Below are 230,686 nucleotides of genomic sequence, written 5' to 3'. Positions count from 1 at the left end.
ACTCGACAGGGAAGTCCAGCACCGCCCCGAGGACGACACCCGCTTTGCCACCGTGGCGCGGATCTCCGAGATCAACCTGGGATTCTACCGCTACTTCATGCAGCCCTGGGTCCAGGCGATGGCGACCCCGGAGTCGGCGAAGTGGATGCGGCGCATGCACCCCAACCGCATGGGCTACCGCCTGCTGTCCGATCGCAACCCGTTGATGACCGCGATCCCGGTACTGGCCGAGAAGGTGCGTGCCGACCGCCATCCGGTTCACGAGGACAACGTCTTCCGCGCAGTGGAGGGCATCTTCTCCGACCAGATTACCCGCAGCCTGAACGCCTGGCGCGATTTTCGCGACAGCAGCAGCGAGCGGCTCTTCCTCGACTTCTATGGCCAGCCGATGCTGCAGGCCATGGTCGGCCTGGGCGGTGATGCCCACGCGCATCGTCGTCGCCCGGGGGCCGAACCCGAGCACCGTCGCTTCATCGAGCGTCGCCGTGACGAGGTCCATCACGCGATCACCGAGGGCGGCAGCCACGAGGCGGTCATGCGTTCGGTGATCCACGTGCTCGGGGGAGCCCCGGCTACCGACGATCGCAACTTCAAGCAGCTGCGGGCTTCGCGGGCCGAGCTCGAACCGGGCATCCAGCTGGCCGACTTCAAGCACCTGGTGCGTGAGCAGTTCTTCACCCTCCAGCAGGATCACAAGGCAGCACTTGAGGCTATCCCGGGCCTGCTGAGAGGAGAGACGGCCGACCAGATCGAGGCCCACCTGGCCCATATCGAACAGGTGCTGGCGGCCAGCGGTGAACTCAGCGAGCGCGCGGCGGATCGCTTCGAACGCATCAAGGGCTTGTTCCGCCAGGCCATCCGGCATGCTCCCCAGGAGGAGCAGGACGCCCGTCAAGATGCCCAGGTGAACGTGGCCAGCCAGGCGCAGGCCGGGCAACTCGCACGCCGCGAGGTGGAAGACCTGATGGAGTCGTTGCCCGTTGCCGAGCCGGTGCCGGCTGCAACCTCAGCGTTAGCCGCATCGAATGAGGTGGCCAGCGTGGCAGCCCCGGAGGAGTCTGCTGCGCAAGAAGTGGTCCCTGAGGTAGCCTCCGACGCCCCGAAGGCACCGGTGCAAGAGTCGTCTTCTGAGGCCGTCTCCGAGGTTCCGGTGAAAGAACCGGTCACTGAGCCCGCCTCGGATGGTCCGGTGCAGGAGACGACCAGTGAGGCAGCTTCGGAATCAACGGCCAGCCAGGCAACGACGCCTAACACCAAGGCATCGGCCAAGCGCAAGCCCGCCAGCCGCGGCACACAGCGGCGGCGTACGCCCCGCAAGCCCGGCAAAAGCTGATCTCCCCACGTTGTAGTACCCGCGTCCTCGCCCCCGTCTGGCGGGGGCGCTTTCGTTGAAGGGTGCTTTAACCGGCTTGGCGTGATGGTGCCCGGGAGACTAGGGTCAAGAGGGCACCCCGCTCAGGGTTATCGCCATTGGCTGTAGGTTGACTGTAGCGAGGGGCTCTGGCTTCGACTGGCGTGAAGATAATCGCTGGGGTAGGGTAAGCGCATTTTTCACCCGCCAGAGAGGGCGGGCCGAAACCGTCTTGCGCACGCCATTGAGCGGGCGCCATCAGCACAGTGGAGCACTATGGGCAAGTCACTGGTCATCGTCGAGTCGCCGGCCAAGGCCAAGACGATCAACAAGTATCTCGGCAACGACTTCATCGTGAAGTCGAGTGTGGGGCATATCCGTGACCTGCCGACCAGCGGCGCCGGCAAGGCGGCCTCGGACCCCAAGGAGCGTGCTCGTCAGGCCGCGGTGACCCGCAAGATGTCCCCGGAGGAAAAGGCCGAGCACCGCAAGCACAAGGCCCACGACCAGTTGATCCGGCGTATGGGCATCGATCCCGAGCATGGCTGGAAGGCGCATTACGAGATACTGCCAGGCAAGGAGAAGGTGGTGGCCGAGCTCAAGAAGCTCGCCGAGAAGGCCGATACGGTCTATCTGGCCACCGACCTTGACCGCGAGGGTGAGGCCATCGCTTGGCACCTGCGTGAGACGATCGGTGGCGACGAGGACCGCTACCGGCGGGTTGTGTTCAACGAGATCACCAAGAACGCCATTCAGGAAGCCTTTCAGGATCCCGGTAGCCTGAACATCCCGCGTGTCGAGGCGCAGCAAGCGCGTCGCTTCCTCGATCGGGTAGTGGGCTTCATGCTATCGCCGCTGCTTTGGGCCAAGATCGCCCGTGGCCTATCTGCTGGCCGGGTGCAGTCGGTGGCGACCCGCCTGATCGTTGAACGCGAGCGCGAGATCCACGCCTTCATCCCCGAAGAGTTCTGGGACGTCCATGCCGATCTGCTGCCTGACGGTGAGGACCCGACACCGGTGCGCTTCGAGCTGGTCCGCCAGGACGGCAAGGCGTTCCGACCTACTTCCGAGGCCGAGACGCTGGAGCGAATCGCTTCGCTGCGCAAGGCGAGCCTGGCGATCACCGCGCGGGAAGACAAGCCCACGCGCTCCAAGCCCAATGCGCCCTACATCACCTCGACGCTTCAGCAGGCGGCTAGTGGGCGGCTGGGCTTCTCGGTGAAGAAGACCATGACCCTGGCCCAGCGCCTCTACGAGGCCGGCTACATCACCTACATGCGCACCGACTCCACCAACCTCTCGAAGGACGCGGTGGAGAATGTTCGCGAGTTCATTGGTGAGGAGTTCGGGCCTCGCTACCTGCCCGAGGCGCCCAATCGCTATTCCAGCAAGGAGGGTGCCCAGGAAGCCCATGAGGCCATCCGCCCCTCCGACGTGGGGCGCCGTGCCACTGACCTGGCCGGTATGGAACGCGACACCGAGCGCCTCTATGAGCTGATCTGGCGCCAATTCGTGGCCTGTCAGATGACCCCGGCCGAATACCTCTCCAGCACCCTGACCGTCGAGGTCGATGGCTTCGAGCTGCGTGCCAAGGGGCGGGTGCTGAAGTTTGACGGTTACACCCGGGTGATGAAGCCGATGGGGCGCAAGGAGGAGGACCAGTCGCTGCCGGACCTCGCCGAAGGCACGCCCATGACCCTGGAGCGGCTCGATCCCCAGCAGCACTTCACCAAGCCGCCGGCCCGCTACACCGAGGCGAGCCTGGTCAAGGAACTGGAGAAGCGCGGCATCGGCCGTCCCTCTACCTATGCTTCGATCATCTCCACCATCCAGGATCGCGGCTACGTCAAGCTGGAGAACCGGCGCTTCTATGCCGAGAAGCTTGGCGACATCGTCACCGAACGGCTCAAGGAGTCCTTCCCCGACCTGATGGACTACTCCTTCACTGCCCGCATGGAGGATGGCCTCGACGACGTGGCCGAGGGAGAGCGCAACTGGCAGGCACTGCTCGATGCCTTCTATGCCAAGTTCAAGAAGGAGCTCGAGGAGGCCGAGAGCGATGAGGGCATGCGTCCCAATCAGCCGGTGCCTACCGATATCGACTGCCCGACCTGCGGGCGCAAGATGCAGATCCGCACCGCCTCTACCGGGGTCTTCCTGGGCTGCTCCGGCTATAATCTGCCACCCAAGGAGCGCTGCAAGACTACCATCGACCTGCTGCCCGGGGACGAGGCGGTGGCAGCCGATGCGGGCGAGGACGCCGAGACCGATGCGCTGCGGGCCAAGCATCGCTGCCCCAAGTGTGGTACTGCCATGGACAGCTACCTGATCGACGAGACTCGCAAGTTGCACATCTGCGGCAACAGCCCGGATTGCGACGGTTATGAGGTCGAGAAGGGCCGGTTCCGTATCAAGGGTTATGATGGCCCGACCATCGAGTGCGACAAGTGCGGCAGCGAGATGCAACTCAAGACCGGGCGTTTCGGCAAGTACTTCGGCTGCACCAACAGCGAGTGCAAGAACACCCGCAAGCTGCTGCGTAGCGGCGAGGTGGCGCCACCCAAGATGGACCCCATCCCCATGCCGGAGCTCGAGTGCCAGAAGGTCGACGACCATTACGTGTTGCGCGACGGTGCAAGCGGCCTCTTCCTGGCGGCCAGCAAGTTCCCCAAGAACCGTGAGACCCGCCCGCCGCTGGTCAAGGAGCTCAAGGCCCATGCCGAGGAGCTGCCCGACAAGTACCGCTACCTGCTCGACGCCCCCAGCGAGGATCCGGACGGCCGCCCGGCGCAGATCCGCTTCTCTCGCAAGGCCAAGGAGCAGTTCGTGATGACCGACGAGGGTGGCAAGGCCACTGGCTGGAAAGCGACCTTCGATGGCAGTAAGTGGCAGGTGGAGGACAAGCGCAAGTGACCCCGAGATCGCGCACCAACCAGCTGCTCTATCAGGCGGAGCTGCTGCTCGCACTGCCGTCAGGCGATGACGAGCATGCGGAGGCAAGGCGCATGGCTGCGGAGGAGGGCAGCCTGGCACTTACCGAGTTGGCGCTGCAATCGCTGCTGCGTGAGGTCACCGAGCATGCCCAGCTGGGGCGACATGACTGGCGCCAGCTGCTCGGCCCCGAGGGTGCCGGCATCGCCGAGCTGCATCGCCTGCGTGAACTGGCCGCGCGTCCCGACAACTGGCTGGCCTGGTTGATCGACAAGCTCGAGGCCCTGCATGGCAGCGACGGCGTGGCCCGTCGCGCCACGGGTGCTGCTCACGGCTTGATTGCCGTGGGCAGCGGTGCGGCGCTGAATGACGAGTTGCGATGGTGCCTCACCGAGGCCAAGGCCGAAATCGCCGCCCTGCGCGAGACCAGCGAGGAGTGGTAGCGACGTCGCGCCAGGCGGCCAGGGAGCGCGTCGCCATCTTCGTCGACGTCCAGAACGTCTACTACACCACCCGCCAGGCCTTCAGCCGACATTTCGACTACAACACCTTCTGGGCACACTTCGCGGCCGATCGCGAGGTGGTGGTGGCCAACGCCTACGCGGTGGAGCGCGGCGACCCCCGCCAGCAACAGTTCCAGGCCATCCTGCGCGGTATCGGCTTCACCGTGAAGCTCAAGCCCTTCATCCAGCGCCGTGATGGCTCGGCCAAGGGTGACTGGGATGTGGGTATCGCCCTGGATGCCATGGAGGCAGCGCCACTGGTCGACCGAGTGGTGCTGGTTTCGGGCGATGGCGATTTCGATCTGCTGGTCGAGCGGATGCGCGAGCGCCACGGGGTGGTGGTGGAGGTGGTCGGCGTGGAGCGGCTCACCGCCGACTCGCTGATCCGCGCGGCCAGCCGCTTCGTGCCTATCGAAGGGGAGTTGTTGCTCTAGGCACCGTCGGGTGTGAGCGGCGGCGATAACCTGTACAATCCTGCCCCCGTTTCCTTGCGCTGATTGGACCCCTCATTGATCTCCACCGCCAATATCACCATGCAGTTCGGCGCCAAGCCGCTATTCGAGAATGTCTCCGTCAAGTTCGGCAATGGCAACCGCTACGGCCTGATCGGGGCAAACGGCTGCGGCAAGTCCACCTTCATGAAGATCCTCGGCGGTGACCTGGAGCCCTCCTCGGGGCAGGTGATGGTCGAGTCCGGTGCCCGGCTTGGCAAGCTGCGACAGGATCAGTTTGCCTTCGAGGACGAGCGAGTCATCGACACCGTTATCATGGGCAATGCCGAGCTGTGGCAGGTCGCGGCCGAGCGCGAGCGCATCTACTCGCTTCCCGAGATGAGCGAGGCGGACGGCATGGCCGTGGCCGACCTGGAGGTGCGCTTCGCCGAGCTCGACGGCTACACCGCCGAACCCCGGGCCGGCGAGCTGCTTCTGGGGCTCGGCATCCCGCTGCACCAGCATACTGGCCCCATGAGCGAGATCGCGCCGGGCTGGAAGCTACGCGTGTTGCTCGCCCAGGCGCTGTTTGCCGACCCCGATGTGCTGCTGCTCGACGAGCCCACCAACCACCTGGACATCAACACCATCCGCTGGTTGGAGGACATGCTCACGGCGCGCAGCAGCACCATGATCATCATTTCCCACGATCGTCACTTCCTCAACAGCGTCTGTACTCACATGGCAGATCTGGACTATGGCGAGATCACGCTGTTTCCCGGCAACTACGATGACTACATGACGGCCGCCACCGCCGTGCGCGAACGCCAGCACGCCGACAACGCCAAGAAGAAGGCGCAGATTGCCGAACTGCAGCAGTTCGTCAGCCGCTTCTCGGCCAATGCCTCCAAGGCCAAGCAGGCGACGTCCCGGGCGCGGCAGATCGACAAGATCAAGCTCGAGGACATCAAGCCGTCCAGCCGAGTCAGTCCCTTCATTCGCTTCGAGCAAGCCAGGAAGATCCATCGCAACGCGGTCAACGTCGAGTCGATCACCAAGGGCTTCGGCGAGGAGGCGCCGCTCTTCGAGCGCTTGTCGATGACAGTTGAAGCCGGCGAACGCATCGCTATCATCGGCCCCAATGGCATCGGCAAGACGACCCTGCTGCGTACCCTGGGCGGGGAGCTGCACCCCGACGCCGGCGCCGTGCGCTGGACTGACAGTGCCGAACTCGGCGTTTTCGCCCAGGACCACGCGGATGACTTCGCCAATCAGGCCACTCTGTTCGAGTGGATGGCTCAGTGGACCCAGGGCGGCGAGCAGGAAGTGCGCGGCGCCCTGGGTAGGATGCTGTTCTCCAGCGACGACATCGGCAAGTCGGTCAAGGTGATCTCCGGTGGCGAGCAGGGCCGCATGCTGTTCGGCAAGCTGGCCCTGACTCGGCCAAACGTGCTGCTGATGGACGAGCCGACCAATCACCTGGACATGGAATCCATCGAGGCGCTCAATCTGGCACTGGAAAACTACCCCGGCACGCTGATCTTTGTCAGCCATGACCGCGAGTTCGTCTCGTCCCTGGCGACCCGCGTTCTGGACATGAGCGAACAGGGGGTCATCGACTTCAGCGGCAGTTACGACGACTACCTGCGTAGCCAGGGGCTGTTCGGCTGACGTCTGGGGGCGAGACGTACAGCGTTCTTCGCGGGCCATCAAGCCCACGAGTTGATATGCGTCAAGCGTGTTGAAGGCGGCTTGGCTAGGATGAAGGCATGTATACCTGCCCATATCAGGGCATTTGCCGGACAATCCGCTAGCCTGCAGGATGTGCTTTCTCCGGCACTGCCCATGCACAGGACGCTGCAGTACCTGTATGCTCATCGTGTCGAGCGGGCATGCGTGAAGGCCGAGGTTCGGTGCATTGCCTGCGATATACAAGGACTCGAGGACTACTGAGGAGAAAGCGATGTCGGATCAGATCCTGTCACTCAAGCTGCTGGGCTACTGGACGGACGAGCAGCTTGGCGAGATTCCTGATGTATCGGGAATCTTCTGTGTCTATGCCGGTACGGCCGCCGCCGAAGGTGAGCCCGGCATCGAGCGATTGCTCTATATCGGTGAATCCGGCGACGTGCGTCAACGTATTCGCCATCATGAGCTGCGGGATAAGTGGATCAATCGGCTCGAGGCCGGGGAGACCCTCTGCTATAGCGTGGCGGCGGCGACGTATGTCTATCGCGAGCGCCTCGAGGCGGCCTTAGTGCATGTTCACAAACCACCGGTGAACCAGGACTATATCGATCGCTTTCCCTTCGACAAGACCGAGATGCATCTGCGTGGACGTACCGACAAGCTGATGTCCCAGTTTATCGTCGAGCGTCTCGACTGATGGCGAGTGAACGGCAGCTGGCAAGGCGCCAGTTCCTGCCGCGTCTCGAGGCACGGCTCGCCGATCCATCCGGCGCTGAAGACGACACCCTGGCGGCGCATGTGCTTCTGGAGGATGCCGCCCGGGCAAGGGCCACCGACATTCATCTCGACCCTTCCCGAGAGCGATGGCGCATTCGCCTGCGTATCGACGGCCGAGTCATCGATGTCCTGGATCTCGATGTCGGGAATGGAGCTCAGCTGGCCAATCAGTTCAAGGTGCTTGCCGGGCTCGACCCCATGCCTTCGAAAATCGCCAAGGACGGCAGCTTCAGTTGGACCTCCGACGAAGAGGGCGTGGAAGAGATATTTCTGAGGGTCACCGCTGTGCACTGTGTCGCCGGGGAGAAACTGGCCATCCGCTTTCTTGCGCCTCCCCGTACCTTCCATGACACCCTTTCGTTGGGAATCGGCGAGCAGGGGGCTCGGGGAATACGCCGCTGGATGGATGCAACCGGCGGTATGCTGCTGGTGGCAGGCCCCACCGGTGCCGGCAAGACCACCACCCTCTACACCCTGCTCAACCAACTGCGCCTCACCGACAGTCACGTGGTGACGCTCGAGGATCCGGTGGAGTATTCCATCCCTGGCATCAACCAGATCCAGGTGGACGCAAAGAACGGCCTCGACTTCGCTACCGGCACGCGTTCCATGCTGCGCCTGGATCCGGACTATGTGTTGATCGGCGAGATCCGCGACACGGGCTCCGCCGCGGCGGCCGTCAGTGTGGCCAGCAGCGGTCGGTCCCTGATGGGGACCCTGCACAGTCGCGATGCCGTGGGGGCTGTCTCCATGTTGCGACAACTGGGATTGGAGGATGCCGAGATCAGCGCCACTCTCGGCATGGTGATCGCTCAACGCCTGGTGCGCCGTCTCTGCGAGCACTGTCGTGAACAGTGGCCCACGCCGTCCCGGGATGTCGAGTGGCTCGAGGCGGTTGGGCTCGAGGTGCCCGACCAGGCCTGGGTCCCGGTAGGCTGCGAGTACTGTGATGGCTTGGGCTACAAAGAGCGTACCGGGATATTCGAGATCTGGCAGCCTACTCAAGAAGATCATGCCCAGTTACTGCGCCACGCCGATGACGCCGCTCTGCGACATAGCCTGCGAGAACGGGGAGAGACCCTGATGATTGCCGATGGCCTGGCCAAGGCCGCCGCCGGCATCACCTCCCTGCGCGAGGTCTTCAGGATGGGTGCTATCCTGCCTGGCTGACGAGCCGGGCAGGACGGGTCTGGTGTACTCGCGCTTCCCTCCTGACAGTCGCGGGCCAGTCCTGTATAACGGCTGGCACTGCGATGCCTTTCATTTCCTGCATGCTCCAGAGACGTCACCGATGAAGCACTTGTCCCGTCGCCGCTTCGGCCTGCTGGCACTGAGTTCGCCCTTGCTGCTGCTGGCCCCGCAGGCGTTCGCCAGCCCGATGGATAACCTGTTGTCCCGCGCCATCGTCCCTCGCCACGACAGCGAGCTATGGGTGCTGGTCGAGGACCGCGAGGCGGCCCTCAGCGTCTATCGTGGTAACCGGCTGCTCGAACGCTTCGAGCCGGTCTCGCTGGGCCGCGGTGGTGCCAGGCCCCAGCGCCAGCGGGGGGACCGCGCTACGCCACTCGGCGAGTTCCGGGTCAACCGTTTCAATCACAACAGCAAGTTCCACATTTTCATCGGGCTCGACTATCCCACCCCGATCCATGCCCGCATGGCGCTGGAGGCGGGGGTGTATAGCCAGCAGGCGTATGACGACTACTTCGCCTACTACCGTCGGCACGGCTATCCTCCCCAAGATACGGTACTCGGCGGCTTCATCGGTATTCACGGGGTCGGCAAGGGGGACCCCGATATCCATGAGCGATTCCACTGGACGGATGGCTGTGTGGCGGTGACCGACTCGCAGGTCGAGCGTCTGTCGTCGCTGATCGACATTGGCACACGCGTCGTGATCCGCTAGGCTTTACATTCGCTGGGGACGTTCTAAGCTGTGGACAAGCGCTGTTGCATATTATAAAACAGCGTTTGGCTCCTGTGCTTCGCAGCAGAAGTCGCTGCAAGAAGGCCTGCTTTTGCAGGAAGCCTGATTCTCAGGCAACATCAATGCACTACCCAAGGAAGACTCAAGGAGAACACTATGACTCTGAAGACTACCCTGAAGCTGACTGCCGCAGCCGCATCCCTGGCCGTCCTGGCCGGTTGTGCCTCTACCAGCGCCCTGGAAGAGGTTCGCATGACCGCCGAGTCTGCACAGGCCGACGCAGCTGAAGCACGCAGCATCGCCACCCAGGCGCAGAACACTGCCAACCAGGCACAGCGCGACGCTCGTGCGGCCCTGCAGATGTCCGAGCAGAACCGCGAAGAGATGAACCGCATGTTCGAGCGTTCCATGCGTAAGTGATCGTTCTCGACCGCCCGTCAGGGCGGTAGTAGGACCTTCAAGACAGAGGCCTCGCCGGTTACGGCGAGGCCTCTGTTTTTGGTGCAAGATGCCATTAACGCTATGGGAGCATGGAGCCCTTGTTGGAGACTCAGCCTTCCTCGGCTTGGCTCTCGCGAACGCCGGTCTCGGCGGCGATCAGTTCCAGGCGGTCCCAGAGTGTTTCGGGGGTTGATTCCGGCGTGGAGGCGTCGAGGGCCACGGGCATGCCACGTGGCACCTCCACGACCTCGCGAAGGCGAGCGTAGTCCACCGGGTAGTCTAGCCCGCTGGTCGCCGTGTCGACCTGGGCGAGGGCCTCGGTGATGCGCTGGATGGTAGTGCCGTCCTCCTCGTCCAGATAGGGATAGGCCTGGACGTGCAGGGTGCCATTGGCCCATCCGAGCTTGAGTGTCTCGTTGATCAGCTTGACCTGGGTACCGATGGGCAGGCGGGGAAAGAGCGCCTCGATGTCCTCGGGCAGCATGCGGATGCAGCCATGGGTCACCCGCATACCGACGCCCTCGGGGCGATTGGTGCCATGGATTAGGTAGCCGGGAATGCCCAGGCGCATCTTGCGGGTGCCCATCGGGTTGTCGGGACCCGGTGGCACCACGCTGGGGAGAGGATCGCCAGCTTCGGCATGCTCGCGACGGATCGACGCCGGTGGGTACCAGGCCGGGTTCTTGACCTTTTCGGTGATGCGGGTAGTGCCCAGGGGGGTCTTCCAATCCATGCGACCGACGGCAATGGGGTAGGTCTCGACGCGTGGCGTCTCGCTCTCATCCGCCGGGGGGTAGTAGTAGAGACGCATCTCCGCCACATTGACCACCACGCCCTCGCGTGGCCCTTCGGGGAGGATGAAGCGGCCGGGAATCACGACCGCGGTGCCCTCGAAGGGCGCCCAGATGCTGACGTCCGGGTTGGCACGCACCATCTCCTCATAGCCGATACCGTGCCTGTGGCCGATATCGATCAGGGTGTCGCCGCTCTTGGCAACGACCTTATAGACCTCGCCGACCAGGTCCCCTTCCTCGGGAAGGGGGTAGTAACCGCGCGGCCACTCCTCGGAGTTGGCCTGGAGGGGTGTGGCCAGCGTGGCGCAGAGACCCAGCACCGTTGCGAATCGGGCGACGCGCCCGAGTGGGGAAGAATGCTTCATCGACGTCATGTTCTCGTGGTTGCCGTTGGTCAGGGGCTGCGATGCACCCATCCTGAGCGTCTTATAGTATCGCCCGTCCGGGCAGGAATCCGCCAGCCCGGCTGCTTGGCCGCGGCTCATCACGCCGCCTCTGCCTTGCGGTTGAGGGTATCAAGGAGCTGTTCCACGGCCTGGAAGCGGGCCTCTTCCTTCTCCATCGGCGCCTCGAAGCGCAGGGTGTCGGCGCCATCCAGGCGGTAGCGATCCGGGGCGCGCTGGATCAGCTCCACCAGCACCAGCGGGTCGACGGCGGTCTGGCTACCGAAGATCACTCGGCCTTTCTCGGGGCCGGCCTCCAGGCGGGTGATGCCCAGGCGCTCGGCTCGCTGGCGAAGACGGGTCTGGCGCAGCAGAGTCTTCACCGGAGCCGGCAGCAGGCCGAAGCGGTCGATCATCTCCACCTGAAGCTCCTTGAGTTCGGCCTCGTCATTGGCGCTGGAAATGCGCTTGTACATCACCAGGCGTTGTTGAACGTCGTGGAGGTAGTCGTCGGGAATCAAGGCCGGCAGGTTGAGGCTGACCTCGACGCCTTGCTCTAGTGGTGCCTCGATGTTGGGTGTGCGGCCCTCGCGGATCGCCTTCACGGCCCGGTCGAGCATCTGCATATAGAGGCCGTAGCCCACCGCTTCCATCTGGCCGCTCTGGTCCTCGCCAAGCAGTTCGCCCGCGCCGCGGATCTCCATGTCGTGGCTGGCCAGGGTGAAGCCCGCGCCCAGATCCTCGGCGCCGGCGATGGCTTCCAGTCGCTTGACGGCATCCTTGCTCATCATCCGGGGCGGCGGGGCCAGCAGGTAGGCATAGGCCTGGTGGTGGCTACGCCCGACCCGGCCGCGCAGCTGGTGGAGCTGGGCCAGGCCGAACTTGTCGGCACGCTCGATGACGATGGTATTGGCGCTGGGCACATCGATACCGGTCTCGATGATGGTCGAGCAGACCAGCACGTTGAAGCGCTTGTGATAGAAGTCGGACATGATCCGCTCCAGCGAACGCTCCGGCAGCTGCCCGTGGGCGACGCCGACCCGGGCGTCGGGCACCAGCTCGCGCACCGTCTCGGCGGCGGTCTCGATGGTCTTGACCTCGTTGTGGAGGAAGTAGACCTGACCGCCGCGCAGGATCTCGCGCAGGATCGCCTCCTTGATCACCGCCTCGTCACGCTGCTGGACGAAGGTCTTCACCGACAGGCGCCGGGCCGGGGGGGTGGCTATGATCGAGAGGTCGCGGATGCCGCTCATGGCCATGTTCAGTGTGCGCGGGATCGGCGTGGCGGTCATCGTCAGGATGTCCACCTCGGCCCGCAGGCTCTTGAGGCGCTCCTTCTGGGCCACGCCGAAACGATGCTCCTCGTCGATGACCAGCAGTCCCATGTGGGGGAGCTTGGTGCTCTTCGACAGCAGCTTGTGGGTGCCGATGACGATATCCGTCTGACCCGCCTCGATACGCTTCAGGGAGGCGGCTTGCCCCTTGCCCTCAGTGAAGCGCGAGATCAGCTCGATGTTCACCGCCGTGTCGGCAAAACGGTCACGGAAGTTCTCGTAGTGCTGTCGGGCGAGCAGGGTAGTGGGCACCAGTACCACGACCTGGCGACCGGAGTGCACGGCCAGGAAGGCCGCCCGCATGGCAACCTCCGTCTTGCCGAAACCTACATCGCCGCAGACGACTCGATCCATGGGGCGCGGGGCGGTCATGTCGCCGATCACGGCCTGGATGGCCGCGCGCTGGTCGGGCGTTTCCTCGAACGGGAAGCTGGCCGCAAAGCGGGCATACTCAGCATCGGGCGGTGCACAGGCGAAGCCCTCACGGGCCTCGCGACGGGCATAGATGTCGAGCAGTTCGGCGGCCGTGTCGCGGATCTTCTCGGCGGCGCGTCGCCTTGCCTTCTCCCACTGGTCCGAGCCCAGCCGGTGCAGTGGTGCCAGCTCGTCGTCGGCCCCGGCGTAGCGCGAGATCAGGTGCAGGTTGTCCACCGGCACATAGAGGCGTGCTCCGTCGGCATACTCCAGGGTCACGAACTCGGCGGGCTGGCCGCCGGCCTCGATCGTCTCGAGTCCCTTGTAGCGGCCCACGCCGTGGGCCTGGTGGACAACCGGGGCGCCAGGACGCAGCTCCGAGAGATGGCGGATCGCCAGTTCGCTGTCATCGGTGGAGCGCTCCCGGCGGCGGCTCTGGCGGACCACCTCGCCGAACAGCTCGGTCTCGCTGATCACCGCCAGGTCCGGGTCGGTCAGCCACAGGCCGGCATCGATCTCGCCCTCGGTGATCGCCAAGCGCGAATCGCTGGCCAGAAAGGCCGGGAAGTCCACCACATGGCGCAGCTCGAGCCTCAGTGGGCCCAGGGTCTCCTCCAGGGCCTCGCGTCGGCCTCGCGACTCGGCGACGAACAGCACTCGGGTGGCCGAGTGTTCGGCGAGAAAGTTTTCCAGGTCAGCCAGCGGACGCTTGGCCCGAGCATTCACCGCCACCGTCGGTGGCATTCGGGTGGCCGGCGCCACGGCATGCCGATGCCCCGCATCGTCCGTCAGGGCCACCCGGGGATGGCGCTTGATGGCGCCGAACGCCTCGGCGACGGGCACGAAGGCGCGATGAGGCGGCAGCAGTGGGCGAGTGGGATCGACTCCGAGGTTCTCGTAGCGGCTCTCGATGGCTTCCCAGTGATGTTCGGCGGCCTCGAATACCCCGGGCAGCATGGCGACCCTTGTGCCCTCGGCCAGGTGCTCGAAGAGCGTGGCGGTCTCCTCGAAGAACAGCGGCAGGTACTGCTCCAGCCCTGGCGAAGGGATCCCCTTGAGGGCGTCAACGTAAAGCGGGCACTGGCGGGGGTCGACATCGAACAGCGTCTCGAAGCCTTCGCGGAAGCAGGCGATGGCGCTGCGTGACAGCGAGTATTCGTGGGCGGGCAGAAGCTCCACCCGCTCGACTCTGTCCTGGCTGCGTTGGGTATCCGGATCGAAGTGGCGCAGGGTGTCGATCTCATCGTCGAACAGGTCGATGCGCAGTGGCGCCTCGGTGCCCATCGGGAAGAGGTCGATCAACGCCCCGCGCAGCGCGTATTCGCCGGGCTCATAGACCGTTTCCACGGCCCGGTAGCCGGCCCGCGACAGGGCGTCGCGGAACCCCTCGCGGTCCAGGGTCTGGCCGGTTTCCAGCGTCATCACGCGCCCGGCGATATAGTCCACCGGCGGCAAGCGCTGCATCAGGGTATTCATGGCCGCGAGCACGATGCCGTGCTCGCCGTCCTGCAGCCGACGCAGGGTGCGCAGCCGCTCCGAGACGATGTCCTGATGCGGCGAGAAGCTGTCGTAGGGCAGCGTCTCCCAGTCGGGGAAGGGTAGCACCGGCAGGTGGCCATAGAAGCCCAGGTCATTCTCCAGGCGCTGGGCCGTGGCGGTATCGGGGGTGATCACCAGCAGCGGGGCATCTTCGGCCAGGTGGGCCAGGGCTAGGGCCGTGGCGCTGCCCGACGGCGTCTGCCAGTAGAGAATGTCGCGCAGCCCCTGGGGGCGCGGCGGGTCGAGCGGCGAGAAGTTCGTCATGCTATCGGTTACCCAACCGTGGTCGTGAGCGGGGTGCAGAAATGGGGCATGATACCAGCCTCGCGGTTGTCCTGTAGTCAGCAGCGGAATTCTGTAAATCGCCTACAGCAGGTGCGACCATCCTGCGATTGCCCCGGCAGGTGCCGCCCCGGATAATGCAGCGGTATCTTCCCCCTTGTTATCACCAGACTGAGGTCACCCGTGAGTCAGCAAACCCTCGATACCGTCTTCCAGGAATGGCACGACAATCAGGCGATCGCCGAGCAGATGATCCCGATGATCGGCAGCCTCTATCGTCACAACAACGTGGTCGTGACCATGTTCGGGCGGTCGCTGTTCAACCGCAGCGTGATCCGCATCCTCAAGGATCACCGCTACGTACGGAAGATCGAGGGGACAGAGCTGTCCGTGCAGGACACCTTCCCGCTGATCAAGGCGATGACCGAGCTCAACCTGGGTCCGGCGCATGTCGACGTAGGCAAGCTCGGGGTGGCTTTCAAGGCGCAGAACAGCGACCCGGTGGCCTTCCTGCGCGACGAGCTGTCCGAGATCGTCGATGCTCACGATCCCGACGGCCACAACGGCCAGCCCAAGGACGTTGTGCTCTACGGCTTCGGCCGCATCGGCCGGATCCTGGCGCGCGTGCTGGTCGAGAAGGCAGGCGGCGGCAACCTTTTGCGCCTGCGAGCCATTGTCGTGCGCGGTCGTGGTGATATCGCCAAGGACCTGGAGAAGCGCGCCAGCCTGCTGCGTCGCGATTCGGTGCATGGCCCCTTCGACGGCACCATCAGCGTTGACGCCGAAGCACGCACCATCACCGCCAATGGCAACGTCATCCGGGTGATCTATGCCGATTCGCCCACCGAGATCGACTACACCGCCTACGGCATCGATAACGCCGTGGTGGTCGACAATACCGGCATCTGGCGCGACGAGGCGGGCCTGGGTCAGCATATTCAGTGCAAGGGCGTGGCCAAGGCGATCCTCACCGCCCCGGGCAAGGGCGACATCGCCAACATCGTCTACGGCATTAACCATCAGGATATCGGTGAGCAGGATCGTATCCTCTCCGCAGCCTCGTGCACTACCAATGCCATCGTGCCGGTGCTCAAGGTGCTCAACGACGAGTTCGGCGTCGAGCATGGCCACGTGGAGACCGTGCACTCCTACACCAACGACCAGAATCTGATCGACAACTACCACAAGGGCGATCGTCGCGGCCGCAGCGCCCCGCTCAACATGGTGCTGACCGAGACCGGTGCCGCCAAGGCGGTCGCCAAGGCGCTGCCGGAGTTTGCCGGCAAGCTGACCGGCAACGCCATTCGCGTGCCGACGCCCAACGTCTCAATGGCAATTCTCAACCTGCGCCTGGAGAAGGAGACCGATGCCGAGGCGCTCAACGACTTCCTGCGCCGGATGTCGCTGGACTCGCCTTACCAGAAGCAGATTGATTTCGTCGACTCGCCCGAGGTGGTCTCCACCGATTTCGTCGGCAACCGACATGCCGGCATCGTCGACGCCAAGGCGACCATCGCCAATGGCAAGAATGCGGTGGTCTATGTCTGGTACGACAACGAATTCGGCTACAGCTGTCAGGTGATCCGCATCTTGCAGCACGTCTCCAACGTGCACTTCCTCAAGCTTCCGCACGCCAAGGCCTGACGGCCAACGGCCAGCCGCCACGGATCTAGGGGGCAAGGGGAGTCATCTCCTTGCCCCTTTACTTCTTGCATCTCCCTCCTGCGACAATCTTCCCCTTGCCTCGAAACCGGCCTTGCGACCATAGGGCAAGTGGTCATGCTTTACGCTTGTCTTTATAATATGATGGATTTTTCGGGGTGGTCCGTGCGTGCCTCGGGCCTGACTGGTAACGTACTGAAAATAGAAGAATTCGAATCCATTCGAACCCCTTTCTTCATCTATCCGATCCATCAACTGGGCGAGACTATGATCGAAGTCAAGAAAGGCCTGGATCTCCCCATCGCGGGGACGCCGGAGGCACGCATCGAGGATGCGCGACCGGTACGCCATGTGGCTGTCCTGGGCACCGACTATGTCGGCATGAAGCCGACCATGGAGGTCAGTGAGGGGGACAGGGTCAAGCTGGGCCAGCTGCTCTTCACCGACAAGAAGATCGACGGGGTGCGCTTCACGGCGCCGGCGGCCGGCGAGGTAGTCGCTATCAACCGCGGCGAGAAGCGCAAGCTGCTCTCGGTGGTCATCAAGGTCGACGAAACCGAGGAGGCGGTGGAATTCACGGCTCACGGTCGCGACAAGCTCGAGGGCCTCGAGCGTCAGGCCGTCGTCGACCAACTGATCGAGTCGGGGCTGTGGACCGCGTTGCGTACCCGGCCCTACTCGCGTACCCCGGCCATCGATAGCTCACCGACCGATATCTTCGTCACGGCCATCGATACCCATCCGCTGGCCGCCAATCCCGCCGATATCATCAACGAGCAGGTTGATGCCTTCGAGGACGGGCTCAAGGTGCTGGCCCGCCTGACTGAAGGTCAGGTCTATCTCTGCACGGCGCCGGATGCTCGCGTCCCGGGCAGTGACGTCAAGGGTGTGCAGCACGAGACGTTCGCCGGCCCGCATCCCGCCGGCCTGGTGGGCACCCACATCCATCACCTCTCGCCCGTGGCCTTGCACAAGCGGGTCTGGCACATCGGCTATCAGGATGTCATCGCCTTCGGCAAGCTGTTTGCCGAAGGCAAGCTGGATGTCCAACGCGTGATCGCCGTGGGTGGCCCGCGTGCCGAAAATCCCCGCCTGCTGCGTACCCGGATCGGCGCCAGTACCGAAGAGTTTCTCGAGGGTGAGGTGATCGACCCCGATGGCACCCGTGTGATCTCCGGCTCGGTGTTCGCCGGTGCCACCTGCGAGGGCAGCCTGCGCTACCTGGGGCGCTTTCACGATCAGGTCAGCCTGCTCGAGGAAGGCAACAAGCGCGTCTGGATGGGCTGGTTGTCGCTCGGCAAGAATCGCCACTCGGTGATGGGGATCTACCTGTCGAAGATCACCGGCCTGAACCACTACGCGCCGACCACCTCGACCAACGGCTCCGAGCGCGCCATGGTACCGGTGGGCATGTACGAAGAGGTGATGCCGCTGGACATCCTGCCCACCCAACTGCTGCGCTCGCTGATCGTCGGCGACATCGAGTCGGCGATGCAGCTCGGCTGCCTGGAGCTGGATGAAGAGGACCTGGCACTGTGCACCTATGTGTGCCCCGGCAAGTACGAGTACGGTCCCATCCTGCGTGACAACCTCACCTTGATCGAGAAAGAGGCCTGATGATGGGTATCCGACAGACACTCGACAATCTCGAACCCCACTTCCACAAGGGTGGCAAGTACGAGAAGTTCTACCCCCTCTACGAGGCGGTTGACACCATCTTCTACGCCCCGCCCGATGTGGCCAAGACCACCGCTCACGTGCGTGACGGCGTCGACCTCAAGCGCATCATGATCACCGTCTGGTTGTGCACCTTCCCGGCGATGATCTTTGGCATGTGGAACGCCGGCTGGATGGCCAACGCAGCCATCGCCGATGGCTTTGCCTCCATGGGCACCTGGCGCGAGGCGATCACCATGACCCTCGCCGGCGGCCATGATCCGGATAGCCTGTGGTCCAACCTGGTGCTGGGCGCCACCTACTTCCTCCCCATCTACCTGGTGACCTTCGTGGTCGGCGGTTTCTGGGAGGTGTTGTTTGCCATCAAGCGTGGTCACGAGGTCAACGAGGGCTTCTTCGTCACCTCCGTGCTGTATGCCCTGATCCTGCCCGCCACCATTCCGCTGTGGCAGGTGGCACTGGGCATCACCTTCGGTGTGGTGATCGGCAAGGAGATCTTCGGCGGCACCGGGAAGAACTTCCTCAACCCGGCGCTGACCGGCCGTGCCTTCCTGTATTTCGCCTATCCGGCACAGATTTCCGGTGACGCGATCTGGGTGGCGGCCGATGGCTACAGCGGCGCGACTGCGCTTTCCGTCGCCTTCCAGGACGGCATGGCGGCTCTCTCCAGCCAGTGGAGCTGGTGGGATGCCTTCCTTGGCTTCGTGCCGGGTTCGGTGGGTGAAACCTCGACCCTGGCGATCCTGATCGGTGCGGTCGTGCTGTTGTGGACCAAGATCGCTTCCTGGCGAATCGTGCTCGGCGTCTTCCTGGGCATGGTGGCGACCAGTGCGCTCTTCAACATGATCGGCTCCGACAGCAACCCGATGTTCGCCATGCCCTGGTACTGGCACCTGGTAGTGGGCGGCTTCGCCTTCGGCATGGTGTTCATGGCGACCGACCCGGTGTCTGCCTCCATGACCAACCAGGGCCGCCTGATCTTCGGCGCGCTCATCGGCGTCATGACGGTGCTGATCCGCGTCGTCAACCCGGCGTTCCCCGAAGGCATCATGCTGGCGATCCTGTTCGCCAACCTGTTCGCCCCGCTGATCGATCACTTCTTTGTACAGGCCAACATCAAGCGCCGCATGCAGCGCACCGGTGTGCCGGCCGAGGAGACTGCCTGATGGCACAGAGCAATAACTCCATCAAGAAGATCCTGACGGTGGCGTTCGCACTTTGTATCGTGTGTTCGATCATCGTCTCCACCGCGGCGGTGGCTCTGCGTTCGAAGCAGCAGTTCAACCAGGAGCTCGACCGCAAGACCAACATTCTCGAGGTGGCCAATCTCTACGAGTCCGGCATGGACGTGAACGAGACCTACGAGTCCATGATCACGCCGCGGGTGGTTAATTTGGAGACCGGTGAGTACTCCGCGGAGCACGACCCGGATACCTACAACGCCTTCGAGTCGCGTCGCGACCCGGCGGCGTCTCGCACCCTCTCCGGCGAGAGAGATCCGGCAGGCCTGACGCGTGTCGAGAAGTATTCGACGGTCTACCTGGTGGGCGATCCGGACGATCCCGAGCAGATCATCCTGCCGATTCGTGGCCAGGGGCTGTGGGGGCTGATGCGCGGTTTCCTCTCCGTGGAAGGCGACGGCAACACCATCGTCGGCATCACCTACTACGAGCACGCCGAGACCCCTGGGCTTGGGGGCGAGGTCAACAACCCGCGCTGGCAGGCCCAATGGGAAGGCAAGGAGATCTTCGACGAGCAAGGTGAGCTTGATCCCGCGATCCGCCTGGTCAAGGGCGGTGCTAGCGGCGAGACCGAGGTCGATGCCCTCTCCGGTGCCACCCTGACCAGCAACGGCGTGACCAACATGCTGCAGTTCTGGCTGAGCCCGGAAGGCTTCGGTGATTACCTGGCGCGGTTCCGTGAGGGGACCAGCCAGGCCGAGACCCAGGGCGCCGATGTCGAACTAGAAAGTGAAGGAGCCTGATCATGTCCGCTGCGAGCCCAAAGAGCGTCCTGACGACGCCGATCTTCAAGAACAACCCCATCGCCCTGCAGATACTGGGTATCTGCTCGGCCCTGGCGGTAACCACCAGCATGAGTGTCTCGCTGGTGATGACACTGGCGGTAATCTTCGTGACGGCTTTCTCGAACCTGTTCGTGTCGCTGATCCGTCACCATATCCCGTCCTCCATCCGCATCATCGTGCAGATGACCATCATCGCCTCGCTGGTCATCGTGGTTGACCAGATCCTCAAGGCCTACGCCTACGAGATGTCCAAGCAGCTCTCGGTGTTCGTCGGTCTGATCATCACCAACTGCATCGTGATGGGGCGTGCCGAAGGCTTCGCCATGACCAACACCCCGGGAATGTCCTTCCTGGATGGCATCGGCAATGGCATCGGCTACGGTTTCATCCTGATGACCGTGGGCTTCTTCCGTGAATTGCTCGGTGCCGGCAGCGTGTTCGGCTTCACCGTGCTGCAGCCCGTACAGGATGGCGGCTGGTACGTGCCCAACGGCCTGCTGCTGCTGCCGCCCTCGGCGTTCTTCATCATCGGCCTGATCATCTGGGTGCTGCGTAGCCTCAACCCGGAGCAGGTCGAAGAGAACGAGTTCAAGATGAAGGCAAACACCCAGCCGAAGGAGGCCGTGTAACATGGAACACTATATCAGCCTGTTCGTTGCCTCGGTCTTCGTCGAGAACATGGCCCTGGCGTTCTTCCTGGGCATGTGTACCTTCCTGGCGGTTTCCAAGAAGGTCTCCTCGGCCTTCGGCCTGGGCATCGCCGTCATCGTGGTGCTGGGCGTTACCGTACCGGTCAACAACCTGGTCTATAGCCTCCTGCTGCAGGAAGGCGCCCTGACCTGGACCGGTATCAGCGGTGCCGAGAACATCGACCTCTCCTTCCTGGGTCTGCTTTCCTATATCGGCGTCATTGCCGCCTTGGTGCAGATCATGGAGATGTTCCTCGACAAGTACGTGCCCGCGCTCTACAACGCGCTGGGCGTGTTCCTGCCGCTGATCACCGTGAACTGCGCCATCCTGGGTGGCGTGCTGTTCATGGTCGAGCGTAACTACAACTTCGGCGAGTCCGTGGTCTATGGCCTGGGCGCCGGGACCGGCTGGGCGCTGGCCATCACGGCGCTGGCCGGCATTCGCGAGAAGCTCAAGTACAGTGACGTTCCGGACTCCCTGCAGGGGCTGGGCATCACCTTCATCACCGTGGGGCTGATGTCGCTGGGCTTCATGTCTTTCTCCGGCATCCAGCTCTGAGGCAGGTCGTGCTCTCCCGGCGGCCGGATGGATCGCCGGGGTCCAGGCAACGTCAAGCAATAGGAAACCGACATGGTTGATACAACAGTCATCTTGCTCGGTGTGGTCATGTTCACCGTGGTCGTCATCGGCCTGGTTCTGGTGATCCTGGCTGCCCGCAGCAAGCTCGTCAGCACAGGGGATGTGACCATCGAGGTCAATGGCGATCCCCAGCACACCCTGACCACCCAGGCCGGCGGCAAGCTGCTCAACACCTTGGCCGCCAACGGCATCTTCCTTTCCTCCGCCTGCGGCGGCGGTGGCTCCTGCGCCCAGTGCAAGTGCGTGGTGGAAGAGGGCGGTGGTGCCATTCTGCCCACCGAGGAGTCCCACTTCACCCTGCGCGAGAAGAAGGATGGTTGGCGCCTTTCCTGCCAGGTGCCGGTGAAGCAGGACATGAAGATCGAGGTCCCGGAAGAGGTCTTCGGCGTCAAGCAGTGGGAATGCGAGGTCATCGATAACCCCAACGTCGCCACCTTCATCAAGGAGCTCAACCTCAAGCTGCCCGAGGGCGAGGAAGTGGCCTTCCGCGCCGGCGGCTATGTGCAGCTGGTGGCACCGCCCTATGATATCTCCTTCAAGGATTTTGACATCGAGGAGGAGTATCGAGGCGATTGGGAGAAGTTCGGGCTGTTCAACATCTCCCACAAGAACAACGAGGAAGTCATCCGCGCCTACTCCATGGCGAACTATCCGGATGAGAAGGGTATCCTCAAGTTCAACATCCGTATCGCCACACCGCCGCCCAATACCGACCATCCCCCGGGGCTGATGTCGACCTATGTCTTTAGCCTGAAGAAGGGCGACAAGGTCACCGTCATGGGGCCCTTCGGCGAGTTCTTCGCCAAGGACTCCGACGCCGAGATGGTCTTCATTGGCGGCGGTGCCGGCATGGCGCCGATGCGCAGCCATATCTTCGACCAGCTCAAGCGGCTCAAGACCGACCGCAAGATCACGTTCTGGTACGGCGCGCGCTCCTGGCGGGAGACCTTCTACAACGAGGAGTACGACCAGCTGGCCGAGGAGTTCCCCAACTTCGAGTGGCATCTGGCGCTCTCCGACCCGCAGCCCGAGGACAACTGGGATGGGCCGACCGGGTTTATCCACAACGTTCTCTACGAGAACTACCTCAAGGACCACCCGGCTCCCGAGGACTGCGAATACTACATGTGCGGACCGCCCATGATGAACGCCTCGGTGATCAAGCTATTGATCGACCTGGGCGTGGAACCCGAGAATATCCTGCTGGACGACTTCGGCGGCTGATCTCGATCGTCTCAAAGCGTAACCCGGGGCCGGCCGAAAGGCCGGCCCCTTCGATTTGCTGCCCGAAATGCCGACAGACATGCTGATAGTCCCTGGTCGTCATCTCAGGCATCAGATATTTCTCGACCTGGACTTCTCACCGCCCAGTGTTGTCTCAGAGTTGAGATGATCGTTTTTTCGTGATTGAGGAGTGCTGCAATGACAACCTACCTGATGGTATTCGCCTTCTTTCTGCTGATCATGGCCGCCATGGCGGTTGGCGTGATCATGGGTCGCAAGCCCATCGCCGGGACCTGCGGCGGCCTCAACAACCTCGGCCTCAAGGAAGGCTGCGACGTCTGCGGGGGCAAGGACGAGGTCTGCGAGGAAGAGAACCGCAAGCGCCAGGGCAGTGAGCGTCGCCGCAGCGACGAAAGCCGCGGGGCCGATCTGGGCTACGACGCCACCCGACGCTGAAGTCTGAGGAACGAACGATGAGGATCAAGGGCCGGCGGTTCTTGATCTTTTTTTATGGTTTATCGCACTTTGCCGGGAACGCGGCACGGATCTTCAGGAATAAGTACACCGTGTCTCGGTACCTGTAGGTCAACCGTTTGATGACCTTGATACGGTTGTACATGCCCGCCATCACTCTTGACCGGGCCGCCTGGAAGAGACTGTTCATGCCCTCCAGGCGGGCGTTGGTCAGGCCGGAGGTCCAGCACCTGCCCGGCATGGCGCTCCAGCGTCGTTAGGGCCTTCGCCATCGGCGTAAGCAGTGCTTGGCTAGTGTCGGCCTCGCGATGACCTTGAGGGTGTTCGTGATGCGCCACCAGGCGGCACGCGGTGTGGGAGCCTTCTGGATCCAGCGCAGCTTTTCCTTGATGACCCCGGCATCGCCGGTGGCCCCTTGGTCGGCTACCAGCTCCTGGAGCGCGGTGATCTGGTTGGCCGTCAGATTGCCGTTATCCAGATTCTTCAAGACCGCCCACCGGAGGGCTTTGGGGTGACCTTTCTCACGGCGCTCTTTTTGCGGACCTCGTCCAGTACCTTGGTGAAGGTCTGCACGATGTGGAACCCGTCGCCCGTCACCTCGGCGTTGGAGAGGTTATCGGCCACGCCACCCAGGAAAGCCTGAGACATGTCGCAGACCACCTCGACCACATTGGCCGGGTCGCCTAGCGTATTCCGCGCCATCGTGACCGCCCGCCCCGATCTATCGTTACCGACTATTCCGGCTCAACATGACCGGCCATTCCGTTTCATCATGACCGATTTCGGCCATTTTCCAGAATCCGCGGTCATGATGCCGGAATCTCACTTAACTCCATGGAATTATTCGGATTTTTACGGCATACCCCTCCTTTCGCCTTTGCTCCTGGAGGAGGCGATGCCAGCACCGGCATCTCCTTGACCAGCGACATGGCGGATTGCTCGAACAGCAGGGTTAAGTCGCTGCCCGGCCGCGCCCAGGGCACCTTGATGCGCCTGACGCCATGCTCGGGACACTTGGTGCGGGACACGCGGGCATGCAGGTAACAGTGGTGCTGAAAGAAGTTCAGGTGCCGCCACGTCTTCTCGGCAAAGTCGTGGGCCGGGTGACGCTGGAGTGGTCTTGTGTCGGTAACAACCGACATAAGCCACCAAATCAACGACCTGATTAATAAGCCAAGTTAAAAAGTGGCAGCCCGATTATGGCCTTAAACCATCCTTAAAGACTAGATAATTCATACTTTTTGAGGCTGTAACAGAATTACGTGAAGTGACACGACTCGTCCCCCACCTCGCGATTTTGACACCCTGGTCACATCTAACCGTAGAGATGGAAGCAAGGGTGAATTGTTAGAAATCAGTTTTTCTCTTTAATAATCAAGTGTATACAGGGTTAATGGTTTCTGTAATGCCAGTTCTGGAATCATGACTTTAGAAAAACAGGCAATTGCGCATGTACCTGCCGAATAGGAAGAAGATTGTCGGTCTGACGATCGGCGGGATGAAGTGGGCCAAAAGTGTGGTTTTTCTGCGACACCGATGTTTTTATTTGCTACCGCCTGTAACCATCTAGTAAGTTTCGAGTATTGATTGTGTGTGCCTTGGCGTCGTCAACAAGCTTGTCTGTCTGAACGTCAAGGTGTGGGCGTCTCCATCACCGCCGATAGGGTCAAGAAGGTTTCGCCATGCCTCCAGTCTTGTCAATTCTGTTCGGGCTGTCTCGCACCACCAAGCGAGTTATGGAAGTGCTGGCAGACATCGTTCTCATCATGGCCAGCTTCCTGGGCGCAATGTGGCTGAGGCTTGATAGCTTCAATTTTCTCGGCCAGTTTGGCGTCTGGCTCGCGTTGCCGATAGTCGTACCTATCAGCATCGCTCTGTTTGCATGGCTTGGTTTCTATCGAGCGATCATTCGTCACCTTGGCCTGAAAACAACCCAGACGATCCTGATCGGTGTCGTGGCATCCTCCGGTGTGCTTGGCGTGACGGCGCTGCTGTTTGATCTCCCTATCCCCAATTCGGTCCCTTTTCTGTATGCCATGCTTGCACTGCTCACGGTCGGTGGTGTCAGGTTCGGCCTACGTCATTTCTACTTGCGTGAGCAACAGCAGCACAAGAAGCGCGTCCTGATCTACGGAGCTGGAGCGGCCGGACGCCAACTGGTCATGTCGCTTCGCCATGGGCGCCATTATGAGCCCGTTGCATTCGTGGACTTTGCACCCCGCCTGCAGGGTAGCCATGTCCAGGGGCTCAAGGTCTACCCGCCGGAGGAGTGCAGCAACATCATCAAGGCGTACGGCGTCCAGATGTTTCTTCTGGCAATCCCCGGAGCATCGCGTGCCAGGCGTCAGGAAGTTATCGAGTCTATTGAGATAATGAAGATACCGGTCCAGACCATTCCCGACATGGCCGACGTGGTATCGGGCAAGGCCAAGGTCACCGAGCTGCGAGACGTTGCGATCGAGGACCTGCTGGGGCGAGATCCCATCCCGCCCGACCCGTCGCTGATGGGAGCGAATATCACTGGCAAGGTCGTGATGGTCACCGGTGCCGGCGGTTCCATCGGCAGCGAGCTCAGCCGCCAGATCCTCAGGCAGCATCCCAAGCAGCTACTATTGATCGATGTGTCGGAATATTCACTTTACCGCATAGAGCAGGATATTGCGCAGCTGAAGCGGAGAGAAGGGCTCCAGGTTCCTTGTCAGCCTATCCTGGTCTCGGTGCAGGACGGTGAACGCCTGGAAGGGCTCATGCGCGTGTTCAGCGTCGATACCATCTACCATGCCGCTGCCTACAAGCACGTGCCCCTGGTTGAGCAGAACATGGCCGAGGGCATTCGCAACAATGTCTTCGGTACGCTTGGCATGGCCAAGGCCGCCGTGTCCGCAGGCGTGGAAAAGGTGGTATTGGTCTCCACGGACAAAGCCGTGCGGCCGACCAACGTGATGGGAGCCACCAAGCGGATGGCCGAACTGGTCTGCCAGGCGCTGGCCAGGGAGCAATCCGACACCTGCTTCTCGATGGTCCGATTCGGCAACGTGCTCGGCTCATCCGGCTCCGTCGTTCCCCTGTTCCGCGAGCAGATCGAAAGGGGAGGGCCTGTCACTGTTACCCATCCCGAGGTCACTCGCTACTTCATGACCATCCCCGAAGCCGCCGAACTGGTCATCCAGGCGGGTGCCATGTCGCGTGGTGGGGATGTCTTCGTGCTGGATATGGGAGAGCCGATCAAGATTGTGGATCTGGCACATCGAATGATTCTGTTGAGCGGGCTGCAACCCTACTACCTCGACACCAGCGAGCCGAATGCCAACGCCATGCACGGCACGCCGCCTGCCTTCGCCTGCAGGAAAGGCGATATCGCCATAGAGTTCACGGGACTGCGCCCCGGAGAAAAGCTCTATGAAGAGCTGCTGATCTCCGAAGCGGCGGAGTCTACGTCTCACCCCCGAATAATGACGGCCAACGAGACAATGCTCGACTGGGAAATACTTCAGCCGTCGCTCCAGGCACTCGATCTGGCATGTCAAAAGCAGGATATGGACCAGGTCCGCAAGATTCTCCTCTCAGTCCCGGTCGGATACGCACCCCTAAACGAGCTGGTGGATATCCGCTGGCTCCAGCAGGTGGCCTGCGGTCAGTCGCAAGACAAGACAGTTTCTAGTGAGCCGCGGCAGCCCGTTGAGGGCCACCATGGCACAGCCGATGTTTTCCGCCCTTGGGCAGGGGCGCAGGCATATGGAAAACCGGCTGCTTCGTTCGCTCAGGTTCGGTCGGAGGCGGAAGGAGCGGCGGTGATGTTCAACAAGGCAAGCAGGAACTGATAACTGCCGCTTACTGGCGAGCTCTGTTTCCTGACCAGCGGTGACAAGAAGACTGACTGGCCTCGAGGATGTGCCAACACCTCGGGGCGGTAGCGTGGAAGAAGCAACGCCTGGTAGACATAAACAACATGGAAGACTCTCATGACGATACTCAGATCACTCAGGCTTATCCTGACAGGCTTGACCATGCTTGGACTGGCGGGATGTGTCATGGCCCCCGGTGGGCACATGGATCGTCGTGCCGATGAAAGCGTCGATCTCTCCGAAAGTGTGGATATCGAAGCCATCACACCGGAACTGCTGCAACGCATCGAACGCGAGCGGCCGACCGCTAAGCCCCAGCCGGTTGGGCTGCGCCGCCAGATTGCCGAGTACGACTATCATGTCGGCCCTAGTGATATCCTGAGCATCATCGTCTACGATCACCCCGAACTCACTATTCCTGCTGGCGCCGAGCGCAGCGCGACTGAAGCCGGCCACATCGTCAGGCCCGATGGCACCATCTTCTACCCCTTCCTGGGACGTATCAGTGTCGCCGGCAAGGCAACGGATGACATTCGCCTGCAACTCACCCGTGGCCTGTCGGAGTACCTGACGAACCCTCAGGTAGATGTGTTTGTCGCCCAGTTCAATTCACAGAAGGCCTATGTCACCGGCGCAGTCAGCTCGCCGGGTGTTTTACCCATCACCAATGTGCCATTGACCATAGTGGATGCCATCAGTGCCGCCGGCGGCCCCACTGCTGACGCCTACTGGCATGAGCTCACCCTGATTCGTGGCGGAAAGGAGGAGCAGCTTTCGTTGTTTGCCCTGCTCAGCGAGGGCGACCAGACCCAGAATCGCCTGCTCCGAGACGGCGACCAGCTGCACCTGGCCAGTGCCGACAACCAGGGGGTTGCCATGCTCGGCCAGGTCATGTCGCCCGGCAACCTGCCCATGAACCGAGAGCTTCTTTCCTTGACCGATGCCCTGTCCCGTGCCGGCGGCATCGATGAAGAGCGTGGGGATGCCTCGGGGATCTTCGTACTGCGCCCTCATTCGCTGGAAAGCGACAAGCTGGCTACGGTGTATCAGCTCGATGTGAGCGATGCCACCGCCTACATGATGGCCAGCAAATTTCCCCTCGAGCCCAGTGATGTGGTGTACGTCACTACCGCGCCGCTGGCTCGCTGGAACCGCGTGATCAGCCTGCTTCTGCCGTCACTGACTCTCCCGGGTGATATCGGTGGCAGCGGTGAAGACCTCGGCGAACTGCTATAGCAGCCTGTTGGGCTTGACCGATCGTCACGAGAATGACGGATTTCGAGTCAAATTTATCGATCTGATGAGGCGAATAGTGGGGCTCTTTAACGAATCAGATCGAATGAAGTTGGCCGAAAGGCCGGGATTCGCAGTAGATCAGTGTTAAGTCCGACAGGCTGCTAACCATGTTCCAGCGTATCTTGATCGTGTGTACCGGCAACATCTGCCGCAGCCCCGTGGCGGCGGCGATGTTGCAATGCCGGCTGCCGGGGCTGACGGTACAATCCGCCGGCCTGGGTGCCCTGGTCGGGCAGCCGGTGGATGCCCAGGCACGAAGGCTGGCGGAAGCCGACGGGCTCGACGTCGAGGCCCATGAAGCACGCCAGTTGGAAACCGGAATGCTTGCCGAAGCTGATCTCGTGCTGGTCATGACGGAAGGTCAGCGCCAGGCACTGGCCGGGCGCTGGCCGGAGGCGCGTGGAAAAACGCTGCTGCTGGGCAAGTGGCTGAGCCAGGAGCAGGCCACGGACATCCCCGACCCCTACCGCAAGAGCCAGGACGTCTTCGAGCATGTCCATCGGTTGCTGCAGGCGGCCACTCGCCTCTGGGCAGACCGGCTCTGACGCCTGCAAGGGCTCCCCATTTTTCCCTCCGCCTCGGAAGAATTCATGAACGAGACACCGCAAAGCCAGGACACAAAGGACATCGATCTCGGGCGCCTGTTTATGCTGATGATGGATCATAAATGGCTGATCCTGTTCATCACGCTGCTCTTCGCCGGGTTCGGGTACGTTCAGGGTCAGCTGGCGACCCCTATCTACCAGGCCAACGCCCTGGTGCAGGTAGAGAGGCGCTCGAGTGTCAGCCCTTTAGGTACCGTCGGCAGCGTCATGGGAGATGACGAGATCAACACATCGGTTGAAGTGCAGATCCTGCAGTCGCGGATGGTGCTGGGTCAGGTAGTGGATCGCCTCGAGCGGGATGTCATCATTCAACCGGTCGAGTTGCCTTATATTGGCAATTTCGTGGAGCGCCACAAGGTTCCCCGGCCGGAGTTCATGGTCGGCCAACCCCATGTCTGGGGCGATGAGTCCCTCGATGTGACACGCTTCGATCTAGCCGATAGCCGCCGAGGACAAAGGATCCTTGTCGAGCGCCTACAGCAGGGCTATCAGGTGCTGCTGGACGATGTGCCTATCGGCAGCGGCCACATCGGGCAGGCGGAACGCTTTCTCGACGATGAGCTGATTCTGCGTATCGAAAGCTTCGAAGCGGCGCCCGGGGCGCGCTTTCGCCTCATGAAGCAGCACCGTACCTCGGCGATAGGGAGCATCGCTTCCCGGCTGCAGATTCGGGATACCACGTCGGGATCCTCCTCACCCTCCGGCATCATGTTGCGCCTGCTTATGGTCGGTGACGACCCGGTTGAGTTGACTCGCACCCTGGATGCCGTGACGGAAACCTTCCTGACCCAGAATGTCGAGCGCCAGTCGGCCCAAGCCCAGCAGAGCCTGGAATTTCTGGAGGCGCAGGCCCCCGAGCTTCGCGCCCAACTGGCCGAAGCCGAGCTGCGGCTGAATGAATATCGCTCTGGCCTGGACAGCGTCGATCTCAACAGCGAATCGCAGGCTGCCATTGAACGCTACATCGAGCTTGAAACCCGACTGAACGAGCTGGAGTTTCAGGAAGCCGAGCTGGCTCAGCGTTATACGCCCAGCCACCCCACCTACCAGGCCCTGCTGCGCCAGCGTCGTCAGATCCAGCAGGACAGGGCCGAATTGAACGATCGGGTGAACGAGCTTCCTGCCGCGCAGCAGGAAGTGGTTCGCCTGAGGCGCGATGTGGATGTCACTCAGGCGATCTACGTCAACGTGCTCAACAAGATTCAGGAGCTGGAGGTGGCGCGTGCCGGCACCATCGGCAACGTGCGTATCATCGACAGCGCGGTGATCAGTGGCCTGGTGGCTCCCAATCGCTCTCACATCCTGGTCCTGGCGGCGCTGTTGGGTCTTGTGCTCAGCGTCGGTCTGGTGCTGGTGCGCGAATTGCTGCGTCGTGGCGTCACCTCACCCGAACAGATCGAGGCGGCAGGGATTCCCGTCTACGCCACCGTTCCGCTCTCCAGCGCCCAGTCGCGCCTGACCAAGCGGGTGAGACGCAGAGGCTTGGGGCAGGCCAAGAACGTGGTAACCGGCATTCTGGCCCAACGCCAGCCGGCAGACCTGAGCGTCGAAGCGATTCGTGGGCTGCGAACCAGCCTGCACTTCGCCCTGCTGGAAGGGTGCAACAACCGCATGATGATCACGGGGTCAAGTCCCGGTGTCGGAAAGAGTTTCCTGGGGATCAACCTTGCCTCGGTCTTCGCCCAGGCAGGCAAACGGGTCGTACTGGTCGATGCCGACCTGCGCAAGGGCTACCTGCATCGCGCCTTCCAGCTGGATGCCAGCCCGGGGCTATCCGATTATCTGTCCGGACAGTGCGGCCTTGCCGACATCATTCGACCCACCGGCATCGACAACTACCATGTGATCAGTCGCGGCAGGGTGGCCCCCAACCCTTCCGAGCTGCTGATGCAGTCTCGCCTGGCGCAGGCCATGGAAGCACTCAGCGACAGGTTCGACCTGGTGCTGGTCGATACCCCCCCGATCTTGGCAGTCACGGATGCCAGTGTAGTCGGCAAGCACTGCGACACCACCCTGCTGGTGGCTCGTTTCGAGAAGAACCCCGTTCGCGAGATCAAGGCGGCCAGGCGCCGCCTGGAAGATAGTGGAATCCAGGTGCGTGGCGCGGTGCTGAATGCCGTGGAGCACAAGCCCTCGACAGCTTCCGGCTACTACGGCCACTACCACTACCAGTACCGCTGAGGGAACCTTTTTTCAAATGAAGATTCTGGTAACAGGCAACGCCGGCTTCATCGGCTTTCACACCGCCAGGCGCCTGCTCGAGCGCGGCGACAGCGTGGTCGGCTTCGACGTGGTCAACGACTACTATGACCCCGTCATCAAGGAAGCCCGCCTGGCGATCCTGGAAGAGACCGCTTCGCGCACCGGCAGCGCCTATACCTTCATCCCGCCAACCTGGCCGATCTGCAAGCGGTGAACGAGGCCCTCCGCGAGCACCGGCCCGAGCGCGTGATCCACCTGGCCGCCCAGGCCGGGGTGCGTTACTCACTGGAAAACCCCCACGCCTACGTGGAAAGCAACGTGGTCGCCTTTACCAACATCCTCGAGGCGTGCCGGCACCATAAGGTAGAGCACCTTACCTACGCCAGCACCAGCAGCGTCTACGGCGCCAACACCCGCATGCCATTCTCCGAGCCCGAGAGCGTCAATCATCCGCTGCAGTTCTACGCTGCCACCAAGAAGGCCAACGAGCTGATGGCGCACAGCTACAGCCACCTGTTCCGCCTGCCCACTACCGGGCTGCGCTTCTTCACCGTCTACGGTCCCTGGGGTCGGCCGGACATGGCGCTGTTCCTGTTCACGAAAAGGACGCTTGCCGGCGAGCCCATCCCGGTATTCAACCACGGCAACCATACCCGCGATTTCACCTACGTCGACGACATTGTCGAAGGGGTGATCCGGGCAAGCGACGACATCGCCGCCCCCAACCCCGAGTGGAACAGCGACACCCCCGACCCGGCCACCAGCAACGCCCCGTACCGCATCTTCAACATCGGCAACAACAACCCGGTGAAGCTTTCCGCCTACATCGAAGCCATCGAAGACGCCCTGGGCAAACAGGCCATCAAGGAGCTGCTGCCCCTGCAACTCGGCGATGTTCCCGACACCTACGCCGACTCCACCAAGCTGGAACACGCCGTCGGCTACAAGCCCGCCACCCCCTTCAAGGAAGGCGTGGCCAACTTCGTCGCCTGGTACCGCGACTACTACGACGTCTGAACTCCCGACTCACGGATACCCATGAAACTGCTCATCACCGGCGGCGCGGGCTTCATCGGCTCGGCCGTGATACGCCACATCATCGCCAACACTGACGACCGCGTGGTCAACGTCGACAAGCTGACTTACGTTGGCAAACTAGGATCCTTGGTCGGGATAGGTGACAGTAATCGCTATCCCTTCGACTGGGATCGTCAGGGTAATTGCATCCTGTGAGTGCCAAGCGGCTTCAAAACTTTGCGGTAGCCTATATCGCAATCTGGACGATTTCGCCTCCGCTTTTTGTCAGCGGCTCGGCGCGGTTGCTTGTGGTAATGGCCACCGTGATCTGGATGGTGCTGGAAATTCTACGTCATGACGGGCTGGCTCGTCGGATCACCCTACCGGTGCTGATGACGCTTCTTTTCATCGGTTACACCGGACTTAACGAATTGATGTTGTCCGGTGTTGAGGGGGTGGTCAGAAATACTCAAATCTGGATCATGCTGTTCTTCTTGGTTGTCTGGCAGAGCCGGCAGAACGATCTGAAAAGCCTCGTGTCGATATTTTGGCTGGTACTGGCGGTTTATCCTGTCTGGCTGTTCATTACCATACAGACAATCGTGACGGTTAACGACCATGCCGCGCGCATTATCGTGCGCTCCAGTCCTGAGGCGCTGGAACTGTCCCTGCAGGGTGTGGGCGGGTATACGCTGGTCTACGGCACCCTGCTACTGATTCCCGCTTTGATCGGAATGGTGAACAACCCGCGTACGCTGCGCGGTGATGCGCTACCGCAACCATTGCACGTTCTGCCACGCATCTCCCTAGCGCTGGTGGTCCTGAATCTCGCTATGGGTGTGGCACTGGTTCTGACCGCGGGTTTCTCGCTCGCGGTGATCGCGCTGGCCGGCATCCTGTTATCGGTGACCTTCCTCAAGAGCTTCACTGCAACGCGGCTTCTGATCACGGTTTTCGCGACGCTCTTTTTCTCGATTCTCGCCCGGCCGATCCTTGATGTCACACTGTCCGCGCTCCTTCCCTTAGCAGAGGGTACGAATTTCGTCAATAAGATTCGGGACGTGCTTGCCTCATTTCAGCAGGGCGATGCCGTGGGAACTGCCGCTGATCGGATCCAACGTTACATGCGAAGCCTGCGGCTATTCGTCGAAAATCCGCTGATCGGGGTGCTGAGCTTCGACAACACTGGGAAGCATTCGGCAATTCTCGACAATTTCGCCCGTTGGGGTGTGTTTTTCGGCAGTGTCTTCGTTTATCTCGTGACTTTTCCCGCTGTCAGGGTCATGTGCAGTAACAAGCGGTATTTCGGTGTTGGGCTGTCGATGCTTGCAGCCGTGGCGGTAATTTTCGGTATGAATAACGGGTTCGCAGCGGCGGGGCTCATGCTCTACATTATGTTCCCAGTATCGCTTCATATCCTTAGCGCCAACAGGGCGCAGCAAAGCCCGCGTGACGAGGTGGTCGCGCATGCGTGACCTGATCATTGTCCACGGTGGCTGCGGGCTCGACACAGTGGGGCGCCGGCGGTGCTTCCGCTTGGCCTTGGAAAGATGATACAGAGCCTAGTTTACCGGGTGCTCGTCATAGGCAAGTTCCGCGATGTGTCGGTGTCAGTGCGCGGCCGCTAGGGCGTCACGATTACGGGTATGACCTGCCGTGTCATTGTGCAGTCAGTCGCGAGGCGTCCGTGCGCAAGTTATTACTGAGTTCCCGGAAAATACGTCAAGACGGCGACGCTGGGCGTGCCGGTCATCTCGAATCCTACCAGCGATATTCCCTTGTATTTGCGTGACGGCGAGAACGGTATTCTTGCCCCGGTTTTGACAAGGCCGGCATCGAGGAAGCGCTGCACCGGGCCGTGACCATGACGCCTGCGCAGCGGGCAGCCATGGTGGCACGCTGCCGCGCCGAGAACCCGGTTGACATGCTCCAGTGGCAGGCCGAGGCGCTATTATTCCTGGAAAACCTACGGGGTTCTGTGTGACTGACCAACCGATCCGGGTGCTCTGGACGTCGAATGTCGATCTGCCGGCGGTGGCGCCCGACCTCGGCCTCACTCCCACGCCGTTCGGCGGCTGGCTCTCGCTGATGACCGATCGCTTGGCGGGCCTTCCGCGCTTCGAGATTGGCGTCGCCATGCGCTCCGAGTCGCGGAAATTCCGTCGGGTCGAGAAGAATGGAATCATTCACTTCGCCTTGCCGCAGCAGCGCGACCGTTTTGACGTGGCGCAGGCTGATGTCGAGCGGGTGCTATCCGAGTTCCGTCCCGACATCCTGCATGTCGAAGGTGCCGAGATGCGCCACGCGCGCCGCTTTCTGTCGAGTTGGATGGGGCCTGGCCTGCTGTCGATGCAAGGGGTATTGAATGGCTACGCTCGTTATGAGCTGGGACGGTTGCCGATCGTGGCGATGTTAAATCCGCTGCGACCGTGGCTGATGCTGACGGCGCTTGCCCTTCTGACGCAGCGCCACTTGCGGTTCCTACCGCGGCTGGCGTCGGAGTGCTCCGCGATGCGGATGGCGGACCATGTTTCCGGCCGGACTCTGTGGGACCGTGCTCAAGCAAAGGCGCTGGCACCGGAGGCGCGCTATCACCATTGCGCACGCATTTTGCGTGATGTTTTCTACACTCGGCAATGGCAAGCCGATGCCGCGGAGCCCGGCTCGATTTTTATCGGCAACGCGGCGTCGCCGCGCAAGGGCGCGCATGTCGCCGTGCAAGCACTGTCGCTGCTGGTACGCGACTTCCCCGATGCCCGGCTCTACATCGCGGGCGAGGACCCGCGCTGCTTTGCGTGGCGTTCGCTCAAGCGGCATGTCGGTTACCCGGTCTACCTGCTGCATCTTGTGCGCAAGCTGGATCTTGAGGACCGGGTTCATTTTACCGGCGTTCTGTCGGGGCCCGAGATGGCCGACCGTATGGCGCGGTCGCATGTCTGTCTGATGGCCTCGATCATCGAAAACAGCCCCAACACGCTGGGCGAGGCGATGATCATGGGCGTTCCGACCGTGTCGGCCTATGCCGGGGGCGCGCCATCCATGGCCCGCGACGAGATCGAGGCGCTGTTCTATCGCGCCGACGACCCGGTGATGCTGGCCTTCCAGGTCCGCCGTATCTTCGAGGACTCGGTGCTCGCTGCGCGACTCGGGCAAGCGGCCCGCGCCCGGGCGCTAGAAACGCACGACCCCGAGCGCAACCTTGACGATCTCGTCGCCACCTACGAAGCGATCATGGCCGACGCGAGTGGAGGGCAGGCATGAGCACGAATGCCCCGATCATTGTCTTTGCCTATAACCGGCCTGATCACCTGCGCCAGACGCTGGATCACCTGGCACGGGCCGAGGACGCGCGTGACAGCGATTTGTGGATCTTCTGCGACGGATTCAAGCCGGGTGCTGACCCGGTCCCAATCGACGCCGCGCGCGCGGTGGCGCGCAACCCGGCCTGGCATGCGCGGTTCGCATCGGTGCGGGTGGAAACATCCGACATAAATATAGGGCTGGCGCTGTCAATCATCACCGGCGTGAGCCGGGTGATGGAGGAAGCCGGCAAGGCGATCGTCGTCGAGGATGATCTACTGGTAGCCCCCGATTTCCTGCGTTTCATGAACGACTGCTTGGATTTCTACCGCGACGACTCGCGCGTCGGCTCGGTGACCGGCTTCTCGCCGTTGCCAGCCCCGCCGCCCGGCTATGCCCATGATGTGATGGCCCTGCCGCGCAATTGCAGCCATGGCTGGGCCACCTGGGCCGACCGTTGGCGCGCGGTGGATTGGGACGCGCGCGGCGCCGCTCAGCTGTTAAATGAGCACGCGCTGCGGCGCCGGTTCAACGCGGCCGGCAACGACCGGCTTGACCGGCTGCGCCGGCAGCTCGAAGGCAGGATCGATTCCTGGTCGATCCGTTTCGGACTATGGCAATGCCTGGCCGGGTGGCACACGATCTACCCGGTGCATAACCGGGTGCGCAATATCGGCTTCGACGACAGCGGCGTGCATACTCGTCAGGGGCAGGATGTGAACGCCTGTGCCCTGACCGCGGCGCGCCCCTACCGTCTGGAACATGTGGCCGAAGACCCCGCCATCCTGCGTCGGGTGGCACAGATCTATGGTGGTCCATGGATCAAGCGCACCCTGCGTGGGGTGCGTGTAAAATTTCGAACACTGAAAACAGGAATTGCCATGTCTCGTTGGAACAAGCAGGACACCAACTATTCGGACGCGTGCCAGCACTACGATTTGGAATATTTCCGTGATCAGTCGCGCGACGGGGATTTGCGTGGTGCCATCAACGCATGGAAATTCCAATCACTTGTCCGTCGTGATCAGGATATATTGGACTTTGGGTGCGGTGATGGCGCACTTTTGGAGGCCCTGGGTGGTAAAAACGGTGTCGAAGTAAATCCGCATGCCCGAGACGCCGCGCAAGCACGTGGCTTCCGAATCGAAGAAAGCATTGACGCTTTTGACGATGCATCCATAGATTTTATCGTTTCGAATCATTGCCTTGAGCATGTTGAGGACCCGGTGTCAGTCATACGCAAGATGCGCCGCGTGATCCGCCCAGACGGAACTCTCGTCATCGTCGTCCCTTGTCATCGAGCTGATTTTGCTTTTCGCGAAAACGATCGAGATTTTCACTTGTTCTCCTGGAGTGCAGCGAACCTTGGAAATGTTGTTAAACTTGCGGGCTTTGAGGTTCTTGAAGCACGTGAAGTACAGCATCGGTGGCCACCAAAGTGGCGCACTATTTATCGCTGCTTTGGGCCCGGAGGATTTCACGCAGCATCGCGGATATGGTCACGTATCGACAGAACCGTGTCACAAGTTATTTGCGTAGCAAGGCCCGCAGTTTCCGATAAATGAAAAAGCGTGGCCTTTTCAGCTTTCCGTTACTGAACATTGGCGGGGCCGAGCACCAAGTGCATGGAGAATATAATTTCGGTATCATTTATTTCTCGTATCCTGGATGAAATGTATCAAATCACGCTGGTCCTACCATTGCGGCTAGTTTCTCTATACTTGACGTCTCTTCCAAGGCGCCGTTCTTGTTCACAAAAGGACGAGGATTTTTTGCATGTTCTATCTGAAAAATCTGCAGGGTGGCCGCTACTTTGGCATTGGTTCCTATCGTCCAAAATCGATCTCAAATATCTACCTACTGCATAAGGCTGGCTGGTATGGTGTCGCGGTTGATATAAGCACATACAAGATCGACGAGATGAAGCGGTTTCGCGCAGGCAAGGTCATGTATGTTTAGGCCGCGATCTTGGGCAGTTCAGATCAAGACACGGCAAAAGCCTACCTGATTACTCATGTTGATCAGCCACCATCCCGCCAGCTTGTCCTATACTGAGGTTATATCCAGTATAGGAGCCGACGTCATGGCACGCAACCCTATCCAGTTTCAGCCCGGCCTGTCGTTGCCGGTGTTTCTCGAGCAGTACGGCACGGAAGCGCAATGCCAGGCAGCCCTCTTCCAGCATCGCTGGCCCAGAGGGTTCGTGTGCCCCGATTGTGGCAACACCACGGGCTGCCGGCTGTCGCGGGGGCTCTACCAGTGCTATCGCTGCCACCACCAGACCTCGCTGACCGCCGGTACCATCTTCCATGCCACGCACCTGCCGTTGACCACCTGGTTTCTGGCCATCTATCTGCTGACCCAGCGCAAGAGCGGCATCTCGGCGCTGCAGCTGTCTCGGGAGCTCGGCGTCAGCTACAACACCGCCTGGAAGCTCAAGCACAAGCTGCTGCAGGTCATGCACGAACGCAACCAGGGAGAGAGGCTCTCCGGACGCATCGAGTTGGATGACGCCTACCTGGGCGGCGAACGGCCGGGAAAGCGCGGGCGCGGCGCTGAGCACAAGTTCCCGTTCGTGGCGGCCGTACAAACCGATGAGGAAGGCCACCCCCTGCGTGTTCAGCTTCGCCGTGTCAGCGGCTTTACCCTTGCCGAGATGCGTCGCTACGCCCAACAGGCCATTGCGCCTGGCAGCCAGGTCATCAGCGACGGCCTCGGATGCTTCCGCGCCTTCGATACCCCCACCTACGTTCATGAGCGCCACATCACCGGGGGTGGACGTACCAGCATGGCAAACCCAGAGTTCAACTGGGTCAACACCCTGCTCGGCAACGTCAAGAACGCGATCACCGGCACTTACCATGCCATCCGCGGCCAGCATGCCCCACGCTACCTGGCCGAATTCGAGTACCGCTTCAATCGACGCTATGACCTCAAGGCCATGATCCCGCGATTTCTGACGGTGGCGGCGAGAACGCCGCCGATGCCGTACCGGTTCCTGAAGATGGCTGACTATTATGCGTGATCAGGAAAGCCTATTTCTTTGAAAACCCTTTGTCCGCTCTTGATACACTGAGCTGTGAAGTTGCCCAACATAGAGAAGAAGTTGCCCAATATAGAGTAAAAAATAGTTCACTCACCTATAATGCTGAAGCCATTTCATCTTTATCTATAAATGCCCTAATGCACGAGTTAGGTCCGATCGAATTTATTAACATTGATATCGAAAGCCTTGACCGGGATCTTATGCTTATGCTGGATTTTGACCGTTTTTTTCCGTGCCTAACCTGTTATAAAAACAACGCTGTTCTTGATGAGGATGACTCTGTTAGGGATCCGCCTTGGGCTTATGGATATCGGTTGGTATTTGCGCTCCGTGGCTCCATCCGCTTTGCCTTGCAGCGCACCGAGCAGACAGCAACATGATGACTCTCTCACTGAATAGTTTGGCATACACACGCTTTCTGGCCGTTCGTAACTCATCAGCATTGTGGGAACGCTTGACAGGCGTGCGAGTCAAGCCGAGGAAGATCGCCGGCCGTGACGTGCTCTCGCTGAGTAATGGGTCAGCCCTAATTGAAGGACATTTGGCGGGAAGTGACCCGTTTTTTGCGGGGCGCATCGGAACCAGCGAACTTGCCGCGCTATACGAAGCGATGGAGATAGAGTTTGGCTTGCGGCGCCAATTTTCGCAGCGCACCGTGCAGACTTTGAACATAAACGCAGGATTTTTTCCCCCAAGACAAGAGGCAGTTCAGTGTTTTGTGGAACTGATGTTTAACTGTGTCTCCAGCGCAGACTTGTTGGGCATGTTGGGGCATCCGCAATTTCTCATCGCTAACCGCGCCCTTCCCGCGGAAGTGGTGGATCTTCGGGCATTAGAGCCGTATTATACTCAGGTCAGTTGGGGTCGTGCTCTTTCTGGCAAGCATGTGCTAGTCATTCACCCACTGGCGGATCTGATAAAAATCCAGTTTTCCAATCGTAGAGAGCTCTTCGAACGTGAGGATGTTCTGCCAGAGTTCCAGCTGTCCACGATCCCTGCGGTACAGAGCATCGCCAATACTCGGGTCCCTTTTTCATCTTGGTTCGAGGCACTCGATCACATGACGGAAGCGATGGCTGCCGTACCATTTGATGTAGTACTTGTTGGTGCAGGTGCCTATGGTTTTCCCTTGGCAGCCCGTGCCAAAGCATTCGGTAAGCAGGCGATCCACATGGGCGGTGCCCTGCAGATCCTCTTCGGGATAAAGGGACGGCGTTGGGACAATCATCCCATCATCTCCAAGCTCTACAACACTCATTGGGTAAGGCCTTCAGAAACAGACGTCCCTGCAGGTGCAGAACTTATTGAACAAGGATGCTATTGGTGATGCGTTTCATTTTTCTCGCAAAGAACTTCGATCTTGGCGGTGCGGAGATGTCGTCTGCTAGGATGATGAACGCTCTGATTTGTCGAGGGCATGATGTTACTCTAGTAACATTCAATCGGGGAGAAAGGGGGGCCTTCGCCATTCTTGATGACAGGGTCAGGTGTCTCGCCCTGAGGCCATGTCTCTACTCTGGCATCTCTGGCAATTCTACTGGTCCTCGATCCACGCTTCGACGCAGAGCGCTTCGGCAGTGCCTCCGGGTCGTCTGCATTCTCGCTGGGTTTCCCTCGCTACTACGCCTACTACTTGATCGTTTCGACGCGGCTGGAGTGCTCGTGATGGGCTATCCCAGATTGATCATTGAGTACCTTGTTCGCGCAGATACTAAGATGCGATGGATCCGCAGTGACCTGTCGGGGGCTGATCCAACCGGATCGGTTGCTCGGTCGCTGCGTCGCGCAACGACCAATACAGACCTGTTCATCTGCGTTTCTAAGGTAGCGCGTGCATCGTTTCTGGCCGCCGTACCCGAGGCAGCTGACAAGGCCGTTGTGATCTACAACATCCTCAACTCCGACGAGATGCACGCGCGGGCGAAAGAAGCCAAGCCGCCTTTTCCGCCGCCACAGGACGGGGTCCCCGTCGTTCTGAGCGTCTGTCGTCTTAGCGAGCATGCTAAGGGGCTGACACGGATGGTTCGCGTCTGCCGTGCGCTCGCCGAGGCGGAAGTTTCGTTTCACTGGTATGTCGCGGGTGAAGGCCCTGACCGGCCTCTGCTCGAGCATGAGATAGATCGGCACGGAATGAGTGCGCGGATGATCTTGCTTGGTCGGCTCGACAACCCGTTTCCAGCCTATCGCGCCGCCGACCTGGTAGCGATGCTGTCGCATTATGAAGGGTTGTGCGGCGTTGTGAACGAGGCTCGTGTTCTGGGTAAGCCCGTGATCGCGACGCAGGTTTCAGGCATCGACGAGCAGCTCGAAGACGGGGTCAACGGTGTCGTCGTGGAGCAGGACGAGAACGCGATCGTGGCAGCGATGGCACGTCTTCTGACCGACACTGAACTGAGAGCACGTCTAGCGGATGGTGGCTATCCCGCTGCACTTCTTGATGATGCCGCCAAGCTGGACCATCTAGAGGCGCTGGTCTGCCGCCGGAAAGTGGCACCATGAATCAGCGCATGTCCGGCGCCATGCTTTCCTACCTGCTGATCCTGGTCAAGCTGGTGGTCACGCTGCTCTTCACGCCATTCATGCTGTCGTCGCTGGGGACCGAGGGCTACGGCCTTTTCGCACTGGCTGGAGCAATGGCCGCCTATCTCATGATCCTCGATTTCGGAATGAACGATGCGATTCTCCGGTTTTTTGTGGCGCATGAGAACGATCGCGAAAAGCGCGATGCCTTCCTCGGCCGCATGCTGAGTCTATACGCCGTGCTTGCCGGACTCGTTCTGCTGGCGGCGGTTGGTTTCTCGACTCTGGCCGAGCCAGTTTTCGGAGCCAGCAATACCCCCAGGCAGGTCGAGATGCTCCGTGTGATGTTCCTTTACATAGGCAGCGGGACCGCCGTGCTGGTCGCGCTCAATCCGTTTGGAGCGCTGCTCTCCGCGACCGAGTCCTTTGTTTTCCTTCGCGGGCTCGAGATTGCGTCGACCCTCGTAACGACGCTGGCCCTGGTGGCGGTGCTCCTGGCCGGATACGGGCCGGTCGAAGTCGTTCTCGTGACGGCAAGTTTTACGGCCCTGCAGGCACTCCTGCGGCTGGGCTTTGCCGTTCTGCGGATCGAGGTGCGGGTACGACTTGCGTGGCCAGCTCTGGACGAGCTACGTAGCGTCGGGGGATATGCCGCACCGATCCTCTTGGTGATCGTCGCGGAAGCGATCTTCTGGAAGTTCGACGCTATCCTGATCGGGGCGCTTCTGGGGGCCGCACCGGTGGCCGTTTACGCGATCGGCGTGACGTTCAACAAATATTTTATGAGCTTCGCGACGGCGATCTCGCGCATCATGACGCCTGAGATTGTGCGCCGAATAGATGCCGGGGCCGATGCTGAAACCCTGACGGATCTGATGATACGCATTTCTCGGGCGCAGGCGCTGGTACTGCTGATGATACTCGGCGGGTTGATCGTATTCGGCGAGCAGTTTCTCACGCTCTGGCTGGGCGCGGAGTTCGCCGCCTCCTACCCGGTGATGCTGTTGGTGCTGGTGCCCTATGCGCTGGAGCTGACTGGCAATGTCCGGAACATCGTGCTGCAGGTCAAAGGGCTTTATTGGTACAAGTCAGCTATCACGCTGGGAATGGCGGCGCTGAACATTCCGCTGACCGTCGTGCTGCTTAAAATCTGGGGAGTCAGCGGTGCCGCCGCCAGCACCGGGCTGGCCGTAATCGCCGGATATCTTGTCATCGCGATTCTACTGCAGCGCCGGGTAGGGATAAAGATGGGCCGCTACTGGCGCGAGACCTGGCGCGGTATCTTTCCTGCCTTTGCGGGGTTGGTGGCCGTGGGGCTGGTGGGTGCGTCCTATCTGCCCGCCGGGTGGATTGGGCTGGTGATGGGGTCGATGCTGTTTGCTGCCGCCTACCTGGTAGCGATGCTCGGCCTTGCTGCGACACAGTCCGAGCGTGACCTCTGTCGGCGTGCCGTGAGGGGGGCGCTGCCGGGGCGGCGTAGACACGCATGAGTATTGCACGCCCCTGGATCGCCTATGTTGGTCCCGTCGCCTTTCCTGAGGGTGGCGCGGCGGCGCGACGGATTGTCGGCAATGCCAAAGCACTCGTGGCTGCGGGGTACGATGTGATCATCGTGTCGGGCCAGCCAGTCGGGCCTTGGGGCGAGATGTTCGACGTCGCACCAGGTATCCGGTGCGTCAGCGTCAACGAGCGCGACTCGGAACACCTTTCCAAGGTGCTGCGCCATGCCCGCTATGCGCTGATGGGCGCGCGCAGCCGGCGCTGGCTCGACGCCTATGCGGTGCCGCCGGCGGCGGTGATTGTCTATTCCGGCTACACGCCCTATCTGCTGCAACTTGGGGCCTGGGCTCGGCGCGTCGATGTGCCGTTGCTGTTCGACGCGGTCGAGTGGTACACCGCTGAGACGGTGTTCGGCTTTCTTGCCTCACCCTATCTGTGGAACACGGAACTTGCGATGCGGGTGCTTATCCCCCGGCTCGATGGGGTTATCGCTATCAGCCGGGCGCTCGAGACCTACTATGCCGGGCGCGGTCTGCCTGTGGGGCGTGTGCCGCCCCTATTCGACCCCGCCGAGATCATCGCCGCGCCGCAGGCGCCCGACCCCAGCGGCCCGCTGCGGCTGGCCTACGCAGGTTCGCCCGGGAATAAAGACCTGCTCGACCTGGTGTTGGAGGCGGTGATGGCGTTGCACCGGCGCGGCGCGAACTTGGTGCTTGACGTGGTCGGCCTATCCGAGGTGGAACTGCTAAAGCGCGCGCCGCTACGGGCGGAGCGGGCTGGGCTGCCTGCCTGCCTGCGGGTCCATGGCCGCGTGGCTCACGGGCGGTCCATGGAGGTTGTGGGGAAAGCCGATTTCACGGTGTTCCTGCGCCGTGTGAACAGGGTCTCGACCAACGGTTTTCCCACCAAGTTTGTCGAAAGTCTGGCCCTGGGAACTCCGGTGATCACAAACTTGACAAGCGATTTGGCAGATCACCTACGCGATGGGGAAAACGGATTCATCTGCCCTGCGCTGGCACCCGAGGCGCTCAAGCACACGCTAGACCGTGTTTTGAGGCTGGACGCCGGGCAGCGACAAGCGTTGCGCGAAGGTGCGCGGACACAGGCGGAGCTGGCCTTCGCATTCGAGACCTACGCCGAAACCTTGGGCGGTCTGATTTATCGGGCGCGCCGAGCAGTTGTGGAGAGTGTAAAATAATGGCCGCCTATCCGCATGCCAAACAATGGGTCATTCTCGCTGGAGGTTTCGGCCTTCCAGATCGCACGGCGTCTGCTATTAGAGCCGTCGGCTTGGCCAAGCTGGTCAAGAGTATCGGATACAATCCTCTAATTCTTGGGAAGTTACGCATTGCACCGGAGAGGCCGGAAGACCTGCATTTGATCGAAATAAGCGGTATGCCAGCACGTGACATTCGAAAGCCCTGGCCAGAATCCCTTGCCTGCAACTATGTCACAGACGGGTCTTCCGTCGATGAGGTGGTGCGGCGCCTTGGTGCAGCTAACGTGGCTGTTGTCCTTCTCTACAATTATCCGTCATTTGGCTTGATGTCCGTAATGCGCGCCTGTGCCGTTAGAAAAGTTCCGGTCGGACTTGACCTGACAGAATGGTACGGATGGGAAGGCCGTAAGATTGCCCGGAACTTGCTGCGTATTTTCAACACTGAACTGCGAATGCGTATTTTGTCTTGTAAGGTAGGGAATGTGATTTGCACATCTTCATGGCTTACGAAGCGCGTAAAGGCTAGAAACACTCTTGTTCTGCCCTTCGTTGTCGATTTGACTGAGGATCGTTGGGAAAAGAGACGTGATCGGTCGCCGCGGCGGTCGGACGTGAGAATGTTTGTCTATATTGGTAGCCCGGGGATAGGAATGCACAAAGATCTTCTTCCTAAGATCATCGAGGGTTTTTCCTTAATTGGCGACACGCGAAGCGATTTCATCTTCGATGTTTATGGGATTACTAGGGAAGAGTTTATTTCCGAGGTCCCAAATCAGCAAGAGATCCTCAATCATCTTCGTGATAGCGTCAGGTTTCACGGCAAGGTCGACCACCAAACCGCACTCGACGCTTTGTCCGAAGCTCATTTTTCTATCTTTTTGAGAAAGCCCACTCGAGTTGCAAGTGCCGGTTTCCCCACAAAATACATGGAAGCCTCAACGCTTGGCGTTCCAGTGATTGCGAACCTCACCAGTGACATTGGACTTTTTCTCAAAGATAGGGTGAACGGAATTGTAGTCCCAGGTTATTCTGCCAAGCTCGTAGCTCAATCTTTGAACGCCGCGTTGGACTTAGACGAAAAAACCTATTTTGAAATGCGAGTGAGACAGTCAAATAGTAATCCGTTCGCACTGGACAAATGGAAAACTCAAGCTGAGGCATTTATGCAACGCCTAAAATAAAAAGGCAAATGAAGCTAGGCAGACATTGAGAGGAAAAAAAATTGCTCGATAACGTAACGCTCATGATCACCGGCGGCACTGGCAGTTTCGGCAATGCCGTTCTGCGCCGTTTCCTCGATACCGATGTGCGCGAGATCCGCATCTTCAGTCGTGACGAGAAGAAGCAGGACGACATGCGCAAGTGGTACATGAATGACAAGCTCAATTTCTTCCTCGGCGACGTGCGCAATCGCGACAGTCTCGTCGATGCCATGCATGGCGTCGATTACGTCTTTCACGCCGCCGCGCTCAAGCAGGTTCCGTCATGCGAGTTCTTTCCCCTCGAAGCGGTGCACACCAACGTGATGGGCACCGCCAACGCGATCGACGCCTCGCACCGTGCCGGCGTCCGGCGCATGATCTGCCTGTCCACCGACAAGGCGGTTTACCCGATCAACGCGATGGGCACTTCGAAGGCTATGATGGAAAAGGTGGTGACCGCCAAGGCCCGTGCCATCGACCCCGACCGCATGACGATCTGCTGCACGCGCTACGGCAATGTCATGGCCTCGCGGGGATCGGTTATCCCGCTCTTTGTGCGTCAGATCCTCGCGGGCGAGCCCTTGACCGTCACCGACCCGGAAATGACGCGCTTCATGATGACGCTGGATCATGCCGTGGATCTGGTGCTGTTCGGCTATAAAAATGCCCGCTCTGGTGACATCCTGGTTCAGAAGGCGCCGGCGGCTACCATCATGGTTCTGGCGCAGGCGTTGCTGGAAATGTTCGAGCGGCCCGATCATCCGGTCTACATTCTCGGCACCCGCCACGGCGAGAAGAAGCACGAAACGCTGCTGTCGCGTGAAGAACTGGCTGGTGCCGAAGACTTGGGCGAATATTACCGCGTCCCGGCGGACATGCGCGACCTGAACTATGGCAAGTATGTCGAACGCGGCGAGCGCGACATCAGCGGAACGGATGATTACACCTCGGCCAACACGCGACGGCTGGATGTCGCGGGTATGAAGACGCTGTTGCTGGAACTACCCTTTATCCGCAATGCGTTGGCCGGTGACGCTGTCGATCCGGGAGTATGACATGAGGATTCTGGTAACCGGGGCCGCGGGGTTTGTCGGGCGCAACCTGGTGTTGCGCCTGAACGAGCAGAATCACGAGGTGCTGGCCGTTACACGGGCGACCGGTGCTCCGGAGATAGCCGCTAAGGTGGCGCGCTCCGATGCGATCGTGCACCTCGCCGGCGCCAACCGCCCTGAGAGTAAGGAAGACTTTGAGCTCGCTAACGACTGCTTTACGGCGCAGCTTTGCGCGTTGCTCCGCGAGCGGCCGGTGCCGGTGATCGCTGCCTCGACCATCCAGGTCGACCGCGATACTCCCTATGGCCGCACCAAACTCGCGGCTGAGGATCACCTGCGCGGGCTCGGCGCGGCGTCAGGTGCGCCGGTGAACATCTGCCGGCTGGTCAATGTGTTCGGCAAGTGGTGCCGGCCAAACTACAACTCGGTCGTTGCTACCTTCTGCCACAATATCGCGCGTGATCTACCGATCAGAATAAGCGACCCCTCAGCGGAATTGCGTCTGGTGCATATCGATGACGTGATCGACAGCTGGCTGGCGTGGCTCGACACGCCGGGGCAAGGGGTGCAGATCAGTGCTGCCGCGCCTGAGTACCGCATCACCCTGCAGGCGCTGGCCGATACGCTGCACGGTTACCGTTCCATTCGCCATACGCATACGATAGGCGAAACCGGCACCGGGCTAGGGCGGAGGCTCTACGCCACCTATGTCAGCTACCTCCCGGTCGAAGATTTCGCCTATCGGGTTAACCGCCACAGCGACAATCGGGGCGTCTTCGCAGAGATGTTGCGCACTGAGCACTCGGGCCAATTCAGCTTCTTCACGGCCGGGTCGGGGATAACGCGGGGCGGACACTACCACCACGCCAAGACCGAGAAATTCCTGGTGCTCAAGGGTCACGCGCGGTTCCGGTTCCGCAACATGGACACCGGAGAGAGCCACGCACTGGAAACCCGCGGCGAAGAGTCGATGGTCGTTGAAACGGTGCCGGGCTGGAGCCACGACATCACAAATATTGGCCAGGATGAGCTGATCTGCATGCTGTGGGCCAACGAACTTTTTGACAGCGCCCGCCCGGATACGGTCGCGCATCCACTTTGCGACTGACCTGATCGCGCAGCATAGGACAAGCCATGAAAAAACTCAAAGTCTCCACCATCGTGGGCACGCGGCCCGAACTGATCCGACTGTCTCGGGTCATGGCTGCGCTCGACCGGCATTGCGATCACTTGATCGTTCATACCGGTCAGAATTACGACTACGAACTCAATGGCATCTTTTTCGAAGATCTCGGCCTGCGCAAACCCGATGTGTTCCTTGACGCGGCGGGCGACACAGCGGCTGAAACCATAGGCAAGGTGATCTCCGCCTCCGCTCGCGTGCTGGCCGACCATCGCCCTGACGCTGTGCTTGTGCTGGGCGACACCAATTCCTGCCTGGCAGTCATCAGTGCCAAGCGGCTAAAGATCCCGACCTTCCACATGGAGGCCGGCAACCGCTGCTTCGATATGCGCGTGCCCGAGGAAATCAATCGGCGCATCGTTGATCATACCGCCGATATCAACCTGACTTACAGCCAGATCGCCCGCGAATACCTGCTGCGCGAAGGGCTCGACCCACAGCGCGTCATCGTCACCGGCAGCCCCATGCGCGAGGTTCTCTCCGACTATGCCGCGCACATCGAGAGCTCGGATGTGCATCAGCGCCTGGGACTTGAAAGGCACGGCTATTTCGTCGTCAGCGCTCACCGGGAGGAAAACATCGAGGACCAGCGCCAGTTCGAAAGACTGGTCGGAATCATCAACATGCTGCCTGAAAAATACGGCCTGCCGGTGATCCTGTCGACCCACCCCCGCACGCGCAGAAAAATCGATCAGAGCGGGGCGAAACTGGATACGCGCGTTCAGCAGATGAAGCCTTTTGGCTTTTCCGATTACAACGCGCTGCAGATGAACGCTCGTGCCGTGCTATCCGACAGCGGTACCATCACTGAGGAAAGCTCGATCCTGAACTTCCCGGCGCTCAACATCCGCGAAACGCACGAACGCCCCGAGGGAATGGAAGAAGGCGCGGTAATGATGGTCGGGATGAACCCCGAGCGGGTCATGCAGGGGCTGGAGATACTGAAGCACCAGCCACGCGACGAGGCCCGGTTGCTGCACATGGTCTACGACTACACAGCCGATAATGTTTCGGAAAAAGTCTTGCGAATTATATACAGCTACACCGATTTCGTAAACCGGGTTGTATGGCGCAAGGCGTGAGCCTTGCGCGAGGAGCGCAATAAATCACAGGTCGAGCCTTGTCAAAATTCCGCGGAGGAAAACTGTGTCAATAATCCTGAGTGGCGTTCTCCGGGTCAGCCGGTACGGAGCGCTTAGAAATGACCGATCAAGACGACCGAAGCCGATCGCTAGTACAGCACGAGCCAGATGGTCGAGCGCGATACGAGTTCTTATGTGGCCATCATTATGGTCGTGGCTCACCGCGATTTTCTCGAATTGGAGGCAGCCACTACCCTTTCCTGTGGCAAGTCCAGGCATGTGTTCAATTACTTGAAGTATGTGTTGACCAAAGATTCCGTTGATATTTGTCTGTAAAGGCCAAGGCCTGCGTGCACTTCATGGCGTGAGCCACATGGATAAAGCTAATATGGAACAACTTGAGGCTACCGCGCCGATCCGACGGATCATGGTGGTAGCAAGTTTCGCTCATTCGCTTGTCAATTTTCGCGGGCCATTGATTTGCGCCTTTCAGGAAGCGGGGCTGGAGGTGCATGCGGTGGCACCTGGAATGCTATCGGATAAGACGACGCGCAGAGAGCTCGAAGCCTGGGGTGTGGTTGTCCATGAGGTTCCCTTGCGGCGAACCGGTACAAACCCCATCAAGGATATGGCTGCCATGTCAGCGCTCTACAGGCTCTTTCGCCTAGTGCGTCCGGATGCAGTGCTGGCCTACACCATCAAGCCGGTGATTTACGCTACCCTGGCGGCTTGGTTGGCACGGGTGCCGCGTCGTTTCGCCTTGATTACCGGGCTGGGTTACGCCTTCACCGGCGAGGCAAAAGGCAAGCGGGCAGCCGTGTTGACCCTGGTGCGCCACCTCTACACCCAGGCCATAGGACAGGCGCACCGTGTGTTCTTCCAGAATCCCGATGACCGTGACCTGTTTCGCGAACTCGGACTATTGCCCGAGCGAGTGCCGTCTCAGGTCGTCAACGGCTCAGGCATCGATACGGCACACTTTACGGTGGCACAGCTGCCACTAGGAGGGCCGGTCTTCCTGTTGATTGCCCGCCTGCTGGGAGACAAGGGCGTGCGCGAATACGTGGCGGCCGCTGCCCTCGTTCGTCAGCGCCATCCGCAAGCCGTGTTTCGGCTGGTGGGGAACCTGGATGACAACCCCGATTCGATCTCCCGTACCGAACTGCAGGAGTGGATGGGCGCTGGGCATGTGGAGTACCTAGGCCAGCTCGACGATGTGCGCCCAACGATCGCCGAGACCAGCGTCTATGTGCTGCCCAGCTACCGCGAAGGTACGCCGCGCACCGTGCTGGAAGCCATGGCCATGGGCCGCCCGATTATCACTACCGACGCCCCCGGATGTCGTGAAACGGTGGTGCAGGGCGATAACGGTTTCCTGGTGGCGGTGAAATCGGTTGATGCCTTGGTTGATGCCATGGAACGGTTCATCCATCATCCTGGCTTGATGGCCAGCATGGGCCATCGTTCCCGTGAGATAGCCGAAGAGAAATACGACGTGCACAAGGTGAATGCAGTGATGCTGGAGGCGATGGGGATTAGCATGCCAGCTCATTAATCGGCCTGGCAGTCGGAATCAGCTAACAGAGTACGAATTTCTCAAACAAAACCTAGGCTTTGTCCGAAAAGTCGAATGTGCTAATTTTACCTATGTCGCAGCTGCATAGGTGACTTATGGCAGGACGCTACGAGATCTCCGACTACGGTTGGGACCTGATCGAATATATCGTCTCCCCGCCCCAAACGATGGGGCGTCCGCGCCGTGATGACCGTCAGGTGTTGAACGGCATCTTCTGGATCCTTTGTTCTGGCGCCAAGTGGCGTGACTTGCCAGAACGCTACGGCCCTCGGAAGACGGTCTATGACCGCTTCCGCCAGTGGCGCGATGATGGCACCTTCGAAGCCATCCTGGCTCGGCTCCAGCTGCGACTCCGCAAGGATGGTCTGATGGATCACGACACGTGGATGATCGACTCGACCTCGATCCGGGCAACACGAGCCGCCTCGGGAGGCGGTAAAAAGGGGGGCACCACGAACCCGTAGACCATGCCCTGGGACGCAGCAGAGGCGGCCTGACAACCAAGATCCACATGGTATGTGATCGGCATGGCTGGCCACTGACCTTCACGTTGTCGCCGGGGCAGGACTCGGATACGCGCCACTTCGTCCCGACCATGGAGCACGTTCACCTGGCGGGTCCCGTAGGCAGACCGCTCAAGCGTTGCCGTTTCATCGTGGCGGACAAGGGCTATGACAGTGATCCGCTTCGACGCTACTGCGACAGACACAGGATGAAGCCCATCATTGCCAGGCGCAAAATGAAGCGCAAGGCACGCCCTGGCGCACCGAGGGGCTTTGACAAGCCCCGGTATCGCGACAGGAATATCATCGAGCGCTGCTTCGGGTGGGTCAAAGAACTACGCCGGGTCTGCACGCGGTACGACAAGTTGGCCAGCAGCTTCAGGGCCATGGTATGCCTAGCGTGCATAGACCGTTGCCTGCGAGCAGACTTTTCGGACAAAGCCTAGATTTAAGTGGTGCGTGTAAAGTAATCGGCGGTGATTCAATATTTTATTTATTCTCGTGTGGCTCTCTCATGAATTGTTAAGAGGCACTGAAATGAGTTCTGCAGATAACGTATTCGATAATATAGAGCTAGAAAGGTGGGGGAATCTGAAAGGGCTAAAGGAAAAAGAAAGAAAGCTTATAGAAAAATATCTCGAAAAATCCGGGCCTACAATAGAGGGAGGGACAGGGGGAGGTCGGATATTATTCGAAATGGAAAAAATGGGATTTGCATCTCTTCATGGGTTTGATTTGTCGGATAACATGATTGATATAGCAAATAAACGAACCTGATTACTCATGTTGATCAGCCACCATCCCGCCAGTCTCTTCTATACTGATGTTATGTCCAGTAGAGGAGGTGACGTCATGGCACGCAATCCTATTCAGTTCCAGCCCGGCCTGTCGTTGCCGGCGTTTCTCGAGCAGTACGGCACGGAAGCGCAATGCCAAGCAGCCCTCTTCCAGCATCGCTGGCCCAAGGGGTTTGTGTGCCCCGACTGTGGCAACACCACGGCCTGCCGGCTGTCGCGGGGGCTCTACCAGTGCCATCGCTGCCATCATCAGACCGCGCTGACCGCCGGTACCATCTTCCATGCCACACACCTGCCGTTGACCACCTGGTTTCTGGCCATCTATCTGCTGACCCAGCGCAAGAGCGGCATCTCAGCGCTGCAGCTGTCCCGGGAGCTCGGCGTCAGCTACAACATCGCCTGGAAGCTCAAGCACAAGCTGCTGCAGGTCATGCACGAGCGCAACCAGGGAGAGAAGCTCTCCGGACGCATCGAGCTGGATGATGCCTACTTGGGCGGGGAACGGCCGGGAAAGCGCGGGCGCGGCGCTGAGCACAAGTTACCGTTCCTGGCGGCCGTACAAACCGATGCGGAAGGCCACCCACTGCGTGTTCAGCTTCGCCGGGTGAGCGGCTTCACCCTCACCGAGATCCGACGCTACGCCCAACAGGCCATTGCCCCCGGGAGCCAGGTCATCAGCGATGGCCTCGGGTGTTTCCGAGCCTTCGACACGCCCCTCTACGTCCATGACTGCCACATTACCGGGGGTGGGCGTGCCAGTGTGGAGAACCCCGAGTTCAACTGGGTCAACACCCTGCTGGGCAACGTCAAGAACGCCATCACCGGCACTTACCATGCCATCCGCGGGCAGCATGCCCCACGCTACCTGGCCGAGTTCGAGTATCGGTTCAATCGGCGCTATGACCTCAAGGCCATGATCCCGCGCTTTCTGACGGTGGCGGCGAGAACGCCGCCGATGCCGTACCGGTTCTTGAAGATGGCTGACTCTTATGCGTAATCAGGTAAACGAAAGCAAGGGAAAGGGATTTCTTTTTATGTTCAAGATGCTTCATTCTTGCCATATGGAGATAATAGTTTTGATCAGGCTGTTTACTTGCAGCAAATAATTTGCTTTATTGATAGTAATTTTAAGAGGGAAAGGGCATTAAAAGAAGTCTATCGTATTGTCAAAAAAGGCGGGGTGGTAATATTTTCTTTTCTTTGCTTTGATGGACGCTTTTCACAGCCTAAGTATTTTATTTTTTTGACATACCTTTATTTAATAAAGAGAATTTTATTCTCTAAGCGAGAAATGCAATCAATTCCTTGGCTTAAACACAATAATCGACCTAATTTAAGTTTTTTGAATGACAGGGGGCCTTATAATTATTGGTACAAAGTCCAGGAGCTGTTGGATGTCCTTCATGCGGTTGGTTTTGAAGTGATTGCGCTAGAGTCTGATATTGCCGAGCTAGACTTGAACGGTAACTCATCATCGTGGAATGCTAAATTAACTGACACTGTTTACGTTGTTTGTCGAAAATGATGTATAAAATTCTATCTAAATATTAGTTTAACTTTACATAACTGGCTTTAATCTTTCTGCCTCTATAGAGTGATCCATGCTTAATTCACCATTTTCTCCCTGGCCCTCCTTCACCGAGGAGGAGGCTGAGGCGGTTCAGCGTGTGCTGCTCTCCAACCAGGTGAACTATTGGACCGGCCAGGAGGGCCGCGAGTTCGAGCGTGAGTTCGCGGCCTTCGCCAGCACCGACTATGCCATCGCCGTTTCCAATGGCACCACGGCGCTGGATCTCGCACTGAAGGCGCTGGGCATCGGCGAGGGCGATGGCAGGTGGCGCGACGAGGTGATCGTGACTTCGCGAACCTTCTTGGCCTCCGTGTCCAGTATCGTCACCTCGCGGGCGGTGCCGGTGTTTGCCGATGTAGACCGCAATTCCCAGAATATTACCGCCGAGACGGTGGGGGAGAAGATCACGCCCAACACTCGAGCGATCATCACCGTGCACCTGGCCGGCTGGCCCTGCGAGATGGAGGCGCTGATGGCACTGGCCGAGCAGCACGGACTCTTCGTGATCGAGGATTGCGCCCAGGCCCATGGGGCACGCTACCGCGGGCGCAGCGTGGGCAGTATCGGCCATGTCGGCTGCTGGTCCTTCTGCCAGGACAAGATAATGACCACTGGCGGTGAAGGCGGCATGGTCACCACTGGTGACGAGGTGCTGTGGCGCAAGATGTGGGCTTACAAGGACCACGGCAAGAGCTGGGAGGCGGTGTATGAACGCGAGCACCCGCAGGGTTTCCGTTGGCTGCATGAAAGCTTCGGTACCAACTGGCGACTGACTGAGATGCAGGCCGTTATCGGGCGTATTCAACTGCAGCGAATGCCTGCCTGGTCGGCGGCACGCCGGGCCAATGCCGAGCGTATATGGCAGGTGGCCTCTGAAAGCCACGGGCTGCGAGTGCCACAGATACCCGATCATATAGAGCACGCCGCCTATAAGTGCTATCTGTTCGTCGAACCTGAACAGCTGATAGAAGGCTGGGGCCGCGATCGTATCCAGCAGGCGATGGTGGAGCGGGGCGTGCCGTGCTTTTCCGGCTCCTGCTCCGAGGTCTACCGGGAAATGGCCTTCGACGGCACCGGCTGGCGCCCTGAGCAACCGCTGCCCGTTGCCAAGGAACTGGGAGAGACCAGCTTGATGTTCCTCTGCCACCCCACGCTGACCAATGCCGAGATCGACAAGACCTGCGAGGTGCTGCAAGAGGTGATGGAGGAGGCTGGGATCAAGTCATGATCTTTCGTGAAGGAACAACTACATGCTGACCATGGATAATGTGCGCCTGGGTGTGATCGGTCTCGGTTATGTGGGCCTGCCCCTGGCGGTAGAGTTCGGCAAGGTGTGGCCCACTGTGGGCTTCGACATCAATGCACAGCGTATCGCTGAGCTGCGCGATGGCGTGGATCACACCCTGGAGGTGGAGCCTGAACTGTTGGCCCAGGCAACACAGCTCAGCTTCGAGAGTGAGCTTGATGTGCTGCGCGAGTGCAACGTCTATATCGTGACCGTGCCGACCCCCATCGATGCAAGTCGCCGCCCCGATCTCACCCCGCTGATCATGGCCAGCGAGAGCCTGGGCAAGGTGGTAGCGCAGGGCGACGTGGTGGTCTTCGAGTCCACCGTCTACCCGGGTGCCACCGAGGAGGAGTGCATCCCGGTGATAGAGCGGGTGTCCGGCCTGGTCTACAACCGCGACTTCTTCGCCGGCTACAGCCCCGAGCGCATCAACCCGGGCGACAAGGAGCACCGGGTCACCACCATCAAGAAGGTAACGGCCGGCTCCACGCCCGAAGTGGCCGAGTTCGTGGATGCCCTCTACTGGCGGGTGATCACCGCCGGCACCTACAGGGCCAGCTCCATTGCCGTGGCCGAGGCGGCCAAGGTGATCGAGAACACCCAGCGCGATGTGAACATCGCCCTGATCAACGAGCTGGCGATGATCTTCAACCGCCTGGGGCTCGACACCGAAGCGGTACTGGAGGCGGCGGGGACCAAGTGGAACTTCCTGCCGTTCCGCCCGGGTCTGGTGGGCGGGCACTGCATCGGCGTTGATCCTTACTACCTGACCCACAAGGCGCAGCAGGTGGGTTATCACCCCGAGGTGATCCTCTCGGGGCGGCGCATCAACGACGGCATGGGCGCCTATGTGGCCGGACAACTGGTCAAGCAGATGATCAAGCGTCGCATTCACGTGCAGGGTGCCAGGGTGCTGGTGATGGGGTTGACCTTCAAGGAGAACTGCCCGGACCTGCGTAATACCCGGGTGGTGGACATCATCAGGGAGCTTGCCGACTACAACATCGCCGTGGATGTGCTTGAGCCGCACGTCGACAAGGAGGAGTCGGAGAGGGAGTACGGCATCCGTCCGGTGGTTGAGCCCGAAACCGGCGCCTATGATGCCGTGATCCTCGCCGTGGCCCACCGCGAATTCCGGGAGTTGAGCGTCGAGCGCATTCGCTCCTGGGGCAAGCCCAAGCATGTCCTCTACGATCTCAAGTATCTGCTGCCCAAGGGAGAGTCGGATCTGAGGCTGTAGCCGCAGGCACACATCCCGAGATGTAATCTCATCACCTCATGGCGAGGGTAAATACAGAGAGTTTCAAGTGATCAGGCTGGCTCACTATCTATCTTTTTGAGATAACACCCCACCACCGTATAGTCAGTGAAACCATGACCACCGGATACTGGGACCCGTCCAGCCATCACCCAGGCGTGAGCCTTGAATTCGCCGATTTTTCTGTCCCTGGCCAGGCCAAAGTAGAGCGCATAGGGGATGCGAAAAAGCCCGAGCATCAGGCGTGCCGTTACGGCTTGAGGAAAGCAGTTGGCCACCCATGGACAATATCGCGATGCCAGGTGAATTACATGGGAAATCTGGACGGCCCGCCTTTCCTGTGGCGACGTGAGCAGGTGAGTATAGGCTTGAAGGCCAACCGAATGGCCTAGAAAGGGTGCGAGCCGCCGGAAAGACAGTGTCAGTATGACCAGGCGGCTGATGCCCAGAATTATCCACACAGGCAGCAGCCAGGTTCTGGTGAACACTGGCTTTTTCAGCAGGGAAACGATGCGGCACCGGTATGAATTCATCTTGTAAGGATCCGCGGCCAAGGCGCCCCGAGACGATAGGAGGTATCGGCTTGGTTGTCTGCGCCTGAGGAGGTGCCGGCAGTCGTCTGAAGCACTACTGGCTTACTGGCCGAACCAGGCCGTTTTCCATCAGCGCCTGAACAAATGCCTGCATTTCCCGGCGGCAGGTTTCTGGGCCTACTTCGTACTCATGAGTGATGATTTCGACAAGACCATCGATACTGATCGGTGTTTCCAGCAGCTCGAATGCGCGCGTTCCCACGCCTGAGATACCATAATAGCAGCCCGCTTGGGCATCCATCATGACCAGTTCACCGTCCAGATCAGCGGCTATCAGATTCGGGGTTCTTACCAGTAAAGCGGTATTTTCTAGTAATGGATTTGACATGTGATGTAAGCTCTCGATGATGTTTCGATTCTAATACGATTCTAATACGATTCTAATACGATTCTAACCAAAGCGACCGATATTGCCATCGCTTTGGGCGTATTTCTTTCTTCGTCTTCCTCCACATGTGAGGCTCCTGCGTCACCAAGGGGCTGGTAGCATCCTCAGCAAGGATAGGACATGACAGCATTCCCATCTCGATCACCAGCACTGAGCACCGAATTTCGCTTGTTGCTGCTGTTGGCCCGGTTGGAGCTTGACGACGACCAGGCCAGGGAAGCACAGTCGCTTTGCCGAGCGGTAGAGGACTGGGAGGGGTTTCGCCTCATCGCTACCCATCGCTTCATCCTTCCTCTGGCGTACCGCCACCTGCGCCACCTTCAGCCTCCTTCGCTGCCTGCCGAACAGCTTGCGCTGATGAAGCAGCAGGTTTTGTCGCTCTATCGACATGGTCTGAACGTTGCGACCAGTCTGGGAGAAATCCACCAGCAGCTGCTGGTACCGTTGGACATTCCTTACGTGACCTTCAAGGGGCCATCCCTGGCTGCGCGCTATTATGACGAGCCTGCAATGCGTTTCTGTCGCGATATCGACATCCTGGTGCCCAGGGAGCGAATGGCAGCGCTGCTGGCTCATGCCCTGGCAGAGGGTTATCGGCCTCTGAATCCCCAGGATCTGGCGGATGATCCCGTCAGTTTGATGTTCGTGGCGCGTTTCTATGATGTGATCTCCCTGTTCTCGCCGCGCGGTGTGATTATCGAATTCCATTCGCAGATCGATAAGATCGGCACGGTGTACGATTCTCGAGCGCTGATCGATAGGGCAGAGCTGATTCGCGTCGGTAACACTGACGTGGCCGTACTGCCGACCGCTGAGCTCTTCGTCTATGTCTGCTGGCACCACACCAGGCATTTCTGGTCGCGCCTGCACTGGCTGGTGGATATCGATGCCATTCAGCGCCATCCTGGCTTTGATCGTCAGGCGGTCCTCGCCTGTGCCGCTCGTCACGGGCTGAGCGCCACGGTCGAGTCGTGCCTGAAGATGGCCGAGGTGCTGAGCTCGCCTGAGTTCGAACCTCAGGGTTACCACGATGAGCGGGTCGATGAACTCTTGAAACTTTCGCTGGAGGCCATGCAGGGGGACCGGGAGTTCGAGCGTCGACTGGTCAGCAAGAGGTCGACCCTTGATTTTGCCTTTCACTGGCAGACGGATCGTGGCCACCGGCTTCGCTGGAAGCTGCTGGGCTGGCTGCGTATCTTCCGCCCGAAGTATGACCTCTTTCAAGAGTGGCCTTTGTCGCCCCGCTGGCACTGGCTGTATGGTCCCCTTCGACTCTGGCGGGCGTGCCGTCGCCGCTGGCACCTATCCCGATACTGACTAGCTCCAGGAAGGGTCATGCCTTCGATTGCCAAGCTGACTGCGCCGCTGCACACCCTGAAGCGAATCTTTCCCATCCTCTGGACCAGTAGCCGTAAATGGACGCTGATTTCTACCGGCCTGATGGTGCTCGAGATTTTCTTCGGACTTGCGGTGCTCTTCCTGCTCAAGCAACTCGTCGACGTCGTGACCACGCTGCTGGGCAGTGATGGCCCCGTTGACGGCATTCGGGACGTACTCTGGACGGTGGCGGCTACCGGCTTCTGCTCGTTGGGATTTCTGGCTGCCCGGGGCTTTTCCGGGCTGGCCAGGGAAACCCAGGGATTGCTGGTAGCCGAGCGGATCGACCAGGACATCCACGAGCGTGCCGTGCATGCGGATCTCGCCTTCTACGAGAGCCCCCGCTATTTCGACACCCTGCAGCGTGCCCGGCAGTCCGGCAGCCAGCGACCGGTGCAGGTCGTCAACAACCTGATGTTACTGTTCAAGAATACGCTGATGCTGGCCGCCATCGTGGTGCTGCTGGCCACCATCAACTGGATGCTGCTGCCGCTTCTGCTAGTGGCCATCGTGCCGGCGCTGCTGGTCAGGCTGCGCTTCACACGCAGGCTCTATGATTGGCAACGCAAGCGGACCCAGATGGAGCGCCGGGCGGGCTATCTGGATTGGCTGTTGACCTCGGATATCAACGCCAAGGAGCTGCGTCTCAATCAGCTGGGTGACTTCCTGAGCGAGCGATACGATGAACTGAAAGCTCTGATTCGGCGGGAAAGGCTGGCCATCAGTCGTCAGCGCACCCTTGTCGAGGTGGGCGTGTCGGCGGTGGCCACGGCGGCATTCTTCTCGGCACTGGGCTTTCTGGCATGGGAGACCTCGGAAGGCCGCAACAGTGTCGGTGACCTGGTGCTTTTCCTGCTGGTGTTTCAGCGCGCCCAGTCCATGGGTCAGGAACTGGTGGGTCAACTGTCGCGGCTCTACGAGGACCATCTCTATATCGGCCTGCTGTTCGAGTTTCTCGATGTGCGTCCGGTCATATCGGAGCCCGTCGATCCCAGGCCGCTACCTTCGCGCATGAGAGGGGGAGTGTGCTTCGAGAACGTAGGCTTTCGCTACCCCGGCACCACCCGGGAAGTGCTGCGTAACATCGACCTCGCTATTCGGCCGGGCCAGGTGGTTGCTCTGGTGGGTGCCAATGGCTCCGGCAAGACGTCACTGATCAAGCTGCTCTGTCGCCTCTACGACCCCAGTTCGGGGCGTATCACCCTGGATGGGGTCGACGCCCGGGAGTACTCCCTCGACGACTACCGGCGCAAGTTCAGCGTGATCTTCCAGGACTACGGCAAGTATGCCGACACGGTACGCAGCAACATTCGCTACGGTGATATCCGTCAGCCCGAGGATACGCCGCTGGTCGAGGCGGCAGGAAACAAGTCGGGGGCGGACCCCTTCGTTCGCTCCTTGCATAGCGGCTACGACACGCCGCTTACCCGCATGTTCGACGATGGCCAGGAGCTCAGCATCGGCCAGTGGCAGAAGGTGGCCCTGGCCCGCGCCTTCATGCACCAGTCCGAAGTGATCATCCTCGATGAGCCGACCAGCGCTCTCGACCCCGGGGCCGAGTTCGATCTGTTCGCCAACTTTCGCGAGCGGATCGACCATCGTGCCGCCCTGGTGATCAGTCACCGCCTTTCCACCGTGCGCATGGCGGACTACATTTATGTGCTCGACGATGGAGAGATTCGTGAGGCCGGCACCCACGACGAGCTGATTCGACTGGGGGGCATTTACTGCGAGTTGTTCAGCCAGCAGGCATACCAGTACCGCGAGGTCGAGGCGTGAATGAGTGCTATATGCGGCATCGTGAGCCTCGATGGGCGTCCCGTCTCGCCCTCGCAACTGGAAGCCATGGTGTTGAGGTGCCGGCATCGAGTGGTCGATGGTGTCTCCTATCACTACCAGGATGGCATGGGGCTGGCCTGTCTATCCCGCGATAGCTCCTCGGATGGCACAGGTGAGTGCCTCCCCGAAACATTTCTGGAAGGCCAATGGGTGTTTGCCGCGGATGCCCGCCTGGACAACCGCGAGTCGTGCCTTGCATGGCAGTCCTCCGGTTTTCCCGTGGATGAGAAGGCAGCCGATAGCCGCCTGATGTTTGGGACACTGCTGCATGACCCGCAGAAAGGGCCCGGCAGGCTGATAGGGGACTTTGCCTATGCCCTCTGGGATGCGAGGCAGCGAACCCTTCGGCTGGCAAGAGACGCCATGGGCATGCGATCACTCTATTATCGGGTCGAGCCGGGGCGTATCCTCTTTGCCACGGAGCTGAGCCAGATACTGGCCGTGGAAGGCGTGCCGAGGCGCATCAATCGGAAGGCGATGGCATGGCACCTGTCCGATCAGCAGACGCCTCCCGGCTGCACCTTCTACGAGGGGATCGATGAGGTCCTGCCCGGTGAGGAGGTCGAGATCGATCTTCGCGGCAGGGTGCGTCGCCGCATGGTATGGAAGCCGGATCCGAGCCATCGGGCTCACTATCGGGACAGCCGCGAGTATGCCGAGCATTTCCGTTCGCTTTTCGTCGAGGCCGTGCGCTGTCGCTCCCGCGTTGCTTCGCCTGTTGCCATCGGCCTTAGCGGTGGGTTGGATTCGGGAAGTGTCGCCTCGACTGTCGGCTGGCTGGCCGAGCAGGGCAATGATGTGCCGGCACTCAGGGCCTACAGTTGGGCTTTCACGGAGCACCCCGAGTGTGACGAGCGCGAGAACATCTACCGCATTGCCAATCGCTTTTCCATCCCGGTTAGCGAGATTCCCGCCGAGCAGACCTATCCATTGATGGACCTGGCTGCCTATGCACCGGACGAGGATGGCCCTTTCAACCTGATCTACCAGAGTTTCGTCGACAAGGTGCTGCAAGGAGCCGCGGCAGATGGCTGCCGCAGCGTCTGGTTCGGCTACCGTGGTGATGTCGTGGTGGGGGGAGGGATTCATGATGTCTCGGGCCTGGTCCGTGAAGGATGCTGGCGCGAGGCGCGATTTGAACTGGCTGGCCTCCGACGTGGCCATGGGCTTAGCCGAACTCGAGGCCTCTGGCGTTTCGGGATCAGGCAGGTGTTCGATGACACCCTCTATTTCCTGACAAGGCCTGCAAGGCGCGCCCCTCTCAGCGATGCTTTCCTCTCGGCCTATTCCCCGCGTGATCGCCTGCCTTCCTTCGTCACGCCCGATGTGGCTCTACGCTGCGGTTTACCCGACAGGGATCCCCTCGTTGCCGACTCGAACGCCTGGAGCCGGGCCTCTCACCGCGAGCGCTATCGACAGATCTTCTCGCCTCTGGTCATGAGCGTGATGCGGCACGCTGAACGCCACTGTGCGACCCACGGGCTGGCCAGGGCAGATCCGTGGAGTGATCGGCGTCTGGCGGCCTTTGTTCTCGCCTGCCCACAGCATCGAGTCAACAGGTTCCGTCAGCCGAAACGACTGGCCCGCCAGGCGGTGTGCGGCATCATGCCGGATGAGGCGATGCGCCATAGCCGCAAGGTGGTGCCGTCACCCTTGTATGAACATGCGATTCGCCATCTGGTTCATGATTCGGTGCTTGGCCTGATGACTGACAGTCGATGCGCGGCTCTTGGCCTTGTCGACGAAGAGCATTTTCGGGAACTATTTAAGCGCCATTGCTGCGGAGACCTTCAGGACGTCGACTTCTGGGCTGTGCTGTCGCTTGAACTCTGGCTGCGTCACTGGTGGGCATAGGCAAGCAGGGCTTCATCATGCTGCACCAAGTTCTAGGCAACTACCGATGACTGACCGCCGCGGATTTTTTTGTAACCGGTACGTATCTTTATGCTTGGTAATGCTAGAATCTAGAATAAGGTCATTGGTGGCGAGTGGTATCCGTATCACCAGGATCGGTTGCATCACCTTTGCTGACCAAGGAGGTATATGATGAAAACAAATACGAAAAATGCTTGCCAGACTGATGCCAGGTCGCCATATCAACCCCCTCAGCTTCAGGTTTGGGGTGCCGTGTCGGACCTGACTCGCCTTGGTGGCTCTGGCGGTTCTGGTGATACGTATCCCTCCAGTAACCCCGTGAAGGATGATAATCCAGATGGTAGCGTGACTTGGGCCGGTGGATCGGCATGATCCCTTGGTTGGCTGAGAAACGGCAGGGAAACTTCACGGGGTTTCATTGAACGAGCCATTGCGTGAGAACGACAGAGACGCGGCCTCAAGGCCGCGTCTCTTCGGTTGGCTATGGAATGATATTGTTGCCGTTCTCGCATCAAGTTTTTGAGCATGGAGCATATCATGCCCCGTCTCCGCCTGTTCGGCTTTGAAACTCTTGCCGATATGGATCTGGCCACTCCCATGGCGGAATCCTCACCGTCTGCGGGTCCTGAGCTCTCTTTCAGTTGTCTCCCAGCTGATCCGGCTAAGATGCAGGCCCCCACCGACAATGCCCTCTACCTCAGTAATAGCCTTAACGGCTCGGGCGATCCCTCCGTTCAACTCTTCGAGGTGAACGAGTCTACTTGGTTGATGCGCTTTCCAGGGATTGCCGACTTCTATCTCATGTCAGGAGAGATCGAGTGCCGGCTTGTCGATCCGAGGCTTGCTTTTATGGTCGATGTCCTGCTGTTGGGACACGTCATGGCTTGCTACCTGGAGCGCCAAGGGATCCTGGCCCTGCATGCGGGCGCACTTGCCGTTGGCCATCGTGCCGTGCTGTTGGCCGGACAAAGGGGGGCGGGCAAGAGCACCATGGTGACTTCCATGGTTGCGGCGGGCTTTTCCTTGATGGCAGATGATATCGCTGCCGTGGAGGAGAATACGGGCGTGGTTATCTGCCGCTCGGCATTTCCCCAAGTCAAGCTGACTCCCGAGCAACTGGGACGCTTCGTGAAGGGGAAAGGCCGGTCATACCCCCGCTTTCACCCGGGTTTTCCCAAGCTGAGCGTGCCTGTGGCCGACCTGGGAAATTTCGATCTCGGCCCACGCCCGGTGGGAGCGATCTACCTGCTCGAAAGGGGGCATGAGGAAAGCGTGGTCATCGAGACTCTGCCACCTGCCAGGGCGGTGGCGGAACTAGCCAGGCACTCTTTCCTCGGCCATGTCCTTGAGGCTACCCCCATGCTGCGCGACCGTTTCGCCCACCTTGCACGCTTGGCAAGCGCCGTGCCTGTCAAGCGTCTGGGCTATCCGGATGGTTTCTGTCATCTGGCGGACGTGCATGCAGCCATCGAAAATGACCTGGAAGCCAAGGAGTGATCGCAGCCAACCTGGTGGTCACGCTGTATGATGGCACCCGCGTCCCCGCTGCCAGGTTGCTCTCGGCGACCGGCCAGCCAGACATTACCTCGGCACTTGAGGAGCTGGCTACGGCCATTCGCGCCAATCCCCTCTGGTCTCGGCTGACCGGCTCGGCATTGATCGGGAGGTACGAGCCGGCGCCGCTTCTGGCGGTGGTTGGCACTTTTACCGAGGAGCAGCAGGCGCTGCTGATGCAGTTGAGAGATCAGCTCGATCTCCTAATGCAAGAACGAGAGTTCGTAGACTATCCTCACGCAGAGGCCGTATGTGGTCGTCTGGCCGAGAGGCTGGTCGCGACCTTCAGTGCCGAGTTCCTGAAATCTGCGCAGTTTGCCGCCATTCCCCGGGGTGGCCTGATCGTGCTGGGGATGCTGGCCTACCACCTTGATTTGCGCCCTGAACAGCTCACTACCCTGGACGCCGCCGCTGTCGAGAAGACGCTGTTCGTGGTTGACGATTGCAGCCTCTCCGGTACCCGGTTTCGAGAAAGCCTGAGCCTTACTGCTGCAGACGACGTGGTGTTCTGCCCCCTCTATGCCCCAGAGGCGCTATGCGCCGGTATAGTTTCCTGTGAGCCTAGGGTAGTGGCCTGTTTGTCCGGTGCGACCCTAGAGGATACTACGCCGGCACCGGGTGGCGCGGGTCATGAAGCGTGGCGTCGCCAGCGTCTCGCCCGTCTCGGTGATGACTGTTATTGGCCGGGGCAGACGCTGGGCGTTGCCTTCGCCTGGTGCACGCCACGGACGCGGCGCTGGGATGAGACGGCAGGGCGCTTCGTGGAAGGCTGGGATGTGGTGCCGCCGTCACGCTGTCTCAAGCGTCGCCTGCTGCTGCGCCGCCTCGAGAACGATGCAATCGTGGACTATCTGCCGACCCTGACACTGAATATCCCCTATCCCGGAGCCGATATTCGGGCCCATGATCGCGTGCTATGGTGCTGCAAGGACGATGGCGTGATTGTGGCAAGAATTCCACAGCGCGCAGCTGATTCGGCCAGTGTCTACAGACTGGACGGTATCAGCGCGAAGTTCTGGCAACTGTTGATGATACAGGGCTCAATGCAGCGGGCATTAGCGGCGCTGTTGGGGCGATACCAGGTATCTCGCGAGCGGCTCGAGGCCGACATGGACGCTTTGGTGGAACAGATGCGTGCGGAGGGATTGCTGGTGTGTAACGACCAGTTGCCACAGGACCATGATACAGACGCATGAGTTAGCTTTGGCAGCAAGTCCCTCAGGCAGTGTTCTGGGTAAGATCCGCCTACTGAGTAGTTTCAGCTTTTGTGGATGAGAAAAACTATACAGGCAGAATGCCGGTGCTGAGTGTAATCTTATGTGGAGGCATGGTAATAAAGTGTATCGGTAGCGTTCTGGAACTGTGTAGTTGCAATGGAAAAACCAGTTGTAGTCTGCATGGCGGTAGCGGTAGCACGGGCAAGATGTGGATGTAGAGGCGTGAAGTTAATATTAGTACTTCCGGAGCTGAGGTGTTGAGAAATGTATACCGGAATGACGATGACTGACTATGACCATCGTATGGATGAAGAGGGGTGGATCATCTTCGAGAAGGCAGTGGATAATGATCTGGTAGCTGAGATGAAGGCTGACGTGCTGAAGTGGATAGATCTCTGCGAGAAGTATCAGGTTGAGCGGGGGCTAAACGATTTAGGCGATGGCACGGCGCATCAGACTGTTGGTGGTAACGATAGCCTTGACCGATTCTACCACATGCACCTCTTCCACGATTATATCGCGCGCTACTTCGACGACAAGCCCTACATCCTGTGCTGCAGTACACCCACGGCCGGCTATGCGCACAAACGCAATTATCTGCACAGCGTACATCGTGACATTGGCAGCTACATTTCTTGCTACAAGGCGCGCCTTAACATGATCGTGATGCTTGATGACTTTACAGTCGAGAATGGTGCCACACAGGTCCTGCCGGGTTCCCACCACAAGGAACAGAAGCCTACTGATGAGGAATTCGGGGCCAGTTGCGTTCCGATTACCGGCCCCGCGGGCTCCGTGGTGTTCTTTAACTCCTATCTTTGGCATCGCGGTGGACAGAACAGGACTAACGACTCTCGTGTCGCCCTGACAAGCGGCTTCACCCGGCCTTTCTTCAAGCCGCAGGTGGACTACGCACGCATGCTGGGGGAGGAGTACGGGCGAAACCTCTCACCGTTGACCCGACAGCTGCTGGGCTACAACAGCCGGGTACCGGTCAGTCTGGACGAGTGGTATCGGCCCGATGGGGCGCGCTTCTACCAGAAAGGTCAGGGTTGAGGACAAACACACCAGGAATCTCGAACATCGTAGGGCTGGTGTGACATGACGAAGAACATGGTGGTACTGGCGTCTTCCGGCGGGAGTGTGCTCGACGAGGCACTCAAGGTGGACGCCTGCAGGCAGCACATCGCCCTCGTGGTGTGCGACCGGGAGTGTGGTGCCGAATGGGTCGCTCGGCGTCATGGTGTAGCCGTCGAGGTGATGCCATGCTGCACCGGCAGGGAGTTCTCGGATGCCCTCTACGACTACTTCCTGGGCAAGCCGGAGATCGACCTCTTCCTGTCTTCTTACTCTCGGCTGCTTTCCGGCAAGTTTCTCCAGAAGTATCGAGGGCGTATCGTCAACTTCCATCCTGCCGTCCTGCCCGCCTGTCCCGGCCTGGACGGCTTCGGCGATACGCTGAAGGCCGGCTGCAAGTTCATTGGGGCAACCGTTCATTTCGTCGATGAAGGCATGGATACCGGCAGGCCGATCCTCCAGGCGGCCAGGCCCCATGACCCTGGCCTCTCCGATGAGGAAAATCGCCAGAGGGTCTTCATGCAGATGTGCCGTATGTTCGTGCAGATCGTCACTTGGTTCGCTGCAGGGCGCGTGGACCAGCAGGGCAGTGTGCTCGGTGCTCGATACCGACTATCCGAATTTTCTCCGAACCTCGACAGCGTCCATGCCATCGAGTTCGCCCAGGCTTTCTGCCCGGAGGATAAAGAATGAAGTTCATTTTTTGGCCCTGTGGCTTCGCACAGGCTAGTCTAAAATCGTTTCTAGTCTGATTGATGCCAGACACAAGGTCTGAGGAATCCTGTTAGGATTCAGTGCGGGTAATGCTTAACCGTGATGAGTAGTGCCAAGTGTTCAGCAAGCTTATTTATCAGTCGTACCCAGGCTGAGATGAAATCTTTCTCAACCAATGGAAGAATCTGTTATGATAAAACGTGCATTTGATATTTCCATGGCTAGCATCATGCTTGTTTTTCTTTTTCCCGTCATGCTGGGGGTGGCCTTGCTGTTAAGACTGACCATGGAGGGGGAGGTGTTCTTTCGTCAATGGCGGCCGGGAAAGGATGAAATTCCCTTTCAAGTCATCAAGTTCAAGACTATGCGCGATGCGGTGGACAATCAGGGGGAACCCCTGCCCGACAAGGAGCGTGTCACTCGGCTCGGGCTGTGTATCCGCCGTGCCAGCCTCGATGAGCTGCCCCAGCTGCTCAATATCCTGAAAGGCGAGATGTCTTTCGTAGGGCCCCGGCCATTGCTGATGGAGTACCTCCCTTATTTCATCGGTTATGAGCGGCAACGCCATGATGTTCGGCCCGGTGTGACCGGGCTGGCTCAGATTGCCGGACGCCAGGATATCAGCTGGGAGGACAAGCTCAGGCTGGACGTGGAGTACGTCCATCGCCAAACATTGTGGCTGGATCTCAAGATTCTTTTTGCCACCGTGTTGATCGTACTCAAGCGTGAAGGCATTCTCCATGCTGCCCCCCAGGGGCGGCTGGATGAATATCGCAGGCGCCTAGGGCTCAGGCATGTTGCCTGATTACGCTTTTCTGGCCTCCGTATCCTGCCGGGTAGGTGGCGCCTTCTATCTCTTCGATTCAACTAGATTTCACGACAATTATCTTAACCTACGAAACCAGCTTCGTAGCCATTGGCCGAACACGGAACTGGCATATGCCATGAAGGCGAATTACATGCCGCCTATCGGGCCGCTGCTGGTCGAGCTGGATGGCTGGGCGGAGGTGGTTTCTGCTTTTGAGTATCAGGTTGCCAGAGCCTCATTGCCTGCCGAGAGGATTATCTTCAATGGGCCGATCAAGCATGAACAGGATCTGCGTGAGGCGCTGGATAAGGGGAGTCAGGTCAATCTGGACTCCTTCCGAGAGATCCGTCTGCTGGAGAAGATCGCGCCGGAGTTCGAACGTATCGAGGTGGGCCTGCGGGTCTGTTTCGAATTTACCGAGTTGGCCAGCCGTTTTGGCTTTGAGGTAGAAAGCGGGGAACTGGATGAAGCGCTCCTTTTCCTGGACTCGATCCCCGGTTTGGATGTCGTGGGGCTGCACTGCCATGCCACCCGCCGCCATCTGGGGGTGGCTGATCCCGTGGAGCGAGTCGAGCGCCTCTGTCGCCTGGCCGGTAAAATGCTGCCTCGACATCCCATCCGGTCAATCAATATCGGTGGGGGGCTGCTGGGCGACATGCCTGCGTCTCTCAGGGATCAGTTTCCCTATTCGATACCGAGTCTAGCCGAGTACGCTGATGCTATCGGTCGAGCATTCGTGCGCTGTTCCCCGACGGCTTCCATGCGCTTGATCGTTGAGCCCGGCACGTCGATGGTAGCAAACACCATGTCTCTGATAGCGCCGGTCGTTGAGACCCGGCAGCGTCGAGGGGGCTGGCAGGCCTTGCTCGACACCGGCATCAACAGTCTCAACCCCACCCGTTCCAGTACCCGGCCTAGTCTGAAGGTGGTGTCCTCATTCCGCCCGGAGGCCGAGCGGATACCGCGGGATTATCGTCTTGTCGGTAATACCTGCATGGAGCATGACATTCTCTGCGAATCCTTCAAGTGGGGGCTGGAGGCTGGTGACTTCGTGGTCTTCGAGAACCGAGGAGCCTACTCGCTAAACTATACACCGCCCTTCATCGTGCCCTGCCCAGCGGTGGTGGATTGCCAAGGACGACTGTTGAAGCAGGCCGATTCACCCGACAGCATTCTGGCCTCTTACCTAACGCACCCCAGTGACGCCCCAGAGGCAGCCTATCTTGAACATCCTGCTGACTAGCGCTGGACGTCGTAACTACCTGCTTGGGTATTTCCGGGACTCCCTGGCAGGGAGAGGGCGTGTGTTGGCCGCGGATTGCTCGGAGTATGCCGCGGCGCTTCAGGAGGCAGATGAAGCGTTTGTGGTGCCGCGTGTGAACGAGCCCGACTATGTTGAGTACCTGCTTGGGTTGTGTCTATCTCAGGGCGTCGGGTTGCTGTTTTCACTGAGTGACCATGAGCTGCCGATCCTGGCCGCCGTCAGGGAGCGGTTTTACGATCAAGGGGTGCAGGTAGTGGTCTCTCGCCCCGAGGTGATCTCGCTGGCGGCAGACAAGCTGATGACGGCAAGATTCCTGAAAGCGGCGAGGCTCGAGACACCCGTAACCTATGCCTCACTGGAGGAGGCCCTGATGGGCCTGGATTGCGGTGAGGTAGCCTTTCCCTTGGTCGTGAAGCCACGCTGGGGAACGGCATCCTTGGGCATCGAGGTGGTCGATGACCTGGAACAACTCAGACTGGCCTGGAATTACGGGCAACTGCGACTGCCCAGGCTGGGGTTATGCAGCGGAATCAGGGGAGCGGGCGGCTTGATGATCCAGGAATTCTTGCGTGGACAGGAGTATGGGTTGGATGTCGTAAACGATTTGAATGGACGCTACCAGGCCACGTTCCTCAAGCGTAAGCTCGCCATGCGTGGAGGCGAGACCGACAAGGCCGTCACAGAGAGTCGTCCTGAACTCCTCGAAGTAGGCAGGCGGATCGGTGAAGCCCTGGGGCATGTGGGAAACCTGGATTGTGACGTCTTTTTGCACGGTGAAGCGTGCTTTGTGCTTGAGCTAAATCCTCGCTTTGGTGGCGGCTATCCCTTCAGTGCCGAGGCCGGTGCCGATGTCCCAGGTGCCCTGATTGCCTGGGCGGAAGGACGACAGCCCCCAGCGGGTTGGGATGTAATTCTGGATGGCGTGACATCGGCCAAGTGCGATCGTCTGGTGCGGGTTTTGCCGCAGCACCAAGACGGTTCCCTCTGGCAGGCAAAGTGATAGCAGAACATGGATATTGTAGCCGGATTGGGTGTTCTTGCGTTGGCCGCGTTCTCGCTGCTCCTGCCCCATGGTTTCCAGCTTTTCTTGCTAGTGTTGGCCGCCGGTATGATTGGCTGCCTGGTCCGACCCAGGCCAGGCGCTGCTGACCTGACACTGCTTTTGCCTTCCCTAATCATGACCCTCTTCGGCGTTACGTGGCTCGCGTTGGCTGCAGGGCACGGTGAGACCCTGGCAACATGGCGGTTGGTATGGCCTGCGCTGTTGACGGCCCCGGTACTTTGGGTCATGCGATGTGCACGGCCGGACCCTACCTGGTTTTGGGCTGGCTTGTCACTGGGAGCTTCAGGTGCTGGGGCCTGGGCGGTGTTCCAGGTGCTGGTGCAGGGTGCGCCCAGGGCCGCGGGTCATGAGCCCCTGCATGCGATCCTGTTCGGCAATCTCGCTCTGATGCTGGGACTTTTCTGTCTTGCAGGGCTTGCTTGGGCATCGCGGCAACCTGAACGTGTTTTCTGGTGCTGCTTTATGACCTTGGGGGCGCTGCTGGGTTGTTTTGCCTCATTGCTTTCCGGTACGCGGGGAGGCTGGGTGGTACTTCCTGGACTGCTGGCTGTCATTTTGATGGCGTTTGGCGGCTGGTTGACGCTACGTCGCCGAGTGCAGCTCGCTATCTTCGGCACATTGCTGGTGGTCTCTGCCGTTGCGATCCCGCAGACAGGAGTGCACTCGCGACTGGCATCGGGCATCGAACATGCTAGCCGTTATCTTTCTGGGGAACGTACAGTGGCCACAGCTGCCCGGGTAGAGCTTTGGCGAGGTGCGGTGATGCTGATCAGTGATCGTCCGCTGCTCGGCTGGGGAGACGCGGAATACTTTGAGGGCATGGCACAGTTCTCGGAGGCGGGCAGGCTGGACCCGGCGACCTCCAATTACTGGCATTCCCACAGCGACGTGCTAGATGCCTGGGCGCGGCGTGGTGCATTCGGCATGCTGGTGCTGTTAGCCATTTACCTGCTGCCGGTCTGGCTGTTCCGGGAAGGGTTGCGCGCCCGTGACCCGGAAAGACGTGCCCTGGCCACTTGCGGATTACTGTTGCCTGTTGGCTTTGCCGGCTTCGGGTTGACCTATACCTTCATGGCCTATTCGGTAGGCATGGCCGCCTATACAGGATGGTTTTGTGTGATCTGGGGCCTGTATAGCTCCTTGCCACCCGACACGGCCTACTTGGATCCCTCTCAATGATGCCGATAGCAGTGAATCGCCCCGGGTTTCGTAGACACCTCCAGGCCTTATACTGAAGGCAGCCAGGGGGAGATCGACACCCTCTACCGCGAGATCGGTAAGCTGACGGTGGAACGGGATTTTTTTATCACGCAGGCTCGAGCGTTGAGCCGGGCGCAGCGCCTGGCCATGATCGTGCCGCCATCACCCGCCACCCCGAGTCAGAGGCGTCAGTGCCAGCTGCTGGTTATCGGCCGCTCGTCGCTGCACTACCAGCAGCGCGAGTGGCTGACCGAGGATCTTGTGCTAATGCGTCTGATCGATGAGCATCACCTGCTGACGCCGGTCTACGGCTCACTCAGGATAACCGTCCATCTCAATCGGCTGGGCCACCGGGTCAACCGCAAGCAAGTCCGTCGTCTGATGCGGTAGATGGGGCACCAGGCCGTCTATCCGAAGCCTCGTACCAGTCTGCCGGGCAAGGGGCATCGAATCTATCCCTACCGGCTGCGCGCCCTGACGCCGATGATGACCGGATCCTAGCTTAGATGACCTGTCAGGTTGTCCGAAGGGTGGGGTCCACTTCAGCCTCGATGCGTCAGTCGGTTTTCCCTGCTGTGGTCAAGAATGGGTACCCCAATGATCGGATACGAATATTTCCACGATGAGGGCTTTCTGTGGCGCAAGCACCAAGGCACTCTGATCCCTCTGTCCATGCCACATCGTGATGCCCGACTCGAGGCTCCTGATGCCAGAGCTTTGCTGAAAGCTCATGGAGCTCTCCTCGTACGCTGGGAATCGAACTTTGACTGTGCATCTACTACAGACTGGTGGCATGTTATCAAATCCGAGGAAGAGCACCTGGAAGTACTGAGTCGCAGCACACGCAGCAAAGTACGGCGCGGCAGCCGCCAGTTGTCGGTTAGCTGCGAACCACGTTGCAGCGTGCTGAACGAGGGATATGTCGTTTACCGCCAGGCTTACGAGCGCTACGACACCCTCGAGCCGATGATGTCGGAGGCCGCTTTTAGGGAAGCCATTCGCCAGTTACCCCCGGAGACGGAGTTCTGGACAGTGCGCACCAGGGAAAGTAATGAACTGGTAGCCTTCAGCGAGAACCTGGTCATTGATGACGCCTGCTTCTATCTCTCCATCTGGTTCAATCCGGCTTCACTTGGGCAATACGCCGCTTACACCCTGTTCTACGAAATGAACCTTCATTATCTCAATGAGCGTCGCCTCCGTTACGTTTCGGATGGCGCTCGCAGCATCAGCCACGACACGGGGATTCACGACTTCCTGATCAACCGCTTCGGTTTCCGCAAGGCTTATGCCAAGCTCCATGTGGTATATACCCCCCTGCTGGCGGCTGCAGTACATGCGCTCTACCCTTTCCGTCGACTGATCGGCAAAACTAGCCGGCCGATGTTCCGGAAGCTCACGGTATTGCTGGAGCAGGAACGGATCCATCGATCGTTCGACTACAAATCTTCCCTGAGGTTAGAAAGAATTAGTTAGCCAGCATGGCTCTCATTTTCCTAGCTCGTCTCTTTCATATCACCTGATCTAAGAGAGCACGAACATGACCTTGTATCAACCAAGCCACACCAACTTATCGAGCAAGTCGCACACGGGCCTTGAGCGGCCAAGCTCACGCTTCATAAAACGCACTTTCGACCTTGTCGGTGCCTGCTTCGGCCTGCTGCTGCTGTGGTGGGTGATTGCCTTGGCTTGGGTAGCAGCCAGCATGGAATTCCGTCGCAACGGCTTCTTCATCCAGAAGCGGGTCGGTATGAATGGTCGCCTCTTCTCACTGGTCAAGATCCGCACCATGCGCGAGATAGGTGGAGTTTCGACCACCGTAACATGTGCCAACGATCCGCGGATCACCCGATTGGGGCGGATCCTGCGCCGAACCAAAATCGACGAGTTGCCCCAGCTCTGCAATGTGCTGATCGGCGACATGAGTATCGTTGGCCCTCGACCGGATATCAAAGGATTTGCCGACCTCCTGCAGGGAGAACAGCGGTTACTGCTCAGTGTGAGGCCAGGCATCACTGGACCGGCAACACTCAAATACCGCAGAGAGGAAGAAATCCTCAACAACTTGACAGATCCCGAAACCTACAACCGTACTGTGATCTGGCCCGACAAGGTGCGCATCAATGTCAACTACGTGAAAAATTGGTCGTTTCGCCAAGATCTCAAATATATATGGCGCACCTTGGTGAAGTGACAGCATATTGGGAGGCAGAATTTTGCGGAACATATCACTGCAGTATAGCGATGGCTTACTTTGAGGGCGGACGAAGTAACGATGCAAGACCTGTTGGCTGAAGTGGTCTCAATTAGACCAGTTCAAGGATCCTAGATACCATCTCTCCTAACCGATCAAAAACCACTTGATGCAGTGTTTGTGATCGGTTAGGAGAGATGGTATTGAGCATGCATGCAGACGATTCCCTTATCCCTTACAGCGCCGCCAGCGCGTCCCGGGCTTGGGCTTGCCATCGACCGGGGAGCTCGGCGGCGCGGGTCAGCGCCTCTCGAGCCTGGGTTATCTCTCCCCGGTTGCGCTGCAGCAGCCCTAGGTTGAGCCAGGCCACAGCGAGTTCAGGGTCTTGCGTCGCCGCGTCCTCGAAAGCCTCGATGGCCCCCTGGCTGTCGCCTGTGACATGGCGTGCATTGCCCAGGGCGAAGTGCCCCATGGCGACTTGCGGGTGCTGTGTCACAAGGGCTTCCCAGGCGGGGAGGGCGGCCTGGGCACCCTGGACGCGTTCGAAATCGGCGATGGCGTCCAGGGACTCGTTGCCATCACCAGTGGCAGGCATTTCACCCGGAGGCAGGACGACGAAGGCCCAGCGATCGCTGCGGGCCCAGGTGGCATCGAAGCGCTTGAAGGACGTCATACGCTCCGGTTCCATGCCACTGTGCAGGGTCAGCGTCTCCTCTTCCAGATTGAAGCCGATGGCCACGGCGTAATGCCAGACCGGCCAGGCGGGCAGGGAGAGGTTCTGCATCACCACCACGGGATGGCCGGCGTTGAGCTCGGTAAGCAGGGCATCGAGATTTCCTTCGATCATGAAGGGGATGCGGCCGTGGCGGCGCACGGTGGCCAGCATTTCCGGCTGTACGCTACCCTCGCGCCCGGGTAGGAAGACCTGCGGAATCAAGGTGTCGACCTCTACCGGCACTCCGGAGGCGTTGAGCACCATCGCTAGCGACGCGGGGCCGCACTGGTAGTCGCGTTGCCCGTGAAAGGGGATGTCCTCGAGCAGGGCCTGGCGGGGCAGTTTGCGCTTCGTGGTCTCGGCCAGCTGGGGCGCGCTGGCGCAGCCGGTCATGATGAGTACCAGTAGTACCAACGCGAGAACGCCCGCTAGGCGGGCGTTCAGCAGGGTAGCGTTTGCGTGATGCCTGGTAGGGCATGGAGTCATGCGACGCTCCCGATCAGCGGACGAACGGGTAGACGTTGGTCAGGCCGAGGATATCGGTGACCAGCAGGATCACGAAGACGGCAAACAAGGCACCGACCACGCTGGCACCGGCCGGCAACTGCTCGAGCTGATCGGCCATCTGGGCGGCTTCCGCATCGGAGAGGGCGGCCACGCGGGCCTCCACTTCGGCGGGGTCGACGCCCTGGGCGAGGAGCTGATCCTGCACATCGTCACGCGCGAGGATCTCGTGGATCCGCTCCCGATCGCCCTGGGATCTTTCGGCATTCAGGACATCCTGGGTGGAGACCAGGCCACTGCCCGGATTGGCTGGTGCGGCGGCAACCGGCAGGCTGCCCAGTACCAGGGCGGCGATCAGCAGCGGGCTGAGATAGCGATAGAGCTTCTTCATAATGGTGGTGTTCCTTCTTCTCGGGATGGGCTTCCAGCTCCAGGCTCCGTCGACGCTGCATCCATGCAGGCCAGCGAAGCAGCGATGCCGTTCCAGTATAGGACAGAATGCCGTGACATTTCATGCCCTTGTGGGGGAAAACTCGGCATCGCTCCCACGAGAAGTGGCGTTCTCAATAGCGCTTGCCCAACGCTCTAGCCGACGCGGTAGGAAGAGGGCAGTTCGGCCAGCAGGCCGCGGCCGCCGGCCAGGGTGAGTGCCAGGTCGTGGAGGCCATCCCAGAGTGGCACGCTGCTGCCGCCCTTGATGGCCAGGTCGAGGCGCTGGGCGAAAAGTAACAGCTTGTGCAGTCGCTTCAGGGGTAGCCGGGCAATGGCCTGCTGGTAGGCGGGGCGACGCTTCTCGAAGATCGGTGGCTTCTGGGCCTTGCAGGCATGCTCCAGGCTTTGTCCCTGGTCGAGGTGCTGCTGGATGGAGAGCAATATGCGCAGCTCGCGGGACAGGGCCCAGAGCACGATGGGTGGCTCGATCCCTTCACCGCGCAGGCCGGCCATGATCCGAGTGACCCGGGCGCGCTCGCCCTTGAGGCAGGCGTCAAGCAGGGTGAAGACATCATAGCGGGCGCTGTCTTCTACGCCACCAGCCACTTCCCTGGCACCCACCCGTGCGCCCGCGGGCAGCATCAGGGCCAGCTTCTGCAGTTCCTGGTCGGCGGCGAGCAGGTTGCCCTCGGTGCGTTCACCGAGCAACCGGGCGGCATCGAGGTCCAGGGAGAGACCGTGGCGCCCGGCTCGGTCACGCAGCCAGAACCCCAGTCGTGACGCGTCCACCGGCCAGACAGGCACGAACAGGCCGACCTTGTCCAGGGCCTTGAACCACGCGCTCTTCTGCTCTCGGTAGTCGAGCTTGCCGGTTGAGAGCAGCAGGATATCGTCGCTACCCTTTATGGACTCGGCATAGTCGCGCAGTGCCTTGGCGCCTTCCTGGCCGGGCTTGCCGCTGCCCAGCCGCACCTCAATGAGCCGTCGCGTGGCGAATAGCGAGAGGTTGGCGGCGGCTTCGGTTAAGTGTCCCCATGCGAAATTGGCCTCCACGTGCAGTATCTCACGCTCGTCTACCCCGGCCTGGCGGGCGGCGGCGCGAACGGCGTCGCAGGCCTCCACGTGCTGCAGCGGCTCTTCGCCGGCGACGATCACGACCGGAGGCAATTTCTTGGCCAGCGTGTCGGGAAGCTTGTCGGGGAAGACCTTCACGAAAGCACCTTTACTCAGTGTCCAGTGCGCGCAGCCGGTTCATCAGCTGGCTTACGGCGTCGTCACGCAGCCGGTCGCGAGTTTCCTCGCGCAGGTCATCCTGGGCCAGCAGTTGGTCATCGTTGACCGTGAGGTGTTCGCTGACTTCCAGGCGCTGCTGGTCGAGCAGGTAAGCGCCGTCGGCGCGGCGTTGCACTGAGAAAGGCACCGCAAGGGTCATCTCAAGGTCGCGATGTCCGCTGTCGAGCACGCTCAGGCGTCGCTCGCGGAAGTTTTCCGTGCCGAGGTTAAGCACAAGCGCCGCCTGGTCATGTACCCGGGTGCCCGCGCTTTCCAGGCGGCGGGTGACTCGCCGGGCCAGTTCGCTATCCGCGCCCTCCACGGCCAGGGCGTCGATGGCCACCACCGGCTGATCGAAACCGCGTAGGCGAAAGCCGCAGCCGGCCAGCGCCAGGGAGGCACCGGCGGTGAGGCCGAATTGCAGAAGGGAGCGGCGCTGCATGGGACTCTCCTCGTCAGGGTGCGGCGGTCAGCCGACCACGATGTTGACCAGCTTGCCGGGCACCACGATCACTTTGCGGACCGTCTTCCCCTCGATATGACGCTGCACGTTCTCGGCTGCCAGTGCCTGAGCCTCGATGGCGTCCTTGTCGGCGGAGGCCTCGACCTCGAGGCGCGCTCGCAGCTTGCCGTTTACCTGAACCACCAGCTCGATGCTGTCGCGCTCCAAGGCTTTATCGTCAACTTCCGGCCAGCGGGCATCGATCGCCGGCTCACTATGGCCCAGTTCCTGCCACAGCATGTGACAGGCGTGGGGCGTGATCGGCGCAAGCAGCAGCACGCAGGCTTCCACTGCTTCGCGGGCCACGGCCAGGCCCAGGGGGGAGGTGTCGTCGAACTTCGAGATAGCGTTGGTCAGCTCCATCACCGCCGCGATGGCGGTGTTGAAGGTGGTGCGCCGACCGATGTCGTCGCCGGCCTTTTTGATGGTCTCGTGGGTCTTGCGGCGCAGCTCACGCTGTGGCTCAGTGAGGGCGGCGAGGTCGAGTGTGCCGGGATTGCCGGCCGCGAGGTGGTCGCTGACCAGGCGCCACAGGCGCTTGATGAAGCGGTGGGCACCCTCGACGCCGGCGTCGGACCATTCCAGGGATTGTTCCGGTGGCGCCGCGAACATCATGAACAGGCGCACGGTGTCGGCGCCGAAGCGGTCGATCATGAACTGCGGGTCGACGCCATTGTTCTTGGACTTGGACATCTTCTCGATGCCGCCCATCTCCACTGGCTGGCCGTCCTCGATCAAGACGGCGCTGATCGGACGTCCCTTGTCGTCACGCTTGACCACGACGTCAGCAGGGTTGAACCACGCCTTGCCGCCGTTCTCGGTGGGGCGATAGTAGGTTTCGGCGATCACCATGCCTTGGGTGAGCAGACGCTGGAAGGGTTCGCCGGCTTCCACCAGCCCCAGGTCACGCATCAATTTGGTAAAGAAGCGGGCGTAGAGCAGGTGCAGGATGGCATGCTCGATACCGCCGATATAGAGGTCTACCGGCAGCCAGTAGTCGACCCGCTTGTCGAGCATTGCCTCCATGTTGTCGGCGCAGCAGAAGCGCGCGAAATACCAGGAGGACTCCATGAAGGTATCGAAGGTGTCGGTTTCTCGCGTCCAGCCGTCACCGAGATCATAGAATTCGGGCATGCGTTTGAGCGGTGAGCCGCTGGCATCCACGGTAACGTCCATGGGAAGCGCCACCGGCAGCTCTTCGTCGGTCAGTGGCACGGTCTGGCCTTCGGGGCCGTACTTGACGGGGATAGGCGCGCCCCAGTAGCGCTGGCGCGCCACACCCCAGTCGCGCAGGCGAAAGTTGGTCTTCACCTCGCCTAGGCCCTGCTCGGCCAGCCGGGCGGCAATCGCGTCAAAGGCGGCCTCGAAATCCAGACCGTCGAATTCCCCGGAGTGGATCAGGTTGCCATAGTCGGTGTAGGCACCTTCGGAGAGATCCGGCGTCTGGCCGCTCTCGTCGGCGATCACCGCCTCGATGGGGATGGCGTATCTGGTGGCGAACTCCCAGTCGCGCTGGTCATGGGCGGGCACCGCCATGACGGCCCCGGTACCGAACTCCATCAGCACGAAGTTGGCGACATAGACCGGCACTTCGCGACCGGTGAGGGGGTGTACCGCCACATGGCCGGTGCGCATGCCCTTCTTCTCCCGGGTGGCCAGTTCGGCTTCCGAGGTGCCGCCGCGGGCGCATTCCGCGCAGAAGTTTGCCAGCGACTCGTTGCCCTTGACGGCCTGCTTCGCCAGCGGATGGTCGGCGGCCACGGCCATGTAGGTGACGCCCATCAGGGTATCGGGGCGAGTGGTGTAGACCGAGAGCGGCTCGGCAGGGGCGCCATTGGCGTCCTTGATGTCGAACGTAAGCTCTACGCCGCGCGACTTGCCGATCCAGTTGCGCTGCATGGTCTTGACCTGCTCGGGCCATTCGATGCGCTCCAGGTCGGCGAGCAGTTCCTCGGCGTAGTCGGTGATCTTGAGGAACCACAGCGGGATCTCCTTGCGCTCCACCTGTGCGCCGGAGCGCCAGCCGCGACCCTCAATCACCTGCTCGTTGGCCAGCACCGTCTGGTCGACCGGGTCCCAGTTGACGGTGGACATCTTCTTGTAGACCAGGCCCTTCTCCACCAGCTTGGTGAAAAACCACTGCTCCCAGCGGTAGTAGTCGACATCGCAGGTGGCGAACTCTCGGCTCCAGTCGTAAGCGAAGCCCAGCGCCTTGAGCTGGGTGCGCATGTAGTCGATGTTGTCGTAGGTCCACTTGGCCGGCGGTACTCGGTTCTGGATGGCCGCGTTCTCCGCCGGCATGCCGAAGGCGTCCCAGCCCATGGGCTGCATGACGTTCTTGCCCTGCATACGCTGGTAGCGAGAGACAACGTCGCCGATGGTGTAGTTGCGCACATGCCCCATGTGCAGCTTGCCGCTGGGGTAGGGGAACATCGACAGGCAGTAGAACTTCTCGCGGCTGGTGTCTTCCACCGCCTTGAAGCACTGGTTGTTATCCCAGAATTGCTGGGCGTCGCGTTCGGTCTCGTGGGGCTTGTACTGTGCGTCCATCGCTCTCTTCGGGTACCTTGCAAGTAGAGCGCAGCGGCATGGCGCTGCGCATGTCAGCGGCCCTTGTCCGGCATCAAGATCGGGCGCCGGTGCGGCGCGAAACCATTGAATTTCCGGCGGGATGTCGTCTAAATGGTGTAATTGATTAAGCGCTAGGATACCCCAGCATGGCGACCGTAGGCTACGGGCAGCGCCCGCTGGCCCGGCAAGCCCCAATCGCGATACGAGGAGAGCAAGATGAGCGAGCACAAGGATCCGCAACAGGAGCACCGTCTTCGCGAGGGCTACGAACGCGTGCTCGACCGGCTGCGCGAGGGTGCCGATGAGCTGACCTGGGATAATCTGCAGCAGGAACTCGACGAGGCGGTGGAGTTCGAGGCTGAGCTGGAGGAATTTACCAAGGACGAGCTGTCGCTGCTGCGCGCCTGGGTCGAGCGCGATCTCAAGGAGATGCGTCGTTATTTCGCCGCCGGCGGCGAGAGCGTGGCTACCTGGTTGGGGATCGATCTGTCCATGTTGTCCCGCAAGGTGGTCGAATCGCTGCTCTCCATCGCCGATCGCAGCGTGATCGAACGGGAGCAGCTTGAAGATGACCTGGAAGCGGCTCGGGCGGATTATGTCGAAGGCGAGATGGCGGCACCGGGACGCATGGCCTGCGTGCATTGTGATGCCATTGTCGAGCTGGAGGGGGTGACCCGGATCGAGCCTTGCCACCAGTGCGGTCATCGCTACTTCGTGCGTGCGCCGAAAAAGTAGGCCTGCGGCCAGCTACAAGCTTCAAGGAACAAGTGACGAGGAAAACCCATCTAGTCTCCAGCTTGGGACATATACTGCCTTGCAGCTTCAAAGCCAGGCATCAAGCCCTATGATGCTCACTACCACCAGCAAGGCCATCACCGCCGCATAGCCGAGGTTGTGGCGCATCATCGCCGTACCGCTGACACCGTATCGCCCCTGCAGTGAGAGGTTGATGCCGGAGAGCGGACCGACGCTGGTGCCCACCGCCCAGGAGGCGAGGGCCACGAAGGCGAAGAGGGTCTGGCGGCCGGCGTCCAGGTCCAGCATCGAGGCGAGTACCGACACGCCGATGATGGGGTGCAATCCAGCCACCGCACTGATGACGATGGCCAGGAAGCTGGCGATGGCCTCCAGCGATCCGAACTGGGCAAAAAGCGTCCAGTTGCTTCCTGTGGCGGCGCTGATGAAGCCCGAGAGTCCCTCGGTCAGCAGCCCCGCGCAGAGAAATAGCGAGATCTCGCCGCGCATGGCCGGCAACCGTGTGAGGGTGTGCTGATGGATCCGACGCAGTGTCCAGCGCGGTCCGCTGGGCAGGTTGGAAAGTAGCGCCACGCTTGGAAGCAGGAAGGTGATGATGCTGACGATGGAGAGCCTGGGCGTGATGACGTAATGGAACAGCATCACCAGGGCTGCCATGCTCACCGGCATCAACAGGCTGCGCGGCGACAGCGAGAAGCCGGCGGTGTCGGCCAGTTCGAAGCGTCGCGAGAGCTCGCCGACCGTCAGCATGCCCGAGACCAGGGCCAGGGGCAGGCCGAAGGCGAGGATCGTGGCGTAGTGCATCGCCGGCGCCAGGGTCATCACCACCCCCATGGAGGCAAAGAAGGGCGACCAGAGGGCGGCGCTGGAGAGACCGCGGTTGAGGCCCAGCAACTGGGGTGTGGAGAGCGGGCCGTGGCGCTCCAGGCGATCGCCGACCATGAACACCGTGGAGAGGTTGAGAATCGAGCCGAGCAGGTGGACCCCTAGCCAGGTACCTCGCATGCCGCGGGCACCGGTCAGGGCCTTGCCCTGGGGGCGTGACCGTCCGCGCAGGTTGCCGATCAGCCCGATGAAGCTGACGCCGACCAGCATGGCGACCACATAGGTGTTGCCGTCGAGGATTCCCGGCCAGTCGATCCTGGCGCCATGCCAGGTACGAGCCAGGATCAACAGGCCCAGGCCGATGGCGGCCAGTATTCCGGCTTGTCGCCGAGTACGCCGGGGGATGTCGATCCACAGCAGGGCCGTGGCCAGCCACAGGCAGTAGCTCACCGCATGGGCCAGCGGGAACAGCTCGGTGAACTGCGCTATCTGCAGGATCAGGCCGGCAAGAACCAGCCCGCCGGCTACGGCGTGGCGGGGAACGATCTCGGGTGGGGTGGTGGCAGGCACTGACGAGGGTTCCTTGCGCAAAAGATGAGCAGTCTAAACAATTTGCAGTGATGTTGTACGGGGCTCTCTGTGGGAGCGAACGGTTCGACGCCTCGACTTGCGTCGCGATCCGTCGCGATCGCCCGATGGCTCAGCTCCACGCCCTGGCTGCCGGTTCAAGGGCGGCGTCGAGCTGGGCCAGCATGGCCCGGGCCGGGTTGGAGAGGGTGCGGCTGCGATGTACGAGGTAGCCCAGCGGCCGATGGATGGGCGGATGGTCGACATCCAGCACGTGCAGTTCGCCGGCCACCAGGCGCTCCGGCAGCAGGCTCCAGCCCAGGCCGATGGCGGTCATCATCTTTAGTGTTTCCAGATAGTTGGTGGAGAGCGCTACCGGCAGTTGCAGGCCGGCGGCAGCAAAGCGTGACTCGATCAGGCCGCGAGTGAAGGTGAGTGGGCCGGGTAGGACGGCGTCATACTCGCACAGTGTCTGCAGGCTGGGGTGGTCGAGTTCGGCAAGAGGATGGTCGGGAGCACAGACGAAGCAGAGTCGGTCGATCCACACCGGTACCACCTGCAGCTGTTCATCGGGGTGAGGAGCGAGGGTCACCACGGCGATTTCCAGCGAGCCGTCCAGCACACCCTGATAGGCCTCTTCGGAGTCCAGGAAATGGAGATCGAGCCGCACCTCGGGGTGTTCGCGAGTATAGGCCTGGAGCAGCGGAGGCAGACGGTGCAGGCCGATATGGTGGCTGGTGGCCAGCGTCAGGCTGCCGGCCACGCTCCCTTCTAGGTTGCCCAGCGCCCGGCGGCTGTCATCGACCATCACCAGGATCTGCCTCGCTCGGGGAAGCAGTACCCTGCCGGCCTCGGTGAGGCTCACGCGTCGGCCGATGCGGTCGAACAGCCGGGCGTCGATCTGCACTTCCAGCACGGCGATTCGCTTGCTGACCGCCGGCTGAGTCAGGTGCAACTGCTCGGCCGCGCGGGAGAAGCTGCCGCTATCGGCTACGGCGAGAAAGGCCTGCAGGCTCTGGGTATCGATGGGCAGCTCCCTGACGCTTATTTCGGATTCCTTTAAGGAATCCATTCCATAAATAACATGAATTGCTTTTATGGGCGAGTCGCCGGAAAATGTCTATGACCGGACATGTTAATGAAGGGCCATAGGCCCGGGAGAATGATATGGCAGGCCAGACACTCTATGACAAGCTGTGGTCGCAGCACCTCGTCAAGGAGCGCGGTGACGGTACCGCACTGATCTACATCGACCGTCAACTGCTTCACGAAGTGACTTCCCCTCAGGCCTTCGAGGGCCTGCGCCTGGCGGGGCGCAAGCCATGGCGTCTCGATGCCAACCTGGCCACCCCGGACCACAACGTGCCCACCACGGTGAAGGAAAGAGCCGAAGGCAATGCCGGCATCAAGGACCCCGTATCATTGATCCAGGTACAGACTCTCGACGACAACTGCGGCGAGTTCGGCATCGAAGAGTTCAAGATCAATGACCCACGCCAGGGCATCGTCCACGTGGTGGGCCCGGAGCAGGGCGCGACCCTGCCGGGCATGACCGTGGTCTGTGGCGACTCGCATACCGCCACCCATGGCGCCTTTGCGGCCCTGGCCCACGGCATCGGCACCTCCGAGGTGGAGCATGTGCTCGCCACCCAGTGCCTGCTGGCCCAGAAGATGAAAAACATGCAGGTGCGCGTCGAGGGCGAGCTCGGCACCGGCGTCACCGCCAAGGACATCGTGCTGGCGATCATCGGCAAGATTGGTACCGCCGGCGGTACCGGCACTGCCATCGAGTTCGCCGGCAGTGCCATCCAGGGGCTTTCCATGGAAGGCCGGATGACTGTCTGCAACATGGCCATCGAGGCCGGCGCGCGGGTCGGCCTGATCGCCGTGGATGACACCACCATCGATTACCTGCGTGAGCGCCACTACGCCCCGACCGGCGAGCAGTGGGACGCCGCGGTGGACGACTGGCGCAACCTGGTCTCCGATGGCGATGCTGCCTTCGACAAGGTGGTGACCCTGGACGCCGCCGAGATCGAGCCGCAGGTCTCCTGGGGGACCAGCCCCGAGATGGTCACCGGCATCTCCGGCGAGGTGCCGGATCCGGCCGAGGCCGGAGACGAAACCATGCAGCGTGGCTATACCCGGGCCCTTGAGTACATGGGGCTGGCGCCGAAGCAGAAGATCACCGATATCCGCTTGGACAAGGTGTTCATTGGCTCCTGCACCAACTCGCGTATCGAGGATCTTCGCGAGGCAGCCAAGGTCGCGCGTGGAAAGAAGGTGGCCGATTCGATCATGCTGGCCATGGTGGTGCCGGGATCCGGCCTGGTGAAGCGCCAGGCGGAAGCGGAGGGGCTCGACAAGGTGTTCATCGAGGCGGGCTTCGAGTGGCGCGAGCCGGGCTGCTCCATGTGCCTGGCCATGAATGCCGACAAGCTGGGGGCGGGCGAGCATTGCGCCTCCACCTCCAACCGCAACTTCGAGGGGCGTCAGGGCTTCGGTGGACGCACCCACCTGGTCAGCCCGGCCATGGCGGCGGCCGCGGCGATCGCGGGCCACTTCGTGGATGTGAGGGGGATTGGAAACAATGGCGCCGCCAATGATGACGCTCTGGGTCAGGAGGCTTGAATCATGAAGCAGTTCGTACGCACCGAAGGCCTCGTTGCGCCGCTCGACCGGGCCAACGTCGATACCGACCTGATCATTCCCAAGCAGTTCCTCAAGTCGATCAAGCGCACTGGCTTCGGCGTCAATCTCTTCGACGAGTTGCGCTATCTCGACGAAGGCTATCCGGGACAGGATGTTTCTCAGCGCCCGCTCAATCCCGACTTCGTGCTCAACCAGCCACGCTACCAGGGGGCCAGCGTGCTGCTGGCGCGGCGCAACTTCGGTTGCGGCAGCTCACGCGAGCATGCGCCCTGGGCGCTGGAGGACTTCGGCTTCCGCGTGGTGATTGCCCCAAGCTTTGCCGACATCTTCTACAACAACGCCTTCAAGAATGGCCTGCTGCTGGTGACCCTGCCCGAGGAGACCGTGGATCGCCTGTTCGCTGAGGTGGAAGCGAACGAGGGCTACCGGCTCGATGTGGACCTGGAGAACCAGCGGGTGATCACGCCCTCCGGCGAGATCTTCACATTCGAGGTGGATGAGTTCCGCAAGCACTGCCTGCTGGAAGGCCTGGACGACATCGGCATCACGCTGAAGGATGAGGACGCCATCCGCGACTTCGAGGTAAAGCATCGCGCCGCGCGGCCCTGGCTGTTTCGCGATTCTGCTTAGGCTTGACAACCTCTTACACCCTGCCGCCGGGAACGCGGGCTGATCCGGCGGCAGGCCTTCGAGGAGGCGCTGTGAATACTTCCCTGTACGCTACCGATGCCATCCGTGGTATAGGACCTCCTCTTCGGCCTGCCCCCGGCGCCCTTGTTACCCGGCTTTAGTCGCACAAGGATCAAGTAATGACTCAGAAGATTCTGGTACTGCCGGGTGACGGCATCGGCCCCGAGATCACCGCCCAGGCCAGCCGGATCCTGGCCGCCTGCCAGGCCCGCGGTCTCGATATCGAGATAGACGAGGGGCTGCTGGGCGGCGCCGCCTATGACGTTCATGGTGAGCCTCTGCCCGCCGAGACCCTGGAGAAGGCCAAGGCGGCGCGCGGTATCCTGCTGGGCGCCGTGGGTGGCCCCAAGTGGGACAAGATCGAGGACCTCGCCAAGCGCCCGGAAAAGGGCCTGCTCGGCGTGCGCAAGCAACTGGGCCTGTTCGGGAACCTGCGCCCGGCCATCACCTATCCCCAGTTGGCGTCTGCTTCCAGCCTCAAGCCCGAGCTGGTAGCCGGTCTCGATATCATGATCGTGCGCGAGCTCACCGGCGGCATCTACTTCGGCCAGCCGCGTGGCATCGAGGAACGCGACGGCGAGCGGGTGGGTTTCAATACCTATATCTATACCGAAAGCGAGATCGAGCGTATCGGTCGCGTGGCCTTTGAGATGGCGCAGAAGCGTGGCAAGAAGCTCTGTAGCGTCGACAAGGCCAACGTGCTCGAGGTCACCATCCTGTGGCGTGAGGTGATGGAGCGCCTGGCGCCGGAGTACCCGGACGTCGAGCTCTCCCACATGTACGTCGACAATGCCGCTATGCAACTGGTGCGCGCGCCCAAGCAGTTCGATGTCGTGGTGACCGGCAACATGTTCGGCGACATCCTCTCGGATGCCGCGGCCATGCTCACCGGCTCCATCGGCATGCTGCCCTCCGCTTCGCTGAACGAGAGTGGTCAGGGCATGTACGAGCCCTGCCATGGCAGCGCCCCGGACATCGCCGGGCAGGGCATCGCCAACCCGCTCGCCACCATCCTCTCGGTAGCCATGATGCTGCGTTATTCCCTGGACGCGCCGGCGCTCGCCCAACGCATCGAGGACGCCGTGGGCAAGGTGCTTGACGATGGACTGAGGACCGCCGACATAGCTTCCGAGGGCACTCGAACCGTCTCCACCGCCGAGATGGGGGACGCCGTGCTGGCCGCTTTCGAGGCGTTGTAGCGCCTATCGGGCAGCTACAAGCTACAAGGAGCAAGCGACAAGGAAACCCTTTGGCTTGTTCCTTTTTCGAGGCGATGCGGAATTGTAACTCGGCGCTCAGCGCTCGGCGCTCAGCGCGGCTTTCTGTATAATGCCCTCACATTCAATTTCTCGAGGACTTCACATGTTGAAAGTCGGTTTTGTCGGTTGGCGTGGCATGGTCGGTTCCGTGCTGATGCAGCGGATGGTGGACGATGGCGACTTCAAGGGCATCGAGCCGGTCTTCTTCACGACTTCCCAGGTCGGTCAGGCCGGTCCCGATGTCGGCGTCGACGTTCCCGCCCTGAAGGATGCCTTCGATCTGGACGCCCTCAAGGCGCTGGATGTAATCGTTACCTGCCAGGGCGGCGAGTACACCGATAAGGTCTACGCCGACCTGCGCCAGAGTGGCTGGAAGGGTTACTGGATCGACGCGGCCAGCACTCTGCGCATGGCCGAAGAAGCGACCATCGTCCTCGATCCGGTCAACCGTCACGTCATCGACGCCCAGTTGGCGAAGGGTGCCAAGACCTTCGTCGGCGGCAATTGCACCGTGAGCCTGATGTTGATGGGCCTCGGTGGCCTCTTCGAGGCCGACCTGATCGAGTGGATGACCTCCATGACCTATCAGGCTGCTTCCGGCTCTGGTGCCAAGCACATGCGTGAACTGCTCGGCCAGATGGGCAGCCTGCGCGACAGCGTGGCCGAAGAGCTTGCCGATCCGGCCAGTGCCATCCTCGACATCGATCGCAAGGTCACGGCGGCCATGCGTAGCGGCAATTTCCCCACCGATAATTTCGGTGCACCGCTGGCCGGCAGCCTGTTGCCCTGGATCGACAAGGCCATGGACAACGGTCAGAGCAAGGAAGAGTGGAAGGGTTCCGTGGAGAGCAACAAGATCCTCGGCCTCCAGGACAACCCTATCCCCATCGATGGCCTCTGCGTGCGCATCGGTGCCATGCGTTCCCACAGCCAGGCCTTCACTATCAAGCTCAAGAAGGACGTTCCGATCGACGAGATCGAGGATCGTCTGGCTCGTCACAACGACTGGGTCAAGGTGATTTCCAACGACAAGGATGCCACCATCGACGGCCTGACACCGGCAGCCGTCACCGGCACCATGAGCGTACCGGTAGGCCGGCTGCGCAAGCTGGCGATGGGCGGCGAGTATCTCTCTGCGTTCAGTGTCGGTGACCAGCTGCTGTGGGGGGCGGCTGAGCCGCTCAAGCGGATGCTGAAGATCCTGCGTGAGCAGTAAGCCGTCATGCGATTGTCTATGATCGTGTGAACGAAAGCGGGACGCCAACCAAGGCGTCCCGCTTTCGTTGGTCGGCACGTGTTCGCATGCCATGCTATCAATGCCTTATGTTAGTCGTAAGCAAGTATGATGGCCGGTGATGGTTCGAGAGGGCATCGACGAAGGGAATGTGATACATAGTCATCATAACGATTAAGAATATATGAACCGGTCGCCGCCGGGCTCGGCGCGGCGCAGTGGAACGACGCAAGGGAACTCGATGAAACGCAAGCTGACTTTCGCCATGCTGCTTTCGCTCTCCGCCGCGAGCCCGCTGGTGCTGGCGCTGGGTCTGGGGGAGCCCGAGGTGAACTCGACGCTCAATGCGCCATTGCGGGCGAGCATCCCCTTGACCGACACAAGCGGCCTCGAGGCCGACCTTATCAACGTCTCGGTGGCAGGTGAGCGTGCCTTCTCGTCGGCGGGCCTGCCGCGCACCCCGCTGGCCGCCAGCGTGAGGATGGACGTGACCCGACGCCAGGGGCGCCTGGTGGTCGACCTGACCACAGAGCGCGCCGTGCGTGAGCCCTGGATCGACCTGCTGCTGCGCTTCGATTGGCCGGGCGGCCAGCAACTGCGGGAAGTGACCCTGCTGCTCGACCCGCCGGATTATGATCAGCTCCCGGCACTGGTGCCGTCCTCGACCTCATCGCGAGACGTCGCATCCTCGCCGAGCTCCTCTTCCCCGGCATCGGAACCCGCGACGCGTCCGGTAGCGCGAACTTCGAGCAACGATTCGGGAGATCCCGCCCGAGTTCGTAACGGCGATACCCTGTGGGCCGTGGCCGGCCGGCTGCGCCCGGACAGCGGTATCAGCAGGAATCAGATGATGGTCGCCCTGGTGGAGGCCAATCCGGAGGTCTTCCCGTCTGGCAATATCAATTCCATGCGGGCTGGCTTCACGCTGGTAGTGCCGCCTCGCGACGCTATCACGACACGCTCACCGGCCGAGGCCGAGCGTATTGTCCAGGCCATGAATCAGGCCTGGGCCAACCGCGGTAGCGGGGCTCCAGCCCGGGTGGCACTGGGCGGCTCCAGCGATACTACGGCATCGGCAGTGGCCAGTGCCCCGGCACAGGAAGGGGCGTCGCCAGAATCTACCGATCAAGTGCAGCCAGAGGCGGTGGAGACAGCGTCCAGCGTTGCCTCCGACGATGGCGACAACGTGAGTGGTGAGGGGGAGCAGCGCCTTACGTTGCTCAGTGACGCTGAACTGGCCGCCGAAGGTGGGACGCCTGTCGAGGGAGAGTCGGCTCAGCAAGAGGATGACGAAACCGCTGGTGCCCCTCAGGGAGAGGAAATCGCCGATACCTCCCTGGCACTGCCTTCGGGTGCTGAAGGTGCTGAAGGAGAAGGGCCGTTCATCGACCCCGAGGTGCTGGCGCTGCTCCAGGGCAGCGGCGGGCTCACCGACGATCAGCGCCTGCTGCGCTTGGAAGCGCGCTGGCGCGAGAATCGCCAGGCCCTGGAGGCGGTTCGCAGCGAGCGTGATGAGCTGCAGTCTCAGCTCGGAAACCTGCGCGAGGAGCTCGACGCCATGCGCGACCAGTTGGCCGCCCTGAGTGCCGGGGGGCAAGGTGCAGATGCCGCAGGCAGCGGTGGCGTGGTAGCGCCCGGCAGCGAGCCGGAATCTACCCAGCAGGCGTCTTGGTGGGGCGCACTTTATCAAGGTGATACCGGTCGCAACCTGTTGCTGGGCGGTGCAGGTCTGGCGGCGCTGCTGGCGCTGTGGGCCCTGATACGCCGTCGTCGCCGCGAGGAAAGCGAGCCTCCGGCGGTTTTCGATGAGGTCCGGGCAGTGAACCCGGCGACCGACGGCGTCGTGGTGCCGGGCACCTCCCAGGCAAGGAGCGCCGAAGTCCAGAGTCAGGAGAGAGCGGCGCCGGTGCGTACCTCCATGCCCGAGGCCGAGGCGATCAACGAGGCTGACATCTTCATCGCTTACGGGCGTCATGACCAGGCACGCGAACTGCTGGAATCCAGCCTTGCGCAGGAGCCAAGCCGAGAAGATCTGAGGCTAAAACTGTTGGGAGTGCAGCTGAAGCAGGGCGATCATGCAGCGGCAGCCCGTCAGGCCGAGCTGCTCCGCGCCGGCGGTGACCCGGATGTCCGGGCCCAGGTAGCCCAACTGATGGAGCGTCATGCTCACAGTGCCCCATCCGCTCAGGGAGCTGAGACCACGTCGGACATGCCTGACGAGCGGGCTGTCTTCCCCGAGGCCGACGAGCTTCCACCGCGTCGCTTCGATGATCCCGATGCGTCTGACGGGGCGCAAGCCGATGATGAGCCCGTAACGGACGAGGCCTCGCCCCGAGAGTCCTCGGAGGATATCTCGGCAACCCCGGCTGAGTCCGAAGGGGCATCAGCCGACACCTCGTCTGAGCCCGAAAAGGAATCCTCGGCTGGTGAGCGGGACGATCCGCTGGCCCGCTATCGTCCTCCCGAGTTGGAGCCAGAGCCGAACGCGCAGGAAGGCGATGTCTCACAGCTGGAGGCCGTCGCGGCATTCGACCAGGATGGTGAGCCGGCCAGGGAGAACGAGCGAACCGAGGAGGCGTCTCTCGAGTCGTTCGGTGTGACACAAGAGCACGGTGCCCCAGAGAAGGGCGGTGAGCTAGAAGAGCCTGGTGAGCACGAGATGCCCTCGGAACCAGAGCAGCCGGAAACAGCCGAAGAGTTCTCGACAGCCTCCCTGTCCACCCGCCAGGCGGATGACGGACGCGAGGTCATCGACTACAATCCGCCGACGCTTGAGGAGCATTATGCGCCTCGCGAGGAGACGCCCATGCAGCCCAGCGTGGAGTTCACTCCTTCAGGCGCCGGTGATGGCGACACAGCGGATACCGTAGCCGGCAGCAAATCGGAGAGCGATGTTTCCGAGGAGTGGGACATCGAGGAGGTGGCCTTCCCGCCGTTGTCGCAGGATAATGCCAACTTTTCCGCCGCCGCTTCTGCTTCGTCGTCGCTGGCCGAGGCCCGGCGCCTGCTGGACGCGGGCGCGGCCGCCCAGGCTCGTGCGTTGCTCGAGAGTCTGATCGACGAGTCCGATGACCCGGATGCCCGGCAGGAGGCCCGCGAATTGCTGGACCAATCTCAGCCATGAGGTCGAATGACCCTTTTCCGATCCCTCGATGACCACCTCCCCCTGACTGGCCGCCTGGCCATGGGGGTGGAGTATGACGGCAGTGCCTACTGCGGCTTTCAGTTTCTCAAGCAGGCGCCCTCCGTGCAGGGCGCGCTCGAGAAGGCGTTGGGCAGGGTGGCCAGTCAGGCGGTGCGCGTCCATTCCAGCGGGCGCACCGACTCTGGTGTCCACGCCACCCGTCAGATCATTCATTTCGACCCTCCGGTGCCTCGCACCGAGAAGGCTTGGGTATTCGGCGTCAATGCCAATCTGCCCCGGGATGTCGCGGTGCGCTGGGTGAAGTCGGTCCCCGACAGCTTCCACTCGCGTTTCAAAGCCCTGGCGAGGCGCTACCGGTACGTGATTCTCAATCAGCCGAGCCGTCCGGTGCTGGAGCGGGCCAACGCCACCTGGTGTCGGGATCCTCTGGATACCGAGGCCATGCACCGGGCCGCTCAGGCTCTGGTTGGAGAACATGACTTCTCGAGCTTTCGCGCCGCCGGCTGTCAGTCGAAGACTCCCTGGCGTCACCTGCATTTCATCGAGGTGCACCGCCATGGCCAGCTGGTGGTCATCGACGTCCAGGGCAATGCCTTCCTGCATCACATGATCCGCAACATCGTCGGTGCCCTGGTCACGGTAGGACGTGGTGAGCGCGGCGACGACTACCTGGCCGAGCTGATGGCGCTGAAGAACCGGCGACTTGCCGATGTGACGGCTCCTGCCTGTGGCCTGCACTTCGTCGACTCGCTCTACGACGAGAGCTGGGGGCTGCCCCGCGAACCGCTGGGCCCTAATCTTCTGGCTTTCCTCGGCGAATGGACCGGCGAACGGCCGCTTCCCGACTGCCCGATGGTCGAGTTTCGCCGCGGCCGCCCGGTGGTAGCCGACCAGGAGGCGACATGACCCAGCGTACCCGCGTGAAGTTATGCGGCCTGACCCGACCCGAGGATGTCGATGCCGCCGTGGCCGCGGGGGCCGATGCCTTGGGCTTCGTGCTCTGGCCAGGGAGCAAGCGAGCCATCGATGAGCAGCGGCTTGCCGAGCTCTGTGCCCGAGTGCCGGCCTTCGTCACCCGAGTGGGGCTGTTCGTCGATGCCGACCGTGGTGTGATCGAGCGCTGCGCATCCTGTCTGGATCTGCTGCAGTTCCATGGCAATGAGCCGCCCGAGCTTTGCCTGGGGCTTGGCCGCCCCTGGATCAAGGCATTGCGCATGCGCGATGGCCTCGATCTGCCCGCCGCTGCCGTGACCTACGCCGGTGCCCAGGCCCTGCTGCTCGATGCCTATCGGCCGGGCGTGCCGGGGGGCACTGGCGAGACCTTCGACTGGTCGCGAATTCCCGCAGATCTGACAAAACCTGTTATCCTCGCCGGAGGTCTGGCGCCGGACAACGTGGCCGAGGCGATCGCGGCCGTGGCCCCCTTCGCCGTGGATGTCTCCGGCGGCATCGAGGTCCGCCCCGGCATCAAGGATGCCTCGCGAATGGCGGCGTTCCTGCGAGCCGTGCGCCGGGCCGATGATGAGCGCTCCGGCGCTTGAGTCGTTCGCTTCATCGCTTTTCTCTTACACCCTTTCTGGCGACCCTGTGAGGTGTCTTTCGTGAGCAAGTTCAGTGACCTGACCCGACTGCCGGATGCCCGTGGCCATTTCGGCGCCTACGGCGGTCGGTTCGTCTCGGAGACCCTGAGCTTCGCCCTGGATGAGCTGGAGAAGACCTACCTGAGTCTTCGCGATGACCCGGCCTTCCAGGCGGAATTCGACTATGACCTGGCCCATTACGTGGGCCGCCCGTCACCGCTCTATCACGCCGAGCGATGGTCGAAGCAGCTCGGAGGGGCACAGATCTGGCTCAAGCGCGAGGATCTCAACCACACCGGTGCCCACAAGGTGAACAACACCATCGGCCAGGCACTGCTCGCCAAGAAGAGCGGCAAGCCTCGGGTGATCGCCGAGACCGGCGCCGGCCAGCACGGCGTGGCGACCGCCACCGTGGCGGCACGTCTGGGACTCAAATGCGAGGTCTACATGGGCGCCGAGGACGTGCAGCGCCAGAAGCTCAACGTCTATCGCATGCATCTTCTGGGCGCCAACGTCATCCCGGTCGAGTCCGGCACCCGCACGCTCAAGGACGCCATGAACGAGGCGTTGCGCGACTGGGTGACCAACGTCGACGACACCTTTTACATCATCGGTACCGTGGCCGGGCCGCACCCCTACCCGATGCTGGTGCGCGACTTCAACGCGGTGGCCGGGCGCGAGGCACGACGCCAGTCTCTCGAGGAATTCGGCAAGCTCCCCGATGCCCTGGTCGCCTGCGTGGGGGGTGGTTCCAACGCCATGGGGCTCTTCTATCCGTTCGTCGAGGATGATGAGGTCGTCATGTATGGCGTCGAGGCCGGCGGTGACGGTGTCGAGACCGGCCGCCACGCTGCGCCGCTGGCGTCCGGGGCGCCGCGTGGGGTGCTTCACGGGAATCGGACCTACCTGATGTCCGACGAGGGCGGCCAGGTGTCGGACACCCACTCGATCTCGGCGGGCCTGGACTATCCCGGCGTGGGTCCCGAGCATGCGCTGTGGAAGGACGTGGGGCGGGTCAATTACGTGGCCGCCAACGACACCCAGGTCCTCGAGGCGTTTCGCGAGTTGACCTGTGTCGAGGGCATCATGCCGGCCCTGGAGTCCGCCCATGCCCTGGCCTATGCCAAGGTGCTGGCGCCTACCATGCGTCCCGACCAGAACATCGTGATCAACCTCTCCGGTCGTGGTGACAAGGACATCATGACGGTGGCAAAGATCGACGGAATCGAATTCTAGATGATGGCCCAGACCATGAATCGTATCGACCAACGCTTCGCCGCGCTCAAGGCCCAGGGCCGTCGCGCGCTGATTCCCTACATAACCGCTGGTGACCCGGCACCTGAGCATACCGTCGGCTTCATGCATGCCCTGGTGGCGGCGGGTGCCGATGTCATCGAGCTGGGAGTGCCATTCTCGGACCCCATGGCCGATGGGCCGGTGATTCAGAAGGCCTGCGAGCGCGCCCTCAAGCACGGCGTACGGCTGTCCCATCTGTTCGAGATGGTGCGCGAGTTCCGCCAGACTGATAGCGAGACGCCGGTGGTGCTGATGGGCTATCTCAACCCGGTGGAGCGTATCGGGTTGGAAGCCTTTGCCGACCAGGCTGCCGAGTCCGGCGTCGATGGCGTATTGGTCGTCGACATGCCGCCGGAGGAGGCCGACGAGGTCGGCCCATTGCTCAAGGCCCGTGGGCTGGCCTCGATCTTCCTTGTCGCGCCTACCACGTCGCGCGCCCGGGCCGCTACAATATGCGCCCACGGCGAGGGCTACATCTACTATGTTTCGCTGAAGGGTGTGACCGGTTCGGCGATACTCAATGCCGAGGATGTGGCCGAGCATCTGGCGCCGCTGCGCGAGATGACCGACTTGCCGCTGTGTGTGGGCTTCGGCATCCGCGATGGTGCTTCGGCGGCCGAGGTAGGCAAGGTCGCCGACGGCGTGATCGTCGGCTCGGCACTGGTCAACCGCATCGCCGAATACGCCGAACGGCCCGAGGCGATCCCGGCTGCCCTGGAGGCGGTGCTGAGTGAGATGCGCCAGGCGCTGGACGCCTGATCCTGGCCCATCGTCAACCGAATCGACCCCGTCCCCGGCGCCGCCGGGGACTTCAGCCTATACGGAAGTGTTTCTGACATGAGCTGGCTAGACAAGATCGTGCCCTCTGTGGGCCGCATCCAGCGCAAGGATCGCCGGGCGAGCGTGCCTGACGGTCTGTGGCGCAAGTGCCCCAAGTGCGAGGCAGTGCTCTATCTCCCCGAGCTGGAGAAGCACCATAACGTCTGCCCCAAGTGTGACCATCATCTGCGGCTGACGGCCCGAAAGCGGCTGGACTGGTTTCTGGACAAGGGAGGCCGTGAGGAGATCGCTGCTATCCTTGAGCCGGTCGACCGTCTCAAGTTCCGCGATTCCAAGAAGTACAAGGACCGCCTGGCATCAGCCCAGAAGGAGACCGGCGAGAAGGATGCGCTGATCGCCATGCGCGGTTCCCTGGAGGGGCTTCCGGTGGTGGTGGTGGCTTTCGAGTTCACCTTCATGGGCGGTTCCATGGGCGCGGTGGTGGGCGAGAAGTTCGTGCGTGCCGCGACCGTCGCGCTGGAGGAAGGCATCCCGCTGATCTGTTTCTCCGCCTCCGGTGGGGCAAGGATGCAGGAGGCGCTGTTCTCATTGATGCAAATGGCCAAGACCTCAGCGGCGCTGGAGAAGCTCAAGCAGGCCGGCGTGCCCTACATCTCGGTACTTACCGATCCGGTATTCGGTGGTGTCACGGCATCATTGGCGATGCTCGGTGACCTCAATGTGGCTGAGCCCAATGCGCTGATCGGCTTCGCTGGCCCCAGGGTCATCGAGCAGACGGTCCGCGAGCAGCTGCCGGAAGGCTTCCAGCGCAGCGAGTTCCTGCTCGAACACGGGACCGTGGACATGATCGTCCACCGTGGCGAGATACGCGAGCGTCTAGGTGGTGTGTTGCGCAAGCTTACTCACTGGCCGGTTGCCGGGCAGGGTACTCTCGTCACCGAAGAGCCCGATCTGGTGCAGGCGGCCGAGCAGGCCGAACAGGAAGAGGTCCAAGTCACGAGCAGCCTGCCGGCTACCGAGCCTGAGGCCGACCGTGATGCCGAGCAGAACGGCGAGCGCCCTGATACGGCGCGATGACCGATCGGCATGAGCGATCACACCTTTCCCGATACGCTTCCGGCCTGGCTGGCCAGGCTGGAAGCGGCTCACCCGATCGGCATCGACCTCGGTCTGGAGCGTGTGGCCGAGGTCGCGCGTCGAATGGGGCTCTTCGATGCGGCTCTTGCCGACCGTGTCGTCACCGTGGCCGGTACCAACGGCAAGGGATCGACCGTTGCCATGCTGGAGGCACTGGGCCGTGCTCATGGTCGTTCCACCGCGGCCTACACCTCCCCCCACCTGCTGCGCTACAACGAACGCCTGCGGCTGGACGGCCGGGAGGCCGATGACGCGACGCTGATCGCCGGTTTCGAGGCGGTGGAGGTCGCGCGTCTGGCGGGTGAGCCGGTCAGTCTGACTTACTTCGAGGTAAGCACCCTTGGGGCGCTATGGGCTATCAGCCGAGGGCGAGTAGACCTGGCGATTCTCGAGGTCGGTCTCGGCGGTCGGCTGGATGCGGTCAACATCATCGATCCGGATGTGGCGGTGATCACCACAGTGGCCCAGGACCACGCCGCTTTCCTGGGAACCGATCTGCAGGGCATTGGCCGCGAGAAGGCCGGCATCCTGCGTGCCGGTAGGCCTGCGGTGCTGGGCAGCACGGCACTGCCGGACAGCGTGCGCCAGGTAGCCGCTGAGTTGGGTGCTCGGGTCCATGCTCTGGGTGAGGGTTTCTTCCGTGAAGGCGAGGGTGCTGGCTGGACCTTCCGGGGTCAGAAACTCACGCTGGCCGATCTGCCCGACCCGGGCTTGCCCCTGGACAATGCTGCCTCTGCTCTGCAAGCCCTGGCCTTGGCCGGTGTCGCTCTCGACGCGGACGCCTGTCGCCGGGCTCTTGCCAGTGTCCAACTGCCCGGACGCATGCAGTGGTTGGGGCAGTGGTGCCTGGACGTCGGCCACAATCCCCATGCCGCCGGCTATCTGGCCCGGCGACTGGCGGCGTGCCCCTGCAAAGGGCGCACCATTGGCCTGTTGGGCATGCTCGTCGACAAGGATGCCGATGGCGTGATCAGCGCCCTGGTGCCGGTGGTGGATGCCTGGGTCCCGGCTAGCCTCGCGGGGGAGCGTGCCCGAACGGCGGATGACCTGGCCGGGCGCCTGGTCATCCATGGTGCTGAAGTGTGGCACCGCGGCGGCTCGCCGGTTGGTGCGGCCGAATGGCTGGCGGCTCGGCTAGCGCCCGAGGATCGGGTGCTGGTCTGTGGCTCCTTCTTCACCGTGGCCGAGGTACTGGAATGGTGGCTGGCGTCGGATCAGACTGCAGGAGAAGACTCGGTCATCGAGGGAGCGAGATGAAATACGGAATGCGAGAACGTCTCAGCGGAGCAATAATCCTGATCGCCCTGGCGGTGATCTTCGTTCCTATGCTGTTCGACGACCCGGCACCGCGCAGCGAGCGCCCTCAGCCGGTGATGACTATCGAGCAGCCGGTGGAGGTCGAGCGGCGTGATGTGCCCGACCCGGAACCGCCGGCGAGCCTCGGACAGATCCAGTCGCCCGGCGGGGTGTCGTCGTCTGGCCAGGAGAGCTCCGAGAATCGCGCCGAGGAGGCGGTCGAGACCGTGGCTGAGTCGTCCTCCGCCGGGACCGCGGATACCGAGTCTACCGGTGCACCCGCCGAGGATCCCATCGCCGAGCTAGCGCGCGCCGCTGACCAGCGTTTGGCGAGCCAGGCCGAGCAGGCGAACCGCGAACCGGCTGCAACGGCCCCTGAGGGTGAGTGGGCCGTCCAGGTGGGCAGCTTCGCAGAGCCGGCCAATGCCGAGCGTCTGGCGTCTGACCTGGCCGAGCAGGGCCTTCCCGTCTACAGTCGCGTCCGCGACAACGGCCTGACTACCGTTTATGTCGGTCCCTACGCCACCTCCCGTGAGGGCGAAGAGATGATGGCTGAGCTCAAGGCCGAGTCCAACCTTCAGGGCCTGCTGGTGCGGACGGGCAACTGACCATGGCGTTGACCTGGATCGACTGGCTTTTCGTGGCGGTACTGGTGGTGACCGGGCTGACCGGTTTTCTGCGCGGGCTGATCCGCGAGGCCCTTGGGTTGGCCGCCTGGATCATTGCCCTGCTGGCGGCAAGGTTGCTGGCCGAGCCGGTGGCGGATCTGCTCTCGGGAGTGATCGACAACCCGGATGGGCGCCTGGTGCTGGCTTTCGTGCTGGTGATCTTCGCGGTGATCCTGCTTTGCGGCCTCATTATCCGCGGGATTCATGCCGCGGTGGAGTGGGTCGGGATGGGGCTGCTGAACCGGGTGACAGGTGCCGCCTTTGGCATGGCCAAGGGCGCGGCGATCCTGGTGCTGGCGACCATCCTGATCAGCCTGACGCCGTTGACCCAACTGCAAGCCTGGCAGGAAGCCGAGCTTCGGCCAAGCTTCGAGCAGCTCCGCGACTGGGCGGTAAGCCGTCTCGAGGCCTGGGAAGGGCGCCTGCCCGAGGCGCCTGAGTCAATGCGCGAGCTCTCCCTGCCGCGGTCGGAGCAGTCGCCGGCAAGTGACGCCGAGCCGGCACAGGAAGACGCCGAAAGGGCGACGACTCCCTGACATGGAAATCCCGGGACGGGCCGGATCACGCTCCCGTCCCTACTCTTTAAAGCAAGTTCCGGGCAAGCGAGGTAAGGTGGAATGTGCGGTATCGTGGGCCTGATGGCCAAGCAGGCGGTGAACCAGGGCATCTATGACGCCCTGACGGTGCTTCAGCATCGCGGACAGGATGCCGCCGGCATGATGACCTGGCATGAGGGCCGCTTCCTGTTGCGCAAGAGCAACGGGCTCGTACGAGACGTATTCCACACCCGTCACATGGCTCGCCTGAAGGGAAACCTGGGCATCGGCCATGTGCGTTATCCGACCGCCGGCTCCTCCAGTGAGGCGGAATCCCAGCCCTTCTACGTCAATTCGCCCTACGGTATCACCCTGGCCCACAACGGCAACCTGACCAATTCCGACCAGCTCAAGCAGGAGTTGTTCTCCTCAGACCTTCGCCATATCAACACCAGTTCGGACTCTGAGGTGCTGCTCAATGTCTTCGCTCACGAGCTGGGCAAGCAGGGCCTGCACCTTGAACCTGGCGACATCTTCGACGCGGTACGCCGTGTGTATCGGCGCTGCCGGGGTGGTTTTGCCGCGGTGGCGATCATCAACGGCGTGGGCATGGTGGCCTTTCGCGACCCGCACGGTATCCGTCCGGTAGTGTTCGGTACCCGCGACGAGGGAGAGGGACAGGAGGTGATGATCGCGTCCGAATCGGTGGCGCTGGACGTGGGAGGCTTCGAACTGCACCGTGACCTGGCGCCGGGCGAGGCGATCTTCGTCGACATGACAGGGACCATCCATACGCAGCAGTGTGCCGATTACCCGCGCCTCGCCTCCTGCATCTTCGAGCACGTCTACCTGGCACGCCCCGACTCCATCCTCGACGGTGCCTATGTCTATGGCACTCGCATGCAGATGGGCCGCAAGCTCGGCGACCGTATCCAGAGCGAGTGGCCGGAGCACGATATCGACGTGGTAATCCCCATTCCCGATACCTCGCGCACCTCTGCGCTGGAGCTTGCCCAGCATCTGGGCGTGACCTATCGCGAGGGCTTCATGAAGAACCGCTACATCGGGCGGACCTTCATCATGCCGGGCCAGACCCAGCGCAAGAAGTCGGTGCGTCAGAAGCTCAATGCCATCGGTGTCGAATTCAAGGACAAGAACGTGCTGCTGGTGGATGACTCCATCGTGCGCGGCACCACTTGCAAGCAGATCATTCTGATGGCCCGCGAGGCGGGTGCGCGCAAGGTCTATTTCGCCTCTGCGGCGCCCCCGGTGCGTTATCCCAACGTCTACGGTATCGACATGCCGGCCGCAAGCGAGCTGATCGCCCACGGTCGCAGCGAGGCCGAGGTGGGCGAGCTGATCGGCGCCGACCGGATCTTCTATCAGGACCTCGAGGACCTGAAGGCCGCCTGTCGCGAGGTGAACCCCGAGCTCGAGTCCTTCGATTGTTCGGTGTTCGACGGCAAGTACGTCACCGGTGATATTGACGAGCGTTACCTGTCGGCCCTCGAGGCCTCGCGCAGCGACGATGCCAAGCAGCAGCACAGCGCCGGCGGCCATGCCCTGGTGGGAATGCACAACCAGGAAGACGACATAGACGACTGAGGGGCAGGTCATGCAGCAGGATCAGACACCGCAACAGGAATGGGCACTGGAGACCCTGGGGATCCGTGCCGGTCACCAGCGGACCCATGAGCAGGAGCATGGTGAGCCGATCTTCCCGACCTCGAGCTTCGTCTACGGCAGCGCTGCCGAGGCGGCGGCCAAGTTCAGTGGCGAGGAACCGGGTAATGTCTACTCGCGTTTCACCAACCCCACGGTGCGCACCTTCGAGCAGCGCCTGGCGGCCATGGAGGGCGGCGAGCGGTGCGTAGCCACCAGCTCCGGCATGTCGGCGATCCTGGCAACAGTGCTGGCCTTGCTCGAGTCCGGTGACGAGATCGTGGCCTCACGCTCGCTGTTCGGTTCCACGGTCAGCCTGTTCGACAAGTATCTGGGCAAGCTGGGCATCACGACGCGCTACGTGGAGCTGTCCAACCTCGAGGCCTGGGAGGCGGCGGTGACCCCGGCCACCCGGCTGCTGTTTGCCGAGACACCGTCCAACCCGCTATCCGAGGTGGTGGACATCGAGGAGTTGGCCAGGATCGCCCGGCGGCATGACGCCTGGCTGGCTATCGACAACTGCTTCCTCACCCCGGCGCTGCAGAGGCCTATCGCGCTGGGGGCCGATCTGGTGATCCATTCCGCGACCAAGTACCTGGATGGCCAGGGCAGGGCGATCGGGGGCGCCGTGGTGGGACGTGACAAGGAACTCGAGGAAGTGTTCGGGGTGGTGCGCACCTGCGGTCCCTGCCTGAGCCCCTTCAATGCCTGGATCTTCACTAAGGGCCTGGAGACACTCAACCTGCGCATGCGGGCTCACTGCGAGAATGCGCGGATACTGGCCGAGTGGCTGGAGGGACATCCCGCGGTGGCGCGGGTCCACTACAGTGGCCTGGCCACTCATCCGCAGCACGAGCTCGCGAGTCGCCAGCAGCAGGGCTATGGGGCGGTGCTGGGCTTCGAGGTTAAGGGCGGACGCGAGGCGGCCTGGTCGGTGATCGATGCGACCCGGTTGCTCTCCATCACCGGCAACCTGGGTGACGTCAAGACCACCATCACCCACCCCGGTACCACCACCCATGGACGCCTCTCGGAGGACCAGAGGGACGCCGCCGGCATCACCGAGGGGCTGATCCGTGTAGCGGTCGGCCTGGAGGCCATTGAAGACATTCGCGCTGACCTGGCCCGGGGGCTCGACGCCTTGGTCTGATCTCGATTCGTGTGGTTTGCCTTACATGCCGCCCGCCATGCCTGCCGTGGCGGGCGGCATGTGGTTTTTCCGAATGGTGTGTTCGGCTTTTTTCAGGGGATGCCGTTGATGCGCTGCGGTAAGCTACTGCTATAGCTTTTCCCGTAGGCATGGCGCGAACCGAGGCACCTGAACATGTGGAAGAACACCCGCAGCGGTTGGGGAATGGTCAGCATCCTGCTGCACTGGCTCAGTGCCTTGGCCATTTTCGGCCTCTTCGCCCTGGGCTGGTGGATGACAGAGCTCGGCTACTATGACAGTTGGTACAACCTGGGACCCTGGTGGCATCGCTCCATCGGCATGTTGCTGCTGTTCGCCACCCTGTTTCGCGTGGTGTGGCGCATCGCCAACCCGGCGCCGGTGGAGAAGGGACATCGGCTCGAGCGTCTGGCCGCCCATTTTGGCCATATCGGCCTCTATGTGCTGATGCTGGTAGTGATGGTCAGCGGCTACCTGATCTCCACCGCCGAAGGCAAGGGGATCAGCGTTTTCGATTTTTTCGTGGTGCCCGCCCTGATCAGCGACCTGCCCAATCAAGCCACCGTGGCTGGCCAAATCCACTGGTACAGTGCCCTGGCCCTTGTCCTGCTGGCGGCGGGGCATACCCTGGCCGCCCTGAAACATCATTGGATCGATCGCAACGACGTCTTGATGCGCATGGTCGATCCCCGCCGTTCTCGTCGTCCCTGAGGCGATAATTTCCCGACACGACCCGAAGGAGAAACACCGGATGATCAAAAAGACCGCTATTGCCACCGCCCTGAGTGCCGCTGCGCTGGTGGGCGTCAGCCAGGCTCAGGCCGCCGATTACGTCATCGACACCGAAGATGGGCAGCACGCCTTCGTGCAGTTCAAGATCAGCCACCTGGGGTACTCCTACATCCTCGGCAGCTTCGAGGAATTCTCCGGCAGCTTCAGCTACGATCCCGAGAACCTGGAAGCATCATCTGCCAGCGTTGAGGTCGATGTAGCCAGCCTCAGCAGCAACCACGCCGAGCGTGACAAGCACATCAAGAGCGATGACTTTCTGGATGCGGGCGAGTACCCCACAGCCACCTTCACCTCCACCGGCTTCGAACCGAGCGGCGACAATGAAGGCGTGCTGAGTGGCGAGCTGACGCTCCATGGCGAGACCAACGAAATCGAGATGCCGGTCACTCTGGTGGGTGAGGGCGAGGATCCTTGGGGTAGCTATCGTGCCGGCTTCGAAGGCTCTACTACTCTGACGCTGGCCGACTACGGCATCGACATGAGCAATTTCCCCGAGGTGATGCACGAGCTCGAGCTCTATGTGACCTTCGAGGGTATCCGCCAGTAAGGCATAGCCCACGCTTGAGTCCGTACCGCAGGTAACGAGACGCCCCCCGGAGGATCCTCCGGGGGGCGTCTCGTTACCGGGTCAGTGGTGGGGGATTAGCAGGTCTCGTTGAGCACTGCATCGGGGAAATGCCGACGTAAGATGCGGTTCTGGAACTCATCCACGAAGCGGCTGTTGATGATGATGATAAAGCGCTCGAAGGGTTCCTCGACATCTTGCTGGTGGATCCCGTCCACGCTGTGGTAGAGACGGTCGTCACGCAGGTGAAGGATATCACCAGGGGCGAGGGTCGTGTCGACCAGGGGGCGGGTTCCCGCCTTGTCGGCATAGAGGTGATTATCGCCCCCGGCGACATTGTGGCGGTTCAATACCAGAATGCTCAGCGCTTTGCAGCCGTCGGCATGAATACCCTGGCCCTGCAGGGGGTCGACCATGCCTTCGCCGCGAACGCCGGTTATCTGCATTAGGATGGGTTCGTTCGGCTTCAGGTCCCAAAGCCGAGCCCAGGCGCGCACAAATGCCTTCACATCCGGACGGGCCATGAACTCGGGCGTCAGTGGATCATAGTAGCGAAGCCGGTCCGCCATGCTCTCGGCATCATTGAAAGCGCCACCTTGTGCCATGGGACAATGGCCCATGTCATAGGCCTCGCCTCGCTCATCCAAAGTCAGCCAGGACATGCGCTTCCAGCGACGGTTGACATAGGGATCCCGGGGCAGGTCGGCGGTGAACGTCTGCCATGCTTCGAGGTCCACCCGGGAGCGCACTTCGGCCCTGGCCCAGTCCTGTTCTTGCAGGTCACTGGTGACTTCCGGCGACCAGTAGTCGGCTACCGGGTCGACAGGCATGGTGGCGGGATCGAAGCCGTACTTGAGCGTATCGAGTTTCATTGGATCTTCTCCATTGGATGATGGGCGTCATTGCCCCGTGGTTGCCCGACAACCCGGGCAACCCTAGGAAAAGGAGAAGATTTGCAACGAAATGTCAAAAATTGTATGAAACTTCTCGTACTGCCGGGTTGAATGATTCGTTAAAAAGTCGGTTGGCAGTGCGTGGCCTGGCCATCATTACGTGTAGGATATTTCCTACACATGTAGGTAGGATGAGGGTTCTCGAAGTCGTTTGTTGGGGCCATCCCGCCTCATAAGGAGTGGCGACATCGTTTTGCGATGATGAGAGGGGTCGAAAGAGTTAATGAGTGGTCGCGATACCGGCTTCAGGCACTGGCTGGCGCATCGGTGGCAGCAGGTCAAAGCGCGAAAGCCCTATACCCGAGACAATAGCGTTCGGGATGATATCGAGGTTGTGCGCCGCCAGTACCTGGAGAGCGAGCAGCGTTTCCGGGCACTGTTGGAGAGTCTGCCCAAGGTGGCGGTACAGGGCTATGATCGTGACCGTCGCGTGATCTACTGGAATGAGGCCAGTACCCGAGTCTATGGCTATGCCGCCGAGGAAGCCCAGGGACAGTTGCTGGAAGAGCTGATCATTCCGGGGCCGATGCGCGAACCCGTGATCCAGGCACATCGTGCCTGGGTAGAGGAAGGGGTCGAGATCCCTGCCGAAGAGCTTGAGCTCCAGCACAAGAGCGGGGAGCTGGTCCCGGTCTTCTCACACCATGTCATGCTTGGCGAGCACACCGATGACCCCCTGATGTTCTGTGTCGACGTGGACCTTTCGGATCAGAAGCGGGCTCATCGCGAGCTGGATTTTGCCACCCGCTTCGATTCGCTGACTCACCTGCCCAATCGTCAGACCTTCGAGGAACAGCTTAATGAGTCCATTGCCGACTGCCGTCGATATGACAGCGGGCTGGTACTGATCTATCTAGATATCGATCACTTCGTGGAGATCAATGACGCCCTCGGCTATGAACAAGGCGATCGATTGCTGGTCGAGTTGACCCGGCGGCTGCATCGGGTGACGAGAGCCTCCGACATGATGTCTCGACTCTCCAGCGACGAGTTCGTGATCGCTTTTCCGGGCTTCCAGCGTGAGGATGTGCTTTCGCAGCTGGTTCAAAAAGTCCAGCAGGCTCTGCGGTCTCCCTTCCAGGTAGATGGTTCGCGGCGCCAGGTGACGGCTTGCCTCGGCGTCAGTCTCTATCCAGACAACGGCGATTCGGCCCGCGAGCTGATCCGCAATGCCGATGTGGCCAAGAACCGGGCCAAGCTGGATGGTCGCGGTAGCGTGTGGTTTTTCGATCAGCAGCTCCACGATGAGCTGCTCCACCAGCACCGGCTTGTCGACCGGCTGGAGCAGGCACTGGAAAGCGAAGAGCTCTCGCTGCACTACCAGCCACAGGTATCTGCCGTGAGTGGTCGTATCGAGAATCTGGAGGCGCTACTTCGCTGGCAGCCGGCAGAGGGTCCTCCAATCTCTCCGGCCGAATTCATTCCCCTCGCAGAACGCTCCGACCTGATCCATCGTCTCGGTGACTGGGTCATGGAGACTGCGTGTCATCAACGTGCGCTGTGGCGAGATGCCGGTTTGGCAATCGAACGCATCGATATCAATTTTTCCGGCCGGCAGATGAGCCGGAGCGATGTGTTTCAGCGTTTCGAGGACTGCCTGGCGCGCTACGGCTTGGGACCCCGGCATATCGGTATCGAGCTCACCGAGAATGTGCTGATCGAAGCCGACGACAGAATTTTGGAAGGCTTGCGTCGACTTCACCACTTGGGCTTCCGCATCGCCATCGATGATTTCGGTACCGGCTATTCGTCGCTCAGCTATCTCAAGCATTTCCCGGTCACGGCGCTCAAGATCGATCGGAACTTCGTGCGGGATGCGCCGGATCAGCCCGAGGATCGGGCCATCATGGAGGCTGCGGTCTTCATCGGTCATCGCCTGGGACTGGAGGTGGTGGCCGAAGGCGTCGAGAACCTTGAACAGTTGACGTTGATCCGGGAGATGCGCTGCGACCTGATCCAGGGGTTCTATTTCTTCCGCCCCATGCCCGCCATGGAAATGGAGCGCATTCTGGGCGGGCTGGTGACGGGGCACCAGGGAATATCGGGCTGAGTCCTACGCCACCTTGGCGTAGAATGCCAGCCTTCCGAACAACCCCGGAGCCCATGTGAATTCCCTCGACGATTCCCGTACCTCGCTTGGCCTCACCCTCTGGCGCCAGACCTGGCCCATGGCCATCGGCGTATTGGCCCTGCTCGGTTTCCAGCTGGTGGACAGTGCCTTCATCGCTCGCCTGGGAACGGCACCCTTGGCTGCTCAGTCCTTCACTTTCCCGCTGTCATTTCTGGTGATCGGCGTACAGGTCGGCATGGGGATCGCTATTGCGGCGATGATCTCACGCGCCCTGGGGGCAGGGGAGTCTGCCCGGGCTCGGCGATTGGGCAGTCTGGTGCTGCTGGTGGGTACCATCACCATTGCTCTGCTGGTGGTGCTGCTGTGGGCCATTCAGGGGCCGGTCTTCGCCCTGCTGGGCGCGGACGAGGCCACTCGCGAGCTGATCCGGGCCTACTGGGCGCCCCAACTGCTGGCGGCCTGGCTAGGGGCCGTGCTCTATTTCGGCTATAGCCTGTTTCGGGCCCATGGAGACACCTGGCTGCCCGGCAAGATGATGGTGATCACCAGCCTGGTCAATCTGGTTCTCGACCCGCTGTTGATCTTCGGTATCGGACCCTGGTCGGGATTGGGCCTGCCCGGCGCGGCCTGGGCAACCTCGATTGCCTTCGCGACCGGCTTGCTGGTGCTGGGCCGTCGGCTGGAGGGCATGGAGTGGCTGGCGGCCGAGGGATTGCTAGCGGAGCTGCGCCGTTCGCTGGCGCCCTTCGCCGGGATTGCCGGCCCGGCCATGATCAGCCAGCTGATGCCCCCCCTGGCGGCCATGCTCGCCATTTCGGTGGTGGCTTCCCTGGGAGAGGCCCAGGTCGCGGCCTGGGGGCTGGCCAGTCGCCTGGAAACCCTTTCGCTGATGGTGGTGTTGGCCATGACCATGTCGCTGCCGCCCTGGCTCGGGCGCTGCTATGGCGCCGGGGACTGGGACCAGATACACCGCCTGATGCGCCTGGCGCTCAAGGTAGTGGTGGTCTGGCAGCTGTCGCTGGGGGGCCTGATGGCGTTGGCCTCTCCCTGGGTGGCACTCGCCATTTCCGGCAATCCCGAAGTGCGCAATGACCTGGCGACCCTGATTCGCTTCCTGTTGCCAAGCTATGCGGCACTGGGGGTCTGCATGGTCGTGGTCTCGGCAGGCAACGCCCTGGGCTGGCCACTGCGTGCCATGCTGATGTCCGCTGCCCGGCTGTTCGTCTTCTACCTGCCCTGTCTCTGGGCCGGGACCTGGCTGGGGGATCTGCTCGGCCTGGCCATGGGTGCGGCGCTCGGCAACCTCCTGGCGGGCCTGGCGGCCTGGCAGGTGCTGCGACGCATACTCGCCAGTCCCCGCAGGCAGCCAGTGACGATGGAACGTCCGATCAGCTAGGTATGACATGCAAGGCAGAACGATAATCTGTTCATTCTGAGGTCTTGCATGCTGTCTTGCCGCAAGGACGACGCCCGAACCAATGGCCCGGGCGTCGTCGAGGCAGGGATACCGAGATCAGTTGACCGCAGCGATCGCCTTGGCCAGGTAGGAGAGGTTCTCGTGAGAGAAGCCGGCCACGTTGGCGCGGCCCGAGCGCACCATGTAGATGCCGAATTCGTCGCGCAGTCGGTCGACTTGTTCGGCCGTCAGGCCGGTGTAGGAGAACATGCCGCGTTGCTCGGCCACGCAGGCGTACTTCTGGTCCAGCTCGTACGGCTTCAGGGCCTCGACGAAGTCTCGACGCAGGGTGTTGATGCGGTCGCGCATCTCGGTGAGCTCCTCGCGCCAGATGGCGGCGAGCTCAGCGGAGTGCAGGATCTCGCTGACGATGGCGCCGCCGTGGGCCGGCGGATTGGAGTAGTTCTCGCGGGCCACGATGGCGATCTGCGAACGAACGTTTTCCATCTGCTCGTTATTCTTCGCCACCATGACTAGACAGCCGGTTCGCTCGCAATAGATACCGAAGTTCTTGGAGCAGGAACTGGTGATGATGACCTCGTCGAGGTTCTCGGCCATCAGCCGAACCCCGTAGGCGTCTTCATCCAGGCCCTCTCCGAAGCCCTGGTAGGCGAAATCGATCAACGGCAGCAGGTTGCGCTCACGGACCACCTCGAGAACGCTCTGCCACTGGTCTCGGGAAAGATCGAAGCCGGTGGGGTTGTGGCAGCAGGCGTGCAGCAGCACCACGTCACCTTCCGGGATCTGCTTGAGCGCCGCCAGCATACCGTCGAAGTCGAGGCGGTTCTCGGCGTCCACATAGGGGTACTTGCGCAGCGTCAGGCCCGCGGCCGGGAAGATACCCAAGTGGTTCGGCCAGGTCGGGTCAGAGACCCAGATGTCCTTGCCGGGCAGTTGCTTGGCGATGAAATCAGCCGCCAGGCGCAGGGCACCGGTGCCGCCGGGTGACTGGGTGGCGCTGGCACGCTTGCCCTCAAGCACCGGCGATTCCTTGCCCAGCACCATGGGCAGGATTACCTCACCGTACGCCGGCGCGCCATGCGAGCCGATGTAGGTCTTGGTGGTCTCGTTCTTGAGCAGCAGGGCCTCGGCTTCCTTGACGGCGCGCATCACCGGAGTGTTGCCCTGGTCGTCCTTGTAGACGCCCACGCCGAGATCGACCTTCTGAGGATTGGTGTCCTTCTTGAAGGCTTCGATCAGACCGAGGATGGCGTCCCCGGGAACCCGCTCAATTTTCTCGAACATTTATTTCGCTACCTCGTCGGTTCTGGCGGCAAGAATGAAATCGTTCCTGTGCAGGCCCTTGATCTTGTGTGACCACCAGGTCACGGTCACCTTGCCGTATTCGGTTAGGATCGCCGGATGGTGATCGGCTTGTTCGGCAATCTCGCCGACGCGTTGGGTGAAGTCGAGGGCCTGCACGAAATCCTTGAATTTGAAGGTTCGTTCAAGCTGCATGATGCCATTTCGGTCGACAATCTGCCACTCAGGCACCTCCTGACGGTACTCGGCAATCTCCTCTTCGGTGACCCGCGGGGCGTCGATGCTGCAGGCTTCGCACTGCTGTTGGGAAAGCTGGCTCATGGTATCTCCTGATCGTCTCGATGGTTTGTACGGTGTGTCTTTGCTCATGGTGTCTTGTAGACAAAGGTCGTGCAGGGTATCGAGATCGTCAAGCTCGCAACGTACAGAGGTGAGGCGCCATGCGTGACTCGAGCGGAAAATTGCCGTTCCATGCGGGGATTCCCCTCTGGCTCAAGCTCGTGTTCAGCCTCTGGGTGCTGATCTGGGCGTCGAGCTACTGGGTGCTACTCGGTCCGCAGAATTTCTTCTGGCTGTGCAACCTGGCCAACTTCCTGATCCTGGCGGGGCTGTGGAGCGAGAGCCGGCGGCTGATCTCAATGCAGTGGCTGGCCGTGGCCCTGGTGGGCACCCTCTGGGCAGTGGACGTGGGCACCGCCGCGTTGACCGGCTGGCACCCCATCGGCGGCACCGAATACATGTTCGATCCTGAACATCCGCCTCTGACACGGGCGTTGTCGCTCTACCACCTGATTCTGCCGCTGGTGGCTGGCTTCGCGATCTGGCGGCTTGGCTATGACCGCCGGGCCTTGGTCTGGCAGAGCGTGCTCACCTGGATCGTGATTCCCGCCAGCTATCTCTTCACCGAGGCTGAGCGCAACATCAACTGGGTGCATGGCCCCTTCGGGCAGCCCCAGGACAGTCTCCCGGCCCTGGTGTATCTGGCCGGCCTGATGCTGCTGTGGCCGCTGGTGGTCTATCTGCCGGTGCACCTGCTGACCCTGGCCCTTTCGCGTCGTCGTCGCGGCTGACCTTGGTCAGCCGGCGAGGTGTTCGGCAAGGCGTTGTCGAACCTCGACATAGGGATAGCCCTCCAGGGCCGCGAAGCCGGGCAGTTTGCGGGCTTTCATGGGGGTAAACAACGGCGTGGTGATGCCGCAAAGGAAGCGCGTCAGCAGGTCCGCTGTGGCCGGGTGGCCCTCGCCGGCCTCGCTCAGCCGCTGCAGGAAGGGGGCGCACAGGGCGTCGATATCCTGGGTCGCCAAGGGCGTCGCCGGTTCGGCGGGTGGCAGGTGTGCCACCTCGCCGCGGCAGGCGGAGCAGTGCCCGCAGTGCTCGGGCGCACGGGTATCGCCGAACCAGTCAGCCAGTCGTCGGCTCAGGCAGCTCTCGCTCTCGAAGAGTGAGAGCATGGCGTGCAAGCGATCGATCTCGGCCTGCTCCTTGTCGCGAAAGTAAGCGAAGAGTTCGTCGGTCAGCGACTCGGGGTCGATCCCGGCCGAGAGCACCTCATAGACCTCGGTCATCTGCTTGCTCTCCAGCACCATCCACCCCTTCTCGACGAAGTAGTCCAGGGCGGTGATCACCCGGCTGCGACGAGTGTCGAGGCCACGCTCTCCACCCAGGGCTTCCAGGGCAGCGAAGTCCAGGCTGTACCAGGTACGAGCGCGGGAGGAGGCGTCCAGGATCGCCTGGACGAAGGCTCGCCGCTCACCCTGGAAGTGGTTGATCAGGGCCTCGGGCTCGACCTCCAGCCGGAAACGGTAGTCGGCGAAGTAACTGTAACGGGGGGCGATGAGGCGGCGTAGTTCGAGCTGCACCAGCAACGTCTTGAGTGGCAGGGGACGGATATTGCTGTGTCGCGACAGCGTATTGAGCATCAACTCCCACTGGCGTCCGGCGGCACGCAGATCGTCGATCACTCGGCGAATGCCATGGTGCTCGGGAGTATCGCCGTAGACGAAATTCTCCAGTACCTCGAGATGGTCGCGCCCAGCCAGCATCAGGCATTTAGAGGGGCGGCCGTCGCGGCCGGCCCGGCCGATCTCCTGGCTGTAGTTCTCGATGGACTTGGGCAGGTCGAAGTGCACCAGGTTGCGGATATCGGCCTTGTCGATCCCCATGCCGAAGGCGATGGTGGCGACGATGCAGGGCGTGTGGCCGGCCATGAAGTCGCGCTGGATCGCCTCGCGACGCTCGCCGTTGAGCCCGGCGTGGTAGGCGGTGGCTGGAAGGCCCGTTTTTGCCAGGTAGGCGGCCAGCCGTTCCGCGGTCTGCTGCAGGGTGACGTAGACGATGGTCGGCTGTGGTATCCCATGTTCGACCCGGGGTCGCAGCCACTCGACCAGCCGGCGAGGGCGCTCGGCGGCGGGCACGGGAGCCACTTCAAGGTCGAGATTGGGGCGGTAGAAGCCGGTGCTGGTGACATCCTCCGCAGCGATGTCGAATCGCGTGCGCATGTCGTCGATCACTCGCTGGGTGGCCGTGGCGGTGAGCAGCAACACCTGCGGGATGGCGAAATCGCGGCGGTAGTCCGGCAGCTTGAGGTAGTCCGGGCGAAAGTTGTGTCCCCACTCCGAGATGCAGTGGGCTTCGTCCACCACCATCAGCGAGATCGGCACTCGCTGGATGAAGGCGCGGAACCGCTCGTTCTTGAGGCGCTCCACCGAGACCATCAGGATGCGGATATCGCCGCGCTTGACGCCTTCCATGACCGCCGTTGACTCCTCACGGCTCTGGCCCGAATCGAGGCTGGCGGCTGGGATGCCGTGACGGCTGAGGAAGGCCAGCTGATCCTGCATCAGGGCCAGCAACGGCGAGATCACCAGGGCCAGGTAGGGGAGGTGCAGGGCTGGCAGCTGGTAGCAGAGCGACTTGCCGGAACCGGTGGGAAAGATCGCTGCGGCCGATCTGCCGGCCACGATGGCCTCGATGACCGGTCGCTGCCCCGGGCGAAAGTCCTGATAGCCGAAGACGTCTTGGAGAGTCTGCTGGATCATGGGCACGTCCTGCCGTGTCGTCGGAACGTTACTGGGATTTTTTCCAGTATAACGTGCCCATCGGCCCTCGTCCGCGCCAATGGCGGCAGTCTTCTAGACGCCGACCATGACCTGGTTGCGGCCGCCGCGCTTGGCCGCGTAGAGATTGTCATCGGCACGGTGGATCAGGGCGTCGCAGGAGTCACCGATGCGGTGTTCGGCGATGCCGATGCTGACGGTGATGCGTCCCGGACCGACACCGAAGTCATGGACGGCGACCCGCTCGCACAGGCGTTCCGCCAGCTGTCGGCAGTGAAGCTCGGGGGTCAGGGGCAGCAGCAGGGCGAACTCCTCGCCCCCCAGCCTGGCCACCAGGTCCTCCTCGCGCAGCATCTCCCGACACAGCTGGGCGAGGTCTTTCAGTACCTGGTCTCCCTGCAGGTGCCCCCAGGTATCGTTGACTGACTTGAAGTGGTCGATATCGAGCATCATCAGCGACAGCGGGAAGGTGTGTCGGTTGCTCAACGATATCTCCGCGTCGAGGCGCTGCATGAGCTTGCGACGATTCGCCAGGCCGGTCAGGTCGTCAGTGTCGGACAGCCGTCGCAACCGCTGCTCCTCGGCCATCTGCTCACTGATGTCGATCATCAAGCCGAACCAGAGGACGCCGGTGTCGATCTTGCGTGGCTGGGCGCGCAGGGCGATCCAGCTGTGCTGGTCATCGACCCTCCTGAGCCGGAATTTTGTGGTGATAGGGCTCTGGAAGCGGGCCGAGCGTTCGATGGCGGCCATCAAGCGAGGATAATCCTCCTCGGCCAGGCGCTCGAGGGCCGGAAGGGCATTGTGTGCCAGATCACGTCGGTCGAGCCCGGTCAGGTGCGTACCGTTGCCGGCCAGGTAGGGAAAATGCATCTGGCCGTCCGGGGCCCGGTGCAGCTGGAAGATCACCCCGGGCAATTGCTCGGTCAACTCGAGGATCCAGTCTGGCTGCGGCTGTTTCTCAACCGGCTCGAGGTCGTTGAAAGGCATGCGGGGTCCTTTGCCTGCTGCGAACAGGGGATTCGTTCTTGGTTATAATCCTGCCCTCATGGGACGGCAGGTAGTGGACGCTGCGCGTCTCCTGATCAAGCATATTATGATACGCCGACGGAGCCGTGCTGGCATCCATCCTGCGCCGTAGGAGATCGCTTACAAGGCGGTTAGGGATTGTGCAGGGTTACCGCGGGGCATCATAGCGGCCCGGGCGTCCGCGCGAGAAAACGACCTGCCAGAGCTGCAGGTGGCGAGCGCGGAAGGAGCCGGCACAGATTGCCAGATAGTAGCGGAACATCCGGCGGGTACGTTCGTTGTAGCGGTGGGCGATCTCGTGCCAATGAGCGTCGAAGTTCGCCAGCCAGGCCATCAGCGTCCGGTCATAGTCTGGCCCGAAATTCTGCCAATCCTCCATCAGCAGGTGATCCTCGCTGGTCCGCGCGATGTCCATGGCCGATGGCAGGACGCCATTGGGGAAGATGTAGCGATTGATCCAGGGGTCCGCCGTGACCTCTGACCGGTTGGAGCCGATGGTATGCAGCACGAAGAGGCCATCGGTCGGCATCAGGCGCCTTATCGTCTCGAAGTAGGTGGTGTAGTTGCGATGCCCCACGTGCTCGAACATGCCGATGGACACGATGCGATCATAGCGCCCATCCAGGTCACGGTAGTCCTGCAGCAGGATTTCCACCGGCAGCCCTGCGCAGCGTTCCCTGGCCAGGGCGGCCTGTTCGCGGGAGATGGTGATGCCGGTTACCTCGACCTGGTGATGGCGGGCGGCATGTTCGGCGAAGCTGCCCCAGCCACAGCCGATATCGAGGACCTTCATGCCCGGCTTGAGGTCCAGCTTGCGGCAGGCCAGCTCCAGCTTGGCTTGCTGGGCTTGGTGCAGGTCATCGGCTGACTTCCAGTAGCCGCAGGAATAGCACATGGTGGGGTCCAGCATGCGCTCGAAGAGGTCGTTGCCCAGGTCATAGTGGGCCTCGCCGACCATGTAGGCACGGGCCTTGCTCTGCAGGTTGAGGAAGCCGGCCTGCAAGCGGTACTTGAGGCGTTCCGTGGTCGAGCGAGCGTGATCACTTAGCCCGTTCATCAGCAGCCGGTAGGCCAGCTCGTCGATGCGGTCACACTCCCACCAGCCATCCATGTAAGACTCGCCTAGTCCCAGGGTCCCCTGGCGGAGCACCCGCGAAAAGAAATCGGGATGCAGTACCCGGATATCCTGAGGCGCTTCACCGTTGAGGGTGACACCCGACCCTTCGAGTAGTCGTTCGAATACCCGGCGAGCCCGGGTATCGGGTAGAGCAATGGGGCCGATACGTGATTCGCTGGTCATGGGGTTCTCCGTAGCCGGGAATGGATGTCAGGCTAGTGAATATTAGGGCACGCCTCCGTAACAGTGTCGCTTTTGAAGATCAGCATAGCCCAGCTTGCTTGCGTCAGGAGTTGCGCCAGGTTAACGAACGAGGAGAAAAGCCAAATGAAGGTGATCATTGATCTCTGTGTGGTGCCACTGGGCGTCGGGGTATCGGTTTCGCCGCATATCGCGGCCTGCCAGCGGGTGATCCAGGCATCCGGACTCGAGCATCGCATGCACGCCTACGGCACCAACATCGAGGGGCCATGGGACGAGGTGATGGCGGTGGTCAAGCGCTGTCACGAGGAAGTGCACGAGATGGGGGCACCGCGCATCACTACCACGCTCAAGCTTGGAACACGCACCGACCGCGACCAGCGAATGGATGACAAGGTGGCGAGCGTCGAGACCCTGCTGGGCGAGCAGTGACCCCGGCGACCTCGCGTAACCGGCCATTCCAGAGCGTGTCGGGTTCCGCTTGCCTTATACGTCGCGTAGTGGCTGGATCAGACTCACCGCGACCTTCCACTGCCGGTTATCTTCCGACTGCACGACGACCGTCTTGCGGTTGATCTTGATGACGCGACCGAAGACCTGCCCCTCGCGACTCTCGAAGGAAACGGCCTGGCCCAGGGTCAGTCGACTCAGTACCTCCATCTCCTGACGGGCCTGGAGTTCGTCGATACGTCGGCAGATATGGTCGTTGAGCGCCAGGAGCTGGTCGAGGCTCATGTCGTCGATACGCATGGTGAACCGGATCTCGTGCATCGGGATAGGCGCTACCTTGCCCGTTGCGCCGGTAGCTGTCGATTCAGTGTTCCATATCGGAGCGCAGCGGCGCGTCCGCGAACAGGGCCTTCCAGCGGCGTGGTGTCAGCTCGTCGACCCGTGAGGCAGGGTGAATGGCCACGCTCTGCAGCACATCGACCAGGTAGGTGTAGGGATCCGCGCCGTGCAGCCGGCAGGTGGTCAGCAGGCTTTGCAGGATGCTGACGTGTTCTGCGCCAATCTCGCTCCAGCAAAACAGCCAGTTACGCCTTCCCATGGGAATGCAGCGAAGGCCGCGCTCCAGGTGGTTGGTATCGATCGGCACGTCGGGATCGGACAGGAACACCTCCAGGCTCCGCTGCCGCTTCAGCGCGTACTCGGCGGCTTGGCGCAGCGGGTGGCGAGGTTCCAGATCATCACGTTGGAGCTGTTGGTCGCACCATTGCCAGAAGTCGCGCACCTGGGGTTCGCTGTAGGTGGTGCGCGCCTTGAGTTTCTCCGGTCCTTCGCGGCCCTTCTCGCGGATCCAGGTCTCGGTCTTGTAGAACCCGGCGATCCGCAGCAGGCTTTCCTCGACCGCCGCATCGCTGCCCTGCGCTTTCTCGAAATGCCTCCGTGCGTGAGCTCAGCATTCGGCGTGGGTCACCCCCGGGCGCTTCTCGGCATAGCGGGCGTAGGAGGCGTTGCCGTCGGTCAGCAGCACGCCCTCGACGTGCTCGCCCAGCAGCTTGTCGATGTGGGCCTTGGCGCGCGTCGGGGAGAAGGTGAAGCTGATCTCGTCATGGTCGCCGTACAGCGGCCAGAACCACGCCTCCTTCATCTTGCCCTTGGCCTTGCGGCCCGCCTTGATCGGCGTCTCGTCCATGGCCAACACCTGGCTTTGCAGCACATGCTCCAACTGGGCCAGGTAGATCGGCGACAGGAGTGCGGCGGCCCGCGCGACCTGCTGGGTCAGCGTGGTGCGGCTGAGCTGGATGCCGGCCTGTTGCAGGCGCTGATGCTGGCGGTAGAGCGGCAAGTGGTAGCAGAACTTGTCGACCAGCATGCCGGCAATGAAGCTGACATCGGCCAGCGAGCCGTCGAACAGCGTGGCCGTTGCCGGGGTGGCTTGGGGAACGGCATCCGCGCTGACCTTGATCACCGGGCAACGGTACTCCAGCACCTCGAAGCTGGCCCGGCGCTGAGCAAGACGGAAGGTGCTGCGCGCGGCGATCACCTCGACGTCATCCAGGCTCATGCCCTCGGGAAGGTCCGGCGCCACCTCGATGACCTTGAACGGCACCGAGGCATCGAAGCGCAGCCCGGTGTCGTTGACCCGCCGGCGCCGACCAGGCGGCAAAACGGCCGCGTTCCAGGCGTTTGCTCCATACGCAGTAGCCGCCCGCCTGGAAGTACAGGCATTTGAGCTGGGTGCGCCGCCGGTTGATGAAGATGAAACCGTGCCCGCTCAGGGGATTCTTGCCCAGCTGTCGCCGTACCATAGCGGCAAGGCCGTCATAGGATCGGCGCATGTCGGTGGGCTGCGTACACAGCCAGAGTTGGAGGGGCGGGCGCATCAGCCACCTCGACGAAAGCGGAGGCAGACACCATCGCCCAGGTCGAGTTCGATCTCCCTGCCGCGTGGCTCGTCATCAATGGCATCTTCCTCCGGTACCGACACCGGCGCGAAGAGCGGCGACGCGGTAGCTGAAGATGAAGACGTCACAGACTTTCCCGATGCCAGTCGGCGCTTCCAGTGCTGGAACGAACTCTTGGACAGGCCCTTCTGTTCACAGAACACTTGCTGGGACTGACCGCTGCGGGACTGCTCGTCAATCCAGGGCTGCCGTTGCTCGGCGGGATAGCGAGAGTGGCGTTGCTTCGGCATGAGTACTGATTCTCCGTCGGTGAATAACGGGATCAGCGTAGGGGGTCAGGCCACTTCGACAAATGACGCGCCGGAATGGCCGTACGTTACCTCGGCATGTGGAGGTACCTTGGATAGGGGAAGGTGGACTGGACTTCCGGTGCGGGCTTGCCGCCAAGCGCGATGCCATAAAGAATATGGAAGACAGCCCCATGATGAACTGGTAGGCCAAGAATACGCCATGGCTCGAGACGAGCCATGGCGGTGAAATAAGTCATGCTTGCACCTCGACATTCTTGCCTAGATTGAGCTTGATACCTGACGTGTAACATCAGTGCTTCCAAGGCCTACGAATCAAGACTGTCCTGGTGCTGCTCTCGCGCCTGTTATTTCACTTCTGCCCTTGGCATTGTTGTCGCCGGTAACATGGTGGTTATCTTCGACTTCTCATGAAGGCGCTTCGAGCGCTCGTCCAGATACCCTGAATCTCCCGCCAGAACGGGAGGCATGGATAGCAGCGCGATGATCAGTGCCGAACTACATACCATGAGTTTCATGGAGATTGCCTCGTAGAGGTATCGAGGCTGTAACTGTCATCGGTAGACGATCCTGGGTGCCGAATGACTCCCCGATACCGGGTTAAGCCATAGGTGCTATGCCTTGCCAGCATGCGCCGTGCCTTCGGCTTGAAGCATCTCGAAGGGAACAGGGGAATTGTCCGTGCACAGCACGCTTGCCCATCAAAAAGAAAGTGCATTGCTGCTGTGCAGCGGTTTCATGATCGCCGTCAGGGAGCATCTAGCTTAGGCTTTCTTATTCTAGTTCAGTCCGTCCAAAGTAATATCGCCGTAATTGGAGTTATTTTTTCCACGACAAGGGCTTCTTTGATGCATTTTTTGCATGCATGACAGCCTATTCGGCAGCCTGATAAGCCGGTTTCAGAAAAACTGACGACCTAAGGAAACGCTGCACAAATCCCGCCGCACCTGCCTGATGGGTGCCGGCGGGGTATGCTCTGACCTTCCTGCCACCGTCTGACAGAGCCATCCGATGAAGCAGATCTCTTTCGCCCAGGCAGAGCACCAGAACAAGAAGAAGGTTACCCTCCGGGAGCGGTTCCTGGCCCAGGTGAATGTCCTGGTGCCATGGCAACGACTGATCGACGCCCTGTCGCCGTCCTACTTTGCGGCTTCGGCAGGTAAGTGGGGCCGGTCGCCGATTGGCCTGGAGCGGATGCTGCGGATCTACTTTCTGCAACAGTGGTACGCCCTCGCCGATGAGGCGCTCGAGGATGCCATCTACGATAGCCAGGCCATACGCGACTTCATCGGTATCGACCTGGCCATCGAGAGCGTACCGGACGCCACGACGCTGCTTCGTTTCCGCCATCTGCTGGAGAAGCATGCCTTGACCCAACGGATCTTCGAGGAGATCAACGCCAGCTGGCCGAGCAAGGCCTGTTCATGTGCGAGGGCACCACGTCGACACCACCATCGTGCCGGTCGCCCCCTCCACCAAGACAAGGCTAAGCAAGGCGACCCGGATATGAAGCAGACCAAGAAGGGCAACCAGTGTTATTTCGGCCTGAAGGCCCATATCGGCGTCGATGCCGTGACTGGGCTGACCCACCGTGTCGTCGCCACCTCGGCCAACGTCGCCGATGTCACCATGGCAGGTCATCTGGTCCGGCAGGATGACAAGCGGGTATACGGCGATGCGGGTTACCTCGGTGTGTGGAAGTACCTGGACGAAGAGAAGGACGACCCGGATTCCCGGTGCTGTATTGCAGCGAAGCGCGGCGCCATCAAGAAGCGGGAAGACAGCCCTTTGAAAACGCTGCTGCTGGCGTTCGAGAAGACCAAGGCCAGCATCCACGCCAAGGTCGAGCATCCGTTCCATGTCATCAAGAATCTCTTCGGCTACCGGAAGGTTCGCTACAAGGGGCTGGCCAAGAACCAGACGCAGTTGTTCACCCTGTTTGCTCTCGGCAATCTGGTACTGGCAGGACGATGCCAAGGACACGGTGACGGGGTCAGTGCATCTTGAATCTGGTCCGACAGCTGGATAACCCGGCTGTCGGGTAAAACAGACCACCTGAGGTGGTCAGATGGTAGTTGCTGAGGCGGTGATCGGGACACTTTGATGCTTCTGGCGCCCAGAACAGCATTGTTCAGCGATTCCCTAAGCGCGCACCATTTACGACTGCGTATTCCGGGACGGTTGCCGCGGGACAACAGCGTGGGTCTGCAGGACCTCGACCACCTGACCCACAATGTCAACCGTGGCCAGATGCCCCCCGGACGCATTTCTACACGCGCATCGCCAACTTCCGCGAGAACCGCTACTTCGACAACAAGGGCAAGAAGACTGGGCTGCAATCATGCGCCATGACCACGCAAGGCAATTTTAAGGCCTTGTCTGAGTCCATTGAGGAGGATCAGAACCGTTGCGGCGTCCTCAAGGCGGATTGACCCTTTTCTAGCGCTGTAACGACATTGAGGCAGGCGGAGTCAGTCATCCACAGCACGATCAACTGTTCGTCTGCCCAGTCGCGATAAAATCCGACACAATGGTGTCCCCGTGGCGAACCCGTTGCCGTGTCGGAACAACAATCTCCGTGACCCCTGGTGTGATATGACGACGAACGAACAACCTCGTACCCAGTGGCTAGGCCGCTGGGGCTTTGTCTTGGCGGCGACCGGCTCCGCGGTGGGCCTGGGCAACATCTGGAAATTCCCCTATATCACCGGCGAGTATGGTGGCGGGGCCTTCGTGCTGGTCTATCTGGCATGCATCCTGGCTGTGGGGGTGCCGGTGATGATGACCGAGATCGCCCTGGGACGCCGTGGTCGCGGTAGTCCCATCGATGCCATCCGTCGGGTGACCAGTGAATCGGGCAGTAGCTCGGCATGGTCACTGCTGGGCTGGATGGCCATGCTGGCCGGTTTCATGATCCTGTCCTTCTATGTGGTGGTGGCCGGCTGGTCCTTCTCCTACCTGTGGAAGATGCTCAGCGGCGGCCTGGCTGGCTCAAGTGTCGAGGAGATGGCGGCGATCTTCGGTGCTAACAATGAAAGTCCCCTGAACCTGGGGTTCTGGAGCACGCTGGTCACGGTGGCCACCATGGTGATCGTCGGCAAGGGCGTCCAGGCCGGTATCGAGAAGAGCGTCAGTTGGATGATGCCCGGCATGGTGATGATGTTGCTGGTGCTGATCGGTTACGGAATGTTCTCCGGCGGCTTCGGTGAGGCGGTTCATTTCCTGTTCTCGTTCGATGTCGGGAGCCTCTCCAGTGAGGGCATGCTGGCCGCCCTGGGGCACGCCTTCTTCACCCTGTCCCTGGCCTCCGGTGCCATCCTCACCTACGGTAGCTACCTGCCTGCTCGAGCCTCTATCGCTCGCACCACCCTGTCCGTGGCGCTGGCCGATACCCTGGTGGCGCTGATGGCAGGACTGGCGATCTTCCCGGTGATCTTCGCCAATGGCATGAGCCCGGCCAGCGGGCCGGGACTGATCTTCATGAGCCTGCCGCTGGCCTTCCAGGCCATGCCGCTGGGTACCCTGTTCGGGATTCTGTTCTTCATCATGCTCTCCATGGCGGCCTTGACCTCCTCGATCTCGATGGTCGAGGCCACCGTGTCCTGGCTGACCGACAACAAGGGTATCTCGCGGCGCACGGCGTCATGGGGTACCGGCATCGTGCTGTGGCTGGTCAGTACCCTGGCAATGCTCTCATTCAATGTCGGCGCTGACTGGACCCTGGCCGGCAAGCACTTCTTCGATTGGCTGGACTACCTGACCTCGCGCTTGATGATGCCGCTGGGCGGCCTGGGCATGGTGCTGCTCGCCGGTTTCGTGCTCAAGAGCGAGACCTTCAGGGAGGAGCTGGGGCTCTCTGCCGGCTGGTATGCACTCTGGCTGTTCATGGTCCGCTATGTGAGTCCGCTGGGTATCCTGGTGATCTTCGTCGATGCACTGGGCATCACTCGAGTGGTGCTCGCGCAGCACTGGCCCTGGTTGCTGGCGGTGCTTGTGGTGATTACCGTCGTCGGCGAGCTGGCCAGCCCCCGTCTGCGCCGTGTGCTCTCTCCCTGAGCGTGTTGCAACTTACAAAAGACGCTTCGTCGCCCCCGCCCAGCGGGGGCGACGTCGTTGGTGGCGGATGGTCCTGGTGATGCCTGGTTATAGGCTTGTGCAGAGGATAGTGGTATGCGGCGTGCTCTTTAATTACCATAATGCATAGACGAACCATTTTTTCTGAGGTATTGGAATATGCAGGTCGGTGACCAACACGATGGCGATCCGCTCGACTCGGGTGTCAGGTTGCCGATCGGCTCATCCTTTCCTCCCGGTGGCGTCAGTCTGGTGGGCGCGGGACCCGGCGACCCGGAGTTACTGACGATCAAGGCACTGCGCCGCCTGCAGGCCGCCGAGGTGATCCTGCATGATCGTCTGGTCAGCGACGAGATTCTGGCCCTGGCGTCCCCGCAGGCGTCCCGGTTCTATGTGGGCAAGGAGCGCTCGCGCCATAGCGTGCCCCAGGACGGCATCAATCAGGCGCTGGTCGACTGGGCCCGGGCCGGCAAACGAGTGGTTCGGCTCAAGGGCGGCGATCCCTTCATTTTCGGCCGCGGCGGCGAAGAACTCGAGACCCTGGTGGCAGCCGGCATCGAAGTGGAAGTGATCCCCGGTATCACGGCGGCCTCGGGGTGTGCCGCCTATGCCGGCATTCCGCTGACGCATCGCGACCATGCCCAGTCGGTGCGTTTCGTCACCGGGCATCTGCGCGATGGTAACAGCGATCTGGACTGGCCGACGCTGGCCAGCCCAGGCCAGACGCTGGTGTTCTATATGGGGCTGGGTAGCCTGGCATTGATCGGCGAGCAGCTTCAGTGCCATGGATTACCGGCCGAGACCCCCGTGGCCTTGATCGAGCAGGGCACCACGGCTCGCCAGCATGTACATATCGGAACCCTTAAAAGGTTGCCGACGACAGGCGAAGTGGTTACTATCCGCCCGCCAACGCTGATTATCGTTGGTAGTGTCGTATCATTGCATCACCGGCTGGCCTGGTTTGACCAGGGTCTGGCCACGAGTTCGGGTTGGCTGCGGGGCAAGCACCCTGCGCCGTCAACAACCGATCATGGCGCCTGATCGCTGGATGCGAAGTCGGCGCATTACGGTAAGTCATGAGGTGACAGTATGGGGATTCGATCCCGCTTGATTCTGAACTGCTGCGTGGCAGCTCTTCTCACGACCGGCTTTGCCGGCAAAGGGCTGGCCCATGGGAAGTCGTCAGAGACCCAGCAGGGTGTCGCGTCCTACTACAGCGACCGCTTCCAGGGCCGAACCACCGCGAGTGGCGAGCCCTTCGACCAGCAGGCCTTCACGGCCGCCCACCCCAGCCTGCCGTTCGGGACCAAGGTCGTGGTGACCCGCGAGGACAACGGTCGTGAGGTCGAGGTGCTGATCAATGACCGCGGCCCCTATGCCAAGGGACGTATCATCGATCTCTCCAAGCGTGCCGCCAAAGAACTCGGTATGCTGCAACGCGGCACCGTCCCGGTAGAAATTTCCTTCGTGCAGTGAGCGTTTCTGGCCCCTCTGACAGTCTCGAAGCGGTCACTCGACTTTGAGCACAAGCGCAGAATGCGGTTGGATGGCGTTCATCTCATCGTGAAGCAAGTTTAGCTCCCTCAACACAAGTGGCGCTCCTGGCAGTTGGAGCGCCATCAGGGAGTAAATTCCCGCTGCCAGCGGGTCAGCAGTGCCTCACGCTTCAGATCGTCAAGGGTAGCCAACAGGCTGGGTCCCAGCGTGATTGGCCGCAGTGCCTCGCCTCTTTCCTGACGCAGCAATGTCGCCGTGCCCGGCCCATCCAATGCTGGATGGATTGCGCCTAGTGTGGTTTCGCGGGCAAGCACCCCTTGCCCCGTCTCACTGATGAGATAGTCGAGAAAGCGCTCGGCTGCCTCGGGGTGGGGTGCCTGGCGCGGTATCAGGGCCAGGCGCTGGGTCACCAGCGTATAGTCCTCGGGTACCACGATTCTCAGCTGTGGCTGGTCGACCAGACGGGCCGTGGCATAGCTGCCCAGCAGGTTGTAGCCGACCAGGTAGCGTCCCTCGATCAGTCCCTCCAGCATCTCCCCGGTAGTGTCCACCAGTTCGGTCTCGGCCTGGCCCAAGGCCGCCACCAGATCCCAATAGCGTGGTGAAAGCCGCGATTCCTCGATGGCATAGGTATAGCCTGCGCCACTGGAGGCCGGATCGTAGGTTACCACCTGGCCCTGCAGTGCCCCTGCATGACGCTCCAGCAGGGCGAGCAGGTCGGCGTGGCTGCGTACCTCCCCGAAGCGCTCGATGATCGCTTCGTTCACGACCATGACAATGGGCTCGAAGGTGATGGCGAAAAGTTCTCGACGCCAGCGTGCCCAGCCCGGCCAGCGCTGTGCGGCCGGGCTCTCCAGGGAGCCGGCATGGCCGGCATTGGCCAGCCGATACTGCCAGGGCATGGCCGAGGAGAGCAGCACATCGGCCTCGTCCGGCGCGGCAAGAAAGCGCTCGTGAAGCTCCAGGGTGGTCAGGTTGCGGTAGCGCACCGCCAGGCCGGGATTCTGGCGCTGAAAACCTTCCAGCAGCGGGCGCATCTGGGGCAGGTCCAAGGCACCATGGATCACCAGCGACGATCTGGGTCCGTCGCCGGATGTGGCGGGATAGTGCAGGGTCTCGTCAGCCCCGACTACCGTGGCAACCAAGGCGATAAGCAGCAGCCAACGGCTGACAAGCCGACTTCGTCGATTCATGGGGTGTCTCCGGGAAATTGCAGTGCCACGCGCAGTCCGCGACCGTCATGGCCAGCCGATAGCTGCAGGCGTGCGCCATGCGTTCGGGCGATACCATCGACGATGGCCAGTCCCAGTCCGGATCCTTCCTGATCGTCCCCGTCGCGATGGAAAGGGCGCAGCATCAGTAAACGTCGCGACTCGGGTATCCCGGGGCCATCGTCCTCCACGGCCAGCCGGGGCGGCCCATTCTCGATCTTCACTGTGACGCGATGTCCTCCATAGCGACAGGCATTGTCGATCAGGTTGCCAATGGCTTCGGCGAGCAGCCAGTCGATACCCCGGATCCAGACCTCGCTCTCGGTGCTCTCCATTCCCAGGTCGACCCCCTGTCGGTGGCAGGGCCCCCAGTGGTCGCGTAGTGCTTGGTGGGCGATGGCGTTGAGATCCAGGGGTACCAGCTCAGGGCGGTACTCGGGGTTGGCCAGCCGGGTCAACGAAAGCAGCTGCCCTGCCAGTCGTGCGGTTCGAGCGCTGGTGGCCTGCATGGCGATCAGGGCCTCTTTCCAGCGTGCCGGATCGTCCTGGCGAAGGGCGAGCTCGGCACGCGCCGACAGTCCCGCCAGGGGGGTCCGCAACTGGTGTGACGCATCGCCGATGAAGCGTTCCTGGTTGGTACGCACGCGGCGCATTCTGGCGAGCAACCCGTTGACAGTATCGCGAAGCTCGGCGAGTTCCCGTGGCAGGGTGAGCTCCAGAGGGGCGAGGGTGCGCGGGTCGCGGCCACGGATTGCGTGGCGCAACCGAGTCAGTGGCATCAGTGCGGCACGGATCGCCAGCAGCAGCCCCACCGTTGCCAACGCTGCCATGGCCAGGATCATCGCCAGGTTGGCTCGCCACAGTTCGGCGGCCAGGGCATCACGCCCTTCGCGACTATGTGCCACTCGGACCTCGAAGGGCTCGCGAACCCGCCACTCTTCTAGTCGCGTACGACGCACCCCTTGGCGCAGCGACAGGCCCTGCCAGTCGATGTGGCGATAGAGCAGGGCGTCTGGGTCCCCGAGGCCTTCACGCGGATCTCCCGGAAGGTCGGCATTGCCGGTGATCACGCGACCCTGGCCGTCGACCAGGCTGTAGAAGACCCGCTCCTCGGCATCGGTGGCCAGCATGTCCAGGGCCGCCGGGGGCAAGTCGAACCACAGTCGGTCGTCCTGCCACTGCACTTGTTCAGCGATGGCCAGCGAGGCAGCCTCGAGTAGCCGATCGAAGGCGCGGTCGGCCGTCCGCTGTGCATCGACCCAGGCCTGGATCAGGATCAGGCTGCCCAGCATCAGCATGGGCAGTAGCAGCCAGCCCAGCAGGCGCCGATAAAGGCTGTCGCCCCGCTTCACTCCACCTCCAGCAGGTAACCCAGGCCCCGCACCGTCCGCAAGGCCACGCCGGTGTGGTTGAGTCGCTTACGCAGGCGGTGCACATAGACCTCGATGGCGTTGTCGCCCATGGCATCGCCCTGGAAGGCTTCCTCGGCGAGCCGAGCCTTGTCCACCGGCTCGCCGGCATGGCGCATCAGGCAGGCCAACAAGCGTTGCTCGCGGGGCGGAAGGGCAAGTGGTACATCCTTAAGCGTGAAATGCTGATGCCTGGTGTCTAGCATCAGGGGGCCGACCTTGAGCTGCGGGTCAGGACTGCGTCGTCGCAGCAGGGCACGGACCCGGGCCTCGAGTTCATCAAGGGCGAAGGGCTTGGCCAGGTAGTCGTCGGCACCCAGGTCGAGGCCCTTCACGCGATCCTCGACGGCTCCCCGGGCGGTCAGGATCAGCACCGGCGTGTCACTGTCGTGGCGACGCAGTGCCTCGAGGATCTTCAGGCCGTTGCATCCAGGCAGGTTCAGGTCGAGCAACACCAGGGTGGCTGCATGTTCCGGCACCGAGAGACGCGCTCGCGCCACGTCACCATCAGCGAGATGGCAGACCTCGTGGCCCTCCAGGCGAAGGGTATCGACAAGGGTTTCGGCGAGCAGGGCGTCATCCTCCACCAGCAGCAGTGTCATGGGACAGCCTCCCGGGCCGGGCCGGCAGTCAGTGAGGCTGCAGCATCAGCCAGAATGCTCTGCGCCTGTTGCGGATCAAGACGACCGGCGGGACCCGACAGGGCAAGCCACATCGGCGGCTCTAGGGCATCGCCGGTGAGTGTCTGGCACACCATCACGCCGCCGGGCAGTGCCGGGCGAGGATCATTGTCTGCCGATGCGACCCAGCGGTCTCCCGGACGCAGGTCATGGCGCAGGGAGGTGTCGGGAAGGGTGACGAGGCGGCACTCGACCGTGCCGTCTTCCACTTCGAGCAACGCGGCGGTCTCACCGCAATCGGCCGCCAGGCGGACCAGCAGTGGCTGTATCCGGGTCGTCAGGTGTCGGCCGGGAAGGTGGCGTCGCGCCAGACGAACCGGGGCATGGCCGAGGTGCCAGCGGCCCTGCTCGTCGCGCTGTACATAATCGAAGCGTGTCAGCGACCCCAGCAGCCGCAGCAGGGTGCTCTTGTAATAGCCGGTGACTTGGGCCAGCTCGGCCAGAGTGAAATACTCCTGGGGGGAGTCGAATGCCTCGAGTACGGTCAGTGCCCGCTCCACGGCTTCGACGCGGTCCTGTGCCATCGAAGGGACATGCCTCCTTACAATGTGTTGAACCAGGGTTGCGTTGAACTTTGGTCGTAAATAAGGCGTCAGGCGTTGACGCTCCGCGACGCCGGGCCTACCTTTCCATTCTGAGGAATGACGTTCTGCCTTACAGAATTGTAAGGAAAGCCGTCAGCTTCTGCAAGTCAACAATCACACAAGCATGACATCAGGAGAAATAGCGCCATGACTCTTAAGCGTCCCGTTCAGTTAATCGCCGTCGCCGTACTCGCGACCACCGCCACCTCGGCTTTTGCCTTCGAGCCAGAGGGCAAGGTGGAATGTATCGCGCCCTCCGACCCGGGCGGCGGCTGGGACTTCACCTGCCGCAGCGTGGGCAACGTGCTTCAGGATCTCGATCTGGTCCCCGGTAATGTGCAGACCATCAACATGGCCGGTGCCGGCGGTGGGGTGGCCTTCGGTCATACCATCAGCAAGCGTGCCGGCGACGATCATCTGCTGGTGGCGGCGTCTACCGCCACCACGACCCGCCTGGCCCAGGGCCAGTTCCCTGATATGACTGCTGACATGGTCAACTGGATCGGAGCCTTGGGCGCCGACTACGGGATCATCGCCGTGTCGGCCGATTCCGAGTACGAGGATCTGAACGATGTGATGGACGCCCTAAAGGAAGACCCGCGCAGCGTCAAGTTCGCCGGTGGTAGCGCCAAGGGCGGCTGGGATCACCTCAAGGTGTTGATCGCCGCCCAGGATGCCGGGATCGAGAACCTGCCACGCATCGCCTACCTTTCCTACAACAACGGTGGCGAGGCGCTGACCCAGGTGATCGGTGGCCACGTCGAAGCGTTCACTGGCGATATCACTGAGGCACAGGGCTTCATGGAATCCGGCGACCTCAAGGTGCTCGCCGTGCTTTCCGAAGAGCGCTTGCCCGGCGACTACGCGGAGATTCCCACTGCCATGGAGCAGGGTATCGATGCCGTGGGTCCCAACTGGCGCGGCTTCTATATGCCGGCCGATATCTCCGACGAGGCCAAGGCGTACTGGACCGATGCCATGGATACCGTCTATGCCAGCGACGAGTGGAAGAGCGTCATGAAACAGAATGGCTTGATGCCCTTTCACATGACCGCCGGTGAATTCGAGCAGTTCGTCCTCGAGCAGATCGAAGATATCGAACAGCTTTCCAAAGATATCGGGCTGATTGAGTAATGACTTACAACGACCGTATCTTCGGGATACTGATGATCGTCCTGGCCGTCGCGTACGGCTGGGGCACCACTCAGTTCTCTGAACCCTTCGGCGGGACCGAAGCCGTCGGTCCCGATACCTTTCCACGCTTACTGGCCGTCGTTCTAGGGCTTTCCAGCCTGTATATGGTCGTGCGACCGGACCCGGATAATGCCTGGCCATGGAGCCGCACGGGTGTCGAGTTGATCATCGCCGTGGTGGTATTGGTGCTCTATGCGATGTTACTGCAGCCGCTGGGCTTCATCATCAGCACCACTCTGGCCGTGGGTACCCTTTGCTGGCGAATGGGCTCCCGCCCGGTCAAGGCCTATGTCACCGGGGCTATTTCCGGTGTGGTGGTGTATCTGGTGTTCAGTTTCGCCCTCGACCTGGCGCTACCGCTGGGCTTGCTGTCGTTCCTGGAGGTGGGCTGATGGAAACTCTCGGCTTTTTGATGGACGGTTTCGGTGTCGCGCTGCAACCGCATAACCTGATGTTCGCGCTGATCGGGGCCTTTCTGGGGACCCTGATCGGGGCGTTGCCGGGCCTTGGCCCGGCCAACGGCGTCGCCATCCTGATTCCGCTGGCCTTCACCCTGGGGCTCGCCCCGGAAACCGCCATGATCATGCTGACCTCGGTCTATGCCGGGGCCATGTATGGCGGGCGCATTTCCTCGATCCTGTTGAACATTCCCGGTGACGAACCGGCGATGATGACCTGCCTCGACGGTTATCCCATGGCGCAGCAGGGCAAGGCCTCCGAGGCGCTGGCAATCTCTGCCGTGGCCTCCTTCATCGGTAGCCTGGTGGCCACCATCGGTCTGATCCTGCTGGCCCCGCTGTTGGCGAAGTTCGCCTTGACCTTCGGGCCGGCCGAGTACTTCGCGTTGTTCCTGCTGGCCTTCGCCACCCTCGGCGGCATTACCGGCAAGAACCCCATGAAAACGGTGGTTGCTGCTGCTATCGGCCTGATGATCGCCACGGTCGGCATCGATTCCACCGGCGTGCAGCGCTTCACTTTCGGTGTGCTCGAGCTCTACGAGGGGGTGGACTTCATTATCGCCATCGTCGGTCTCTTCGCCATCTCGGAGCTGCTGTTCTTCATCGAGGAGAAAGCCGGCGGCGGAAAGGAGAAGATGGCCGTCAACAAGCTTACGCTGAAGTGGGCCGACATCCGTAACATCCTGCCCTCCAGCTTTCGGGGTGGCGTATTGGGCTTCATCGCCGGGGTGCTGCCCGGTGCCGGTGCTTCCCTGGGCAGCTTTATCGGCTACACCCTCGAGAAGAAGGTGGTCGGCAAGAAGGGGTACTTCGGCCAGGGCGACCCGCGTGGCGTGGCCGGCCCTGAAGCCGGCAACAACGGTGCTTCCAGCGGGGCCCTGGTGCCCATGCTGACCCTGGGCGTGCCGGGCAGCGGCACCACGGCGGTGCTGCTGGCACTGCTGATCTCGCTGAACATCACGCCGGGGCCGCTGATGTTCACGCAGAATGCCGACATCGTCTGGGGCGTGATTGCGGCGCTGTTGATCGGTAACTTCCTGCTGCTGATTCTGAACATTCCGATGGTGGGTATCTTCGTCAAGCTGCTCTCCGTACCACCCATGTATCTGCTGCCGATCGTCACCATGATCGCCTTCGTGGGCATCTACTCGATCAGCAACACCACCTTCGATCTGTACTTCATGGTGGCCTTCGGCGTCGCCGGCTACATCTTCCGCAAGTTGGAAATCCCGCTGGTACCGATCATCCTCGGCTTGCTGCTGGGACCGGAGATGGAGAAGAACCTGCGCCATGCCATGGACATCTCCGACGGTGACTGGACCATCCTGTGGGATAGCGGCCTGGCTATCGGCCTCTGGGTGTTCGCCGGCCTGGGCCTGATTCTGCCCTATATCGTCGGGCCAATCCTGCGCCGTCGGATGCAGAGCACCGTTGGCACGGGGGGACCCGAGAGCGACTGAGCTTCGTAGCCATCGCAACTGCCCAACGGGGGCGCCGGTCTAGCCGGCGCCCCCGTTTTCTTTGTTGCCCGTCCTGTGCCATGACGGTGCACTGCACCAGAGGCGGAGACGATCTTGGGGCATGACGATACGTCCCTTGCACCAGAATATCACCTTGCGGTGATCTTGGTCCTTCGGAGGAAATAACCCAATTGCCTGAATAATAGAGTAAAAACTGGAATATAGACGTTATGGCACATCCCTTGCAATAGAAGCGAGAGACATCTTGCGATGTTCTCCCTCGCTGGATTCATCGACAACAACATCGATCGCAAGGAGATCCCATGATCCCGTCAAACGTCTATCGTACTCCTCGTTGGCTAGCCGTTTCGCTGTTGAGTGCGGCCGTCGCCACGCCTGTCTTGGCCCAGGAAGATCCCATCAAGGTGGGGATCCTGCACTCCCTCTCCGGCACCATGGCGATCAGCGAGACGGTGCTCAAGGACACCGTGGAGATGCTCATCGAACAGCAGAACGCCGAGGGTGGCCTCCTGGGCCGTCAGCTCGAAGCGGTTGTGGTAGACCCGGCCTCCGATTGGCCATTGTTTGCCGAGAAGGCGCGCGAGCTGCTGGCCCAGGAAGAGGTCGATGTCATCTTCGGCAACTGGACCTCGGTATCGCGCAAGTCGGTACTGCCAGTGGTCGAGGAGCTCAACGGCCTGCTCTTCTACCCGGTGCAATACGAGGGCGAGGAGTCCTCCGAGAACGTCTTCTACACCGGGGCGGCGCCCAACCAGCAGGCGATTCCGGCCGTCAACTACCTGATGAACAATGTCGGTGTCGAGCGCTGGGTACTGGCCGGCACCGATTATGTGTATCCGCGTACCACCAACAAGATCCTCGATGCCTATCTCAAGTCACACGGCGTGGCTGATGAGGACATCATGATCAGCTACACGCCCTTCGGGCATTCGGATTGGCAGAATATCGTCTCCGATATCAAGGAATTCGGCAGCCAGGGCAAGAAGACCGCGGTGGTCTCGACCATCAATGGCGACGCCAACGTGCCTTTCTATCGTGAACTGGGCAACCAGGGCATCAATGCTGCCGATATTCCCGTCGTTGCCTTCTCGGTGGGCGAAGAGGAGCTTACTGGCATCGATACCGCACCGCTGGTCGGGCACCTTGCGGCCTGGAACTACTTCATGAGCGTCGATACCGATGAGAACTACGACTTCATCGATGCCTGGATCGAGTACACCGGCGATGACATGGCGGTGACCAACGATCCCATGGAAGCCCACTACATCGGCTTCAACATGTGGACCGAGGCGGTGAAGAAGGCCGGCACTACCGACGTCGATGCGGTCAAGGACGCCATCATCGGCGTGACGGTGCCCAACCTTACCGGCGGCTACGCCGCCATGATGCCCAACCACCACATCACCAAGCCCGTATTGATCGGCGAGATCCAGGACAACGGCCAGTTCTCCATCGTCTGGGAGACCCCGTCCACCGTGGCCGGTGACGCCTGGTCCGACTATCTGGAAGGCTCACGCGACCTGATCAGCGACTGGCGCAAGCCCATGGAATGCGGCAACTACAACGTGGTCGAGGGCAGCTGCGGCGGCAGTGAAGCCGAAGTCGAGTGATCCCCGGGCCGGCCGCAAGGCCGGCCCATCGTGACACGCCGCTCTAAGTCAAACGACAAACCACAGGACTCTCCCATGTGGATGATCCGAGCCTTCTTGCCCGGAGTATGGCTTCTCTGTCTGTTGCTGGGCCTGGCACTGATGGCCCAGGCCCAGGAGGAAACGGGCCAGGGTCAGGCCCTGCTGGAATCACTGGATTCCCCCTCCTACGACGCCAAGGCCGAGGCCATCGAGGCCATTATCGTCAGCGGTGATGAGCGCAGCCGCCGCTGGCTCGATGAATTGCTCGGCGGCAAGTTGCAGCGCCATAAGGACACCGGGCGCTTCGTGATCGTGCTCGAGAACCGTGGTCGCAACTGGCCGGTTATCGATGCCCTGACGTTAGAGGACGCCGGCGAGATGTCGCGCCGCGATCTGGATGGCATCGGTATCAACAATGCCCTGCGGGGACAGTTGCAGAGTGCCCTCGCGATGCTCGATCTCTATACCGATGATGTCGATGATCGACGCGATGCGGCTCGCGAGCTCCTGGGCAGCGTGGATGCCCCCATGGTCGAGCCGCTGGGCGAGGTGATCGCCAATGAGGATGATGCCGAGGTTCGCCGTCTCCTCGATCAGGCCCTGGCGATTCACCGCCTCGACGAAGGGGACATCGACGCCATTGCCGAACTGGCGGGGAGCCTGAACAGTCGTGTCCGGGCCGCGCTCAATTCGGCCACGCGAAGCGACGATCCCCTGGTGGCCGATGCCGCCTCGGCGGCACTTGCTGACATCGAACAGAAGCTGCGTCTCAACAGTGGTCTCGAGACCCTCTATTTCGGGCTGTCGCTGGGCTCCGTACTGGTGCTGGCGGCCATCGGACTGGCCATCACCTTCGGTGTCATGGGGGTGATCAACATGGCCCATGGCGAGTTGATCATGCTGGGTGCCTACACCACCTGGGCGATGCAGCAGCTGCTGCCTGGCCAGCCCGGTCTGGCCCTGGTCCTGTCGATTCCCGCGGGCTTCCTGGTGGCGGCCCTGGCGGGTATCGCCATCGAACGCAGTGTCATCCAGTTCCTCAAGGGCCGTCCCCTGGAGACCCTGCTGGCGACCTTCGGTGTGAGCCTGATCCTGCAGCAACTGGTGCGCACGGTCATCTCCCCGCAGAACCGCACCGTGGTGTCGCCCGACTGGATGAGTGGCTCCTTGATGATCAATGAAGGCTTGTCGCTCACCCTGAATCGTCTCTTTGTCCTCGGCTTTGCCCTGGTGGTGTTCGCCTGCCTGATGCTCGTGATGCGGCGTACCCGGCTTGGACTGGAGGTCCGCGCGGTGACCCAGAATCGGGCCATGGCCCGTTCCATGGGGATAAGGGCGACCCGGGTGGACATCATGACCTTCGCCCTGGGTTCCGGCGTGGCCGGTCTCGCCGGGGTGGCGCTCTCCCAACTGACCAATGTGGGCCCCAACCTCGGTCAGAATTACATCATCGATTCGTTCATGGTGGTGGTGTTCGGCGGCGTGGGAAACCTCTGGGGCACCCTGGTGGCGGGACTGTCGCTGGGGGTCATCAATCAGGTGCTGGAGCCCTGGGCCGGTGCCGTGCTGGCCAAGATCATCGTGCTCGTCTTCATCATCCTGTTCATTCAGAAGCGCCCCCGCGGACTCTTTCCGCAGAAGGGCCGTGCGGCGGAGGGGTAGACCGATATGTGGTTGATGCAACCCTTCAACGAAGGCGCGACCCGACTCTTCCTGGGCGTTCTGCTCGCCTGCCTGGCACTGGTGACGGTGCTTCACCTGGCCGTCCCGGCCGGGCATCCCCTGCACGTTTCGGCCTACACCGTGACCCTGCTCGGCAAGTACCTGAGCTATGCCCTGCTGGCCGTTGCCGTGGATCTGGTGTGGGGCTACCTGGGCATCCTCAGCCTGGGGCATGGGGCCTTCTTCGCCCTGGGCGGCTACGCCATGGGCATGTACCTGATGCGCCAGATCGGCGATCGCGGCACCTATGGCGATCCGATCCTGCCGGATTTCATGGTCTTCCTGAACTGGGACAGCCTGCCCTGGTACTGGCTGGGATTCGACATGCCCTGGTTCGCCTTTCTGATGGTGATACTGGTGCCGGGGGCACTGGCGCTGGTGTTCGGTTTCCTGGCCTTCCGCTCGCGCGTGACCGGGGTCTACCTGTCCATCATCACCCAGGCCATGACCTTCGCCCTGATGCTGGCCTTCTTTCGCAACGAGATGGGCTTCGGCGGCAACAACGGTCTCACCGATTTCCGGGAACTGCTGGGCTTCGATTTGCGCACCGACGCCACCCGCCTGGGGCTCTTCATCGCCACCGGCGTGGCGCTGGCGATGGGCTATGTGCTGTGCCGCGCCATCGTGACCAGCAAGCTAGGTCGGGTCAGTGTCGCCTGTCGTGATGCCGAGGCGCGCACGCGCTTCCTCGGCTATCGCGTCGAGCGCTTCCAGCTGTTCGTCTTCGTGGTCTCGGCGATGCTCGCCGGGGTTGCCGGCGCCCTCTATGTGCCCCAGGTGGGCATCATCAATCCCAGTGAGTTCTCGCCCATCCTCTCCATCGAGATCGTGCTCTGGGTCGCCCTGGGCGGTCGCGGCACGCTCTACGGCGCGGTGATCGGGGCCTTGCTGGTCAACTATGCCAAGACCGTCTTCACCGGCGTCATGCCCGACGCCTGGCTGTTCGCCCTGGGGGGAATGTTCGTGCTGGTCACGGTTTTCCTGCCCAGGGGTGTCGCCGGTCTGTTGGGCTATTTACAAGGGCTGCGTTTTCAAGGGCAGCGATTCAACAGAGATCGCAATGAAACGCAGTCTCGCGATATCAGCAAGGAGGCCTCCGCATGAGTTTCCTGAGTTCCCTGGCCGATCGCGATCATGTCTTCGATTTCCTGGTGCCCGCCACCTCTCCAGTGGATGTGCGTCACGGTCCCATCCTCTATCTGGAGGATGTCAGTGTGAGCTTCGACGGCTTCAAGGCCATCGATGATCTCAACCTGACCATCGACGACGGCGAACTGCGCTGCATCATCGGCCCCAACGGGGCGGGCAAGACCACCATGATGGACATCATCACCGGCAAGACCCGACCGGATACCGGCTCGGTCTGGTTCGGCAGCCGTCACAACCTGCTTGCCATGAATGAACCGGAGATCGCCAGCCTCGGCATCGGTCGCAAGTTCCAGAAGCCCACGGTCTTCGAGGCGCTTAGCGTCTTCGAGAACCTGGAGCTGGCCATGGCCGCCGACAAGCGCATCCTGCCGACGCTGACCGCCCGGATGACCGGCGAGGTGCGGGATCGTATCGAGGAGGTGCTTGAGACCATCGGACTCGAGGAGTTGCGTAACGGGCCCGCGGGCATTCTCTCCCATGGCCAGAAGCAGTGGCTGGAGATCGGCATGTTGCTGATGCAGCGGCCACGCTTGCTGCTGATCGACGAGCCGGTGGCTGGCATGACTGAGCAGGAGATGGAGCGTACCGCCGAACTGCTGACCGGCCTTGCCGGCAAGGGCAAGCAGTCGGTGGTGGTAGTCGAGCACGACATGGGCTTCGTACGCTCCATTGCACGCACCGTGACGGTGCTGCATCAGGGCAGCGTGCTGGCCGAGGGCAGCATGGACCAGGTCGCCCATGACCCCAGGGTGATCGAGGTCTACCTGGGCGCCGATCCCGACGAGGAGGCCGCCTGATGCTCAACGTCGAGGAACTCAACCAGTACTACGGCCAGAGCCACACTCTCTGGGATCTCGATCTCGAGGTCCCGGCCGGTCAGTGCACCTGCGTGATGGGGCGCAACGGGGTTGGCAAGACCACGCTGATGAAGGCGATCATGGGTGAGGTGGCAATCTCCTCGGGCAGCATCCGTTACGACGGCGAGATCGACCTCACTCGCAAGCCCATCGAGGAACGCCCGCGGCTGGGCATCGGCTATGTGCCCCAGGGTCGCCAGATCTTTCCCCTGCTGACCGTTGAGGAAAACCTCAGGACCGGCCTCGCCGCCAGGGGAGACGGCGTCAAACGAATCCCCGAGCGCGTCCATGAACTCTTCCCGGTACTCGAGGAGATGAAGCATCGACGCGGCGGGGACCTGTCAGGCGGCCAGCAGCAGCAACTGGCCATCGGCCGTGCCCTGGTGATCGAGCCTCGGCTATTGATCCTCGACGAGCCGGGGGAGGGCATCCAGCCCAATATCGTTACCCAGATCGGCGAGGTGATTCGTCGCCTGATCCGCGAGGACGGCCTGACGGTGCTGCTGGTGGAGCAGAAGCTCCCCTTCGCCCGCAAGTTCGCCGATCGCTTCGCCATCATCGATCGCGGGCGCCGAGTGGCGGGGGGCGGGATCGATGCGCTCTCCGATGCACTCATCAAGGAGCATCTGACGGTATGACCGCCTTCGAGACGACGATCCCCGAGTATTCCGGCCATCGCTTCGATGCCCGGCGCCACTGGGCGGCTTCTCTCGATCTGACCTTCGCGGCGCGAGAGGGCATCACCCGGATGGTACGGGCACGTCACCAGGGACCGCTTCGCGTCCAGCGCACCTTTCACCCGGAAGGGACCACGGGCGCCTGTCATGCCTATCTGCTGCACCCGCCCGGCGGGCTGGTCAGTGGCGATGCCCTGTCGATCTCGGCCCGGGTCGAGCCCGGCGCCCACGCGCTGCTCACCACTCCGGCGGCCAACAAGCTCTACAAGGCTGATAGCCACGGCGTGGCCTGGTCACAGCACTCCCGGCTGGCGGTAGCCGATCACGGCATTCTCGAGTGGCTGCCCCAGGAGACCCTGGCCTTCGACGGCTCCCGGGGAGAGCAGACCACGACGATCGAGCTGGAGGGAGGCGCCCGCTGCCTGGGCTGGGAGGTGCTGGCGCTGGGCAGGCCGGCCAGTTCGCTGCCCTATGTCTCGGGCCGGATCGACCAGCGCTTTCGCCTCACCCGGGACGGTCGGCCGTTGTGGCTGGAACGCCAGCCGCTGGATCCGGCGCATCCGCGCTTTCTCGGGCGCTGGGGGCAGGGCGGCGCCACGGTGCAGGCCACCCTCTGGGCAGTAGGTCTGGATGACGAGCGCGAGGCCATCGAGGCGTTGCGTGAGACTTTGCCGACTGCGCCCCGCTGGGCGGTAACGGTGCGCCACGGAGTGCTGCTGCTGCGCTACCTGGGAAAGGAACGCAACGAGGCCTGGGACCTGTGCTGCCGTGCCTGGGAAATCCTGCGGCCACGACTGATTGACCTGCCGGCGCATCTGCCGCGCATCTGGTTGACATAGGAGCAGGACTTTTTGCGGGAGCTCTGCTGGCAAAGCGATGGCGGAAGGCACTGATCGCCGTGCAAGTACGGCTCCCACAAGCGGCATGGATGCCCAGTCGCGTCTATTTACAGAGGAGAGGATTGCATGGAACTGACCCCCAGAGACAAGGACAAGCTGCTGCTCTTCTCGGCGGCACAGTTGGCCGAGCGGCGACGCGCCCGGGGCCTCAAGCTCAACTACCCCGAGGCGGTGGCCTTGATCAGTTTCGAGATCCTGGAAGGCGCGAGGGACGGGCGCAGCGTGGCGGACCTGATGAGCTACGGCCGCGAGATCCTGACCCGCGACGACGTCATGGAGGGGGTGGCCGAGATGGTCGAGGACGTCCAAGTCGAGGCGACCTTTCCCGATGGCACCAAGCTGGTCACGGTCCATACCCCCATCGTATGAGGAGATCGACATGATTCCAGGAGAGTACCGACTGCAGGATAGCGAGATCGCACTCTGTGAGGGGCGTGAGCGGATTAGCGTCGAGGTCGCCAACACCGGCGACCGGCCGATCCAGGTGGGTTCCCACTACCACTTCGCCGAGGCCAATCCGGCCCTGACTTTTGACCGAGACAAGGCACGTGGCTTTCGCCTCGACGTGGCGGCCGGTACCGCCATCCGTTTCGAGCCCGGCCAGTCGCGAGAGGTGACGCTGATTCCCTATGTCGGGCGGCGCCATATCTACGGTTTTCGCGGTGCCGTCATGGGCAGCCTTGAGGACGACACCTGATGAAGATTTCGAGACAAGCCTATGCCGACATGTACGGCCCGACCGTCGGCGACCGGGTGCGCCTGGGCGATACCGAGCTATGGATCGAAGTGGAGCGCGACGCCACGCACTACGGCGACGAGGTGAAGTTCGGCGGCGGCAAGGTGATTCGCGATGGCATGGGTCAAAGTCAGCGCCATGACGATGCGGTCATGGATACCGTCATCACCAATGCCTTGATCCTCGACTGGTGGGGGATCGTCAAGGCCGATGTGGGACTCCAGGGGGGGCGCATCGCCGCCATCGGCAAGGCCGGCAACCCGGATACCCAGCCGGATGTGGAGATCGTCATCGGCCCGGGTACCGAGATCATCGCCGGGGAGGGCAAGATCCTCACTGCCGGTGCCCTGGATGCCCATATCCACTTCATCTGCCCCCAGCTGGTGGAAGAGGCGCTGATGAGCGGCATCACCACCATGCTGGGGGGCGGGACCGGCCCGGCGACGGGCTCCAACGCCACCACCTGCACCCCCGGCGAGTGGCATCTGGGCAAGATGCTCCAGGCCGTCGACGACATGCCGATGAACATCGGCTTTCTCGGCAAGGGCAATGCCAGCCTGCCCGAGGCGCTGGAGGCCCAGCTCGAGGCCGGGGCCATGGGGCTAAAGCTCCATGAGGACTGGGGGACCACGCCGGCCTCCATCGATAACTGCCTCTCCGTCGCCGACGCCTACGACGTGCAGGTGGCGATCCATACCGACACCCTGAACGAGTCGGGCTTCGTGGAGGATACCCTGGCGGCCTTCAAGGAACGCTGCATCCACACTTATCACACCGAGGGCGCCGGGGGCGGTCATGCCCCGGATATCATCACCGCCTGCGCGAAGCCCTATGTGTTGCCGTCATCCACCAACCCGACGCGACCTTATACCGTTAACACAATCGATGAGCATCTCGATATGCTCATGGTGTGCCACCACCTGGATCCGAAGATCCCCGAAGACGTGGCCTTCGCCGACTCGCGCATCCGCCGCGAGACCATCGCCGCCGAGGACATCCTCCACGACCTGGGCGTGATCTCCATGATCGCTTCGGATTCCCAAGCCATGGGACGGGTAGGGGAATCGGTCTGCCGAACCTGGCAAACCGCCCACAAGATGAAGGTACAGCGCGGCCTCTTGCCAGAGGACGAAGCCCTGGGTGCCGACAACTTCCGCGCTCGGCGCTATATCGCCAAGTACACCATCAACCAGGCCATCACCCATGGCATCAGCCACGAGGTGGGGTCGGTGGAGGTAGGCAAGCTGGCCGACCTGGTGCTCTGGAAACCGGCCTTCTTCGGTACCAAGCCGGCCATGATCCTCAAGGGGGGCATGATCGCCGCGGCGCCGATGGGTGACCCCAATGCCTCGATCCCCACGCCCCAGCCGGTACATTACCGCTACATGTTCGGAGCCTTCGGCCGGGCAGCGAACCAGAGCCGGTTGACCTTCGTCAGCCAGGCGGCGCTGGACGCCGGCATCAAGGAGCGGCTGGGCCTGCGGAGCCACTTGTCGGCGTGTCGTGATGTCCGGCAGGTGAGAAAAGACGATATGAAGTTCAACGACGCCTGCCCTGAACTCAGCGTCGACCCCCAGACCTACGAGGTGCACTGCGATGGCGAGTTGCTGACCTGCGAACCGGCCACTGAGCTCCCCCTGGCCCAGCGTTACCACTTGTTCTGAACAGTTGAAGAGATACATCACCATGGCCGCACTCCGTGTTCACCACACCACACGCCCGAAACCCTGGGGTCCCGACCGGTCTCCTGCGGTCGGAAAGACGGCACATCCCTGTACCGGCTTTCCTCGATCTTCATCCCTGAAGATCGACCGTATCGTCTCGGCCGGGCCCTCAGCGGTCGTGCGAGGTGGCTCAACGGTGTACGGCCTGTCGGTGGTCACTGTTCCTGATTACCCGATAAACCAGGACACCTGACATGCTGAAATTGACCGAACGCCTGGGCCCCATAGCGGAGAGCCAGGCTGATGACACCCTGACCTTGCCCTTCGATCAGCGCGTGCTGGGTCGCCTCAAGGCGGTCAGCGATACCGGTTGTCAGCTTGGACTCTTTCTGGATCGCGGGCCGGTGCTAAGCGACGGTGAGGGATTGCGTGCCGATAACGGCGAGGTCGTGCGTGTCCGGGCGGCCGTCGAACCGGTGGTCACCGCCCGTATCGAAGCGGGACTTCCGCTGTCGCGGCTGGCCTACCACCTGGGCAACCGTCATGTGCAACTGGCACTGGGCGAGGACGAAGAGGGCGGATTTGTGCGCTTCCCGCCGGACCATGTGCTGGAGGAACTCGCCGAGCGCCTGGGTGCGCGACTATCGCATCACCAGGCCCCCTTCGATCCGGAACCGGGTGCGTACAGCCATGGCCATGATCACCATCATGAGCCTGACCGTAAGCAAGAACGTGAGCAAGAGCATGCGCATTGAGATCGACGAGACGGCAGGGCAAAGCGATGAGTTGGCGCTGCTCGGGTTGCTGCAACTGGTGAGCCCGGCGCTACCGATCGGCGCCTTCGCCTTCTCTCAAGGGCTGGAGAGCGCTTTCGAGCTGGGCTGGGTCTCGGACGAGGCGAGCCTCGGCGAGTGGCTGAACGGTGTGCTGGAGGATGGCCTCACTCGCTGCGAGTTGCCGGTACTGGCTCGCTTGATGACGGCCTGGGCGGTCGGCGACGGCGAATCGATCGTCTGGTGGGATACCTGGTTGGCCGCCAACCGTGAGACGGCCGAGCTGGCCGCCGAGGATAGCCGTCTAGGCGCGTCGCTCACTCGCCTTCTGGATAGTCTGGGGCTTCTGCCTCCGGGACCTTCAAGAGTGTCACCGGAGCTGCCGGCGGGTGCCGGCTACGTCACCGTCTTCGCCTGGACGGCCCATGTCCGTGGTGTCTCCCGCCGCCAGGCGCTGCCGGGCTTTGCCTGGGCCTGGCTGGAGAACCAGCTTGCCGTCGCCTGCAAGGCCTTGCCGCTGGGCCATACCGCCGCCCAGCGACTGGTGGAGCGGCTGCGCCCGGCACTGTTAGCCGCCGTGGAGGAGGCCTTGGTACTTGATGATGACGACCTGGGCCCTGTCTTGCCGGGCCTGGCGTTGGCCAGCGGCCTGCATGAAACCCAGTATTCACGCCTGTTCAGAAGCTAGGAGAAAAGAAATGACCCATTGCCTGCGTATCGGCGTCGGAGGCCCTGTGGGCTCCGGAAAGACGGCATTGCTCAAGCAGCTCTGCCTGGCGCTGCGCGACCACTATGACATCGCCGTGGTCACCAACGACATCTACACCCGCGAGGACGCCGACTTTCTGCTCAAGCATGAGGCGCTGCCCGCGGACCGCATCCTCGGCGTAGAGACCGGTGGCTGCCCGCATACCGCGATCCGTGAGGATGCCTCGATGAACCTCGCCGCCATTGACGAGCTTCAGGAGCGCCACCCGGGACTGGAACTTGTGCTGGTCGAATCCGGCGGCGACAACCTCTCGGCCACCTTCAGCCCCGAACTCTCGGACTTGACTCTCTACGTGATCGACGTCTCGGCCGGCGACAAGATCCCGCGCAAGGGTGGGCCAGGGATCACCAAGTCGGATCTGCTGATTATCAACAAGATTGACATCGCCGAGCAGGTCCATGCGTCGCTCGAGGTGATGGATCATGACTCGAAAAAGATGCGCGGCGAACGTCCGTTCGTGTTCACCAACCTCTATGACGGTGTCGGCCTAGAGGAAGTCATCCGCTTCATCCTTGATCGGGGAATGTTGCCGGAGCGGCGCCCCAGGGGCGAGGCCGCCACCGCCTGACACCCCATACCCAATGTGCCATCAGGCAATCGCCACTTCCTTGCAAGGAGAATAACCATGACGCTTCGTCACAATTCACTTTCTCGCTTAGTTCCCTGCGCAACCCCAATGCTACTGCCGGCCACTAACGCCCTGGCCCATTCGGGTCATGGCGCTCCCTCGGTGCATGCCCATACCGGCAGCCCATCGATGCTGGTTGTCCTAGGTATTGTCGTTCTGGGAATAGCCTCCGTCGCGGGGTTAGCGCGCCTCATCCTGAGCCGTCGTCGACTGCGCTGACAGGGCTGAACTACCCTGTACCGTTACTAGGTGCGTCGGGCCTCGGTCGGGCGCACTACTTTCTGCCAGACCTGTCGCTATGCTGGTCTTGAGGATTTCCGATAGGGTGGCATGACGGACTGGGGAAGTCATGGACGACATGGGCGAGCGGGCGCAGGGGAGGCGGCGAATGTGGCCATGGATCGTGATGGCGTTGCTGGTGGCATGGGCTGGCATGGGCACCTGGCAGCGCGTCAAGCCGTTACCCGAGGGCGTGTCGCGGGCTTTCCCGGAACGCGGCGCCGACGAGGTACGCTTTCTCGCCGACGAGACCTGGTATGCCCCGTCGGGGGAGCGCCATATCCGGCAGGAGATCTTCGACGAAGTATTGGTGATGATCAATCAGGCCCGGCGCCTGGTGGTGCTGGACATGTTTCTCTTCAACGACTTCGCCGGTGCCGCCGACAATCAGGCATTCAGACCGCTATCGACGCAGGTCAGCGATGCCCTGATCGAGCAGAAGGGCCGTCACCCTGACCTTGAGGCGGTGGTGATCACCGACCCGCTCAATATCCTCTATGGGGGACTCGAGCTCGACCATTTTCAGGCCCTGCGCGATGCCGGCGTACAAGTGGTAATTACCGACCTGAATCGGCTGCGAGCTTCCAATCCGCTCTGGTCGGGGATCTGGCACCTGGGCCCGCGTTGGCTCGGCAACGCGAGCGACGGCGGCTGGCTGCCCAATGTGCTGGGTCCGGGTCGAGTGCCGCTACGCAGCTACCTGGCCTTGCTCAACTTCAATGCCAATCACCGCAAGACCCTGGTGGTGGACCATGGGGATAGTTGGGCGGGACTGATCACCTCCGCCAACCCTCACGATGCCAGCAGCCTGCACGGTAACGTGGCGTTGCGTTTCGAGGGGGCGGCGGCACTGGACCTGCTGGCCTCGGAGCGCCCGGTGGCTGGCTGGTCGGGAGTAAACCTGGGCGGCCTGGCATCTCCCGTTGTCGAGGAACAGTCACTCGAGCAGGCCAGGCTCCAGGTACTGACCGAGGGCGCGATCCGTGATGCCCTGCTGGCCGCCATCCAGACGAGCGTGGAAGGTGACCGGCTGGATATCGCCGTCTTCTATTTGGCCCATCGGGAAGTCATCGCCGCGCTGGTGGCGGCCCACTCCCGTGGCGTGGTCCTGCGTGTGTTGCTCGATCCCAACAGCGATGCCTTCGGGCTGGAGAAGGGGGGGATCCCCAATCGCCCCGTGGCCGAGGAACTCCACGAGGTCAGCATCCCGGTACGTTGGTGTGTCAGCCGTGGCGAGCAGTGCCACAGCAAGCTGCTGCTGCACCGGCCAGCCGAGCCAGGTAATGAGGCCACGATGATCCTCGGCTCTGCCAACTTCACACGGCGCAATCTGGATGATCTCAATCTGGAGACCAGCGTGCGCCTGTTCGGCCCCGCCGAGACGCCGGCCCTGCTCGACGCCACGGCCTTCTTCGAACGTCGCTGGCAAAGTATGCCGCAGCGGATCACCAGCGAACCCTACGAGGCTCACGGCGACACCTCCGCCTGGCAGCGCTTGCGCTATCGGGTCATGGAGGCGTCGGGGCTCTCTACCTTCTGACAGCTGAAGGCTCTCTACCTTCTGACTAGTCGACGTGAGTCACGGCCTGATGGCGAGGATCGACGTGCCAGGGCAGGCCGAGGCGGGCATTGCGCTCCAACTCAGCGATTACCTGTGCCCCGAGCAGCAGGATGATGGCACCTACCTCCAGGCTCAGCAGCACGACCACTAGGGTAGCCAGGGAGCCGTACACCGCGTTGACCAGCGAGATGTTGGCAAAGTAGAAGACCAGCAGCAGGCGCACGCCTTCCCACAGCAGGGCGGCGACGAAACCGCCCACCAGCGCGCGACGCAGGGCGATGTTGACCACGGGCAGGACCTTGTAGATGGCGCTGAACAGCAGGAAGACGCCGAGGAAGCTGGTCAGGTTGAGCATCGGCTCGGAGAGCCCTGCCAGCGGCAGTTCGCGTTCGAACAGCGCCAACCACAAGGCATTCACCGAACTGACCAAGGTCACCAGCAGGGTCAAGGCCATCAGGCCCGCCCCCAGAACCACCATGAAAGCATAGGGCAGCAACACCGAGACCCAGGCACTGCGGCCATGGGGGTGCGTGTCCGGGGCATGGAAGATGATCGCCAGGGCATCCTCAAGCATGCGAAAGGCGAAAGAGCTGAACAGCAGCAGCACGGGAAAGCCCAGGATGCCGATCACATCTCGCGAATCGAGCAGGGTGCGGACTGCGTCGAGCAGGACTTCGGCATGGGCGGGGGCCAGATGGCGCGCCTGGATGGTAAGCACCTCGAGCAGGTGCGCCTCGTCGACCACGCCAGCCAGCAGCACCACCAGCAGCGAAAACAACGGCACGATGGAGAGCAGAATGTTATAACCCACGCCGCCGGCCAGCAGGATGCCGCGGTTGCGAAAGAAGGCGCACAGCACGCGCCACAGGAAGCGCAGAATACGTGGCAGCAAGCTGGAAATCAGACGTCGTAAGCGAACTGGTGATGATGTCATCGGGGCTGCCGTGCGAGAGGACTTGCGCCATCATAGGCGCACCCGGCGTCGTCAGGTCAAACCCCGTTCCCGGCGATGCCCCAATCGATAGTCTTGAATACCCAAGGAGAGAGTCATGGATCCGGATTCCCGGCCCGAGCGCAAGACGAGACGTAGCCAACTCGAGCGTCGCTTCGAGGCCTTCCTCTGGAGTTCGCGCTTGATGGTCCTTTTGGCCGTGGTACCGGCGCTGCTGGGGGCCCTGATGCTCTTTATCATCGCCAGCCTGGATATCTTTTCGGTAGTGGCCGATGCCTGGCGGCACTATACCGGTGGTGGCCCCGATATCCACAAGAGCGTGGTCACCGATATCGTTGTTGCCGTGGATATCTACCTGATCGCCCTGGTGCTGATGATCTTCGGCCTGGGGGTCTACAAGCTCTTCGTCTCGCGTATCGAGCCCGTCGAGGGACGTGACCCCCAGCACCCCTTCAATGTCAGCTCCCTCGACCAGCTCAAAGACAAGATCGCACGGGTAGTCATCCTGGCCGTGATCATCGAGTTCTTCCGGGCCGTGGTGGGGATCAGCTTCGATACTCCGCTGGATGCCATCTACCTGGCGCTGTCCGTGCTGGCCCTGGCCCTGGCCCTCTACCTGATGGCGCTGGCGCACAAGCAGGAATAAGCGAAGGTCTGATCGGGCAGCTGGATTCCAGAAGCTGCGATGACAGCTTATCCCAACGCTGTCATCGGCAGATCGACGTGAAAAGCTGTCCCCTCGTGCGGTTGTGAATCGAAATCGACACGGCCATGCATCCCCTCGACGTAGGCCTTCACCAGGGCAAGTCCGAGTCCTGTGCCCGGCCTTTTCTTGTCGCTGTTCTGCGCCTGGCTGAACTTCTCGAAGAGGTAGGGCTTGAACTCCTCGGGAATGCCTGGACCGCGGTCGATGATGCTAATGCGTGCCCGGCTGTCACTGTCATGGCTTTTCTCGAGACGATGGGCCTCGATTGTCACGATCCCGTCGGGGGGGGAGAACTTGATCGCGTTGGATAGGAGATTGGTCAGCACCTGCTGCAGGCGGTCGGGGTCTGCGAGCACCGCCTCTTGTGGTGCTTCGCCCAGCTGCAGCCTGACACCGTGCTTATGGGCGAAGCCCTGGTTGGTGGTTAGGGCCTCGTTAAGTACGTCATCGAGATGAAGTGGCTTTATTCTGAAGTCGACCTTGCCCAGTTCCGCCTTTTCGAGATCGAGAAACTCCGTGACCAGCCTTACCAGACGTTGGCTGTTGCGCTGGGCTAGGGAAGCCATCTCCGCCACCGGCTCCGGGACCGGCCCGGCCATGCCAGAGGTGATCACCGACAGGGCGCCATCAATGGAGCCTAGAGGCGTACGCAGCTCATGGCTCACCGTGGAGATAAGCTCCCGCTGGGCGCGCTCGATCGCCTTGCGTTCGCTGATGTCGCGCACCACGCTGGCGAACACGGGCACGGCGGTCCTGATGATCTGAATGCGTATCTCTACCGGATAGAGCAAGCCACCCTTGCGCCGCCGCAACTGCTCGCTGATGACGACCTCTTTTTCACCCTGGCGCAAGGGACGAAGCAGTGCTTCGAGTGCTTCTCTATCAAGTTCCGGCATCATGTCAAGGGGCGTGGTTTCCTTCAGGGCGTCGATGTCGATATCGAGCTCATCCAGGGCGCTGTCGTTGGCATAGACATAGTGCAGGCTGTCCATATCGAAAAGCGCCACCTCTTCCGACATGGCGTCGAGCACCGAGCCCAACCAGGCGAACTTGGCCTGCTGACGGCGTGTGCTGAGCAGCGTCTCGACCAGCTGGGCCAGGGCATTGATGGCCTCCATCTGCTCTGGTGCTAGCTGGCGGGGTTTGCGGTCCATCACGCATAGCGTGCCTAAGGCTTGGCCCTCGGCACTTTGGATGGGCTTGCCGGCATAGAAGCGGGCCTGGAAGTCGCCTTCAACGAAGGGGTTGTCGTGAAAGCGCGGGTCCTGGCTTGCGTCAGGCACTTCCATGATGTCCTCGCCGAGAATGGCATGGCCGCAGAAGCTCTCTTCGCGGTCGGACTCCTGTAGCTCCATGCCGTAGGTAGACTTGAACCACTGACGGCGGGAATCGATCAGCGCAATGAACGCATAGGGGGTGTCGCAAATTTTCGCCGCCAAGGTCGTGATGTTGTCGAACACCTGCTCGCTTGGCGTATCGAGTATGTAATGGTCGGCGAGACTGGCAAGTCGCGCGGCTTCATTGGCGGGCAGGCTAGGCTTTTGCATCACGAAATTCCATTGGCTACTCATCGGACTGCCCCGGCATCGGGGCTGGCGGCATGCCCGCGACTGTAGCGCAGCCGACGGAATTCCCCCAATCGCGAGGTGTTGTAGGGCTGTTGAAACACCGTCGAATGTGGCCGTTTTTTCAGCATTATACCGTTGTGTGACAGCGCTCCCGCCTTCGATTTGGTTTGATAGCAGGGTAGAGTCAGTAGCCCCTCATCCAGGTTTTACGCATATGCTTCTGGCTCCCTTGAACCGCTGGCGTCTTGCCGGTCCCTGGATTGCGCTGATCAGCCTCGTGGCGATCTGGCTGGCGAGTGCCTTGGGTGTCTTCCAGCTTCCCGATGCCTGGATGTACTGGCAGTTCCATCGACTCAACCCGGTAGACAAGCCCACACCCCAGGTACTCCTGGTGGAAGCCGATTTCGAGCAGCGCCAGTATGCGGAGTGGTTTGGCCTTGTCGAGCGGCTGGAGCAGTTCGAGCCCGCCAGCATCGGCCTTCTTCGCGAGCCTGCCGAACTGTCCGAGACACAGCTGGCAAGATTGCGCGAGGCTGGTGTGGTGATCGGCCAGACGGCTGCGCAGGCATCTGACGAGAACCTCGTCCTGACACTGCCGCCCTCCCAGGCCCTGGATAGCCTGGGCGTGCACAGACCCCAGGTCGTGGACGATGGTGAACGCTATATCACTACCGAGGCGGCGGTGGTGAGCAGGGCAGAGAACACTACGGTTGCCGAGAATGCCTTCCTGGTCGACTTTCGCCCGGGCGAGAACTACCTTCCGGTGATCCAGATAGACCGGGTGCTGCGAGGCGACCTTACCCGGGATCTGGTCGGTGGTCGCGTGGTGCTGGTGGGCCGAAGCATCGACCCGACCAACCCGCCGCTGATCACCCCCCTGCCTGAAGAGGCGAATGTTTCCCGACTGGTGTATGCCGGCTACACGGTGGATACCCTCCTGCGGGACCAGCCGCTGCGCACGACGAGCTGGTGGCAGAATCTGCTGCTGTCATTTGCCGTGCTGGCGGCGGCGGCACTGCTGTACTTCCGCCTGGGGGTGCGTCGCTCGCTGGGTATTGCCATCGGTGGCGCAACGACCCTGTTCGTGGCCGGCTGGCTGTGCCTGCATTTTCTGGGCATCGTTCTGCCCGTGGCAGAGTTGATCGCCCTTCACCTGCTGCTCTGGTATCTACTGTCCCGGCGTGAGCAGCGACTCGAGTCGGCGACCGTTCAAAAGCTGCTGCGTGCCAGCAGCAGTCGCTTGCATGATCGCCTGCTGCCTTCGGACTTCAATGCAAGCCAGGACCCCTGGGGGCAGATCGTCCTGCTCACCACCCAGATATTGAATCTCGACCGGGCCATCCTGCTCGAGCGCCATGGCTCCGCCAAGCATCTGCGGGAGGTGAAGGCGTATCGTTGCTCGATCGATGACATCGACGAGCGTCGCCGCGACGTCGAGCGACCTCCCTATTCCACGGCTTTGGAAGAGGGCGGGCCCGTCGTGCTTTCTAAGACGTTCCTGAAGAATCCAGTGCCGGGCAGTCGCCAGTTCATCGTGTCGCTGGAATTCAACGGACAGCTACAGGGGTTTTTATGCGGCGAAGTGGCAGGGGAAACCCTTGAGCACAATCCGCTTTATCTGCCCCTGCTACGCGACTTCAGCAACCAGATCGGTGAGCTTCTCCATCAGCGCCAGCTGTGGCAGGCCCGTCAGCGTAGCGAGGCCAGCCATTGGAAGCGGCTGATGCGGCTTGATTCGGTCGAGTCCGAATACAACTCCCTGAGCGAGGTATCGCAGCTGTTCGAGCGCCGTCTCGCGCTTCTGGAAAACGTTTTCAACTCCCTTCACACCAGCACCATTCTCTACGACCTCTTCGGTCAGGTGATGCAGGTCAATCGCAAGATGGAAGAGCTGATCAGGCGCTCGGGGCTTTCCGTCTTCACCATGACGGCCGCCGATCTCATATCGACACTCGGCGGAATGTCCCTTTCGGTGGCGCGGGAGCATCTTCAGCACATGGTACTGACCGACGAGAGCCTGACCTTTGCCGCGAACCTGCCTGGCGTACAGGGGGCCTTCTCACTCAACGTTCGGCCTCTGAAGGGTGCCGAGGACCAGGCCTCGAGCCAGGCTGCGACCCCCTTCCGGATCCACGGCTTCCTGCTCGAGCTGGTGGATATTACCCATCTGGTGCGCCTTGAGCGATGGAAGGACGAGCTCGGCAACAAGATCAATGCGGAGCTTCGCAATCAGTTGGAGGCGGCGCTGCTGGCCGCCGAGCTGGGCCGCATGGAGGATGTGGCAGCAGCGGACAAGGCGGCATTCGGGGAGCTCGTCGAGCGCAAGTTGCAACAGATGTCGCGAACCCTGACGCGTTCCCAGGGCATCATCAATGCGGTCCAGGACATCAGCCGGCTGTCGGACTTTCCGGTCAACGTCACTGCCCTGGCCGAGGACCTGGCCTGGCGCTGGAAGCCGCGCCTTGTCTCCCGTGAGCTTGCCTTCGAGCTCGATAGGCCCCCCTTCAATGCCTTTGTGCGAGTGGACGTGACCCAGATCGAGAATGCCCTGGATGCCGTCGTTGTGGTGCTGGCCGATGACGCAAGCCCCGGGGGCGTGATTCGCCTGAGCCTCGAGGAAAGGCACGCAGACGACACCTTCTGGACCACCTTCATCTTCGAGAACACCGGCTACGGCATGCCTGAAGAACGCCTACAGGCGGCCATGAAGGGCTCAGTGCGCGTCACCACCCCTGCCATGCACCGTCTGCGACAGGCCGTAAAGCAGGTGACTCTCTGGGGTGGCGAACTGAACGCGACAACCGCCATCGGCCAGGGCATACGTTTCGAAATACGACTACCGGGATTTTCATTAGATGACGAACTCGCAAACGACCAGTAAGCGCATCCTCCTCGTTGATGACGATGCCGATGTGGCACAGCTTCTCGGTTTCGTGCTGCGCCGGGCGGGCTTTCAGGTGACACATGCGCCTAGTGCCAGACGGGCCATGGAAGAGGTGACCAGCGACAGGGTGCCCGACCTCTTCATTCTGGACCTGTGGATGCCAGAGCTAGACGGTGAATATCTGCTCCGCTGGCTCAGGGAAGAGCAGAAGCTCGAGCAACCCATCCTGATGCTCACCGGCACCGTGCGACCGGGGCTCGATGATGAGTTGAAGGCCGCAGGCGCCAATGCCGTGGCCCACAAACCACTCGACATCCAGGCCCTTGACTCCCTGGTCAGGGGGTTTCTGGCGTAATGAACTGGGATCTACTGCCTTTTCATATCTTTCCCGAGGGCAGTCTTGCCAGTTCCGTCATCACCACCGTCTGGGTGGGGGTGGCCGTCGTTGCCTTCTTCAACCTGCGTTTCGGTTGGAGCCTTGCCGGGCTTGTCGTTCCCGGCTATCTGGTGCCGTTACTCCTGATCAAGCCATGGAGCGTGGCGGTGATCATCGGCGAGGGCATGGTCACCTATCTGGTGGTGCAGGCCGTATCGACTCTCGGCGGACGCTATCTGGGCCTTGCCGATTTCTTTGGCCGTGACCGCTTCTTTGCCCTGGTGCTGACAAGCATCATCGTGCGGGTCGTGTTCGATGCCTACTGGCTGCCCGGGCTTGGCGCCTGGGTCGATGCGAACTTCGGCCTGGATTTCGACTACGCCAACAACCTGCATAGCTTCGGCCTGATCATCGTGGCGCTGATCGCCAACAACTTCTGGAAACCGGGCCTGGTGCGCGGCACCTTCTGGCTGCTGGTGACCCTTGCCGCTACCTTCATGCTGGTGCGCTTTGGCCTGATGGAGTTGACCAACTTCTCGGCCAGCAACCTGAACTACCTCTACGAGGACGTGGCAAGCTCGATTCTCGCGAGCCCCAAGGCCTACATCATCCTTCTGACCACGGCCTTCATTGCCTCACGCATGAACCTGCACTATGCCTGGGAATTCAACGGGATCCTGATTCCCTCGCTGTTGGCGCTCCAGTGGTACCAGCCGTCCAAGCTGCTGTTGACCTTTGCCGAAGTGGGCGTGATCTTGATCGCGGTGCACCTGCTGCTCAAGCTGCCTTTCTTCGGCAACATCAACCTCTCCGGTGCCCGTAAGCTGTTCTTCTTCTTCAGTGTCGGCTTTGCCTACAAGCTGCTGCTCGGCTACGGCTTCGAGTTCTTTGCGCCCTGGATCAAGGTCACCGACTTCTTTGCCTTCGGTTATCTGATCTCGACGCTGCTCGCGCTCAAGATTCACGACAAGGACATCGGTATTCGGGTCACGCGCGCCACCCTGCAGACGTCTCTTACTGCCGTGGTGTTGGCAAGCCTGGTGGGCTTTGCCCTGAGTTTCATTCCGGCACAGCTGATCGACGATGCCACCGATACCGAGCGTCTGGTGGTACCCCCGCAGACCCAGGCCACGCTCGAGGATGTGCTGCTGCGACAGCGGGTGATCGATTACGGTGTAGTCGGACGGGAGAATCTTCCGCAACCCAGCGGTACTCAGCTTTCCCGCTTTCAGGACGCTCTCCTGGCCCTCGAGCAGTACCGGGACGAAGGAAGGCCAGAGCAGCTCGAGCAAGCCCAGCGTAGGCTCGGTGAGCTCGACTACGCCATTGGGCGGGCAGAGGATCGCTACCTTGTCCTGAGCGAGGTAGGAGAACCACGCGGCTGGGGCACCTTCGTCATCGACATCCAGCCCCAGAGCCAGCTGGTAGTCGAGATACCCGCGGCCATCGACGAGCGGGGCATTACCGAGGCGGGGTTGGCGCTGTTTCGCGACCAGCAGGCCGCTGCTCTTGCCGTGAGCAGCGTGCGCCTGCGCGAAAGTACCGTCGGCAGCAGCGATGTGACGCGCAATCCCGGGACCTTCTTTCATCAGTTTCACCAGATATTCGGCCCGCGCAATGCACTCCAGGTACGGTTGATCACACGAGCTGCGGCACGCGAGCTCCTGAGTGGTCGCGCCCCAGAGGCGTCGAATCTTCTCGCCATGCCAAGCCAGCTGCTGGTGAAACAGCAGTTGCCCGAAGACCTGCGGCTGCAATCCCTTGAAAGTCTCCTCGGTGATATGGCTCTGCGCTGGGAGTCACCTGCCATCCCCAATGTACAGCGTGAGCGTACCCGCAGCGGCTTTGCCGAGCTCTATCTGAGTCCCGATTCACTGCGCCCTCTGCTGGCCCGCAGCCACAGCCAGGGGGCATCGTCGACACCTCTGGTAACCCATGAGGGTGCCTTGAGTGACTACCTGCTTGAACACATCTCGGTGATGCGTGAAGCAGGAGGCCTTGGCTTTCGCCAACCCAGTCTCGATGAGTTGCTGTTTCTCGACCTCGAGGTGCTCAGCCCGCTGCTCGAGCTCGCTGTGAGCGGACCTCAGAGGGCATGGTCCGAAGATACATTGAACGAGCTGCGCTATCTCAATGGGCTGGCCAGGGGCCTTGGCTATCGCATCATCCACTTTCATGACCGAGCACGGGATCAGGACTACCTGATTCTGGAGAATGCCCAGGACGCGACGCCTTCCCAGCCTTGGGGCACCTTCGTGATCGGCACAGGCGTGACGTCGTCCCAGCTTGTCCAGATTCCTCGGCCGCGTTACGAGAACAATACCCTGGAGGCAGGTACCTTGCTGTTCCAGTCACTCGACGCTGGTGCGCTGCTGATTGCCGGCAGCCATCCCTTCCTTGATCCAGCGGGAGCCTCCGATGTGCTGAATCCCCGCAACCCGCGCAGCCTGTTCAATCTCGTGCATCAGGTCTTTGTGCGTGAAGCAGAAGGAGCGCCTCTGCTGATCACTCAGGTGCGCGGCATGGGCGAGCAGGCCAGCACCCGGGCCCCGAGCCTTCTGGCCTTCGAGGACGGCCTGCGCCCCGACGCTGCGCCACTGCCATTGCGTGAACGGCTGCGCGAAACCCTCGAGATCATGGGACTTGCCCCCGAAGAAGTGCGAGGCGCAGAGGAGACCGCCGGCTACGAGGTGGGAAGCAGTGCCCAGACCCGCTACCTGGCTGCCACCCGTAATGCGGATTTCGCCATCGCCTGGATCGCGCCTTCCGCCCGACGTGCCTTCGAGTTGCCATCCGACGATCGCCAGCAGCAGCTGCAGTTTCAAGCCCTGCAAATAGATACTCTGAGCGGCACTCTTGCCGAGCGAATTGAACGGCACGGCCTGGTACAGGCGCCGTTGCCGGAAAGTGTTCAGTCCCTTCTTGAGCATCATGTGCAGACTGGCGACATCGTTGCCCTACGCACGTTGCAGCATCAGGGCTATCACCTCGCCCGTGTGCTCGATCCCGACTCCCGCCAGGCTTTTCTGCTGGTAACGGACGTGGATGACGCCCGGGCCATTCTGGCCATCGCCAACCTGAACCCCTTGAGCCGTGAGGTCATCGAGCCGGCCCCAGGTCGCCTGGGCGCGGAACTCGAGAACTTCATCGCCCGCCGGGCCTTTCTTATGCGTCAGGGAGGCGGGAAATGAGGATTCTGGGTCGTCTGCTTTTATTGCTGCTATTCGCCATCGTGGCCGCCTTTCTCTACCAGCCCCTGCGATCGCTGTTTCAGGTGCCGCCTCCGGCACCTGCTGTCGTTGAGCAGCTCGACTTGACGGCTCGCTCCTCGACGGTTTATTTCCTGCCCGAGAGCGACTGGCTGACCTTTCCCGTCATCAGCCAGGCCGAGCGGTTGCGCGTCCTCACCCATACCAGTGCCGCCCCCGATACCGAACGGGAAGTGCCCCTGCGCTATACACTGGAATTTGAGCTTCTGGACGGCAACAGAACACCCCTGTATGCGGGGGACTATACCCATGAAACACATCTGCCCCGGCAACTGATCAAGGATGGAGTGGCGGTATCACGCAACCTCTATTCCGACCGGGACCTTGCCGTGGCCGCCGGTCAATCCTTCAACGTGCAGCTGGATGCGTTGCCAGGGACGGCCTATGTCCGCCTGCGTCTGAAACCACTCACGTCACCACTCGAGAATGTCGCTGTACGCGTCTATTACGAGGAGCGAATGAGCGAGAGGCGGGCGAACGTGGCGTGGGAGCGGCTGAGTCAGGACCAGAAGGTGCGCCTGGCCCAGGGTGCCATCTACCCGCCAGAGCTATTGACACGTCAGGTGCAGTTGAACCTGCTGGAGCGCCAATGGCAGCCGGTAGGGCCGCTGGGCACCAATCCTGCTCAGGGCATCCTGTTCAGCATCCTGGGGGTTGAGCCCTTCATGGACCCTGAGCTCATGCCCCGTGCCCCCGGACTCTATGCGGGGCCACAACGGCTGGGTGTGCTGCCCATCGAGACGGCGGGAAGCTTCCGTATCCAGTTCACCCCCCTTTTAGCAGATGATGGCCTCAAGCCCGAGCTTGCGCTGCGCCATGTCACCGCGCAGTTGGAAGAACCCCGAGAGGAACGGAGAACACTCACAGGCGAGCCACCGTCAAGTGAGCTGAGCCTTTCGCCGGGGCTGCTGGTCGTCACGCCGAATCAGCCCGGCATGCTCGATATCTGGCCAGTCGAGCAACCCGAGCAGAGTGTGCTACCCGAGACGCGCTATCTTCGTGCTTGGCGGGTGAGTCCGGACCTTCCGGTGCGTTTCCAGGTTCTACCCGGGAAGGATGTTCGCACCTCGCTGCGTCTGGATTTGCGCGCTTACGGCGAGGGCGAACCTCTGCCGGAAGCAAAGGGCATTCAGGCCGAGTACCGCCTGCTTGATGCCCAGGGCAGGGCAGTGGGCCAGGGAACGCTCGAGGCCAGCGTGGTGCCATCGATGATCGACCGGGTGGCCGAAACCCAGCCCGTGGCGGATCTTTCCGAGCCGGCGAGCTTCTTTCTGCGACTGCCACCCGAAGCGACTCGGCTCGAGGTGACCAGCCGCCAGACGCTACTCACCAATGCCTATACTCGTCCCGATGACCTGCCTCATCGCACTCGGGTACCGGTGGACTACTACGCCTGGCGTGGCGATGACCCGGCGCAACCGAGCTGGTTTATCCTGCAGCCTCCGGACGCTCGAGCTCAGGCAGCGCCTTCCACTGGAAAAGTGCCTTCAGCGCAAGAAGAGCCCTCAGCGCAAGAAGAGCCCTCAGCGCAAGAAGAGCCCTCAGCTGAAAAAGAGCCCTTAGCTAAAAATGAGCCCTCTGGGGAACCTGTACCAGAAACCAGCCTGGTGCTGCATATCCAGTCACGCCCCCCCGAGCGTGACCCCGAGCTTCTGGCCGGTCGCTACCAGTGGGAAGCCCTCGAGCCCCAGCTCGCCGCGCGCGGTGCCCGAATCCTGGTGCCTTTGCGCGGCGAGGAACGGCTTCGCCCCAGCGGCCTTCCCGCCTACTTCCAGCCCCTCGAGCCAGGCACCCAGACAGTGGACGTCGCCGCTCCCGGGGTTTCTCGCAGGCTCGAACCCCAGCTGATTTATTTGCGCGACGACCCAAGCCCCTTCACCTTGCGCGTCGGTATCGACGGCAGAACGGTGCGCCAGGAGCTGATCGGCAGGCGCGGTGATATCAGTCTGCCGCCGGTTTCACCTGGCTCGCATGAAGTAGTGCTTGATGCCAGCACCTCGGGAACCTGGCTGATGAACTACCGCTATCCCGATGACGCGGGTTATCTGCGCCGCATGGCCTTTCGTCTGGAAGAAGAACCGCTGCGCTATCCCGTCGACAAGCGCGAAGATGGCCAGCTCGTGGGGGCACGATTCTACTCGCTCGGCGAAGCCGGGGTCGCAAGTACGGTCCGCGTGCACATCACCCCCGATGCCCTTCCGTCAGGACCCACGCAGGAATGGACGCATCTCGAGCGTCTCTACCAGGTGACACCCACTGACGAGGAGGCCGGGGTTGGATATGTACTCGATCAACAACGCGAGCGTCTTGCACACGGCCAGCCGATCCTGATCGATCTGGGCACCGATCTGCCCGATGGGCCCATGGCGGTAGAGTTTTCGCTTGAGAGTGGCGCCCCGGGCTACCTGGTTTTCCACGAAGTCCTGCCGGGGGAATACGAGCGAACGCGCAGTTTTCGCGAGGGGGAAGAGTGATAGAAGGAGCCTTGATGAGTAAGAAAACGCCACTGCTGGCAGTCTTGCTGCTGATTCCCGGGGTGATGACACTGGCATCTCCATCGGTTGCGAGCCTCGACACGCTGCTCGAGCAAGCCCGAAGCGAGGATTACACCGTGCCGGAGACGCACCACATCGTTCAGGCTCAGGAGGGGTTTCGACACTGGCTGGCCGCGGATGACCGTCTCGAGGCGGCACGCGGTGTCGCGATATCTGGCGTCGAAATTCCCGGATTCGAGCCGGTTGCCTTGTCTCAGCCAGGTGTTGTCGTCCTGACCGAAAAGGAAGACGAGCGTCGCGGCCGTGGTTTTTTTGCAGCACGCACCCACGGCGGGGCGCCGCTTCTGATCCAGGCGCCTCATCAGTATTACGATCTGCGCACCGGTTCCATCGCCCGCCAGCTCTTCCTGGAAAGCGATGCCATGGCGGCAGCATGGAACACCACCCATCGCTACCACGGCGATGACAGCGACCTGGTGCATATTCCCGACAGCTACCTGCATGCCCTGAGTCGCGCCTTTGCCGAGGTGCATCCCGAGGGGCGGATACTCCAGTTGCACGGTTTCAGCCGTGCCAAGCGCAAGAGTCGGGCCGGCCGCGAAGCCGATGCCATTCTCAGTGATGGCAGCCGCAAGCCACCCAAGGCCTTGGCCCGGCTGGCGGATTGCCTGTCCAAGCGACTCGATATCCGGGCGCTGCTATACCCTCGGGATGTCCGGGAGCTGGGCGCCACCACCAACACCCTGGCTGCCGATCTTCGCAACCGGGGCTTCGAAGGCTTCGTCCATCTGGAACTCGACAGCGACCTGCGCAAGCGCCTGGTTGGGGACGTTGATGCCAGAAACACGCTCATCCAGTGCGTAACGGAGACTCGCCTATGAGATGGCTTGCCGTGATTCTGGCCTCTGCGTTACCCCTGACCGCCGTCGGCGACGATCTGCCCCATTCAACTCCCTATCCCTACTCGGCGGACCCGCTCACCGAACGCGAGCGCGCACGCCAGGCGCCGCGACTCTTCTGGACGGCGGCACAGCGGCTGGATCATTCGGCAAGCCGGGTATCGAGTGAGACAAGCTGGGTTTCAAGAGAGGAAGGGCGCCTGATGCTGGATGCCGGCGAGGAAGCCACCTTCGAACTCGCCGCCCAGGGTCATCTTCGGCTACAACTCGAAGACGACCAGGCGCCGCCATTGCTATGGCTGTCCCATGATGGACAGCTCTGGTGGCAGGCATCCTGGACCCCCGGCACCGACGGCCAGGAATGGTTTCATGTAAAGGACAAGCCATCGCCCCTGCTCGCTCGCCTGGAGGCTGAGACAGATTTCAGTGGACGGCTGCTTGTCGCTGAGCTCGATCCTGTGGATTCGCCGGACGCCTATCGGGAAACCGCCGAACAGCGAGGGCTCGAGCGAGTACAGCTTGTCGATGATGACGGCGACAGGTTGCCCGTTCAGCGCCTTTCGCGGGGCGAGACGCTCGAACTGGATGTTAAGGGGCCGGTGGTACTTGCCCTTGCCAGCCGGCCGGCCGAGGAGGCGAAGCAACAGCAGCAGTACTCCCTGAGCTGGACCCTGGATGAGGCCCCCTGGCAGCAGGTCAGCATCGAGCGAACGCAGCTCAGCACCCTCTACCAGGAGGTGGACGCATCTCTGCTCCATGGCGGCATGGACCGGCGCTACCTGACGATTCCCGAGGGTGAGCACCGCCTCAGACTCAAGGCATCCCTGCCGCTGCTCGCAAGGATCGAGCAGACCGGAGGAGACTATTTTCTGGCGCTCAACGAGCCCGAACCGACGGCTGCCGAGCTTACTCGGTCTCTTGTTGACCAACCCCTGACCGCGGGTGGCATGACGCTCGATGACGTGGACGCCTTGCGCCAGTCGAATCATCTCGAGGGGGCCGCCGACATTGCACTGGGCTTTCTAGGACTGGGCTTTATGGAGCAGGATGCATCGTCCTGGCCCGGCGCCAGGCCCCAGGTGGCAAGGCAGGCACTCGCCGGCGATATCGAGCGCAGCCAGCGCTTCTTTCGCAATCTTTTCCCCGATGCTGCTACCGACCCTCTGGCCCTGACTACCGCCTGGTTCGCCACGACAAGCCCGCTGCAGCTCGAGGCCGATGAGGACTACTACCTGGGCCAAAACGTACTCGAGCGACTGGGCCGTGGCCTCTTCGTCGAACTTGACCAAGCGCCTTTGAACTACCCTCTGCCGGCGCGCTTCGGGCCTTCACGCCTGCGCCTCTCCGTGGCGCGATTGAACCCCACGAAAGATACCGAGCTCTGGGTGCAATATGACGACGCGCCGGCAAAGCGGCTGAGACTCACAGATGCTGCGCCACAAGTTGATCTGCCTACACCCGAGGATGCGGTGCTTTCGCAGGGTCAGGCATGGGCTCATGCACAAGGTCAGGTGCAGGGTTCGTCGTTGGTGCATCCGACCCTGGGGGGCGACTTCACGGCCCAGCGCGAGGCTGGTCACTACTGGCCCACGGCAAGCGTGACCTTGCCTCTGCCTACACATGTCGACGAGGTGCGTGTCTGGAGCGATGCCGTGCTTCCGGTGTCGCTTCAGTACCGGGCCAGTCAGCCCTATGAAGCCGGTGAGACCACCTATCGCGACCTTCTGGAAGAGACGCCTTCTCATTCGCTCGTCAACCGCCTGCGTCAGGCACTTGAAGCGGCGCCGAATCCTGAATCGAAGCCGCTTCCCTTCGCCTTGACGCCGGAACGCGCTCTCGAGAATCAGTGGTACCCGATGCTGCGCTACCTTCACGCCGCCCAGGCAGCCTATCTGGATGACCTTGATCCTAAGCCCTATGAGCCGGCAGTTGCCCATCTGGATGAGCGCCTAAAGCGAGCTCGAGCACAGTCGCAACGTACGAACTGGATCGGCGTTCTGGAGGCACTCGGCAGGGCGGGGTACGGTCAGGACCCGGAGGCCTATCGGCTGTCGCAGAAGGCCCTTGAAGCCCTGGGCGAGCACTACCTGGCCCGGCGCCAACGTCTGGCCACGGCCGTCTTCGCGCCTGATGCAGTCGCAAGGCGCCTGGCAACCGAAGACCTGCTGACGGATTTCGCCAAGACCCAACGTTGGGAAAGCCAGGTTCGTCTGCTGGCCGCACGCTATCTGCGTGAAGGCGACAGGGCGCTTCTCGATCCCCTGGGCGAGGCGCTGCATCGCGCCGGCGATTCCCTCTGGGCAACTCAGCTTGGCTTGGTGCTTGCCCACCAAGGGCCCATGCCGGACTGGCTGCCGGAAGCGGCACAGGAAGCCGGCTGGCTGGACACCGCAGACAGGGTGCCAGACCAGGCGCTGCGACAGGGTGATCTGGCGGCGCGCCAAGGAGACACTGCCCAGGCCATGCAGTACTGGCTGAGTGCCGGGGAGGCAGGCCTTTGGCGAATGGAGCGGATGCGCGAGGCTGAGGATATCGCTCTCGCGCTTGAAAGCTCGGACCGGGATCGGCGTCTGGCGGGTGTGGAGCGCTGGCTTGCCTGGTCGCTGTCGCCACAGCAGGCGTTCGACTGGGTATCTCTCGGCAGCCGTTTCGAGAGCAGCCAGGGTTTCTCGACGCTGTTCAGCGACGTCACGCGAAAGCCTCTCGCCCTGCCGCATGCCAGCGCTGAAGCACCGCTGGAGCTCGAGGTGGTGGGGCCAACGGTGCTGCGTGTGCAGCTGCGTCGGGTGGCCCCGGATTCCCGGGCGCCGGGAGAGATGGATTGGCTTGCCGCTGAGCTCGTCAACGCCGTGGGCAAGACCACAAGGCTTCAGGCGCCGATTCTCAGTCGTGCAGACAATCCCTACCTCGAGACGATCAACCGCAATATTGGTACTGCCACCGGTGATGACATCCTGCTCGAGGTACCCGCTGGCCTGTACCAGGTCCGCCTGCGGCCCCAGGACCATGACTATCTCACTCAGCTGTGGCAGTGGCAGCCGACCCAACACTGGGCGGTGCTTCCAGCGCTGACGCCCCTGGCCTTGAAGGATCTGCTACAGGATCCTGATGACAGAACGGGCTTCCTGTCTGCCTCGGCGCCTGAGTATCACCGGGTGCGTGAAGGAGAGCTCGAGAGGCTGCCCGTCCTGCCTGCCGCACGACTGCATACGCTTGATCTCGTTCCTCTGAACGCTTTTTCCTTCATGGATGCTCTTGAATCCCTTGAGTTTCCTGATCATGCAGTGGGCCCGAAGGGCTGGCCCGAGGGCAGTCATGCCGTACAGGTGGAAGATGTCGCGACCGATACCGGCGTGCCTGAATTACCCGACGTCGCCCATGGCGTTGCCGTGGCGCTGCTCTGGCAGCTCGAGCAGAACCCCGGTAACAGGGAGCGGGTGAGCGCACGTCTGGCTCAGTTGGCCGAGGCGCATAGTGCAGTCCCAGCCATCCGCCAGCTGGCCGACCGGCTGCTTCAGAGCTATGACTGGGAACCCATCAGCAGCAGTTTCGAGAGTGCCGGGGTGCGTCAACTGCCCCTGCAGGAGGAGATGCATTCTCCCTTCCGGCGCGTGCGCCAGGCCTTGCTACCCCAGTTGCCGGCATCGGCCATGCTGTTGAGCGGCAGAGGCACCGAGGGGGTGGAGCTCTTCACCCCCGACCCCCTGACCATCGAGATTCGTCTTGCGCAGCGCGTCCTGCCCCACGAGGCGAGGGTTCCGGCCGAGGTGATGCTTCAACTGGATGATCGCCAACCCCGGATGGTCCGCCTGTCGGAAAAAGAGTCAGTGGTGCGACTTCGCCTGGAGGCAGGAGAGCACGCCCTGCGACTGTGGCTCAGGGAGCCCCGACAGCAGCAATTCGTCACCGCCCGGATCAATCGGGCCGAGAACGGGGCGTCATTGCTCGACAACGAGACACGCACCTACCACATTGCCGCACCGGACCAGCCGGCGAGCTTTTATGTCCAGGGGCCTGCCTGGGTGCGGGTGGACGAGTGGCAGCCGGGCAATCGCTCGGACAATGGCTCGACGCAGTATCGGTATGTGGACGCGGGCTGGCAGACCCTGATCTTCGAAGCAGGGGATGGCGAGGATCGCTACTACCGCCTGCATGCCCTGCATCAGTCCCCGGAGGCCAGGCCGCTGGAGCCCGCAATGATCAAGGCAAGCCTTGCCGCCCCCGCCACGGGGCCTACGCCCCCCGAGGCACCTGTTGAGCCGGTGGCATGGAGGCCGGAAGATCGCCATCATGCCGGTGCCGACCTGAGTAGCTGGGGTGGCTACCTGGACCTTGTCGATCGCGTCAGCGGCAGCGAAGAGGATGTGGCTCCCGCCCAGGGAGCAAGCGTAATGGAGGCCGGCGTCAGCTACCGATTCCGCCAGCAGGATAGGCGGTTCTTTAGCCGTAGCGATATGCTCCTGCGCCGGTTCGATGGCCAGGAGGTCCTGGGGGCCAGGCAGTGGGTGGATGTCTATCCCGAGGAAAGTGATTGGCAACTCGGCTTCTTCGGTGAGGCATACCTGCAGCCCGGGGAGGTCCAAGACCTGGATGGTGACAATCACTGGTCGGCACGCGTGCAGACAAGCCTCGAGCGGACCTACCGGCTGTCGCCACGGCTCAGACACGAGCCTGGCATTACCCTGAATCAGCGTTGGTTGAGCCTGGATTCGGTGCCCGGCACAGCCTTGCCGGAGCTGGACCCGGATGTCTTTTCCCCCTACAAGCGAGATCATCGGCGAAGCCTTGTGCTTGCCGATCGCCTTACCTGGACGCCCCATCTGGATCAGCGTGTCTATCTCGAGGGGGCCTTGGTCAGCAACGAGTCGCTAAACCCCTTCGATCTTGACCATCTGGAGGTCACCGCAGCAGCAAGGCAGCTGTTCGGTTCCGCGGCAGGGGAAGTGGGCGTGCGCTGGCGTCGCTACTTCAACGACGATGATCGCACCACGAGCCTCGATCGCAAGCGTGTCTTCTTGGGCGGCAACCTGCTCAGCTTTGACGCCGGTGCCAATGCCCTGACCCTGCGCGCCGAGGCCAACTACGATATCGATCGCAGCGACGTCGGCTGGCGACTGAGAATCGGCTACGAAGCCAATGCCGGGCGCCTGAGTCCGGCCAGGCGCCCGGATGAACTCGACTTTCTGCCCCTGCGGCGCGCCCAGCAGCGAGCGCGTGTCGACACCAACCGCCTGGATCCGGTCTACCCATGAAGTTCAACGCCACTCTTCAGCCTGAAGCCCTTCTGACCGAGGGGCTTTCCGCACCCTGGCAGCGCGTGAACCGGCGCCAGATTGCTGCCATTCTGGACTTTTGTCGCAAGAGCGGTCGTCCTCTTCCCAAGGACGACCCCGATACTCTGTGCCGGTCGCTTCTGGAAGCCCTGCTTGACTGGATCGAGGTTCAGCGCCGTGACATAGCCCGCCTGCATGCCAATCATCACGAGTTCACGGCCAGGCTTGCCAGTGCCGGATCGGAAGACGAGATCCGGGGGCATGTGCTCGATTATGCCCGAACCCTTGGCGCGGGTCGGGCCCAATTGCTGGGGGATCGTCGGGCCTTCGGTCGCTGGTTCGGCCCCGATGCGGTCAGCGAGCGCTACCAGAAGCAGTTCGCCGATTGCGAACGTCATCTGAGCTTCAGCCTGGAGCGGCTGGGGGTGCTGGGGTCGACCTACATGGGTGCCGATACGGTGACCGCCGAGGAGGGCATCCAACGCTGGCATCAGCTCGATCTCGAGACGGGAGTCGGCGAGCTTCTCGCCTACGATGGCGATCTTCGCGTTCGCCTTGCCGCCTTTCATGGCCTGGCCCGTGTTGCCCGCGCCCTGGCGCCGGAAGGCCGAGGGCGCTACCTGGGTGATAGCACCCTGACCTATAGCTACCGGCTGGCGATGGACCATCGCCAGCCGGTCTGGCTCCAGACCGAGGCGCTGTCGCTGCTGAGCGTGCTGGGGTATCCCGCGGTGGTGGATATCATCGAGCGTCGCCTGACGCGCGTGGCCGAGGGCGACGACTTCTTCGTTCGTCAGCATGCGGTGCAGGTGCTTGGCGAACATGCCGATGACCCGCGGCTCGAGACCCTGCTCGAGACGGCCCTGCATGATCCGAGTCCCACGGTTCGCCAGGCACTGATCGACCTGCTGGTCGAGCTACGCCCGGCCTTGCTCGAGCGCCATCTACCGGTCCTTGCCCTGGAGGACAGCGCCAGGGAAGTTCGTGGTTACAGCGTCCATGCCTTGATCAGGCTGGTCGAGAGCGATGCCGCCTACTTGGATTTCGCTCGGGAGCTTGTCCGGCGTGGCGCCCGCCATGAAAGCAAGCCCATCACCCTGCGTCTGTATTGCCATGTCATTGCTGCCATTGCGGCCATTCTGCTCGAGAAGGGCGAGGAAGTGGCGCTCGGTCAGTGGTCAGAGAGCGGTTTTGCGGTACTCACGGCACTGCATACCGAGGCCGATGACCTGCGGGTGAGGCGTTGGGCGGCACAGGCACGCGAAACGCTCTGGTGCATGGCCGATCCCCAGGCGCGAAACCTTCACCAGGCGCTTCGCAGTCGACTCGAAGAGGCCCCGGTGCGTAAGCGCCGACGCCTCGATGTGTCCGATCAGGTGGACGATGACCACCTGGGTCGCGTGTTGAGTGCACTCACGCAAGACAACTTCGGCCTGGATGCCAGCCGCACCTCAGGCAAGCTCTCGTTTCAGCGCTGGGAGCGCTTTCGTTTTCGGCTCTGGCGAGCCTGGTACGAGTTCATGCACTCCTCGCCCGACAAGCGCCAGGCGGGACATCACACCATCGGTCGGGTCTACTATGGTCTCTTGCAGGTACCCTCGGCGCGCATGTCCGAGCTGAGCCCCACCAAGGTGCCCGGCGAGCCCCTGCACATGAGCGATGAGGACGGCTGGCGGCCCTACTTGCCCCTGGTGGACCAGGTGATATCCAGCCTGGATCAGTCCTGGCCGACCCGGCCGATGAAGGTCTACACGAGCGAGGGCGTGACCGAGATCACGCCTCCCAGCGGGCTTTTCTCTCGTCTCCGTGCACGATTGAAGCTCACTTTCCGGTTTGCCCAATATGCCCGGCTGCGCAACTGGGAAGCCGACAGCGGCGGGGCGCCCAACGGGTATCTTGTGGCGCTTCAGGCGTTGGGTTTCCGGGTCGGCTTTCGCACCCATACCGATCCCGAGGCCAGGCCATTGCCCGCCGATCCGGCGGTGCAGCGCTTCTTTCCCGCCCTTGCCTTCCCTCCGCTGCTTCTCGGCTGGTGGCAGGAGTACACGGACTACTTCGTGTCCGTGTACCAGAACTCCCTTCGACAGCTGAGCGTCTTTCTGGCGGGCATGCTCGCCTTGTTCGTCGGGCGGCATGTCTATGTCAACCTGACCACACGCCGTGCCCGCAACAAGTTGCCGTTGGTGATAGGTGGTTGGGGAACGCGGGGAAAGTCGGGCACTGAACGCCTCAAGGCCGCGCTATTCAATGGTCTCGGCTTTCATGTGATCTCCAAGACGACGGGCTGTGAGGCGATGTTCCTGCACGGCTACAGCCACCGCGATCTTCAGGAGATGTTCCTGTTCCGGCCCTACGACAAGGCCACCATCTGGGAGCAGGCGGACCTGGTAAAGCTGTCCAGAAAACTGGATGCCGATGTGTTTCTCTGGGAGTGCATGGGGCTTACACCCTCCTATGTGCGTATCCTCCAGAAGCAGTGGATGCGTGACGACATTTCCACCATCACCAATACCTACCCCGACCACGAGGATATCCAGGGCCCGGCAGGCATCGATATCCCCATCGTCATGACCGAGTTCATACCTCGCAAGTCCACCCTGATCACCAGTGAAGCGGAGATGTTGCCGATTCTGCAGCAGGCTTCCGATAAGCTCGGCACGAAGTGCTATCACATCGGCTGGATCGAGTCCGAGCTCCTGCCCGGCGATACCCTGTCCCGTTTTCCCTACGAGGAGCATCCCACCAATATTGCCCTGGTGCTGCGTATGGCCGATGAGTTCGACATTCCCCACCTGTTCGCCCTCAAGGCCATGGCCGACCACGTGATTCTCGATCTCGGCGTACTCAAGGTCTATCCCCTAGCCCATGCCCGGGGGCGCAAATTGCAGTTCACCAACGGCATGTCCGCCAACGAGCGTCTGGGGGCGCTGGGCAACTGGAACCGGTTGGGATTCGACAAGCAGGACCCGGAAGCCGAGCCCGGTATCTGGGTCTCGACGGTGATCAATAACCGGGCCGATCGTGTGGCCCGGTCACGGGTTTTTGCCGACATCCTGGTCAACGATATCGGCGCGGATCATCATTTTCTCATCGGCACTAATCTCGAGGGCCTGATGGGCTACATCGAGGAATCCTGGCAGGTTCGTCGGGAGGAAACCACGCTCTGGCCGCGCTCCCAGGATAACCCCGACCCGTCAGTAGAATGGCTGCGCCTGGCACGACAAATGAAGGTCTCCGTCACCGAGCAGGCGGTACTCGGCAGGCTCTCGGCGATGCTCGAAGGCCTGGGAGTGGCCCATGATCCACAGGTGCTGGCAGACAACCTGGCTGATCCCGGCGACTACCTGCAGGGCCTCGCGAAGCAGGTGCCCGAACACGAGAACGAGAATGAGCACGCGGCCGAAAAAGCGTCGTTAGCTCGCCATCTCGAGACGATTCTTGCCCATCACCTGACCTGCTATCGGGAATGGCAGGAATTCAGCGAGCTCGAGCAACGTATCGCCAGGGACCCGGCTCACTCGGAGGCTCTCGATGAGCAGGTCCGAGACCTGCTCTGGACGTGGTTCAGAAGTCGCATCGAGATCGTGCGCTCGCCCTTCGTGACCGGTGAGCAGCTGGTCAACATGATTTGCGAGCAGACACCGCCAGGCTACACCAACCGTATACTCGGCATGCAGAACATCAAAGGACCAGGGCTTGACTGGGTTTACCGCTGGCAGGCCTGGGACAAGATTCATGCCGCAGGGGAGATGATCCTCAATGGCAATCGCGGTGAAGCCATCCGTGGCCTGCAGTTTCTGGCAAGCTTTCAGGAATACGGTCTGCTCTCGGCCGAGTATATGCAGGATCTGCTGCGAAGGGCGCGTGAGTTGCCGGTAGCTCAGAGCGAGAGCTTCCAGGCAGAACTGCGCTTAATTGCCGCCAACCTCGAAGCCAGAAACAAGCCCGCGGAAGAAGAAGGGCAATCGCCCAGTGAGCCAACAGGCGGCCTCTGGTTGACCGTTGTGACCTGGGTGGAGAAGTTTCTCGACGTGGGCGACGCCGTGAAGCGTCGACGCAAGGCCGACCGTATCTATCGTGACATGGTGACCAAGCGCATCAGTACGGCTCGGGCCGCCGATGAACTGCAGTATCTGACCAAACGACAGAAGGGGGGCTGGTTGGTGCAGCGTTGACCTGCCCTAGGGAGAGAACTCCCGGCAACATTCGACGAAACCGGCACGGCGAGCATGCCATATAGAGCATGAACGTTATTCTGGCCACGGCGATGGGCGAGGACGCCGAGGTTGTCCGCTCACCGCTGCCAGCTACACTGAGAGGTGCCAGCGCCAGGAAGTGGGCATGTTTGCTCGCTTTCGTGATTCGCCGGCTAGGAGTGCATCGTGCGAAATATCATCTATCTCATTGGCTTGGCCGTGGTGGTGCTGTTCATCCTGTCCTTGCTTGGACTGATCTGACCCGCCCCCATTCCCGTCGCAGCCATAAGGGCTGAGGTTGCGTCCGGTCCAGCGATTTCACGCCACTCATTCCCCTTCCAGCATGCCTTCGATGAGGGCATGCAGCTCATGTTGGAACTGTCCACCAGGAGAGGGCGGACGGGGATCTGCCGTGATGGCGACGGTGAGTTTTCGCTCGGGAATGACGTAGAGCGCCTGGCCACCATACCCCCTGCCGTAGTAGACCCGCTCATCGGCCTGGGTCGTGATGAACCACCCATAGCCGTAGCCGTCGCCGGTCCAGGCGGAGGTACCGCGTGCTTCCCAGGAGGCCTCGATCCAGCCCTCCGGCAGCACCCGGGTGCCATCAATCATGCCGTCGTTGCGATAGAGCTCCCCGATCTGGATCAGTGCCCGGGGCGAGAGCCGCATGTCATTGCCGCCGAAGTAGACCCCCTGGGGATCGCGGGGCCAGGCGGGGATGGTAATGTCCAGCGGCTCGCCCAGCAGCCGCCTTGCCAGCGCCAGGGTGCTCTCTCCACTGGCTCGGGTCAGTGCCGCCGAGAGTAAATGGCTGGACCCAGTGGAGTAGAGCATGCGTCCGCCCGGCTCATCGACGAAGGGGCGGGTCAGGGCATCGTGCACCCAGTCGGGACTGGCCACCCAGGCGGCATAGTTGCCACCGGAGGTTCGCTCCAGCCCCGCCTGCAGCGACAGGAGGTGCCCGACAGTGATCTCGTATACGCGAGGATCTGCCCCGTCCGGCACCCGATCGCCCAACAACTCGGCAACCGGCTGCTCAAGGGAGTCGATTATCCCTTCCTTGATGGCGGCGCCGACCAGTGCCGCCAGTACCGTCTTGGAGAGTGACTTGATGTTGGCCGGTTGGTCGACCCCGGGTCCGGCTAGATGGCGTGCCAGAACGATATTTCCGCTTTCGGCCACGACCAGTGCGTGTAGCCTATCCAGTTCCGCTGCTCGTGCCTCAAGACGGGTCAGGTCGTTGGCCTGCAGGCGTGAGCCTCCCGCCTTTTCGTCAGCCGCTGCGTGGCAAGTCAATACCAGGGTCAGCATAATGAGCATAATCGACGGGAATCGGGGGCGTTCTCTCCGATACAATTCCGGCAGGGACATTCGGTATCTCCCTTGATGTGTTGCGCTTCCAGGGTAGCCGTTCAGGGCAAGAGGCGACGATCGATGTCCCGGCAGGAACCCCCGGTGCACTTCTTTCTCCTCTGTATAGAGACACCATGGCAAAATTCGAAGAGATCGGCACGGCGAGCATTCCCGGTCAGGGCGGCGAGCTGCGGCTGCTGCAGCGTAATGATGAGTTCTCGATCCGTATCGCCGGCAAGTCTGGAGAGCTGATGAACACTCGCCTGCATGGTTCCGAGGATGCCCTGGCGGAACTGGCCTGCGAGCGACTCGCCGACTGCACCGGGGTCCGTGTGCTGATTGGCGGGCTGGGCATGGGCTTTACCCTGGCCGCGGCGCTGAAGATGCTGGGCCAGGACGCCGAGGTCGTTGTCGCCGAGCTGGTGCCGGGAGTGGTGGAATGGAACCAGGGTCCGCTCGGTGACGCCGCGGGTCGTCCCCTTGACGATCCTAGAACCCGCGTCAGCCTGGGGGACGTCGGCGAGTTGTTGCGCCGCGAGACCGACGGCTTCGACGCCATCATGCTTGACGTGGACAATGGCCCCGAGGGGCTGACCCGCCGCGAAAACGATTGGCTCTATTCGCCCCGCGGGCTTGCGGCGGCCCAGCAGGCGCTACGACCCGAGGGGGTGCTGGCGGTCTGGTCGGCAGGTCAGGACCCGGCGTTCACCGAGCGGTTGCGGCGCGTCGGGCTGCTGGTCGAGGAGGTCACGGTGCGTGCCCATCGCCCCGGCAAGGGCGCCAAGCATCGGATCTGGCTGGCATACTGAGGCCCCTTACTCTCCTGCCGGCACTAGTCTCCACTCATCATTCACTCTGAAAGGCCAACGCATGCTGGAACTCTCTCGTCAGGTGAATATCCCCGATCACGAGATCGAGATGCAGGCCGTGCGCGCCCAGGGGGCTGGCGGCCAGAACGTCAACAAGGTTGCCAGCGCCATCCATCTGCGCTTCGATATCCAGTCGTCCAGCCTGCCCGAGGGCTTCAAGGAAAAACTGCTGGCCCTGGGCGACCAGCGCATTACGCGCGACGGGGTGGTGATCATCAAGGCCCAGGCTCATCGTACCCAGGAGCGTAATCGCGCCGAGGCCCTGGCGCGGCTCAAGGCGTTGATCAAGAGCATCATGTATGCACCGAAGAAGCGCGTTGCCACTCGTCCCAGCAAGGGCGCCAAGCAGCGGCGACTGGACAGCAAGAAGAAACGCGGTCGGCACAAGGCCTTGCGCGGCAAGGTTGAGACCTGACGTTGACTGGACGTCGATGATCGGGTGGCGACGTCTCACCGGGCGTGTATGCTGAAAGTCGTGACGACGTAAGGCTGGCCTTCCTTGGCCGGCGACATCCAACCACTCAGGGGGATACATCGATGGCCGATTCGTCGATGAGTGAGCTGTTTAAGGACAACCGTGTCAAGGGCCTGGCGGCCGTGGCGGTGGTCGCCATCATCTGGGCCCTGGTTGCCCAGTCCAGTGTCAGTTCCAGTAATGAGGCTCGTGAATCGCTGCAGACACAGTTCGAGAATATCCAGGCCGAGCTCGAGAGTGTCCAGGCAGATAATGAGGCCTTGACCGGTCGCGTCGAGGCGTTGCGCGACTCCGCCGGCAACGTCGATGACCTGGCAGAGCAGCGCAGCGAGCTCGATCAGCAGATTCAGACCGCCGAGTCGGAGCTCGCGACGACCCAGGAGCAGGAGGCAGAAGCCCAGGCGAGACTGGAAGAGGTCCAGACCTCGATCGCCACTGCCGAGGACGAGCTGACCAGCCGTCAGGCCGGCCTGGCGGAGGCCGAAGAGGCGCTGGAAAACCTCCAGCAAGAGCAGCAAGAGGTGGCCCAGGCTCGCGACGAGGCTCAGGCTTCGGCTCAGGAAGCCCAAGAGGCTCGTCAGGCCGCCGAAGCGGATCGTGAGCAAGCCGAGGCGGCCCGTCAAGAGGCCGAGCAGGAGCGCAGCGAGGCGATCACTGCCCGTGACGAAGCCCGTGCCGAGCTCGAGGGGCTGCAGGAGGAGATCGCGTCGGCCGAGGATAAACTGGCCAGCCTCAACGACGAGATCGCCGCCAGGCAGGAAGAGCGTGATGCCCTTCAGCAGGAGATCAGCGAGCTCGAGGCCAGCCGCAACGAGGCGAGCGAGGCGCTGGAGACCACCCGCGGTGAACTGGAAGATGCCAGATCAGAGCTCGTTCAGGCTCGCGAGATGTTCAAGGACCTCGAGCTCGCTATCCAGCTAGGTCGTGACGAGGTTGCCAAGATCGAGTCTCAGATCGAGTCGCGCCAGTCCCAGCTCGAGCGCCTGCAAGGACAGCTCGATACCTGGCGCAACGAGCTGTCACGTCTGGAGGAGAGCGTAGAGACCGAGGGCGGTAACAACGCTGCCGGCCAGCAGCAGGCCAGTGCCCAGCAAGACGACAATGCTACTGCGGGTCAGCAACAGGGCGAAGCCCAGGAAAGTGGCAACGCTGACGCCAGCCAGCAGCAGGCCGATGCCCAGGAAGCTGGCAACGGTGACGCCGACCAGCAGGAGACAGAGACCCAGGAAGACGGCAACACCGACTGACCCTATTCGCGGGACGGTCTATCAGCCACGACGGCGAGCCATCGGCTCGCCGTCGTGCGTTGGCAGGCATTGCATGGCAGGGCGACCAGCCGGGTATACTGGCACTTCATGCCGCTTGCGTGGCAACCCCAACTGCAGAAGGAGCAAGTCGTGATCGAAGGGGTCAAGCATATCGTCGCCGTGGCATCCGGCAAGGGCGGGGTGGGCAAGTCCACCGTCACCGTCAATCTGGCCCTGGCCATGGCCGCCGAAGGCTATCGGGTGGGCATCCTGGATGCCGACATCTACGGTCCCAGCCAGGCCCAGATGCTGGGAGTGGGCGAGGGCGTGCGTCCCCAGTCCGCTGGTGAGAACCGCTTCAAACCGCTCGAGGCCCATGGCATCCAGGCCATGTCCATGGCCTTTCTGGTTGACATCCGCGAACCCATGGTCTGGCGCGGGCCGATGGTCGCCGGCGCCTTCCAGCAGATGCTCACCCAGACCGTCTGGGACGATTTGGACTACCTGTTCATCGACATGCCGCCGGGTACCGGCGACATCCAGCTGACCCTGGCCCAGAAGGTGCCGGTGGACGGCGCGGTGATCGTCACCACGCCCCAGGACATTGCCCTGCTGGACGCGCGCAAGGGCATCGAGATGTTCCGCAAGGTCAATGTGCCGGTGCTCGGGGTCGTGGAGAACATGAGCCTGCACATCTGCTCCAACTGTGGTCACAGTGAGCCGATCTTCGGTGAGGGTGGGGGCGAGCGCATCGCCCAGGAGTACGAGACCCAGGTGCTCGGTCGCCTGCCACTTACGCTGTCGATCCGCGAACAGGTGGATGGCGGTCGTCCCACCGTGGTGGCCGAACCGGAGGGAGAGGTGGCCACCAACTTCCGCAACATGGCGCGCCAGGTCGCGGACCAGATCAGCGGCCAGGGCGCCGAGGGGCCGGAGATCTCCTTCAGCGAGTGAGATAGCAGGGCCATAGCAGTTACGTACAGCGAGGGGCGCCGGGGGCAAGCCTAAGAGGAGGTCCTACGCCATGGATGGTGTCAGTAGCGCCCAAGGACGGGTTCACAGCGCCTCTTCGCAGGCTTGTTGCCGGACCAGCTCCGAGTAACAGGCCTATCTGTAATAGCCCTAAACGAGAGGGCTCCCGCCGTGACCTTCCCCGCCGGGGTCGCTATGATGTGGCCCCGTTTTTCGTCTGTTTACCTAGTTACAGTTCAGGACGCTTCGATGAGCATCAAATCCGACAAGTGGATACGCCGCATGGCCGAACGGGAAGGCATGATCGAGCCTTTCGAGCCCGAGCAGGTCCGCTACGAGAACGAGCGGCGGGTGATCTCCTACGGGACGTCCAGTTACGGCTACGATGTACGCTGCGCCGACGAGTTCAAGGTCTTTACCAACATCCACTCCGCGGTGGTTGATCCCAAGGGGTTCGACGAGAAGAGCTTCGTCGACATCAAGGGCGATGTCTGTGTGATCCCCCCCAACTCCTTCGCCCTGGCGCGTACCGTGGAGTACTTCCGCATCCCGCGAAGCGTGCTGACCATCTGCCTGGGCAAGTCCACTTATGCCCGGTGCGGCATCATCGTTAACGTCACACCTCTGGAGCCAGAGTGGGAAGGGCATGTGACCCTGGAGTTCTCCAACACCACCAATCTCCCGGCGCGCATTTATGCCAACGAGGGGGTGGCGCAGATGCTGTTCCTGGAATCCGACGAGATCTGCGAGACCTCCTACAAGGACCGCGGCGGCAAATATATGGGGCAGCGAGGCGTGACGTTGCCCAGGACGTGACAGCGCCAAGCTGAAAGCGCCGAGCCGCCAAGCTGTCCGGAGACGGGCGCGGGTAGCGAGGCTGAAGCGCGAAACCCCACCGGGCTAAGCCTGGCGGGGTCTCTTGCTACTTGGACCTAGACTCCGCTTGGCCGCTTGGCCGCTTGGCCGCTTGGCCGCTTGGCCGCTGTCAGTCCTCGTCCAGCTCCTCGGCGGCATCGGCGTGAGAAAGCCGCATGCCGGTGGGTGGCAGGGCAACGCCGTCAATGGTGGCAGTGTCACCCTTGAGCTGCAGACGTCCCTCGAGGAACCAGCGCACGGCGATCGGGTAGATCAGATGCTCACGGGCCTGAACCTTGGCTTGAAGGCTATCTTCCGTGTCGTCTTCGGTGACAGCTACCTCAGCCTGCAAGGCAACCGGCCCGCCATCCAGCTTCTCGGTGACGGAATGCACGCTGCAGCCGTGCACGGCCACACCATCGCTCAGGGCGCGGGCGTGAGTACGCAGCCCGGTGTAGTCAGGCAGCAGCGAGGGGTGGATGTTGAGCATCCGCCCCAGGAAGCGGTTGACGAAGCGCGGCGTGAGAATGCGCATGAAGCCGGCAAGCACGATCAGGTCGGGTTCGTGACGCTCGATGACCTTGATCAGGGCGCCGTCGAAGGCGTCGCGGCTGTCATACTCACGATGGGGCAGGGCCACGGCATCGATCCCTGCGTCCCGGGCACGCTTCAGGCCATAGGCATTCGGCTGATTGGAGATCACCGCGACGATCTCGCCGCCCAGGGCGTCGTGTTCCTGGGCATCGATCAGCGCCTGCAGGTTGCTGCCGCTGCCCGAGATCAGCACCACCACCCGTCGTGACTCGCTGGGTTCGGGGGTGAAGGCGTTCAGGGTGTCGCTCTGGTAGTCGGTGCTACTCATTCCTTCACGTTCTCCAGCTTGACCTGCTCTTCGTCATCGCCCCGCGCGATGATCTCACCGATACGGCGCACCGACTCGCCCTGGGCCTGCAGGTGGGCACGGGCCTGGTCGGCCTTTTCCGCCGGGACCACAATCACCATGCCGATGCCGCAGTTGAGCACGCGGTGCATCTCATGCTCATCGACGTTGCCTTGCTGCTGGAGCCAATCGAAGACTGCCGGGCGTGTCCAACTCGACGCATCAACACGCGCTGCCAGGGTTTCGGGCAGCACGCGGGGAATGTTCTCGAGCAGGCCGCCGCCGGTGATGTGCGACAGGGCATGTATCGGCGTGTCGGTTTCCTTGAGCAACGACAGCAGGGGCTTGACGTAGATGCGGGTGGGGGCAAGCAGCGCCTCGCCCAACGACCGGCCGTCGATGGCAGTGTCCAGCGAGGCCTCGCTGACCTCGAGAATCTTGCGGATCAGCGAGTAGCCATTCGAGTGCGGGCCGGAAGAGGCCAGCCCCAGCAGCACATCACCCTCGCCGACCTTCTTGCCATCAATGATCTCGGACTTTTCCACCACACCGACGCAGAAGCCGGCGAGGTCATAGTCGCTTCCCTCGTACATGCCGGGCATCTCGGCGGTTTCGCCGCCCACCAGGGCGCAGCCGGCCTGCTCGCAGCCCTCGCCGATACCGGTCACCACGTCGGCGGCGATATCCACGTCGAGCTTGCCCGTGGCATAGTAGTCGAGGAAGAACAGCGGTTCCGCGCCGGCCACCACCAGATCGTTGACGCACATGGCCACCAGATCGATGCCGATGGTGTCGTGACGACCGAGGTCCATGGCCAGGCGCAGCTTGGTGCCGACGCCATCGGTGCCGGATACTAGCACCGGCTCCCGATAGCCCGTCGGCAGCTCGCACAGGGCACCGAAACCGCCCAGGCCGCCCATCACCTCGGGGCGGGTCGTGCGTTTGGCAACGCCCTTGATGCGGTCGATCAGGGCATTGCCGGCATCGATGTCGACACCGGCGTCCTTGTAACTGAGCGATGCCCCGCTCGGGCGATGGGTGGAATCGGTCATGACGCTTCCTGTATGAGAATGGCGGTCGCGATGCCTGTCGCAAGACGCGCAGCGGCCAAGTGGTGGAAGCAAATTGTAGCATCACGACGCGCGGCTGGCAGCCCGCCAGATGCGCCGACACAGGGAGGAGACGGATGCACAGGCAGTGGTGGGTGGTGGCCGCGGTGGCGGCGCTGGGGCTATGGTTCCTGGTCAGTATCGAGCCGGTGCTGATGCCCTTTTTCGTCAGCATGATCCTGGCCTACCTGGGAGATCCCCTGGCCGACCGCCTCGAGGCACGCGGCCTCTCGCGGCGCCTGGCGGTCTCGCTGGTCTTCCTGCTGCTGACGCTGGTCATCGTGCTCACCCTGCTGCTGGTAGTACCGATACTCGGCCGACAGCTAGGTCAGCTGGTCGAATCGCTGCCGGCGGTGCTCAACTGGCTCCAGCAGACCGTGGTGCCGCGTATCCAGGCACTGACAGGCATGGATCTTTCTACCGACTTCGACCAGATGCGCCAGGCGGTCGTCGACAACTGGAAGGAGACCGGGACCTTCGCCGCCAGCCTGCTGGCCCAGGCCTCTCGTTCTGGCTTGGCGCTGGTCGTCTGGATTGGCAACCTGGCGCTGATTCCGGTGGTGACCTTTTACCTGCTGCTGGACTGGGACGTCTTGGTCGCCAAGCTGCGTGGCTCGCTGCCGCGCAGCTGGGAGCCTGCCACTGTGCGCCTCGCCGGCGAATGCGACGAGGTGTTGTCCGCCTTCCTGCGCGGCCAACTTATCGTCATGCTCTGCCTGGGGGTGATCTATGCAGTAGGACTGACCTTGCTCGGCGTGCGTTTTGGCCTGCTGATCGGGATGCTCGCAGGGCTGTCCAGCATCGTGCCCTATCTCGGCGTGATCGTGGGGATATCCGTGGCCGGTGTGGTGGCGTTCTTCCAGTTCGGCGACTGGCTGATCCTGCTCGGCGTTGCGGGGGTGTTCGGTTTCGGTCAGTTGGTCGAGAGTGTGGTGCTGCAGCCCAAGCTGCTCGGAGACAAGATCGGCCTGCACCCGGTGGCCGTGATCTTCGCCGTGCTGGCCGGGGGCCAGCTGTTCGGATTTACCGGCGTGTTGCTGGCGCTGCCCGTGGCTGCCGTGGTGATGGTGGTGTTGCGTTATCTCCACGAGCACTATAAAAACAGCACCTTGTATGACGCCGGACGTCAACGTAGCCACGACGAGGAGTCGCCATGAGTCGAGCACCCACGCAATTGCCGCTGGGCGTGGGACTGCGCGACGATGCTACCTTCGCCAACTTTCACCCCGGGGCCAATGCGATCCTCGTCGACCGGCTCGTGCACCAACTCGACGATGACGGTGAGCCCTTCCTCTATGTATGGGGCGTCTCCGGCACCGGACGCAGCCACTTGCTGCAGGCTTCGTGCCATTCGGCCTCCGACCATGGCTACCGGGCGCTGTACCTGCCCCTTGCGGAGCTCGGACACTTTCCGCCGCTGATGCTCGAGGAGATCGAGCGCCTGGATCTGGTGGCGATCGACGACCTCGAACATGTGGTGGGGCGCAAGCGCTGGGAGGAAGCGCTGTTCCATGCCTTCAACCGCCTCCGGGATGCCGGCAAGCGCCTGGTGATTGCCGCCGAGGTACCCCCGCGAACGCTGCCGGTTAAACTGCCTGATCTGGCCTCACGACTCACTTGGGGCATGACCTTCCAACTGCAGGGGCTGGATGATGCCGGGCGCATGGCAGCGCTTAAGCTGCGGGCGCGGGGACGCGGCATGCAAATGCCCGACGAGGTGGCTCGCTACATCCTGCACCGCGGCTCGCGACGCCCGGATGTCCTCTTCGAGACCCTGGAGGTCCTGGATCGCGCCTCGCTATCTGCCCAGCGCAAGCTGACCATTCCCTTCGTCAAGCAGGTGTTGGGCTGGTAGAGGTGTATGGCGCGCGTCGCTCTAGCCAGCCCCGCTGCAGAGTTGCTCAGCACTGAAACGGTAAGAGTAAAGGATGTCCTTTGTCAGGAAGCCATAGCGAGACAGCGTCTGCTGCCATTCTCCATAGCGCTTCTCTTCCTCCAAAGCCTCGTTCACTGCGTCACGCAGGTCATCGGCATCCCGGGGGAAGGCAAAGCCACCGAAGTAGCGTATCTCTTGCCCGTTAATCACCGGATCTTTGAAATTGAATTCAGCTTCTACCTGCGGACTCATCTCCTCCATGGCTGCGACGGTCATCCCGGTGGCGGCGAAGGCGTCAGCCCGACCCCGGACGATGGCGTCGATAGCTTCCGGGAGACGCTGCACCGTGACGATCCGGTCCGGATCGACGCCCAGAGCAATGAACATGTCCTGGGTCACCGTACCCTCCTGGACGGCAACGCGGATGGTGTCTGAGCGTTCAACGAAGTCCTCGTAGGCCCGAATGCCGTTGGGGTTGGAGGCCAGCACCAGCAGCCCTTCGCCGTAGGAGGTATTGGGGTCCGAGAAGAGCACGCGCGCACAGCGTTCAGGCATGATGGCCATTTCCGCCGCGGCCATGTCGAAGCTCTCGGCTTCGAGCCCCGGGATGAGCTTGCTGAATTCGGTCTCGACCCATTCGATCTCCTCGATACCGAGATCTTCCAGGATACGTTGAGCGACCTCCGGGCCGACGCCGAGTGCCTTGCCCTGCTCGTTGAGGTAGCCATAGGGTTTCTCGTTGGCGACGGCAATGCGGATCATCCCGCGATCCTGGATCTCCGCGAGGGTAGCGGCCTGCAGCCCGGAGGTGGCCAGTAGGGCAGCGAGAGTGCCGACCAATAGGGACGGTCTTCCAATAGTAGAAAGAGTGTTGTGTGTCATGGTTATCAGCCCCGCGTAGCGTTGTTCCGCTCCGTTTAGCGTCTCTGATCATCCGGTATGGGTCGTGGCGCCGATTGGAGCCAGAACGGTATGTGAAGGGCCATGATCCGTGGCGTCTGTGTGATGAAGCCATCATGGCGTTGTCTCCGCCAACTCTCGCTGGAGATGTATTTAGCGTAGAAGTGACGTTGATGGGATGCTGGCTGCCGGCAATCGCTATCGCATATCACTGACAATGATTGTCGGTGATGTCTTACACAAGTCGGGTAAAGCTCACACTAACGGTGGCAGGAAACTCAGCGTCTGGCGCTCATTATGGCCCCATCATCGATCAGGGGCCTTGTTGCGTTGAAGCGCATAGAAGCAGGGCTCAGTTCCCGCGGTTGCACAACCATTCGGTGTCGAAGCGGAAGGCATTGAGGATGTCATCCTGGGTAAAGCCGTGTTCTCTCAACGTGTCTTCCCAGGCCTGGGTGTTGCGATAGTCGAGGAGCACCTCATCGAAGACGTCACGAAGCGTCTCCGCCTCCTGCGGGAAGGTGAAGGCGCCCCAGCTGCGGACTATTTCACCGTCCACCACGGGGTCGACGAAATCCTGCACGACCTCGACTTCCTGGCTCTGGGCATCCAGCTGGCTGACCGTCAAGCCCGTGCCGGCATAGGCGTCGGCCTGGCCATCGAGGATGATGTCGATGGCCGCGGCATTGGCGTTGATCACTTCGATACGCGACTCGGGAACGCCGAGTGACTCGAGGATGCCGATCTGAGTCGCGCCGTCGAGGACCGCCACGCGGATATCCTCGCGCTCGGCAAAGTCGCTGTAGGCGTTGATCTCTTCGGGGTTGGCGGCCCGGATCAGCAGGCCTTCGCCGTAGGAGGTGTTGGGCGCCGAAAAGAGGACTCGCTCACAGCGTTCGGGACGAATAGCCATCTCGGCAGCGGCCATGTCGAATCGATCTGCCTCAAGGCCATCGATCAGGTCGCCGAATTCCACGACCTGCCACTCGATCTCCTCGATGCCCAACTGCTCGAGTACGTACCGAGCCACTTCGGGCCCTGCACCTTTTCCCTCGCCGTTCTCGTCAAGGTACCCGTAGGGCACTTCATCCGCCACGGCGATACGAATGCTGCCTCTCTCGCGCAACTCGTCAAGCGTTGCCGCACCGGCGTCGGCGCTGAATGCCAGGGACACCATGATGGTCAGCCCTGCCACGCTCCGGCCACCATAGCGCTTGGCGAGCTTTCCGGATATGTCCATCGTCGTCACTCCTGGAGCCAGAGCCGCACCGGCTACCGGTGCGGCATTCGATCTTCAGCATAGAAGCCCGGTATGGCGGCTGCCATCTGCATGCGGCTCACCGGCTTAATTCGATGCTTCGCGACTGGCCATTGCCCAGACTGACCTGTTGGATGATGACGCGGGTCTCGCCGGTGGATGGATCCTTTCCGCTACCCGAAACATAGAACTCACCGGCAGGCAGGCCGGCAAGGCGGAAGTAGCCGTTGCCGTCGGTACGGGTGGTGTGGGTGTACTCGCGAGCCCGGGGATCCGCGCGCTCCACGGCGCGTCCCGCGAGGGCCTGCTCGGCGGCCTCGGCGGAGTAGGTGGTCACCGGGGCGACCGAGACGCCCGCGTTAGCCACCGGGCGACCGCCCAGCAGCAGGCGTCCGCTGATCACGCCGCTACCGCTCTTCTCCAGAGTGGCATACTCTTCGGCGGGGAATGCCACCTGGCGGGCGACCCGGTCGGTAGTGGAAGGGCGCTCGGCTCGTTCGGTCTCGCGTGTCTCGCGTGTCTCCCGTGGCATCTCCGTGCCACGCTCGATGACTTCGACACGTTCGCGTTGACCGGCGGGATAGCGCGGTTCGATGATCTGGCAGCCGGCCAGCGTGATCGCCAGCAGGGCGGGAAGGATCCAGCGTGTCATCTTGAGTCTCCCGGAGGGGGGACAATACCCCGTGTCCGGTGAGCATAACGCAAAAGGGCCGCCGATCATCGATCGGCGGCCCTTTTTGCTATCAAGAAGGCGCCGGCATTGCCGGCGCCGTCAGGCTTACTTGGCTGCCTTGGTGGCAGTCTCGGTAGCCTGCTTGACGTTGTCTTCGGCCAGCTTCTGGCTCTGCTGCACGAAGTCCTGCTGCAGAGAGACGACCTTCTCGGTGTCGCCCTTCAGACGCTCGGTCAGGTCCTTGGCGACCTTCTGCTGGCCTTCCATGTAGGTGCGCAGGCCTTCGGCATCCTTGACGTTCAGCAGGCTGCGCAGCTGCGCCAGACCGGTGTCGGAGTAAGCCTTGCTGGCGTCCAGCTGGGCGTTGACCAGCTTCTCGGTGTAGTCCACGGACAGGGCGGCATAGGCGCGAGCCGGGCCGAAGAACATGGATTCGAACTGCTCAGTGAACTGCTTGGTGTCGAAGTTTTGCATCGTGAGTCCCTCCCAGGGATTTCGGATCAATTCGAAGGCCGTGGCGGTCTGCCGATGCCTTCTGCGTCTCTGTTGCAATGCACAATAGCAAAGTGATTGGTGCAGTGCAACATCCTTTCTTTCTTTTTCTCGTCGAGAGGTCTCTTGCAAGGCCGGCCGCCTGACGCCATGTTGAGTGGAGCATCAATTACCCCGAACACGAGGAGCCGTACATGAGCGACCATCGCATCGAGCGCGACAGCATGGGTGAACTGGAGGTGCCGAAAGAGGCCCTCTATGGCGCCCAGACCCAGCGCGCCGTGAATAACTTTCCCGTCTCCGGCCAGCCGATGCCGCCCGCCTTCATCCATGCCATCGCCCGTATCAAGCTGGCGGCGGCTCGGGTCAACCGCGAGCTGGGCCTTCTCGACGATGCGCGGTCCCGGGAGGTCGTCGCCGCCGCCGAGAAGATCCTCGCGGGACATCTCGACGACCAGTTTCCGGTGGATGTCTTCCAGACAGGCTCGGGCACCTCAAGCAACATGAACGTCAACGAGGTGATCGCCCGGCAGGCCAGTAGTGACGGGGTCGAGGTCGGCGCCAACGACCACGTCAACATGGGGCAGTCGAGCAACGACGTGATCCCCACGGCGATCCATGTGTCTGCTGCGCTCGCAGTGAGCGGTCAACTGCGTCCGGCCCTGGAGCACCTGCGCGAGACCATTGACGCAAGGGCCGCGGAGCTCGACGACGTGGTCAAGACCGGGCGCACCCACCTGATGGACGCCATGCCGCTGCGCATGAGCCAGGAACTGGGAGGCTGGTCGAGCCAGGTGGGGCAGGCCATCGAGCGCCTGGACAGTGCCCTGGTGCGGCTGTGTCGCCTGGCCCAGGGCGGTACGGCGGTGGGCACCGGCATCAACGCCCATCCCGAATTCGCCGAGCGTATGGCGCGCGACCTGAGCGCGCAGACCGGCCTGTCGTTCTCGCCCAACGACAGTTTCTTCGCCAGCCTCGGCGCTCAGGACGCCGCGGTCGAACTCTCCGGGCAGCTCAGGGGCCTGGCCTGCGTGGTCATGAAGATCGCCAACGACCTGCGCTGGATGAACTCCGGGCCCTTGGCCGGACTGGGCGAGATCGAGCTCGAGGCCCTGCAGCCCGGCAGCTCGATCATGCCCGGCAAGGTCAATCCAGTGATCCCCGAATCGGCCGCGCAGGCCGCTGCCCAGGTGATCGGGCTCGACACGGCGGTGACGGTGGCCGGGCAGAGCGGCAACTTCCAGCTCAACGTCATGCTGCCGTTGATCGCTAACAACCTGCTTACCTCGATCACCCTGATGACCAACACCTCGCGGCTGCTGGCCGACCGTGCCATTGCCACCTTCAAGGTGCGTCATGACAACCTCGAGGGACCACTGGCACGTAACCCCATCCTGGTCACGGCGCTGAACTCGGTGATCGGCTACGATGCCGCGGCGGCCATCGCCAAGCAGGCATATAAAGCAGGAAGGCCGATCATCGAGGTGGCCGAGGAGCAGACCGACCTGTCGCGTGAGGAACTCGAGCGCCTGCTCGATCCTGCCGAGCTGACACGGGGTGGCATCCCTGAGTAGGCCTGCGCCGGACGTGATAGCCGCCTAGAGTGCCTTGCGGCGCAGCAGGCCAGTAATCGCCTCACCGATCAACACCAGCGCGATGATGGCGATCAGGATGGTGGCGACCGTCTGCCAGGCGAAGGTATCGATGGAACCCTGCAGGATCACGCCGATGCCACCGGCCCCGACGAGCCCGAGTACCGTGGATTCTCGGATGTTGATGTCCCAGCGCAGGATGACGATGGCGAAGAACGCCGGCATCACCTGAGGGACGACGGCATAGGCGATCACCTTCGCCTTGGAGGCGCCGGTCGCTTCCATGGCTTCAACCGGTCGACGGTCGATCTCCTCGATGGCCTCGCCCATCAGCTTGCCGATGAAGCCCACCGAGCGGAACATGATGGCGAGTATCCCGGCCAGCACCCCGGGGCCGAAGATCGCCACGAACAGCAGCGCCCAGATGATGGTGTTCACCGAGCGGCTCGAGACCAGGATAAAACGTCCCAGCCACAGGCAGGCGCGATTGGGCGTGGTGTTCTGGGCGGCAATGTAGGAGACCGGCAGGGCGATGAAGACGGTCAGCAGGGTGGCAAGCGTGGCGATATGCACCGTCTCGATCATGGCATTGACGATCTCGCCGAGACGGCTCGGGTCCGGCGGCCACATGCGGCCCCCCAGGCTCGAGATCTGGTTGGGAGCATCCCAGACCCAGGGCCAGAAGATGTCGATGTCGCGCACCGCCCAGACGACCAGCATCAGCGTGACCAGCATCACGCCGTAGCGGATGAGCTGCTCCCTGGGATTGTGGCGTCGCCAGACACGATCAGCCAGCAGATCGGCGTCGTCTACCATATCTTCTTCCTTACCCAGCCGCTGACGCCTTCACTGACCAGGATCACCGCGATGATCACCAGCAGGATGGCGAAGGCGAAATCATAGTCGTAGCGCCCGAAGGCATTCATCAGGGTGCTGCCGATGCCGCCTGCCCCGACGATCCCCACTACCGCGGAGGCGCGCAGGTTGCTGTCAAGCTGATACATCGAGAGTCCCACCTGGCGCGGCAGGATCTGCGGGAAGACGGCATAGTAGAGTGTCGCCAGGTAGCCGGCGCCCGTGGCGCGCATGGCCTCCACCTGGCCCCAGTCGATCTCCTCGATCTCCTCGGCGAGTAGCTTGCCGACGAAGCCGATGGAGTAGAGGGTCAGGGTCAGGATGCCGGCGAGCGGGCCGAAGCCCACCGCGGCGACGAAGAGGATGGCGACGATGACGGGATGGAAGCTGCGCGAGACGATGATCACCGCGCGCCCTAGCAGGTAGACCGGCAAGGGCGCGATGTTGCGCGCCGCCATCACGGCGAAGGGGATCGACAGCAGCACCCCCAGCAGGGTGGCCAGGAGGGCAATTTGCAGGCTCTCCGTGAAGCCGGTCAACAGCAGGTCGAAGCGTGAGAAATTTGGCGGGAAACCGCCACCGAAGATGCGTGCCGCCCGGGGTAGCCCTTCGCTAATACGTTCCCAGTTGAAGGGCAGGGTGGCGAAGGCCCAGACCAGATAGAACACCACCACCGCCAGCAGGCCGTAGCGCAACACGGGGTTGGCGATGAAGGGGGGCTTGCGCCAGGTCCGCGGCGATGGCGCTCCGCTGCTGTCAGCTTGCATCATGGCGGGCCTCCCGGTCGGCCGATTCGGGGCCGCCCAGCGGGGTGGCGGTCTCGTCTTCCGGCGACTCGATACCGCCGTAGATGGCATCCAGCGCCTGCTTGTCGAAGTCGGCGGGGGTGCCATCGAAGATCATGGTGCCGTGACGCAGTCCGACGATGCGGTCGGTGTAGGCTCTGGCCTGAGCCACATTGTGGATGTTGATCAGCACCGGCAGCGATAACTCGCTGGCCAGACTTTGCAGCAGCACCATGATCTGTTCGGAGGTGCGAGGGTCCAGTGAGGCCGTGGGCTCGTCGGCCAGTAGCACCTCCGGTTCCTGCATCAGGGCGCGCACCACGCCGACCCGCTGTCGTTCGCCCCCGGAAAGCTCGTCGGCGCGCTTGTTGGCATACTGGGCAATGCCGACCCGTTCCATCAGCTTGAAGGCGCGCTCGATATCCGCGGCGGGGTAGCGGCGGGTGATGGCCTGGAAAAGGCTGACATAGCCAAGCCGGCCGGAGAGCACGTTCTCCATTACCGTCAAGCGATCGATCAGGTTGAAGCCCTGGAAGATCATGCCGATCTTGCGTCGGGCGCGCCGCAGGTCGCGGTGTCGAAGCGTGACGATTTCGCTGCCATTGAGCTTGATCGAACCCGAGGTGGGTTCCACCAGGCGATTGATGCATCGAAGCATGGTGCTCTTGCCGGCGCCCGAGGCACCGACGATGGCCACCACGCTGTTGTCCTCGACACTCAGGTCAAGCCCCTTGAGCACGGGCTCGTCATGACCATAGCGCTTGATCAGGTTGGATATCTCTAGCATCGGCGAGTCCAGGCGGGCGAAGGATCGACAAGACAGCGACGCCGGCCTTCCCGGGAAGGCCGGCGTCATGCTGCCAGGCGTGGATTATTCGAGATTGTCGGGCGTGTACTCGACCCCGTTGGCGTTCTGGATGGTGCGGATGACCTTCCAGTGATCCTCATAGTTGATGGGGATGAACTTCTCGACCCCCTCGAACTCCTCGCCCAGCTCGGTGCCGGCGAACTCGAAACTGAAGAAGGCTTCCTCGATCTTGTCGACCAGGTCGGGATGCAGGTTGTGGGCATAGGTGTAGGAGGTGGTCGGGAAACTGTCTGACTCGTAGATGATCTTGACGTCCTCCGGGTCATAGAGGTCGCGGGCGGCCATGCGCTCGACCACTTCCGAGGCCACCGGTGCTGCGTCATAATCCTGGGCCACCACCCCGAGCATGGATTGGTCGTGGCTGCCCGAATAGATCACCTCATAGTCCTCGCCGGGAACGATGCCCAACTCGGGGAAGAGGGCTCGCGGCGCCTGGTTGCCGGAGTTGGAGGTGGGTGAGGTGTGGGCCACACGCTTGCCCTTGAGGTCTTCCATCTCGTCGATGCCAGAGTCGACATGGGTATAGAGCTGGAGGGTGTAACCGAAGCGCCCGTCATCCGACCCCATCAGGGCGAAGGGCACGGCACCGGCCAGGTTGACGGCGAAGGGCGTCGGGCCGGTGGAGAAACCGGCGATATGCAGGCGGCCGCTACGCATCGCCTCGACCTGGGCAGAGTTGGACTGCACGGCGAAAAAGCGCACGTCTCGCTCGGTCACCTCTTCAAGGTGGTCGATGAATGGCTGCCAGATGTCGGAATAGATGGCGGGGTCTTCTACCGGCGTATAGGCAAAGATCAGGGTGTCGGGGTTGGCCCACTCGGACTTGTCGTCCGGGCGGTCGGCGACCATGTCGCCGTTCTCGTCGCAGTAGATGTCAGCCAGGTCACCGCGTTTACAGTCCTCCTGAGCCTGGACCTGGGTGGCGGCTACCAGGGCAAGCGGCAGCAGCGAGGAGAGGGCCAGCTTGGTGAGCGGGTGCTTTCGAGACCGGATGGGATGATGGATCATGGCGTGCCTCGTGAGATTATTGTTGTGCAGGACGTTCGGATATCGACATGTCGATGATTGATTCCGAATAACCTTCTTCAATCTAGAGTTCGCGACAAAACCATGTCAAACACTTTCCCCGCCGCGCTAGGCCATTGGCATAATCGCTACCTGCTGATGCGCCACGGTCACAGCCTGGCCAACCAGCAGGGGCTGATCATCAGCTCACCAGAACGTGGGCTGGCCGGCTTCGGCCTCTCTCCGCGGGGCCAGGAGCAGCTCGATGAACGGCTCGCCGATTGGCGCTGGGCGAGGCCTGACCGGATCCTGCATTCGGACTTCCTGCGCACCGCCGAGACGGCTGAACGAATTGCTCGCCACTTCGGTCTGTGGCTCGAAGCCGAGCCGCGACTGCGGGAGCGCCATTTCGGGGCATTCGAGGGTGAGGGAAGCGACTGCTATACCGAGGTCTGGGCACGTGATGCTCGTGACCCGGCCCATCGCCATAGCGGCGTCGAGGCGGTGACCGAGGTGGCTGCTCGAATGTCGGCAGTGATTACGGATCTGGAATGTCGTCATGCGGGAGAAACGATCCTGCTGATCAGTCATGGGGATCCGCTACAGATTCTGCTTACCGCGCTGGAAAGCCGCGATCTGAGCCAGCACCGCGAACGAGCGTCGCTCGAGCCGGCCAGCATCACTGTCCTGTGAGGTTGGCGTCAGGCGATATGCAGCGTCACATCGTGCTCTTTCAGTAGACGCATGATGGTCTCGGGCGGTTCGCGGTCCGTGAACAGGGCATCGAGCTGGGCCAGGTTGCCCTGGCGGACCACCGGATTACGCTGGAACTTGGAGTGGTCGGTGGCCAGGAAGATCTTGCGGGAATTGCGGATGATGGCCTGGGCGACGCGCACTTCCTGATAGTCGAACTCCAGCAGGGAGCCATCCTCGTCGATGCCGCTGATGCCGATGATACCGTAGTCGACCTTGAACTGGTTGATGAAGTCGATGGTCGCTTCGCCGATGATGCCGCCGTCACGAGAGCGGACCTGGCCGCCGGCGATGATCATGTTGAAGTCCTCCTTGTGCTGGAGGATCGCCGCCACATTGAGGTTGTTGGTGATCACCTCCAGGCCCTGGTGGTCGAGCAGTGCCTCGGCGATCACCTCGTTGCTGGTCCCGATATTGATGAACAGGGATGAATGGTCGGGGATGTGGCGAGCGAGCAGGGCGGCGATACGCTGCTTGGCCTCGAGGTTGAGGGTCTTGCGGGTCGAGTAGGCGGTATTGACGGTGCTCGATTCCAGGCCAGCGCCACCATGAACCCGGCGTATGCGCCCCTCGCCCGAGAGGGTGTTGAGGTCGCGGCGAATGGTCTGGGGCGTGACCGTGAAGTGCTCGGTGAGCTGCTCGATGCTGGCATAGCCCTGGCGGCGCAACAGCTCGATGATGGCGTCCTGGCGTTGCTGCTGGTTCATGGGGTCTCCTTGGCTTAGCGGATTCTACGCTCTTGATCCAAAGTCGAAGACACGCCAGCGTCCGGGCGTTTGAGCGGGAGGATAGGCTGGAGTAGTCTGAATGATCATAAACGAACATTAGCGGTTAAAAACGAAATCGGCACGCCAGTACAACCACAACAGGATGCTTGCCATGGCTTCATACCTTCTGGCCATCGATCAGGGCACCACCAGCTCCCGCGCCATCCTCTTTGATCGTCAGGGGCGCAGCGTCGCCACGGCGCAGCGTGAATTCACCCAGCACTTCCCCCATGATGGCTGGATCGAGCACGATCCGGAGGATATCTGGGAGACTGTGCTTACCACCTGCCGTGAGGTGCTGGTCGAGACCGGCGCCTCTACCGACGAGATCGCCGGTGTCGGCATCACCAACCAGCGCGAGACCACCCTGCTGTGGGATCGGATCACCGGTGAGCCGTTGTATAACGCCATCGTCTGGCAGGATCGTCGCACCGATGAGGCTTGCCAGAAGCTTCGCGAGGCGGGCCACCTGGAGGACGTCCAGTCGCGTACGGGACTGCTGATCGACCCTTATTTCTCGGCCACCAAGCTGGCCTGGCTGCTCGACGAAGTGCCCGATGCCCGGGCGCGCGCCGAGCGGGGCGAACTGGCCTTTGGCACCGTGGACACCTTCCTGATCTGGCGTCTTACCGGCGGTGAGGTACACGCCACCGATGCCACCAATGCCTCGCGCACCGCGCTATTCAACATTCATCAGCAGCGCTGGGATGAGGAACTGCTGGCCCTTTTCGATATTCCGAGGAGTCTGTTGCCGGAGGTCAGGGACTCCAGCGATGACTTCGGCAGGGTCGATGCCCGCTGGCTGGGGGGCGAGTTGCCCATCGCCGGCGTGGCTGGCGACCAGCAGGCCGCGCTGGTCGGCCAGGCGTGCTTTTCGCCCGGCATGGGCAAGAGTACCTACGGCACCGGCTGTTTCATGATCGTCAATACCGGGGAGACCGCCGAAACCTCGCGTAATCGCCTGCTGACCACGGTGGCCTATCGACTGAACGGCAAGCCCACGTACGCCATGGAGGGCAGCATTTTCGTTGCCGGCGCCACGGTGCAGTGGCTGCGCGATGGCCTGAAGCTGTTCGCCGATGCCGCCGATACCGAAGCCCTGGCGTGCCAGACTCGCAGTGGACACAGCGTCTATCTGGTGCCGGCCTTTACCGGCCTCGGGGCACCTCACTGGGACCCGAAAGCGCGCGGTGCCATCTTCGGCCTGACCCGCGACACCGGTATCGCCGAAATTGTTGCCGCCGGTCTCCAAGCAGTCTGCTACCAGACGCGCGACCTGCAGGTCTGCATGGATGATGACATGTCGGCATCTCCGAGCATCCTCAGGGTCGACGGCGGTATGGTGGCGAACAATTGGGTGATGCAGTTCCTCGCCGACATGCTGGGCGTCCCGGTGGACCGGCCCACTGTGCTGGAGACGACCGCCCTGGGGGCCGCCTACCTGGCCGGCCTGAGACTTGGCTGGTATCGCGACCTCGACGAGATCGCCGAGCTGTGGCGCTGCGAGCGACGTTTCACGCCGCAGATGGACGAGGCAGAGCGCGAGCGTCTCTATGCCGGTTGGAAGGAGGCCGTGGAGCGAGTTCGTACCCAGTAGTGGGAAGTGGGGGCAAGATGCTGATTCGCGGGTATTGACGGGTGATCTCGGGCTTGCATTTGCGGGTCGGATGGGTAGAATACGCATCCGTTGTCGCGGCGAAGTCATGGCGTAGCGAGGATGCAGGACCATAGCTCAGTTGGTTAGAGCGCCACGTTGACATCGTGGAGGTCGGCGGTTCAAATCCGCCTGGTCCTACCAAAAATCGCCGGATGACGACAGCTTCAGGACCATAGCTCAGTTGGTTAGAGCGCCACGTTGACATCGTGGAGGTCGGCGGTTCAAATCCGCCTGGTCCTACCAGATTCCAGAATGCCCCCGCAGCCCTCGGCTGCGGGGGCATTTCTTTATTGGGTGTCGCTCTTCTCGATGAATATCGCCACCAGTTGCTCGATGCCTGCCTGGTCGGCGTCACTGAAGCGGCCCTCCCTCGGGCTGTCCAGGTCCAGCACGCCCCACAGTCGGTCATTTACCACGATGGGCACCACCAGCTCGGCTCGGGAGTCCGCATCGCAGGCGATGTGATCCTCCACGGCATGTACGTCCGCCACACGCTGGGTCTGGCGCGAGCGGGCGGCGGCGCCGCAGACCCCTTTCGAGAAGGGGATGGGATGACAGGCCGGCTTGCCCTGGAAGGGGCCAAGGCACAGCAACTCTGGTTGGCGCTGCAGATAGAAGCCGACCCAGTTGAGATCGGGGAGTTCCTGCATCAGGAAGGCGCAGGTCTGGGCGCTGTTGGTCAGCCAGTCTCGGGTATCGAGCAAGGCCTCGAGCTGGCGGGCGAGCAGGGCGTAGTCGGGCTGCATCATTACTCCTCCGTAATGAAAGAGGCCGGCACAGTGGCCGGCCCCAAACGCATCAATCCCTAGGTACGGAATAGGGTAATTTACTTACTTCCACCCCGGCACTGCTTGCGGTCCAAAAAGTTCTGCTGCCTTGGCCTCGACTTCTTCGGTCTGGTAGGCCTCGACCAGTTGCTGGATGGCTTCGCGGTCCTCGTCACCTTCGCGCACCACGATCAGGTTGACGTAGGGGGACTCCGGGCCTTCCTTGATCAGCGCATCGTCCAGGCTCAGGCCAGCTGGCTGGGCGAAGGTGTTGTTGATGAAGGCCATGTCCACATCGGGCAAGACACGGGGCAGCTGGGCGGCCTCGATCTCGCGGAACTCGAAGTCATTCGGATTCTCGGCAATGTCCAGCGGTGTAGCTTCCAGGTATGTTGGATCCTCGAGAGTGATCAGCCCCTCGTTATGCATCAGGATCAGCGACCGCCCTTCATTGGAAGGGTCGTTGGGCAGGGCAATGGTGGCCCCTTCCGGAAGTGCCTCGATGCTTTCGTACTTCTCGGAGTAAGCACCGATCGGATAGACGAAGGTATAGCCGGCGATGGCGAAGTCGTAGCCGCGATCCTCGACCATGGAGCGCATGTAGGGTTCATGCTGGTAGGCATTGGCATCCAGGCTACCGTCGGCCAGGGCGGCGTTGGGCGTCACGTAGTCGGTGAACTCGATGATTTCGACCTCGAGGCCGTATTCGCGCTCGGCGATCTCGGCGGCCACCTGCATGACATCGGTCTCGGGGCCGGCCACGGTGCCGACCTTGATGGAATGCTCGTCGGCCAGGGCGGTGCCGGTGCCTAGGGTCAGGGCGGAAGCTGCCAGGGTGCCGATCAGGCTCTTGCGCATGTCGTAGTTCTCCTCGTTGAAGGTATTACAGGTCAGGACAGATGATAATAGAATAACCAGAAAATTTATAATGCATTCTGGTTATCAGTCCGAATGAGTTATTTGTGGTCACTCTTGCGGACCAAATAATCCCCCAGGCTCTGGAAGCCCTGGACCATCACCACCAGGATCACCACCGTGATCAGCATGATGGTCGGGTTGAAGCGGTTGTACCCGTAGCGGATGCCCAAGTCACCCAGCCCGCCGCCACCCACGGCACCGGCCATGGCCGAGTAGCTGATCAGGGTGACCACCGTCACGGTCAGCGCTGTAAAGATGCCACCGCGTGCCTCGGGGACCAGCACCTTGGTGATGATCTGCCAGGGCGTGGCACCCATGGATTGTGCGGCCTCGACCAATCCCGGCGGGATCTCGTTGAGGGCGCCTTCAACCAGTCGTGCCACGAAGGGAATGGCGGCGATGGTCAGGGGAACGGAGGCGGCATTGGTACCGATCGAGGAGCCGACCAACATCCGAGTGAAGGGAATGATGGCCACCATCAGGATGATGAAAGGGATCGAACGACCGATGTTGGTAATCGTTCCCAGCACCCGGTTCAGTGTCGGCTCGGCCAGGATCTGGCGCGGCCGCGTGACGTAAAGCAACACGCCCAGCGGGATGCCCACCAGGGCCGAGATCACGCCTGACACGGCCACCATGTAGAGGGTGTCCAGGGTGGCCTCGAGAATCAGTTCAATCATCGCGCTGGACATGGCCAAGCACCTCCACCTGCAGGTCGTGGGATTCGAGATAGTCGAGGGCTTCGCGGGTCTTTTCCGCCGGACCCATCAGTTCGGCGATCATCAGCCCCAGGGTGCGCTCCTGGATCGACTCCACCTTGGCCTGCAGGATGCTGACGTCCACGCTGCATTCCCTGGCCAGCCGTGAGATAAGCGGTGTCGAGACAGCATCTCCTGAAAAGGCCAGGCGCACTACCGGGTGGCTGTTGGGTCCTGGGGCCTCCTCGAGACGCTCGATCAGGGCGCGGGGTGGGTCGAGTTCCAGGAAGTCGTTGAGGAAGTCGCGTCCCAGACGAGTTTGGGGTGCCGTGAAGAAGTCGCCGACGTCGGCTTCCTCGACCAGTTCCCCATCGGAGATCAGGCTGACCCGGTGGCAGATCGACTTGACCACCTCCATCTCATGGGTGATCAGCAGGATGGTCAGGCCAAGCTTGCGATTGATGTCGCGCAGCAGGTCCAGGATCGACCCGGTGGTTTGGGGGTCGAGGGCTGAGGTCGCCTCGTCGCAGAGCAACACCTTGGGACGGCTGGCGAGTGCCCGGGCGATTGCCACACGCTGCTTCTGGCCACCCGAAAGCTGGGCGGGATACTGGCGCGCCTTGTCGTCCAGACCCACCAGTTCCAGCAAAGGCGTGACGCGCTCACGGATCTCGCTACGCTTCATGCCCATCAACTCCAGCGGCAGGGAGACGTTGGCGAAGACGGTGCGCGAGGTCAGCAGGTTGAAATGCTGGAAGATCATGCCGATGCGATGGCGAGCCTGATTAAGGGCTGCCCCGGAGAGGGCAGTCAGTTCCTGGCCGTCCACGGTGACCGTGCCGGTCGTCGGGCGTTCGAGCAGATTGACGCAGCGGATCAGGGTGGACTTGCCGGCACCCGAGAGGCCGATAACACCATGGATCTGGCCCTGGGGCACGTGGAGGTCGGCGTGCTTGAGGGCCGTCACGGCCGAGCTGGCGTCGCGTCGGCCCTTGGGGTAGTAGGTCTTGGAAACGTCTTGGAGTCGAATCATCACAGCCGCCAATGGAGCGCCGGTCGAGGGTCGGGCGGGCGGAGGCAACCCGCGACGCCGACGCCCGTAATCCGGGACCACATCGGCGCCCTAAAAAATTAGCCGCCTACCATAGAGTCTAGGGTGAGCGCATGTCAATGAGAATGAAAAATGATGTCGTTTGTAGCGCTTCATCTTGGTTGAATTGACTGCCTGATGGGCGAGCTCTGGAAGATATTCATGGTGAGTTGGCTCGTCGTTGCAGCCTTTGGGGGGCAGACTCCGGCTGCTAAACTGTTGGCTTTCCGGTCCCATCGCGGCCGGTCAGCACGAGGAGCGTTCATGTTCACAGGCATCGTACAGGGCACCGCCGAGGTGGTGGCCATCCAGGAGGCGGAGGCCTTTCGCACCCATGTGCTGGCGTTGCCGGCTGAGTTGCGCGAGGGGCTGGTGCTGGGCGCTTCGGTGGCCCACAACGGGGTCTGTCTCACGGTCACCGCCATTGACGAGGAACGGGTCAGCTTCGACTTGATGCGCGAGACCCTGCGGGTGACCAATCTCGGTGCAGTAAAGGAGGGGGATCGCGTCAATATCGAACGCGCGGCGCGATTCGGGGACGAGATCGGCGGCCATGCCATGTCCGGCCATGTGATGGCGCTGGCCGAGTTGGTCGAACTCGACGAGGCTCCCAACAATCGCCGGCTCTGGTTCGAGGTACCTCACGCGCTAGGCCGCTTCCTGTTCGACAAGGGCTATATCGGAGTGGACGGTATCAGCCTGACCATCGGGCAGGTGCAGCCGGCTACCGTGGATCACGGGCCACGTTTCTGCGTCGACCTGATCCCCGAGACCTTGGTTCGTACCATCCTGGTGGATCGGGTCCCGGGTGATGGCGTCAATATCGAGATCGATCCTCAGACCCAGGCCATCGTCGAAACGGTGGAGCGGGTGCTTCAAGCACGTGAAATTTAACGCGGCACGGAAAACTTGACCGTTCCGTCAAGTTTGCGTTGGTCAGTCGGGTGGCGCTTGGCCCGGAGGTTGCTTATACAAGGGGCTGTAAATGAATCGGCCCGCCAAGGGTCATCTCGCAAGATGCAGAGGCTTTGGGTACCATAGGCGGTTTTTCTCGTCGCCTTTCTCGCACCTCATGGCCCCATCGCTCCGTCCACGCGCGCAGGAACAACAACCATGCTGAATCGCCTGATCGACAACCATTTCAAGCTGGTCGAACACAATACCGATGTGAAGACCGAGGTCATCGCCGGGATCACCACCTTCCTGACCATGGCCTACATCATCTTCGTCAACCCGAGCATCCTCTCCGAGGCCGGCATGGATTACGGCGCAGTGTTTGTCGCCACCTGCCTGGCCGCCGCTGTAGGCTGTCTGATCATGGGCCTTTGGGCCAACTATCCCATTGCCCAGGCGCCCGGCATGGGCCTCAACGCCTTCTTCACCTACGGTGTGGTGTTGGGCATGGGATATACCTGGGAGGCGGCATTGGGCGCAGTCTTCTTCTCGGGCTTTATCTTCTTCCTGCTCAGCATCTTCAAGATCCGCGAGTGGATCATCAACTCGATCCCCATGTCGTTGCGTCTGGGCATCGCTGCCGGCATCGGGCTCTTCCTGGCGATGATCGCCCTGAAGAATGCCGGCATCGTGGTGGCCAATCCCGCCACCTACGTGGCCCTGGGCGACCTGTCCCAGCCGCCGGCTCTCTATGCCCTGCTGGGCTTTTTCGTGATCACCGCCCTGGCCTATCTCAAGGTCACCGGGGCGGTGATGATCGGCATCCTCGGGGTCACCGTGCTGGCGATGCTCTTCGGTCACAACGAGTTCGGCGGCTTCATGTCCTTGCCGCCCTCCATCGCGCCGACCTTCATGGCCCTGGATCTGGCCGGCGCCTTCGACGTGGCGATGATCAGCGTGATCTTTGCCTTCCTGTTCGTCGACCTCTTCGATACTTCAGGCACCCTGGTCGGCGTGGCCCAGAAGGGGAAACTGTTGGACGAGGATGGCAAGCTGCCCAGGCTCGGTCGCGCGATGATGGCCGACAGTAGCGCCTCCATGGCCGGCGCAGTGCTGGGGACCTCGACCACTACCAGCTATATCGAGTCCACCGCCGGCATTGCCTCCGGCGGGCGTACCGGTCTGACCGCCGTCGTGGTGGCGGTACTCTTTCTGATCAGCCTTTTCTTCGCACCGCTGGCAGGTTCCATCCCGGCCTACGCCACCGCCGGGGCGCTGCTTTATGTGGCGGTGCTGATGGCGGGTAGTCTGGCTCACGCCAACTGGGACGACCCCACGGACGCCGCCCCGGTGCTGATTGCCGCTCTGGCTATGCCGTTGACCTTCTCGATTGCCGAGGGTATCGCGCTAGGCTTCATCAGCTATGCCGCCATCAAGGCACTCTCCGGGCGTTTCAAGGACCTGAACCCCGCGGTGATCGTGCTGGCGCTGCTGTTTGCCGGCAAGTTCCTGTTCCTTGGCTGATCTCTCTACCGATTGCATTCACTCACCGAGTCTCGATCCGATGAGCATCTACGGCGACTACATCAAGTCCGTGATCCGCACTGTCCCCGACTGGCCGCAGTCGGGGGTCAACTTCCGCGACATCACCCCGCTGCTGCAGAACAGGGCAGCCTTCCGCAAGCTGGTCGACAGCTTCGTACACCGCTACCAGGAGATGGACATCGATGCCGTGGCGGCCATCGATGCCCGCGGTTTCATTGTCGGCGCACCGCTGGCCTATGAGTTGGGCTGCAGCTTCGTGCCGGTGCGCAAGAAGGGCAAGCTGCCGTTTCGCACCATCAGCGAGACGTATACCCTGGAGTACGGTGAGGCCGAGGTGGAGCTGCACTCTGATGCCTTCAGGCAAAGTGATCGCATCCTGATCGTCGACGATCTGATCGCCACCGGCGGCACCATGCTGGCCGCGGCGAAGCTGATCAGCCGCAGTGGCGGGCATGTCGTGGAGACCGCCACCATCGTCGACCTGCCTGACCTTGGTGGCTCGCAGCGTATTCGCGAGGCCGGGTATGGTGTCTTCGCCGTCTGTTCCTTTACCGAGGACGAGTGAGCCGCATGAGCACCCATCGCTATCACCAGCACTTCACCGTCTCCTGGGACCAGCTGCACCGCGACGTCCGTGAGCTCTGCCACCGGCTGATCGAGCGCGACTTCAAGGGCATCATTGCCATTACCCGTGGCGGCTTGATTCCGGCGGCGCTGATCGCCCGGGAACTCAACGTGCGCCTGATCGATACCGTCTGCATCAAGAGCTACGATCACATGGATCAGGGAGGCCTGGAACTGCTGAAGGGCATCGACCACGACGGCGAAGGCTGGTTGCTGGTCGACGACCTGGTCGATACCGGGCGGACTGCCAAGGCCGTGAGCGAGATGTTGCCGAAGGCTCACTTTGTGACCATCTATGCCAAACCCGATGGCAAGCCGTTGGTCGATCAATACCTCACCGAGGTGGCCCAGGATTGCTGGATCCAGTTTCCCTGGGATATGGGCGTGGCCTACGTAGAGCCGCTGGTCGACCAGGCGAAGCGCTGATCCATGGCCTGTCCGCTTCCTGGCAGCTGGCAACGGTGGCTGGGCGACGAGTTCGATGCGCCCTACATGCAGTCGCTGCGTGACTTCCTGGCGGCAGAGAAGGCTGCCAGGAAGGTGATCTATCCGCACTCGACGCACTGGTTCCGTGCCTTCGAACTGACGCCGCTGGACACCGTCAAGGTGGTGATCCTCGGCCAGGATCCCTACCACGGCCCGAATCAGGCTCACGGGCTCTGTTTCTCGGTGCGACCCGGTGTTCGCGTGCCGCCTTCGCTTGCCAATATCTACAAGGAACTGCAGGCGGACGTGGGTTTCCAGCCGGTAGATCACGGCAACCTCGAGTACTGGGCGCGCCAGGGGGTGTTGCTGCTCAACACCTCGCTGACGGTTGAGCAGGGCAATGCCGGCTCGCATCGCGGCAAGGGCTGGGAAACCTTTACCGACCGCGCCATCGCCACGGTGAGCGAGCATGCCGAGCCCTCGGTGTTCTTGCTGTGGGGTAGCCATGCCCGCCAGAAGAAGGCGCTGGTCGATACATCTCGTCATCTGGTGCTGGAATCCCCGCATCCCTCGCCGCTCTCGGCCCATCGCGGCTTCTTTGGCAACCATCACTTCTCCCGCGCCAACGCCTTTCTGGTCGAGCAGGGACGTGAGCCCATCGACTGGCAGCTGCCAGCTCAGCCTTAACCTCGACGCGAGATGGGGTTAAAATGCCGAGCTAATTGTTGTGGGAGGTGTAGGTTCGATGCTTCGACTTGTATAGCGATGTATGGTCGGCGTCTTTCGCGGTGCGAGCACCGCTCCCACAACCCGATGTAGGCTCTTTACCCTTGTGGGAGCCGTGCTTGCACGGCGATGTGTGCCTGCCGCCTTTCGCGCTGCATGTGGTGCTCCCACCAGCTACCCACCGCCGTCCAAGAGGTTCCCCCATGAGCGTCCATGCCATCCAGCATCCGCTGGTTCAGCACAAGGTTGGTCTGATGCGTGAAGCCGGCATCAGCACCAAGAGCTTCCGTGAACTGTCCGGCGAGCTGGCCAAGCTGCTCACCTACGAGGCGACCAGCGACCTGGAGCTGCAAACCCAGGAGATCGATGGCTGGAGCGGCAACAAGATTCCGGTGCAATTGCTCAAGGGCAAGAAGGTCACCATCGTGCCTATCCTGCGCGCGGGGCTGGGTATGCTCGACGGTGTCACCGACCTGATCCCCAGTGCTCGGGTCAGCGTGGTGGGACTCTACCGTGATGAAGAGACGCTGGAGCCGGTGCCCTATTTTGCCAAGTTCGCCAATGACCTGGACGAGCGAATGGCCATCGTCATCGATCCCATGCTGGCCACCGGCGGCACCATGGTTGCCACCTTGGACATGCTCCGCGAGCGGGGCTGCAAGCAGATGAGGGTTATCGTGCTGGTCGCCGCGCCCGAGGGTATCAAGCGGGTCCAGGATGCCTATCCGGACATCGAGCTCTACACCGCCGCGGTGGATGACCATCTCGACGAGAACGGCTATATCGTCCCCGGTCTGGGGGACGCCGGCGACAAGATCTTCGGCACGCGGTAACGGCTTCCCGCCCGAATGGGCGAGGGTTCGCACGGATTTTGCTGAACGGCGTTAATTCTCCGACTCCTTCCCGATATCGGCATCACGGCAAGGTATTCCCCTGCAGGTGGTGCCGATGTTGCATGTCCCTCCTGCTTGCCTCTGGCTCATGATGATGTTGCTGGATGTTCGTTTGCGATCATTATGTAGCGCTCATTGCCAGGCCAGTATTTTCCGGCTCCCTCTCAGTGCTTTAGACAAAAGTTTAATCTCTATTGAAAATCTTTTTATAACAATATGTTGGGTGTTTTTTGGGGCCGAACACATGCTGGGCGATCATGTTTTCGATTGACGACATTTGTGTTTGAAAGCGAATCTCGACTAGCTTGTATTGAACAGTCTCCAAGCTCACCACATAACAAAGAACCGTCGAGATCTGTATGTCCTTGATCCTAGATAACATCGACCATGTGGTCGGTGGCGCCACTCACATCGCGGGGGTGAACCTGGAACTACAGCCAGGCTCATTCAATGTCCTGCTGGGACGGACGCTGGCGGGCAAGACCACCCTGATGCGCCTGATGGCTGGGCTCGACACCCCCACGCGCGGGCGAATCCTGATGAACGGCGAAGATGTGACGGGGCGCTCCGTGCGCAAGCGCAATGTTTCCATGGTGTATCAGCAGTTCATCAACTATCCGGCGCTCTCCGTCTACGACAACATCGCCTCGCCCCTGAAGCTGGCCAAGGTCGCACGTGCAGAGGTCGACCGGCGGGTGCGTGAAGTCGCCGAAATGTTGCATATCGAGCATCTTCTCGATCGTCTACCCCTCGAACTCTCCGGTGGCCAGCAGCAGCGCACGGCCATGGGTCGCGCGCTGGTAAAGGACGCCGATGTCGTGCTCTTCGATGAGCCTCTGGTCAACCTGGACTACAAGCTGCGCGAGGAATTTCGCGACGAGCTGCGTTCGGTGTTCAGCGAACGCAACTGCATTGCCGTCTATGCCACCACCGAACCTGCCGAGGCGCTGGCGCTGGGTGGCAACACCGCCGTGCTCCATGAAGGACGCCTGCTGCAATATGGCCGCACCGAGGACGTCTACCACCGGCCACGCGACATCCTGGCCGCGGAGATGTTCTCCGAGCCGCCGATCAACATCGTCAAGGGGATCATTTCCGGATCCGAGGTGACCTTCGACAAGTCACTGCATTTTCCCATCAACGATGACCTTCGCACCCTGGCGCCGGGGGAATACCGTTTCGGCGTGCGCCCCTCGCATATCTCGCTCAGGCCGCGCGCCAAGGATGATATCGAGGTGAAGATGATCGTCGATCTCGCCGAGATCAGTGGCTCCGAGACCTTCCTTCACGTGCACAACGACCTTTTCACCATGACGGTGCATCTCGAGGGCGTCCATGAGTTCCGGGTCGATGCGCCCGTGACGCTGTATTTCCCGACCCACAAGGTCTATGCCTTCGATCGCCAGGGCGCGGTGGTGCATATTCCGACGCACCTGGGGGGCATCTGAGATGGCAGAGATCACCCTGAAATCACTGGCGCATACTTACCTGTCGGATCCCCGCTCGCCGGAAGACTATGCCATTCGCGAGATGGATCACGTCTGGCACCAGGGCGGGGCCTATGCGCTGCTCGGGCCATCGGGCTGCGGCAAGTCGACCCTGCTCAACATTATCTCGGGCCTGCTGGAACCCTCCAGCGGTGAGGTGCTCTTCGACGGTGAGGTGGTCAATGCCTTGCCACCCGAGGCGCGCAATATCGCCCAGGTTTTCCAGTTTCCCGTCATCTACGACACCATGACGGTCTACGACAATCTGGCCTTTCCGCTGCGCAACGTGAAGACCCCCGAGGCTCGGGTTCATGAGCGTGTCATGGAAGTCGCCGAGGTGCTGGAGCTCACCGCCCAGCTCAAGCGCAAGGCCAAGAATCTCACCGCCGACGAGAAGCAGAAGGTCTCCATGGGCCGGGGTCTGGTGCGTGAGGACGTCTCGGCGATCCTCTTCGACGAGCCGCTCACCGTCATCGATCCCCAGCTCAAGTGGAAGCTGCGCCGCAAGCTCAAGGAGATTCACCAGCGCTTCGAGATCACCATGGTTTACGTTACTCACGACCAGCTCGAGGCCTCCACCTTCGCCGACAAGATCGCCGTGATGTACGAGGGCCAGGTGGTGCAGTTCGGCACGCCCAGGGAGCTGTTCGAGAGACCCAACCACACCTTCGTCGGCTACTTCATCGGCAGTCCCGGGATGAACTTCCTGGAGGTCGTGACGCAAGACGGGCGCGTGATGGCCGGTGACACCGAGCTGGCGGTGGGGCAGGGCGTCCACGATGCCGTGGCCCAGGCCCGTTCCACCAACGTCAAGCTAGGCATCCGTCCCGAATTCATCGAGGTACATGCCGAGGCGGTCGAGGACGGCATGCAGGCCCATGTGGACCACGCCCAGGACCTGGGGACCTACTCGATCGTCTACCTGACACTGGGCGGAATCCCCCTCAAGGCCCGCATCGAGGAGGACCAGCCGACACCGACCGGCAAGGCCTGGCTGCGCTTCCCCGACGAGCGAATTGGCCTGTACATCGACGAGTTCCGCGTGGAGATCGACCATGAATAAGGTCTACAACAACCGGGCATGGTGGCTGATTCTGCCCATGCTGCTGCTGGTGGCTTTCTCGGCTGTCATCCCGCTGATGACCGTGGTGAACTACTCGGTCCAGGATGTCTTCGATGCCAATACACGCTTCTTCACCGGCACCGAATGGTTCGAGGTGATGCTCAACGACCCGGCCCTGCAGGCGGCCGTGCTGCGTCAGTTCGCCTTCTCGCTGACCGTGCTGGCCATCGAGGTGCCGTTGGGCATCGGCATCGCCCTGATCATGCCCAAGAAGGGCTGGCAGGCCTCGGCGGTGCTGATACTGGTCACCATGCCGCTGCTGATTCCCTGGAACGTGGTCGGCAGCATCTGGCAGATCTTCACCCGGGGCGACATCGGCCTGATGGGCTGGAGTCTGCGCGAGCTCGGCTATGGCTACAACATCACCTCGAGCCCGGTGGATGCCTGGGCGACCATCATCCTGATGGATGTCTGGCACTGGACGCCGCTGATCGCGCTGCTCTGCTTCAGCGGCCTGCGCTCGATCCCCGATGCCTACTACCAGGCGGCGCGCATCGACCGCGCCTCGAAGTGGGCCGTGTTTCGCTACATTCAGCTGCCCAAGCTCACCAATGTCCTGGTGATCGGCGTGCTGCTGCGCTTCATGCACTCCTTCATGATCTACGCCGAGCCCTTCGTGCTCACCGGTGGAGGCCCCGGCAGTTCCACCACCTTCCTCAGCCAGTCGCTGACGACCATGGCCATCGGCCAGCAGGACCTGGGGCCATCGGCGGCATTCTCGCTGATCTATTTCCTGATCATCCTGCTGGTCACCTGGGTGTTCTACACCGCGATCATGAACATGCAGAAAGACGACAAGATCCAGGAGGCATGAGATGAGTGATTCATTGCCCACCACGCCCGATGCCGTTCGCCAGCGTGCTGCGGCGGCAGACAACCGGCGTCGCCGCAGCGCACGCTCGGCCTCCCGCCAGTGGCGCCGCCGGGGCCTCATGGCCGCCTATATCGTCTTCGTGCTGTTGCCGATCTATTGGCTGCTCAACATGTCCTTCCAGTCCAATACCGAGATCCTCGGCGGACTGACCCTGTGGCCCGAAGACTTCACCACCGAGCACTATGCCAAGATCCTCACCGAGCCCAGCTGGTACATGGGCTACGTGAACTCGATCACCTACGTGCTGATGAACATGCTGATCAGCATTTCGGTGGCACTGCCGGCCGCCTACGCGTTCAGCCGTTACCAGTTCATCGGCGACAAGCACCTGTTCTTCTGGCTGCTGACCAATCTGATGGCACCCCCGGCGGTCTTCCTGCTGCCCTATTTCCAGCTCTACTACACGGTCGGATTGTTCGATACCCACGTGGCCGTGGCTCTGGCCCACTGCCTGTTCAACATTCCGCTCGCCGTGTGGATCCTCGAGGGCTTCATGAGCGGTGTGCCCAAGGAGATCGACGAGACCGCCTTCATCGACGGCTACAGCTTCCCCAGGTTCTTCGTGAAGATCTTCATCCCCATGATCAGCTCGGGCATCGGCGTGACCCTGTTCTTCCTGTTCATGTTCTCCTGGGTCGAACTGCTGCTGGCCAGCACCCTGACGTCCACCAATGCTCAGCCCATCGCCTCGGTGATGACGCAGACCAAGGGTGCCTCGGGGATCGACTGGGGGGCGCTGGCTGCCGCCGGTACGCTGACGATCCTGCCGGGCATCGTGGTGGTCTATTTCGTTCGCAACCACATCGCCAAGGGCTTTGCCCTGGGCCGTACCTGAGGAGGGAGCGACATGGAATGGATGGTCTGGACCACGCCCACCGCGGTCTTCTTCGCGGTCATCGCGGCCATGCTGGCGGGCATGACGGTCTGGGAGGTCGTTTCACCGACGGTCGAACGCAAGGGCTTCCTGCCGATCTCGACCACCCGTGGTGACCGGCTTTTCATCGGCCTGCTCTGCGCGGCCTATATCCACCTGGCGGTGGTGGGCTTCACCCCATTCAGCATCTGGCTGGCTCTGGGGGCATCGGTAATCTGGCTACTGATCCTGATGCGCTGGGGCTGACAGAAACGCATGGAGCCGAATGTCCAGGGACGGACCACGACAACCCAAGAGGTCAATATGAAAGCGACAACAATGCGACTCTCTCTACTGGCGGCCGGTGTCATGCTGGCAAGCGGTGCCCTGCACGCCGACAACCACGACGCGCGCGCCATCGCCGAACGCCTGGTCGATGAGCACTTCCAGGACTCGACGCTGACCCGGGAAGAGCAGATCGAGGAACTGATGTGGTTCGCCCAGGCCGCCGAGCCCTTCCGCGGCATGGAGATCAATACCGTGGCCGAGGGTCTGACCACTCACATCTACGAGCGCGATGTGCTGGCCGAAGCGTTCGGTGAGCTGACCGGCATCGACGTGACCCACAACATCATCGGCGAGGGTGATGTGGTCAACAACATGCAGACCCAGATGCAGTCGGGGCGCAACATCTACGATGCCTACGTCAATGACTCCGACGCTATCGGCACCCACATCCGCTACGGCACCACCATCAATATCTCCAACGCCATGGAGAACGAGTGGGCCGATTACACCCTGCCGACCCTGGATCTGGATGATTTCATCGGTTTGCAGTATGGCACCGCGCCGGATGGCAGCATCTACCAGCTACCCACCCAGCAGTTCGCCAACCTCTACTGGTTCCGCCATGACTGGTTCCAGCGCGAGGACCTTCAGGCGCAGTTCCGCGAGATCTACGGCTATGACCTGGGCGTGCCGACCAACTGGACAGCCTACCAGGACATTGCCGAGTTCTTCACCGAGCACGTCGGCGAGATCGACGGTACCAAGGTCTATGGCCACATGGATTACGGACGTCGCGACCCGTCGCTGGGCTGGCGCTTCCATGACTCCTGGCTCTCCATGGCGGGGATGGGCAGCCCCGGTGTGCCGTTCGGTAACCCGGTGGACGACTGGGGTATCCGTGTCAATGAGGAGAGCCAGCCGGTCGGCGCAAGCGTGTCTCGCGGTGGTGCCACCAACTCGCCGGCTTCGGTGTTTGCCGTGACCAAGATGGTGGACTGGCTCGAGAAGTATGCACCGCCCGAGGCCAGCGGGATGACCTTCGGTGAGGCCGGACCGGTGCCAGCCCAGGGCAATATCGCCCAGCAGATGTTCTGGTACACCGCCTTCACCGCCGACATGACCGATCCCGAACTACCGGTTACCGATGACGAGGGCAATCCCAAGTGGCGCATGGCGCCGTCGCCCACTGGCCCGTACTGGGAAGAGGGGATGAAGGTGGGTTATCAGGACGTGGGGTCCTGGACCTTCTTCGACTCCACGCCCGAGGACCGCCGTACCGCCGCCTGGCTGTTCGCCCAGTTCACTGTCTCCAAGACCGTCTCCCTGGAGAAACTCATCGAAGGTCTCACGCCGATTCGCGAGTCGGATGTGTTCTCCGAGCAGATGACCGAGTTGGCACCCAAGCTGGGTGGTCTGGTGGAGTTCTACCGCAGCCCCAACGAGTCCAACTGGACGCCGTCTTCCACCAACGTGCCTGACTATCCGCGCATGGCACCGCTGTGGTGGCAGAACCTGGCACCGGCCGTCAGCGGCGATATCCCTCCCCAGGAGGCGCTCGACAACCTGGCCGGGGATCTCGACAGCATCATGGCGCGGCTGGCACGCGCCAAGGTCTTCACGACCTATGCCCCCAACCTCAACGAGGAGCGTGATCCCCAGTACTGGCTCGACCAGCCGGGTTCGCCCAAGGCGAAGCTGGATAACGAGATGCCGCAGGGCACGACCGTTCCCTATGACGAGATGATGGAGGCGTGGATGGCCGCCGGTACTCGCGAATGATCAACGGGCGGGTCGCCTGACCCGCCCGCCAGTACCTCGGGCGTTCCCGGGGGCAGTTCAAGATCGTGTATCCGGTTGCCTGAACGGGAAGGCCCCGCTCGGTGCAGTCCGAGCGGGGCCTGTTGTTTTTAAAAAGGGCCAGACATGCAACTCAGAGAAAACAACATCCGCAAGCTCCCCGGCCAGACCTTCGATGCGCTGGTCATCGGCGGCGGCATCAACGGGGCTTCGGCGTCGGCAGCGCTGAGCGGAAAGGGGGCCAGGGTTGCCCTGATCGATCGCGGTGACTTCGCCGGCAGCACCAGCATGCACTCCTCCAACCTGGTGTGGGGAGGCATCAAGTACATGGAGAGCGGCGACTTCAAGCTGGTCCGCAAGCTATGCAAGAGCCGCAATCACCTGATCAAGAGTTATCCGTCCACGGTCCAGGAGATTCGTTTCCTGACCACCATCAACAAGGGCTTTCGCCACCACCCGCTCTATCCCTGGGCTGGCACCTGGCTCTATTGGCTGATAGGCAGTGCCTTCACGCGCAGGCCCCATTTCCTGCGCCCTGCGGGGATCAAGGCGCGGGAGCCGATCATCAACACCCGCAACGCCCAGGGCGGCTTCGAGTATTCGGATGCCTATCTGCACGACAACGACGCGCGCTTCGTCTTCAATTTCGTGCGTGGCGCGCTGGACTTCGGCACCGTGGCGGCCAACTACGTCGAATCGTTGGGCGCTCGCCGTGAAGGCGACCTCTGGGTCACCACGGCCCGGGATCTCACCGACGACAGCACCTTCGAGATTCGCTCGAAGGTGCTGATCAATGCGGCCGGTCCCTGGGTCGACCAGCACAATAGCCTCTCGGGGCAGCAGACCGACCACCATCACGTCTTCTCCAAGGGCATCCACCTGATCGTCCCTCGGCTGACGGCGAGCAAGCGTGTGCTGGCCTTCTTTGCCGACGATGGACGACTCTTCTTCGTCATTCCCATGGGGCCGCGCACCTGTATCGGTACCACCGATACCCGGGTCGAGAAGCCCGAGGTCGGTGCGACGGAGGAGGATATTCGCTTCGTGCTCGACAACATCAATACACGACTCGAGCTTCAGACGCCGCTGGGCAAGGAAGACATCATCGCCACGCGCTGCGGCGTGCGCCCCCTGGCGGTCAAGCCCAGCGGTGGCGATGATCGGGATTTCCTCAACCTGTCGCGCAAGCATGCCATCGATATCGATGACGAGAGATGCCATCTGAGCATTTTCGGCGGCAAGCTGACCGACTGTCTCAATGTCGGCGAGGAGGTGGTGGAGGAGGTGCGCCGGCTGGGTGTCGAGATTCCCTATCCCGAATTTCGCTGGTACGGCGAGCCCGATTCCTCGGTCCGCGAGGCCTTCATGCATCAGGCGCGACTAATGGAACTCGATACCATGACCAGCGCCGAGGCCTCCGAGCCGCTCAGCACCCGGCTGTGGCGGCGCTATGGTGCCCAGGCACTGGATATGCTCGAGGACATCCGCCAGGACCCGCGCCAGAGCGAGGTGCTGATCGAGGGAACCGAATACCTGCGCTGCGAACTGAAACTGGCCAGGCGCCGTGAGATGGTGACCAAGCTCGAGGATTTCCTGAGGCGTCGCTCCAAGGTCTCGCTGGTAGTGCCCGAGGAGAGCATCCGCCACTCGCCGGGCCTGCGCGAAGCCTGCGATATCCTTTTTGGCGACCAGGCCGAGGCTCGCCTGCAGGAGTATCTGGACACCGCGATACCCGAATTTTGACAGGGCTATCGCAGCTGCAAAAGCGATAGGGCGCTGGGGGCAAGCCGAAGAGGAGGTCCTACGCCATGGATGGCGTCGGTAGCGTACAGGGAAGTATTCACAACGCCTCCTCGCAGGCTTGCCGACAGGTTAGCCCGCGGTTGCCTACTGCGATAGCCCAGACGAGCGTTGAGGGACGAGAAGCGATTGAGACAACCAGGCTGGTAGAATGCCGCGCGACCCGTTCCCCTCGACCTTTCCGGAGCTCTGGATCATGACCGACAACACGGCGGCGGCCGCCATGCCCACCGACACCCCCTTGCGCACTCTGCTGACCGGGGCGCAGATGCTCTTCGTCGCCTTCGGTGCCCTGGTGCTGGTTCCGCTGCTCACCGGCCTGGACCCCAATGTGGCGCTGTTCACGGCGGGCATCGGCACCCTGATCTTCCATGGCGTGACGCGGGTCAGCGTGCCGGTCTTTCTGGCCTCGTCGTTTGCCTTCATCGCGCCCATCCAGAGCTCGGTGGCGAACTACGGTATTCCCGCCACCCTGGGGGGGCTGATGGTCGCCGGCCTGGTCTATGTGGTGATCTCCCAGTTCGTGCGCCTCAAGGGCACCGTCTGGCTGCATCGACTGCTGCCCCCGGTGGTGGTGGGTCCGGTAATCATGGTGATCGGCCTGGCCCTGGCGCCGGTAGCGGTAGATATGGCGACTGGCGAGACCAGCGATAATATCGGCTACGGCGCGGCCATCTTTCTCTCCATGACCAGCCTGCTGGTTACCCTGGTGCTGGCAGTGTTCGGCCGCGGACTGATCCGCCTGGTCCCGATCATGGGCGGTATCGTTACCGGCTATGTTTTGTCGCTGGTGATGGGGGTGGTGGACTTTTCTCCGGTGCAGGAATCGGCCTGGCTGTCGCTGCCGTCGTTCACCGCGCCGAGCTTCCACTGGGCGGCGATCCTGTTCATGATTCCGGTCGCCATTGCCCCGGCGGTGGAACATATCGGTGACATGGTCGCCATCGGCTCGGTGACCCGCAGGAACTACCTCGAGAAACCCGGCCTGCATCGCACCTTGTTGGGCGACGGCCTGGCTACCACCGCCGCCGCGCTGTTCGGCGGACCGCCCAACACCACCTACTCCGAGGTCACCGGGGCCGTGACCCTGACCCGGGCCTTCAACCCACGGATCATGGTGGTGGCGGCGTGTATCGCCATCGTCCTGGCCTTCGTCGGCAAGCTCGGCGCACTCCTGCAGACCATCCCTGGCCCGGTAATGGGCGGCATCATGACCCTGCTCTTCGGTTCCATCGCCGTGGTCGGCATGAACACCCTGGTACGGGCCGGCAAGCCGCTCACTGCTCCGCGTAACCTGGTGGTGGTCTCCCTGGTGCTGGTCTTCGGCATCGGCGGCATGCAGTTCGGCAATGGCCAGTTCACCCTGCAGGGGGTCAGCCTCGCCGCCCTGGTCGGCATCGTCCTCAACTGGGTGCTGCCCCGCGACGAGGAGGAGTGACTCCTATCAAGCGTGGTGCAACTCTTGCCCTGCGTCGGAGAAAGTCGGCGGGGTGCTGGCGCTGACAATCACGCACTCTTCTTCTCCGGGATTGCGGAAGCGATGGGGTAGACGGGAGTCGAAGTAATAGGCGTCGCCTGCGCCGAGCACTCCCGCTTCGCCGTTCACGGTAATCTCGATCTGTCCCGCGATCACCACACCCCCTTCCTCGCCGTCATGCTCCAGCATCTCCTCGCCGCTGTCGGCCCCCGGCGGGTATCGCTCATGGATGATCGACATGCGCCGGTCAGGTCGGCGGGCGGCCACCAGTCGCCAGGAAAGCTGGCCATCGCCGATCTCGGTCAGCTCGTTCTGCCGGTAGAAGGACTGCGGCTGGCTGGGTTCGTCGCCGGCGAAGAAGGCGCTGATCGATACCGGCAGTGCGTCGAGTATCTTCTTCAATGAACTCACCGAAGGGCTGACATTGTTCTGCTCGACCAGCGAAATGGTGCTGTTGGTGACCCCGGCCCGCTTGGCCAGTTCACGCTGGGAAAGTCCGCGCGAGAGCCTCAGTTGCTTGAGCCGAGCGCCTACATCGAATGCCTCTTCCATGGATCTGTCCTTGCCTCGGTCGTTGCGCATTCGTGGAATATTTTCAACATAGTGTACCTCCTTGGTGGCACGGGGATAAGCCGCGGCTTGACCGGTGTCAGGACAGGGCACCAGCGTGGAAGGGCGGCATGGCACCCGCCGCCGGGCTGAGGCATCATGACTCACACTATGACCGATTCGTCAGGAGAGCCCATGATCACCCGAGACGACCTCACCGGCCTGATCCTGGCCGGCGGCCAGGGGCGCCGGATGGGCGGTCGCGACAAGGGGCTCGAACCCTTCGCCGGTCGACCGCTGGTGGCTCATGTGCGTGAGCGCCTGGCAGGGCGGGTCAGAGAAGTGTTGATCAACGCCAATCGCAATGCCGAGGCCTATGCGCCGTTAGCCGATCGCGTGATCCACGACGCCGAAGGCGGCTTCCAGGGCCCGCTGATGGGCATCTATAGTGGCCTGGGTGCCGCCACCACGCCCTGGCTGCTGGTGGTGCCCTGCGACAGCCCGGCCTTGCCCCATGATCTGGTGGATCGACTGGTAGCGGGTATAGGCGAATCCGATATCGCCGTGGCCTTCGACGGCGAGCGACTGCACCCAGTGGTGGCGTTGATCCGTACCTCTCTGGTGGAGGACCTGGCGGTGGCTCTGGCTGACGGTGAGCGCAAGATTGACCGCTGGTACGCCCGTCACGCTTGGTGCCGGGTGGACGTCAGCGACTGCGCCAACGCCTTCGCAAACCTCAATACCGACGACGACAAGCAGCGCCTGGAGCGCAGCCTGAGCGGTGGCATACCCCAGCGCCTGCCCTTCGACGACGACTTGCCACTGCTCGGCATCGCTGCCTGGAGTGGCACCGGCAAGACCACCCTGCTGGAGCAGTTGCTGCCGCGTCTCGGCGAGCGAGGCCTGCGCGTGGCGGTGATCAAGCATGCCCACCACACCTTCGATGTCGACCAGCCCGGCAAGGACAGCCACCGCCTGCGTCAGGCCGGCGCCTCGCCGATGCTGGTGGCGTCTCGCGAACGGGTGGCGCTGATGATGGAGACTCCCGGGCGCGAGGAGGCCGATCTGGCCGAACTCATCGACATGGTGCGCCCCCAGCATCCCGACCTGGTGCTGGTGGAAGGCTTCAAGGCCTGGCCGCTGCCCAAGCTCGAGCTCTATCGTCCCGAGGTGGGCAAGACGCTGCGCGTTGCCGAGGATTCCTGGGTACGCGCCGTGGCCAGTGACGAGAGCCTCGTGTTGCCCGAGGGCGTCGAGGCCCTGGACCTCAATGATCTCGAGGCACTTACCGACTGGATCGCCGCCTGGCCCGCCCGCTGGCCGCGCTGCCAACTGCCCCGCGAGCGCAAGCAAGAAGAGGCAACGCCATGACGCTCTCCTGCTTCGATCTCGGCGAGCGCATGCTCCCGGTGGCGGAAGCCCGCACACGTCTGGCCAGCCTCATCGAAGCACCGCTGCCCGCCGAACGGGTGGCGCTGGCCGAGCTTTACGGCCGGGTACTGGCCGAGGATGCGGTTTCGTCCATCGACGTGCCCCAGAACACCAATGCCGCCATGGACGGCATCGCCCTGGCCTGGCCTTCGACCGTTGAGTTGCCCGACGAGTGGCGATCGGTCGGCGAGGTGCTCGCCGGTAGTCGCCGAGATGAGCCGTTGGGTGCCGGCGAGTGTGTGCGCATCACCACCGGGGCGCCGCTGCCGCCGGGGACCGACACCGTGATCATGGTCGAACAGCTCGAGGAGCACGGTGAGACGCTGACGGTGCAGCAACCCGATGGTGTCAGACGTGGCCAGCATGTGCGCCAGGCCGGCGAGGACATCCGCCAGGGCCAGACGGCGCTGCATGCCGGTACGCGGTTGGGGGCGGCCGAACTGGGCCTGCTAGCCTCCCTGGGCCTGGACGAGGCAAGCGTGCACCGTCGCCCGCGGGTGGCGATCTTCTCCACCGGCGACGAGGTCACCGCGCCCGGCGAGCCGCTGCCACCGGCCGGCATCCATGATGCCAACCGCTACACCCTGGCCGGCCTGCTGGCCGAGCAGGGCGCCGAACTGATTGACCTGGGCATCCTTCCCGACGATCGCGATGCCATGGTCGCCGCCCTGAGCGATGCTGCCGGGCGCGCCGACATGGTGATCACCAGTGGCGGCGTGTCGGTGGGCCATGCCGACTTCACTCGCGCGGCGCTGGAGGCGGTCGGCCGGCTGGCCTTCTGGCGTATTGCCATCCGCCCCGGCCGCCCCCTGGCCTGTGGTCTGCTGGGCGAGCGGGGGGTGCCCTTCCTGGGATTGCCCGGTAACCCGGTGGCGGTGATGGTGACCTTCCTGCAATTCGTGGCGCCACTGTTGTCCAAGTTGCAGGGAAGGCCGGAGCGCGAACCCGAACGGCTGGTGGCTATCGCCGATGAGGCCCTGAAGAGCCGTCTCGGGCGTACCGACTACCTGCGTGGCCGCTACCATGCCGATGCCGCCGGCCGTCTTCACGTGTGCAGCACCGGCGCCCAGGGTTCCGGGATCCTGTCCTCGATGGTGGCGGCCAACTGCCTGATCGAGCTCACCGACGACCGCGAGGCGGCTGCCCCGGGCGAGACGGTGAGCATCCAACCTCTTCATCGACTGCCATGAGACGCTGATCCCCATGCCTCTGTCCAACCAGCCCCTGACCCATCTCAATGCCCGTGGCGAGGCCCATATGGTCGACGTCGCCGACAAGCCGGAGAGCCGCCGCGAGGCTACTGCCTCGGGCCTCATCCGCATGCAGCCCGAGACCCTGGCGCTGCTCTCCGAGGGCGGCCTGCCCAAGGGCGACGTACTGGCCACGGCGCGCATCGCCGGCATCCAGGCCGCCAAGCGCACCCATGAACTGATCCCGCTCTGCCATGCCCTGGCGCTGTCGAAGGTTGCCATCGACTTCGAACTCGACGAGCCCGAGTCCTGTGTGTACGTTACCGCCACTTGTCGCCTCAACGGACGAACCGGGGTGGAAATGGAGGCGCTGACGGCTGTCTCGGTGGCCTGCCTGACCCTCTATGACATGTGCAAGGCGGTGGACAAGGGCATGGAGATCGGTGCCATCCATCTCGACACCAAGACCGGTGGCAAGTCCGGCGACTATCTACGCGAGGAGGCTCGGGGAACGCGCGCGATGGCGCCCGCCGTCATCGAGTCCGCCCCGTCGCCCATCGTCACCGGTGAGGGGGCCTCCGGGGAGGTCTCGGTGGGGCAGCGTTGCGATATCGCTGCCCCTTGTCTACGCGTGAAGTGCCTGGCCGAACTGCGCGAGCGATTGGGAGTCGGCGATGTTTCGGTACCCATCGATCGTCTGTCGAGTTCCGATGTGGCGGGGCTCAAGACCGCGCTCAAGGCGATGGATCCGCGTTTCGAGGGACTCGACGAGGGTCGGGTGATGTGTGCCGTCAATCAGGTAATCGCCAGCGATGCCACACCGCTGACCGACAACGACGAGGTCGCTTTCTTCCCCCCGGTGACCGGAGGCTGAACGATGATCCGTGTGCAGGAAAATGCCTTTGATGCCGGCGTTGAACAGCGCGCCCTGCTCGAAGGGCGCAGCGACATCGGTGCGGTGGTGAGCTTCACCGGCCTGGTGCGCGATTTCAACGAGCGCCCCGAGGTCCAGGCGCTGACCCTGGAACATTATCCGGGGATGACCGAGGATGCGCTCGCCGACATCGTCGAGCAGGCACGGACCCGCTGGGCGCTTCAGGGTGTGACCGTGATCCACCGGATTGGACGCCTCGCCCCCGCAGACCCTATCGTGTTGGTTGTGGTCGCCAGCGCCCATCGACGCGCCGCGTTCGAGGCCTGCGACTTCATCATGGATTACCTCAAGACCCGCGCGCCTTTCTGGAAGAAGGAGCACACTGCCAGCGGGGACTACTGGGTTTCGGAGCGCGACGGGGACCATCAGGATGCCCGTCGCTGGGAGATGTCTTCATGACCGATGAGCTGATCGACGACTTCGGCAGGCGAGTACGCTACGTGCGCATCTCGGTCACCGATCGCTGCGATTTTCGCTGTGTCTACTGCATGAGCGAGGAGATGACCTTCCTGCCGCGTGCCCAGGTACTGACCCTCGAGGAACTGGCGATGGTTGCCCGGGCCTTTACCGAGATGGGCGTGGAGAAGATCCGCCTTACCGGGGGGGAACCCCTGGTGCGGCGTGACATCGATCATCTGGTCGATGACATCGGCGCGCTACCGGGGCTCAAGGATTTCGCCATGACCACCAATGGCGCGAGCCTGCCCAAATTCGCCGGGCGCCTGCGCGAGGGTGGCCTGCAGCGACTCAATATCAGCCTCGACTCCCTGGACCCCGAACGATTCCGCCGGCTCACTCGTACCGGTGACCTGCACAAGGTCATCGACGGCATTCGTGCCGCTCGCGATGCCGGCTTCGAGCGCATCAAGCTCAACGCGGTAATCCTCAAGGGGCGCAACGACGATGAGGTGATCGACCTCGTCGATTTCGCGCGTGACGAAGGGCTCGACATCAGCTTCATCGAAGAGATGCCGCTTGGCGATGTGTCGGATCACTCGCGTGCCGAGACCTTCTGTTCCAGTGACGAGGTCCAGGCGCGCATCGAGACGCGTCACACCCTGATTCCCACCACCGAATCGACCCTCGGTCCCTCGCGCTACTTCATGATGCCCGACAGCGAGTCTCGGGTCGGCTTCATCTCGCCCCATAGCCACAACTTCTGTGATACCTGCAACCGGGTTCGCGTCACCGTGGAAGGGCGCCTGCTGCTGTGCCTCGGCAATGAGCACTCCGTAGACTTGCGTGCCGTGCTGCGTCGTCATCCCGGCGATATCGAGGCGCTCAAGGACGCCATCGTGCGCGCCTTGCCGCTCAAGCCCGAGCGTCACCACTTCACCACGGACGGGGATGTCCAGGTGGTGCGCTTCATGAACATGACGGGTGGCTGATCCATCACCCTAGCCGGAAGCAAACCCGTATCATGGCCTAACGGGCGACACCGCGATGTCGCCCGTTGGCGTGTGGCCAGGGGAAAGCCTGTCGGGATTTCGTCAATGCCGTTCGGCTGTCTGCGTTCGGGCGGGTAAATTTTTCCTGGCTTTTTCCCGTTTTTTCCTGCGGCTTTTCTTGCCAATGTGACGTAAGTGCATATACTTTTGACGTGTCATTACTCATCGCAACCGTCCAACATTCGGCATGGAGACCGCCAATGTCCAGCGAATCCCTGGAGCGCATCGCCCGCAACAAGAACGTGGCTCGTGCCGCGGCACGCCAGCTGAGCATGGAGCAGCTCCATAAGCTGGCCGAGGTCATCGGTGAAGTCATCGAACAGAAGAAGGACGAGGAAGTTAATCGCCAGGAAGAGGAAGCCGAGAAGGCCAGAAAGCTCGCCGAGATCCGCGAGCAGATCAACGAAGCCGGCCTTTCCCTGGATGATCTGGTAACCGAACAACCCAAGCGCAAGCGCGGCCGTCCGCCGAAGAACGCCAGCAAGAGCTGAGGCGTATGATTACGGGCTTTACTGCCTGCAATTATGGTGAAGTGTCGGCAGAGTTCTTGCGTCAAATCGCCGTGCGAGCCCGGCTCCCACAAGGGCACTGAGCCTATTCAGGGTTATGGGAGCTGTGGTTCGACGCCTCGACTTGCACGGCGATTCTTGCCGTCATCATCGAAATATGAATATCACTCCCGAAAGCGAAAGCTTTGCTCTAATTCCCCAGCATCTCCGCTTCCACTGCGAGGATCTGCAGGTGTACCTCGGGTACCCGGTGCAGGTGATCGGCGAGCCAGCCGAGCAACCTTGGCTGCAGTGCCAGGCGTAATTCTGCCAGGGAATCCACCTGGATCTGCTCGAGGCAGTCATCCAGCCAGTCGGCAAAGGCGGTCTCGTCCATCGGGCTCGTCTGGCTAGCGTCGAGCATCAGCCGGCCGATGCGCGTCCAGCCGGTGTCGGTGGCGGCCACCGAGATGGCGAGATACAGACTCCCGTGGCGCGAGCGATTGCTTCCATCGCCGCTCCCCAGGCCAGGCAGGGCGGAGACGGCATCCTGACTGACGATGTGTGGCTGCTGGGGGTGGCGCGCCTCCAGGGAAAGCCCTTCGGCATCCAGGCGGATCAAGTCCCCGTTCACCGGTGCCAGCGGGGCCTGGATGCCGAGTTCCTCGGCCAGGGCCTGGTGAGCCTGCTGGTGGCGAGGCTCGCCATGCACCGGTAGCAGATGGCGTGGCTTCAGCCAGCCGTAGAAGGTACGCAATTCGTCCTGGGCCGGGTGCCCCGAGGCGTGCAGCTCGGGGTGGTTCTCTTCGTCGAGGATGGTCACGCTGAAGTGCTTGAGTCCGCGCTTGAGGCGATCGATCAGCCGTTCGTTGCCGGGGATGGCCTTGGCGGAGAAGATCACCGTGTCGCCGGCCATCAGCTCGAAGTGGGGATGACGGCCTCGTGAGAGGCGCGACAGCGCGGCGCGCGGCTCCCCCTGGCTGCCGGTGGCGATTACCAGCACTTCTTCCGGTGGTAGATAGCCGAGGTCGGTCACCGGCACCAGGGGTGGCAGGTCGTCCAGGTAGCCAAGGCCCCTGGCCACGCCCACCATGCGCTCCATGGAGCGCCCCATCAGGCTGAGCCGGCGCCCGCAATGTGCGGCGGCACGACCGATGGCCAGCACCCGTGCCAGGTTACTGGCGAAGCAGCTCACCACCACGCGGCCCTCACACCGGGCAATGGTGTGGCTCAGTGCCTCGGCGACCTCGCCCTCGCTGCGGGAATGGCCGGGCATTGGCGCGTTGGTCGAGTCTGCCACCACCAGATCCACGGGGGCGATGGCGCGAAAGGTCGCGGCCGAGATCGCCGGCCCGATCAGCGGCTCGGGGTCGAGCTTCCAGTCGCCGGTGTGCAGTACCCGGTAGTCGCCGGCGGCGATCAGCAGCGCGCAGCTCTCGGGAATCGAGTGAGTAACCGGAAGGTAGCGCAGGGTGAAGGGGCCGGTCTCCAGCGCCTCGCCGGGTTCGATGACCTGGATGGCGTCGGTGGCCAGCCCGCGCTCGGTGAACTTGGCCCGTAGCAGGCCGGCGGCCAGCGGGGTGGCGTGGATCGGGCAGCCCCATCGGGGCCACAGCCAGGCGGCAGCACCGATATGATCCTCATGACCATGGGTGATGACCAGCGCCCGAGGGCGGATCGACAGCGTCTCCAGGGTAGAGAGATCCGGCACCTGAAGCGGATTGTCCGGCAGGTCCTGGCGGATCATCATGCCGCAGTCCACGGCTATCCAGGCGGTCTCTTGGTCCCTCTCTCCGTGGCCTCTCTCTCCAACACCATAGAGGTTGAGGTTCATGCCGATCTCGCCACAGCCGCCCAACGGCAGAAAATGCAGGGGAGGGCGGCGGCGAGGACGGATCTGGACGCGTGGCTGTGGCATCGACGGTAGCGGCAGGCCTGTGGAAGTGTCCGAATACTATACGGGAAGCCCGCCGGGGCTCACAACGCGGCCATCAGGCATCCTGCTCAGAGTGCTACCTGTGTCGCCAGCACCTTGCGCAGAAAATCCTGGGTGCGAGGGTCCTTCGGCGAACCGAAAAGCTGGCCCGGTGGCCCCTGCTCGACGATATGCCCTCCGTCCATGAAGATCACCCGGTCTGCCACGTCCTGGGCGAAGCTCATCTCGTGGGTGACCACCAGCATGGTCTGGCGCTCCCGGGCGAGTTGCTTCATCAGCCCCAGGACTTCCTCGACCCATTCCGGGTCCAGCGAGGAGGTTGGCTCATCGAAGAGGATCACCTCGGCCTGGGCCGCCATGGCGCGCCCGATACCGACCCGTTGCTGCTGGCCGCCGGACAACGAGGCGGGAAAGGCATCGGCCTTGTCGGCCAGGCCGATGCGTTCCAGGATCTCCCTGGCCCGCGCATGGGCTTTCTGCTTGGGCCAGCGGTTGACGACGATCAGCCCCTCGGCAATGTTTTCCAGCGCCGTCTTGTTGGCGAAGAGGGCGTAGTTCTGGAACACGAAGGCGGTACGCCGCCGTGCCGTCAGGATGTCGGCCCGACTGGCCCGGGTGACGTCCACCTCCAGGTCGCCGATGGTCAGCCGGCCGGCATCCGGTTGCTCGAGGAAATTGAGGCAGCGCAACAGCGTCGACTTGCCGGTTCCCGAAGGCCCGATGACGACGATGATCTCGCCCTGCTCGATGGCCAGATCGATACCGTCGAGCACCGCGGTGCCATCGAAACGCTTGACGAGTCCTTCTACCTTGATCATCGGCGATACGCCTCGTTGAGTCGGATTTCCAGACGCCGCTGAAACCAGGCCAGTAGCTCGACGATGATCCAGTAGAAGATCGCCACGGTGATGAAGGCCTCGAAGTAGAGGAAGCTGCCGGCGGCCTCCTTCTGGGTGGCGCCCATCAGCTCGGTGACCCCAAGGGTGAACGCCAGGGAGGTCGCCTTGATCATGTCGATGAAATAGTTCATCAGCGTCGGGACGGCGATCCGCGTGGCCTGAGGCAACACGATGCGCCGCATCAGTTGGCCATTGGTCATGCCGATGGATAGCGCCGCTTCAGTCTGGCTGCGGTCGACCCCGACGATGGCGGCGCGGATCGATTCCGCCATGTAGGCCGAGAAGTGCAGGGTCAGGCCCATGATGGTAGCGGTAACGCCATTGATCTGGGTCAGGAAGGCCATCAGCTGGGGCAAGCCGTAGTAGAACAGGAAGAGTTGCACCAGCAGCGGTGTGCCGCGAAAGAAGGAGATGAACAGCAGGGTAGCGGCATTCAAGCCCGGGATGCGCAGCACGCGGATCACGGCGAGACCACAGGCCAGTACCAGGGCCAGCACCATACCCACGGCGGCCATCTGCAGGGTCAGCGGCAGGTAGCGCAGCAGGACGGGCACCAGCCCCAGCATGTAGTCGAAATCGAGCACTTGCATGGAAGCGACTCAACGCCTCACGGGCGTGTGATGTCGGTGCCGAACCACTTCTCGGAGATTGCCTCCAGCTCGCCGGACTCGCGCAGGCTGGCCAGGGCGGCATCGACGCGGTCACGCAGCGCGCGGCTCTGCTCGGTGTCGCGGAAGGGCAAGGCATTGCGGATCTTGGAGAACGGCTGGCCGGCCAGCGCCAGGGGCAGCGGCTTCTCCTTGATGACCTGGCTGGCACTCACCCGGTCCATGACGAAGGCGTCGACACGTCCCAAAGCGGTATCCTGCTCGATATTGCTCTCGTAGGTGCGGATGTCGATCTCGTCGGCATAGGGCAGTTCGCGCAGCAGTTCCTCGTAATTGGAGCCGAGATTGACGGCAACCGTCTTGCCCTTCAGGTCCTCAACGCCCTCGATCTCCTCGTTGCCTTCCTTGACCACCACCTGGGCGCCGTCGTAGACGTAGGGCTCGGTGAAGACGTACTTGTCGGCCCGCTCCTCGGTGATGGTGATCTGGTTGGCGATGGTGTCGATCCGACCGGATTCGAGCATGCCGAACAGTCCCGAGAAATTCGCCGTGACGAACTCGACCTCGACCCCCATTTCCTCGGCCACGGCCTCCATGACATCCACGTCGAAGCCCTGGAGCTTGTCCTGCTCGACGAAGGTGAAGGGGAAGTAGCCGCCGGACATGCCGACCTTGATGGCGTGTTCATCGGCCTGAGCCAGGCTGCCGGCAGTCATGAAGCCGGCGGCCAGGACGGTGAGGGCAATGCGCTTGATCATGGGATTACTCCTGTGTACTGGCTGAAACTAGGATATTCGACACGGCATGCATGCCGTTCATGGGAAAATATACTGAAGAATAAGCAGTCGTTTTTCCAATAGCCTTTGGTTATTAGTCATATGGCCTCAAGCAGGATAGCCGCTTCGCTTTGGCAATCCTTCCTGATGCCCTAGGCGATGCCGCTGACCCTCAATCCTGATCGGGGTGGCAACCGTGCTTTCCTTGATCGATATCAACAAGCAGCCGTCTTCTGCCGTTCACTGTTCCGGTCGATCCGCGTAAGGTGCATCGTTTTCCTTGATATTGATCAAGCTGCCTGCTCAGGATGAGATGTCATGACGCAAGACCGGACCTCGGAGTGCATCATGCAGGCTGGCCTGCTGACCTGCTCGCCGGACATGCCGCGGTGCGAGACATTGGGACAGTCGCGCAGAAATCTGCAGCTCGCAGAACGAGTGATCGACGCTTCCCTGGAAGGCATCATCGTTACCGATGCCCGGGCCCGTATCGAGTTCGTCAATCCGGCCTTCACGCACATGACCGGCTACCGACCGGGTGAGGTGGTGGGACGCACACCGGCGATGCTCTCCTCGGGGCGGCATGCGGCCGGCTTCTATCACGACATGTGGCAAGCCCTGGGGCAAGACGGCTACTGGCGCGGAGAGATCTGGAACCGCCGCAAGAGCGGGCAGCTCTACCTGGAGCTGCTGACCATCACCGCCATCCGCGACGACCAGGGCGAGGTGACGAATTACGCGGCGCTGTTTACCGATATCACCCAAATCCGCGAGAACGAGGAGCAGATTCGCCGCCTGGCCTACTATGACCCCCTGACCCGTTTGCCAAACCGGCGCCTGCTGGAGGATCGCCTGGCGCTGGCGATTCGCCATGCCCACCGTCATCGGCAGCGGCTGGCGGTGATCTTCCTCGATCTGGATCACTTCAAGCAGGTCAACGATGCGCTCGGCCATGCGACAGGTGACGAACTGCTGCTGCAGGTCTCGCAGCGGCTGCGCGGTCACCTTCGCGAGGATGACACCTTGGCACGCCAAGGGGGTGATGAATTCATCATATTGCTCAACGAGGTGCAGGCGGTCGAGGAAGTCACTCGCGTGGCGCGTCGGCTGGTCGAATCGGTGAGCTCGCCCTTCGAAGTGACAGGGCAGGTCTTTCGGGTTGGCTGCAGTCTGGGTATCAGCCTCTATCCGGACGACGGCGAGGAAGTGGAGACACTGGTGCAGCAGGCCGATGCCGCCATGTACCGCGCCAAGCAGGAGGGCCGTAACACCTATCGTCTGTTTCGCGCCGAGATGCAGCAGCAGGACCATCGTCGACTGGAGCTGGAGACGGCGCTGCGCAATACCGCCGAAACCGGTGAGGGACTGGCCGTCCATTATCAGCCGCTTGTCGATCGCGACAGCGGTGAGGTGCAGGGTGCCGAGGCCCTGCTGCGCTGGCACCATCCACAATTCGGCGATGTCTCTCCCGGCGATTTCATCCCGCTGGCCGAGTGGTCGGGGTTGATCCTGCCGCTGGGGGAGCGCCTGATGCAGCTGGTCGCCGGGCAACTGCATGACTGGCTGGCCGAGGGCCTCTCGCCGCCACGCATTGCTGTCAACCTGTCGGCACGCCAGTTCTGGCAGACCGACCTGGTGCCGCGGGTGCGGGCACTCTACGCCGACTATGGCCTGCCACCGGGGCTGATCGGATTCGAGCTTACCGAGAGTATCCTGCTCGACAAGCAGCAGCAGGCAGTGCATACCCTGGAAGCGCTGCGCGAGATGGAGTGTCGCCTGGCCATCGATGATTTCGGCACGGGCTATTCCTCGTTGAGCTACCTGCAAGAGCTGCCGGTGACCACCGTCAAGATCGACCGCAGCTTCATCCGGGGGCTGGGGGAGAGTCGTGGCAGTGCGGCCATCGTCGCCGCGGTAACCGGCCTGGCGAAGGAGCTTGGCCTGCGGGTGGTGGCCGAAGGGGTGGAGACCGAGGCCCAGCTGGCGGCACTCTCCCGTTACCATGTCGACCTGATCCAGGGATATCTCACCGGCCGTCCGGTGGCGGGCGAGGCCTTCGCCGCGCATTACCTGGTGTGACCGCCGACTACCTGGCCGGCTGGGCCATCGCCGGGCTGGCCGAGGCGAGTCATGCGCTGACCACGCTGTTACGACCCTGCGTCTTGGCCGTGTAGCTCGCCTGGTCGGCACGTTCCACCACGTCATCGACGGTCTGGTCCGTTGGCTGAAAGTTGCTCACCCCGATGCTGACCGTCACCCGCCATGTCTGGCCGTGCTGTTCCAGGCCATTGGCCGCGATGCGTGCCCGCAGCGACTCGGCGATACGCATGGCCTGGGAGACATCGCAGCCCGGCAGCAGGATAGCGAACTCGTCGCCCCCATGGCGGGCGTTATGGTCACTGCTGCGGGTTTCCGCGGCCATCGCGGCCGTCACCTGGTGGAGCATATTGTCGCCCAGGGCGTGGCCCCCCGCATCGTTGATGGCCTTGAAATGGTCCAGGTCGAACATCAATAGCGCCGAGGGCGTAGCGGCCTTCTCCCAGTCGGTGAAGGCCTCTTCCAGCCGGCGCTGGAAACCGCGTCGGTTGAGCAGGCCGGTCAGCGGATCATGTTCCGCTTCCCAGCGGCGCAGGGCATCCTCGTGCTGGCGCTGGGTGATATCACGTACGATCCCCACCAGGCCGATGATCTCGCCGTCCACGCGGATCGCGTTGGCGTGTACGTCCAGCCAGATCATCTCTCCCTTCTCGCCGTGGTAGCGGAACTGGCGAACGAAGTCCTTATGCCGGAGAAGGCATGCCTGCCAGGCGGCCACCAGCGGTGCGCGATCCTCGTCGTGGATACGCTCGGCCCAGGTCGGTAGATGCACCGGCGGCTTGATCCCCAGCAGATGTTTCAAGGCCCGGTTGACGAAGGTCAGGCGTCCTTGGGTGTCGGTGACGAACATGCCCTGGGGCGAGGCGGCCAGGATGCCCTTCAGGAAGGCCTTGCGCTGCTGCAGGTCCTGCATCGTCTTCACACGCTCATGTTCCACCTCGTTGAAGACGTCGATGACGCGACGCAGTTCGTGCATGCGGGTCGCTATCTGAAGCGAGCGCCGGCGGCCGCGTCCCAGATCCTTGATCTGATGAGCCAGGCGCGTCAATGGCCGCAGGGCCAGCCAGATCAGGGCCGCCATCACCGGTAGTAACAGCCCCAACACCCACAAGGCCCGCCAGGCGATGCGCTCCATGACGCTTGCCAGGGGTGCATAGACCTGATCGACGGGCAGATAGAGGGCCACTATCCAGTCGGCAGGCCAGATCTGACGATAGGCCGACAGGGCCGCGCTGCCTTCGTGAAGTTCGCCACTGGCCTCGCCCTCCCAGCCATACAGCGCCAGGTCCAGCCAGGGGTCTCGCGCGCCCTTATCCAGCGTCGGCAGGCCTTGCCGCTGATCGGGATGATAGAGCAGCTGGCCCGAGGCGGTGGCGATCACCACATGACCCTCGTCGCCCAGCCGGAGGCGGTCGAACCCCTCGAAAAGCTGGCTGTGGTCGACCTCGACCAGTCCGCCCAGGAAGCCGGCATAGCGGCCCTGCTCATCGTGGCGGGGAACCAGCATCATGACCAAGGTCCTGCCGGAAACCTCCCCGACGAAGGGCTCGCTGACATGGGGGCGTTGCACATTGCGCATGAAACGCGCGTAGCTTCGGTGGCCGATGTCGCGGCCGATGCGGCCCTCAAGCGTTGGCCAGTCATCGATGACGATATTCTCGGCATTGACCACGACCAGCCCTTCGAACAGCGCGAGCAGGGCGTTGTGGTTTCCCTCAGCCAGGGTGCCCGGCGAGGCGTCCTGTAGCTGGCCGGCCAGGCGTTCGAGCACCTCCAGACGCTGCTCGATCTCTTGCGTGATGTCGTTGCTGATCAGATCCGCTTCATACTGGAGGTGCACGCGGTTGGATTCCTCGACCAGCAGGGTGCCGGACTGCCAGCCTAGTGCCAGCAGTGTCAGGCTCAGCAGCGTCCAGATCACCACGACCCCCAGCAGCAGGCGGCCCCGCAGCGAAAAGAGGTGGCGGTGCAGGGCGTGTCTCAGGAACCGGGCACTTCTCAGCTTCAAGTTCGTGGCTCTCTTTAATTGCCGTCACGTCGGGTTGGCGTGGTGGGTGTTGGTCGTGGGTATCCGGCGAAGAGGATGCCACCCCGCTACCGGGATCGGAAGGGCGTGGGCTAGGCGCAGCCGTTTGCGTGTTGGAAACGCCGTGCATTGCTGCAGCGTCTGTTGGCCCATGTTCGGCCAATTTCGTCCGGCCAATTTCGGCGATCGCGTTGCTCCCCAGTTTTCGCTACAGTTTACGCGCTTGGCGCCGATGATAAGGGGGGTGTCAACCTGGGCAACAAGGCCACTGAACCATGACCTCGACTGATACTGCCAACCCGACCCGACCCTGCGGATCGACTCTGCGCCTTCTGTCCACTCTGGCGTTGCTCATGGTGCTCTCCGGCTGTGCGATGCTGGCGCCGGCGCCGCCCGAGAACCAGTCGAATATCTGCGAGATCTTCCGCGAGCAGCCCGACTGGTACGATTACGCCCTTGATTCACAGGAAAAGTGGGGCACGCCCATCGCGACGCAGATGGCGATCATCGAGCGCGAATCCAGCTTTCGTAGCCATGTGAAGCCGCCGCGCAGCAAGCTGCTCGGCTTCATTCCCTGGACGCGACCCTCTTCGGCCTACGGTTATGCCCAGGCCCAGGACCCGGTATGGGGTGAGTACGAGGGGGAAGCGGGGCGGCTGTTTGCGCGGCGGACCCACATGAAGCACGCCACCGACTTCATCGGCTGGTACAACGCCCGTACCCGGCGCATGACCGGCGTTTCTCTGCACAACCCCGAGCATCTCTATCTGGCCTACCACGAGGGGCAGGGCGGCTATCGAAGCGGCTCCTGGCGCGGCAAGCCCTCCGTGCAGCGCGCCGCCCGCCAGGTTGCCACTACCGCCTCGCGTTATCGGCATCAGCTCGCTGCCTGCGAGGCGGAGTTTCGCTGCGATAGCCTGCTCGAGATATGGCCCTTCTGCCGTTGACCCCTCGCTGATAGCACTCGCTTTCGCTTCTGTACCAATGGGATGAGTCCAGAGACTGGCATCCATGGACGAAGCGCCGCATCATCTCGACACTCACGACAAGGAAACGACCGGGCTGGCGGGTGTCAGGCACCGAGTCGAACAGCGCAGGGAGCCATGTTCATGCCGTTCAAGACCCGCGATATTGCCCTGGACAGCTGGCTGCTGATGGTCTCGGCGGCCTTCGTGTTGATGGGGCTGGCCGGCATGGTGCAGTGGTTACATTACCCCCTGCAAATGCTGTTGGTCCCGGATGCCTCGCTGGCCGCCTTGTTGTCGGGTGCTGGCCTTCTCGCCGTGGTGCAACAGTGGCAGCGGGTGCGGCTGCTGGCGGGGGGCGGATTGCTGGCCCTGGCGTTGTATAGCCTGCTGCACAACGCCATCGCCGGCGGCAGTCAGGTGGGCGTCTCCTGGCTCTCCGGCGAACCACGGATTTCCTCGCTGCCAGCCGTCTGGCTGCTGGTGGTGGTCACCTGCCTGTTATCGGGGCTCGGCCGGCAAAAACGACGTCGTTTATGGCAGCTGTCCGGGTGCCTGGTGCTGGTGTTCGGGGTAACCTTGCTGGGTGTGATGCTCGTCTTCTCGGCGGATGGGCCGGGTTTGGCGTACATGACCTCATCCCCGTTGGTGGTGGCGTTGTTCACGCTGATGTATGGCAGTGCCATGCTCGTGGCGAGTGTCAGGACGAGCCAGCGGAAACTGCAGTTGGGAACAGCGGCCATCATGGTCGGCCTGGTAGGGGTGGTGGTCAGCTCTCTGGCGTGGTTCCTGCTTGGCTGGCAGCAACATCAGCGGATTCACCAGCAGGCGGAATATCTGCTCGACAACGTTCGGCTCAATGCCGAGCAGGTGATGCACTCGCATTTGCATTTGATGCAGCGTATGGCCGAGCGCCTGGATGCTTCGGCTACGGGACTGGAACCCTCCGTACTCAACCGCGATGTGTCCAACTACCTGCGTGACACCCCCAGTCTCGAGGTCATCGGCTTGCTGGGCAGTAACCAGAACTGGCTGTGGCGCCAGTCTCGCAGCGATGAGGCTCAGCGATGGTTGGCACGATGGACGGATGCCGAACGCGTGCAAGACTGGCTCGGTATGCCGTTTCCCCAACCCCGCATGATGGTGCCCGATGACAGCGCAGCGGGTCTGGCACTCATGGCGATCGCGGTACCGCGTCGCGACCAGCAACTGGTGGTCGTGCTGGACATGGCGACCCTCCTCGAACGTGGGCTGCGCATGCAACTGGGGGGCTTCCAGGTCAACCTGTCCCGGGATGATGAGCTGATCGTTGCCCTGGCGGCATCGGGCATGATCGCGCGAGATGTGAGTGGCTCCCCGAGGTTTGCCAAACGTCACATCGGTCTGCCGGGTGGCCTCATGCTCAGTCCATCCGTGCATCCCGGCTCCGAGGCGAGTTGGCTGCAAGCGGGTCTCGTGCCCTCAGCCGTTGGCCTGGGCGGGCTGACGCTGAGCTACCTGCTGGTCTTCAGCCTGGGGATGGCGCGCCTGGCCCTGGGGCATTCCCGGGAGCTGATGGCTGCCAGGGAGCAGCTCGAGCAGCAGCAATCCATCCAGGCGATGATTGCCGAGGAGGTACCGCTCGATCAGACCCTCGAAGCCATCTGCACCATGCTCGAGCGTCAGCTGCCGGGCGGATTATGCTCGATCATGCTGGCTGACGACGCAGGCGCCACGCTGCGTCTGGTAGCGGGAAACAGCCTGCCCGTGCGCTACCGTGAGGCGATCGGCTCGATCCCCATCGAGGCCGGCATCGGTGCCTGCGGCAGCTCGGCCCATGATCGTGAAGTGGTGATCTGCGAGGATCTCGCGCATGACCCGCGCTGGAAAGGCTTCAGGACCCTGGCCACCCATGAGGGGCTCATGGCCTGCTGGTCCTACCCGGTGATCGCCAGTGAGGGTCGCTTGCTGGGGACCTTCGCGACCTACTATCGACGGCCGGCCAGGCCGGGAAGTACCGAACTGGAAATGATGCGTCAGGCCGTGGACCTGGTGGCGCTGGCCGTGGAACGCGAGCAGGATCGGCGCTCCTTGTGGCAGAGCGAACAGCGCTACCGCTCGCTGTTTGCCTATAACCCGGATGCGGTGTTTTCACTGGATCTACAGGGACGCTTTGCCACGGCCAACGATCATTGTTCTGCACTGACCGGCTTTGCCGTCGAGCAGATCATCGGCACGCACTTTTCTCAATTCCTGAACCCGGACGACCTGGCCTATGTTCAGGAGAAGTTCGAGACCGCGGCTGCCGGGGAGCCCTGCCGCTATGAGCTGCAGATCCCCCACCTGGATGGCAAGATGCGCCGCCTGGATCTCACCAACCTGCCGATCGTGGTCGGTCAGCGCATCACGGGCGTCTATGGCATCGCCAAGGATGTGACCCAGCGACGCGAGCACGAGACCCGGTTGCGGATCCTTCAGCGCAGCGTGGAGGCCAGCGTCAACGGTGTGCTGATCGCTGACGCCAGGGAGCCCGATTTGCCGATCATCTATGCCAACGATGCCTTCGAGCGCATGACGGGGTATTCCCGCGAGGACGTCATGGGCCGCAATTGTCGCTTCCTGCAGGGTCCCGAGACCGACAAGACGACGTTGCAGCAGATTCGCCAGCGGCTGACCCACTACCGCGAGGTGCATGTCACCCTGTGCAATTATCGCAAGGATGGTACCCCCTTCTGGAACGACCTCTACATCTCGCCGGTGCGTGACGACCAGGGGCGGGTCTCCCACTATGTGGGCATCCAGCACGACATTTCCGAACACAAGGCCTACGAGGCGCGTCTGGCCTACCACGCCAGCCATGATGCCTTGACCGGGTTGCCTAACCGCTCCTTGCTGGAGGATCGGCTGGTCCATGACTTCGAGCTGGCCAGGCGAAAAGGGCACCTGCTGGCGGTGCTCTTCGTCGACCTCGACGAGTTCAAGCCGATCAATGACAGCCTGGGCCATGCCGTAGGCGATCAGCTGCTGCAGGGTGTTGCACAACGCCTTTCCGCAGCGATGCGTCCGGGCGATACCCTGGCGCGCCTGGGCGGCGACGAATTCGTGGTGCTGCTGCCGGACCTGCACAATGAAGAGCAGGCGCTGCAGGTGGCCGAGCGGCTGCTGGCGATCATTGCCCGACCCTATCGGGTCGGCGAGCATGAGCTTTCGCTGTCCTGCAGTATCGGCATTGCCGTCAGCAACGCTGAGGTGTCCCAGCCCATCGAGCTCATCCAGCAGGCCGACATGGCCATGTACCGCGCCAAGCAGCAAGGGCGCAATGCCTACCAGTGGTTCACCCCCGAGATTACCCTCCGGCTGGGGGATCGCGTCGCGCTGCGCAACGAGCTCCAGGAGGCGATCGATGCCCAGGCTTTCGAGTTGCACTATCAGCCGTTGATCGATCGTCAGGGACGAGTCGCCGGCGTGGAGGCATTGTTGCGCTGGCCAAATACCGTGCGTGGATATGTCCCACCCGACCAGTTCATCCCCCTGGCCGAGGAGACCGGCCAGATCATTCCGATCAGCGAATGGGTGCTCTCCAGGGCCTGTCGGGATCTGTGCATGCTCGACCAGGCGGGACACGGCATCCTGAATGTCGCGGTCAACCTATCGCCGCTGCAGTTTCATCGTTCGAGCTTTCTCGGCAACCTGCGCCAGACCCTGTCGGTCACCGGGCTGCCGGCGCCGAAACTGTCATTGGAGCTCACCGAAGGCGTGCTGATGGATGATACCGAAAATGCCATTGATACCTTGCATGCCCTCAAGAGCATGGGGGTGAATGTCGCCATCGACGACTTCGGCACCGGCTTTTCCAGCCTCAGCTACCTCAAGAATCTGCCCATCGACACGGTGAAGATCGACCGCAGCTTCGTTAGCGAAGTGACACGCAATGCCGAGGATGACGCCATCATCCAGGGCATCATCTCCATGGCGCATCACCTCGGGCTGAAGGTGGTCGCCGAAGGCATCGAGCATGAGGAGCAGTACCGCCTGCTGATGACCCATGGCTGCGACCTCTTCCAGGGCTTTCATCTGGGCCGTCCCATGCCACTGGAGAACCTCATCGACTTCCTAGGCGAGTCATGAACGGCTTCCGGGATGTGCCTTCCATTAAGGCGAATCGGTGTGCATCAGACATCCAGGTCGTCGACCTCCTCGGCGGCCTGGTCGGAAAGAGTAGACGGGAAAATTCGGCGAATCGCCCGGGTGATCGGCAAGTCTCTCAGCTCATTGCTCAGCAGGGCGGCTACCAGTCGGGCCTGAGCCTCATCCCGGTAGCGCTTCATGGGTTCGCGATCGCGACGATGGCTGACATACCATTTGTGGAGCACGAAGGCTCGTGGATCGACGGTGGTAAGCCTCAGTGGCATACCGCGCTCGTCGAAGACAATGGCGTCGTAGCTGGGTGACGCGACGAGCCATTTCAGCGAGTCGATAGCGACCGGGGTCAGATCATCGGTGTCGAGCAACCGCTCGAAGGCATTTTTCTGCAGCGGGTCGACGCCGCCCTGAGTCACAAAATCAACTCGATACCCGGCATCGTTGGCAGCACAAAATGTAAAAGCCGAGTCGGAAAGACGCTGGAAGGTCTTGTCGCTTCTCCTCAGCAGGGAGAGGAGTCCCTGGGGCTTCAATTGCGCGACGATGCGTACCCCCTGTCGCGCATCCATCAATACGTCCACGTCCGCCGTCGCCAGATGTTCCGGTTCGATGAGCACGCCGGCTCGGGCCTCATAGGCATAGAGCGCAGTGGTTCCGATAATACGAAAGGGGATCTTGTCGCGCTGGAGCGCGCGCATTACCCGCGCTGCAACAAGCGGAAAACGGTTGAGCCGGTTGGCTCGGACGTAGGCCCCATGCAGCGCGAGTTGATCCTTCAAGCTCGCTTCGCGTGCCTTGTAGACGGCCTTCCTCTCATCGAACGCGGTCTTGAGGTTCTCTGTCTCGCTGGAGCGAGGACCAAGAGAATGGTTCTTGCCGTGAGAGTAAGCGCGATAGAGGTAGTCGCGGCCGTTAATCCGCTTCCAATGCATCGATCCTTCGACTTGGCGGCCTTGAGCACGATGCGTTTCCAAGGCTTCAAATAGCTGAATGGCATTGGTCGCCACCTTCGATGGCTCTTGTTTCAGTCGTGTGTATCCCATCCGGCGCACCATGCTCAGGCGTATAGCGGTATTTTAACTAAAGACTCTTCATTTTGATATTTTATTTAGTTAAATTGAAAAAGTGTTGTAATATCAACATATTATTATCCAATCCGTCGTTGGGCGTCAGGGCTCAAAGCTGCCGCCGCCAGCGGCTTTCGATGGTCTCCAGCTCCGCCGGCCCGTAGAGGGCTTGGGCGTGACCGCTGTAATGGGCCCATAGCTGATCCCCCGCATCGTAGTGCCACCATTCGCTCGGCAGGTTGGTAAAGCCCTGTTCGCGCATGGCCCCGTAGAGGCGACGTCGGTTGTCGCGCGCCTGTCGCTGCCGGGCATCCGGGCGAGAGATGGCTTCCAGCGCGGCGGTGTGCGATGCCGGCACGGCCTCGTCGAACAGGGTGCCCATGTCCAGCGGCAGCCCGTCGGCATCGCTCAGGGTCACATCCACGGCGCCGCCGGTGAGGTGAGGGCTCGGTGAACTCGCCTCCCGGCTGGGCACGGCGACGAATTCTCGCGTCCGCTCCAGCAATGCCTCCTCGCCGAGGGCAGGGTGGTGCGACCTTATGGTCTCCTGCAGGGTATCGAAAAGATACTGTTGCACGCGCCAGGGTCGCCAGCCGTCGAGGACAATCAGCCCATATTCCGCTGGCAGGGAACGTGCCACCTTCAGCAGCCGCCGATAGACCCCTTCACGGACATAGCATTCGTTGATCGCCCCGGGAATATCCTCCTTGGCATAGACCGGGAAGACCTTGATCGGTGACGGCGCCAGGCTCAGCGGGACCAGCGGTTCGTCACTTCCGGTGATGGGGATGCGGCTCACCACGGACCAGTCAGGCTCGGTGTGGCGCTCGATGGGCGATGACAGAAAGCGGTTCAAGGACGTCTCCATGGGGTCAACCTGGATGAGCAGGATCAATACCGGCTGCAATGGTTACTCGGTCGGCTTCACCATACAGGCGAGGCTGGCCTTTTTGGTACACTGCTGCCCCCAGCCACCACTGCAACCCGGGATCATTCGATGTCTCACTACTACCGCCTGGTGGTTTCCTGTCCCGACCGCCTGGGCATCGTCGCCAGGGTCTCCAACTTCATCGCCGGGCACGGCGGCTCGATCACCGAGGCCAGCCAGCATTCCGATCTGGAGGCGGGGCGCTTCTTCATGCGCTACGAGATCCTCGCCGACTCGGTGGCCATGCCACCGGAGGCGTTGCGCGAGGCTTTCGCGCCGATCGCCGAGGAGTTCGAGATGGCCTGGGCGCTCACCGACACTCGCCAGCGGCGTCGCGTAGTGCTGATGGTGTCGCGGGAAACCCATTGCCTGGTGGACCTGCTCTATCGCTGGACGGCGGGGGAACTCGACTGCGACATCGCTTGCGTCATTTCCAACCACGAGGACATGCGGGGGCTGGTGGAGTGGCACGGCATCGGCTACCACCATGTGCCGGTCAAGGCCGACGACAAGCAGGCCGCCTTCGCCGAGGTGCAGCGGCTGGTCGACGATGCCCGCGCCGACTGCGTGGTGCTGGCCCGCTACATGCAGATCATGCCGCCCGAGCTCTGCCAGCGCTTCCAGGGCCGGATGATCAACATCCACCACAGCTTCCTGCCATCCTTCGCCGGGGCCAGGCCCTATCATCAGGCCCACCAGCGCGGGGTCAAGCTGATCGGCGCCACCTGCCACTACGTCACCGAGGAACTCGACGCCGGGCCGATCATCGAGCAGGACATCCACCGGGTCAGCCACTGCCACACCCCCAACGACCTGGTGCGCTTCGGGCGCGATGTGGAGAAGGCAGTGCTGGCGCGCGGCCTGCGCTGGCACCTGGAGGATCGCGTACTGATCCACGGCAACAAGACCGTGGTTTTTGCCTGACGGACTGGTCTAACGACCTTGCGATCGTCCGCGTCGAGGTCAACGCAGGCGATCTACCCTCGGTAGGCGTTCGTTCGCTATAGATGGTGCAACTTTTCCAGAGCGGCGTTGCTCAGGAACGTCGAGCGGCTTTTGACGCCATGAAGTGTCACGTACTCGTCAATCTGGCGAAGCACCATGCCTGGCAGGGTAACGGTTACCTTCTCTGCTTTTCCCAGATACGGGGTTAGATCGATATCGATCATGCCCCATCCCCAGCCCTCGAAGTCCGGGTTGCGGCGATGTTCATCGATCCCGCTCGGTTTTGGAACTGGCTCGCCGCGGGCTGCCATTTCTTGAAGTACGATATGCGCGGCCTCGATGGCATTGTCGTAGGCTTCTTCCGGGGTGTCCCCGGCACTGATTGCGCCGGGAATGTCGGGGAAAACGATGCCGGTAGCGGTGGTCTCGTCTCCCCACTCGATTGCGATGGGATATTGCATCGTGTGCCTCCGCACGGGTCATGACAGCCCCGCCTGTTTGAAAATCTGGTGTACAGTGCCTTTCGGCAAGTCTTTTTTCGGGTGTGGAACAGGAATGGCACCAGGTCTGTCAGGGTGTTTAAAAACGTGGTGGCTGCCCCGGACTCGGTCCAGCACCCAGCCAGCGGCTTCAAGCTCCCTGATGAGGTCGCTGCTTTTCACCGCTTTCTCCCTCGGATTTCAGCCTGAATTATACGTCCAGCCGTACCATTATGACACCCCGCGATCTCCATGAGGTGACTGCATGACGATTGCCGAGCCGGTTCTCGCCCCCTGGCTACTGCTGCTCTGCGGTGTGATCTCGCTGGCGTTCATCGGCCTGGCCCTGAGTCGCCGGCCGTGGATTGCGCTGCTCGATGACCACGCCCTGCAGCATCGCTGGCTGGCCGCCACCGTCATCGTGATGCTGTTCTGGCAGTTGCGTGCCCAGGCGGTGGACTGGCTTACCCTGCACCTGATGTTCACCGCGCTGCTGACGCTGATCTTCAAGGCACCGCTGGCGCTGCTCTCGATCACCGCGATCAATATCGCCATGGTGCTGCTGGGGCGCATCGAATGGCCACTGTTGGGGGTGAACGTGCTGGTCACCGGCGTGGTGCCGGCCTTGGTGATGGGCATCATCTGGCGTCTGGTCGACCGGCGCCTGCCCGACAACCTGATGGTCTTCATGTTCGTCTGCTGTTTTTTCGGTTCGGCCCTGGCCACCCTGGCAGCAGGCCTCTCCGCCGTGGGGCTGATGGCGCTGGGCGCCACCGATGCCGAGGCGTTACGCCAGGCGCTGGAGTACGCTCGCTTCCTGCCGCTGCTGATGCCCTCTGAAGCCTTCATCACCGGCATGCTGATGAGCATCCTGCTGGTCTACCACCCCGGCTGGGTCGCCACCTTCAATGACCACCGGTATATCGATACGAAATAAGCGCCAAGCGGCCAAGCGGCCAAGATAAAAGCAGCCAAGGGCCGAGCAACCCAAGCTTTCGGTGCTATGTTGAAAGCTCAAGGTACTTGGATGGGGGCAGGGATGCGATTCGAGGATCTGCTGGTGTGGAAACGCTCGGCGAGACTGTGCTCGGAGGTGTACCGGTCTTTCAGCCAATCACGAGATTTCGGGTTCAAGGATCAGATCACCCGATCCGCCCTATCGATCGCAAGTAATATTGCCGAAGGCTACGAACGGGACAGTGATCGGGACCGCCTCAAGTTCCTAAGCTATGCAAAGGGCTCCTGCGCTGAGCTGTGAACCCAGATCTACATTGGCATCGAAATAGGCTACATCGAAAAGTCGATGGACCATGGATGGGCCGAAGAGACAAGGGAAATTTCTCGCATGCTCTACGGACTCATGACCCGGCTCCGTGACTGAATTAGCTTTGCGTGGGTTGGCCGCTCGGCGCTTGGCCGCTTGGCGGCTTACAGCGCCAGCGTGAGCTGCTGCCGTGCTTCCTCGGGCACCAGGCGGACGCCGACGCCGAGCAGGCGCACGGGGCGGCGGGCACGCGACCAGGCCTGTTCCAGCAGGCGGGTGTAGCTGTCGGCGTCGGGGGTGAGGCCGCGGCTTTCCAGGGTGGTGAGGCTGAAGTCGTCGAAGCGCACCTTGACGAAGAGCCCGGCCATCGGCGGGTGGCCGTGGCGTTCAAGCCGGCCCTGCAGTTTCTCGCAGAGTGGGGCGAGGGCGGCGCTGGCGGTCGCCAGGTCAGGCAGGTCGCGGTCGAAAGTGGTCTCCACGCTCACCGACTTGCGCTCGCGCTCGATGCGCACTGGGCGGTCGTCGATGCCGCGGGAGAGCTCGAAGAGCCGGCGCCCGAACTTGCCGAAGTCGTCCAGCAGGCGCTCGATGGGCAGCTCGCGTAGCTCGGCGCAGGTTCTGATGCCCATGGCGTCGAGCTTGGCGCCGGTGGCCGGTCCCACGCCGTGTAGCTTCTTCACCGGCAGCTCGCGCACGAAGGCATCGACTCGCTCCGGCGGAATCACCGTCAGGCCGTCGGGTTTCTCCCAGTCACTGGCGATCTTGGCCAGGAACTTCGAGGGGGCAGCGCCCACCGAGACGGTGATCCCTGTGCGCCGATAGCACTCTTCCTTGAGCCATTCGGCCATCCAGGTGGCGCTGCCGCGGAAGCCCTCGACCTCGGTGACGTCGAGGAAGGCCTCGTCCAGCGACAGCGGCTCGACCAGCGGGGTGAGTTCGTGGAAGACCGCCTGGATCTGCCGCGAGACCTCGCGATATTTCTCGAACTGGCCGCGCATCAGGGTCAGCTGGGGGCAGAGGCGCAGCGCCTGGGCGGTGGGCATGGCGGAGTGGATACCGAAGGTGCGGGCGGGGTAGTTGCAGGTGGCGATCACCCCGCGCTGCTCCCGCGAGCCGCCGATGGCCAGCGGGATATCGCGCAGGGCGGGGTTGTCGCGCATCTCCACGGCGGCGAAGAAGCAGTCGCAGTCGGCGTGGAGGATCTTGCGGATGGGGTCAGTCATGCGGCGAGCGCAGCCAGCTTCAGGTTCAGCCCAGTGCCTGGCCGTTGCCACCGCGAATAACCCCCACCCCGATGCCCTCGATCTCCAGCGGCTCGTGGCGCAGGTCCACCTTTATGGGCGCGAAGTCGGGGTTCTCGGCTTCCAGGGTGACCACGTGGCCCTGGCGGTGGAAGCGCTTCACGGTGACGTCGTCCTCCAGGCGTGCCACCACGATCTGGCCATTGCGGATGCGCTCGGTGCGGTGCACCGCCAGCAGGTCGCCCTCGAGGATGCCGGCATCCTTCATGGAGAGGCCGCGCACTCGCAGCAGGTAGTCGGCGCGCGGGGTGAAGTACTCCGGTGGCAGCGGGCAGTAGCGGTCGATGTGCTCGGCGGCCAGTACCGGGCTGCCGGCGGCTACCTCGCCGATGATCGGCAGGCCCTGGGCCGGCTCATCCAGCACATCGTCGTTGGCGGCATCCGGCTCCTGGGCCGGCAGGCGGATGCCTCGCGAGGTTCCGCGGATCATCTTGATCGCCCCCTTGCGCTCCAGGGCGCGCAGGTGCTCCTCGGCGGCATTGGGCGACTTGAACCCCAGTGCCCGGGAAATCTCCGCCCGGGTCGGCGGGTAGCCGAGCTCGTTCATGGTCTTGACGATGAAATCGAGCACGTTCTGCTGCCGGGCCGTGAGTAAGCGACTCATGGGACCTCCAGGGTCGGTAACCAGGGGGTGGCGATTTTCTGCCACGCGTCTGGTCAAGTATACAGCATGTTTTTCCATCCAGTAAAAGGACCGAGAACCCAAGCGGCCAAGCGGCCAAGCAGCCAAGCGGGCCATACCATTGAGATTTTTCATTGACGCCGTCACGGCCGGTGCCATCATCTTGCTCGGCGCTCGGCGCTCGGCGCTCGGCGCTCGGCGCTCGGCGCTCGGCGCTCGGCGCTCGGCGCTCGGCGCTCGGCGCTCGGCGCTCGGCGCTCGGCGCTCGGCGCTCGGCGCTCGCCCCGTTTAAAACACCTGATATCCTTCAATCTTGAGCCAGGTTAATGGTTGTCATACACTTTCGTAGCGTTCAAACAATTGTTTCTAATCAGATGGAGCCGTTTTACCCATGGCCCAGCATCCCGACACCGTCACCCGTATCCTGGATACCGCCGAGGTGCTGTTCGCAGAACGCGGCTTCGCCGAGACATCGCTGCGCAACATCACCAGTAAGGCCAGGGTCAACCTGGCGGCGGTCAACTACCACTTCGGCTCCAAGAAGTCGCTGATCCAGGCGGTGTTCGCGCGCTATCTCGACCCCTTCACCGTGCGTTTCCACACCGCCCTCGATGAACTCGAGGCGCGCCACGAGGGCGGCGTCATCCCGCTGGAAGAGCTGCTGGAGACCATGGCGCGCAGCGTGCTCGAGGTGCCGGCGGAGCGCCACAGCCTGAAAGTGTTCATGCGCCTGCTGGGGCTCGCCTACAGCCAGGCCCAGGGGCATCTACGGCGCTACATCCAGGAGCAGTATGGCAGCGTCTTCACCCGCTTTACCGAGCTGGTACGCCGGGCCACACCTGAACTGCCCGACGCCGAGCGCTTCTGGCGGCTACATTTTATGCTGGGCACGGTGATCTTCACGCTCTCCGGCCTGGATGCCCTGCGCGATATCGCCGAGAAGGACTATGGCGAGCACGTCAGCGTGCGCGACCTGGTGCGACGCCTACGCCCGGTGGTGGTAGCGGCCATGAATGCGCCCTTGCCCGAGCCCCTTCCGGCCCAGCGCGAGGCGGGCTGATGCGCACGCCCGTGCTCACTGAACTGCCGCCGACGGAAGGCGTGTGGCTGGAGATCGACACCGCCGCCCAGCGGCTGACGGTATGGCAGGGGCGGGAGATCGACTGGCAGTGCGAGGTTTCCACGGCCGCCGAGGGTACCGGGGAGGAGGAGGGCAGCGGCGCCACGCCCCTGGGCTGGCACCAGGTGCGCGCCGCCATCGGTGCGGGCAATGCGCCGGGCACCGTCTACCGTGGCCGCCGGCCCACAGGCGAGGTCTACAACGAGGCCCTGGCCGCCGAGCACCCGGGGCGCGACTGGATCCTCACGCGCATCCTCTGGCTCAGCGGCCTGGAATCCGGCCGCAATCGCGGTGCCAATGTCGACTCACAACGGCGTTATATCTACCTGCACGGCACCCCACCCAGCGAACCCATGGGCGTTGCCCGATCCCACGGCTGCATTCGCCTGCGCGATAGTGAGCTGCTGGCGCTGTTCGAGATTGCCGTACCGAACACGCCGGTGTGGCTGCATGACTAGAAGCAGCCAAGCGGCCAAGCGGCCAAGCAGCCAAGCAGCCAAGCGGGCTATACCATTGAGATTTTTCATTGACGCCGTAACGGCCGGTGCCATCATCCTGCTCGGCGCTCGGCGCTCGGCGCTCGGCGCTCGGCGCTCGGCGC

At 62.2% G+C, this 230,686-nt stretch carries 204 protein-coding genes, 2 tRNA genes and 5 pseudogenes (1 of these 211 only partly in view); 152 read left to right on the top strand and 59 right to left on the bottom strand.

Annotation, left to right across the window (positions count from 1 at the left end; all coding sequences use genetic code 11):
• The 9 genes from BMY30_RS02655 to BMY30_RS02615 all read left to right on the top strand — a co-directional run.
• Nucleotides 1-1,333, top strand: partial view of a DUF3141 domain-containing protein gene (locus tag BMY30_RS02655; protein ID WP_089710313.1) — the 3' portion only. It extends 1,322 nt beyond the left edge of the window; 1,333 of the gene's 2,655 nt are visible here — the last part of the coding sequence; its start codon lies beyond the left edge, outside the window; its stop codon occupies nt 1,331-1,333.
• A gap of 294 nt (nt 1,334-1,627) precedes the next feature.
• Complete coding sequence (topA, locus tag BMY30_RS02650) at nt 1,628-4,264, top strand: type I DNA topoisomerase (protein WP_089710311.1); 2,637 nt, start codon at nt 1,628-1,630, stop codon at nt 4,262-4,264.
• Nucleotides 4,261-4,725, top strand: coding sequence for a DUF6586 family protein (locus BMY30_RS02645; protein ID WP_089710310.1), 465 nt, complete (start codon nt 4,261-4,263; stop codon nt 4,723-4,725). Before topA ends, BMY30_RS02645 begins: the two co-directional genes overlap by 4 nt.
• Complete coding sequence (locus tag BMY30_RS02640; RefSeq protein ID WP_244516100.1) at nt 4,719-5,219, top strand: LabA-like NYN domain-containing protein; 501 nt, start codon at nt 4,719-4,721, stop codon at nt 5,217-5,219. Before BMY30_RS02645 ends, BMY30_RS02640 begins: the two co-directional genes overlap by 7 nt.
• A gap of 75 nt (nt 5,220-5,294) precedes the next feature.
• Entirely contained in the window at nt 5,295-6,887 is a 1,593-nt protein-coding gene (locus tag BMY30_RS02635; protein ID WP_089710306.1) for an ABC-F family ATPase, read from the top strand.
• 292 nt (nt 6,888-7,179) lie between these two features.
• Nucleotides 7,180-7,602, top strand: coding sequence for a GIY-YIG nuclease family protein (locus BMY30_RS02630; protein WP_089710304.1), 423 nt, complete (start codon nt 7,180-7,182; stop codon nt 7,600-7,602).
• On the top strand, nt 7,602-8,852 hold the full coding sequence (locus tag BMY30_RS02625; protein ID WP_089710302.1) for a GspE/PulE family protein: 1,251 nt from the start codon (nt 7,602-7,604) through the stop codon (nt 8,850-8,852). Before BMY30_RS02630 ends, BMY30_RS02625 begins: the two co-directional genes overlap by 1 nt.
• A gap of 121 nt (nt 8,853-8,973) precedes the next feature.
• A complete protein-coding gene (locus BMY30_RS02620; RefSeq protein ID WP_089710300.1) occupies nt 8,974-9,585 on the top strand; it encodes a L,D-transpeptidase family protein in 612 nt (203 codons plus the stop codon).
• A gap of 177 nt (nt 9,586-9,762) precedes the next feature.
• Nucleotides 9,763-10,026 carry an Lpp/OprI family alanine-zipper lipoprotein gene (locus BMY30_RS02615; RefSeq protein ID WP_089710298.1) on the top strand — a complete coding sequence of 88 codons (264 nt, stop codon included), beginning with the start codon at nt 9,763-9,765 and terminating at the stop codon, nt 10,024-10,026.
• A gap of 130 nt (nt 10,027-10,156) precedes the next feature.
• Here the strand turns inward: BMY30_RS02615 and BMY30_RS02610 are convergent, their stop codons facing one another.
• Both BMY30_RS02610 and mfd read right to left on the bottom strand, forming a co-directional pair.
• Complete coding sequence (locus BMY30_RS02610; protein WP_244516099.1) at nt 10,157-11,257, bottom strand: L,D-transpeptidase family protein; 1,101 nt, start codon at nt 11,255-11,257, stop codon at nt 10,157-10,159.
• Nucleotides 11,258-11,325: 68 nt separating this feature from the next.
• Nucleotides 11,326-14,775 carry a transcription-repair coupling factor gene (mfd, locus tag BMY30_RS02605; protein WP_089710296.1) on the bottom strand — a complete coding sequence of 1,150 codons (3,450 nt, stop codon included), beginning with the start codon at nt 14,773-14,775 and terminating at the stop codon, nt 11,326-11,328.
• A 201-nt stretch (nt 14,776-14,976) separates the two neighbouring features.
• Between mfd and BMY30_RS02600 the strand changes: the two genes are divergently transcribed.
• The 8 genes from BMY30_RS02600 to nqrM all read left to right on the top strand — a co-directional run bounded on the left by BMY30_RS02600 (nt 14,977) and on the right by nqrM (nt 23,167).
• Nucleotides 14,977-16,437 (top strand): glyceraldehyde-3-phosphate dehydrogenase, encoded by a 1,461-nt coding sequence (locus BMY30_RS02600; RefSeq protein WP_089710293.1) that lies wholly within the window; start codon nt 14,977-14,979, stop codon nt 16,435-16,437.
• 285 nt (nt 16,438-16,722) lie between these two features.
• On the top strand, nt 16,723-18,072 hold the full coding sequence (locus tag BMY30_RS02595; RefSeq protein WP_089710355.1) for a Na(+)-translocating NADH-quinone reductase subunit A: 1,350 nt from the start codon (nt 16,723-16,725) through the stop codon (nt 18,070-18,072).
• The gene (locus BMY30_RS02590; protein ID WP_089710292.1) at nt 18,072-19,298 is read left to right on the top strand and encodes an NADH:ubiquinone reductase (Na(+)-transporting) subunit B; all 1,227 of its coding nucleotides are present in this window, start codon (nt 18,072-18,074) and stop codon (nt 19,296-19,298) included. The genes BMY30_RS02595 and BMY30_RS02590 overlap by 1 nt, the downstream gene beginning before the upstream one ends.
• Nucleotides 19,298-20,116: a Na(+)-translocating NADH-quinone reductase subunit C gene (locus BMY30_RS02585; RefSeq protein ID WP_089710290.1), complete on the top strand. Its 819-nt coding sequence runs from the start codon at nt 19,298-19,300 to the stop codon at nt 20,114-20,116. Before BMY30_RS02590 ends, BMY30_RS02585 begins: the two co-directional genes overlap by 1 nt.
• A gap of 2 nt (nt 20,117-20,118) precedes the next feature.
• A complete protein-coding gene (locus tag BMY30_RS02580) occupies nt 20,119-20,787 on the top strand; it encodes an NADH:ubiquinone reductase (Na(+)-transporting) subunit D (protein WP_089710288.1) in 669 nt (222 codons plus the stop codon).
• 1 nt (nt 20,788) lies between these two features.
• Nucleotides 20,789-21,406, top strand: a complete 618-nt coding sequence (gene nqrE, locus BMY30_RS02575) for an NADH:ubiquinone reductase (Na(+)-transporting) subunit E (protein WP_089710286.1) — start codon at nt 20,789-20,791, stop codon at nt 21,404-21,406.
• 72 nt (nt 21,407-21,478) lie between these two features.
• Nucleotides 21,479-22,711 (top strand): NADH:ubiquinone reductase (Na(+)-transporting) subunit F, encoded by a 1,233-nt coding sequence (gene nqrF, locus BMY30_RS02570; RefSeq protein ID WP_089710284.1) that lies wholly within the window; start codon nt 21,479-21,481, stop codon nt 22,709-22,711.
• 198 nt (nt 22,712-22,909) lie between these two features.
• On the top strand, nt 22,910-23,167 hold the full coding sequence (nqrM, locus tag BMY30_RS02565; RefSeq protein ID WP_089710281.1) for a (Na+)-NQR maturation NqrM: 258 nt from the start codon (nt 22,910-22,912) through the stop codon (nt 23,165-23,167).
• Between the two features lie 274 nt (nt 23,168-23,441).
• Here the strand turns inward: nqrM and BMY30_RS02555 are convergent, their stop codons facing one another.
• Together BMY30_RS02555 and BMY30_RS02550 are read right to left on the bottom strand one after the other, a co-directional pair.
• Nucleotides 23,442-23,672 (bottom strand): hypothetical protein, encoded by a 231-nt coding sequence (locus BMY30_RS02555; RefSeq protein WP_089710277.1) that lies wholly within the window; start codon nt 23,670-23,672, stop codon nt 23,442-23,444.
• Nucleotides 23,669-23,887 (bottom strand): transposase, encoded by a 219-nt coding sequence (locus BMY30_RS02550; protein ID WP_089710276.1) that lies wholly within the window; start codon nt 23,885-23,887, stop codon nt 23,669-23,671. Before BMY30_RS02550 ends, BMY30_RS02555 begins: the two co-directional genes overlap by 4 nt.
• On the opposite strand from BMY30_RS02550, the gene BMY30_RS17780 reads away from it, so the two are divergent.
• Complete coding sequence (locus tag BMY30_RS17780; RefSeq protein ID WP_170840040.1) at nt 23,832-24,104, top strand: hypothetical protein; 273 nt, start codon at nt 23,832-23,834, stop codon at nt 24,102-24,104. The genes BMY30_RS02550 and BMY30_RS17780 overlap by 56 nt on opposite strands.
• Here the strand turns inward: BMY30_RS17780 and BMY30_RS17515 are convergent.
• Nucleotides 24,085-24,288 (bottom strand): annotated as a pseudogene (locus tag BMY30_RS17515) (transposase family protein); the annotation flags it as partial. The gene BMY30_RS17780 and the pseudogene BMY30_RS17515 sit on opposite strands and share 20 nt — an antisense overlap.
• Nucleotides 24,289-24,867: 579 nt before the next feature.
• On the opposite strand from BMY30_RS17515, the gene BMY30_RS02540 reads away from it, so the two are divergent.
• The 28 genes and pseudogenes from BMY30_RS02540 (at nt 24,868) to tviB (ending at nt 55,228) form a co-directional block, all read left to right on the top strand.
• A complete protein-coding gene (locus tag BMY30_RS02540) occupies nt 24,868-27,006 on the top strand; it encodes a polysaccharide biosynthesis protein (protein WP_089710271.1) in 2,139 nt (712 codons plus the stop codon).
• A 141-nt stretch (nt 27,007-27,147) separates the two neighbouring features.
• A complete protein-coding gene (locus BMY30_RS02535; RefSeq protein ID WP_089710269.1) occupies nt 27,148-28,266 on the top strand; it encodes a polysaccharide export protein in 1,119 nt (372 codons plus the stop codon).
• Nucleotides 28,267-28,433: 167 nt separating this feature from the next.
• The gene (locus tag BMY30_RS02530; protein ID WP_089710267.1) at nt 28,434-28,871 is read left to right on the top strand and encodes a low molecular weight protein-tyrosine-phosphatase; all 438 of its coding nucleotides are present in this window, start codon (nt 28,434-28,436) and stop codon (nt 28,869-28,871) included.
• Nucleotides 28,872-28,916: 45 nt separating this feature from the next.
• On the top strand, nt 28,917-31,112 hold the full coding sequence (locus tag BMY30_RS02525) for a polysaccharide biosynthesis tyrosine autokinase (RefSeq protein ID WP_089710265.1): 2,196 nt from the start codon (nt 28,917-28,919) through the stop codon (nt 31,110-31,112).
• Between the two features lie 16 nt (nt 31,113-31,128).
• Nucleotides 31,129-31,347, top strand: a complete 219-nt coding sequence (locus BMY30_RS18265; protein WP_280140863.1) for an NAD-dependent epimerase/dehydratase family protein — start codon at nt 31,129-31,131, stop codon at nt 31,345-31,347.
• On the top strand, nt 31,344-32,150 hold the full coding sequence (locus BMY30_RS02520; RefSeq protein WP_280140862.1) for an NAD-dependent epimerase/dehydratase family protein: 807 nt from the start codon (nt 31,344-31,346) through the stop codon (nt 32,148-32,150). Before BMY30_RS18265 ends, BMY30_RS02520 begins: the two co-directional genes overlap by 4 nt.
• 21 nt (nt 32,151-32,171) lie before the next feature.
• Nucleotides 32,172-32,336: pseudogene (locus tag BMY30_RS02515) on the top strand (NAD-dependent epimerase/dehydratase family protein); the annotation flags it as partial.
• Between the two features lie 26 nt (nt 32,337-32,362).
• Nucleotides 32,363-33,625, top strand: coding sequence for a hypothetical protein (locus tag BMY30_RS02510; RefSeq protein WP_089710263.1), 1,263 nt, complete (start codon nt 32,363-32,365; stop codon nt 33,623-33,625).
• Nucleotides 33,626-34,130: 505 nt separating this feature from the next.
• On the top strand, nt 34,131-35,411 hold the full coding sequence (locus BMY30_RS02505; protein ID WP_089710262.1) for a glycosyltransferase family 4 protein: 1,281 nt from the start codon (nt 34,131-34,133) through the stop codon (nt 35,409-35,411).
• On the top strand, nt 35,408-37,015 hold the full coding sequence (locus tag BMY30_RS02500) for a methyltransferase domain-containing protein (protein ID WP_089710260.1): 1,608 nt from the start codon (nt 35,408-35,410) through the stop codon (nt 37,013-37,015). The genes BMY30_RS02505 and BMY30_RS02500 overlap by 4 nt, the downstream gene beginning before the upstream one ends.
• A 211-nt stretch (nt 37,016-37,226) precedes the next feature.
• Nucleotides 37,227-37,409, top strand: a complete 183-nt coding sequence (locus BMY30_RS02495; protein WP_089710258.1) for a hypothetical protein — start codon at nt 37,227-37,229, stop codon at nt 37,407-37,409.
• Nucleotides 37,410-37,533: 124 nt separating this feature from the next.
• Entirely contained in the window at nt 37,534-38,475 is a 942-nt protein-coding gene (locus BMY30_RS02490) for an IS1595 family transposase (RefSeq protein WP_089710256.1), read from the top strand.
• Complete coding sequence (locus tag BMY30_RS17510; RefSeq protein ID WP_139195459.1) at nt 38,472-38,876, top strand: hypothetical protein; 405 nt, start codon at nt 38,472-38,474, stop codon at nt 38,874-38,876. The genes BMY30_RS02490 and BMY30_RS17510 overlap by 4 nt, the downstream gene beginning before the upstream one ends.
• On the top strand, nt 38,873-39,823 hold the full coding sequence (locus tag BMY30_RS02485) for a hypothetical protein (protein WP_139195458.1): 951 nt from the start codon (nt 38,873-38,875) through the stop codon (nt 39,821-39,823). Before BMY30_RS17510 ends, BMY30_RS02485 begins: the two co-directional genes overlap by 4 nt.
• Complete coding sequence (locus tag BMY30_RS02480; RefSeq protein ID WP_089710252.1) at nt 39,811-40,995, top strand: glycosyltransferase; 1,185 nt, start codon at nt 39,811-39,813, stop codon at nt 40,993-40,995. Before BMY30_RS02485 ends, BMY30_RS02480 begins: the two co-directional genes overlap by 13 nt.
• On the top strand, nt 40,992-42,506 hold the full coding sequence (locus BMY30_RS02475; protein ID WP_089710251.1) for a lipopolysaccharide biosynthesis protein: 1,515 nt from the start codon (nt 40,992-40,994) through the stop codon (nt 42,504-42,506). The genes BMY30_RS02480 and BMY30_RS02475 overlap by 4 nt, the downstream gene beginning before the upstream one ends.
• Nucleotides 42,503-43,714 (top strand): glycosyltransferase, encoded by a 1,212-nt coding sequence (locus BMY30_RS02470; protein WP_089710249.1) that lies wholly within the window; start codon nt 42,503-42,505, stop codon nt 43,712-43,714. The genes BMY30_RS02475 and BMY30_RS02470 overlap by 4 nt, the downstream gene beginning before the upstream one ends.
• Complete coding sequence (locus tag BMY30_RS02465; RefSeq protein ID WP_089710247.1) at nt 43,714-44,916, top strand: glycosyltransferase; 1,203 nt, start codon at nt 43,714-43,716, stop codon at nt 44,914-44,916. The genes BMY30_RS02470 and BMY30_RS02465 overlap by 1 nt, the downstream gene beginning before the upstream one ends.
• A 41-nt stretch (nt 44,917-44,957) precedes the next feature.
• Complete coding sequence (locus BMY30_RS02460; protein WP_089710245.1) at nt 44,958-45,992, top strand: polysaccharide biosynthesis protein; 1,035 nt, start codon at nt 44,958-44,960, stop codon at nt 45,990-45,992.
• Between the two features lies 1 nt (nt 45,993).
• Nucleotides 45,994-47,097: a polysaccharide biosynthesis C-terminal domain-containing protein gene (locus BMY30_RS02455; RefSeq protein ID WP_089710243.1), complete on the top strand. Its 1,104-nt coding sequence runs from the start codon at nt 45,994-45,996 to the stop codon at nt 47,095-47,097.
• Between the two features lie 26 nt (nt 47,098-47,123).
• The gene (gene wecB / locus BMY30_RS02450; protein ID WP_089710241.1) at nt 47,124-48,254 is read left to right on the top strand and encodes a non-hydrolyzing UDP-N-acetylglucosamine 2-epimerase; all 1,131 of its coding nucleotides are present in this window, start codon (nt 47,124-47,126) and stop codon (nt 48,252-48,254) included.
• Between the two features lie 373 nt (nt 48,255-48,627).
• Nucleotides 48,628-49,809, top strand: coding sequence for a glycosyltransferase family 4 protein (locus BMY30_RS02445; protein WP_342027772.1), 1,182 nt, complete (start codon nt 48,628-48,630; stop codon nt 49,807-49,809).
• 116 nt (nt 49,810-49,925) lie between these two features.
• A protein-coding gene (locus BMY30_RS02440) for an IS5 family transposase (RefSeq protein WP_089710239.1) occupies nt 49,926-50,779 on the top strand; the annotation gives its coding sequence in 2 pieces (ribosomal slippage) (nt 49,926-50,279 and nt 50,282-50,779; 852 coding nt in all).
• Nucleotides 50,780-50,870: 91 nt separating this feature from the next.
• Nucleotides 50,871-51,110, top strand: a complete 240-nt coding sequence (locus BMY30_RS17505; RefSeq protein ID WP_139195457.1) for a class I SAM-dependent methyltransferase — start codon at nt 50,871-50,873, stop codon at nt 51,108-51,110.
• A 75-nt stretch (nt 51,111-51,185) separates the two neighbouring features.
• Nucleotides 51,186-52,127, top strand: coding sequence for an IS1595 family transposase (locus tag BMY30_RS02435; RefSeq protein WP_089710237.1), 942 nt, complete (start codon nt 51,186-51,188; stop codon nt 52,125-52,127).
• Nucleotides 52,128-52,148: 21 nt separating this feature from the next.
• Nucleotides 52,149-52,655, top strand: a pseudogene (locus BMY30_RS02430) (class I SAM-dependent methyltransferase); the annotation flags it as partial.
• 76 nt (nt 52,656-52,731) lie between these two features.
• The gene (locus tag BMY30_RS02425) at nt 52,732-53,928 is read left to right on the top strand and encodes a DegT/DnrJ/EryC1/StrS family aminotransferase (protein ID WP_089710232.1); all 1,197 of its coding nucleotides are present in this window, start codon (nt 52,732-52,734) and stop codon (nt 53,926-53,928) included.
• A gap of 22 nt (nt 53,929-53,950) precedes the next feature.
• A complete protein-coding gene (gene tviB, locus BMY30_RS02420) occupies nt 53,951-55,228 on the top strand; it encodes a Vi polysaccharide biosynthesis UDP-N-acetylglucosamine C-6 dehydrogenase TviB (protein ID WP_089710230.1) in 1,278 nt (425 codons plus the stop codon).
• A 71-nt stretch (nt 55,229-55,299) separates the two neighbouring features.
• Here tviB and BMY30_RS02415 read toward each other — a convergent pair whose 3' ends face one another.
• Both BMY30_RS02415 and BMY30_RS02410 read right to left on the bottom strand, forming a co-directional pair.
• Nucleotides 55,300-55,779: a lasso peptide biosynthesis B2 protein gene (locus tag BMY30_RS02415; RefSeq protein WP_089710228.1), complete on the bottom strand. Its 480-nt coding sequence runs from the start codon at nt 55,777-55,779 to the stop codon at nt 55,300-55,302.
• A 94-nt stretch (nt 55,780-55,873) separates the two neighbouring features.
• Nucleotides 55,874-56,167 (bottom strand): PqqD family peptide modification chaperone, encoded by a 294-nt coding sequence (locus BMY30_RS02410; protein ID WP_089710226.1) that lies wholly within the window; start codon nt 56,165-56,167, stop codon nt 55,874-55,876.
• A gap of 180 nt (nt 56,168-56,347) precedes the next feature.
• Between BMY30_RS02410 and BMY30_RS02405 the strand changes: the two genes are divergently transcribed.
• The 15 genes from BMY30_RS02405 to BMY30_RS02340 all read left to right on the top strand — a co-directional run bounded on the left by BMY30_RS02405 (nt 56,348) and on the right by BMY30_RS02340 (nt 72,409).
• Complete coding sequence (locus BMY30_RS02405) at nt 56,348-57,544, top strand: nucleotidyltransferase family protein (protein WP_089710224.1); 1,197 nt, start codon at nt 56,348-56,350, stop codon at nt 57,542-57,544.
• Between the two features lie 18 nt (nt 57,545-57,562).
• Nucleotides 57,563-59,383, top strand: coding sequence for an ABC transporter ATP-binding protein (locus BMY30_RS02400; protein WP_089710222.1), 1,821 nt, complete (start codon nt 57,563-57,565; stop codon nt 59,381-59,383).
• A complete protein-coding gene (locus BMY30_RS02395; RefSeq protein WP_089710220.1) occupies nt 59,384-61,297 on the top strand; it encodes an asparagine synthetase B family protein in 1,914 nt (637 codons plus the stop codon).
• 189 nt (nt 61,298-61,486) lie between these two features.
• The gene (locus tag BMY30_RS18435) at nt 61,487-61,690 is read left to right on the top strand and encodes a lasso RiPP family leader peptide-containing protein (protein WP_139195456.1); all 204 of its coding nucleotides are present in this window, start codon (nt 61,487-61,489) and stop codon (nt 61,688-61,690) included.
• Nucleotides 61,691-61,855: 165 nt separating this feature from the next.
• Entirely contained in the window at nt 61,856-62,815 is a 960-nt protein-coding gene (locus BMY30_RS02390) for a hypothetical protein (RefSeq protein WP_089710218.1), read from the top strand.
• On the top strand, nt 62,812-64,068 hold the full coding sequence (locus BMY30_RS02385; protein ID WP_089710216.1) for a PqqD family peptide modification chaperone: 1,257 nt from the start codon (nt 62,812-62,814) through the stop codon (nt 64,066-64,068). Before BMY30_RS02390 ends, BMY30_RS02385 begins: the two co-directional genes overlap by 4 nt.
• Before the next feature lie 303 nt (nt 64,069-64,371).
• Nucleotides 64,372-65,145 carry a phytanoyl-CoA dioxygenase family protein gene (locus BMY30_RS02380; protein WP_170840050.1) on the top strand — a complete coding sequence of 258 codons (774 nt, stop codon included), beginning with the start codon at nt 64,372-64,374 and terminating at the stop codon, nt 65,143-65,145.
• 45 nt (nt 65,146-65,190) lie between these two features.
• Nucleotides 65,191-65,859, top strand: a complete 669-nt coding sequence (purN, locus tag BMY30_RS02375) for a phosphoribosylglycinamide formyltransferase (RefSeq protein ID WP_089710212.1) — start codon at nt 65,191-65,193, stop codon at nt 65,857-65,859.
• Between the two features lie 211 nt (nt 65,860-66,070).
• Nucleotides 66,071-66,685, top strand: a complete 615-nt coding sequence (locus tag BMY30_RS02370) for a sugar transferase (RefSeq protein WP_089710210.1) — start codon at nt 66,071-66,073, stop codon at nt 66,683-66,685.
• Nucleotides 66,675-67,931, top strand: a complete 1,257-nt coding sequence (locus tag BMY30_RS02365) for an alanine racemase (protein ID WP_089710207.1) — start codon at nt 66,675-66,677, stop codon at nt 67,929-67,931. The genes BMY30_RS02370 and BMY30_RS02365 overlap by 11 nt, the downstream gene beginning before the upstream one ends.
• Nucleotides 67,912-68,952, top strand: coding sequence for an ATP-grasp domain-containing protein (locus BMY30_RS02360; RefSeq protein ID WP_170840049.1), 1,041 nt, complete (start codon nt 67,912-67,914; stop codon nt 68,950-68,952). The genes BMY30_RS02365 and BMY30_RS02360 overlap by 20 nt, the downstream gene beginning before the upstream one ends.
• Nucleotides 68,953-69,318: 366 nt before the next feature.
• Nucleotides 69,319-70,194: an O-antigen ligase family protein gene (locus BMY30_RS02355; RefSeq protein ID WP_170840048.1), complete on the top strand. Its 876-nt coding sequence runs from the start codon at nt 69,319-69,321 to the stop codon at nt 70,192-70,194.
• A gap of 144 nt (nt 70,195-70,338) precedes the next feature.
• A complete protein-coding gene (locus tag BMY30_RS02350) occupies nt 70,339-70,605 on the top strand; it encodes an IS3 family transposase (protein ID WP_089710201.1) in 267 nt (88 codons plus the stop codon).
• A gap of 207 nt (nt 70,606-70,812) precedes the next feature.
• The gene (locus BMY30_RS02345) at nt 70,813-71,691 is read left to right on the top strand and encodes a GNAT family N-acetyltransferase (RefSeq protein ID WP_139195454.1); all 879 of its coding nucleotides are present in this window, start codon (nt 70,813-70,815) and stop codon (nt 71,689-71,691) included.
• 64 nt (nt 71,692-71,755) lie between these two features.
• Complete coding sequence (locus BMY30_RS02340; protein ID WP_089710196.1) at nt 71,756-72,409, top strand: sugar transferase; 654 nt, start codon at nt 71,756-71,758, stop codon at nt 72,407-72,409.
• 235 nt (nt 72,410-72,644) lie between these two features.
• On the opposite strand, the gene BMY30_RS02335 is transcribed toward BMY30_RS02340, so the two are convergent.
• From BMY30_RS02335 to leuS, 5 genes are all read right to left on the bottom strand, one after another.
• Entirely contained in the window at nt 72,645-73,610 is a 966-nt protein-coding gene (locus tag BMY30_RS02335) for a PA2778 family cysteine peptidase (RefSeq protein ID WP_089710194.1), read from the bottom strand.
• A 13-nt stretch (nt 73,611-73,623) separates the two neighbouring features.
• Entirely contained in the window at nt 73,624-74,019 is a 396-nt protein-coding gene (locus BMY30_RS02330) for a PA2779 family protein (RefSeq protein WP_089710191.1), read from the bottom strand.
• A gap of 194 nt (nt 74,020-74,213) precedes the next feature.
• The gene (gene holA / locus BMY30_RS02325) at nt 74,214-75,272 is read right to left on the bottom strand and encodes a DNA polymerase III subunit delta (RefSeq protein WP_089710189.1); all 1,059 of its coding nucleotides are present in this window, start codon (nt 75,270-75,272) and stop codon (nt 74,214-74,216) included.
• A 10-nt stretch (nt 75,273-75,282) separates the two neighbouring features.
• A complete protein-coding gene (locus tag BMY30_RS02320) occupies nt 75,283-75,774 on the bottom strand; it encodes an LPS-assembly lipoprotein LptE (protein ID WP_089710187.1) in 492 nt (163 codons plus the stop codon).
• 27 nt (nt 75,775-75,801) lie between these two features.
• Nucleotides 75,802-78,384, bottom strand: a complete 2,583-nt coding sequence (leuS, locus tag BMY30_RS02315; RefSeq protein ID WP_089710184.1) for a leucine--tRNA ligase — start codon at nt 78,382-78,384, stop codon at nt 75,802-75,804.
• 237 nt (nt 78,385-78,621) lie between these two features.
• Here leuS and BMY30_RS02310 point away from each other — a divergent pair, with 237 nt between their 5' ends.
• Nucleotides 78,622-79,140: a zinc ribbon-containing protein gene (locus BMY30_RS02310; protein WP_089710182.1), complete on the top strand. Its 519-nt coding sequence runs from the start codon at nt 78,622-78,624 to the stop codon at nt 79,138-79,140.
• 87 nt (nt 79,141-79,227) lie between these two features.
• Here BMY30_RS02310 and BMY30_RS02305 read toward each other — a convergent pair whose 3' ends face one another.
• Together BMY30_RS02305 and BMY30_RS02300 are read right to left on the bottom strand one after the other, a co-directional pair.
• Nucleotides 79,228-80,556 (bottom strand): hypothetical protein, encoded by a 1,329-nt coding sequence (locus tag BMY30_RS02305; protein ID WP_244516097.1) that lies wholly within the window; start codon nt 80,554-80,556, stop codon nt 79,228-79,230.
• A 130-nt stretch (nt 80,557-80,686) separates the two neighbouring features.
• A complete protein-coding gene (locus tag BMY30_RS02300) occupies nt 80,687-81,580 on the bottom strand; it encodes a LysR family transcriptional regulator (RefSeq protein ID WP_089710349.1) in 894 nt (297 codons plus the stop codon).
• Nucleotides 81,581-81,720: 140 nt separating this feature from the next.
• On the opposite strand from BMY30_RS02300, the gene leuC reads away from it, so the two are divergent.
• The 17 genes from leuC (at nt 81,721) to BMY30_RS02215 (ending at nt 100,995) form a co-directional block, all read left to right on the top strand.
• Complete coding sequence (gene leuC, locus BMY30_RS02295) at nt 81,721-83,184, top strand: 3-isopropylmalate dehydratase large subunit (protein ID WP_089710180.1); 1,464 nt, start codon at nt 81,721-81,723, stop codon at nt 83,182-83,184.
• 3 nt (nt 83,185-83,187) lie between these two features.
• Entirely contained in the window at nt 83,188-83,835 is a 648-nt protein-coding gene (gene leuD / locus BMY30_RS02290) for a 3-isopropylmalate dehydratase small subunit (RefSeq protein WP_089710178.1), read from the top strand.
• A 179-nt stretch (nt 83,836-84,014) separates the two neighbouring features.
• Nucleotides 84,015-85,094, top strand: a complete 1,080-nt coding sequence (leuB, locus tag BMY30_RS02285; RefSeq protein ID WP_089710176.1) for a 3-isopropylmalate dehydrogenase — start codon at nt 84,015-84,017, stop codon at nt 85,092-85,094.
• A 163-nt stretch (nt 85,095-85,257) separates the two neighbouring features.
• Nucleotides 85,258-86,370, top strand: coding sequence for an aspartate-semialdehyde dehydrogenase (asd, locus tag BMY30_RS02280; RefSeq protein WP_089710174.1), 1,113 nt, complete (start codon nt 85,258-85,260; stop codon nt 86,368-86,370).
• Between the two features lie 259 nt (nt 86,371-86,629).
• On the top strand, nt 86,630-89,512 hold the full coding sequence (locus BMY30_RS02275) for a FimV/HubP family polar landmark protein (RefSeq protein ID WP_170840047.1): 2,883 nt from the start codon (nt 86,630-86,632) through the stop codon (nt 89,510-89,512).
• Nucleotides 89,513-89,518: 6 nt separating this feature from the next.
• Complete coding sequence (truA, locus tag BMY30_RS02270; protein WP_089710170.1) at nt 89,519-90,439, top strand: tRNA pseudouridine(38-40) synthase TruA; 921 nt, start codon at nt 89,519-89,521, stop codon at nt 90,437-90,439.
• Nucleotides 90,436-91,074: a phosphoribosylanthranilate isomerase gene (locus tag BMY30_RS02265; protein ID WP_089710168.1), complete on the top strand. Its 639-nt coding sequence runs from the start codon at nt 90,436-90,438 to the stop codon at nt 91,072-91,074. The genes truA and BMY30_RS02265 overlap by 4 nt, the downstream gene beginning before the upstream one ends.
• Nucleotides 91,075-91,134: 60 nt before the next feature.
• A complete protein-coding gene (trpB, locus tag BMY30_RS02260) occupies nt 91,135-92,349 on the top strand; it encodes a tryptophan synthase subunit beta (protein ID WP_089710166.1) in 1,215 nt (404 codons plus the stop codon).
• A 15-nt stretch (nt 92,350-92,364) separates the two neighbouring features.
• Complete coding sequence (gene trpA, locus BMY30_RS02255) at nt 92,365-93,168, top strand: tryptophan synthase subunit alpha (RefSeq protein ID WP_089710347.1); 804 nt, start codon at nt 92,365-92,367, stop codon at nt 93,166-93,168.
• A 78-nt stretch (nt 93,169-93,246) separates the two neighbouring features.
• On the top strand, nt 93,247-94,266 hold the full coding sequence (gene accD / locus BMY30_RS02250) for an acetyl-CoA carboxylase, carboxyltransferase subunit beta (protein WP_089710164.1): 1,020 nt from the start codon (nt 93,247-93,249) through the stop codon (nt 94,264-94,266).
• A 9-nt stretch (nt 94,267-94,275) separates the two neighbouring features.
• Nucleotides 94,276-95,583 carry a bifunctional tetrahydrofolate synthase/dihydrofolate synthase gene (gene folC, locus BMY30_RS02245; RefSeq protein WP_089710163.1) on the top strand — a complete coding sequence of 436 codons (1,308 nt, stop codon included), beginning with the start codon at nt 94,276-94,278 and terminating at the stop codon, nt 95,581-95,583.
• Nucleotides 95,584-95,591: 8 nt separating this feature from the next.
• Nucleotides 95,592-96,230 carry an SPOR domain-containing protein gene (locus BMY30_RS02240; protein ID WP_244516096.1) on the top strand — a complete coding sequence of 213 codons (639 nt, stop codon included), beginning with the start codon at nt 95,592-95,594 and terminating at the stop codon, nt 96,228-96,230.
• Nucleotides 96,231-96,232: 2 nt separating this feature from the next.
• Nucleotides 96,233-96,826, top strand: a complete 594-nt coding sequence (locus tag BMY30_RS02235; RefSeq protein WP_089710159.1) for a CvpA family protein — start codon at nt 96,233-96,235, stop codon at nt 96,824-96,826.
• Between the two features lie 81 nt (nt 96,827-96,907).
• Nucleotides 96,908-98,431, top strand: coding sequence for an amidophosphoribosyltransferase (gene purF / locus BMY30_RS02230; protein ID WP_089710158.1), 1,524 nt, complete (start codon nt 96,908-96,910; stop codon nt 98,429-98,431).
• Nucleotides 98,432-98,441: 10 nt separating this feature from the next.
• Nucleotides 98,442-99,638 (top strand): O-succinylhomoserine sulfhydrylase, encoded by a 1,197-nt coding sequence (locus BMY30_RS02225; protein WP_089710156.1) that lies wholly within the window; start codon nt 98,442-98,444, stop codon nt 99,636-99,638.
• Between the two features lie 174 nt (nt 99,639-99,812).
• Nucleotides 99,813-100,367: a cytochrome b gene (locus BMY30_RS02220; RefSeq protein WP_089710154.1), complete on the top strand. Its 555-nt coding sequence runs from the start codon at nt 99,813-99,815 to the stop codon at nt 100,365-100,367.
• 40 nt (nt 100,368-100,407) lie between these two features.
• Nucleotides 100,408-100,995, top strand: a complete 588-nt coding sequence (locus tag BMY30_RS02215) for a YceI family protein (protein WP_089710152.1) — start codon at nt 100,408-100,410, stop codon at nt 100,993-100,995.
• 95 nt (nt 100,996-101,090) lie between these two features.
• Here BMY30_RS02215 and BMY30_RS02210 read toward each other — a convergent pair whose 3' ends face one another.
• Nucleotides 101,091-101,885: a 2OG-Fe dioxygenase family protein gene (locus BMY30_RS02210; RefSeq protein ID WP_089710149.1), complete on the bottom strand. Its 795-nt coding sequence runs from the start codon at nt 101,883-101,885 to the stop codon at nt 101,091-101,093.
• A 304-nt stretch (nt 101,886-102,189) separates the two neighbouring features.
• On the opposite strand from BMY30_RS02210, the gene BMY30_RS02205 reads away from it, so the two are divergent.
• Entirely contained in the window at nt 102,190-104,016 is a 1,827-nt protein-coding gene (locus BMY30_RS02205) for a putative bifunctional diguanylate cyclase/phosphodiesterase (RefSeq protein WP_089710147.1), read from the top strand.
• Nucleotides 104,017-104,134: 118 nt separating this feature from the next.
• A complete protein-coding gene (locus BMY30_RS02200) occupies nt 104,135-105,433 on the top strand; it encodes an MATE family efflux transporter (RefSeq protein WP_089710345.1) in 1,299 nt (432 codons plus the stop codon).
• Nucleotides 105,434-105,550: 117 nt separating this feature from the next.
• On the opposite strand, the gene BMY30_RS02195 is transcribed toward BMY30_RS02200, so the two are convergent.
• Both BMY30_RS02195 and BMY30_RS02190 read right to left on the bottom strand, forming a co-directional pair.
• Complete coding sequence (locus BMY30_RS02195) at nt 105,551-106,738, bottom strand: amino acid aminotransferase (protein WP_089710145.1); 1,188 nt, start codon at nt 106,736-106,738, stop codon at nt 105,551-105,553.
• Complete coding sequence (locus BMY30_RS02190; RefSeq protein WP_089710143.1) at nt 106,739-107,077, bottom strand: 4a-hydroxytetrahydrobiopterin dehydratase; 339 nt, start codon at nt 107,075-107,077, stop codon at nt 106,739-106,741. It abuts the gene before it with no gap.
• A 119-nt stretch (nt 107,078-107,196) separates the two neighbouring features.
• On the opposite strand from BMY30_RS02190, the gene BMY30_RS02185 reads away from it, so the two are divergent.
• Nucleotides 107,197-107,826: a hypothetical protein gene (locus BMY30_RS02185; protein WP_089710141.1), complete on the top strand. Its 630-nt coding sequence runs from the start codon at nt 107,197-107,199 to the stop codon at nt 107,824-107,826.
• A 6-nt stretch (nt 107,827-107,832) separates the two neighbouring features.
• Here the strand turns inward: BMY30_RS02185 and BMY30_RS02180 are convergent, their stop codons facing one another.
• The 3 genes from BMY30_RS02180 to cfa form a co-directional block, all read right to left on the bottom strand.
• The gene (locus BMY30_RS02180; RefSeq protein WP_089710139.1) at nt 107,833-109,794 is read right to left on the bottom strand and encodes a RecQ family ATP-dependent DNA helicase; all 1,962 of its coding nucleotides are present in this window, start codon (nt 109,792-109,794) and stop codon (nt 107,833-107,835) included.
• A 93-nt stretch (nt 109,795-109,887) separates the two neighbouring features.
• A complete protein-coding gene (locus BMY30_RS02175) occupies nt 109,888-110,802 on the bottom strand; it encodes a GGDEF domain-containing protein (protein WP_089710136.1) in 915 nt (304 codons plus the stop codon).
• Nucleotides 110,803-110,989: 187 nt separating this feature from the next.
• On the bottom strand, nt 110,990-112,141 hold the full coding sequence (cfa, locus tag BMY30_RS02170) for a cyclopropane fatty acyl phospholipid synthase (RefSeq protein WP_089710134.1): 1,152 nt from the start codon (nt 112,139-112,141) through the stop codon (nt 110,990-110,992).
• 144 nt (nt 112,142-112,285) lie between these two features.
• On the opposite strand from cfa, the gene BMY30_RS02165 reads away from it, so the two are divergent.
• Nucleotides 112,286-112,591 (top strand): MTH1187 family thiamine-binding protein, encoded by a 306-nt coding sequence (locus BMY30_RS02165; protein ID WP_089710132.1) that lies wholly within the window; start codon nt 112,286-112,288, stop codon nt 112,589-112,591.
• 54 nt (nt 112,592-112,645) lie between these two features.
• Here BMY30_RS02165 and BMY30_RS02160 read toward each other — a convergent pair whose 3' ends face one another.
• The 5 genes and pseudogenes from BMY30_RS02160 to tnpA form a co-directional block, all read right to left on the bottom strand.
• Complete coding sequence (locus BMY30_RS02160) at nt 112,646-112,930, bottom strand: transposase (RefSeq protein WP_244516095.1); 285 nt, start codon at nt 112,928-112,930, stop codon at nt 112,646-112,648.
• A gap of 43 nt (nt 112,931-112,973) precedes the next feature.
• Complete coding sequence (locus BMY30_RS18080) at nt 112,974-113,135, bottom strand: transposase domain-containing protein (RefSeq protein ID WP_280140864.1); 162 nt, start codon at nt 113,133-113,135, stop codon at nt 112,974-112,976.
• Nucleotides 113,136-113,171: 36 nt separating this feature from the next.
• Nucleotides 113,172-114,167 (bottom strand): annotated as a pseudogene (gene tnpC, locus BMY30_RS18075) (IS66 family transposase); the annotation flags it as partial.
• Nucleotides 114,154-114,411 (bottom strand): IS66 family insertion sequence element accessory protein TnpB, encoded by a 258-nt coding sequence (gene tnpB / locus BMY30_RS18430; protein WP_425283417.1) that lies wholly within the window; start codon nt 114,409-114,411, stop codon nt 114,154-114,156. The pseudogene tnpC and the gene tnpB, both read right to left, overlap by 14 nt.
• A gap of 74 nt (nt 114,412-114,485) precedes the next feature.
• Entirely contained in the window at nt 114,486-114,797 is a 312-nt protein-coding gene (gene tnpA / locus BMY30_RS02140) for an IS66 family insertion sequence element accessory protein TnpA (protein ID WP_089710124.1), read from the bottom strand.
• 1,029 nt (nt 114,798-115,826) lie between these two features.
• Between tnpA and BMY30_RS02135 the strand changes: the two genes are divergently transcribed.
• The 4 genes from BMY30_RS02135 (at nt 115,827) to BMY30_RS02115 (ending at nt 120,365) form a co-directional block, all read left to right on the top strand.
• Nucleotides 115,827-116,822 (top strand): IS5 family transposase, encoded by a 996-nt coding sequence (locus BMY30_RS02135; protein WP_244516094.1) that lies wholly within the window; start codon nt 115,827-115,829, stop codon nt 116,820-116,822.
• Nucleotides 116,823-117,410: 588 nt separating this feature from the next.
• Nucleotides 117,411-118,871 carry a sodium-dependent transporter gene (locus tag BMY30_RS02125; RefSeq protein WP_089710122.1) on the top strand — a complete coding sequence of 487 codons (1,461 nt, stop codon included), beginning with the start codon at nt 117,411-117,413 and terminating at the stop codon, nt 118,869-118,871.
• A 177-nt stretch (nt 118,872-119,048) separates the two neighbouring features.
• The gene (cobA, locus tag BMY30_RS02120) at nt 119,049-119,930 is read left to right on the top strand and encodes a uroporphyrinogen-III C-methyltransferase (RefSeq protein ID WP_089710120.1); all 882 of its coding nucleotides are present in this window, start codon (nt 119,049-119,051) and stop codon (nt 119,928-119,930) included.
• Nucleotides 119,931-119,978: 48 nt separating this feature from the next.
• Entirely contained in the window at nt 119,979-120,365 is a 387-nt protein-coding gene (locus BMY30_RS02115) for a septal ring lytic transglycosylase RlpA family protein (protein WP_089710118.1), read from the top strand.
• 143 nt (nt 120,366-120,508) lie between these two features.
• Here BMY30_RS02115 and BMY30_RS02110 read toward each other — a convergent pair whose 3' ends face one another.
• From BMY30_RS02110 to BMY30_RS02095, 4 genes are read right to left on the bottom strand one after another with little or no spacing between them, the layout of a single operon-like run.
• Nucleotides 120,509-121,579, bottom strand: a complete 1,071-nt coding sequence (locus BMY30_RS02110; RefSeq protein ID WP_089710117.1) for an ABC transporter substrate-binding protein — start codon at nt 121,577-121,579, stop codon at nt 120,509-120,511.
• On the bottom strand, nt 121,576-122,949 hold the full coding sequence (locus BMY30_RS02105) for a sensor histidine kinase (RefSeq protein WP_089710115.1): 1,374 nt from the start codon (nt 122,947-122,949) through the stop codon (nt 121,576-121,578). Before BMY30_RS02105 ends, BMY30_RS02110 begins: the two co-directional genes overlap by 4 nt.
• Nucleotides 122,946-123,608 carry a response regulator transcription factor gene (locus BMY30_RS02100; protein ID WP_089710114.1) on the bottom strand — a complete coding sequence of 221 codons (663 nt, stop codon included), beginning with the start codon at nt 123,606-123,608 and terminating at the stop codon, nt 122,946-122,948. The genes BMY30_RS02105 and BMY30_RS02100 overlap by 4 nt, the downstream gene beginning before the upstream one ends.
• Nucleotides 123,605-124,210 carry a helix-turn-helix domain-containing protein gene (locus BMY30_RS02095; protein WP_089710111.1) on the bottom strand — a complete coding sequence of 202 codons (606 nt, stop codon included), beginning with the start codon at nt 124,208-124,210 and terminating at the stop codon, nt 123,605-123,607. Before BMY30_RS02095 ends, BMY30_RS02100 begins: the two co-directional genes overlap by 4 nt.
• Before the next feature lie 207 nt (nt 124,211-124,417).
• Here BMY30_RS02095 and BMY30_RS02090 point away from each other — a divergent pair, with 207 nt between their 5' ends.
• From BMY30_RS02090 to BMY30_RS02015, 16 genes are all read left to right on the top strand, one after another.
• Entirely contained in the window at nt 124,418-125,404 is a 987-nt protein-coding gene (locus BMY30_RS02090) for a Bug family tripartite tricarboxylate transporter substrate binding protein (RefSeq protein WP_089710109.1), read from the top strand.
• Entirely contained in the window at nt 125,404-125,856 is a 453-nt protein-coding gene (locus tag BMY30_RS02085; protein ID WP_089710107.1) for a tripartite tricarboxylate transporter TctB family protein, read from the top strand. Before BMY30_RS02090 ends, BMY30_RS02085 begins: the two co-directional genes overlap by 1 nt.
• The gene (locus BMY30_RS02080; protein ID WP_089710104.1) at nt 125,856-127,382 is read left to right on the top strand and encodes a tripartite tricarboxylate transporter permease; all 1,527 of its coding nucleotides are present in this window, start codon (nt 125,856-125,858) and stop codon (nt 127,380-127,382) included. Before BMY30_RS02085 ends, BMY30_RS02080 begins: the two co-directional genes overlap by 1 nt.
• Before the next feature lie 323 nt (nt 127,383-127,705).
• Nucleotides 127,706-129,013 (top strand): urea ABC transporter substrate-binding protein, encoded by a 1,308-nt coding sequence (urtA, locus tag BMY30_RS02075; RefSeq protein ID WP_089710102.1) that lies wholly within the window; start codon nt 127,706-127,708, stop codon nt 129,011-129,013.
• 75 nt (nt 129,014-129,088) lie between these two features.
• Entirely contained in the window at nt 129,089-130,696 is a 1,608-nt protein-coding gene (urtB, locus tag BMY30_RS02070; RefSeq protein ID WP_089710100.1) for an urea ABC transporter permease subunit UrtB, read from the top strand.
• 6 nt (nt 130,697-130,702) lie between these two features.
• Nucleotides 130,703-131,860: an urea ABC transporter permease subunit UrtC gene (urtC, locus tag BMY30_RS02065; RefSeq protein WP_211607205.1), complete on the top strand. Its 1,158-nt coding sequence runs from the start codon at nt 130,703-130,705 to the stop codon at nt 131,858-131,860.
• The gene (gene urtD, locus BMY30_RS02060; protein ID WP_089710098.1) at nt 131,857-132,702 is read left to right on the top strand and encodes an urea ABC transporter ATP-binding protein UrtD; all 846 of its coding nucleotides are present in this window, start codon (nt 131,857-131,859) and stop codon (nt 132,700-132,702) included. The genes urtC and urtD overlap by 4 nt, the downstream gene beginning before the upstream one ends.
• Nucleotides 132,702-133,400 (top strand): urea ABC transporter ATP-binding subunit UrtE, encoded by a 699-nt coding sequence (urtE, locus tag BMY30_RS02055; RefSeq protein WP_089710096.1) that lies wholly within the window; start codon nt 132,702-132,704, stop codon nt 133,398-133,400. The genes urtD and urtE overlap by 1 nt, the downstream gene beginning before the upstream one ends.
• The gene (locus tag BMY30_RS02050; protein WP_089710094.1) at nt 133,397-134,278 is read left to right on the top strand and encodes an urease accessory protein UreD; all 882 of its coding nucleotides are present in this window, start codon (nt 133,397-133,399) and stop codon (nt 134,276-134,278) included. Before urtE ends, BMY30_RS02050 begins: the two co-directional genes overlap by 4 nt.
• A 126-nt stretch (nt 134,279-134,404) precedes the next feature.
• Entirely contained in the window at nt 134,405-134,707 is a 303-nt protein-coding gene (locus BMY30_RS02045; protein ID WP_089710092.1) for an urease subunit gamma, read from the top strand.
• A gap of 10 nt (nt 134,708-134,717) precedes the next feature.
• Nucleotides 134,718-135,035, top strand: a complete 318-nt coding sequence (locus tag BMY30_RS02040) for an urease subunit beta (protein WP_089710090.1) — start codon at nt 134,718-134,720, stop codon at nt 135,033-135,035.
• Nucleotides 135,035-136,738 carry an urease subunit alpha gene (gene ureC, locus BMY30_RS02035; RefSeq protein ID WP_089710088.1) on the top strand — a complete coding sequence of 568 codons (1,704 nt, stop codon included), beginning with the start codon at nt 135,035-135,037 and terminating at the stop codon, nt 136,736-136,738. Before BMY30_RS02040 ends, ureC begins: the two co-directional genes overlap by 1 nt.
• A 254-nt stretch (nt 136,739-136,992) precedes the next feature.
• The gene (ureE, locus tag BMY30_RS02030; protein ID WP_089710086.1) at nt 136,993-137,493 is read left to right on the top strand and encodes an urease accessory protein UreE; all 501 of its coding nucleotides are present in this window, start codon (nt 136,993-136,995) and stop codon (nt 137,491-137,493) included.
• Nucleotides 137,483-138,199 (top strand): urease accessory protein UreF, encoded by a 717-nt coding sequence (locus BMY30_RS02025; RefSeq protein WP_089710084.1) that lies wholly within the window; start codon nt 137,483-137,485, stop codon nt 138,197-138,199. The genes ureE and BMY30_RS02025 overlap by 11 nt, the downstream gene beginning before the upstream one ends.
• A gap of 10 nt (nt 138,200-138,209) precedes the next feature.
• Nucleotides 138,210-138,848: an urease accessory protein UreG gene (ureG, locus tag BMY30_RS02020; RefSeq protein WP_089710082.1), complete on the top strand. Its 639-nt coding sequence runs from the start codon at nt 138,210-138,212 to the stop codon at nt 138,846-138,848.
• 448 nt (nt 138,849-139,296) lie between these two features.
• Nucleotides 139,297-140,727, top strand: a complete 1,431-nt coding sequence (locus BMY30_RS02015) for a phospholipase D-like domain-containing protein (protein WP_089710081.1) — start codon at nt 139,297-139,299, stop codon at nt 140,725-140,727.
• Between the two features lie 25 nt (nt 140,728-140,752).
• Here BMY30_RS02015 and BMY30_RS02010 read toward each other — a convergent pair whose 3' ends face one another.
• Entirely contained in the window at nt 140,753-141,682 is a 930-nt protein-coding gene (locus tag BMY30_RS02010; protein WP_089710079.1) for a YihY/virulence factor BrkB family protein, read from the bottom strand.
• Between the two features lie 115 nt (nt 141,683-141,797).
• On the opposite strand from BMY30_RS02010, the gene BMY30_RS02005 reads away from it, so the two are divergent.
• Nucleotides 141,798-142,346: a YqhA family protein gene (locus BMY30_RS02005; RefSeq protein WP_089710077.1), complete on the top strand. Its 549-nt coding sequence runs from the start codon at nt 141,798-141,800 to the stop codon at nt 142,344-142,346.
• A gap of 47 nt (nt 142,347-142,393) precedes the next feature.
• Here the strand turns inward: BMY30_RS02005 and BMY30_RS02000 are convergent, their stop codons facing one another.
• Complete coding sequence (locus tag BMY30_RS02000) at nt 142,394-143,953, bottom strand: GAF domain-containing sensor histidine kinase (RefSeq protein ID WP_170840046.1); 1,560 nt, start codon at nt 143,951-143,953, stop codon at nt 142,394-142,396.
• Nucleotides 143,954-144,188: 235 nt separating this feature from the next.
• Here BMY30_RS02000 and BMY30_RS01995 point away from each other — a divergent pair, with 235 nt between their 5' ends.
• Genes BMY30_RS01995 through BMY30_RS01965 form a run of 7 tightly spaced genes read left to right on the top strand, consistent with a single transcriptional unit; the run spans nt 144,189 to nt 163,345 of the window.
• On the top strand, nt 144,189-146,855 hold the full coding sequence (locus BMY30_RS01995) for a CHASE2 domain-containing protein (protein WP_089710073.1): 2,667 nt from the start codon (nt 144,189-144,191) through the stop codon (nt 146,853-146,855).
• Complete coding sequence (locus BMY30_RS01990; RefSeq protein ID WP_089710071.1) at nt 146,830-147,213, top strand: response regulator; 384 nt, start codon at nt 146,830-146,832, stop codon at nt 147,211-147,213. The genes BMY30_RS01995 and BMY30_RS01990 overlap by 26 nt, the downstream gene beginning before the upstream one ends.
• Complete coding sequence (locus tag BMY30_RS01985) at nt 147,213-150,425, top strand: poly-gamma-glutamate biosynthesis protein PgsC/CapC (protein WP_089710070.1); 3,213 nt, start codon at nt 147,213-147,215, stop codon at nt 150,423-150,425. Before BMY30_RS01990 ends, BMY30_RS01985 begins: the two co-directional genes overlap by 1 nt.
• Complete coding sequence (locus BMY30_RS01980) at nt 150,422-152,977, top strand: hypothetical protein (protein WP_089710068.1); 2,556 nt, start codon at nt 150,422-150,424, stop codon at nt 152,975-152,977. The genes BMY30_RS01985 and BMY30_RS01980 overlap by 4 nt, the downstream gene beginning before the upstream one ends.
• Before the next feature lie 14 nt (nt 152,978-152,991).
• The gene (locus tag BMY30_RS01975; RefSeq protein ID WP_089710066.1) at nt 152,992-153,879 is read left to right on the top strand and encodes a hypothetical protein; all 888 of its coding nucleotides are present in this window, start codon (nt 152,992-152,994) and stop codon (nt 153,877-153,879) included.
• Nucleotides 153,876-159,149, top strand: a complete 5,274-nt coding sequence (locus BMY30_RS01970) for a hypothetical protein (protein WP_089710063.1) — start codon at nt 153,876-153,878, stop codon at nt 159,147-159,149. The genes BMY30_RS01975 and BMY30_RS01970 overlap by 4 nt, the downstream gene beginning before the upstream one ends.
• Entirely contained in the window at nt 159,146-163,345 is a 4,200-nt protein-coding gene (locus BMY30_RS01965; protein WP_089710061.1) for a HEAT repeat domain-containing protein, read from the top strand. The genes BMY30_RS01970 and BMY30_RS01965 overlap by 4 nt, the downstream gene beginning before the upstream one ends.
• A 348-nt stretch (nt 163,346-163,693) precedes the next feature.
• On the opposite strand, the gene BMY30_RS01960 is transcribed toward BMY30_RS01965, so the two are convergent.
• Nucleotides 163,694-164,689, bottom strand: a complete 996-nt coding sequence (locus BMY30_RS01960; RefSeq protein ID WP_211607203.1) for a serine hydrolase domain-containing protein — start codon at nt 164,687-164,689, stop codon at nt 163,694-163,696.
• 167 nt (nt 164,690-164,856) lie between these two features.
• On the opposite strand from BMY30_RS01960, the gene BMY30_RS01955 reads away from it, so the two are divergent.
• The 5 genes from BMY30_RS01955 to dcd all read left to right on the top strand — a co-directional run bounded on the left by BMY30_RS01955 (nt 164,857) and on the right by dcd (nt 169,101).
• A complete protein-coding gene (locus BMY30_RS01955) occupies nt 164,857-165,531 on the top strand; it encodes a spermine/spermidine synthase domain-containing protein (RefSeq protein WP_089710059.1) in 675 nt (224 codons plus the stop codon).
• Nucleotides 165,532-165,592: 61 nt separating this feature from the next.
• Nucleotides 165,593-166,006, top strand: a complete 414-nt coding sequence (gene arfB / locus BMY30_RS01950) for an alternative ribosome rescue aminoacyl-tRNA hydrolase ArfB (protein ID WP_089710056.1) — start codon at nt 165,593-165,595, stop codon at nt 166,004-166,006.
• 122 nt (nt 166,007-166,128) lie between these two features.
• Nucleotides 166,129-167,313, top strand: a complete 1,185-nt coding sequence (locus tag BMY30_RS01945) for a coiled-coil domain-containing protein (protein ID WP_089710054.1) — start codon at nt 166,129-166,131, stop codon at nt 167,311-167,313.
• A gap of 153 nt (nt 167,314-167,466) precedes the next feature.
• A complete protein-coding gene (gene apbC / locus BMY30_RS01940) occupies nt 167,467-168,267 on the top strand; it encodes an iron-sulfur cluster carrier protein ApbC (RefSeq protein ID WP_244516103.1) in 801 nt (266 codons plus the stop codon).
• Nucleotides 168,268-168,534: 267 nt separating this feature from the next.
• Nucleotides 168,535-169,101 (top strand): dCTP deaminase, encoded by a 567-nt coding sequence (dcd, locus tag BMY30_RS01935; RefSeq protein WP_089710049.1) that lies wholly within the window; start codon nt 168,535-168,537, stop codon nt 169,099-169,101.
• 169 nt (nt 169,102-169,270) lie between these two features.
• On the opposite strand, the gene purN (BMY30_RS01930) is transcribed toward dcd, so the two are convergent.
• Both purN (BMY30_RS01930) and purM read right to left on the bottom strand, forming a co-directional pair.
• Nucleotides 169,271-170,002 (bottom strand): phosphoribosylglycinamide formyltransferase, encoded by a 732-nt coding sequence (gene purN, locus BMY30_RS01930; protein WP_089710046.1) that lies wholly within the window; start codon nt 170,000-170,002, stop codon nt 169,271-169,273.
• On the bottom strand, nt 169,999-171,072 hold the full coding sequence (purM, locus tag BMY30_RS01925) for a phosphoribosylformylglycinamidine cyclo-ligase (protein ID WP_089710044.1): 1,074 nt from the start codon (nt 171,070-171,072) through the stop codon (nt 169,999-170,001). The genes purN (BMY30_RS01930) and purM overlap by 4 nt, the downstream gene beginning before the upstream one ends.
• Before the next feature lie 134 nt (nt 171,073-171,206).
• On the opposite strand from purM, the gene BMY30_RS01920 reads away from it, so the two are divergent.
• Both BMY30_RS01920 and hda read left to right on the top strand, forming a co-directional pair.
• Nucleotides 171,207-172,286 carry an AI-2E family transporter gene (locus BMY30_RS01920; RefSeq protein WP_089710042.1) on the top strand — a complete coding sequence of 360 codons (1,080 nt, stop codon included), beginning with the start codon at nt 171,207-171,209 and terminating at the stop codon, nt 172,284-172,286.
• A complete protein-coding gene (gene hda, locus BMY30_RS01915; protein ID WP_089710040.1) occupies nt 172,283-172,984 on the top strand; it encodes a DnaA regulatory inactivator Hda in 702 nt (233 codons plus the stop codon). Before BMY30_RS01920 ends, hda begins: the two co-directional genes overlap by 4 nt.
• A 21-nt stretch (nt 172,985-173,005) precedes the next feature.
• Here the strand turns inward: hda and ehuB (BMY30_RS01910) are convergent, their stop codons facing one another.
• From ehuB (BMY30_RS01910) to BMY30_RS01895, 4 genes are all read right to left on the bottom strand, one after another.
• Nucleotides 173,006-173,887, bottom strand: a complete 882-nt coding sequence (gene ehuB / locus BMY30_RS01910) for an ectoine/hydroxyectoine ABC transporter substrate-binding protein EhuB (protein ID WP_089710038.1) — start codon at nt 173,885-173,887, stop codon at nt 173,006-173,008.
• Between the two features lie 370 nt (nt 173,888-174,257).
• Nucleotides 174,258-175,145: an ectoine/hydroxyectoine ABC transporter substrate-binding protein EhuB gene (gene ehuB / locus BMY30_RS01905; RefSeq protein ID WP_089710035.1), complete on the bottom strand. Its 888-nt coding sequence runs from the start codon at nt 175,143-175,145 to the stop codon at nt 174,258-174,260.
• A 97-nt stretch (nt 175,146-175,242) separates the two neighbouring features.
• Entirely contained in the window at nt 175,243-175,815 is a 573-nt protein-coding gene (locus tag BMY30_RS01900) for a hypothetical protein (protein ID WP_089710034.1), read from the bottom strand.
• A 126-nt stretch (nt 175,816-175,941) separates the two neighbouring features.
• Nucleotides 175,942-176,310 carry a phasin family protein gene (locus BMY30_RS01895; RefSeq protein WP_089710031.1) on the bottom strand — a complete coding sequence of 123 codons (369 nt, stop codon included), beginning with the start codon at nt 176,308-176,310 and terminating at the stop codon, nt 175,942-175,944.
• 212 nt (nt 176,311-176,522) lie between these two features.
• Between BMY30_RS01895 and BMY30_RS01890 the strand changes: the two genes are divergently transcribed.
• Nucleotides 176,523-177,902, top strand: coding sequence for a class II fumarate hydratase (locus BMY30_RS01890; protein ID WP_089710029.1), 1,380 nt, complete (start codon nt 176,523-176,525; stop codon nt 177,900-177,902).
• Between the two features lie 24 nt (nt 177,903-177,926).
• Here BMY30_RS01890 and phnE (BMY30_RS01885) read toward each other — a convergent pair whose 3' ends face one another.
• The 4 genes from phnE (BMY30_RS01885) to phnD all read right to left on the bottom strand — a co-directional run bounded on the left by phnE (BMY30_RS01885) (nt 177,927) and on the right by phnD (nt 181,436).
• A complete protein-coding gene (gene phnE / locus BMY30_RS01885) occupies nt 177,927-178,736 on the bottom strand; it encodes a phosphonate ABC transporter, permease protein PhnE (RefSeq protein WP_089710027.1) in 810 nt (269 codons plus the stop codon).
• Nucleotides 178,730-179,542: a phosphonate ABC transporter, permease protein PhnE gene (gene phnE / locus BMY30_RS01880; protein ID WP_089710338.1), complete on the bottom strand. Its 813-nt coding sequence runs from the start codon at nt 179,540-179,542 to the stop codon at nt 178,730-178,732. The genes phnE (BMY30_RS01885) and phnE (BMY30_RS01880) overlap by 7 nt, the downstream gene beginning before the upstream one ends.
• Nucleotides 179,532-180,347 carry a phosphonate ABC transporter ATP-binding protein gene (phnC, locus tag BMY30_RS01875; RefSeq protein WP_089710025.1) on the bottom strand — a complete coding sequence of 272 codons (816 nt, stop codon included), beginning with the start codon at nt 180,345-180,347 and terminating at the stop codon, nt 179,532-179,534. Before phnC ends, phnE (BMY30_RS01880) begins: the two co-directional genes overlap by 11 nt.
• An 84-nt stretch (nt 180,348-180,431) precedes the next feature.
• The gene (gene phnD, locus BMY30_RS01870; RefSeq protein WP_089710023.1) at nt 180,432-181,436 is read right to left on the bottom strand and encodes a phosphate/phosphite/phosphonate ABC transporter substrate-binding protein; all 1,005 of its coding nucleotides are present in this window, start codon (nt 181,434-181,436) and stop codon (nt 180,432-180,434) included.
• A 102-nt stretch (nt 181,437-181,538) separates the two neighbouring features.
• On the opposite strand from phnD, the gene BMY30_RS01865 reads away from it, so the two are divergent.
• A complete protein-coding gene (locus BMY30_RS01865; RefSeq protein ID WP_089710021.1) occupies nt 181,539-182,126 on the top strand; it encodes a histidine phosphatase family protein in 588 nt (195 codons plus the stop codon).
• Between the two features lie 8 nt (nt 182,127-182,134).
• Here BMY30_RS01865 and BMY30_RS01860 read toward each other — a convergent pair whose 3' ends face one another.
• Nucleotides 182,135-182,893 (bottom strand): DeoR/GlpR family transcriptional regulator, encoded by a 759-nt coding sequence (locus BMY30_RS01860; RefSeq protein ID WP_089710019.1) that lies wholly within the window; start codon nt 182,891-182,893, stop codon nt 182,135-182,137.
• Nucleotides 182,894-183,065: 172 nt separating this feature from the next.
• Between BMY30_RS01860 and glpK the strand changes: the two genes are divergently transcribed.
• From glpK to BMY30_RS01845, 3 genes are all read left to right on the top strand, one after another.
• Nucleotides 183,066-184,550 (top strand): glycerol kinase GlpK, encoded by a 1,485-nt coding sequence (gene glpK, locus BMY30_RS01855; protein ID WP_089710017.1) that lies wholly within the window; start codon nt 183,066-183,068, stop codon nt 184,548-184,550.
• A gap of 124 nt (nt 184,551-184,674) precedes the next feature.
• Nucleotides 184,675-184,751 (top strand) — tRNA-Val (locus tag BMY30_RS01850).
• Between the two features lie 25 nt (nt 184,752-184,776).
• Nucleotides 184,777-184,853, top strand: a tRNA-Val gene (locus BMY30_RS01845).
• A 44-nt stretch (nt 184,854-184,897) separates the two neighbouring features.
• Here BMY30_RS01845 and BMY30_RS01840 read toward each other — a convergent pair.
• The 4 genes from BMY30_RS01840 to BMY30_RS01825 all read right to left on the bottom strand — a co-directional run bounded on the left by BMY30_RS01840 (nt 184,898) and on the right by BMY30_RS01825 (nt 188,026).
• Nucleotides 184,898-185,359: a GAF domain-containing protein gene (locus tag BMY30_RS01840; RefSeq protein WP_089710015.1), complete on the bottom strand. Its 462-nt coding sequence runs from the start codon at nt 185,357-185,359 to the stop codon at nt 184,898-184,900.
• A gap of 81 nt (nt 185,360-185,440) precedes the next feature.
• Nucleotides 185,441-186,235 carry a MetQ/NlpA family ABC transporter substrate-binding protein gene (locus BMY30_RS01835; RefSeq protein WP_089710014.1) on the bottom strand — a complete coding sequence of 265 codons (795 nt, stop codon included), beginning with the start codon at nt 186,233-186,235 and terminating at the stop codon, nt 185,441-185,443.
• Between the two features lie 98 nt (nt 186,236-186,333).
• Nucleotides 186,334-186,987, bottom strand: coding sequence for a methionine ABC transporter permease (locus BMY30_RS01830; protein ID WP_089710337.1), 654 nt, complete (start codon nt 186,985-186,987; stop codon nt 186,334-186,336).
• Entirely contained in the window at nt 186,968-188,026 is a 1,059-nt protein-coding gene (locus BMY30_RS01825) for a methionine ABC transporter ATP-binding protein (protein ID WP_089710012.1), read from the bottom strand. Before BMY30_RS01825 ends, BMY30_RS01830 begins: the two co-directional genes overlap by 20 nt.
• Nucleotides 188,027-188,347: 321 nt before the next feature.
• Between BMY30_RS01825 and BMY30_RS01820 the strand changes: the two genes are divergently transcribed.
• The 14 genes from BMY30_RS01820 (at nt 188,348) to BMY30_RS01755 (ending at nt 202,851) form a co-directional block, all read left to right on the top strand.
• On the top strand, nt 188,348-188,977 hold the full coding sequence (locus BMY30_RS01820) for a riboflavin synthase subunit alpha (protein ID WP_089710011.1): 630 nt from the start codon (nt 188,348-188,350) through the stop codon (nt 188,975-188,977).
• Nucleotides 188,978-189,196: 219 nt separating this feature from the next.
• On the top strand, nt 189,197-190,501 hold the full coding sequence (locus tag BMY30_RS01815; protein ID WP_089710009.1) for an NCS2 family permease: 1,305 nt from the start codon (nt 189,197-189,199) through the stop codon (nt 190,499-190,501).
• Between the two features lie 40 nt (nt 190,502-190,541).
• A complete protein-coding gene (locus tag BMY30_RS01810) occupies nt 190,542-191,087 on the top strand; it encodes an adenine phosphoribosyltransferase (RefSeq protein WP_089710007.1) in 546 nt (181 codons plus the stop codon).
• Nucleotides 191,088-191,092: 5 nt separating this feature from the next.
• Nucleotides 191,093-191,572 (top strand): xanthine phosphoribosyltransferase, encoded by a 480-nt coding sequence (gpt, locus tag BMY30_RS01805; protein ID WP_089710005.1) that lies wholly within the window; start codon nt 191,093-191,095, stop codon nt 191,570-191,572.
• Nucleotides 191,573-191,575: 3 nt separating this feature from the next.
• Nucleotides 191,576-192,259 (top strand): uracil-DNA glycosylase, encoded by a 684-nt coding sequence (gene ung, locus BMY30_RS01800; RefSeq protein WP_089710003.1) that lies wholly within the window; start codon nt 191,576-191,578, stop codon nt 192,257-192,259.
• Between the two features lie 242 nt (nt 192,260-192,501).
• Nucleotides 192,502-193,131, top strand: a complete 630-nt coding sequence (gene upp / locus BMY30_RS01795) for a uracil phosphoribosyltransferase (protein ID WP_089710001.1) — start codon at nt 192,502-192,504, stop codon at nt 193,129-193,131.
• A gap of 419 nt (nt 193,132-193,550) precedes the next feature.
• Nucleotides 193,551-194,639, top strand: coding sequence for an ABC transporter ATP-binding protein (locus tag BMY30_RS01790; RefSeq protein ID WP_089709999.1), 1,089 nt, complete (start codon nt 193,551-193,553; stop codon nt 194,637-194,639).
• A 1-nt stretch (nt 194,640) separates the two neighbouring features.
• Nucleotides 194,641-195,741 (top strand): ABC transporter ATP-binding protein, encoded by a 1,101-nt coding sequence (locus BMY30_RS01785; protein WP_089709997.1) that lies wholly within the window; start codon nt 194,641-194,643, stop codon nt 195,739-195,741.
• Nucleotides 195,734-196,615, top strand: coding sequence for a carbohydrate ABC transporter permease (locus tag BMY30_RS01780; RefSeq protein ID WP_089709995.1), 882 nt, complete (start codon nt 195,734-195,736; stop codon nt 196,613-196,615). Before BMY30_RS01785 ends, BMY30_RS01780 begins: the two co-directional genes overlap by 8 nt.
• 1 nt (nt 196,616) lies before the next feature.
• Nucleotides 196,617-197,510, top strand: a complete 894-nt coding sequence (locus BMY30_RS01775) for a carbohydrate ABC transporter permease (RefSeq protein WP_211607201.1) — start codon at nt 196,617-196,619, stop codon at nt 197,508-197,510.
• A 12-nt stretch (nt 197,511-197,522) separates the two neighbouring features.
• Nucleotides 197,523-197,795 (top strand): DUF2160 domain-containing protein, encoded by a 273-nt coding sequence (locus tag BMY30_RS01770; protein WP_089709993.1) that lies wholly within the window; start codon nt 197,523-197,525, stop codon nt 197,793-197,795.
• A gap of 57 nt (nt 197,796-197,852) precedes the next feature.
• Complete coding sequence (locus BMY30_RS01765; protein ID WP_089709991.1) at nt 197,853-199,595, top strand: ABC transporter substrate-binding protein; 1,743 nt, start codon at nt 197,853-197,855, stop codon at nt 199,593-199,595.
• A gap of 144 nt (nt 199,596-199,739) precedes the next feature.
• A complete protein-coding gene (locus tag BMY30_RS01760; RefSeq protein ID WP_089709990.1) occupies nt 199,740-201,356 on the top strand; it encodes a glycerol-3-phosphate dehydrogenase/oxidase in 1,617 nt (538 codons plus the stop codon).
• A gap of 253 nt (nt 201,357-201,609) precedes the next feature.
• The gene (locus BMY30_RS01755) at nt 201,610-202,851 is read left to right on the top strand and encodes a uracil-xanthine permease family protein (RefSeq protein WP_170840045.1); all 1,242 of its coding nucleotides are present in this window, start codon (nt 201,610-201,612) and stop codon (nt 202,849-202,851) included.
• A gap of 6 nt (nt 202,852-202,857) precedes the next feature.
• Here BMY30_RS01755 and BMY30_RS01750 read toward each other — a convergent pair whose 3' ends face one another.
• On the bottom strand, nt 202,858-203,442 hold the full coding sequence (locus tag BMY30_RS01750) for a cupin domain-containing protein (protein ID WP_089710331.1): 585 nt from the start codon (nt 203,440-203,442) through the stop codon (nt 202,858-202,860).
• A gap of 192 nt (nt 203,443-203,634) precedes the next feature.
• On the opposite strand from BMY30_RS01750, the pseudogene mobA reads away from it, so the two are divergent.
• The 7 genes and pseudogenes from mobA to BMY30_RS01720 form a co-directional block, all read left to right on the top strand.
• Nucleotides 203,635-204,219, top strand: a pseudogene (gene mobA, locus BMY30_RS17930) (molybdenum cofactor guanylyltransferase MobA); the annotation flags it as partial.
• Nucleotides 204,214-204,810: a molybdopterin-guanine dinucleotide biosynthesis protein B gene (mobB, locus tag BMY30_RS17925; protein ID WP_425283416.1), complete on the top strand. Its 597-nt coding sequence runs from the start codon at nt 204,214-204,216 to the stop codon at nt 204,808-204,810. The pseudogene mobA and the gene mobB, both read left to right, overlap by 6 nt.
• Entirely contained in the window at nt 204,807-206,060 is a 1,254-nt protein-coding gene (gene moeA / locus BMY30_RS01740) for a molybdopterin molybdotransferase MoeA (RefSeq protein WP_089709986.1), read from the top strand. The genes mobB and moeA overlap by 4 nt, the downstream gene beginning before the upstream one ends.
• A 13-nt stretch (nt 206,061-206,073) precedes the next feature.
• A complete protein-coding gene (moaC, locus tag BMY30_RS01735) occupies nt 206,074-206,934 on the top strand; it encodes a cyclic pyranopterin monophosphate synthase MoaC (protein ID WP_089709984.1) in 861 nt (286 codons plus the stop codon).
• 3 nt (nt 206,935-206,937) lie between these two features.
• Nucleotides 206,938-207,393, top strand: coding sequence for a molybdopterin synthase catalytic subunit MoaE (gene moaE / locus BMY30_RS01730; RefSeq protein WP_089709982.1), 456 nt, complete (start codon nt 206,938-206,940; stop codon nt 207,391-207,393).
• The gene (gene moaA, locus BMY30_RS01725) at nt 207,390-208,382 is read left to right on the top strand and encodes a GTP 3',8-cyclase MoaA (RefSeq protein WP_089709980.1); all 993 of its coding nucleotides are present in this window, start codon (nt 207,390-207,392) and stop codon (nt 208,380-208,382) included. The genes moaE and moaA overlap by 4 nt, the downstream gene beginning before the upstream one ends.
• Nucleotides 208,383-208,642: 260 nt before the next feature.
• Nucleotides 208,643-208,933 (top strand): H-NS family histone-like protein, encoded by a 291-nt coding sequence (locus BMY30_RS01720; protein ID WP_089709978.1) that lies wholly within the window; start codon nt 208,643-208,645, stop codon nt 208,931-208,933.
• A gap of 208 nt (nt 208,934-209,141) precedes the next feature.
• Here BMY30_RS01720 and BMY30_RS01715 read toward each other — a convergent pair whose 3' ends face one another.
• The 4 genes from BMY30_RS01715 to BMY30_RS01700 form a co-directional block, all read right to left on the bottom strand.
• The gene (locus BMY30_RS01715; RefSeq protein ID WP_089709976.1) at nt 209,142-210,764 is read right to left on the bottom strand and encodes a ribonuclease J; all 1,623 of its coding nucleotides are present in this window, start codon (nt 210,762-210,764) and stop codon (nt 209,142-209,144) included.
• A 170-nt stretch (nt 210,765-210,934) separates the two neighbouring features.
• Nucleotides 210,935-211,684 carry an amino acid ABC transporter ATP-binding protein gene (locus tag BMY30_RS01710; RefSeq protein ID WP_089709974.1) on the bottom strand — a complete coding sequence of 250 codons (750 nt, stop codon included), beginning with the start codon at nt 211,682-211,684 and terminating at the stop codon, nt 210,935-210,937.
• Nucleotides 211,681-212,355 (bottom strand): amino acid ABC transporter permease, encoded by a 675-nt coding sequence (locus tag BMY30_RS01705; protein WP_089709972.1) that lies wholly within the window; start codon nt 212,353-212,355, stop codon nt 211,681-211,683. Before BMY30_RS01705 ends, BMY30_RS01710 begins: the two co-directional genes overlap by 4 nt.
• Before the next feature lie 17 nt (nt 212,356-212,372).
• Nucleotides 212,373-213,131, bottom strand: coding sequence for an amino acid ABC transporter substrate-binding protein (locus BMY30_RS01700; RefSeq protein WP_089709971.1), 759 nt, complete (start codon nt 213,129-213,131; stop codon nt 212,373-212,375).
• Nucleotides 213,132-213,467: 336 nt separating this feature from the next.
• On the opposite strand from BMY30_RS01700, the gene BMY30_RS01695 reads away from it, so the two are divergent.
• Complete coding sequence (locus BMY30_RS01695; RefSeq protein ID WP_089709969.1) at nt 213,468-215,228, top strand: putative bifunctional diguanylate cyclase/phosphodiesterase; 1,761 nt, start codon at nt 213,468-213,470, stop codon at nt 215,226-215,228.
• Nucleotides 215,229-215,277: 49 nt separating this feature from the next.
• On the opposite strand, the gene BMY30_RS01690 is transcribed toward BMY30_RS01695, so the two are convergent.
• Nucleotides 215,278-217,254, bottom strand: a complete 1,977-nt coding sequence (locus tag BMY30_RS01690; protein WP_089709967.1) for a sensor domain-containing diguanylate cyclase — start codon at nt 217,252-217,254, stop codon at nt 215,278-215,280.
• 293 nt (nt 217,255-217,547) lie between these two features.
• Between BMY30_RS01690 and BMY30_RS01685 the strand changes: the two genes are divergently transcribed.
• On the top strand, nt 217,548-218,219 hold the full coding sequence (locus tag BMY30_RS01685; RefSeq protein WP_211607199.1) for a transglycosylase SLT domain-containing protein: 672 nt from the start codon (nt 217,548-217,550) through the stop codon (nt 218,217-218,219).
• A gap of 162 nt (nt 218,220-218,381) precedes the next feature.
• Nucleotides 218,382-222,344: an EAL domain-containing protein gene (locus BMY30_RS18070; protein WP_244516092.1), complete on the top strand. Its 3,963-nt coding sequence runs from the start codon at nt 218,382-218,384 to the stop codon at nt 222,342-222,344.
• Nucleotides 222,345-222,388: 44 nt separating this feature from the next.
• Here BMY30_RS18070 and BMY30_RS01675 read toward each other — a convergent pair whose 3' ends face one another.
• A complete protein-coding gene (locus BMY30_RS01675) occupies nt 222,389-223,366 on the bottom strand; it encodes a GSU2403 family nucleotidyltransferase fold protein (protein ID WP_170840043.1) in 978 nt (325 codons plus the stop codon).
• A gap of 169 nt (nt 223,367-223,535) precedes the next feature.
• Nucleotides 223,536-224,282, bottom strand: a complete 747-nt coding sequence (locus BMY30_RS01670) for a M15 family metallopeptidase (protein ID WP_244516091.1) — start codon at nt 224,280-224,282, stop codon at nt 223,536-223,538.
• A gap of 141 nt (nt 224,283-224,423) precedes the next feature.
• Here BMY30_RS01670 and purU point away from each other — a divergent pair, with 141 nt between their 5' ends.
• Nucleotides 224,424-225,278 carry a formyltetrahydrofolate deformylase gene (gene purU, locus BMY30_RS01665; protein WP_089709963.1) on the top strand — a complete coding sequence of 285 codons (855 nt, stop codon included), beginning with the start codon at nt 224,424-224,426 and terminating at the stop codon, nt 225,276-225,278.
• 77 nt (nt 225,279-225,355) lie between these two features.
• Here the strand turns inward: purU and BMY30_RS01660 are convergent, their stop codons facing one another.
• Complete coding sequence (locus BMY30_RS01660) at nt 225,356-225,760, bottom strand: type II toxin-antitoxin system HicB family antitoxin (protein ID WP_089709961.1); 405 nt, start codon at nt 225,758-225,760, stop codon at nt 225,356-225,358.
• An 18-nt stretch (nt 225,761-225,778) separates the two neighbouring features.
• On the bottom strand, nt 225,779-225,961 hold the full coding sequence (locus BMY30_RS01655) for a type II toxin-antitoxin system HicA family toxin (RefSeq protein WP_089709958.1): 183 nt from the start codon (nt 225,959-225,961) through the stop codon (nt 225,779-225,781).
• Between the two features lie 82 nt (nt 225,962-226,043).
• Between BMY30_RS01655 and BMY30_RS01650 the strand changes: the two genes are divergently transcribed.
• Complete coding sequence (locus tag BMY30_RS01650; RefSeq protein ID WP_089709955.1) at nt 226,044-226,715, top strand: energy-coupling factor ABC transporter permease; 672 nt, start codon at nt 226,044-226,046, stop codon at nt 226,713-226,715.
• A gap of 66 nt (nt 226,716-226,781) precedes the next feature.
• Nucleotides 226,782-227,036 carry a four helix bundle protein gene (locus BMY30_RS17920; protein ID WP_342027771.1) on the top strand — a complete coding sequence of 85 codons (255 nt, stop codon included), beginning with the start codon at nt 226,782-226,784 and terminating at the stop codon, nt 227,034-227,036.
• Between the two features lie 170 nt (nt 227,037-227,206).
• On the opposite strand, the gene dinB is transcribed toward BMY30_RS17920, so the two are convergent.
• Nucleotides 227,207-228,253: a DNA polymerase IV gene (gene dinB / locus BMY30_RS01640; protein WP_089710324.1), complete on the bottom strand. Its 1,047-nt coding sequence runs from the start codon at nt 228,251-228,253 to the stop codon at nt 227,207-227,209.
• A gap of 37 nt (nt 228,254-228,290) precedes the next feature.
• On the bottom strand, nt 228,291-228,947 hold the full coding sequence (lexA, locus tag BMY30_RS01635) for a transcriptional repressor LexA (protein ID WP_089709953.1): 657 nt from the start codon (nt 228,945-228,947) through the stop codon (nt 228,291-228,293).
• A gap of 409 nt (nt 228,948-229,356) precedes the next feature.
• On the opposite strand from lexA, the gene BMY30_RS01630 reads away from it, so the two are divergent.
• The gene (locus BMY30_RS01630; RefSeq protein ID WP_089709951.1) at nt 229,357-230,025 is read left to right on the top strand and encodes a TetR/AcrR family transcriptional regulator; all 669 of its coding nucleotides are present in this window, start codon (nt 229,357-229,359) and stop codon (nt 230,023-230,025) included.
• On the top strand, nt 230,025-230,543 hold the full coding sequence (locus BMY30_RS01625) for a L,D-transpeptidase (protein WP_089709949.1): 519 nt from the start codon (nt 230,025-230,027) through the stop codon (nt 230,541-230,543). Before BMY30_RS01630 ends, BMY30_RS01625 begins: the two co-directional genes overlap by 1 nt.
• Nucleotides 230,544-230,686: the final 143 nt, after the last annotated feature.

The organism is Halomonas daqiaonensis, from assembly GCF_900109725.1.
GTDB classification, from domain to species: Bacteria; Pseudomonadota; Gammaproteobacteria; order Pseudomonadales; family Halomonadaceae; genus Halomonas; species Halomonas daqiaonensis.
The sequence above is the reverse complement of the archived record's forward strand: the minus strand, read 5'-3'. Positions and strand labels throughout refer to the sequence as shown.

Excerpts from the sequence above, each read along its gene's own strand:
- topA (WP_089710311.1), top strand. The coding sequence starts at position 1,628 with ATGGGCAAGTCACTGGTCATCGTCGAGTCGCCGGCCAAGGCCAAGACG.
- BMY30_RS02630 (WP_089710304.1), top strand. The coding sequence starts at position 7,180 with ATGTCGGATCAGATCCTGTCACTCAAGCTGCTGGGCTACTGGACGGAC.
- BMY30_RS02625 (WP_089710302.1), top strand. The coding sequence starts at position 7,602 with ATGGCGAGTGAACGGCAGCTGGCAAGGCGCCAGTTCCTGCCGCGTCTC.
- BMY30_RS02620 (WP_089710300.1), top strand. The coding sequence starts at position 8,974 with ATGAAGCACTTGTCCCGTCGCCGCTTCGGCCTGCTGGCACTGAGTTCG.
- BMY30_RS02615 (WP_089710298.1), top strand. The coding sequence starts at position 9,763 with ATGACTCTGAAGACTACCCTGAAGCTGACTGCCGCAGCCGCATCCCTG.
- BMY30_RS02610 (WP_244516099.1), bottom strand. The coding sequence starts at position 11,257 with ATGGGTGCATCGCAGCCCCTGACCAACGGCAACCACGAGAACATGACG.
- mfd (WP_089710296.1), bottom strand. The coding sequence starts at position 14,775 with ATGACGAACTTCTCGCCGCTCGACCCGCCGCGCCCCCAGGGGCTGCGC.
- BMY30_RS02595 (WP_089710355.1), top strand. The coding sequence starts at position 16,723 with ATGATCGAAGTCAAGAAAGGCCTGGATCTCCCCATCGCGGGGACGCCG.
- BMY30_RS02590 (WP_089710292.1), top strand. The coding sequence starts at position 18,072 with ATGATGGGTATCCGACAGACACTCGACAATCTCGAACCCCACTTCCAC.
- BMY30_RS02585 (WP_089710290.1), top strand. The coding sequence starts at position 19,298 with ATGGCACAGAGCAATAACTCCATCAAGAAGATCCTGACGGTGGCGTTC.
- BMY30_RS02580 (WP_089710288.1), top strand. The coding sequence starts at position 20,119 with ATGTCCGCTGCGAGCCCAAAGAGCGTCCTGACGACGCCGATCTTCAAG.
- nqrE (WP_089710286.1), top strand. The coding sequence starts at position 20,789 with ATGGAACACTATATCAGCCTGTTCGTTGCCTCGGTCTTCGTCGAGAAC.
- nqrF (WP_089710284.1), top strand. The coding sequence starts at position 21,479 with ATGGTTGATACAACAGTCATCTTGCTCGGTGTGGTCATGTTCACCGTG.
- nqrM (WP_089710281.1), top strand. The coding sequence starts at position 22,910 with ATGACAACCTACCTGATGGTATTCGCCTTCTTTCTGCTGATCATGGCC.
- BMY30_RS17780 (WP_170840040.1), top strand. The coding sequence starts at position 23,832 with ATGTCGCAGACCACCTCGACCACATTGGCCGGGTCGCCTAGCGTATTC.
- BMY30_RS02550 (WP_089710276.1), bottom strand. The coding sequence starts at position 23,887 with ATGGCGCGGAATACGCTAGGCGACCCGGCCAATGTGGTCGAGGTGGTC.
- BMY30_RS02540 (WP_089710271.1), top strand. The coding sequence starts at position 24,868 with ATGCCTCCAGTCTTGTCAATTCTGTTCGGGCTGTCTCGCACCACCAAG.
- BMY30_RS02535 (WP_089710269.1), top strand. The coding sequence starts at position 27,148 with ATGACGATACTCAGATCACTCAGGCTTATCCTGACAGGCTTGACCATG.
- BMY30_RS02530 (WP_089710267.1), top strand. The coding sequence starts at position 28,434 with ATGTTCCAGCGTATCTTGATCGTGTGTACCGGCAACATCTGCCGCAGC.
- BMY30_RS02525 (WP_089710265.1), top strand. The coding sequence starts at position 28,917 with ATGAACGAGACACCGCAAAGCCAGGACACAAAGGACATCGATCTCGGG.
- BMY30_RS18265 (WP_280140863.1), top strand. The coding sequence starts at position 31,129 with ATGAAGATTCTGGTAACAGGCAACGCCGGCTTCATCGGCTTTCACACC.
- BMY30_RS02500 (WP_089710260.1), top strand. The coding sequence starts at position 35,408 with ATGAGCACGAATGCCCCGATCATTGTCTTTGCCTATAACCGGCCTGAT.
- BMY30_RS02495 (WP_089710258.1), top strand. The coding sequence starts at position 37,227 with ATGTTCTATCTGAAAAATCTGCAGGGTGGCCGCTACTTTGGCATTGGT.
- BMY30_RS02490 (WP_089710256.1), top strand. The coding sequence starts at position 37,534 with ATGGCACGCAACCCTATCCAGTTTCAGCCCGGCCTGTCGTTGCCGGTG.
- BMY30_RS02485 (WP_139195458.1), top strand. The coding sequence starts at position 38,873 with ATGATGACTCTCTCACTGAATAGTTTGGCATACACACGCTTTCTGGCC.
- BMY30_RS02480 (WP_089710252.1), top strand. The coding sequence starts at position 39,811 with ATGCTATTGGTGATGCGTTTCATTTTTCTCGCAAAGAACTTCGATCTT.
- BMY30_RS02475 (WP_089710251.1), top strand. The coding sequence starts at position 40,992 with ATGAATCAGCGCATGTCCGGCGCCATGCTTTCCTACCTGCTGATCCTG.
- BMY30_RS02470 (WP_089710249.1), top strand. The coding sequence starts at position 42,503 with ATGAGTATTGCACGCCCCTGGATCGCCTATGTTGGTCCCGTCGCCTTT.
- BMY30_RS02465 (WP_089710247.1), top strand. The coding sequence starts at position 43,714 with ATGGCCGCCTATCCGCATGCCAAACAATGGGTCATTCTCGCTGGAGGT.
- BMY30_RS02455 (WP_089710243.1), top strand. The coding sequence starts at position 45,994 with ATGAGGATTCTGGTAACCGGGGCCGCGGGGTTTGTCGGGCGCAACCTG.
- wecB (WP_089710241.1), top strand. The coding sequence starts at position 47,124 with ATGAAAAAACTCAAAGTCTCCACCATCGTGGGCACGCGGCCCGAACTG.
- BMY30_RS02445 (WP_342027772.1), top strand. The coding sequence starts at position 48,628 with ATGGATAAAGCTAATATGGAACAACTTGAGGCTACCGCGCCGATCCGA.
- BMY30_RS17505 (WP_139195457.1), top strand. The coding sequence starts at position 50,871 with ATGAGTTCTGCAGATAACGTATTCGATAATATAGAGCTAGAAAGGTGG.
- BMY30_RS02435 (WP_089710237.1), top strand. The coding sequence starts at position 51,186 with ATGGCACGCAATCCTATTCAGTTCCAGCCCGGCCTGTCGTTGCCGGCG.
- BMY30_RS02425 (WP_089710232.1), top strand. The coding sequence starts at position 52,732 with ATGCTTAATTCACCATTTTCTCCCTGGCCCTCCTTCACCGAGGAGGAG.
- tviB (WP_089710230.1), top strand. The coding sequence starts at position 53,951 with ATGCTGACCATGGATAATGTGCGCCTGGGTGTGATCGGTCTCGGTTAT.
- BMY30_RS02415 (WP_089710228.1), bottom strand. The coding sequence starts at position 55,779 with ATGAATTCATACCGGTGCCGCATCGTTTCCCTGCTGAAAAAGCCAGTG.
- BMY30_RS02410 (WP_089710226.1), bottom strand. The coding sequence starts at position 56,167 with ATGTCAAATCCATTACTAGAAAATACCGCTTTACTGGTAAGAACCCCG.
- BMY30_RS02405 (WP_089710224.1), top strand. The coding sequence starts at position 56,348 with ATGACAGCATTCCCATCTCGATCACCAGCACTGAGCACCGAATTTCGC.
- BMY30_RS02400 (WP_089710222.1), top strand. The coding sequence starts at position 57,563 with ATGCCTTCGATTGCCAAGCTGACTGCGCCGCTGCACACCCTGAAGCGA.
- BMY30_RS02395 (WP_089710220.1), top strand. The coding sequence starts at position 59,384 with ATGAGTGCTATATGCGGCATCGTGAGCCTCGATGGGCGTCCCGTCTCG.
- BMY30_RS18435 (WP_139195456.1), top strand. The coding sequence starts at position 61,487 with ATGATGAAAACAAATACGAAAAATGCTTGCCAGACTGATGCCAGGTCG.
- BMY30_RS02390 (WP_089710218.1), top strand. The coding sequence starts at position 61,856 with ATGCCCCGTCTCCGCCTGTTCGGCTTTGAAACTCTTGCCGATATGGAT.
- BMY30_RS02380 (WP_170840050.1), top strand. The coding sequence starts at position 64,372 with ATGACTGACTATGACCATCGTATGGATGAAGAGGGGTGGATCATCTTC.
- purN (WP_089710212.1), top strand. The coding sequence starts at position 65,191 with ATGACGAAGAACATGGTGGTACTGGCGTCTTCCGGCGGGAGTGTGCTC.
- BMY30_RS02370 (WP_089710210.1), top strand. The coding sequence starts at position 66,071 with ATGATAAAACGTGCATTTGATATTTCCATGGCTAGCATCATGCTTGTT.
- BMY30_RS02365 (WP_089710207.1), top strand. The coding sequence starts at position 66,675 with ATGTTGCCTGATTACGCTTTTCTGGCCTCCGTATCCTGCCGGGTAGGT.
- BMY30_RS02345 (WP_139195454.1), top strand. The coding sequence starts at position 70,813 with ATGATCGGATACGAATATTTCCACGATGAGGGCTTTCTGTGGCGCAAG.
- BMY30_RS02340 (WP_089710196.1), top strand. The coding sequence starts at position 71,756 with ATGACCTTGTATCAACCAAGCCACACCAACTTATCGAGCAAGTCGCAC.
- BMY30_RS02335 (WP_089710194.1), bottom strand. The coding sequence starts at position 73,610 with ATGACTCCATGCCCTACCAGGCATCACGCAAACGCTACCCTGCTGAAC.
- BMY30_RS02330 (WP_089710191.1), bottom strand. The coding sequence starts at position 74,019 with ATGAAGAAGCTCTATCGCTATCTCAGCCCGCTGCTGATCGCCGCCCTG.
- BMY30_RS02320 (WP_089710187.1), bottom strand. The coding sequence starts at position 75,774 with ATGCAGCGCCGCTCCCTTCTGCAATTCGGCCTCACCGCCGGTGCCTCC.
- leuS (WP_089710184.1), bottom strand. The coding sequence starts at position 78,384 with ATGGACGCACAGTACAAGCCCCACGAGACCGAACGCGACGCCCAGCAA.
- BMY30_RS02310 (WP_089710182.1), top strand. The coding sequence starts at position 78,622 with ATGAGCGAGCACAAGGATCCGCAACAGGAGCACCGTCTTCGCGAGGGC.
- leuC (WP_089710180.1), top strand. The coding sequence starts at position 81,721 with ATGGCAGGCCAGACACTCTATGACAAGCTGTGGTCGCAGCACCTCGTC.
- leuD (WP_089710178.1), top strand. The coding sequence starts at position 83,188 with ATGAAGCAGTTCGTACGCACCGAAGGCCTCGTTGCGCCGCTCGACCGG.
- leuB (WP_089710176.1), top strand. The coding sequence starts at position 84,015 with ATGACTCAGAAGATTCTGGTACTGCCGGGTGACGGCATCGGCCCCGAG.
- asd (WP_089710174.1), top strand. The coding sequence starts at position 85,258 with ATGTTGAAAGTCGGTTTTGTCGGTTGGCGTGGCATGGTCGGTTCCGTG.
- BMY30_RS02275 (WP_170840047.1), top strand. The coding sequence starts at position 86,630 with ATGAAACGCAAGCTGACTTTCGCCATGCTGCTTTCGCTCTCCGCCGCG.
- truA (WP_089710170.1), top strand. The coding sequence starts at position 89,519 with ATGACCCTTTTCCGATCCCTCGATGACCACCTCCCCCTGACTGGCCGC.
- BMY30_RS02265 (WP_089710168.1), top strand. The coding sequence starts at position 90,436 with ATGACCCAGCGTACCCGCGTGAAGTTATGCGGCCTGACCCGACCCGAG.
- trpA (WP_089710347.1), top strand. The coding sequence starts at position 92,365 with ATGAATCGTATCGACCAACGCTTCGCCGCGCTCAAGGCCCAGGGCCGT.
- accD (WP_089710164.1), top strand. The coding sequence starts at position 93,247 with ATGAGCTGGCTAGACAAGATCGTGCCCTCTGTGGGCCGCATCCAGCGC.
- folC (WP_089710163.1), top strand. The coding sequence starts at position 94,276 with ATGAGCGATCACACCTTTCCCGATACGCTTCCGGCCTGGCTGGCCAGG.
- BMY30_RS02240 (WP_244516096.1), top strand. The coding sequence starts at position 95,592 with ATGCGAGAACGTCTCAGCGGAGCAATAATCCTGATCGCCCTGGCGGTG.
- BMY30_RS02235 (WP_089710159.1), top strand. The coding sequence starts at position 96,233 with ATGGCGTTGACCTGGATCGACTGGCTTTTCGTGGCGGTACTGGTGGTG.
- purF (WP_089710158.1), top strand. The coding sequence starts at position 96,908 with ATGTGCGGTATCGTGGGCCTGATGGCCAAGCAGGCGGTGAACCAGGGC.
- BMY30_RS02225 (WP_089710156.1), top strand. The coding sequence starts at position 98,442 with ATGCAGCAGGATCAGACACCGCAACAGGAATGGGCACTGGAGACCCTG.
- BMY30_RS02220 (WP_089710154.1), top strand. The coding sequence starts at position 99,813 with ATGTGGAAGAACACCCGCAGCGGTTGGGGAATGGTCAGCATCCTGCTG.
- BMY30_RS02215 (WP_089710152.1), top strand. The coding sequence starts at position 100,408 with ATGATCAAAAAGACCGCTATTGCCACCGCCCTGAGTGCCGCTGCGCTG.
- BMY30_RS02210 (WP_089710149.1), bottom strand. The coding sequence starts at position 101,885 with ATGAAACTCGATACGCTCAAGTACGGCTTCGATCCCGCCACCATGCCT.
- BMY30_RS02205 (WP_089710147.1), top strand. The coding sequence starts at position 102,190 with ATGAGTGGTCGCGATACCGGCTTCAGGCACTGGCTGGCGCATCGGTGG.
- BMY30_RS02200 (WP_089710345.1), top strand. The coding sequence starts at position 104,135 with ATGGCCATCGGCGTATTGGCCCTGCTCGGTTTCCAGCTGGTGGACAGT.
- BMY30_RS02195 (WP_089710145.1), bottom strand. The coding sequence starts at position 106,738 with ATGTTCGAGAAAATTGAGCGGGTTCCCGGGGACGCCATCCTCGGTCTG.
- BMY30_RS02190 (WP_089710143.1), bottom strand. The coding sequence starts at position 107,077 with ATGAGCCAGCTTTCCCAACAGCAGTGCGAAGCCTGCAGCATCGACGCC.
- BMY30_RS02185 (WP_089710141.1), top strand. The coding sequence starts at position 107,197 with ATGCGTGACTCGAGCGGAAAATTGCCGTTCCATGCGGGGATTCCCCTC.
- BMY30_RS02180 (WP_089710139.1), bottom strand. The coding sequence starts at position 109,794 with ATGATCCAGCAGACTCTCCAAGACGTCTTCGGCTATCAGGACTTTCGC.
- BMY30_RS02175 (WP_089710136.1), bottom strand. The coding sequence starts at position 110,802 with ATGCCTTTCAACGACCTCGAGCCGGTTGAGAAACAGCCGCAGCCAGAC.
- cfa (WP_089710134.1), bottom strand. The coding sequence starts at position 112,141 with ATGACCAGCGAATCACGTATCGGCCCCATTGCTCTACCCGATACCCGG.
- BMY30_RS02165 (WP_089710132.1), top strand. The coding sequence starts at position 112,286 with ATGAAGGTGATCATTGATCTCTGTGTGGTGCCACTGGGCGTCGGGGTA.
- BMY30_RS02160 (WP_244516095.1), bottom strand. The coding sequence starts at position 112,930 with ATGCACGAGATCCGGTTCACCATGCGTATCGACGACATGAGCCTCGAC.
- tnpB (WP_425283417.1), bottom strand. The coding sequence starts at position 114,411 with ATGGTACGGCGACAGCTGGGCAAGAATCCCCTGAGCGGGCACGGTTTC.
- tnpA (WP_089710124.1), bottom strand. The coding sequence starts at position 114,797 with ATGCCGAAGCAACGCCACTCTCGCTATCCCGCCGAGCAACGGCAGCCC.
- BMY30_RS02135 (WP_244516094.1), top strand. The coding sequence starts at position 115,827 with ATGAAGCAGATCTCTTTCGCCCAGGCAGAGCACCAGAACAAGAAGAAG.
- BMY30_RS02125 (WP_089710122.1), top strand. The coding sequence starts at position 117,411 with ATGACGACGAACGAACAACCTCGTACCCAGTGGCTAGGCCGCTGGGGC.
- cobA (WP_089710120.1), top strand. The coding sequence starts at position 119,049 with ATGCAGGTCGGTGACCAACACGATGGCGATCCGCTCGACTCGGGTGTC.
- BMY30_RS02115 (WP_089710118.1), top strand. The coding sequence starts at position 119,979 with ATGGGGATTCGATCCCGCTTGATTCTGAACTGCTGCGTGGCAGCTCTT.
- BMY30_RS02110 (WP_089710117.1), bottom strand. The coding sequence starts at position 121,579 with ATGAATCGACGAAGTCGGCTTGTCAGCCGTTGGCTGCTGCTTATCGCC.
- BMY30_RS02100 (WP_089710114.1), bottom strand. The coding sequence starts at position 123,608 with ATGACACTGCTGCTGGTGGAGGATGACGCCCTGCTCGCCGAAACCCTT.
- BMY30_RS02095 (WP_089710111.1), bottom strand. The coding sequence starts at position 124,210 with ATGGCACAGGACCGCGTCGAAGCCGTGGAGCGGGCACTGACCGTACTC.
- BMY30_RS02090 (WP_089710109.1), top strand. The coding sequence starts at position 124,418 with ATGACTCTTAAGCGTCCCGTTCAGTTAATCGCCGTCGCCGTACTCGCG.
- BMY30_RS02085 (WP_089710107.1), top strand. The coding sequence starts at position 125,404 with ATGACTTACAACGACCGTATCTTCGGGATACTGATGATCGTCCTGGCC.
- BMY30_RS02080 (WP_089710104.1), top strand. The coding sequence starts at position 125,856 with ATGGAAACTCTCGGCTTTTTGATGGACGGTTTCGGTGTCGCGCTGCAA.
- urtA (WP_089710102.1), top strand. The coding sequence starts at position 127,706 with ATGATCCCGTCAAACGTCTATCGTACTCCTCGTTGGCTAGCCGTTTCG.
- urtB (WP_089710100.1), top strand. The coding sequence starts at position 129,089 with ATGTGGATGATCCGAGCCTTCTTGCCCGGAGTATGGCTTCTCTGTCTG.
- urtC (WP_211607205.1), top strand. The coding sequence starts at position 130,703 with ATGTGGTTGATGCAACCCTTCAACGAAGGCGCGACCCGACTCTTCCTG.
- urtD (WP_089710098.1), top strand. The coding sequence starts at position 131,857 with ATGAGTTTCCTGAGTTCCCTGGCCGATCGCGATCATGTCTTCGATTTC.
- urtE (WP_089710096.1), top strand. The coding sequence starts at position 132,702 with ATGCTCAACGTCGAGGAACTCAACCAGTACTACGGCCAGAGCCACACT.
- BMY30_RS02050 (WP_089710094.1), top strand. The coding sequence starts at position 133,397 with ATGACCGCCTTCGAGACGACGATCCCCGAGTATTCCGGCCATCGCTTC.
- BMY30_RS02045 (WP_089710092.1), top strand. The coding sequence starts at position 134,405 with ATGGAACTGACCCCCAGAGACAAGGACAAGCTGCTGCTCTTCTCGGCG.
- BMY30_RS02040 (WP_089710090.1), top strand. The coding sequence starts at position 134,718 with ATGATTCCAGGAGAGTACCGACTGCAGGATAGCGAGATCGCACTCTGT.
- ureC (WP_089710088.1), top strand. The coding sequence starts at position 135,035 with ATGAAGATTTCGAGACAAGCCTATGCCGACATGTACGGCCCGACCGTC.
- ureE (WP_089710086.1), top strand. The coding sequence starts at position 136,993 with ATGCTGAAATTGACCGAACGCCTGGGCCCCATAGCGGAGAGCCAGGCT.
- BMY30_RS02025 (WP_089710084.1), top strand. The coding sequence starts at position 137,483 with ATGCGCATTGAGATCGACGAGACGGCAGGGCAAAGCGATGAGTTGGCG.
- ureG (WP_089710082.1), top strand. The coding sequence starts at position 138,210 with ATGACCCATTGCCTGCGTATCGGCGTCGGAGGCCCTGTGGGCTCCGGA.
- BMY30_RS02015 (WP_089710081.1), top strand. The coding sequence starts at position 139,297 with ATGTGGCCATGGATCGTGATGGCGTTGCTGGTGGCATGGGCTGGCATG.
- BMY30_RS02010 (WP_089710079.1), bottom strand. The coding sequence starts at position 141,682 with ATGACATCATCACCAGTTCGCTTACGACGTCTGATTTCCAGCTTGCTG.
- BMY30_RS02005 (WP_089710077.1), top strand. The coding sequence starts at position 141,798 with ATGGATCCGGATTCCCGGCCCGAGCGCAAGACGAGACGTAGCCAACTC.
- BMY30_RS02000 (WP_170840046.1), bottom strand. The coding sequence starts at position 143,953 with ATGCAAAAGCCTAGCCTGCCCGCCAATGAAGCCGCGCGACTTGCCAGT.
- BMY30_RS01995 (WP_089710073.1), top strand. The coding sequence starts at position 144,189 with ATGCTTCTGGCTCCCTTGAACCGCTGGCGTCTTGCCGGTCCCTGGATT.
- BMY30_RS01990 (WP_089710071.1), top strand. The coding sequence starts at position 146,830 with ATGACGAACTCGCAAACGACCAGTAAGCGCATCCTCCTCGTTGATGAC.
- BMY30_RS01985 (WP_089710070.1), top strand. The coding sequence starts at position 147,213 with ATGAACTGGGATCTACTGCCTTTTCATATCTTTCCCGAGGGCAGTCTT.
- BMY30_RS01980 (WP_089710068.1), top strand. The coding sequence starts at position 150,422 with ATGAGGATTCTGGGTCGTCTGCTTTTATTGCTGCTATTCGCCATCGTG.
- BMY30_RS01975 (WP_089710066.1), top strand. The coding sequence starts at position 152,992 with ATGAGTAAGAAAACGCCACTGCTGGCAGTCTTGCTGCTGATTCCCGGG.
- BMY30_RS01970 (WP_089710063.1), top strand. The coding sequence starts at position 153,876 with ATGAGATGGCTTGCCGTGATTCTGGCCTCTGCGTTACCCCTGACCGCC.
- BMY30_RS01965 (WP_089710061.1), top strand. The coding sequence starts at position 159,146 with ATGAAGTTCAACGCCACTCTTCAGCCTGAAGCCCTTCTGACCGAGGGG.
- BMY30_RS01960 (WP_211607203.1), bottom strand. The coding sequence starts at position 164,689 with ATGCTCATTATGCTGACCCTGGTATTGACTTGCCACGCAGCGGCTGAC.
- BMY30_RS01955 (WP_089710059.1), top strand. The coding sequence starts at position 164,857 with ATGGCAAAATTCGAAGAGATCGGCACGGCGAGCATTCCCGGTCAGGGC.
- arfB (WP_089710056.1), top strand. The coding sequence starts at position 165,593 with ATGCTGGAACTCTCTCGTCAGGTGAATATCCCCGATCACGAGATCGAG.
- BMY30_RS01945 (WP_089710054.1), top strand. The coding sequence starts at position 166,129 with ATGGCCGATTCGTCGATGAGTGAGCTGTTTAAGGACAACCGTGTCAAG.
- dcd (WP_089710049.1), top strand. The coding sequence starts at position 168,535 with ATGAGCATCAAATCCGACAAGTGGATACGCCGCATGGCCGAACGGGAA.
- purN (WP_089710046.1), bottom strand. The coding sequence starts at position 170,002 with ATGAGTAGCACCGACTACCAGAGCGACACCCTGAACGCCTTCACCCCC.
- purM (WP_089710044.1), bottom strand. The coding sequence starts at position 171,072 with ATGACCGATTCCACCCATCGCCCGAGCGGGGCATCGCTCAGTTACAAG.
- BMY30_RS01920 (WP_089710042.1), top strand. The coding sequence starts at position 171,207 with ATGCACAGGCAGTGGTGGGTGGTGGCCGCGGTGGCGGCGCTGGGGCTA.
- hda (WP_089710040.1), top strand. The coding sequence starts at position 172,283 with ATGAGTCGAGCACCCACGCAATTGCCGCTGGGCGTGGGACTGCGCGAC.
- ehuB (WP_089710038.1), bottom strand. The coding sequence starts at position 173,887 with ATGACACACAACACTCTTTCTACTATTGGAAGACCGTCCCTATTGGTC.
- ehuB (WP_089710035.1), bottom strand. The coding sequence starts at position 175,145 with ATGGACATATCCGGAAAGCTCGCCAAGCGCTATGGTGGCCGGAGCGTG.
- BMY30_RS01900 (WP_089710034.1), bottom strand. The coding sequence starts at position 175,815 with ATGACACGCTGGATCCTTCCCGCCCTGCTGGCGATCACGCTGGCCGGC.
- BMY30_RS01895 (WP_089710031.1), bottom strand. The coding sequence starts at position 176,310 with ATGCAAAACTTCGACACCAAGCAGTTCACTGAGCAGTTCGAATCCATG.
- BMY30_RS01890 (WP_089710029.1), top strand. The coding sequence starts at position 176,523 with ATGAGCGACCATCGCATCGAGCGCGACAGCATGGGTGAACTGGAGGTG.
- phnE (WP_089710027.1), bottom strand. The coding sequence starts at position 178,736 with ATGGTAGACGACGCCGATCTGCTGGCTGATCGTGTCTGGCGACGCCAC.
- phnE (WP_089710338.1), bottom strand. The coding sequence starts at position 179,542 with ATGCAAGCTGACAGCAGCGGAGCGCCATCGCCGCGGACCTGGCGCAAG.
- phnC (WP_089710025.1), bottom strand. The coding sequence starts at position 180,347 with ATGCTAGAGATATCCAACCTGATCAAGCGCTATGGTCATGACGAGCCC.
- phnD (WP_089710023.1), bottom strand. The coding sequence starts at position 181,436 with ATGATCCATCATCCCATCCGGTCTCGAAAGCACCCGCTCACCAAGCTG.
- BMY30_RS01865 (WP_089710021.1), top strand. The coding sequence starts at position 181,539 with ATGTCAAACACTTTCCCCGCCGCGCTAGGCCATTGGCATAATCGCTAC.
- BMY30_RS01860 (WP_089710019.1), bottom strand. The coding sequence starts at position 182,893 with ATGAACCAGCAGCAACGCCAGGACGCCATCATCGAGCTGTTGCGCCGC.
- glpK (WP_089710017.1), top strand. The coding sequence starts at position 183,066 with ATGGCTTCATACCTTCTGGCCATCGATCAGGGCACCACCAGCTCCCGC.
- BMY30_RS01840 (WP_089710015.1), bottom strand. The coding sequence starts at position 185,359 with ATGATGCAGCCCGACTACGCCCTGCTCGCCCGCCAGCTCGAGGCCTTG.
- BMY30_RS01835 (WP_089710014.1), bottom strand. The coding sequence starts at position 186,235 with ATGCGCAAGAGCCTGATCGGCACCCTGGCAGCTTCCGCCCTGACCCTA.
- BMY30_RS01830 (WP_089710337.1), bottom strand. The coding sequence starts at position 186,987 with ATGTCCAGCGCGATGATTGAACTGATTCTCGAGGCCACCCTGGACACC.
- BMY30_RS01825 (WP_089710012.1), bottom strand. The coding sequence starts at position 188,026 with ATGATTCGACTCCAAGACGTTTCCAAGACCTACTACCCCAAGGGCCGA.
- BMY30_RS01820 (WP_089710011.1), top strand. The coding sequence starts at position 188,348 with ATGTTCACAGGCATCGTACAGGGCACCGCCGAGGTGGTGGCCATCCAG.
- BMY30_RS01815 (WP_089710009.1), top strand. The coding sequence starts at position 189,197 with ATGCTGAATCGCCTGATCGACAACCATTTCAAGCTGGTCGAACACAAT.
- BMY30_RS01810 (WP_089710007.1), top strand. The coding sequence starts at position 190,542 with ATGAGCATCTACGGCGACTACATCAAGTCCGTGATCCGCACTGTCCCC.
- gpt (WP_089710005.1), top strand. The coding sequence starts at position 191,093 with ATGAGCACCCATCGCTATCACCAGCACTTCACCGTCTCCTGGGACCAG.
- ung (WP_089710003.1), top strand. The coding sequence starts at position 191,576 with ATGGCCTGTCCGCTTCCTGGCAGCTGGCAACGGTGGCTGGGCGACGAG.
- upp (WP_089710001.1), top strand. The coding sequence starts at position 192,502 with ATGAGCGTCCATGCCATCCAGCATCCGCTGGTTCAGCACAAGGTTGGT.
- BMY30_RS01790 (WP_089709999.1), top strand. The coding sequence starts at position 193,551 with ATGTCCTTGATCCTAGATAACATCGACCATGTGGTCGGTGGCGCCACT.
- BMY30_RS01785 (WP_089709997.1), top strand. The coding sequence starts at position 194,641 with ATGGCAGAGATCACCCTGAAATCACTGGCGCATACTTACCTGTCGGAT.
- BMY30_RS01780 (WP_089709995.1), top strand. The coding sequence starts at position 195,734 with ATGAATAAGGTCTACAACAACCGGGCATGGTGGCTGATTCTGCCCATG.
- BMY30_RS01775 (WP_211607201.1), top strand. The coding sequence starts at position 196,617 with ATGAGTGATTCATTGCCCACCACGCCCGATGCCGTTCGCCAGCGTGCT.
- BMY30_RS01770 (WP_089709993.1), top strand. The coding sequence starts at position 197,523 with ATGGAATGGATGGTCTGGACCACGCCCACCGCGGTCTTCTTCGCGGTC.
- BMY30_RS01765 (WP_089709991.1), top strand. The coding sequence starts at position 197,853 with ATGAAAGCGACAACAATGCGACTCTCTCTACTGGCGGCCGGTGTCATG.
- BMY30_RS01760 (WP_089709990.1), top strand. The coding sequence starts at position 199,740 with ATGCAACTCAGAGAAAACAACATCCGCAAGCTCCCCGGCCAGACCTTC.
- BMY30_RS01755 (WP_170840045.1), top strand. The coding sequence starts at position 201,610 with ATGACCGACAACACGGCGGCGGCCGCCATGCCCACCGACACCCCCTTG.
- BMY30_RS01750 (WP_089710331.1), bottom strand. The coding sequence starts at position 203,442 with ATGGAAGAGGCATTCGATGTAGGCGCTCGGCTCAAGCAACTGAGGCTC.
- moeA (WP_089709986.1), top strand. The coding sequence starts at position 204,807 with ATGACGCTCTCCTGCTTCGATCTCGGCGAGCGCATGCTCCCGGTGGCG.
- moaC (WP_089709984.1), top strand. The coding sequence starts at position 206,074 with ATGCCTCTGTCCAACCAGCCCCTGACCCATCTCAATGCCCGTGGCGAG.
- moaE (WP_089709982.1), top strand. The coding sequence starts at position 206,938 with ATGATCCGTGTGCAGGAAAATGCCTTTGATGCCGGCGTTGAACAGCGC.
- moaA (WP_089709980.1), top strand. The coding sequence starts at position 207,390 with ATGACCGATGAGCTGATCGACGACTTCGGCAGGCGAGTACGCTACGTG.
- BMY30_RS01720 (WP_089709978.1), top strand. The coding sequence starts at position 208,643 with ATGTCCAGCGAATCCCTGGAGCGCATCGCCCGCAACAAGAACGTGGCT.
- BMY30_RS01715 (WP_089709976.1), bottom strand. The coding sequence starts at position 210,764 with ATGAACCTCAACCTCTATGGTGTTGGAGAGAGAGGCCACGGAGAGAGG.
- BMY30_RS01710 (WP_089709974.1), bottom strand. The coding sequence starts at position 211,684 with ATGATCAAGGTAGAAGGACTCGTCAAGCGTTTCGATGGCACCGCGGTG.
- BMY30_RS01705 (WP_089709972.1), bottom strand. The coding sequence starts at position 212,355 with ATGCAAGTGCTCGATTTCGACTACATGCTGGGGCTGGTGCCCGTCCTG.
- BMY30_RS01700 (WP_089709971.1), bottom strand. The coding sequence starts at position 213,131 with ATGATCAAGCGCATTGCCCTCACCGTCCTGGCCGCCGGCTTCATGACT.
- BMY30_RS01695 (WP_089709969.1), top strand. The coding sequence starts at position 213,468 with ATGACGCAAGACCGGACCTCGGAGTGCATCATGCAGGCTGGCCTGCTG.
- BMY30_RS01685 (WP_211607199.1), top strand. The coding sequence starts at position 217,548 with ATGACCTCGACTGATACTGCCAACCCGACCCGACCCTGCGGATCGACT.
- BMY30_RS18070 (WP_244516092.1), top strand. The coding sequence starts at position 218,382 with ATGCCGTTCAAGACCCGCGATATTGCCCTGGACAGCTGGCTGCTGATG.
- purU (WP_089709963.1), top strand. The coding sequence starts at position 224,424 with ATGTCTCACTACTACCGCCTGGTGGTTTCCTGTCCCGACCGCCTGGGC.
- BMY30_RS01660 (WP_089709961.1), bottom strand. The coding sequence starts at position 225,760 with ATGCAATATCCCATCGCAATCGAGTGGGGAGACGAGACCACCGCTACC.
- BMY30_RS01650 (WP_089709955.1), top strand. The coding sequence starts at position 226,044 with ATGACGATTGCCGAGCCGGTTCTCGCCCCCTGGCTACTGCTGCTCTGC.
- BMY30_RS17920 (WP_342027771.1), top strand. The coding sequence starts at position 226,782 with ATGTTGAAAGCTCAAGGTACTTGGATGGGGGCAGGGATGCGATTCGAG.
- lexA (WP_089709953.1), bottom strand. The coding sequence starts at position 228,947 with ATGAGTCGCTTACTCACGGCCCGGCAGCAGAACGTGCTCGATTTCATC.
- BMY30_RS01630 (WP_089709951.1), top strand. The coding sequence starts at position 229,357 with ATGGCCCAGCATCCCGACACCGTCACCCGTATCCTGGATACCGCCGAG.
- BMY30_RS01625 (WP_089709949.1), top strand. The coding sequence starts at position 230,025 with ATGCGCACGCCCGTGCTCACTGAACTGCCGCCGACGGAAGGCGTGTGG.